This window comes from Methanofollis ethanolicus, assembly GCF_001571385.1.
Classification (GTDB): domain Archaea; phylum Halobacteriota; class Methanomicrobia; order Methanomicrobiales; family Methanofollaceae; genus Methanofollis; species Methanofollis ethanolicus.
Genome location: NZ_BCNW01000001.1, coordinates 779,587 through 1,004,124, shown reverse-complemented (window position 1 = coordinate 1,004,124; position 224,538 = coordinate 779,587). Strand labels below are relative to the sequence as shown.

Sequence of the window (224,538 nt, the reverse complement as noted above, 5' to 3'; positions counted from 1 at the left end):
AAGAGGGGGAGATCGGGAGCGGGTATCCCTCCGACCAGGCGACCATCACGTACCTGAAGGACTACATCTCCGGCCATGGCATGCCCCCCGCCTGTGCCCGGCAGAGCTGGGAGACGGTGGCGCGGCTGATGGACAGGCGGCACCAGGCGACGCTCGGCGATTTCTGATCCTGTCGAAAAAAGCGTTGATATAATACTTTTTGGGCAGGACGACACCGAAATTTCTGTCGATTTATATATTACATTTCGATTGCATCCAGATGGCCGGGATTACCGCACAATATCTGAATAAAACCGCGGAGAGCGACGGTGCCGCCTCCCCGGGCGAGAACCCTTATCTGGATGCGGCAACCACAACTATTCTCAGATGGACTGGGTAACGATCCTCATACTTCTTCTCGGCATCTACATCCTGGCGGCCGCGTACGTGAAGGCGACCGGGAAATTTGCCGACCATATCGGGTTCTATGGTCCGATCATGATGATCAAGACGGAAAACGTCGGGGTCTTCGACTGGTTCAGGCCGTACTCCCGGGTACTCCGCGCCTACGGGACGGTCGGGGTCGTCATGGTGATCATCTCGGCCGTGCTGATGACCCTCATGCTCGTCTTCGCCTTCAACGTCACCCTTGTCACCCAGCCCGAGCCGACCGGGATCTACAAGCCCCAGAATATCCTCCTCCTCCCGGGGATCAACGAGTACGTCCCCTCGACCCTCGCGGTCTGGTTCGCGTTCTTCCTCACCCTCGTGATCCACGAGGCAGGCCACGGCATCCTCTGCAGGATCGAGGACATAAAAGTGAAGAGCGCCGGCCTGCTCTATGCGGTCATCCCGATCGGGGCCTTTGTCGAGCCCGACGAGGAGGACGCGGAGCGTGTCCGCGGCTGGCCGAAGGCCAGGATGCTTGGCGCCGGGATCACGAACAATATTGTCATCGGCGGCATATGTTTCGTGCTCTTCATCCTGGTCGTGGGGATGGCGACGCCCCTCAGTTCCCCGGCGGTCTACGGGGTCTACGAGGGGGGTCCGGCATATGACGCGGGCCTGCCGACGCCGAGCGTCATAACAGAGGTCAACGGCGTCCCGGTCGCGACGCGGGACGAGGTGACGGCGGCCCTCGACACGACGAGTCCCGGCGACCGCCTCAGCCTCACCGTCGAGAAGGACGGTGTCCTGACAGACCGCACCCTCAACCTGACGGCATGGCCCGAGGCGATCACCGCACAGGTCGGGCCGAGAAGTTCGGGCTACATGGGTATCTACTACTACGACGCCGCAAGCGTGCAGGGCATGGTCGGACAGATGTTCTCCCCCATAGGCTGGTTGCGCTTTGTCACCATCCCCTTCGACATGTCTGTCGGCGGCCAGCAGTTGAAGGTGCTCGCCTTCGAGACCCCGGCCGCGGCCTACTACGAGGAGCCCTTCCCCTTCTTCTGGGGAATCGTCCACTTCCTCTTCTGGTCGGCCTGGATCAACATCAATGTCGGGATCTTCAATGCCATCCCGATGGTGCCCCTCGACGGCGGCTACATCCTCAAGGAGGGGGTCGACCGCGTCCTCGAACCGCGGGGATGGGGCCGATACGGGCAGGCGATCGTCACCTTCGTCTCCTGGGTCCTCCTCTCGATGATGCTCGGGCTGATCGCGTTGCCCTATCTCCTCCATATCTGAGGATCTCTTTTTTTACCGAAGGGACATGGCTGTAACCTGATGGACGACGGTTACACCCGCAGCGGTAGGCTCAGCGCAGGCACCGCGGTCGCCCTCGCAGTCGGAAACATGGTAGGAGCAGGAGTTTTCGTGCTCTCCGGCCTCATGATACAGACGGCCGGGCCCTCGGCCATTCTGTCATATCTCTGCGGTATCCTCGTCGCCTTCACCGGTCTGTCCTATGCCGTCCTTGCGAGCATCTGCCCGGGCGACGGTGGCGGATATCTCTATGCCCACCGGATGCTCGGGCCGTATCCCGGTTTTCTTGCCGGGTGGGGGATGTACATCAGCGTCACCATCGCCTCGGCCTTCGTCCTTCTCGGCCTCGGCATCTATGCAAACCGCCTTCTCGGCACTGCCTTCGACCCCAGGACCGCAGCCCTTGCGGGTCTCGCCCTGCTCACTGTCCTCAACCTGAGGAGCACCGCCGAGGCCGGACGGGCCGAGGTGGCCCTCGTCGCAGTGAAGATCGCCATCCTTACCCTGGTGGCGGCCGTTGGGGCGACATATCTCACGCCTGCAGACCTCACACCCTTCTTCCCCCACGGGACCGGTACGATGTTCGACGGTGTTGCGATGGTCTTCTTCGCCTATCTCGGTTTCCAGGTCGCGACGATGATGGGCGGCGAGATCAGGAGTTCGGCGCGGGTCTTCCCCCTCGCCACCCTCGCCTCGATCGGGATCGTCGCCGTGATCTACTGCGGCGTCGAGGTCGCCCTCCTGGCCGCCCATCTTCCGGAGTACGGCGATAGCAGCCTCTTCGATGCCGCGGTCGTCTTCTTCGGCGGATGGGGAGAGACGATCATCGCTCTCGGGGCGATATTTTCCACGCTCTCGGCGGCGAACGCCAACATCATCGGCGGTTCCAGGGCGATCCTCACGATGGCGGCCGAAAAGCAGATCGCCGGACTTTTTGCCGCCCTCAGGGGCGAAAAGCCGGCGAATGCCGTGCTTCTTCGGCAGGCGTCGCGGCAGGACTGATCCTCCTCGGAAACCTCGGGGTGATCGTCGATCTCACCAACACCGTCCCCGATGATCGGACCTACTTCAAGGTTCCGTTCGGCCCTCTCCTCCCCCTGGTCGGCGCGGGTTCCTGCATCCCCATGCTCGTCACCCTTCCCCTGTCGGTCCTGGCGGCCGGGGGCGCGGCCCTCCTTGCCGGGACGCTCTTTTTCGTCATCGAGGACACGCCAGAAGGAGAGCGTGCGGCCGCCGAGATCAGGGAGTTCATCGGGAAGGAGAGGAGATAACGGCGAACCGGAGTCTCGGCCTCGTCCAGGTCGTCGCCATCGGGATCGGCGGGATGGTCGGCGGCGGCATCTTCGCCGTTCTCGGCCTTGCCGCGGACCTCGGGAAGGGAGGGACACCGGTCGCGTTTCTCCTGGCGGGGATCGTCGCTCTCGTCACCTCGTACTCGTACGCCCGTCTCTCGGTGGCGTTCCCGAGTGCGGGCGGAACCACCAGGTTCCTGGACAAAGCCTTCGGAGGAGGTCTACTCTCGGGCGGACTGAACGTCCTGCTCTGGGAGAGTTATATCGTGATGATCGCGCTCTACGCCTACGCCTTCGGGAGTTACGGGGCGTCGTACCTCCCCGCAGCGTGGAGCGCCGCCGGAAAGCACGCGCTGATCATCGCCGTCATCCTCCTCTTTACCGGGGTGAACTACCACGCGCCTGTTGGGCGTGGCTTCCTGCTTCATCCTCCCTCTCCTGAGGCAAGTCCACAGGCTCAACGGTGCGTTCCGCACCTGATACCCCAACAAGATTCTGTTCTTGCAGGGCAAACTTCTTGATATTGATCGCCGCGTTGACATCGCGGTCGTGATGAATACCACAATCAGGACAGATCCACTCCCTGTCAGAGAGGGCAAGATCCTGCTTGAGATGCCCACAGTTACTGCATATCTTTGAGGAGGGATCGAACCGTCCGATCTTCAGGAGAGTCTTCCCGTACTTCCGGCACGTTTACTCCAGCATCGTGAAGAACGCGTACCACGAGACATCTCCAATCCCCTGTTGCCAGAAAGTGCTCCTGGCCGTATTCAGTTACAACAGATATTCCTGACAGGAGTTATAACCGCCGTTCCTTTTTCTGTGTGGGTGGAGAGGGGCAGGCCGACGAAACACCGCACCGAGTCGCAGGCAGAAAATAAACCGCGCTGACAAGGTTCTTTTTTCCACATGATAGCGTTGATCGGCCTCTCCGCCTCCCGCTTGTACGGTGGGCCTGCGCAAAATTATATAACAATATAAGCATATCATTATGCAGTTGCATGGGCGCACGTAACAGATGCGATGCCGACGACAGGCTCTGCAAGATCGTTTCCGAGATGGCAGGAGCTTTCAAGGTCCTCGGCGACCTCACCAGGCTCAAGATCATCTACCTGCTGGCGACGGATACGACGGGAAAACTCGGGGTTTCCGATCTTGCGGAAAGGCTCGGCATCTCCCAGCCGGCCGCCTCCCAGCACCTCAAGACCCTGAAAGGGGTGGGGATTGTCGAGTCCCGGCGGGAGGGACTGTATGTCTACCACACCATCAACCGGGACCGGATGGTGACGCTCAGGGAGTACCTCGATCAGATGTACGCCAGCGTGATGGACACGTGCGACCGGGAGATGGTCCGCAGGACGATACGGAGCACCGCCCTGAACGCCTGCGTCGTCTATTACTCCTATACCGGCGTGACCCGGAACGTCGCCCGCCAGATACAGAGTGCTTGCAGCTGCGATCTCGTGGAGGTGAAGACACAGAAGGACTACTCAACCTTCACCGCATACACGACCGGCGTCCTGCGCTCGCGGAAAGGGGCCTGCGATCCGATCGTTCCCGAAGAGATCGACGTCTCGCCCTACGACCTGCTCATCATCGGCACGCCGGTCTGGGCCTGGAAGCCGGCCCCGCCGATCAATGCCGCCGTAAAGGCGCTTTCAGGCTGCGAGGGGAAGAAGGCCGTGGTCTTCGTCACCTGCTGTGGCCAGCCCGGCGAAGCCCTCCCCCTCCTCAGGAAGGCGCTCGCTTCGCGGGGAGTGGAGGTCGTGACCGAAATCAGCCTCACGCAGGAGGACGTAGAAATCAGAAACGCGGACACCGATCTCATCGGTCGGATCGTCGAAGCGTACCCCCTCCGCGATTCCAGCGAAGAGGCGCAAAACAGAACCGAAAACGGAGACGAAAGACCATGAAAACCGTCATCTACTACTTCACCGGCACCGGCAACTCACTTGCCGCCGCAAGGAAGATCGCCGCAGACCTCGGGGACTGCGAGTTAATCCCCATCGCATCGCTGCAGAACACAGATGGTAACGTCGTCCCTGAGACAGGACGCCTGGGGATCGTCTGCCCGGTCTACGACGGCGGCGTGCCGGTGATGGTGGCGGAGTTTGCCGGGAGGCTCGACCTCTCCCGGACGGACTACGTCTTCGCGGTCGTCACGATGGGCGGCATGGGCATCTCCGCCCTCCACCAGCTGGACGGCATCTTCAGGAGGCGGCAGGACAAAAGGCTCGACGCCGCCTTTGCGGTCAGGATGCCGGGAAATTTCCCGCCGCTGTTCCGCCCGCCCTCGGGGGCGAAGCGCGACGAGATCCTGGCGGCCGCCGACAGACACCTCGGAGAGATCGCGGAGGCGATCGGCCGCGGGCGTGCCGCCCAGCCGGGGTTCGCTCCCATCTCCGCAGTGATGAAGGCCCTGACCTACGGGCCTTTCAGCAGACAGGTGCACGGGGCGGACAGGGACTTCTCCGCATCGGACGCCTGCACCGGCTGCGGAACCTGCGCAAAGGTCTGCCCGGCAGCCAACATCGAGATCGTCGACGGCCGGCCGGCATGGAGCCACCGCTGCGAACTCTGCTGCGCCTGTCTCCACTTCTGCCCGGTCGAGGCGATCCAGTTCCGCATGCTGCTGGGCACGGAAGGGCGGGGGCGGTACCGCCACCCCGACGTGAAGGTCGCGGACATGGAGGCGCAAGCCCGGGCGGTGAACCTGCACGATCGGTGAAACGGGTCTTTCAGCATGATCCGCGGATCGCATCGCCAGCAAATCCCCCTGAATGTCGGGAAAAAGGCGTCGGCGACCGAAGGCGTGAGGGCATGACCGAAGAAGACGGAGGCTACCGCGATCTTTTCGACGGCGTGATCGCATCCACACTCACGCGTGCGCTCGGGATCGCCGCCGCCGACCCCGCGCTCGCCGTCACGGGGGCGAGGATCCTGTACCGCCAGCGGCGGGCCGCATCGATCAGGCAGGAGTATGAGCGGCAGGGCGTCCTCGTCCCACCGGTGATGATGATCTCGCTCACGTCGCGCTGCAACCTCTCCTGCAGGGGCTGCTACATGCGGGCGCAGCAGCGTGAGGCGGCGCCTGAGATGACCGTGGAGCAACTCGGCTCGGTCGTGGCGCAGGCGTCCGACCTGGGCGTCTCGGTGGTCGTCTTCGCCGGCGGCGAGCCTCTCCTTCGGGCCGGGGAGATCCTGAATCTCGCGGAAGAGCACCCCCACCTCCTCTTCGTCGTCTTCACGAACGGCCTCATGATCGATGAAGGGATGGCCGACAGGATCGCGGCCAGGAGGAACCTGGTGCCGATGATCAGCCTTGAAGGGTTCAGGGCCGACACCGACGCCAGACGGGGAGAGGGAGTCTACGACCGCCTGCTCTCAGCCTCGTCGCTGCTGAAGGAGCGGTGGGTCTTCTTCGGCTGCTCGGTCACGGTCACCGGCAAAAACCTCGATCGCGTCACCGACGGCGGCTTCATAGGGCAGATGACGGAGGCGGGTGCCCGGGCTTTCGTCTTTGTCGAGTACGTCCCGATCGAACCCGGCACCGACGGCCTGGTCCTCGACGACGGTCGGCGAGCGTCGCTCAACGCCCGGATCGCCGCTTTCAACCAGGAGTATCCTGCCCTCTTCATCGGTTTTCCCGGCGAAGAAGGAATGTACGGCGGCTGCCTCGCCGCAGGCCGGGGCTTCGTCCACGTCAACGCCTCCGGAGGACTCGAACCATGCCCGGCGGCACCCTTCTCCGATGCGAACCTCACGCAGACGGCCCTGAAAGACGCTCTTCGTTCAGGCCTTCTCGAAGAGATCCGCAGCCACCATGAGCGGCTGACAGAGACACACGGCGGCTGCGCTCTCTGGGCGAACAGGGAGTGGGTGCGGGGCCTGGTCGAGGCAGGGCCGCGCGAAAGGTCGCCGTAGCGCCGCCGCCACTTCTCACTCTTTCATCTTTCCCGCCGTCGGGTCGACCGAATCGACGTTCAGGTAGCCGGTCTTGATGGTGCGGACCCAGAATTCGAGAAATTCGGGCGGGAACACGTCCAGCGCCCGGATGATCTCTGCGGCAAACTCCACGAAACCGAAGGGGTTTGCCGTGATGATGCCGCCGTCGGCGACGCTCGGCACATGAACGTACTGCGCTTCCCCGCGATAGTTGGGAGCGTGCTCCTTCAGCCACCCGGGACCGCAACTGGTGTGGCTGACGGCGTCAAGAAACCCGTGTCGTGCGAGGAAGAGCGCCCCCCCCAGATCGCCGCTACGGGGATTTTTTGCCGTACGCACTCCCGGATCAGAGAGGCCAGTTCGGCAGGGTCGTGGTTTTCGTAGAACGACGACCCGGGCAGGATCACCATCGCCGCATCAGCAAGGTCGACCCCGCCGACATCGACGTCTGGGAGGACCGTGATCCCGCCGAGCGACATGACCGGATCTTTCGAAAGCCCGAAGGTGATCACCCGGTAACTCCTGTTTTTCGGGAATGTTTTGTTCGTATCAGAGATCATGGAGACCGCAAGCGGCGGTTCCCAGTCGGCAAAAGCAGGACATGCGAAGAGATAGACGCTACCTTTCATCCGTGCACTTTACAGAGGATTTGAAGTCCCGGGGGTATAAAATCTCCGGGGAGGGAGCACAGATCCGCCGCCTTCCCTCTACCTTCTGCCGGGGCCATGAAAACCACTGAGGTGGCTTTCAAAGAACCGCTTGTAACTTTGCTTCATGAGCGATTCAACAGAGTCCTTTTTTTCAAAACAGGCAAGGCCCACCCCTTGAGAGGGAATACAAAGATACAAGGGGGAGCCCACCAATCATCTGCATGAGGATCCGGAATGGATGTCGTCGAAGGCTTTTTCTTCCTCGTGATACTCTTCGAGGTCGTCGCCTGCGTCATAGGGCTCGTGCTGCTCGGTTGTGTCCATGCACTTCTCACGCGGACGGGCGATCGCCTTCACCGCCTCGGGATACTCATCCTCCTCGCCGTGCTCGGTTTTGCCCTGCTCATGCAGACCGACGCCCCGACGCTTCTTATCGGGACTCTGGCATTCGGGGTACCCGTGGCGGTGCTCATCCCGCCCTTCGTCGTCTCCGGTCGGTCAGGTGAGACGCCCGGCTTCAGACGCGTTCTCGCCTGCGGCATCCTGGTCTCTGTCGTCGGGATCTTCTTCCCCATTCTCCTCGTCTCTTCCGGCCTCTCGATGGTGCCGGCCATCTACTGGCACACCCCTCTCTCCAACGCTGTGATCTACGCCTGCGTGATGGCAGTGAATGTCGGTCTTGCGGAACTTGCGTATCGGATCCTTGGGTGGAGAGGGGCGTGACGACGAAGGAAGCCCGACCGGCACCAAAAACAGAAATTTTCCCGAACCAAAAAAAGAAGATTATATCGACTCTGTAGAATCGGGCATGAGTCTCGGGGGACTCAAGCATACGCGATGAAAATTGTTTTTTGTGGTCTGCTGGTCAACATGCCTTCCCCCACGCTCGCGCCGGGGGACTACCTCGAAGACCTTCGGTCTTCTCGTTGCCCCCGGACCCCCGCAGTGCGATAGGGCCGGGAAGGCAGAATGCGGACCTCCCATCTCGAAAAGGGGATGCTCGATGAGAGTCAGAGTCTCGTGCAAACCCGGAGAGACGTTCTTCGGGATCATTTTCATGGAGGTCATCCCAAAACGGATCCGAACCTTCATTCACACCGATGAAAGGGCTCACATTCGGTTCTGAAAAACCCTGTTCTAGCGTCTTGTCCGGGGGGTTTCACCCCCCGACCCCCATCATTGCGATAGGGGGTGGATGGCAATCTCCTTCATCAGGATCTCTCTTCCCCGACCCTATCCTGTTTCGGGGGTCCGGGGGCGTCGGTCCCCCGGCAGAGAGGTGGGGGAAGGCGGTGGTTTCGCACGACTCTTCATGGAATTCGGGAAGACATCGACTCGATCGTGATCTATTCTCCCGAGCCCCCATGCAGAGATGGGGGGAGTGAACGAGAGTTTTGGGATATGCTCATGGTAAACCCTCATGGGAAAGTACTTCCTGAAGCGATAGGGAGAAAAATTCTATTCAGATGTGCTTGGTCCGGGGGCTGCCGCCCCCCGATCCCCCTGCCACGAGGATAGGGGGTGGAGGGCAGTCCCCTCTTCAAAATGCAGGTTTCCCCCTTTGAGGTCCAATCCTCGCGCGGGGGTCCGGGGGCAAAAGTCCCCCGGCTAGATCGTGGGGAAGGCAGTGGATCTGTGTACCTCTTCATAGGATCGGGGCTACATCGGCTGAAGTATGAGGGTTTCTACAGAGCCATTATATCGACTCTTTCTTCCCGGTCTTCAGTTCCTCGATCGTCTCGTCGGTGCCCTTGAGGAAGCGTGCGCTCTGCCTGATGAGGCTCGACACCCCGAATAGAACGGTATATCAACAGACACGCACCATGGCAGATCCATGTTGCGGCAGGCGGTCACTTCCACCACTATCCAGTCAGTCGGATACAGTCCCCTCTCAGGCACCCTGGAGATCGAGTTCACAAACGGTTCTCTCTATCAGTTTTCAGACGTCCCTGCGTCGGTCTATCGGGAGTTGATGGCGGCCTCCTCCCATGGGACATACTTCAACGAACACATCAAAGAGTGGTATCACTTCAGGAAGATCCGGTAAGAGGCAGAACATTTTCCTGAACCGGAAAAAAGATATTTTTCGTGCCGAAAAAAAATTACCGGGCCCCGGGGACAGACCCGGTCTTCGGTTCCTCGATCGTCTCACCGCACTCCACCTCTTTTTCGAGTTGCTTGAGAAGACGCCACCTTGCCTCGGCGATCGGCATCGTGGTCTTCGAGACGGCATTCAACCGCCGGATCAGGGCGACGACCCGGAAAGCGTGACCGGAGCAATCCACCTCTTCCACTCGATCGCCGAACTGGAGATCGCGTTCGACCATGCGTTTCTGGACGGGATATTCTTTATTATCGGGACGATCGTGCTGACGGCGATGAGGCTGCGAGAGGAGAAATATGGATAGGTCGCAGGAGTTTCCCTGCATGATAAAAAAACCGGGAGCCCCCGGCACAGGCACTCCAGAACAGAAATTCTCGCGAAAAAAAGAAAATTAGATTGACTCTTTCTTTCCTACCTTCAGTTCCTCGATCGACTCAGCCTCATTTTCCAGTTTCTCTTCGAGGCGTTCGAGGAGTTTTGCAATCTCTTCAGGCTTCGGCACCTCGCCGAGGATCGAGTCGTCGATCTCTCCAGCCTCTGCGGCACCCTCGACATCGGGCATCTCGTCGGTCGCCCCGAGGAAGCGCGCGCTCTGCTTGATCAGACTCGACACCTCGAAGGGGAAGATGATCTTCGTCGCCTGCCCGTCTGCCATCTGCTTCAGGGCGTCGAGGGAGAGGACGGTGATCGTCTTCTTGTCCAGCGGCCGGGAGCCAAGGGAGAGGATGCGCAGCCCCTGGGCCTCACCCTGCGCCTGGAGGATCCTGGAGAGCCGTTCACCCTCGGCACGGAGGACCTTGCTCTGCCGCTCGCCCTCGGCCTGGAGGATCACGGACTGCCTCTCACCCTCGGCGCGGAGAATCGCCGAGCGCTTGTCACCCTCGGCGCGGAGGATCGCCGCGCGCCGTTCCCTCTCCGCGGCAGTCTGCTCGGTCATCGCCTGCTTCACCGCACCGACAGGGTCGACCTCCTTGATCTCCACGCGCTCAACCTTCACACCCCACTGGTCGGTCTCCCTGTCCAGGATGTCACGCAGCTTCGTGTTGATCAGGTCGCGGTTGTAGAGCACCTCGTCAAGCTCCATATCGCCGATGATGCCGCGAAGGCTTGTCTGGGCAAGGGCAACCGTCGCCATCCGGTAGTTCGCGACCTCGAAGAAGGCCTTCTCCGGGTCCACCACACGGGTGTACACGATGGCGTCGACATTGGTCGGGGAGTTGTCCTTGGTGATCACCTCCTGCGACGGGACATCCATCACCTGAGTGCGGAGGTCGATCTTCTGGACAAACGTGATCAGGGGGATGACCCACCGGAAACCCGGGTTCAGCCTTCCAATATACTTTCCAAGCCTGATCTGCAGCCCCTGTTCATAGGGCTGGATGATCACGACCCCCCGCGACATAATATAGATAACCACGAGGATCAGGAAGATCGTGACCAGATTGTTGAGTATTTCTTCAACCACCATTCATTTCACCTCATCGACAACGACATGCACGCCCTCGGAACGGACGACGACGACTCTCGTCCCCACCCTGAGAGGGGCGGAGGCCGAGCTGGCGCTCCACTCGACACCACCGATCCTGACCTTCCCCGCGATGGAGTCAGGGTCCACGTCCCTGACAACATGCCCCTCCTGGCCGACGACGGAGTCGCGGCTGATCGTCGTCGGCTTTTCCTGGGGAGTGATCCGGGAGTAGAGCCAGACCGTGACCGCGGCCGCCGCAAGGGCAGTCACCACCCCGACGACGACGCCGAGGGTCGACCCGAAAACATCGACGCCCAGCACAAAGAGAACACCCAGGATGATCATCACGGTCCCGGGGACGGCGACGAAGAAGCCGGGATTCGTGGCTTCGATAACGAGCAGGAGGGCCCCGAGCACGATCAGAACCCAGCCAAGGGAGATGCCCAGCACAGGATCCATACGAAGAATACGGAGAGGCCGCATATAAACCTGTCTGGAGATATACAGAGTTTTGATCGTGCCGAATGTTCCATTAAAGGCTTTTTTTCTGGCAAAAAATATTCTTCCATGCCAGGTCATCACCTCTTTAATGGACGCCCTCGCCAGAGAGAGGCAGGGACGAGAAAGGCGGGAGAGATCCACCAACAAATAACCACTATTTTCTCACACATTACAAAAATATATGATTATATTATGAATTCAGTATTATTGTTCCCCTGGATCCAGGAAAACAAATAAATATAATAAATAGTATTTGATCATTCGTCGCACCGCCCGTGATCGCCATGCAGGATATACCCCGACAGAAAAGATATGCTCTCGGATGGTACAACGAGGGCATCACACACCTCTCCATGCACGAATACGAGGAAGCGCTCTCTTTTTTCGAGCGTGCACTCAAGGTGGTGCCCGACCACCCTGACTTCCTGATCGGCAAGGGGGAGGTGCTGATGGCGACAGGCCAGTACACCCGGGCATACCAGCACTTCCTTATGGCCGCCACCCGTGAGCCCGGGAACCTGAAGGCCCTTGTTCTCCTGGGGAGTTCACTTCTCAAACTCGACACGCCCGGGCCCGCCGACGAGGCCTTCCTTGCAGCCCTCACCCTCAACAGGTACGACGGCGAGGCCTGGTTCGGCCACGGGGCGGCGCTCTACAACCTCGGCAGGAAAGAAGAGGCCCGGGAGGCCTTCTGGCAGGCCCTGAGAAAAAAGCCGAACCAGCCGGAGTTACTGTATTATCTTGCAAAGACGGCCAGAAACGAGAGGGAAGCACTGGAGTTTCTGACCCGCGGGTGCCGCCTTGACCCGACCAACGTCGACCTCCTCCATGAGATGGCCGAACGTCTCATCGCACTCGGCCATTATGAGGAGGCCGCCGCCTTCTGCACGCGCGCCGGGGCCCGGTGCCCGGGCAATCCACGAACCGAAGATCTCATTAAACGGTGCATGGAAGGAATGATCCGGGAGAAGGACGAGATCAGTCCCTGAGCAGCGCCACCTTCGATCCCTTCGGGACGCCGACCATACCAGCGATCGTCTCGCACTTGACAGCCATCAGGAAGGCGGTCGGCGGGAAATCGTCATATTCGGTGAGAGCTTCGTAGTTTGCCATCCCCTTTGCAATGACAAGGCTGCATCCTTCGAGGGCCATCGCAAGGTCGTCAGGGATGAGAGAGAGGTTCACGCCGAGTTCACGCTCGCCGCGGGTTGTCGTGGTCACGTGGTCGGCAATGGCGTCAAGGCCGAGGGTGAGGGCGTCTTCCATGGTAGCGTCATTGAGAATGGGAGCGCCGCGCACGACGACGGTCACCGTCGCACCCTGTGCCTTCAGGTACCTGAGAAGGAGGCGGTCGAAGACAATCTCCCCGCAATTGTCAGTGAAATAGACGATATCGCGGCAGAGCGGGAGGATCCTGTCGGTGTCGTCGATTGCAAGGCCTTTCGGGAACTCTGTCGCAAAGAACGAGAGAAAGTCTCCGGTCACCTGGTGGGACTGGACACCGTAGTCAAAGGTGTTGCCGAGCACCGCGGCAGTGACATAATCCCTGAAAGTCACGAGGTCGGGCGCGACCATTTCGACGGCAAGGAGGGCGTCCCTGTTGTTCTGCTTCTTAAGGTCCAGGTACGGGTCATCGACACCGATCAGACTATACGCGCACCGGTGGACAGCACCTGCAAGCACCGGCGCCGGCACCGCCGGGTCATCCTGTCCCGCGGCGAGCACTGCCGCCGCCGCACGCCGCACCTCCTCGATCGCTGCGGGATCGTCGAGCACAAGCCCGGCCTCATATCCCACACGGGAGAGAAGACATTCAGTACACCGTGGCTGAAATTTCATAAAAGCACCAAGAATAAGGTGGTGGGGTCACCGCGATTTGAACGCGGGTCAGAAGACCCCCAGTCTCCTAGGATGGCCAGGCTACCCTATGACCCCAACCGACTGTATATGTTGGGACGTCACGCTATATGTACTCTTCCGTCAGGAGCATTCGAATGAGGGCCAGAGGGCGGTGACAGGGACGACTCGCGAGCAGAGGACTGGAGCGGGAGGAGGTGGAGGAGAAGAGGTGTATCGCCGCCCCCGGAGAACGCAGCAGTACGGGGAAGGTAGTGTACGGGCATAATTCACCGGGGCTTTCACCCTAAAACCCCAGACATCAGGAGGATGGGATGGCAATCTCTTCCCGGGATTTCCTGTTCTGTCGTCCCCGCCCTATCGTACATCAGGGGTCTGGGGTCTACGACCGAAGGGAGCATGAGAAGACAGGTAAAAGATTTACCATGAGGTCATCCCAGAACTGATCCGAACCTTCATGCGCGCCGATGAAAGGACTCACATTCGGTTCTGAAAAATCCTGTTCTGGTGTCTTGTCCGGGGGGTTTCACCCCCCGATCCCCCCCTCATTGCGATAGGAGGTGGAGGGCAATCTCCTTCATCAGGACCTCTGGTCTCTCTTCCCCGACCCTATCCTGTTTCGGGGGTCCGGGGGCGTCAGTCCCCCGGCAGAGAGGTAGGGAAGGCGGTGGTTTCGCACGATTCTTCAGGGAATTTGGGAAGATATCGACCCGATCATGATATTATCTCACGATCCCTGCATGCAGAGATGGGGGGAGTGAACGAGAGTTTTGGGACATGCTCCATGAAAACCCCGAGATGGTTTCAAAGAACCGCCTGAAACTTCGTTTCAGGAGCGATTCATTAGAGACTAAAAAAGTAAAATAAATTCAGATCCGTAACTGCTTGAACTTTTCAACATTCTTGGTGAGTGCTTCAAGTTCGGTGTCCGTGATCTTCATCTTGCTACCGATGGCGTCGACTTCTGTCAGCAGCTGCTGAATTCTGACATACATGATATACATGATGAAGAGCTGGATGACAATCACGCAGCCCAGAATAATGAGGAGGATGCCTCCCATGTCGAATGGTTCCATTTTACCGATTCCCCCTGAAGAGTGTTCTTGCAAGACGATCAATGAATCCTTCACGTGTTGCGGCGACATCGTCGTGATACTCGCAACCGGCGATCTCCGCGGCGATCTTCTTGATCGCTCGTGCAGCGCCCGAGGTCGGGTGCTTGATCACCACCGGCATTTTGTACGCCGCCGATTCCCTGACATAGGTGTCTTCGGGGATGACGCCCAGTGAGGTGACACCCAGAGACTTTTCAATCTTGTGCTCGACGAAATCAAGGTTGTCCCTGCCGGCCCTGTTGATGATCGCATGCTGGACATGGCCCCCGACAAGTTCGGTGAGGATCTTGGTCTTCAGCGCGTCGACAATGGAGGAGAGCTCCGGATTGACGACCAGGATCACCTCATCGGCAACTGCAAGCGGGACCACACCGTCTCTGCTGATGCCTGCCGGGGCATCGATCAGCAGGTAATCGCACCGGTCGACAAGGTCATGCATAACTTCCCTCAAACGGTCAGGATTTGCATCCTGAAACCCCTGGAGGGAGATACCGCTCGGGACCACCTTCAGACCGGCAGGGCCGTCATAGATCGCTTCATCAATAGTTGCTTTTCCGGCAAGTACCTCATGGAGGGTCACCGGCACATTCTCCAGGCCAAGCAGGATCCCGATATTCGCCATCCCGACGTCAGCATCAAGAATATAGGTCTCTTTGCCGAGCTGAGCAAGTGCGGTGCCGAGATTGACCGTGAAGGTCGTTTTCCCCGTCCCGCCCTTACCGGATGCTATTGTGTATGCTCGTATCATCTCATTCCTCGTAACCATGCTTCGGTTCGACTCATTCTGTCCGACCTCCACACTATCCTCACAGCCAGTTCCTCAGAACGGACACCGCGTCGCTTTCCATGTCTTTGACCCAGGCATCGGGGATGTTGTGTTCGGTTCTGAGGATGCCGACAAGGTTCGATCCCTTGTGCTGGATACCAAAGAGCATCACCTTCGGATCGTCGGGAAGTTTCCCCTCGGTAAAGAGGTAACTGTACTTTGCCGCATCGGTAGATGCGTCGTCCTCCGAGGAGGCGACCACAAGACCATCGTCGGTGGCGATCGTGAATGCATCCAGATAGTACTTTTCACACATCGCCTGCATGCTCCCCGCAATATCGGTGCGTCCATCAAAGAGGCTGAGAGCAAGGGGAGGCTTTTCCCATTCAACCTCACGAGACCGCTGGATATGCTTGAAGAGCGTGAACATGTCCACCGGCGCCTGTGCTGTCCCGCCGATGATGTTCCGCAGCTGGGCATACTGCTGCCTTTCCTGCGAATCTTTTCGTATCGCCGCCAGCTGGTCCTGAACTCTCACCAGATAGAGGACACAGCCGGCAACACCCAGACCTATCAATGCAAGGAGGACGACGATGATCTGTCCCAGTGCAATGAACGTTGTTCCATCATCCATGTGACTATCACGCTTCCTTTTTCTTCTTTTCATCGACCAGATGCCCGAGCTGGAGGCGGTCCAGTATCGAGACATAACCGGTCTTCAGGTTTGCCGCCATTTGTACGGGATCGATCGCATCAAGGGCGTCGAGGTCTCTCATGACGGCAGCGGTCACCATTGAGGAGTCAGAGTCGGTTCCCTTCAGATCCTCCCGTACCGGTGGTGCCGGGGAGGGGACAGCAGGCCCTGCCGCACCCCCCTTCAAGGGAGGCAGCGGCGACCGGTTCTTCGGGGCAGGTGCCTCCACCCCTTTCTGAGAAAGAGAAGGGCCGTCAGCCATAGAGCGGACCTCTGTCCGGGGCAGACCTTCGACACGGTACCCTCCGTTGAACTCGAGAGAGAGGGCGATCTGCTGGAGAGTGAGGGTATAGAGACCGACATCACCCGGCCCACCCGATGCCTTCGCTTTTTCCAGAGCGGCAGCGCCGCGCTCCCTGCCATACGCGGCAAGAATACAGGACCCCCCGGAAAAAACAAGGGTAAAGCCGACCGAAGCCAGCGTAAAGAGACCATAGCCAGTGAATGCGCGCTCATTCAGGTTTTCAAGCATCCCTGCAATCGTCACATCCTTTTTTACCTCGCAAAGTTCCCCCCTGGGAACGACGAGGCGCTCTTTCCCGGGAGAGGCCGGCGCGACCTGCTGTGTCTTCACGGCGCCCCGTGCCGCCGGCGCCCCCCCACTCCGTACAGGGGGTTCGCCAATACTGACCCGGGCATTTCTGTTGAATTCGTCTGCCAGCCGAAGCTGCTGGCGTGTGAGAAGATAAAGCCCGATCTCTGCCGTCTCCTCCCCCATTGACTGGACTGCCTGCAAGGCTGCGGCGCCAAGCAGGCCCTGGTACTCTGCGAGTATGCAGGCACCTTCGGAGAAGACAAGTGAGATCAGGCCGCCTCCGTGGCTCACCATCGCATATCCGCTGAATGATGTATCCCGGATCTCTGCAAGAACAGCAGATATGGCGGTATCTCGTCTGATTGTAGAGAAGGTACCTCTCGGAATATCCATTAATATGGTGTAGTGTTTAGGAATATTATAACCCTATGTTAATGGTGAGAAATAGAAAAGATAATATTACATCACAAGACAGCATCAAGATCGCCATTAAAATATATCGATATCTCCTGCAGGAGATGTCACACCCGATTCTGAAAAACCGGCACAAACGGCGAATTTTAACAGACCGCACATGCACCGAACAGAACATTCGTCCCGGACAGATGCACGAGAAAAAAAATCAAAATGTTCGGAACCCGTCGACAAGAACCCCATAACATGCCCATATTGGTGAGATTACCAGATATCAGGCGCAAGAGAAACCAAAATATGATATATAAGATGAAGTAAGATACACGGTGGGCATGACAGAACATCAGGGATTAAAAGAGAGAATAAATTCGTTCATCAGGGAGATCATGGAGGTCAGGGGCGTTTCAGCCTGCGTGCTCGCCTCCCGCGACGGGATCCTGATGGGCAAATCGTTCGCAGCAGGGGTATCCGTACCTTCTTTCGCTGCCATGAGCGCGACCATGCTGGCAGCGGCCGAGGCCGCGGCGAGCATATCACATATCCAGCCACCAGGGAAGGTACTGGTCACCTCAGACGACGCCTCGATGCTTGTCATGGGTGCCGGAGACCGGACGCTCCTTGCGGTCGTCCTCGATCCCACGGCAGACACAGAGGCAGCCTACAAGTTATTCACCAAGATCGCGGCTGAGATCGCGGAGGTACTATAATGTACACGGTTCTGGTGGTGGACGACAGCCCATTCATCGTGGATGTCTTCGTCACCATGCTGGAGAGGGGAGGGTACCAGTCAATCGCGGCATACGGCGGCGAGGAGGCCCTTGAGATCCTCACTACCGTCACACCCGACCTCATCCTTCTCGACATCATGATGGAGCCGATGGACGGCTGGGAGACTCTCGAAAATATCAAGATCAACCCGAAGACGCGCGACATCCCGGTATTGATGCTGACAGCAAAACAACTCACGCCAGATGAAGCAGAAGGGTACGGCTCATATATCGAAGACTACATCTTAAAGCCCATCACCCATCGGGAACTCTATGACGCGATCGAGCGCGTGCTCAAGCGCCGTGAGATGATCAGGGACGATGTCGAAAGGGCGAAGGAGGTCGGACTCGACCAGCGCCTTGTCGACGAATACGCGCGGCTCGCAAAAGGGGTCGACGTGAACAACCGCCTCCTCCGCATCCTTGAGACGACCTACAATATCAATGACAGCAAGGCGAGCGAGAAAGTCTCCCTTGCGATCAAGACCATGGAAAACAGCATCAGGTTCCAGCAGGAACGCCTTGCCCAGATCAAGGAAGAGATCGACACCCTTCAGCAGAAAAAATAAATCCGTTTCTTCGATGCCCGGTCCACCAGGGGCATTACTCCTCTTTTCCAATCAGGACCACCGCAAGGGTGAGCACCGCAATGACCGCCACCGTCCCTGCCACGTCGACGATGTCGGTCGGCTCCAGGCCGTAGACGAGCACCTTCCGCACCATAGCGGTGAGGCCCGCAATAAGGATCGGGCGCACCTGCAGACGGTTGGTCCGGAAATACGCGGTCACAGTCTCCAGGATCTCGATGATGATGATGGTGACCAGGAGGGCGTGGAGTACCGTGAGGATGCTGTCGGTCATCGGCACATCGGCCCTCAGGATATCCATGAACTGGAGCGCCACATCATAGAACGATACCACCGCAAGGAGGGCGAGCACGATGGCAATGAAGAGATATATTACATGGTTGACCCGCATGATGGCAGCGATCGCCCACTGCATCTGCGGATTATCATCCTGAGGGAGAGCCATCACACATTCGTCTGAATCGGAGCAGTTAAATCTTATCATAACGCATAGGGATGCATCCCAGACAATCTTCAGCGACCGGACGGTCCCGAGGGAGCGAAAATTATATTAACTCTAACATCATTGTAATAATGCCGTCTGCGTACGGGGCCCATAGCTCAGTTAGGTAGAGCGTCTGGCTTTTAACCAGATGGTCGGGGGTTCAAATCCCTCTAGGCCCGCTGCCATGGCGCAGTCTGTGGTTTTTATGTGGTGATACATCTGAATTTAACTCTTTCTTGTCCGGGGGATTGAAGATGAGCACCAGATTTAATGTTTTAGATCATGAAATGGTGCCGGATCATCAGAAGATGACCGATAGCGAGATTGCAGAGCTCCTTTCCCGTTATCAGATCGCACTCGACCAGCTTCCGCGTATCTACAGCGATGACCCGGCCGTCAAGGCCACCGGGGCAAAGATCGGGGATGTCATCAAGATTGTCCGGAAGAGCCAGACGGCTGGCCTCGCCGACTCGTATCGTTCTGTAGTAAAGAGGCCAAAGAAGTAACCGGGGGCGGATGGATCTGTTAGATAGAAGCGTTATATCGAGGGCATACTTCTCAGAAGAGCACGTCGCCCGCCACCAGTTGGATTCGTACAATCACTTTCTGGAGCACAACCTCCAGAAAGTGGTGGACGAACAGCGGATCATTGAAACCGACATCGAAAATCGGGGCAAAAACAGCGAGGCGGTCTGGGTCGAACTCGGCACGATCCGGATCCTGAAACCGATCGTCCGCGAGGCCGACGGTTCGAAGAGCATTCTCTACCCGACAGAGGCGCGCCTGCGTAACCTCACCTATGCCGCACCCATCGAACTCGACATGGCACTCGTGCAGGGGGACATGCGTGGCGATCCGATCACGACCGAGATCGGGCAACTGCCCGTCATGGTCGGGTCAGTCGCCTGCAACCTCGCGGGGCTTTCCGACAACGAGCGGGTCGCTCACGGCGAGGACCCCAGGGATCCGGGCGGCTATTTCGTCGTGAACGGCTCTGAACGCGTCCTCATGACCCTTGAGGATCTTGCCTCGAACAAGATCATGACCGAGTTTACCGAACGGTACAACGAGCGGATCTACGTGGCAAAGGTCTTCTCCCAGTTCCGGGGGTACCGTGCACTCGTCGTCGTCGAGAAAAACAAGAAAAACCTGCTCGAAGTCTCCTTCCCATCGGTCGCCGGCCACCTGAAGTTCTCCGACCTGATGCGGGCCCTGGGCCTCGGGAGCGACAGGGAGATCGTAGAAGCGGTCTCAACAGACGAGGAGATCCTCACCTACATGATGCAAAACCTCGAAGAGAGCGAATGCGACTCTATCGAGAGCGGCGTCATGTACGTGGGCAAGAAACTCGCGCCGAACCAGACCCGGGAGTACCAGAGGAGACGGGCCGAGTTCGTTATCGACAACTACCTGTTGCCCCACCTCAACTACCTCATGCCCGAGAACCTCAAGGAAGGCGACGAGGGCTATGAACAGACGGCTATCGGCGTGCGACTTGCAAAGGCACACTTCCTCGGCCGCATGGCAGAAGCCTGCTTCGACCTCGTGCTCGGCCGCCGTAAGATCGACGACAAGGACCACTACTCGAACAAACGGCTGAAGCTTGCAGGCGACCTGATGGAGGACCTCTTCCGTATCTCCCTCAACAGGCTGACCCGCGATATCAAGTACCAGCTCGAACGCGCGAGCATGCGCCACCGGGACCTCTCGATCAGCACAGCCGTGCGGGCCGATGTCCTCACCGAGCGCCTCCTCCATCCCCTTGCCACCGGCAACTGGGTCGGCGGACGGACAGGTGTCTCTCAGCTCCTCGACCGGACAGACCGGATGAGCGTGCTCTCGCACCTGCGGCGCGTTATCTCGCCGCTGTCCCGGTCCCAGCCCCACTTCGAGGCCCGCGACCTGCACCCGACCCAGTGGGGCCGGATCTGCCCGTCAGAAACCCCTGAAGGTCCGAACTGTGGTCTGGTGAAGAACTTCGCACAAATGGTAGAGATCTCAAAGGGCTATGACAAAACTGACGATGTCAAGAATATCTTCTATAACCTCGGCGTGGAGCCGCTGATCATCGGGGGGAAGAAGGAATGAAAAAGTCACGCGTATTCCTTGACGGGTCCCTCATCGGACTCGTTGAAAACCCACAAGAGATCGTAGAAAAAGCGCGGGCCATGCGGCGCCACGGGGCAATCTCCTCTGAGGTGAACATCGCCTTCGCGGAGTTCAACGGCGACGTCGTCATCAACACCGACCGCGGCCGGGCCAGAAGGCCCCTGATCGTCGTCAAGGACGGTAAGCCCGTGATCACGAACGCCGAGATCGCCCAGCTCGCCGCGAACGAGATCGCCTTCGAAGACCTCATCAAGAGAGGCCTCATAGAGTTCGTCGACGCGGAGGAGGAGGAGAACCTCTACATCGCAATCAACGAGGCCGACCTGACCCCCGAACACACCCACCTCGAGATCGACCCCTCCCTGATCCTGGGCATCGGTGCGGCCCATGTGCCGTTCCCCGAACACAATGCATCGCCGCGTGTCACGATGGGCGCAGGCATGGTCAAGCAGGCCCTCGGTTTTGCCACGGCCAACACGAAACTGCGGCCCGACACGAGAGGCAACCAGCTCCACTACTGCCAGAAGCCGATGGTCTATACCCAGGCCTCCGACCTGATCGGTTCCGACGATCGGCCGGCCGGCCAGAACTTCGTCGTCGGCATCCTTTCCTACGAAGGCTACAACATCGAGGATGCCCTCATCTTCAACAAGGCCTCGATCGACCGCGGCCTCGGGCGCTCTCACTTCTTCAGGACCTACGAGGGCGAAGAAAGGCGCTATCCTGGCGGCCAGGTTGACAGAATCGAGATCCCGGACGAAGAAGTCTCAGGCGCCCACGGCGCGGAGTACTACCAGAACCTGGACGACGACGGAGTCATCAACCCCGAGACGGTCGTCAAGGAGAAGGACGTCCTTATCGGGAAGACCTCCCCGCCACGTTTCCTCGAAGAACCGAGCGGCGAACTGATCGCCGTTGAAAAGCGGCGCGACACCTCGGTGACGATGCGGAGTAACGAGCACGGCATCGTGGACACCGTGATCATCACCGAGGGCGAGAACTCCTCGCGCCTGGTGAAAGTCAGGACCCGCGACCTCCGTGTGCCTGAGGTAGGCGACAAGTTTGCGTCCCGGCACGGGCAGAAGGGTGTCGTCGGCTGGATCGTACCCCAGGAAGACATGCCCTTCGGTGAGATGGGCATCGCCCCCGACCTGGTCATCAACCCGCACGCGGTCCCGTCACGTATGACCATCGGACACATGCTCGAAATGCTCGGCGGCAAGGTGGGCGCCCTCGATGGGCGGCGGATCGACTCCACCGCATTCAAGGGGGAGAAAGAGGAGGAACTCCGCCAGGCCCTGAAGCAGTACGGTTTCGCACACACAGGCCGCGAGATCCTGTACGACGGCTACACAGGCAAGCAGTTCCACGCGGACATCTATGTCGGCGTGATCTATTACCAGAAACTCTACCACATGGTCTCCTCGAAGATGCATGCACGGTCCCGCGGCCCGATCCAGGTGCTCACCCGTCAGCCGACCGAAGGGCGTGCCCGTGAAGGCGGTCTCCGGTTCGGTGAGATGGAGCGTGATGTGATGATCGGCCACGGCGCTGCGATGGCCCTCAAGGAACGTCTGCTCGAAGAGTCCGACAAGGTAAACCAGTACGTCTGCGCCCACTGCGGCATGGTGGCGATGCTCGACAAGAAGAGAAACGTCACCAGATGCCTGAACTGCGGCAGCGAGACCGACATCTACTCGGTCGAGATGAGTTACGCGTTCAAACTCCTCCTCGACGAGATGAAGAGCATGGGCATCGCGCCGCGCCTGCGGCTTGAGGATATGGTATAAGGGGGGACAGATATGACAAGCCCGAAGAGAATTGGAAAGATCGAGTTCGGTATCCTCTCGCCCAAGGAGATCCGCCAGATGAGTGTGCGGAAGATCATCTGGGCCGACACCTACGACGACGACGGCTATCCGTACTCGCAGGGGTTAATGGACCTCCACCTCGGCGTCATCGATCCGGGGATGCGGTGCAAGACCTGTACACAGAAGGCGAGCGACTGTCCGGGTCACTTCGGCCACATCGAACTCGCAAAGCCGGTGATCCATGTCGGCTACACCCGGCTGATCCGGAAACTTCTCCGTGTGACCTGCCGGAGTTGCGGCAGGCTCCTCCTCTCCCCTGACGAGATCACGAAGATCGTCGGGACGGAAGAGGACGAGAGTGGCGACCTGGTCACCGAGAAAGATATCAAGAAGGAACGGGTTTGCCCGTACTGCGGCGAGCAGCAGTTGAAGATCAACTTCGAGAAACCGACGACCTTCTCCGAGGTCGTCGTCACCCCCGACGACCAGGGAAAGGAGAAGAAGGAAGAGCACAAGTTGACGCCGGCCGACATCCGCGCCCGTCTTGAGCGTATCCCGAACGAGGACCTCAAACTCCTCGGCATCGACCCCGAGGTCGCACGGCCCGAGTGGACGATCCTCACCGTGCTCCCTGTGCCCCCGGTGACCATGCGCCCGTCGATCATTCTGGAGAACGGCCAGCGTTCTGAGGACGACCTGACCCACAAGCTCGTGGACATCATCAGGATCAACCAGCGCTTCAAGGAAAACCAGGACGCCGGTGCCCCGCAGTTGATCATCGAGGACCTCTGGGAACTTCTCCAGTACCATGTCACCACCTATATGGACAATGAGGTGGCAGGCTGCCCGCCGGCTCGCCACCGCTCGGGCCGCCCGTTAAAGACCCTCTCACAGCGCCTGAAGGGTAAGGACGGCCGGTTCCGTGGCTCTCTCTCCGGCAAGCGCGTGAACTTCTCGGCCCGTACCGTCATCTCGCCAAGTCCCTTCCTCAGCGTGAACGAGGTCGGGATCCCCATGGCAATCGCCAACGAGATGACCATCCCGGTGCGGGTGACCTCGCAGAACATCGACGTCGCCCGCGTGTACGTGCGGAACGGGACCGGCCGGAAGGCCCTCACCGACCCGCCCGGCGCGAACTACGTGATCCGGTCGGACGAACGGCGCATCCGTATCTCCGATGAGAACAAGGACGACGTCGCCGACCAGCTCGAGTTGGGCTGGACAGTGGAGAGGCAGATGCGTGACGGGGATATCGTGCTCTTCAACAGACAGCCGTCCCTGCACCGGATGTCGATCATGGGCCACCACGTCAAGATCATGGACGGGAAGACCTTCCGGCTGAACCCGGCCGTCTGTCCCCCGTACAACGCCGACTTCGATGGCGACGAGATGAACCTGCATGTGCCGCAGACCGAGGAGGCAATGGCCGAGGTCGAGATCCTGGTCAATGTGCAGGAAAACATTCTCTCGCCCCGTTTCGGCGGTCCGATCATCGGCGGCATCCACGACCACATCTCAGGGATCTTCCTGCTGACTCACGAAGTGCGCTGGTTCACCAAGTCCGAGGCCCTCTACCTCCTCAAACACACGGGCGTCGAGCACCTGCCCGAACCCGGCAGGGTCGAGAACGGCGTGCCCTACTGGAGCAACAAGCAGGTCTTCTCCGTGATCATCCCTGACGACATCAACATGATCTTCAAGGCGTCGTCCTGTCAGCACTGCGATACCTGCAAGAAAGAGCTCTGCGACCGGGATACCTACGTAAAGATCAAAGACGGCGAGCTTGTCACCGGCACCATCGACAAGAAGGCGATCGGTGCATTCGACGGCGAGATCGTGAACAGGATCATCCGCCAGTATTCGCAGAAGCGGGCGGCGCAGTTCATCAACGACGTGACCCGCCTCTCGATCAGGGCCATCATGTTCGACGGCTTCTCCTTCGCCATCGACGACGAAGACCTGTCCAAGACCGATTACGGCCAGATCGAAGAAGTGCTCGATAACGCCGAGCGTGACGTCCGTCGCCGCATCCAGATCTACGAGGAAGGCCAGCTCGAACCGATGCCAGGCCGTACCGAGGAAGAAACCCTGGAAATGCAGATCATGCAGGTGCTCGGCAAGGCCCGTGACAGCACCGGTGAGATCGCGTCCCGCCACCTCGGCCTCTCGAACTCGGCAGTGGTGATGGCAGTCTCTGGTGCCCGTGGTTCTATCCTGAACCTGACCCAGATGGCGGGGTGTGTCGGACAGCAGTCTGTCCGTGGTGAGCGTATCGTCCGTGGGTACGACAGGCGTACCCTCCCGCACTTCAAGAGGGACGACCGCGGTGCACCTGCCCACGGTTTTGTCAGGTCGTCGTACAAGAAGGGGCTCAACCCGACCGAGTTCTTCTTCCACGCCATCGGTGGCCGTGAAGGTCTCGTCGATACCGCAGTCAGAACGTCGCAGAGCGGGTACCTGCAGAGGCGGATGATCAACGCCCTGCAGGACCTGAAGGTCGAATATGACCGGTCTGTCAGGACGACCGGCGGGCGGATCCTCCAGTTCCAGTACGGCGAGGACGGCACCGACCCGACAAAGAGCAGTTATGGCGAACCTGTGGACGTGAAAGGCGCGATCGAGAACGTGCTCAAGGAGGAGGTCTGATGGACGAATCGATGCTGACCGTGATCCACGCGGCCGATCTCCCGGAAAGGACAAAGGAAGAACTGATCAAGGACCTTGAAGGGAAGGAGATCACCGCAGAACAGTTTGCGGCGATCATGGAGAGCGTGGAGCGCGAGTACAGACTGACAAGGATCGAGCCCTGCGAGGCCTGTGGGGTCATCGCCGCCCAGTCCCTGGGCGAGCCCGGTACCCAGATGACGATGCGTACCTTCCACTACGCCGGTGTGGCCGAGATTAACGTTACCCTCGGTCTGCCCCGTCTTATCGAGATCATGGACGCCAGGAAGGAACCCTCGACCCCGACGATGACGATCCACCTGGAGCCCGATTACCTGGCCGACCGTGACAAGGCCCGTGAAGTCTCCTGGCAGATCGAAGCGGCACCTCTCCACGAGTTCGGCGACATCGTCACCGACATGGCGAACATGAGGGTGGAGATGCACGTCAAAAAGGAGGTCTGCGACAAGAGGAAGATCTCCCTGGCCGAGATCATGGAAAGGGCGCCGCAGAAGATCCGGGAGCGCCGCCATTACCGTGACTTCGAGTCCGAAGGGAACGCCGCAGACGGGGTGATTACCTTCACCCCGAAGAACGAGAGTTACCAGAACCTCTTCCAGCTTGCCGACCATATCAGGAACGTGATCGTGCAGGGGATCGATGATATCGAGCGGGTGGTTGTCCGGAAGGAGGGAGGAGAGTATATACTTTATACTGAAGGCTCCAACCTAAAGGATGTGTTCGAGGTCGAGGGCGTTGACACCTCCCGTACCCGCACAAACAATATCAACGAGATTTCCCAGATCCTCGGGATCGAGGCCGCAAGAAATGCGATCATCGACGAAATGAAGAACACGCTCGGGGAACAGGGTATCTCGGTGGACGTGCGGCACATCATGCTCATCGCTGACATGATGTGCATGGACGGAGAGGTCAAGCAGATCGGCCGTCACGGTATCGCAGGCGAGAAGGAGAGTGTTCTCTCCCGTGCAGCCTTCGAAGTGACGGTCAACCACCTCCTCGACGCCGCGGTCGCAAGAGAATCTGATATTCTCAACGGTGTGACCGAGAACGTCATTGTCGGTCAGCCAATCCAGCTCGGAACCGGGGATATCAGATTGATTGCAAAACCCTTAAACCAGGAGAATTAATTATGGACTTTAACGAGTCTTTGAGAAGAGCCATCAAAACCGGCAAGGTCTTCCTTGGACAGAACGCAACTGAAGAATGTGTCAAGGCTGGTAAGGCCCAACTTGTCGTCATCGCCAAAAACTGCCCTGCAGCATTCAAAGAGGCCATGCTGGCCAGAGAGAGTGTTGTAAGTTACGTGTACAATGATTCTGGTGTCGAACTCGGAAAGGCCTGCGGCAAGCCGTTCGTTGTCAGTGCGCTTGCGGTTGTCGAACCGGGCGACTCAGACATCCTCAGCATCAAGAGGGCCTAGATGGCGGAAATAAAACTCACTGAAGACTGCATGCAGTTGATCTCCAAGTTCGAGAATATGACCGGCGCGGGAAGCCGGGACTGCATCATCGACGAGAGGAATGACCGCATCATCTTCGTCATCAATCCTGGCGACATGGGGCTCGCGATCGGGAAGAAGGGGACGACGATCAAGAAGGCCTCCGACGCCTTCGGCAAGAGGATCGAGGTCGTCGAGTATTCGGCTGACCCCGAACAGTTCCTGAAGAACTGTTTCCTCCCGGCGCAGGTCACTTCGATCACCTTCGCCACGAACGAAGACGGAGAGAAGGTCGCCCTCATCGACGTCAAGCCCGATGACCGTGGCCTTGCGATCGGCAAGGAAGGAAAGAACATCTTCAAGGCAAAGAAGCTCGCCGGCCGGCAGCACGACATCGCTGATGTGCAGCTCGTCCAGGACGACGAGGGTTTCTAAACCTTTCTCTTTTTTTGGTCCGCAGTCCGGGATAGACCGGATATCTTTTATCCCGCGGTGCAGAGGTCATCCTGATGGATATCACCTTCAGAAGTATGGTTCTCTTTGTCAGGGATATGGAAATATCAAAGGCCTTCTACACCGACGTGCTCGGGCAGAAAGTGGAACTTGACCTCGGCGTGAATGTCGGGTTTGTCGGCGGGCTTGCCCTCTGGGACCGCGCCTACGTGAACGACCTGCTGTACGCGGGGAAGATGCCGCCGGGCGAGGCGGCGGCACCGCCGATGGAGGTCTATTTCGAGACGGCGGAGGTCGAGGCGCTGGCCGGACGGGTCGCAGAGGCGGGCGTCCGTCTCCTCCACCCCCTGAAAGAGCAGCCGTGGGCACAGCGTGCGATCCGGTTCTTCGACCCCGACGGCCATCTGGTCGAGGCGGCAGAGCCGATGCCGGCGGTGGTCGCACGCCTCGCGGCTGAAGGGTTGTCCGATGCCGCGATCAGCGAGCGGACGACTCTGCCCCGGCAGGTCGTTGCGGCGATGCTGGGAAATGAGTGCTGTGACTGAGATGGTGCTCTTCGTGGAGAACGGCGTCTGGCCGGTCTCGAAGGATATTTTTCTTTCAGGATTCCTGTTCCAGACAAACCATCATCGTCTCGGAAATCGATTTTATAGTGTATGGCGAGCGGTGCTGCTTCGCATGCTGTTCCCGGGACTGCTGAAGAATTGTCCCGGCGACTGGTGAGGGAGTCTCCGGCTTCCGGCACAAATACGTACAGGAAGCTGGTGCTGATCCTCGGGCTCGCAGGGTTTGTGTCGGCTGCGGACAACTGGTTCGTGTCTCCGGCGCTTCCCGCGATCGCTCTGGGGTTCGGCGTTTCGGTCGCCGTTGCCGGCACCATTCTGACGGCATACATGATACCGTACGGTTTTATGCAGCCGATATACGGCTTTTTCAGCGACGGTCGGAGCAAGGTGAAACTTCTGCGGGTCATCGTCTTCGGGCTTGCGATCGGGACCGCAGGCAGTGCCTTATCGAATTCTCTGACGATATTGTGTGCCTGGCGCGTGCTCACGGGCTTTTTCGCCGCCGGAATCATCGCCGTGTCCCTCTCCCTCATCGGCGACACGGTGCCTCATGCCGAGCAGCAGACCTATGTGGGCCGGTTCATGGGGATCGTCTTTGCGGGACAGGGGTTGAGTTCTGGTCTTGGTTGCGTGTTGATTCAGTCTCTGGACTGGCGCGGGGCATTCCTTTTTTTCGCGGTCGTGGCGTTGTGTGCGACGGCGCTTCTGTATACGCTGCCGGCCGGCCCCTCTCAGGTCCGCAGGGAAGACGCTCGCTTCCTTCCCCAGTGCAGACGTGCGCTCTTTTCACCTGAGGGAAAGGTGATCTTCCCGCTGGCATTTCTCGTCGGGTTTCTGGTGCTCGGCATCTACGGTTACCTGGGCTCGTTCCTTCATGAATACCTCGATCTGAGCTATATGCAGTCTGGAGCCGTCGTCATGTTCTATGGGTTTGCCTGTCTTTTCGGCGGTTCGAAGATCGGGGCGCTGGCGAAAAAAATCGGGAAAAAGGAGGTCGTGCTCGCGGGTGAATGTTTTGCGGTGATCGCGGCCGTACTGCTGTGCTCGACCTCCTGGTATCCGTCCTGGCAGATTGCGCTGGCGGCGACGATCTGCCTGGGCCTGGGTTATATCTCGGTCCAGTCCACGCTGGCGACGATCGCACTCGACATCACCGCCGGTGCCACCGGACTTCCGTCCGGGCTGATCGGCCTGGGGCTTTTCTGCGGCGGCGGGCTGGGCAGCATGGCAGGAGGCCTGCTGCTTTTGCAGGGGACCTATCAGACGATCTGGATCTCCTTCGGAGCGATGCTCGTGGTTTTACTCCCTCTCACGGCGAAATTGAGGACCGAATAAGGTGCCCGGCATCGCCGTCATTTTATGTGTCTGAGAAGAGAACATGAAAGAGCATGGTGCGAAACGACGTCGCCGCCTCCCCGGTCCTCTACCGGGAGAGGCAGCACTTCACCCAGATCTGGATGTGGGCGATCCTCGCCCTCATTGCAGGGGTCGCCTGGTGGGGGGCGGTCCAGCAGTTGCTCCTCGGTGTCCCCTTCGGGAACAGGCCGGCGCCGGACTGGGCGATGGCGCTCATCGCCCTCGTCTTCGGGGTGCTCTTCCCCCTCTTCTTTGCCGCCCTCCACCTCACTCTGGAGGTGCGGGGGGACGGGATCGCCTACCGCTTCTTCCCTCTCCATATCGGTTTCAGGCTGATCCCCGCGGAGGAGATCGAACGCCTGGAGGCCTGCACCTACCGCCCCATGGCAGAGTTCGGCGGATGGGGCATCAGGTGGGGCGCCGGGGGATGGCGGGCCTATACGACCGGGGGCGACCGCGGGGTGCGGGTGTACCTGCGGGACGGGAGAAAGATCCTCTTTGGCAGTCACGACCCTGAGGGTTTTGTCGCGGCGGTGGAGGGGAGACGGAGGTAAAAGGCGTCCTGATGCCGTGTGATGAAAAAGTTTGGAGATAGCGGCTTTGCTGAAATCCTCATGTTCCGGTTGATGTCCTTCTCCCTTCTATGAGAGTAGACATGGATCCCCCGCCTTCCCTCTACTGATCGGCGGGGGACTACCTCGAAGACCTTCGGTCTTCTCGCTGCCCCCGGACCCCCGAAATTAGGATTGGCTCCGGGAAGAGCGAACAGGATATTCAGAGGAAGGAAATTGCCGTATCTCTGCCAATCCTGAGCGAGGACGACCGAAGGGAGTCGAGAAGACGAAGTCTTCGAGGTGCGAGCGTTAGCGAGTTCGAGAAAACCGTAGGTTTTCGAGGTCCGGGGGCTGCGAACGGGGTGAGCACAAGAAAATCTCTGATTTTCGGCGTAGTCCCCCGCACAGGCACACCAGAAAAGGTTTGCAACAGAGTCGAGATGGCGCCTCATTCCGCCCGTATCGTCACGGTGAAGGTCTTTTCGGCCGCGGCGTCCGGTGCCCCGACCTTCACCCACAGGGCCCTGAAGGTGAAAGTGCCGGTTGTGAGCGGCTCCACGGTCCATTCCTGTGTCCCCGGTGCCGTCTGCTCGTCGGTGACGACGAGGCCGCTGCTGAGGTCTGTCCTCCACTCGTACCTGTCGATGGTGTCGTACGGGAGGGTGACGATCACCCGCCCTCCCTGGCCGACCGTGACCGTGCTCCCGTTCTCCTCCTCCCCGACCCTGACCGTATCGGGGGCGCCGGTGCAGCCCGCAATACAGACGGCGAGGACAAGGAGGCCGATGGCGACCTGAAACTTCATCGCCCGGCATCTGCCTGCCCGGGGCATAAGCCTTCCGGCGCCGGCATAGGTTTTTGCCCCCTGTACACAAACCTGACCTCTATCTCCTGCACCGCCCTGACCCGGGCGGCTGCGGAAGCTCCGGCCCCGCCTCTTTCGGTGCGCCGGAGACACAGACGAAAGGTCGGAACCGTGATGGAATACCATTTTGCAGACCGGATGTATCATGCTCCTGAATCGTTTATCGAAGAACTCTTCCGGGTCTCGGGCGTTCCCGGCGTCATCTCGTTCGCCGGGGGACTCCCCGACGCCGCCCTCATCGACGTGGAGGGGATCAGAAAAGCCGCCTCTGTGGTGATGGAGGAGGAGGGGGCCTGCGCCCTCCAGTACTCGACGACAGACGGCTACCTCCCTCTGCGGGAGTTCATCGCCGCACGCTACCGCCGGCGCCTCGGGATCCCTGCGGACGCCGACGACATCCAGATCGTCAACGGATCGCAGCAGTGCCTCGACCTGATGGCAAAGATCTTCCTCAACCCCGGCGACGCCGTCGGCGTGGAGGGGCCGGGGTACCTCGGCGCCATCGAGGCGTTCTCCCTCTACGAACCTGCGATCCATGCCGTTCCCCTCCAAGAGGACGGTCCGGACCTCGACGCCTTCGCGGCGCTCGTCAGGGACCATGCCCCCAAATATTTTTATGGCATCCCGAACTCCCAGAACCCGTCGGGCCTCACCTACTCCGAGGAAAAGAGGAAGGCGATCGCCGGGATCCTCGAAGGGACCGGGACGGTCTTCTACGAAGACGACGCCTTCGGCGAACTTTTCTTCGACCACCGCCCGCGCCTCCCGGTGAAGAAGTACCTCCCGGACGGTGCTGTGCTCTCCGGTTCGTTCTCGAAGACCGTCGCTCCGGGCATGCGGATCGGGTGGATCCTCGCTCCGGCGCCTGTCCTCAAACAGTTCAATGTAGCGAAGCAGGCGGCCGACCTCCACTCCAACGTCCTCTGCCAGATGATCCTTCACCGCTACCTGACAGAGACCGACCTCGACGCGCATGTGAGGCGGATCTCCGCGGTGTACGGCGGGCGCTGCCGCCTGATGTGCGACCTCCTCGACGATGGTTTCCCGACCGGGGTCACCCACACGACACCGCAGGGCGGGATGTTCATGACGGTTTGCCTGCCTGACAGCGTCTCGGCGATGGACGTCTTCCACGAAGGTGTCAGGCAGGGCGTCGCCGTCCTGCCCGGCGTCCCCTTCTACGCAAACGGCGGCGGGGAGAGCACCATCCGCCTGAACTTCTCCTGCGCCAACGAGGACAGTATCAAGGAGGGGATGGCGCGGCTCGCCCGGGTGGTCCGGGGTTTCGTGTGAAATTTTCCTGATCCCGCTCTCCTCCCCCTCTCCGGGTCATCCGAGCTCTTTTATCCCGATAGTGTCAAGGGAGTGCCGGGGCCGCACCGTGCGGCCGATGGGGGGGACGAGTCATGGAGGAGAAGAGAGGAACGTATGTCAGGGAGAGAATCGCCTGCACGATTCTGGAACGGGCGAAACTCTCCCTGATGAACCCGGCACTGATCGAGGCGAAGGTGGAGGAGCGGACGATCGACGAGACGGCGAAACCGCTCATCAAACTCGCCCTCGAAGAAGGGGTCGAGACGGTCTGGGACCGCTATGAACTGCAGCAGCCGCCGTGCCGGTACTGCGCCTCCGGGCTCTCGTGCAACCGGTGCGCCATGGGGCCGTGCCGGATCATCCCGGAACATCAGCGCCTCCGCGGCGTCTGCGGGGCCGACGGCGACCTGGTCGTCGCCAGGAACCTGCTGGACATGATCGCCACCGGTGCGGCGGCGCACTCTGACCACGGCCGCGAGATCGTGGAGACCCTGTATAAGGCCGCCCGGGGAGAGGCCGAAGGCTATGTGATCAGCGATCCCGCGAAACTCCGGCGTATCGCGGAGGAGTACGGCATCGATACCGGCGAGCGGGGCGATGCCGCCGTTGCGGGCGATGTCGCCCTCGCCATGCTCGAAGAGTTCGGGACGGTGAAAAACGCGATCCAGTTCGTGCAGCGGGCGCCGCCGCAGACCCTCGAATGCTGGGAGGCGGCCGGGATCACGCCCAGGAGCGTGGACCGCGAGATCGTGGAGGCGATGCACCGCGTCCAGATGGGTGTGGGGGCCGACTACGCCACCGTCCTCCTGCAGGGGCTGCGGGCCTCACTCGGCGACGGCTGGGGCGGCTCCCTGATGGCGACCGAGACCTCTGACATCCTATTCGGGACGCCCGCGGTGAACACCTCGAAGGTGAACCTCGCCGTGCTGAAGGACGACCAGGTGAACATCGCCCTCCACGGCCACAACCCGGTGCTCTCCGAGATGATCGTGCGGGCGGCGCGCGAACCCGAAATGCTTGCGCTTGCCGAAGAGGCCGGCTCCGAGGGGATCAACCTGGTCGGGCTCTGCTGCACCGGCAACGAACTCCTGATGCGCAAGGGGATCCCGCAGGCCGGCAACCACCTCAACCAGGAGCTGATCATCGCCACCGGGGCGCTTGAAGTGATGATCGTCGATTACCAGTGCATCTTCCCGTCCCTGCCCAGGACGGCGAGCTGTTTCCACACCCACATCGTCTCCACGAGCCCGAAGTCGAAGGTGCCGGGCTCGCTCTACTATCCCTTCTACCCCGAATCGGCGCTTGAGACGGCACGGGAGATCGTCGGTCTGGCGGTCGCGAACTTCCCGAACCGCGAGCCCGGCAAGGTGCTCATTCCCGGAGAGCCGGTGGAGGCGATGACAGGGTTCTCGGTGGAGGCGATCGGCCACCTCTTCGGCGGGTTCAAACCGGTCATCGACGCGATCGCCGAGGGCTCCATTCTCGGCGCCGCCGGCGTCGTCGGCTGCAACAACCCGAAGGTGCGCCAGGACGAGGGGCACGTCACTCTCACGAAGGAGCTGATCAGGCGGGGCATCCTGGTGGTCGAGACCGGGTGTGCCGCCATCGCCTCGGGGAAGGCCGGTCTTCTTCGTCCGGAGGCGGCCTCCCTCGCCGCCCCCGGCCTTGCGAATGTCTGCCGGACGTTCGGGATCCCGCCGGTGCTCCACATGGGCTCGTGCGTCGACTGCTCCCGGATCCTGGTGCTTGCCGCCGGGCTGGCGCGTGAACTCGGCGTGGGCATCCACCAGCTCCCGATCGCCGGCGCCGCCCCGGAGTGGTATTCCCAGAAAGCGGTCTCCATCGCCTCCTACTTCGTGGCCTCGGGCGTTTTTACGGTCCTCGGGGTGATGCCGAAGATCACGGGGAGCGGGAACGTCGTCGATCTCCTTACCCGGGGGCTCAACGATCTCGTCCACGCCTCATTTGCAGTCGAGCCCGATCCGGTGCGGGCGGCCGACCTCATCGAGGCGCACATCAGGGAAAGGCGTAGCGGGCTCGGGATCTGAGATGACGGAAAAGTCAGACGTCAGGAGGGCGGCCGGTGCCCTGGAGAGAAGGCCGCGGCCCGGTGCCGCGGGGCTGCGAGTGGTGATCGCCGGGAAGGGCGGCGTGGGCAAGACCACGATCGCCGCCCTGCTCGCCCGCGTCCTCGCCGCGGAGGGGGGCCGGGTCCTCGCCGTGGACGCCGACCCGCAGGAGAACCTCGCCTGCGCCCTCGGCTGGCCTCCGGGGGAACGGATCGTTCCGCTTGCGGAGAACGCCAACTACATTGAGGAGAAGGTCGGGGCGCGGCCCGGCAGGTGGGGCGGGCTCCTCACCCTCAACCCTGATACCGGGGACGCCGTCGACCGTTTCGGGGTCAGGTTCTCTGACGGCCTCTCCCTCCTGGTGATGGGGACGGTCGGCCGCGCCGGGAGCGGGTGCCTCTGCCCGGAGAACGCCCTGCTGCAGGGGCTGGTCAGGTCGGTGGCGCTTGGCGAGGAGGATGTGGTGGTCATGGACACGCAGGCCGGGGTGGAGCACTTTGGTCGCGCCCTTGCCGACGGTTTTTCCGACGCGGTCGTGGTCGCTGACCCCTCATACAATGCCGTCTCTGTCGCCCTGCACGCCGCGGCCCTCGCCGCCGACCTCGGGATCCCGGCCGTCCACCTGGTCGTAAACCGCGTCCGGGACGATGCCGACAGGGGCCGCGCCGGGGATCTGATCGGCGACACCGGCCGGTTCGCCTCGGTCACCTGGCTCCCGTACGACCGGGCCGTCGTCAGGACCGAGCCCGACGTCACCCCCCTCCTTGACCAGGACTCGCCTTTCTGTACCGGGGTGCGTGTTCTCGCCCGTCTCCTTTCGGGCCCGGCGCCGTGATCGGGCGAGGAAAACTCCGCCCCTGCGCATCAAAGATCGGGCACCCGGATATATCTCCCCGGACACCGAACCTTTTCCGATATTCTATGCGACGGACTGACAGGGAGATAACGGATCGGGCCGAGATAGAGGCGGTCCTGAACGAGGCGGTCTATGCCACCTTTGCCCTCTGCGACGGGGATGAGCCCTATGCGGTGCCGCTGAACTTCGCCTATCACGATGGAATCGTGTACGTCCATTCGGCTTGCGAGGGGAGAAAGGTGGATATCCTCGGGCGAAACCCGTCGGTCTGTTTCAGTGCGGTCGTCGGCGCAGAACTCACGCCTGCCGGGACTCCGTGTGTTTGGGATATGCGCTACCGCAGCGTGAACGGTTCGGGGACCGCGGAGGTCGTTGGCGATCCCGCCGAGAAGGCATGGGCCCTGAACCTGCTCATGAGGAAATACTCGGGGAAGGGCGACCATGTCTTCACCGAGAGCCAGCTTGCCCATCTCGCCGTGTTCAGGGTCAGGGTCCGCGCCATGACCGGGAAGCGGGGGATGGCCTGAACCGCCCCTCCTGATACGTGAAATATATGCTTATCTCCAGGCGGTGAAGAACGGGGGGTTCCTGCTTCTCCCGCATTCTTTATACCTTCCCCGCCCAAACCCGGACCCCGGCAATGCTCGACCTCTTCGCCATTCTCCTCACGATCGCCGGTCTCTGTCTCTTCGAGACGATCTCGTCGATCGACAATGCGATCATCAACGCCGAGGTGCTCGGCACGATGGGGGAGAGGGCGCGGCGGTGGTTCCTCGTCTGGGGCCTCCTCTTTGCGGTCTTCGTCGTGCGAGGCGTCCTGCCCTGGCTCATCGTCTGGGCGACGACACCCTCCCTCGGCCCCATCGGCGCCCTGACCGCCACCTTCTCCAACGACCCGGCGGTCATCGCCGCGATCGAGGACTCGGCGCCCATCCTCCTCATCGGCGGCGGCACCTTCCTCCTCTTTCTCTTCCTTCACTGGCTCTTTCTCGAGCCCAAGGAGTTCGGCATCCGGGGCGAACGCTACTTCGCGGAGAAAGGGGTCTGGTTCTATGCCGCCGTCTCGGTGACCCTCGCCGCCATCGTCTGGTTCGCCCTCGGGGTGCGGCCCCTCATGGCCTTCGGGGCCGTCATGGGCTCGACGGCCTTCTTCATCGTCCAGGGCTTCAGGATGAACGCCGACCTGAAGGAGCAGCAGCTCAAGGAGCAGCACCTCTCCGACATCAGCAAGATCTGCTACCTCGAAGTGATAGACGCCACCTTCTCCATCGACGGCGTCCTCGGCGCCTTCGCGTTCACCCTCTCCGTCCCCCTCATCATCATCGGCAACGGCCTCGGCGCCTTTGTGGTGCGGGAACTCACCATCAGGAACGTCGACCAGATCAAGCGCTATGTCTTCCTCAAGAACGGTGCGATGTACTCCATCCTCTGTCTGGGCGCGATCATGCTCCTCGACGCCTTCGGCTTCCACATCCCGTCCTTCGTCTCGCCGGTGATCACCTTCGGCGTCGTCGGCTACTTCCTCTACAAGTCGGTCAAGTTCGCCCGGTACATGGACCTGCGGCACGGGAATTAAGGGTAATGCGGGGAGGGGGCCGGGCCCCGTACTCCTCTCATTTTCGTCTCTGGAGAGTACCTCTTCTGGCGTGTCTGTGCCTGGGGGCTGCCGCTCGAAAACCTACGGTTTTCTCAAGGTCGCTATCGCTCTTTCCCAACTCGGTTGGCCCCGGAAAAAAGGAGCGGGAGGTCCATACCACAAAGATCGCCTCCCTCCACAAAGCACATGAAGGAGGAGGATCAGGAGGAGGGACAGGAATGGGCACAAGATACGAAGAGTTCAAGAACCGGGTCGCCCTCGTCACCGGGGGGAGTTCGGGGATCGGGCGGGCTACAGCAGCCGCCTTCGCCGCGGAGGGGGCGCGGGTCGTGATCGGGAGCCGCCACCACGAGACAGGGGAGCAGGCGGCGGCGATGATCCGGGACGCCGGCGGGGAGGCGCTCTGGATCAGGGCCGACGTATCCAGAGACGAGGACGTCGAGAGTCTCGTCGCCGCAGTGACAGACACGTTCGGCAGGATCGACTACGCCTTCAATGCCGCCGGGGTTTCCGGCGCCATACGGTTCATCCCGATGCAGAGCGGCGGCGACTTCGACAGCACCGTCGGGACAAACCTGAAAGGGGTCTTCCTCTCCCTGAAGTACGAGATCCCGGCGATGGTCCAGCACGGCGGGGGGGCGATCGTGAACATCTCGGCCGTCTCCGGCATTTTCGGGTCGCCCGGGGCCTCGATCTATGCGGCGACGAAGAGCGCGAACCTCGCCCTCACGCGTGCGGCCGCACTGGAATTTGCCGGGTCAGGGATACGGGTCAATGCCGTCTGTCCGGGCGTCATCCAGACAGAGGGGCTTGATCGGGCATGGCAGACGATCCCGGGCGTCTCCATCGAGGGGGCGAAGAAGCAGGCCATGCAGGAGGTCCCGGCCGGACGCCTGGGGCGTCCCGGCGAGGTGGCCGCCGCCGTCCTCTGGCTCTGCTCAGACGCCGCCTCCTATGTCACCGGGCAGGCGATCGTCGTCGACGGCGGTCTCTCGATCCGGTGAGGCACGCCGCCCATTTTTCGTCCTGCACGGTTCTTCCTTCTCGACCAGGCCGTCGCGGAGGTAGATCACCCGGCAGAAGTACCTGATATGCCAGTCCTCGTGGGTCACCATCACGATCGTCTGCCCGAACTCCTCGTTCAGGCGTGCGAAGAGGTCCAGGATCGTCGTCGATGTCGCCGAGTCGAGGTTCGCGCAGGGTTCGTCGGCAAAGAGGATGGACGGCCTGTTCACCAGCGCCCGTGCGATCGCCACCCTCTGCTGCTCGCCGCCGGAGAGTTCGGCGGGACGGTGGTCCATCCGCCCCTCCAGGCCGACGTCCCGGAGGACCTCCCTGCTCAGGCCGAGGCACTCCTCGCGGGGCACGCCCCGCACCAGGCAGGGGAGGACGACGTTCTCCTCCACCGTCAGTTCGGGGATGAGGGCATAGTCCTGGAAGACATAACCCAGTCTGTTCAGCCGGAACCGCGTCTTCTCCCTCCCGGATAGAGCGAGGACGTCCGTCCCATCGATCGTGATCGTGCCCGCGGTCGGGACATCGAGGAGTCCCATCGCGTGGAGGAGGGTGGACTTCCCCGACCCGCTCGCCCCCATGATCCCGACGAACTCCCCCCTCTCGATGGTGAAGGAGACTCCCCGCAGGGCGCGGACAGGCACCTTCCCGAGCATGTACGTCCTTGTGAGGTCGCGGACGACGATCATGCCTATCCCCTCACCGCGTCCAGGATCGGTTCCTGCGCCGTCTTCCATGCGGGGATATAGCCGGAGACAAGAGAAACGACAAAGAGGCCCGCTATGCTCCGGAGGATCTGCCCGGCTTCGAGCACCGGTCTGACGGCGCCGCCGGGAAAGATGAGGGGGTTCGCGGTGAGGTACAGGGTGAGGAGAGCGGTAAAGGCGAGGCCGACGACCGTCCCGAGAGAGGCGATGACCGCCACCTGGATCACATAGGAGTTGACGATGATCCGCTCGTCTATCCCGATCGCCTTGAGGATCCCGATCTGCTTGCGCTTGCCCACCGTGCTGATGAATATGACGATGAAGACGACGACGACGGCAATGACGAGAGAGACTACGGTCGAGATCGCGTTGATGATGTCGAAGCTCCGGATGGCGTCGGTCACGAAGCCCTGCGCCTTCTCCTCGTAGGTCTTGATCGTCTCCTGGACGCCGAAACGCATGAGGGCGACCTTCATCTCCTCCTCGTTCCCTTCCTCCGCGGTGCGGACCAGGACCTGGTTGGCCCGGTCGGAGATGCCGAGGACGTCTTCCATCTCAGCAGTGGTGATATAGGCCTGCCTGTCTGCCTGGACCGCCATCGTCTCGATGATACCCTTCACCCGCATCTCCCGCGTCTCCCCGTTCACGAAGGTGACGAGCACGGAGTCGCCGACCTTCACGCCGCCGAGGGACTCGATCCTGTCCTTCGACTCGTCCTCCTCGCCGGCAAGGAGAACGCCGAGGACGATCCTGTCCCTGTCCCCGTCGGAGAGGAAGTCACCCGACGTGACGGCGGTATGAAGGGTGGTCACCTCCTTCTCGTACTGCGGCGTGAAGGCGACGACTGTGCCGGGGATCGCCTTCCCCTTGTAGGTGAAGGTGGCGCCGACCTGGATATGAGGGGACGACCCTGCGACGCCGGGGACGCGGTCGATCTTCCTCTTCAGGGCGGCGACGTCGTCGATATAGAGGTCGTTCTCCTTCGGTTCGACGACCAGGTTGCCGTAGGTGTAGTCGATCGACTGCCTGTTGAAGATCTCGACGACACCGGAGATGATGGAGGGGAGAAAGACGAGGTTCACGAAGACCAGGGCGATGATCATGACGGTGAGGACGAAGGTCCCCCTGTTCCCCCGCCGGATCGAACGGGACGCAAGGAAGAGGGAGACGCCGATATCGGACATCCTTATTCCTCCTTCCTCCGCCGCAGCCACCAGACGGCGACGACGGCGGCCGCGATCAGAACGAAAGCCCCGACGACGAGGGGCGTCCTGTCGGGCGCCTCGACGGAGATCCCGAGGGCCTCGGTCATGGTGTGCTCCCCCCGGTCGTCGCGCCACGCGACGGTGAGGGTGTACGGCCGATCTCCCGCCTCGCCGGCACGGAGGTTGAAGACGGCGGGGGCGTCGTTGTCGGGTTCGATCGTCCCGACAAAGGCCTCTTTCGTCCCCTCGAAGGGGAGGTCGACGGTCGCCCGCACCGAGGTGGCGTCGTCGGTGCCGGTGTTCTCGATCCTGAGGACCAGGGTGAAGGGACTGCCGGCAGAGGGGCGCACCGGGTCGGTGGAGAGGGAGGCGATCCCCATCTCGGCCTGCCCTGTCACCTGCACGCCGACCGACTCGGTCCTGGAGACTTTTGCGGCGTCGGGCGTGAAGTACGTGAGGGAGACCGGGATCACCTGCAGGCCTGTCGGCGTCTTCCTGTCTGTCGCGAAGGAGAGGTTGAAGCGCACGGCGCCGCCTGGTTCGAGTTGCTCGACATAGTAGTGTTCGGGGGAGAGGGAGACGATGGACGTGGCGTTGGACGGCGAGACCTGCACGGAGAGGTCGTTTGCCCGTGAGAGCCCGGTGTTTTCGAGGAGGAGAGAGAGGGAGAAGGTCTCGCCGGGCACCACCCGGTCGGGAGCGGCCCGCACGACGGAGATGGCAGGTTGCGCGATGAGGGCGTACCGGGAGTTCACGTTCACCGGGACGGGATATGTGACGCCCCTCGCCCCCGGGACCCTGACCCAGACCTCGGGGAAGTAGAGGCCCTCCTCCTCGGGCGCCTGCACAAGGAAGGTGAGGGTGACTGACTGGCCGGGCCCGACCTCGCCGACGTCCCCGTAGTCCCCGGAGATCACCTTCAGGCCTTCACCCTTGAGGTAGACGCTCTCGATAAAGGCGTTGATGGCGGTGCTCCTCGTCTCTGTCCTGGTCCCGGTGCCGGTTCCGGTGGAGGTATCGGTCTCTGTCTGCGTCGCCTGCCCTGCAGTGTTCGTGAGGTTCACCGCGATCGTGCCCTGCCCGCCGGGCATGAGCACCTCCGGGGTGACGGTGTAGCCGGTGACGACCACGGTCGGTTCCTGGGCGGCGGCATGGGCTGCCAGCAGCAGGACCAGGACCGACACGATGACGGCGCATCCTCTCAAAATCTCCCCCGCACCCGCATGGACAGGGCAGGCATATAGGAGTTGCGCCGCCCGGAGGAAGCACTATACCCGATCCCCTCCAAGGGAGGAGAGACCATGGACCCGGCAACGACAGAGATCGGATGGGTCGTCCTGGCACAGGCATATCTCGGCGGCCTCGAACCCCTGATGCATGCCGTCTCAGCGCTCGGGATCCCCTTTTTCTTCTTCGTGACCGCGGCGGTCTGGTGGTGTGCAAGCCCGCGGGCAGGCCTGAGGCTCGGCCTTCTCCTCGCAATCTCCGGGGGGATCAATGCCGCCGCAAAACTCTTTTTCCACACGCCGCGGCCATACTGGCTGAGCGCGGAGGTGCAGGCCCGTGCCGTCGAACCCACCTTCTCCATGCCCTCGGGTCATGCCCAGAATGCGGTCTGTTTCTGGGGATATACGGCCTTCCTCGTGCGGGAAAGGTGGTTTTCTGCCGTTGTCGTCGGCATCGTCGCCCTTACCGGCATCTCCCGCGTCGTCCTCGGCGTCCACTTCCCGGGCGACGTCCTTGTCGGGTGGGTTCTCGGGGCCGCGGTCCTCCTCGTCTTTATCGTTCTGGAGGATCCCGCCGCAGCCCGGATCGGAAAATTTTCCCCTGCAAAGCAGGCAGGGCTTGCATTCTCCGGGTCTCTCCTCCTCCTTGCGCCGTCGGCAATCCCCTTTCTCCTCTTCAGGGCGCCGATCCCCGAGGCCTGGATGCTGACGGCCGCCCCGCCCGTCGATCCCTGGGACCTCTCGAATGCCCTGTACGCGGCCGGCGCCGTCTTCGGCATCGGCGCCGGGGCGGCATGGGATGGAGGGAGGTTCACGGCCAGAGGAGGACCCCACCAGCGTGCCGCACGACTGATCATCGGGACCGCGGGGGCGGCCCTCATCTGGGCCGTAACGATCCCTCTCATCGCGGCAGAACCGGGACCGGCAGTTTCGGCAGCCACCTACCTCCGGGCCGCAGCCCTCGGCCTCTGGATCTCGGGCGCCGCCCCCGGGCTCTTCGCCCGCCTCGGCATTGCAGAGTAGGGCAGGGTGCACGAGATTTTCAACAGCCTGGCCCCCGGGGATCGCCCGAAAAGTGAAGGAATGTCCACGGAGATGCGAGAAAATATCGCGCCGCGGAGAGAAATGATTTAATCCATGGTGCTCCTTTCACGGGTATGTTCCGGATGGGGGGGTACTTTCCATGACAGCACAGGCAAACACCGCAGGAGCATGCCTGCTTCTTCTCCTGGCGCTGCTCTGCATACCGGCAGGGGTGGCGGGCCTGCAGGTCGGCGTTGAGGAAGCGCCGCCCGACACGGTCGCGGAGGAAGAGGTCGTCGACTTCACGATCACGCTCTCGGGGATCCCGCCCGCGGCCGACACGGTCATCGTTGACACCGACCTCGTGCAACAGGGAGACACGCCCCTTCTCTCGCCGTCGGGAGGGGGAGGGAATGCCACCAACACCACGCCCGCCTCCCTCCCTGTGCCGGCAGGGGGAAGCGGCCTCTCCATCCGCATCCACGGCCAGGCCCCGACGGTCACAACGGTCACCCAGTGCGGGGCGGTGACGCTCACCACCTACGACCCGAAGAGGAGCGGGTATGCCTATTACCGGGTGCGGTTCACCGACGATAAAGGACGTCCCCTCACGGAGAGCGACACCAGACTCTTTTCCATCGCGGTCGACGCCGTGGACGAGTTCAGGGCCAAACTGAACCAGATCTCGGACCCCTTCATGAGGACGTACCTCCAGGACCTCTTCGAGAAGGGCCTTGTCAATGAGGCGAACGCCCTCGCCGACTACGAAATGTCACGCGGCGCGGGGGTGCCGCTCATCTGGACGGTCGGCGGGATCGTCCTCACCGCCGTCCTGGCACTGATCGCCGGGATATGGATAGGCGGACGGGAATCAGGGGGGAATGAAGAATGAACGGGGCACAACCTTCAGGGCCGCCCCTCCAGTTGCCGACAGACCTGACGATCTGCGGCCTCGGGGGGTGCGGGAAGAAACTTGTCGGGGAGATCTGCAGGCAGGAATGGTTTCTGCAGCACTACTCCCTGGGCGGCAGGCACCTTTCGGTGTACACGATGGACACCGACGCCAACGAGAGGTACCAGGACGAACGGCAGCGCGACGAGGTGCTCGGCACGGTGGAGTCCTTCGGCGGGCGGGGCAACGTCGAATACGACACCCTGTACCTCCCGAACCTGGCAAACATCAGCCAGGTCTCCGACCTCGCCGGCCTCGACATCGCCGAGAAGATCAAGGCCACCAAATCGGAGCCGGGGACGAAGATCTGGTGGCTGAACGACCCCTCCGAGAAGGGCCTGCACTTCGACGAGATCAGATCGATCGACCCCTTCGTCACCGACGACTTCGGCGGCGGGGTGCACCGGCGGCGGGCGATCTCCAAGGCGATCTTCTACAAGGTGATCAACGAGGGCCAGGCCGGCGGTTTCCCGATGTTCTCCACGATGGGCACGACCGCCATCGTCGTCGGCCTCGGCGGCGGGACGGGTTCGGGGATGTTCATCGACCTCGCCCGGTATATCAGGGGGCAGCGCGGCGAGACCGCGCAGATCTGGCTCTTCGTCGTCCTCCCGACCACCGTCGAGGGGGAGAAAGAGCAGTTGAACGCCGCCGTCGCCCTGACAGAACTCGAATACCTCAACCAGACAGAGCGCCTCTTCAACTACATCGTGCTCACCTCCCTCGGCCCGACCGGGTACAAGAAGGGAGAGGAGGCTCGCGAGGAGGTGCACGAGTTCGACGCCGTCTTCCCGTACATCTTCACGAACTTCCTCCACCTCGAAAAGGGGGACATCAACATCGGGGACGCCAAAAAACCATATTCCTCGTTCATCCTCGCCGATGCACATATCATCACCTACCCGGTCGAGGAACTGAGGACCTTCAAGGACCAGTACGAGGTGATCATCGGCGAGATGGAGGAGATCACCGCGAGCAGGAAGAGACTGAACCTCGCGGTCGGCGACCTCCTCGACGAGATCGGGCGGACAAAGGAGGCCCCGCCGACGCGGAGCGACTTCGACTACATCAAAAAGGAGTTCGGCACCATCGAGAAGGTCTGGCGGAACGAGATCGGCAGACTGCTCGACTACCAGACCAACATCGCCGTCGAGTTCTTCATCGAGAACAACATCCCCGCGGAACTCCGCCTGGACATGGTCAGGACATTCGACGACCTCGTCGGGTTTATCTCGCGGGTCAAGAACTTCGCCCAGGCGGTAAAGGAGGAGGAACTGAAGGACGACATCGACAGGAAACTCTTCAGGATCCTGCCCGAGGCCTTCCAGGCCCTGGAGACGACGGCGCGGATCTTCAAGAGGATCGCGGCTGTCGAGGACGAGGCGATGCACGCCGCCCTGATGGAGACACTGAAAGGGAGAGAGGAGGTCGCACCCTATATCCGCGACCTCGCCGCCCGCCGGAAAGAGGTGCAGGAGGAGATCCACCTCCTTGATGCCGGGATGCAGGAGATACAGGGCGACCTTGATCGGATGAACGCCCGCCGGGAGAGCATGGAGAAGTCGGCAGACCAGACACTCTCGGGCACCGACATCCTCCTCGACCAGTACGTCACCCTGAAGGAAAAGGTCCAGGCGGTCGAAGGGCCGGAGAAAGGGTTGCAAGAGGCGATCAACAGGGGCATCACGGCCCTCAGGAAAGGGGAAGTGAAGGCCGCGGACAGGGATACGTGGCTGCGGGCCGCGGAGGTCCCCGAGGTCCAGCGCGACATCGCCGCCGTCGCCCACGACATCGACGAAAACCTCTCCGGCCTCGCCGAGCTTGTCGAGACGATCGCCCTCTATTATTACCACGACATGCGGGTCAGGAGGATCGACGCAGGCGGCATCGGGTCGAAGATCATCGGGTTCATCAACAAAAAACCGGCGCGGGAAAGGAAGAAGTACGACGCTCTCCGGAGGGAGAACGAGGAGTTCATCAAGGCGAACGCACGCTACTGGAACCTCAGGATCGACGCCCCCTTCGACCTGTACCTCCCCGGCGACTTCATCAGTTCGAGTCTCGGGAAGCGGGCCGACGAGTTCAGGAAAAAGATCACCGACGCGGTCTTCGCGCATGTTCCTGTCGACGACCCCGCCGGCGTTGCGGCGATCTTCGAGGCAGGCGACCGCGGCACGATCCGCTCGGCCCTCAGGGAACGCCTGGTCTCAGGTCTCCTCGTGCAGGAGCAGTTTTCGGAGAAATACTCGGGGCAGGAGGGCGAGGTGCTGGAGATCAAAAGGCACCTCGACGCGAAGAAGGCGTTCCAGACCGCCCTGATACGCACCGAGGAGGTGGCCGACGGGACCTTCCCGCACCGCCGGGACATCAACAAACACTACAAGGTCTTCTTTTCGACGGTCGTGCGTGTCAACGAGCAGAAAAGCCACGACACCATGACAAAAAAAGGGATGTACATGACGAGGTTCGGGGAGATCAACCCCCGGATCCTCTCCCTGATCCGCGAGGACTCTTCCTTGCGCGACCTTGACTGGGACGACAACGGGCGGCGGGAACTGGACAAACTCATCGCCGAGATAACGGCGACCTACAAGCACCTCATCGACAACTACAAACTGGGCATCCACAACCTGATGATCCCGATCAGCGCCACCGAGAGGTGGAACTTCGGGAAGGCGGGGCTTGTGATCGCCACGCCTTCGGACTATATCGCGCGGACCATCGCCAGCGCACGGGTCGGCGACCAGATGACCCGCGAGATCAACGAGACTCTCGCCCTGCGGAACATCAACGACTCACGCCTGGTCACGCACGGCCACGCACGCCCCTGGGAGGTCGCCCTCACCTTCGTCGTCGCCGCCGGGTTCCTGGACAACATCTCGCCCCTCATCGCCGGCGGGGGGTACTGGGAGATCTACGAGAAGAACAGGGACAACATCCTCCACCATGTCCTCAGGATGCACGAAGGCGAGTATATCACGAGAAAGGCGGTCCTGGACCTGAAAGACGCGGGCAAAATGTCGAACCTGGAGAAGAAAGGGGAGAATGTCTCCGGCACGGTCCTGGGGCTGTACACGATCCGGGAGATCAGGGAGGCGCTCCCCAGATGAGGGTGCGGTACAGGGACAGGGTGGTCAGGGAGGGGGCGATCGCCGCGGTCGGCCTCGCCCTCTCTGTGGCGCTGTTCCTGGTCGCACCCCCGGCCCTGGCCGGACCGCTGCCGCCCTTCGTATCGTACTCCCTCGGTTTCTTCCTCGGCCTTCTTATCCCGGCATCGTGCGGCCTCCTGATCGAGGAGAGGTCGAGAAGAGGGGGTGAGATCGTCCTTGCACTCCTCGCACCCATCGCCGCCGCATATCTCGCCGGGTCGCCGGCGGCCGCGGCCGTCGCCGCGGGGTTGCTTGCAGGCGCGACGGCAACGGCCCTCTCCTTTTTCCAGAACCGCTTCGACACTCTCGCCGACGCCGTCCGTCTCGCCACAAAACTCTTCCTGGTCACCCTCGGCGTCTCCATCCTTCTCCTCGCCTCGTGGGACCGGGCCCTTCTGACGGCCGGAGGGATCGCCACCCTCGTCGCTCTCGGCCTCCTTGTCGGGTGGTCTGTCAGGGGCGCGGGGGCCCCGGAGATCGTCGTCCTCGGCCCTGCCGGTTCGGGGAAGACACTCCTCTTCCTCGCCCTGTACAGCCTCTTTGTCAGAGAGTTCGCGGGCAGGCGGCAGGAGGTGATACTCGGACCCGACGAGGAGGAGATGCGGGTCGAAGACCTCCTCTCGGGCCTGGAAGGCGGGCGCCTCCCGAAACCCACAGGAGAGAACGACCTGGCCTTCTACCTCCTGTCCGGAAAAAAATACGGTTTTGTCCCCATCGAAGCGGGGGTCGTCGACTATGCCGGACGATACACGGCCGCACTCGACCCGGCGCACCGTGCGGCGGCCGTCGCCAGGGTCGCCGCCGAGACCGGGGTCGACGAAGAGAGCGTCAGGGCACGGGTCGGCAGTTTCCGGTACCTGAAAAGGTTGAATGAGGAGCATAGCGGCGCCATCGGTGGTGTCATGGACGCCGTCGTCGAGGCCTGCCTGTACCGCCGCATGGAGACGGCCGGGAAGATCCTTTTTCTCATCGACGGCGACCAGATCGTCAACTTCCATGCACGGGGGAGGGAGGAGTTGACGCATCTCTTCGGCTACTACTCGCGGCTGATGGACCTTTTCGGGGGCGACCGGGTATACGGGTTTGTCGTGACAAAAACCGACAGGATCACAAACATCAAGGACATCGAAGACACCTCGGAGGAGGCGGCGCGGATCGAGAGAGAGATCTACGAGTCCCTCCTCGGGGTCAGCACCTTCCACGAGATCCATAACCGCGCCCTCTCGGTCCCGGTCTCCTTCTTTGCGGTCAGCGTCGACGCAATGCTGGAACCCGGAGAGGGGAGGGACGCCCTCCGCCAGATCTATCCCTGGAGAGTGGGCGAGGTCGTGAGGTTCGGGTTCTGAGGGGGGCATGAAGAGGAGAACAGAAACCATCGTCGCCCTCCTCTTCGGGGCGCTCCTCCTCGCCGCGGTCCTGGCCGCCCCTCCGGAGGGGGGAGGCACCGCAGAGACACCGGTGCCGACACCGGCACAGACGACGCTCCCCTCGCCGACAACGCCGGCGACCGGCGAAGTCTTCAGGTACACCTCGGACGACTTCGAGAACAGGACTTTCACCGTCCCGGTGGACCTGACGACGCCGCCGATGGAGATCGCGTACACCGTGCAGCCGCGGCTGGTCGCCCGGACAGGGGACACATCCCGCCTCTCCCCGTCGCCTGACTCCTGGTTCGTCGTCAGGGTCTACAACGGCGAGGGCGACATCGTCGCGGAGAACGGGTATGGCCTGCCGGCAGGAGAGAAGGGGTCTTTCGCCCGGAACGAGAAGGGAGGCATGACGATCTATGCGGCAGGGCGGTACACCGTCGACGTCAGGTTCAACGAGATGATCGTGGATGTCGTCGCCACGCTGGGGAGATGAGACGGGATCAGATCCCGCCCCGTCTCCTCTTCCAGACTTCGAGGAGGCCGAAGCACCCGGTGAGCATCATGTCGCCGAAGGGTGCCGCCGGGTACGCGTCGGGCAGGAGACACGTCCTGTTCGGACCGGTGACGGCGACCGGGGTTCTGCCCGTCGCCTCCCTGACCGCGGCGCCGTGCCCGCCGTCCTCGAAGATCTCCTGGTTCGTCAGGGTGCCCTCCTGGAGTTTCCTGATGTACACCCCGAGTTTTTCCGGGTCGAGAGAGGAGGTGTGGTGCTCGAAGATGCCAGAGACGCGGCCGCCCTTCAGGGTGAAGGCGAGGGTGTGGCCGTTGCCGGCATTCACGAGAGTGACACCTGTCCTCGCCATCTCCGCGACCCGCGGGTCGAGGAGGGTGCCGATCGCCGCCACCGGTCCGGTGTCGGTGACGAGGGCGCCAGGGGCGCTTTCGAGGACCGCCCGCATTCGGGACATCGAGGGGTGCGGCGGGTCCGGGGCAAGGGCGAAGAGGTCCCAGTCACCCTTCTCCAGCAGGTCCAGGAAGACCGCAAAGCGGTGGACGCGGTTGGAGGTCTTCGGCGCGAAACCGTGGTCCTGCACCGCGATCGCGATCCTTTCCGGGTACGGCACGCCGAAGAGGGAGAGGGCCGACCGGAGTTCTTTCTCCATGTAGTCGGCGGTCCGCACCGTCACCGCGTCTGCCGGCGCCGTGTCGGTAATGCCGACACCGAGCGCCCGCACGCGGGCCGGGTCGTCGTGGATGGTGAGCGCGGCCGCAGGGGTGGCGCTGACAGGGACGCCGGCGGCAAGGGCCTTCTGCACCGCCATGACGGTCCCGCCGCCGCCCATGCACCTGCCTTCCAGGTGGACCGGACGGCCCGAGCGTGCGGCCTCGCGGATGGCGGTGCCGACAACGACCGTCGGGGAGGGGAGGACGAGTTTAACCGAATTCTCGACCGGTTGACCGGGGTCGTACAGGATGACGTCCTGCGTCCCGCGGCCCACGTCGATCGCAAGAATGCGGCGGTCGCTCACCTTTATACCCCCAGTTTCCCCTTTGTCAGCGGTTCGCCGTGGTACTCCCGGAAGCGCTTCAGGGAGACGGTCAGGTCGCGGGTGAAGGCGAAGTAGCCGATCTGGGTCTTCCGGCAGAGGTTCATCGCCATGTCATAGAGACCGCGGGGGTCGGGCCGCGCCTCGCCGAGCCAGATATGGAAGATGTTGCCGCCGTCGACGATCGGGAAGAAGACGTGCTCGATCTCCATCCTCTTCGTGAGGGGGACGTCTGCGCCCGGCGCGACATGGGTGCCGTTCGTGTAGTAGACCGGAAGGTCGCGGGTGTTCCCGCACTCGGCCACCGCGGTCTCGACGTCGCCCTGCATCACCGCAAGGGCCGCCTCGCGGAAGTGGTCGTCGAGCATGTCGGCGACCGCGAAGCGCTGGCCCGTCGTCTCCGCGGGCGTCCGAGCCAGGGCGAGGGTCATCCCGGTCTTCTCCGAGATCTCGCGGGCATGGAGTTCCATCTCGGTCATCGCACGCACGGCGAGTTTGAACGCCTTCTTGCTCTCGTGGATCTGCTGGCCTGTGTGGTGCTGGACCATCTCGTTCACGCCGACGACGCCGATCGTGTAGACCAGGCTGTCGAGGTCGACGGCCACCGCACCCCTCTCGCCGGTGTTCGGGTCTTTCGGCCTCTGCATCGCAAAGGGCATCCGGCCGTTCGTCCGGATCGTCTCCATCCACCGTCTCTTGATCTGGAAGACCTCCGCACCGACGTCCATGAGGGCCTTCAGTTCGGCAAAGAGGCGTTCGTCGTCACCTTCGGCACGGTACGCCGCCCGCGGGCAGTTGACCGAGACGACCTGCCAGGAACCCATCGAGAAATGTTTTGCGTCCCTGAAATAGAGTTTGTCCTCGAAAGAATCGTCCTTCTCTATGGTGGAGGAGAACTGGTAGGCGCAGCACTGGTAGCACGAGATCCCCTTCCCGGCGCCCCTGTAGGGGGGGAGCTGGTTGTCGTAGTACGGGGTGCCGAACTTGGAGGCGAGTTCGAAGGTGAGCAGGTAGAGGTCACGGTATGTGGGCAGGTCGGGGTGCCGCCTGTTGAACTCCTCGTCCTCGTCCATGAAGTCGGGCTCGATGGAGATCTCGGGCTTGGGGAAGGAGAAGGGTTTGCCCCAGTAGTCGCCCTCCAGCATCACCTCAATGAGCGCCTTGAAGAGGAGGCGGACCTCGCGCTCGAACTCGCCATAGGTCCGGAGGGGCGCCTGGGTGCCGTCCCAGACCTTGCCCTTGTACACGCAGGGCTTGTCCCGCCAGAGGGTCGGGACGCCCGGCGAGAGCTGCACCGAGGAGAAGACGAGCTGTCCGCCGCGGGCGACCATCATCTGGGTCATCTCGTAGACGAACATCTGCATCAGCTGTTTCATCTCGCCGTACTCCATCCCCTCGAGGTACGGGGAGAGGAAGGTGAGGAAGTTGTAGTAGCCCTGGCCACCCGCAAAGTTCGTCTGCGCGCTCCCGAGTGCCTTGACCGCGTGAAGGACGGCGACTTCGGCACGCTTTGCCGGGCCGGCGACCGAAGCCTTCGTGCCGTTGCCGTCGGGCATCAGGCCGTAATAGAAGAAGTAACGGAGGTCCCAGTCCTGGCAGTTGTGCACGAGCAGGCCGTCAGAGGCATAGAAGGTGTGGCTCTCTTCCGTTCCGTCCCCGTCCAGGAAGAGGTCATAGACATACTCGCCCGAGGGCGCGACCTCACCTATGGCGACGACCTCCTCGCCGCGGGGCGTGCGGGCGATCGGGTTCACTGCGGCACAGAAGCGGTCGACGTGCTCCTGCCTGTCGTCGAGGAACCTGGCCCATGTGGCAAAGGCCCTGATGTTTGCCGATCCGTTAAGCTGGAGGCGGTAGAGGGTCGTGCGGTCGTCGTCGGCGTAGAGTTCGACGACCTGAGGACGCATGCCAAGCGAGGAGAGGAGGAGAGAGAGTTCCTGCCGCAGGGAGGCCGAGACTGTGGTGTAATTGACGATGCAGTCGGACTTTTCCGGCCTGTAATACGCGGACCCGTCGCCGGTGAAGAGTGCCGAGAGGAACTCCGTAAGAAGGGCGTCGTCCAGGTGCCAGACAAGCCAGGGCAGACGCTTCTTCGTCGCACCCTCGGGAATGGCAAAGACGTACCTGAAGAGGAGCCATCCGAGTTTCCCGCCGAAGGAGACCTGCATCGCCCGGTCATGCTCGACCCTGACGCCATAGATCTCGGTCACGTCGGGCGTGCCGCCTGAAAGGGTCGCATAGCCCCCGAGCACCGCTCTGACATCGGCGACGACCGCCTCAGACTGGTGGTTCTCGGTGATGGCAAGGTTGTAGGTGCTGCCCGGCACGACGTCGTAGTTCCCCTCGGAGACAAAGAGACCGAGGAGACGGCAGAGGGCCGGGGTGACAGGCAGGACGGCCGGGAGGTCGTGCTCGCTGCCGGCGACGCCGACCGTCAGGTCGCCGTAGTCGGCGACGCCGTAGTGGTCGCAGAGTTTCACAAAGACCGCAAGGGGCATGGTGCCGCGGGTGAACCACTCCTTGCGGTGCTCGATGCCGAGGGCGCGGGATATCCCGGTATAACTCCCCTCGGCCTCTGAGAGTTTATCAAAGATGGGGCGTGCACCCCGCACAAAGACTGTCTCCAGGTCTTCGGGGGGTACGGATGCGGAGAGTTCCCGGACCAGGTCGACTGTATCGACGGACTCGCCGCGGAGTGACAATGTCTCGTCAGGGCCATAGAGCAGGTCGCCCTCCTGCACCTCGCCAGCCTTTGTGATCGCAATCGTCCCGTCTGCCAGAACAGGAATCCTGTGCTCCCGCGTGACGCGGAGGGTCTTGCCGGTGGCCGTGCGGATGCGGAGCATCTCGCCCTCCCCGACCAGGCGCCGGGTGACCTTCTGCACAGGCCGGTAGCCCTGCGGGGTGAGGGCGGCGAGGTCGGCCGGGAGATATGCGTCGCCGTCGAGAGGCAGTTCGTCCAGCCGCATCGTCAGGTGCCGCCCGGAGACGCGGAAAGGAACGACCGTGCTCCCGTCGAGACAGAAGGGCCGCGTACCGAAATATTCGAGGTCGTGGACATGGAGGTCGCCCGCGAGGTGGCGGTCGGCGAGTTCAGGCGGGAGCTGGAGGAGGTACTGCTCCTTGGAGATCTTGTCGGCCTTCTTCTTGTGCGAGGTCTCGGCGTTCTCCTGGAGGTTCGCATTGTCGTGGGCCTCGAAACCGCGGCCGACGTCGATGAGATGGGCGTCGAAGACCGGGGTGCCGACGCGTGTGCAGACGTTCCTGTACTGGACCATCCCCTTCTCCAGGAAAGTCATGTTCACGATCTCGCGGATCAGGGGGCCGGAGAGGGAACGGAGGCCCAGTTTCCTGATCCTCTCCTCGACCTCCTTTGCGATCTCCCCGGCCTGCTCGGGCGTCGCCCCGCCGTAGCCGTAGAAGTCCTCGACCAGTTTTGTCTCCTTCTCGATCTGGGCGATGATCTTCGACCTGTCCCACTCGAAGATATGGCCCTCGGACGACCTGACCTTCGGGAGAGGGGGGAGGAAGACACCGTCAAGGGTCGCCTGCCGGGACAGGGAGGACCGGGGACTGTTCTTTCCGGGCATGCCCGAGCCCTGCCTCTTCTGCGTCTCCACCGTCACTCACCCGCGGCAATCCGGTCGACGACGTCCTCCCGCAGAAGGCCCTTCTCGAAGAGGTCGGAAGAGGTGTAAAAATCGTCTTCACCGCACCGCAGAACGGGCGCCTCGTTCACAAAGACGCCGTTCACCCGGAGTTCGGTGAGGGATTCGGCTGAGGACATGTCCTCCTCGACGAAGGGGTAGCCCCGTGCCGTAAGATAGTCCTTCAGGAGTTCGCAGTGCGGACAGCATTCGAGAGTATATACGATGAATTGCGGATAATCAGCCATGAAAACACTCCCACGATCCTGGTTCTGGCGATCGGTTCAGCCCGTATAGTATCGGGATGATCCCATATGGATTGATCCCATAGGAATGGAAGACCTTCACTGTCAGAGAGAATCAAGTTTATGATTTCGTCCGATGGTGCTTTGTAGCATGGTTGCGATATAGTGGAGATACTATGGTGCGGGCTTTTGTCGCGATCGAACTCTCTGACGAGGTCAGGGAGAGCCTGCGCGCGGCGCAGGACCGGCTCCGCATGAGCACGGCCAGGCTGAGCCTGGTGAACCCGGCGCTGGCGCACATCACGCTCAAGTTCCTCGGCGAGGTGGAAGAGGAGCGGATCGGGGCCGTGGAGGACGCCCTGCGCGGCGTGCGGGGGAGGTCGTACGCCCTGACGGTCGGCGGTGTCGGTGGGAACAACCCCAGGCGGCCGCGGGTCGTCTGGTGTGCGGTGGACGACGGCGGAGAGACCGCACGTCTTGCCAATACGGTCGAAAAGGCTCTCGGTCCTCTCGGTTTCCCGCGGGAGAAGCGGGCCTTCACGCCCCATGTCACCCTGGCGCGGGTGAAGGAGTTCGATCCGTCCCTGCTCGAATCGGTCCAGGACCTTGCCGCGACCGGCATGGGCACCTGCACGATCGACCGTATCGCCCTGAAAAAATCGACCCTGACGCCGAAAGGCCCGGTCTACGAGACACTTCTGGAGGTGCCTCTCGGTGAGGAATGAGGTCGAGGAGAGTGTGCTCGCCCGGATCAGGCCCATGCCGGGCGAGGAAGATGAGATCCTCGGCATCGCTGAGGAGATCATCGATGCGATCAACAGGTCGGGAAGAGCCGAGGCGATGCTCGTCGGTTCGGTGGCGCGGGGCACGTGGGTGCGGGGCGACCGCGACCTCGACATCTTCATGCTCCACGACCCGGCACTCCCCCGCGAGTACCTGGAGAAGGAGGGGCTCACCCTCGCACGGGATGTCGCAAAAAAGTTCGGGGAGAGCTGGCGGGAGAAGTATGCCGAGCACCCGTACATCAACGCCACGATCCGGGGTCTCGACGTCGACCTGGTCCCCTGCTACAAGGTGGCGAGCGGGGCCGAGATCAGGAGCGCGGTGGACAGGACGCCCTTCCACACCCGGTATATCAGGGAAAGGATCAGGCCGTTTGCCGACGATGTCCTCCTGCTGAAACAGTTCGCGAAGGCCGGCGGGGTCTATGGCTCCGACCAGATGACAGAGGGATTTGCGGGCTATCTCTGCGAACTCCTGGTCCTGCACTATGGCGGCTTCACGCCTCTCGTGACGACGGCGGCGCGGTGGAAGCCAGGACTGTGTATCGATATCGAGCACCACGCGGTGCGCGAGTTCTCCGAGCCGATGATCGTCGTCGACCCGGTGGACCCGAAGAGGAATGTGGCGGCGTCTGTCTCGATCACCCAGATGTTCTCCTTTGTGGAGCTCTGCCGGGGGTACCTGGAGATGCCGTCGGAGACTTTCTTCTTCCCGCCCCGCCGAGAGGCGCTCGACAGTGAGGGCTTTGCCGCCGAATGTACACGGCGGGGGACGAAACTGTACGCGGTCTCGTTCGCGACGCCGCCCTTCATCCCGGACGTCGTCGTCCCGCAACTCCGCCGGAGTCTGGACGGCATCCGTGCCCTCCTCGAACGCTCGGGATTTGTGGTGAACCGGGCCGAGGAGGCGATGGGGGAGGAGAGGTGTATCCTCGTCTTCGAACTTTTCTGCGACGATATGCCGGGGATCGTGCGGCACTTCGGCCCGCCTGTCTGGAGCCGGGAGAATGCGGCGAAGTTCGCCGCGAAGTGGCGTGAAGAGGAGCGGTTCGCCGGGCCGTACATCGAGGACGGCCGTTATGTCGTCGAGATCGCCCGGAAGTACACGCGGGCCGCCGACCTCCTCCGGTCGCCTGAGGTGCTCGGCGTGGGCCTGGGCAAGCACGTCAAGAAGGCGATGGACAACGAGTGGCAGGTGCTCGAAGGGACGGCGTGCTGGGACGAGGAGTTCGCCGCCTTCCTCACGGCGTTCCTCCGGAAGGAGACGGCCCTGACCGGGGTCCTGCGGGGGAGGTCCTGAAAAGGGCGGGGAGAGAATCTTCCGCCCGATAGTTTTCCGGGAACTTTTCTCTTTTTTTCCGGAGCATATCCCAAAACACTCGTTCACTCCCCCCATCTCTGCATGGAGGGATCGGGAGAAAAGATCATGATCGGGTCGATGTCTTCCTGAATTCCCTGAAGAATCGTGCGAAACCACTGCCTTCCCCCACCTCTCTGCCGGGGGACTAACGCCCCCGGACCCCCGAAACGGGATAGGGCCGGGGAAGAGAGACCAGAGATCCTGATGACGGAGATTGCCATCCACCCCCTATCGCAATGAGGGGGGGATCGGGGGGTGAAACCCCCCGGACAGGACGCCAGAACAGGATTTTTCAGAACCGAATGTGAGTCCTTTCATCGGCGTGCATGAAGGTTCGGATCCGTTTTGGGATGACCTCCCGGTTAAAGGGGCGAGACATCGCCGTCTCCCCCATGGCAGAGTTCACGCCATATGCCTCTTCTCATCTCTGACAACTGCAGAGAGTACCAGCGAGAGTACCGAGAGGATAAGCCCGATAGAAATCGTGGAGTGGAACCCGGAAAGGAAGGTTGCGGAGTCAAGGTCGGTGAATGACACCAGACCGTCGGAGGCCGTTATGATGGTGAAGATCGTTGCATACAGGGCTGTTCCGAGTACACCGCCGAGGTAGACGGTGGTGATCATGAGCGAGGAGCCGGTCCCCTCCTCGCCTTCAGGGGCGCATTCGATAATTCTGCTCGATGCAGGCCCGCCGACAATCCCGAAGGCGGCCCCCATCAGGACAAGGGCGAAAAGCAGAGGGACAACTCCTGCTTCAGGGACATATGTGGCGAAGATGCCGTTGAAAACGATGATCACCAGGCACGCGGCGACAACAAACCACCTGCGACCGTACCTGTCAGACAATCTGCCGAACGTGATACCGAGGAGGGCTGTGATCGCCGGGGGAATTAAGAGGTACATGCCGCTCGTTGCCATGGTAAACTCCATTTCCGCGGTGAGGTAGAAGGGCAGGAGGTACAGCACTCCCATATATACGACGTTGACGAGCAGAAATGCGGTCAGGACGGAGGTGAACCGCCATGTGCCGAAGACGCGGATGTTGATGAGGGGCGCTGGCGTCTTCAGTTCCCTGATGATGAAGAGTGATGCAAAAAGCACGCAGAGTGTTGCGCAGACGAGGATCAGCGGGTCGGTTATGCCGAGGGCCATGACTTCCTCGAGCACGAAGATGCCGGAGACCATTGCGCCAAAGAGCGTGGCAGCTCCGGCAAAGTCGAACGGCGTTTTTTCCTCTATCTTGTGGTCCGTGGGGATGACCCTGGAGGCGAAGAGGATGCCGATGATCCCTATCGGGATGTTGATCAGGAAGATCCAGTGCCAGGAGAGGTAATGGGTGAGAATTCCTCCGATGGCGGGGCCTGCGGCAAAGCCGATCGAACTCGCGGCAGTGAGGACGCCAAGAGCGATGCCAAGCATCCGCGGCGGAAGATATCTGACACAGAGGAGCGGCGCAACGGCGGCGATCATGGCGGCACCGGTCCCCTGGACGATCCGTGAGGCAAGGAGGATGGGAAGGGCGGGGGAGAGACCGCAGGCGGCTGATGCGAGGGTGAATATGATGAATCCGCTGATGAAGATCATTTTCATGAGGCCGCGGTCCGCGATCTTTCCGAAGACGAGGAGGAAACCTGCCATCATAAGCAGATAGGTGATGATAACCCAGGCAATTGTCCCGATGTCTGTGTCGAAGTCTGCGGCGATTGTCGGGAGAGCGACGTTCACGATCGAGCCGTCGAGTCCGTCCATAATTGTGCCGAGAGCGACCGCCCCGAGGAGGAGTTTCTGGTGGAGGGGATCGGTGATTACAGATGTCATTCCAGTCTAGGGTGGCGTGGCGAATTTCATATATACTTGGATAAAATCGACATTTACCCACACAGAACAGGATTTATCTCCCCGCATACGCCCTGTCGGGACGGGGAGCGCACCACCAGATTTTCGACCCCGTCATCATTGGTCGTCCCGGAGAGGGAGCCGACCCGCCCCCCTACCCCGTGACCACGCCGTCCAGGAAGTTCCCGAGGATCTGCCGGGAATGCTGATCCATCTCCTCCTCCCATCCCCGTGCATAGGCGACGACGGCGTCGGCGGAAAAGCCCGCTCTCCGGAGGTCGAGGTCGTAGTCGTCGGCCATCGTCTCAAAGGTCCCGACGGTCATCTCCGGGTGGAACTGGAGGCCGTAGGCGTTCCTGAACCTGAAAGCCTGGTTCCTGCAGGACGCCGAGGTGGCAAGGAGGGTCGCCCCGCAGGGGACGGCGAAGGTGTCGCGGTGCCACTCGAGGGTGGGGAAGGACCGCGGCACGCCTGCAAAGAGAGAGTCCTGCCGGCCCTCCCGCGTGAGGGAGAGGGTGTGCACCCCGAACTCGGGGAGAGGTGCACGGGTCACCGGGGCGCCGAGGGCCTTTGCGAGGACCTGGCCCCCGAGACAGAGGCCGAGATAATGGCCGCCCGCACGGACGTGCCCGCGGACCGCACGGTCGAGGTCGGCCAGATAGGGGTGGGTCTCCTCCTCGTAGACGTTCATCGGCCCGCCGAGGACGATCATGACCTCTGCATGGCGGGGAACGGCGTCGCCTTCGTCCATTCTGGCGATGGTGCATTCTAGACCGCACTCTTCGAGGAGGGACAGGAGGAGAGGGCCCGGGCCCTCGCCGCCGATGTGCTGGATAATAACTGCGTCTGTCACGTGGAAAACCTCGATAATCGCACGACCCCGGCAGGGGGAGGCGGCACGATCCCGCCCTACCTCCATACCCCCCGGCGTTAAAAGAGGTTATCGGAGGGCTGCCTCACCCTCCTCTCCGGTCCTGACCCTGACCACCCGTTCGACCGGTATGACGAAGATCTTGCCGTCGCCGATCTGGCCGGTCTTTGCGGCCCCCACGATCACGGTGATGACCTCATCCACCGTCTCGTCGGGGACGACCATCTCGATCCTGGTCTTCGGGAAGAAGTCGACGACATACTCGGCGCCGCGCCACTGCTGCCTGACGCCCTTCTGCTCGCCACGCCCCTTCACCTCGGAGACGGTCATGGAGACCATCCCGATGGCTTCGAGGGCTGCCTTCACATCCTCGAACTTTGTCGGCCTGATGACCGCTTCGATCTTTTTCATCGCTCCGCCTCTGTCGCGGGCTCTGTGGCCACGAAGTTCGGGTACGCCGACATCCCGTGCTCACCGATGTCGAGGCCCTGGAGTTCCTCGGAAGCGGAGACCCGTATGCCCATCGTCACCTTCATGATGCCGAAGAGGATAAGTCCTGTGCCGAAGGCCCAGACGAAGCTGACCGCAACCGAGAGTGCCTGCACGGCGAAGAACCCCACATTGCCGAACAGGAGCCCGGTCACGCCACCGTAGGTACCGTCGGCGAAGAGACCGAGGGCCAGGAGACCCCAGGCACCGTTGAAGCCGTGGACCGCGATCGCACCGACCGGGTCGTCGACATGGAGGACCCAGTCCAGGAACCAGACGCCAACGACCACCAGGAGACCGGCGACGATGCCGATCAGCACCGAGAGCTGTGGGCTTACCCAGGCGCACCCGGCGGTGATGGCGACAAGGCCGCCGATCGCCGCGTTGCCCGACATCGAGACATCAGGTTTGCCGTGCCAGGCCCAGGTGGCAAGCATGGCGGTGACGAGAGACGCTGCCGCAGCCAGTGTGGTGTTTGCTGCAATGACCGAGATTCTGAGGCTGTCGGCAGTGAGTGTCGAACCGCAGTTGAAGCCATACCACCCGAACCAGAGCACGAAGACACCCAGGATGCCCAGGGTCACCGAGTGGCCCGGGATCGCACGGGGCGTCCCGTCCTTTGCATACTTCCCTATGCGAGGACCGAGCAGGAGCGCACCGGCGAGGGCGATCCAGCCGCCGACGGCGTGGACCACGCCCGAACCCGCGAAGTCGAGGGCGCCAAGCCCTGCAAGCCAGCCGCCGCCCCAGATCCAGTGGCCGTAGACCGGATAGATCAGGGCCGTGATCACGGCGCTTGCGATGACGTAGGTCGAGAACTTGCACCTTTCTGAGACTGAACCCGAGACGATCGTGGCGGCGGTCGCCGCAAAGACCATCTGGAAGAACCAGGACTCGATGGTGGTGACATCGTAGGCGTCGCCGAGAAGGAAGAATCCCGACCAGCCGAAGAGCCAGTTCAGGCCTTCCATCGTGCCGTACATGACGGCAAAGCCGACAGCCCAGTAGGCGAGGGCGCCGACGGAGAAGTCCATCAGGTTCTTCATCATGATGTTCGCCGCGTTCTTCGCCCTGGTAAACCCGGTCTCGACCATGGAGAATCCTGCCTGCATGAACATGACCATGAACCCGCAGACGAGGACCCAGATGAAGTCGAGGGCCGTTCCCGGATCCTCCTCAAGAGTCGCCGTCCCGTCTGGGTCCGCGGCCAGGACAGGCATCGCAAAGAACCCCAGAAAGGCGACGACCAGAAGCGCCAGAATGTTTTTTCGCACACACATGGTTTTCACTGCTCCCGTACTCGAGGAGTTGGAACAACATTTCCTTCCTTCACTTATAAATTTAATCCATAGATCGGAGAAACAGCGCCCCGGAACCAGATGGACGGGCATGACAGGAGGGGAAATCACGAATAAAGAAGAGATGTATGGGAATGTAACGCCCATACCGGCCTTATTCCAACATAAAGCCCATATGGAGACTAATTTTCGATTCCTGCCCACTTAAACAGACACAATCGCGATGCGCTCAAAATAATGGGTTTTATGCGAGGGTGCCGCCTCCTCCATGCAGGTTCGAGCGAGCGGAACGGAGAGAAGAGTACGAACCCGACGGGATCAGACCTCGGGAGAGTGTGCGGCCGCAGGAGTATCGGGTGCGCAGCAAGGTTTCAATTGAAAAAATATATTGCCCGACACACCCAGTGACAGATATGCCCCCGCACCGGGGCAGGAGATATCATGGAAGAGCATCACGGACCATTCTGCCAGAGTTGCGGCATGCCGCTGAGGACTCCAGCAGATCCTGGAACAGAAATGGACGGGTCCCCGTCCCACGACTACTGCACCTACTGCTACCAGAAGGGTGCGTTCACCGACCCGGCGATCACAATGGAGGAGATGGCCGCATTCTGCGCCAAGACAATGGCCGACATGGACATCATGCCCCTCGACAAGGCGAAGACGATGATGGACGCCTTCCTCCCCACCCTCAAACGATGGAGGGCCTGAAGACCTACCGGGAAATTTTTTCCAGGGCGCTCTCGATCCTCTCGACCCTCTGTTCCGTCTCCTCCAGGGCCTTTGCGATGCGTTCGAGGTACGTCATCAACCACGCGAGGACGACCAGCATCACCACCAGTGCCGCAAGGTAGTGGAACAACCAGGGGACTGCCTGGATATTGATGGAGAGAAGGCCGCCGACGAGCAGGGCCATACAGCACGCCCCGCAGAAGAGCATCGCAGCCCCGACGAGCAGTGTTGCAACATGACGATATTCCATCGACTCACCTGATGCCTCCGGGACCGGGGGGTATTGCCGGAGGCCCTCTCACCAGAATGGGGGCGTGCGCACCATATTCTTTTCGTGAAGAGATGGAGGAAACCCCATGGTCGGACCGATGTCTCTCCCCTGATCCCATGGAGCGATAGCGCGGACCCCCCACCTTCTCCAAACCACAGACCGGGAGGACTCCGCGATCCTCCGGAAAAAATAGATCCGGGACTGTGCAGGAGATACGATGCGAAACCGCCCTACTCCTGCCGGCCCCGTACCAGTTTCTTCTTTGCCAGGGCCTCGACCTTTGCAATGTCCGCCTCGCCGTCGACGACAAGAAGGCCCGAGGCGACCGCACCGGCGACAAAGCCCCGGCCCGCCTCCGTCCTGACGAGGATGGTCGAGTAGCCCTTCGGACTCCCGACAGCACCGGCCGAGATGTCGGCGTGGACCGCGGCAAAGTCGGTGCAGTGCCGGCACCCCTCCGGGATGCAGCCCTCCAGGTCGGCAAGGGGAACGGTCTCCGTGCCGCCGCCGACACGGGTGACCTCGAGATACCCCTTCACGTCCATGCGGCCGACCTCCCAGGGCTCGATCCCGAGGTCGCCCCGGATCTTCCCCTCCATCAGCGCCGCGTAGTCGAAACTCTCCGTGCAGAAGAGGCCGACAAGCAGGCGGATCGCCCGTGCGTACGGGCCGTGGAGGTCGAAACCGCTCGCCCGTATCAGGGCGACGGCCTCGGCCGCACAGGGCACCGCCACCACCGCCACCCGGCGGTACTTCCGCACGACCACAGCCTCCTTCAGGGCGGCGAGGAGGGGCACCCACCAGTTGTACCGACTCCCTGCCTGGGCGACGAGCGCCTCGCGGTCGGTGATCACCACCGACTGCGGCTTTCTCGTCCAGCGGTCCTCGGAGACCGTGACCACCGCGTCGACCAGGCCCGCCTCAAGGGCGTGGACCAGAATCGCCGTCACCGCGCCGCCGCTCTGTTTGCCCGGCACCGGGAAGGTCGCCCGCGCCGAGACCGCCGAGATATAGTCGCCCAGGGGTTGTGCCGGGTCGGCGCCGTCGCCGACGCGCGGACACGCCAGGTAGCATGCGCCGCACGGCACGCCGTCGCACTCCATCTTGCAGTAACTCGACAACACAGGGTGGCCGTGCGCATTCTCCGGGAACGAGAGCGCGTCGGCCGGGCAGACCGCGATGCAGGCACCGCAGCGTGCACAGCGGCCCGTCTCCCAGACCTCGGCTTCAAGGTCCTTGTAACTCTTTTCCGCCATCTCTCTCACTCCCACGTGTATTTTCCGGCAAAAGGCCTCGTGCCCGCCGGACCGATCCGGGTATAGTCGTCGGCAAGGATGGACTCGGCGTCGGCCCCGAAGTACCGGCAGTACTCCTCGACGAGAGGCCGTATCCGGGCGCGGTCCTCCTCCCCGAAGGGCATCCTGACCGCCCCGACCGCCAGGCAACGGTCCTCCACCTCGCCCCTGATGAAGACCTCGCCGCCGTGGATCCCGCTTGCAAGCCCGCGCTCGGCAAAGGGGCCGACAGCGTTCAGGCGGAGGAGGAGGATCATGCCCCCGGCCATGTACTCGCCCAGGAACGGCCTGGCCTCCCCACCGACGACCAGGTACGGCCTCCTCTCATGATAGGCCTTCATGTGGATCCCGCCGCGGTAGCCGATATCGTCCCTGACAAAGACCTTCCCACCGCGCATCGAGTGGGCGACCGCGTCCCCGGCGCTCCCGTGGATGACGATCGTCCCCGCCTCCATCGTGTTGCCGGGGGCATGGTCGGCATTGCCGTGGACGACGACAGTCGGGCCACGCATGAACATGCCGAGGTCGCCGCCGGCAACCCCGTTGACCGTGATCGTCACCTCGCCCACGAGACCGTCCGCGATAAAGCGCTGGCCCAGGACATTGTCGAGGACGATCTCGGTCTCGCCCGCGGCCACCGCCGCCCTCACCTCTTTGTTCAGGGGCGTGTAGTGCACCCCTGCCGCATCGATATGGGTCGCCATCGTCACGCCCCCACCGTCTTGACGTCCAGCACCTGCAACATCCCCTCGTCGAGCATGTAGCCCCGCAGACGGTCGCGGTTGCCCCGGAGACTCTCGATCGCATTGATGCCCGCCGCCCCCATCAGTTCGGAGACCTCCATCGTCCATGCATGGATGAGGTTGGCCACATGCTCCCCTTCCCGCACCGGGTCGAGGCGGGCGACAAGGTCGGGGCGCTGCGTGGCGATCCCCCAGGGGCAGAGGCCGCGGTAACAGGTGCCGCAGACCCGGCACCCCATTGCCACCAGGGCCGCGGTCCCGATATAGACCGCGTCGGCGCCGAGAGCGATCGCCTTCGTCACGTCGGCGGCGTCCCTGATGCCGCCGCTTGCGATGACCGAGACCTCGTTCCTGATCCCCTGGGACCGGAGTTTCTGGTCGACGGCCGAGATCGCCGCCTCGATGGGGATGCCCACGTGGTCCCGGAAGACCTTCGGGGCCGCGCCCGTCCCGCCGCGGAACCCGTCCACGACGACGGCGTCGGCACCCGACCGCGCTATACCGGCCGCGACCGCCGCGGCGTTGTGGACCGCGGCGATCTTCACGAAGACCGGTTTCTGCCACTCTGTCGCCTCCTTGAGGGAGCGGACGAGTTGAGCGAGGTCTTCGATCGAGTAGATGTCGTGGTGCGGCGCCGGGCTGATCGCGTCGCTCCCCTCAGGGATCATCCGGGTCCGGGAGACGTCCGGGCCGACCTTCTCGCCGGGGAGGTGGCCGCCGATGCCGGGCTTCGCGCCCTGGCCGATCTTGATCTCGATGGCCGCACCCCTGTTGAGGTAGTCGATGTCCACGCCGAAACGACCGGAGGCCACCTGCACGATCAACCGTTTCTGGTACGGGTAGAGGTCAGGGTGCATCCCGCCCTCCCCTGTCCCCATGAAAGTCCCGGCCGTGTGCGCTGCCCGCGCCAGGGCGAGTTGCGCGTTGAGAGAGATCGCCCCGTAACTCATGTGCCCGATCATGATCGGCGTCTCGATCATCAGGTTCGGGGCGATCTTCGTCTCCAGTTCGACGTCCCCGGCCTCCGTCCTCCTGAACGCGAGCTTCGACGGCTTCTTGCCGAGATAGGTCCGCAGTTCCATCGGTTCCCTGAGGGGGTCGATGGAGGGGTTGGTCACCTGGCAGGCGTCGAGGAGGAGACGGTCGAAGATCGAAGGGAGGGGCATCGCATTGCCCATGCCCGCGAGGATGATCCCGCCTGTCCGCGCCTGGTTGTAGATCGCCTCCCTGGCCTCAGGTGTCCAGAGGGGGTGAGACCTGTAGTCCACCGGGTGCTCCACGAGCGTGATCGCGTCCCGCGGGCACATGGCGATGCACCGGTGACAGGCGGTGCAGTTCCGGGAGACGGCGACGATACGGTCGCCCTCCTTCCGGAAGGTCCCGTACGGACAGTTCTCGATGCACCGCCCGCACTCCATGCACCGGTCAGGGTCGATCGTGATCTTGTATCGCAGGGGCACGCTCCCGATCGCCATCAGCGGACCCTCCCGATGACAGGTTCCCCGGCCCGCGGCATCCACACCCGGTCCAGTTCAGGGGCGATCCGCCGTATCGCCGCCTCTTCGGAGGAGATGTACATCCGATCACCCTCCTCCGCGGCGACGAGGGGCCGCAGCTTGATCCGGTCGGTGAAACCGGCGATGCCGTCATGGTTTGCGACGACGATCGCAAAGGGCCCGTTCATCATCGCCGACCCGTAGGCGAGGCGGATGGCGCGGTTGAGTTCCCGCTCCTTTTCGGGCATGCGGTCGATCTCGTCCCAGAAGGGCGGGGCGAGGGCACGCACCACGAGTTCTTCGTCCAGGCCGTGCTTCCGTGCCAGAAGGTCGACGAGATAGGCGACCACCTCGGTGTCGGTGAACATCGTGCACTTATAGCCGTAACTCTCGATGTACCGCCGGTTCGTGCCGTAACTTGTGATCTCGCCGTTGTGGACGACGCTCCAGTCCAGGAGGTTGAAGGGGTGGGCGCCGCCCCACCAGCCGCGGGTGTTGGTCGGGTACCGGTTGTGGGCGAGCCAGATGTAGCCCTTGTAGTCCTGGATGCGGTAGAAGTCGGCGACGTCCTCCGGCCACCCCGCGGCCTTGAAGACCCCGATGTTCTTCCCTGACGAGTAGATCAGCGCCCCCCGCATCGTCGTGTTCACCTTCATCACCAGATAGGTGACGATGTCGTCCTCAGGCGACGGCGTCCCGGTCATGAGGGTGGGGTCTGGCCTGAAGAAGTAGCGCCAGGGAGTATGGATCTTCCTCAGGTGCGCCTGCTCATAGGTCGGGATCTCCTCGTCATGGACGATGGTCCCCCAGGTTTCGAGGAGGGCGTCCACCGGCGCTTTTGTTTCCACGATATTGTCGAAGAAGACATGGATTGCATAGCAGTCGGCGAACTCGGGGTAGACGCCGTAGGCTGCATACCCCGCACCCTCCCCGCTGCCGCGCTCGTCCATCATCGAAAGCGCGTCCCTGATCCGTGCGCCGTCCATCACCGCCCCCGAGCGGTCGACGACGCTGATAATTCCACACATGGTCTACTCCACCACCGTCAGGTATCCTCTGGCGGCGGCTGTCGCAAAATGGTGTACCCATTAGCCATATATACTATTGGGTGGAACCATGTTTCCATTATGCCAGCCGACGAGGTATCAGCACTCCTGGAGAGAATCGAAAGGGATAACGTCAAATTCATCCGCCTGCAATTTTCCGACCTCCTGGGCCAGCCGAAAAACGTGGCCATCCCGCCCGTCCAGGCTGAGAAGGCCCTGACCGATGGGATATCATTCGACGGGTCGTCGATCGAAGGCTTCGCCCGTATCGAGGAGTCCGACATGGTGCTGAAGCCCGACCCGGCGACCTACACCCTCCTGCCCTGGCGGAAGGAAGGGGAGGGTCGGGCGGCCCGTTTCATCTGCGACGTCTACATGCCGAACAAGAAACCTTTCGAGGGCGACCCGCGGTATATCCTCAAGCAGGTCATCGCCGACGCCGCAAAGGACGGGTTCGAGTTCAACACCGGCCCCGAACTCGAATTTTTCCTCTTCAAGATGATCAACGGCAGGCCGTCCCTCGAGTTCCAGGACCGCGGCGGCTACTTCGACCTCGCCCCCACCGACCTTGCGGAGGACGTGCGCCGGGACATTGTCCTCGCCCTGACCGAGATGGGCTTCGTGGTCGAGGCCTCCCACCACGAGGTGGCCGAGAGCCAGCACGAGATCGACTTCAAGTACGGTCCCGCCCTCCAGACCGCCGACAATGTCGTTACCTTCAAGTTCGCCACGAAGACGATCGCCCTCCAGCGCGGCCTCCACGCCACCTTCATGGCGAAGCCCATCTACGGGATCAACGGGAGCGGCATGCACACCAACTGTTCCCTCTTCAAGGACGGCCAGAACGCCTTCTACGATCCCTATGCACCCCTCGAACTCTCGGAGACGGCCCTGCACTTCATCGGCGGCGTCCTGAAGCACGTCCGCGGCATCACCAGGCTTGCGAACCCGACGATCAACTCGTACAAGCGCCTCGTGCCCGGGTACGAGGCCCCGGTCTACATCTCCTGGAGCGCCTCGAACAGGACGGCCCTCTGCCGTGTCCCGGCGCCCCGCGGCAAGTCCACCAGGATGGAACTCCGCAGCCCTGACCCGACCTGCAATCCCTACCTCACCTTTGCCTGCATCCTCGCCGCGGGCATGGACGGCGTGAGGAACAGGATCGAACCGCCCGCGAGTACGAAGCTGAACATCTTCGAACTCACCGAGGCCGAGAGGGAGGAGGCGGGCATCCACACCCTGCCGGGCACTCTCCTCGAAGCGAACCAGTACCTGCTGGAGGACGACCTGCTCTGTAATGTCCTCGGCCGCCACGTCGTCGAGAACATCGACCGGATCACGAAGATGGAGTGGGACTCCTTCAGGACGACGGTCCACCCCTGGGAGATCGACCGGTACTTCTACCAGCACTGAGTCGGCCCCGGAATAACCCTCTTTTTCTGGCATTCCCCGGGAGAGTGCAGGGGCAAGCGGCCCCGCGCTCCCGGCCACGGCACCGACACCATACCATGTGATTTCAGGCCCTATTTTTCTCAAATAATCCCATAAATTCGATCTATCCTCGCCCGGGGTTGTCCCGGCATACCAGAGAGAGATCATGACGGTGCAACGACTTCTACCGGGGGATAAGGTTTATCACGGTGTGTCCTGAAGTTCAACACGTTAAAGAGATTTAACAAACGCAACGACCATATATTAGACCCCATTTTAAGATTTAAACAGCAATCAAAGTTCATCAGTATCTTTTTTCATGATTCAAAACGCACCTCACCACCATACACTTTAAAGAACTGATTGAACCATGTCACAAAGTAAATCACGTTTGAAAAACGATGCGATCATTGCGGTCATTGCCATCGGCCTTCTCTGCCTGATGGCGATGCCCGCGGCCGCAGAAGACACAGGCCTCGAGGCCGCAGTCGACGCCCCGGACCTTGTATGGACGACCGACACCTCCACGAAGGCATGGACGGTCGATACAGAACACGCCGTGACAGGCGGAAGTGCTGCACGGAGCAACCCGGGATTGAGCTTTGGCGACTCGAAAATCGAGACAAAAGTCACCGGTCCTGGTACCCTGAACTTCTCCTGGGATGTCTCGTGTCCCTCAGGCGACTATTACAGGTTCTTTCTTGACGGGACAGAGCAGAAGCAGATCTCAGGCACCGAACAGCCCTGGATAGAGGAGTCGGTCAGGATATCTTCCGGGGAACACACCCTTAGATGGACCTACCACAAGGGCAGCATGGGCGTCAATGGCCAGAATGGTGGCTGGCTCGATGCAGTATCCTTTACCGGGGGCGATTACACCGACTTTTCCGCAAATGTCACTACCGGCATGGTGCCCCTGGCCGTGCAGTTCAACGACCTCTCCACCGGCGGTGTGAGCGGATGGGAGTGGGACTTCGGCGACGGCTCAGGGCACGCCACCACGCAGAACGTCACCCACATCTACGAGAAGGCCGGGACCTATGACGTCTCCCTGACCATCCAGAGGGCCGGAACGCCTGAGACCGAGACGAAGACCGGGTACCTCAACGTCCTCAAGAGCCAGACCCTTGCCGAGGCCGTGGACGCACCCTCCCTCACCCTGACCACGGGCGGCGACGCAGAATGGGCTGTCGAGACCGCCGAGAGTGTCGCCGGCGAGACCAGTGTCAGGAGCGGCCTGCTTGCAAGTTCCCAGTCGACCTGGATAGAGACCACGGTCACCGGAGCCGGGAAACTCTCCTTCGACTGGAAGGTCAAGCCCCAGAAGGTGATGTGGTCCACATACGGCGAACTCGAGTTCGCGGTCGACGGCGCCACCTCCTCGGACGACCTCTATAAGAAGATCAGGACAGACGACGGCTGGCACCGCGAGACCTTCGACCTCGGCGACGGTAAGCACACCCTCAGATGGACCTACTCCACGAAGTCGTCGGACAATCCTGAGAACGGCGGGTGGCTCGACAACCTCACCTTCACCCCGAAGGCAGTTCCCGTCCCCACGAACCTGAAGGAGGCCCTCGACGCCCCGGGCCTCGCATGGGTGAACACAGGCGACAAGGACTGGACAGTCGAGGTCGGTGACGGCATCGGCGGCGGCTGCGCCCGGAGCGGCACGTTCTCCGCTGATGAATGGGAAGTCGGCTTCTCGGACCTGCAGACAGGAGTCACCGGTCCCGGCACCCTGACCTTCTCCTGGAAGGTCTCGTGCGATGAATACAACGAAGCCCTCTATTTTGCCCTCGACGGCAAAGACCAGATGCAGATCGATGGACTGGACGAGACGTGGAAAAACGCGACATTCGAGGTCGGGCCAGGAGAACACGTTCTCACATGGTCATACTGGAAAAACAACTGGAATGACGACGAATCTGACGGCAAGAGTTGCGGCTGGCTCGACAACGTCTCCTACACCCAGCATATCGCCACCGCCTTCACCGCCAGCACCACCGCCGGCGACGCACCCCTGACCGTGCAGTTCACCGACCAGAGCACCGGCGCGATCACCGACCGGCACTGGGACTTCGGCGACGGCACCACCTCCGAGGAGCAGAACCCGGCCCACACCTTTGATGTCGGCACGTACGACATCTCCCTCACCGTTACCAGAGACGGCGTGGAAGACACCGTAACAAAAACCGGATACATCAGATCAGTCGGCGAGGTCAGCCTCGCGGAGTCCGTCGACGCTCCCGACCTCGCATGGACCACCGGCGGCAACGCCACCTGGTCGGTCGTGAAAGGGCCGGAGTATGTCGACTACGCCGCGGCAAAGAGCGCCGGTGCGCTGAACGCAGGCGAGAACTCCTGGGTCCAGACCACTGTCGAAGGCCCCTGTATCCTTTCCTTTGACTGGAAGGTGAACCCCGGCAAAATCTACGGAATGCCGATGGGTAAGTTGGAGTTCGCTGTCGACGATGCAGATCAGTACGACAACCTGTACAAGAAGATTCAGTGGGGCTCAGACTGGTCCCATGAGACGTACAGGATCGGCCACGGCACCCACACCGTCACCTGGACCTACTCCACGTTGATGACCGAGGCCGCGGAGAACGGCGGGTGGCTCGACAATGTCACCTGCACCTACGGCGGCGGCGAACCTGTCGCGGACATCGTCACCAACGTGACCGAGGACCGCGGCATGGCACCCCTGGCCGTCCAGTTTACCGACAACTCCACAGGATTCCCGACCGCATGGGACTGGGACTTCGGCGACGGCAAAACCTCTGTTGAACAGAACCCGACCCACGTCTACGAGAACGCGGGCGAATACCCGGTCACCCTGACGGTCACCAACATCGTCGGGAAGGACACCGACGGCAGGGCCGTCCTCGGCACCGACACGGTGACGAAGACGGTGAAAGTCATCGAGCCCATCGCCCTCAGCACAGCGGTCGACGCCTCTGACCTTGTCTGGACGACCGGCGGCGACGCCGACTGGTCCACCGATATCTACTGCTTCCTGAAGGGCGGGAGTTCCGCGAGGAGCGGCGTCATCTCATCCAGCAGCAACACTTCCTGGATCGAGGCGACGGTCACCGGCCCGGGCGTCCTCACTTTCAACTGGAACATCAACTCCAGCTCCTTCACCTACGACGGGCAGCTGGCGTTCTCGACCGACGGCAGATCCCTGAACAGCATCAAGGGTACCAGAGAGGGCACGTCCTGGCCCGGCGTGTACTATGAAGTCCCGCCCGGCGAACACGCCCTCAGGTGGACCTACACCAACGAGTATTATTTCTCCCCCGAACACTGCGGCCACCTCGACAACGTCACCTACACCTACGGCGCCATCCAGCCGACGGCCGCCTTCAAGGCCAATGTGACGCGGGCGATGGCCCCGGCGACGGTGCAATTCAACGACACCTCGGCAGGGTGCCCGACCGCGTGGTCCTGGGTCTTCGGCGACGGCGCAACATCAGACGAGCAGAACCCTGTCCACACCTTCGAGGAGGTCAGAGAGTACACTGTCACCCTGACGGTCACCAACGACGCCGGCACCAGCACCGCGACAGAGACCGTAACGACCGTTCCCTTCGCCACCCTTCCTGAGGCCGTCGAGGCACCCGACCTCGATTGGTCCACCGGCGGGAACGCACCCTGGTTCGTCGACGTCGACTGCGTCCACACCGGCACCACCTCGGGACGGAGCGGCGCCATCGGCGAAAACCAGCAGTCATGGCTCCAGGCAAACATCACCGGCCCCGGCTACCTCACCTTTGCATGGAACGTCTCCTCTGAACCCAGTTATGACTACCTGAGGTTCCTCATTGACGGTGAAGAGGAGAAGAAAATCTGCAGTTTCCCCAGAAACTGGTCTGAAGAGGGGTACAGGCTCGGGTTCGGCACGCATGCCGTCAGGTGGGTGTATGAGAAGGGTTCTGGTGAGGGCATGATGAAAGACTGCGGGTGGCTTGACAACGTCACCTTCACGCCCGTCGACGACACCGACTTTGTCGGCAACGTGACGCGGGGCGAGGTCCCGCTCACCGTGGACTTCACCGGGTACACGACCGGCACCGCGACCCACTGGGCCTGGGACTTCGGCGACGGGGCGTCGGCAGTCGGCCGGAACCAGACGCACACCTACACCAGACCCGGCGTCTACAATGTCACCCTCATCGTGCAGAAGGACACCGCCCCTGACGGGCAGATGGAGGTCAAGAACGGCTACATCACCGTCACCCCGACCTTCGAAGAGGCCCTCGACGCAGAAGGCCTCGCCTGGACGACAGGCGGCGACGCCTCCTGGTTCGTCGACGTAAACGAGACCTACATCCACGGCAGCTGCGGCCACACCGGTGCTATCAAACGCAGCCAGCAGTCATGGATCGAAACCACCGTCACCGGTCCGAAGAACCTCACCTTCGACTGGCAGGTCTCCTCCTATGACAGTGACTCGATGAAGTACTCCGACGTCCTCGCCTTCTCCGTCGACGGCGAGATGCAGGAGGAGATCGCAGGCAAGGACGACGGCTGGCAGGATATGCACTACACCCTGGAGAAGGGCGAGCACACCCTCCGGTGGACGTACGAGAAGCGTGCGTACACCTCTGGAGGGGATGACTGCGGCTGGCTCGACAATGTCACCTTCACCGATATCGCACCGGTGATCTCGTTCGCCCCGCTCAAAACAACCGTTGCCGCCGGGACAGAGCGTGAGGTCGCCATCGTCGCCGACCATCTCCCTGACGGCCTGAAAAATGTCAGCCTCACGGTCAGCCTTGAAGGAACGAACGCCATGATCACCGGCGTCGACTTTGCCTTCCTTGCGGGCGCATACGGGGGGTCGGGCGTACCCGGCACCACCATCACCTTCGACGCGACCGACGACGGCAACACCGTCGAAGCAGGTGCGGAGAACGTCGTCCTCGCCACCCTGAAGATCAGGGGCCTCACCGACGGTACGGCCGGGATCACGGCCAGAGACGTCGTGGTCTACGCGGACAACGGCGAAGAGACGGCCGTGATCTGCAGACCGGGCGTCATCGACGTCGTCGGCCTCTCGCCCCTCCCCGGTGGCGTCGGCATCCCGGGCGACGGTGACGGCGACGGCCTCTTCGAGGACGTGAACGGCGACGGTACCCTGGACTTCGGCGATATCAGCGCCTACTTCGAACACTTCGAGACCATCACCTCGCAGAAGAACTCCCGGGTCTTCGATTACAACGGTAACGGCAGGATCGACTTCGACGACGTCGTGACCGTTCACCGGTACATGGAGACCGACAGAACATGAGACAGGTGGCTGGAGATATGGATAACAGAATACTGAAAGGTCTGGCAGGCGCATTCCTCTGCGCCTTCCTGCTTCTCGGGGCCGCGGCCCCTGCAGCCTCCGCACTGGAGATGACCGAGGCGCCGCTCAACCCGGAGTATGTCAAATATCTTGAGGAAAAAGAGGCACCGGCCGACCGCATGATGATGTCGGCCGCCGCCTCCATCGAAGAAGGCGAGAGCACAGACGATATCTGCGGCGAGATACCTTCGCCGGTGACGGTCGCCTGGCCCGAGGGCAGTGAGGTGCAGACCACCTCGGCCTTCAGGCCCGCACCCTCGGAGAGCCGTTTTGACCTCCGTGACGAAGGGCGAGTCGGGTCGGTGAAGGACCAGGGAGAGTGCGGCAGCTGCTGGGCGTTTGCGGCCCTCGGCTCCCTGGAGTCCACCCTTCTCCCCGAGGAGACCTGGGACTTCTCCGAGAACAACCTGAAAAACACCCACGGCCTGGACTATACCCACGACGAAGGCGGAAACGCCTACATGGCAACCGCCTACTTCTCCCGCTGGTCGGGCCCGGTGAACGAGTCGGACGATCCATACAGCGAGGTCTCCGGCGTCTCCCCTGAGGGGCTTACCGTCCAGAAGCATGTCCAGGACGTGGATTTCTTCCCCGCGCGGACAGACCGCTCCAATGTCACCCTGATCAAGCAGGCTGTCAAGGAGTACGGCGGCGTGTATTCCTCGATGTACTGGTCGAACGGTTTTTACAACGAGGAATATGCCAGTTATTATGATCCCTGGCTCGTCGGCGACGGTCATGCCGTCCTGATCGTCGGCTGGGACGACACCTACAGCAAGGAGAACTTCACCTTCACCCCGCCGGGCGACGGTGCGTTCATCGTGAGGAACTCGTGGAACGCCGACTGGGGCGACGACGGCTACTTCTACCAGTCGTACTATGACGCCGACCGCGGCTGCAAGGCGGTCTTCACGGCAGAGGATACGGACAACTACCGGGACGTCTACCTCCACGACCCCCTGGGCTGGACCGCTGCGGTCGGTCTCGGGAGCGAGACGGCGTACGCCGCCAACGTCTTCACCGCCACGTCGGGCAACAGCCTGGGCGCGGTCGGATTTTTCACGACGGCACCGAACGCCGCCTACGAGATCTCGGTCTACCTTGACCCGGCAGACGGCCCCATCTCAGCCGACGGTCCGGTGACGACAATCTCCGGCACCCAGGTCCTGCCCGGTTACCACACCTTCCCACTTGCGGCGCCCGTGCCCCTGAGGCCCGGCCAGAGATTCTCGGTGGTCGTCAAACTCACGACGCCCGACTACTACCAGCCCCTCGCGGTCGAGAAACCGATCGCAGATTTCTCGATGAGCGCAAAGGCGGCGGCCGGCGAGAGTTATATCAGTGCCGACGGCGTCGCGTGGGAAGACCTCACCACCCAGATGCCGGACACAAATGTCTGCCTGAAGGCCTACACCGTCTACGAGGAGCCGAGACTCTCTTTCAGCACCGAACACTCGTCTCTGAATGCAGGTGAGGAGACCGAGGTCGTCATCACCATGAACCGCGCCCCCTGGGGTCTTGCCGGGTATGAGATGGACGTCTCGGTCGCCGACCCGGAGGTCGCCACGGTCACCGGCGCCTCCTTCCCCGACTGGGCGAGGTTCAACCTTTCCCGTGAGACCGACGGCGGCGTCATGATGCGGGCCGTCGACCTCGACGACACTGTCCGTGCAGGCGACACGAACGTCGTGCTCGGCACGGTCAGGGTGAAAGGCCTCCTGGGCGGAACTTCGAACCTCAGGATCGCCGTGCGGCAGGTCGACGGCGACGACGGTTGCCTGGTCACCACCAGGTCAAACACGAGCAGCGTCGCGGTCAGCCCGTCTGGCACGGATAAACAGGGAATAAAGGCCTCCCTGGACGTGCCCGGGTGCACCGTCACCGGGCAGAATGTCTCGGTGAACGCGTCCGGCCGGACGTCAGTCTCCGACGACGGGAAGAGGATCCGGGTCGCGGGAGACACCTTCAACCTGACCTTCATCACGCCGGGCGACGCCGTCGAGGAAAACGGCACCATCACCGGCACCATCCAGGGGATCATCCTGGAGACACGGGCTGTCTCGGTCGTTTCAGAGGGCGCCGGTGAAGTTTCGGCAGGCGTCAGCGCGGAACTTTCCAGTCTGCCAGCAGGAGCGGCAATCTCCACGGTCCTCGGGAACAATGCATCTGCAGAGACCATGAGCGCCTTCCAGCAGGGTGCCGCGGAGAACAGACTGCAGATCGACGCTCTTGCCGCGTCCCTTGAAGTCAGGACGACCAACCTTACGGACGGGAGCGAGATCAGGAATGCCACGGTGACGATGAGTGTCCCGGCCGCATGGGTGGATGCCTGCGGCGGCGTCGCAAACATCAGAGTCGTGCGCATCGGCGACGACGGTAGCACCAGCATCCTCCTGCCCGAAGAGGTCCGGAGAGAGGGCGAGAGGGTGGTCCTCAGGTTCGAGTCGCCCGACGGTTTCTGCACCTTCGGCCTCGCGGCAGTCTCGGTGCTGCCCGACCCGACAGCGGAACCCACCACCACGACGCCCGCCCTGGTCTCCTCGCACAGCAGCGGCGGCGGTCACTCCGAGGCGGCGGTCGGTGCGGCAGGCGGACTGCATGCCGAGGAGAACGTCACCCTGACGATGCGTGACACGCCGTTCACGGCGGTCACCCTCCGGGCGAAGGGCGAGATCGACAGACTCATGGTCGGAGTGGAGAAGGCCACACGCCCGTCGGCGGCCGACGCTCCCGATGGCGCAGTCTATGCCTATGTGGAGGCGACTCTCTATCACGCGACCGACGACATGCTCTCCGGCGAGACGATCGCCTTCGCCGTGCCGTCGGCATGGCTGGAGGCGCACGCCTGCACGGCCGGCGACGTCAGACTTCTCAGGTACGTCGACGGCGCATGGCAGTCCCTCACGACCGTGGTCACCGATGAAAAGGACGGCATGGCCCACTTCGAGGCCGGGACCGACGGTCTCTCCCTCTTTGCCATCGCGGCAGCGGGCGGCACGCCCGCAACCCCGACACCGGTCGTGACCTCGGCCAGCGCCGGGTCGGCCGTTGCGACGCCGGCAGAAACCGGAACAGAAACGGTCCCGCCGACGACACAGCAGTCGCCTCTGCCCCTCTGGACCGCGGCCCTCGCAATCGGCGCCGCATTCCTCAGGGCAGGGAGACGCTGAACCACCTCTCCCTTTTTTTCTGCCCGGGAATATTCCTGTGCCGAGGAGCACGTCCCCCGGACATGGGATAGGGAGGGACGGCAAATCTATTCTTCAGGATTTCCTGTTCTGTCTTCCCCGGTCCAGATTGTGGGGAAGGCAGGAAGACTCCACGCACGCCCCGAGATCAAGGAGCAGACAGCAACCCCACTCTGCGTGAGCCGCCAGATCTCGAAAAAAGGGCTCTGTAGAAACCCTTGCGGGAAAGTACTTCCTGAAGTGATAGGGGAAAAATTCTGTTCAGAAGTGCCTGGTCCGGGGGGCTGCCGCTCCCCATACCCCCTGCCATTACGATAGGGGCAGGGATGGCCGCCTCCTCCAGGACTCCGACCCTTTCTTCCCGGGACCAATCCTGAGCAGGGGTCCGGGGGCTGCGACCGAAGGGAGCATGAGAAGACCATCAGGTCTTCGAGTGTAGTCCCCCGGAGAACGGGAAGGGGAAGGCAGAGGATCAGCACGCACTATCAACCGATGGAGGAGGATTTCTACAGATCTCGAAAAAAGAAAATTATTCCCTGACCACCGGCGACGCTGTCTCGTCGAAGGGGTTCGTCCGCATCGCGAGAGAGAAGAGGTACGGGTAGTTGGTCTTCAGGTACTGCATGTAGTCGAGCCACTGGGCGACGAGGAGGCCGTAGACACGGTTGACGTCGCCGGTGAGGTGCCTCAGGTCGGCCTCGGGCGTGTGCGCCAGGTCCTCCCGGCGTTCGAGTTCGTCGGTGAGGTGAAAGACCGCCCTCAGCACCCCGGTGAACGTCTCGTGCTCCAGGAGCACCGGGTTTTCGAGGAGTCGCAGGAGGAAGTTCCTCTTTGCCATCAGGAACGACCGCAGGGCGACGAGTTCGTCCCTGTCTGCCGCGGCCGACCAGGAGTACGTCTCCAGGCGGGCCCGCACCCGCGCGAAGTCCTCGTCTGACCAGTCGTTCCCGACGATCAGGTCCTGCCTCACCGTGTCCAGGTCGGGGTCGCGGTCCGAGAGACGGATCAGAAGGGCGGTCCCGACCTCGGAGAAGAAGGTCCCGATGACCATGTTCATCTTCTCCAGTTTCTCCCTTTTCGACCGGATCGTGAGGAGTTGATTCAGGATGAGGGTCACGAGCAGGACATTGAGGGGGAGGAAGCCGAGGGCGTTGAAGACATAGTAGTAGGTATTCTCGACATTGCCAAGGACGTAGAACTTCGCCGCATAGACGACGACGCTCACGGCAACCAGAAAGAGGCCGAGTTTTGCCTCCCAGTTCAGGCGTACCATCGCACATTCACCTGTGTACTACAGGCGCACGGGAGCAAAAAAATCTGCGAAGACGCACAGAAGAGAAAAAAAGGTATCGGGCCGGTGCGGAAAAACCGGTTCAGACCCAGCCGCGGAGCTTCATCGCGTCGACGACGCGCTTCATCGCGAGGGTGTACGCGGCCTCGCGGAGAGAGATGGAGTGTTCCTGTGCAACGGCGTAGACCTCGTGGTAGGCCTTCGTCATCTTCCGCTCAAGGCGAGCGCGGACACTCTCCTCGTCCCAGCGGTCGAGAGAGAAGTTCTGGACCATCTCGAAGTACGAGACCGTCACACCGCCGGAGTTGCAGAGGAAGTCCGGGATGACCGGGATCTTCTTTGCGAAGAGGATCGCGTCGGCTTCCGGAGAGACAGGGCCGTTCGCGAGTTCGGCGACGATCTTTGCCCCGACCTTGTCGGCGTTGGAGGCGTTGATCGCGTTCTCCAGGGCGGCCGGGACAAGGATGTCGACCTTGAGCTCAAGGAGTTCTTCGTTGGTGATGTTCTTCGCACCGGGGAAGTCCCTGACCGAGCCGGTCTTCTGCTTGTAGGCGACGAGGGTCGGGATGTCGAGGCCGTTCTCGTTGTAGACGCCGCCGTGGCTGTCGCTCACCGCAACGATGGTGCAGCCGAAGGATTTGCCGAGGGTCGCAGCGTGGGAACCGGCATTGCCGAAGCCCTGGACGGCGATCTTTGCCTTCGCAAGATCGATGTTGTTGTCCTTTGCCGCTTCCCTGATGACGAACCAGCCGCCGCGGGCTGTGGCGTCGCCGCGGCCCTCAGAGCCGCCGAGGACGACCGGCTTGCCGGTGATGACGCCGCAGGCATTGTGGCCGACGAGGGTGCAGTACTCGTCCATCATCCAGGCCATGATCTGGGGGGTGGTGTAGACGTCAGGGGCCGGGACGTCGCAGTCGGGACCGATGACCTTGTAGATCGCGCGGATATAGGCGCGGCTGAGCCTCTCGAGTTCGCCGGCGGAGAGTTCCTTGGGGTTGCAGATGACGCCGCCCTTGCCGCCGCCGAGGGGGAGGTCGAGGAGGGAGCACTTCCAGGTCATGAGGGCCGCAAGGGACCGGATCGTGTCGATCGTCTCGCCGGGGTGGAACCTGATGCCGCCCTTCGTGGGGCCGAGGGCGTTGTTGTACTGGACACGGTAGCCCTGGAAGACCTTGAAAGAGCCGTCGTCCATCCTGACCGGGAATGCCACGTGGATCTCCCGCATCGGGGTCTTGAGGTACTCCTCGACGTTCTGGGGGAGGTGCAGGTATTCTGAGCAGGCACTGATCTGCTGCTTCACCATCTCAAACGGGTTGTCATTGGTCATTGCATTCACCAATATTCCAGATAAGATTGCATGCGATCGGTTTTATACGTGTCGAATCACATAAAAAATATTTCTTTGGAAATACAAAAAAATAGGCCAGAATATATCTATCTAGTGGAAATTAACAGGTATCTTCGGGAGAAGATCGAAGGGGGAAGGAAATTTCCTACCTGCGCATCGTCCCGGCCCTGCCACCCCGGTGCCGGGGACGGGCACAGTGAGTCCCGGAAAAAGAGAAGGATACCGGCTACTCTCCGGCCGGGGGCTCCCCGCCGAGCATCAGCGAACCGAATATGATCTTCTCAAGGACCTGCGCCACGTACTTCATCCGTTGCGTCCCCTCCATGTCCTCGTACCGGTGGACATCGGCATAGACCTGAAGACGGAGGAGGGCAAAGCGGAGGCTGTCGAGGTCGACATCGGAAAAACCGGCGGTCTCGGCATAGATCGGCTCGATGAGGTCGGGAAAAGAGGTTATGTCCTGGACCGCCGCAGCGATCCGGGTATAGATGCCGAGGGGCTTCCCATTCCCCTGGAGCACCCGGAGAAGATCCATTTACCCCTCAACGACCTTCACCAGGTTCTCCATCACGGCGTCGATTGCCTTCCAGGAGGGGGAATCGGCGTGCCTGTTGATGAAGGGCCTGCCTTCGTCGCCGGCCTTCCGCATCTCGATGTCGATGGGGATGGCGCCGAGGAAGGGGACACCGAGCTCTTCGGCAGCTTTCTTGCCGCCGCCCTTGCCGAAGATGTCGATCTCCTTCCCGCAGTCGGGACAGATGAGCCCGCTCATGTTCTCGATGATGCCGAGTACCGGGAGTTCGAGCTTCTCGACGAACTTCACCGCCTTCTTCGAGTCCATCGTCGAGACCTCCTGCGGGGTGGTGACGATGACGGCGCCGTCGACATTGGGGGCGAGCTGGATAATGGAGAGGGCCTCGTCGCCGGTCCCGGGCGGGAGGTCGACGACCAGGTAGTCGAGGGCGCCCCAGTTCACGTCTTCCAGGAACTGCTGGATCACGGACATCTTCATGGGCCCGCGCCAGATGACCGGGGTCTCGGCGTCAGGGAGGAGGAACTCCATCGAGACGACAGAGAGGTTGCCGGTGATCTGGACAGGCTCGATCTTGTTGCCCATGACATTCAGGTGCTGCCCCTCGGCGCCGACCATCTTCGGCACATTCGGGCCGTGGATGTCGAGGTCGAGGAGGCCGACAGTCTTGCCGTGGTTGGCGAGGGCGGAGGCGAGGTTGACGGAGACGGTCGTCTTGCCGACGCCGCCCTTGCCTGAGAGGACCAGGATCACGTGCTTGACGTCGATCTTCGCCTTGGGAGGGAGGCCCTTCTGCGGGGAATCGCACCCTTCCTTCTGGGCGCTCGGGCATGAGGAGCAGTTGCCTGAGCAGTTTTCCTGCTGAACTTCTTTATCTGCCATGAGATTATCTCCCAGATTGGTGTGCTCTTAACACTTCTATAAGTATCTGTGTGCTCGCCCGTTAAAGGCTTTAGATACCGGCAAAAGGCCGTTCCCGGAGAACCGGCAGGGAAAGGAGAGGCCCGCGGCCAGGGAAAAAGATCGGCAGGGTACATTTATCTGATCCCGGCGTCCCCTGAGGGGTGGAGGGACCATGAAAGGATATGCCGACAGACTGCTGGAGGTCGACCTGACTGCCGGGACGTGTACGCCGGTGCCGTACCCCGACGACCTGAAGAGAGACTATCTCGGGGGAAGGGGCCTCGGGGTCCATATCCTCTCCGACGGGATAGACGCCTCCACCGGTCCCCTGGGCCCGGAGAACATCCTGGTCTTCGCCACCGGACCCCTTACGGGCACGGGCGTCCCTCTCGGGTCGCGCTTCGACGTGGTGACGCGCTCGCCCCTGAACGGGACGCTGACGAGTGCGAACTCGGGCGGGTTCTTCGGGAAGGAACTGAAGAGGGCCGGGTTCGACGCGGTCGTCGTCAGGGGGAAGGCAGAAAAGCCCGTCTATCTCTGGGTCCACGACGGCGAGGCCGAGATCAGGGACGCCTCAGGCCACTGGGGCCTGCGGGTCGGGGAGACGGTCCACGCGATCGAGGCCGAGACAGACGGCCCGAAGACCGAGGTGCTCTGCATCGGGCCTGCCGGCGAGAGATTGAGCCTCATCTCCTCGATCATGAACGAGACCTACAGGTCGGCGGGACGGGGCGGCGTCGGGGCGGTGATGGGGAGCAAGAACCTCAAGGCGGTCGCGGCCCGCGGCGAGGGGAAGATCGAGGTCGCCGACCAGGCGGCGCTCGACGAGACAAAGGTCGCCGCCCGCAGGAAACTCAGGGAGAACCCGGTGACAGGGAAGGGCCTGCCCGCCTACGGCACCGCTATTCTCGTCAACATCATCAACGAGCACCATATCCTGCCGACGAAGAACTTCCAGAGCGGGTACGACCCCGAAGCCTCCGCGGTCTCGGGTGAGGAACTCGCCGACCGCTACCTGAAGACGAAGAAGTGCTGCCACTCCTGCATCGTCTGCTGCGGGCGGCGGACAGAGATCGACGGGGTCGAAGGGGACGGCCCGGAGTACGAGACTCTCTGGGCCTTCGGGCCGGACATCGGCTGCCACGACCTCCCCATGACGATCCGGGCGAACAACCTCTGCAACGACCTCGGCCTCGACACCATCTCTGTCGGCGGCACGATCGCCGCGGCGATGGAGATGACGGAGAAGGGGTATTATGACGCGGGCATCAGCTTCGGAGAATGCGAGAAGGTCGTCCCCCTCATCGAGGAGATGGGCTATCGGCAGGGGGTGGGGGCCGACCTCGCCGACGGGAGTTATGCCTTCGCCGCCCGCCACGGCCACCCCGAACTCTCGATGTCGGTCAAGAGGCAGGAACTCCCGGCATACGACCCGCGGGGCCTCCAGGGCCACGGCCTGGCGTACGCCACCTCGGTCCGCGGCGGCGACCATGTCTACGCCTACCTGATCTCGCCCGAGGTGCTCGGCCTGCCCATGCAACTCGACCCCTTCGCAGACGAGGGGAAGGCGGAGTGGACGAAGGCCTTCCAGGACCTCACCGCGGCGATCGACTCCTCGGGGATCTGCCTCTTCTCCTCCTTCGCCCTCGGGGCCGACGACTATGCCGCCCTAGTCCGCGGGGTGACGGGCATGGCCGTGACAGCCGCGGACCTGATGCGGATAGGTGAACGGATCTGGAACCTCCAGCAGGTCTTCAACCTGCAGGCCGGGTACACGAAGGCCGACGACACCCTGCCCCCCCGTCTCCTCACCGAACCCCTGCAGGACGGGGCGCCGGCAGGGCGGGTCTGGGAGAGGGAGCCCCTCCTCTCGGAGTATTACCGCTTACGGGGCTGGGACGAGGACGGTGTCCCGACGCCGGAAAAACTGAAAGAACTCGGGATCAACGTGTCTCTCCCGCGGGCCGGGAAAAAAGAAAGAACACCGTACTCCCTGCCGGCCCGGTGAGGGGCGGTTCAGACCGCCTCCCCGGAGACGGTGTCGATTGCGGGAGAATAGGGTTTGATGTCCAGGAGCAGACTGCCGTCGAGGGCGTCCAGGCCGCGGACCCTGAGGGTCAGGCCCTCGACCGCGACGAGGTCGACGAGACAGAGGGCGATGGGGTTTGGCCTATTCGGCGACCGGGTCGAGAAGACGCCGAGTTCCCGCTCCGTCCCCGGCGGCGTCGCCGTCAGGGCCGACCTGTCGGCGCGGTCGAGCCAGTACAGCACGATCAGGTGACGGTGTTTCCCGATATCGGAAAGGGCCGGGGCGTACGCGGGGAAGACCTCGATCTCGCTCACCACATCGGAGAGACGCCCCTGCCGCGGGGCGTCGCCGGGCGTTGTGTACGGCGATCTGATCACCCCGATGGGCACGAGGTCCATCATTCCTCCTCCTCCAGCGCGAGGAGGCAGACCTCCCGGTGGCCGCACCCCCGGCACCGCCCCGGGGCATTGTGGTTCCGCCTGACCTGGGCGCCGTCCAGGCACCGCCGCATCTCGGCCACGGTCGAGAGCACCTGCTCTCTCAGGTCGTCGGTGAACTCGATCCTGTGCTGTTTCCCCTCGCCATAGACCAGGATGCCGTACGGCACGCGCACGCCGTAGTGCTCCTCGACAAGGAGGCAGTACGCGGCGAGCTGAAGGATGTGGTTCCAGTACGGCTTTCTCGCCCGCCCGCTCTTCACCTCGACCGGGACATAGGCGCCGGTCATCTCGTCCCGCAGCACATAGTCCGGCCTCCCCGAGATCCGGTGGGTCTCCGAGAAGAAGGTCCCGGTTTCCTTGTCGAGGTCGGTGTACAGGAGTTCGCCCTCGGGGATCCCGAATTTATCTCTCATTGGCTGAACGGAGTAGTGCCTCCTGATCGCGAAGATGAAGAACGCAAGCGCACCGAGGAGGAGGAGGATCAAAACCTCGCCCAGATAGATGTTCACTGCAACCACCTGAGGAGGATGATCAGGGCGAGGGCGAGCAGGGCATAGCCGAGGATGGTCAGGAGCCAGAACTCCCGCCGCGCTTTTTCAACGGCAAAGAGTTTTTTTCCGACCTCGGCGTGTTTCTGCATCCCCCGCTCGCTCGACGCGGAGGTGGTGTTCCGGCCGTTCCGGCCGAACTGCCAGGAGAGAGCACAGTACGTGAACTCGGCGATCTCGGCCGCGGAGATCACCTGCGGGGCGTCCCTGTCGCCCGTCAGGCTCCCCTCCGGTCGAGTTCTTCGTTGCAGAGGCGGTCGGCCTGCGCGATAAAAGGGTTGGTCCGGCGGACGGAGACGAAACGGACCGACCTGAACCTGCCGACCAGGGCGAGCACGCGGGCCTTCAGGTCCCTGAGGTGCTCCTTGTTCACCCTGTATTCGCCGGTCATCTGCCTGACCACGAGTTCGCTGTCCGAATGGACGGACAGGTCGCCGTCCGTCCTCGCGGACGCCGCTTCGAGGGCGTGGATGATGGCGAGGTACTCGGCGGTGTTGTTCGTCGTGACACCGGCATAGGCCGAGCCTTCGAGGACGACGGCGCCGTCCGCGACGAGGAGGTAGGCATAGGCGGCATGACCGGGGTTGCCCCGCGCCGCCCCGTCCGTATAGATATCAAGCCCACCCTCGTCAGACATGGCTCTCCCAGTAGAGTTGGAAGGGACGCTACATATGGCTGATGGTTGTGGACAGGTCCGACCTCACCCCGCGGGATATATAGGAGGCGGGACAGAGGTCGGGTCATGACAGGAGAGCGGAGTCTGCACAGGATCGGCGTCGACCTCGGGTTCGTCGAGTTTCCCGTGCGGCACACCTGCGACGGCGCGGGGACGTCGCCGCGGCTCACGATCACCGGAGTGTCGACGCCGTCGGTCGCCCTGATCGTGCACAACCCCTACGAGCAGGGGTGTTCCTTCTCCCCCTGGCTCGCCTGGAACATCGAGCCCCTGCGCTACTCCGACGGGCGGGCGGTGGTCCCGGAGGGCGTCCCGCCGGAGAAGGTGGTGGAGGCACCGGTCGGCATGGTCCAGGGGACGAACAGTTATGGGAGGATCGGCTACCTGGGGCCGTGCCCGCCGCGGGGCGAGGCGCACAGGTATTATTTCCGGGTCTACGGCCTGGACACGCGCCTCGACCTCGCGCCCGGTTCCGACCAGCACGCCCTCGTCGCCGCCATGCAGGGGCACGCCCTCGAGTACGGCGAGATTTTCGCGATGTACAGGCGGCCCTGAGGGAGGTTCACCCGTCTTTCATGTCGATGCAGATGATATCGTAGCCCATCAGGGCTTCCTGCGCCGCAAAGAGGACGCCGGCGAGGACGAGCACCATCCCGACAAGGAAGGAGAGGATGGTGAGGACGGAGAGGCCGGGCAGGCCCTGGACGTCGGAGAGGCCGATCAGGAGGGAGGTGACGACGAAGGCCGCCACCGACGCCGAGTAAGAGAGGATGGCGTTCCTCTCGCGGCGCGCCCGCACCCGCAGTTCGGCGAGTTGCGCGCAGACGTTCTGCCGGTGCTCGGGGTCCCCGTCGCCGCACCTGAAAATCTTTCTTTTCTCCTCGTCGAGGAGGCGGATCCTGTTGAAGACAAGGGAGTACTTGTTGTTCATGCCGAGAATGAGGAGTCCGCACGCCGAGATCATGAGTCCCGGGGCGAGCATCGTCTGGATGATGTCTGCTGTCGTCATGTGATGCTCCGCACGTTGTCGTTGTGGCGTGCGGATCAGGGTTTCTCGTGAGGGGAAAAAAGGGCTCTGGAAGAGGAGGGAGATAGGGGTTTTCACGCTCGGGATAGACGGGGGACGGCAGTCTCCCTTCAGTGGATCGACGCATTCTACCGGGGGACTGCCGCCCCTGGACCCCGCTCAGGATTGGGGGTGGATGGCAGTCTCCCTCCAGAGGATTCCCGCTTCGCACTTCCCCGGCCCTATCCTAGACGGGGGTCCGGGGGTGAAACCCCTGGCGGGCAGTGTGGGGAAGGCAGTTGATCGACGCATTCCACCGGGGGACTACCGCCCCCGGACCCCTGCCATTAGGATAGACGGGGGATGGCAATCTCTTCCTCAGGATCTCTGCTCTGTCTTCCCCGGACTAATCGCAAGAGGGGGTCCGGGGGGCCGTGTCCCCCGGTCGAGATTATGGGGAAGGCGGTTGCTCCGCGCTCCCTTTCACAGGACCGGGCAGATCCCCACACCCCTACCAAAAAAAGATCGGTCCTCAGATCACCGGCGTCCCCGCGCGGATGACGGCGGAGATGCCCTCCATCTCGGCCGCAAGGAGGCGGATGATGTCGTCGACCGTGATGATCCCGGTGAGGGCGCCGTGCTCGTCCACGACAGGGACTCGCCTCACCCCCTTCTTCCGGATCGCTTCCAGCGCCTCATAGAGGCCGGTCGTCCCGGGCAGCACAAGGAGGTCTGCGGTCATCACCGTCCGTGCCGGGATCTGTTTCGGGTCCAGCGCCTGCGCCGTGACCCGCACGGTGATGTCCCGGTCGGTGACGATCCCGACGGGCTTCTTCTTCTCCACGACGACGACGCTCCCCACATTCTGCTCGGCCATGATCGCGGCGACGTCGAAGACCGGCGTCTCCGGCGGGACGCTCACGACCGGCACCTGGCAGCACTCCATCAGTGTCATGTTTCCTCCCCTCTTCGGGCCCTACTGGGGATAGAGGTATATTTGAAGATAGCCCATGCCGATGGCATCAGATGATCGTCCCTGAACCGCGCTGGGATAGAGTCGTGCAGGACCTCGAGGGGACCGTCTTCCTCCTCGGCGCGAGCGACTGCGGCAAGACGACCCTCGCCCGCTGGATCGCCGCACAGAGAGGGGGCGTCGCCTACATCGATGGCGACCCTGGACAGTCGGTCCTCGGCCCGCCCGGCACCCTCGGCCTCTCTCACCCGGACGGGAGGGTCCGCCTGCGGTTCACCGGGGCGTTCTCCCCCTCGCACGCCCTCCTCGCGACCCTCTCCGGCATCAGGCGCCTCCTCGACGCCGCCGTCGCCGAAGGCCCGGAAGTCGTCCTCGTCGACTCCTGCGGGTACATCTGGGGCGACGGGGGCGTGGAGTTCCAGAGGCGGACGATCGAGGTCCTCAGGCCCGACCAGATCGTCGCCATCGGCAGGCAGGCGGAGATCGGCCGCATCCTCGCACCTTTCCCGGCCGTGCAGGTCCACCGCATCCCCCCGGCGCCCGCGGTGCGGCGGCGGTCGCAGGGGGAGAGGCGGCGGTACCGTGCCGAACGGTTCGCCCGCCACATGGAGGATGCGGGGGAGATCGTCGTCGGCAACGAGGTGCGCCGCATCGGCCACGCCCCGACCCCCGGCCACTTCGCCGCCCTCCTCGACGCCGACGGCTGGGTCCTCACCGCCGGTATCGTCGGCGCCGCGGGGCCTGAGGGCGTCACCCTGACGGCGCCGCCGCCCGCACCCGGCGCCCCCGCCTGTCTGGAGGTCGCGGACTTCAGGCCCGACCTGCCGCCCCGCTATCTTCAAGAGGAATGAGGCAGGGAAAGAGGGAAGGATGGCGGCGGTCATCGAGGTTGAGGGTCTCGAACACTCCTTCGGGACAGTGAAGGCGGTGCAGGGGATCAGCTTCACCGTCGAGGAAGGGGAGATCTTCTCCTTCCTCGGGCCGAACGGCGCCGGGAAGAGCACGGTGATCAACGTGCTCACCACCCTCCTCCCCCTCCAGAGAGGGCGGGCCGTGGTGGCCGGGTTCGACGTGGCGGCCGAGCCCGACCGCGTGCGGGAGGCGATCGGGATCGTCTTCCAGGAGGTCACCCTGGACCGCGACATGACGGTCGGCGAGACCCTGGAGTTCCACGGCCGCCTGTACGGCATGGAGACGGAGGAGAGGAGGAGGAGCATCGACGACCTCCTCGCCCTCGTCGACCTGACCGAGAAGAGGGACGTCCTCACCCGCCACCTCTCCGGCGGGATGAAGAGGCGGCTTGAGATCGCCCGCGGCCTCATGACCCGCCCGAAGGTGCTCTTCCTGGACGAACCGACGATCGGTCTCGACCCGCAGACGCGCCGGCGGATCTGGGAGGCGATCCGGGAGGTGAACAGGGCCGGGACGACGATCTTCCTGACCACCCACTACATGGACGAGGCCGACCACCTCTCCGACCGGATCAATCTCGTCGACGGCGGGCGGATCGTCCTCCAGGGCCGACCCATCGACCTGAAAAACGCCCTCGGCCAGGACCTCATCTACCTGGAGACCGCGGAGAGGGACCGTGCCGCGGCCGTCCTCAGGGCGATGCCCGCCGTGAAGGAGGTGCGGGAGAAGGCGAGGGGGGTGCTCCTCATGACGGCCGCGGACGGCACCCGCCTCCTCCCAGGCGTCATGGCGGCGATGGCCGAGGAGGGGATCAGGGTCACGGCGGTGAACATGAAGAAGCCCTCGATGGACGACGTCTTCGTCCACTTCACCGGGCGGGCGCTCGCCGGGGAGACGTAGATGGACCTCCGCTTTCTCACCATCACCTGGCGCGACCTCCTCCGCTTCGTCCGCTTCAAGTCGGTCCTCGTAGCCTCCCTCGTCCAGCCCGCCCTCTGGCTCGCCTTCTTCGGGATCGGGATGGCGAGTTCCTTCGACCGCTTCGCCCCGGCCGCCGCCGCACCGGGCACGACGACAGTCGGGTACCTCACCTTCATGTGCGCCGGGGTGATCGCCCTGACCACGCTCTTCACGAGCCTGTACGGCGGGATCATCTTCCTCTTCGACAAAAACTGGGGCCTCCTCCGGGAGATCGTCGCAAGCCCCCTCCCCCGCGGCAGTATCATCGTCGGCATCGCTCTCTCGGGCGTGACCAAGTCGTACCTCCAGGCAATCGTCATCACCGGTTTCGGCCTCCTCCTCGGCGTCGAGTTCTTCGCGGGTTTCGGCGCGATGGAGACGGTCGCGGCCGTCGCGGGGATGCTCGCCTTCGTCGGCGTCTTCGCCCTCGGTTTCCTCTTCCTCTCCTCGGCGATCGCGGTCACGATGGAGACGCCGGAGGGGTTGCAGGCGGTGATCACCCTGCTCACCCTCCCGATCTTCTTCGCCTCGAACGCCCTGTACCCGACGGCCACCCTGCCCGACGCCCTCAGGGCCCTCGCGGCGGTAAACCCCCTCACCCACCTCATCACCGGCCTCAGGTACTTCGCCATCGGCCCGGACTTCACCGCCCTCGGCGTCCGCTACGTGACGACGGCCGGGGACGTCGCCTTCTCCTTCTGCGTCCTCCTCGTCTTCGCCGCCCTCACCTATCTCCTCGCACGCTGGCGCTTCCGGCAGGTCACGGTGACCTGAGGACGAAGGTTTTTGAGGGGCGAGGGCGACTCTCTCCCCCATGAATACAGAGGAGATAGCGGTCTCCGAGCGGTCGGAAGGGCAGGCGGTCGTCGTCTCCCTGCAGGGGAGGCTCGACGCCGTCTCCTCGTCGGCCGCAGCGGAGGCGCTCGCGGCGGTGACCGTGCGGCACCCCCCCGCCGTGGTGCTCGACCTCGGCGGCCTCACCTACACGAGTTCCTCGGGTCTGCGGGTGATGCTGACGGCACTCAAGGAGATGCGGAAGGGCGGCGGCGACCTCTCCATCGCCGGGCCGCAGCCGAGGGTGCGGGACGTGCTCGTCACCGCGGGGTTCGACCGGATCATCCCCATCCACCCGGACGTCGGCGAGGCCGTGCAGGCGGCGGAAAAAAGGTAAAGATCAGGAATCTGCACATTTTTTTCTGGCGTGCCCGTGCCGGGGGACTGCTCGAAGGTCTTCGACCCCTGGGCAGAGCGGAGATCTGCCGGAACAGGATATTTCCAATATCCTGTATTCTCATGCTCCCTTCGTTCACACAGCGAAGGTCTTCGACCTTCTTGACCTCACTCCATTCGCAGCCACAAGACTCATACTCTGGACAGCGGGCGGATAGAAGACTCGCTAGTTCAGGATTACCCTTCCCCTGCCCTATCCTAAGATCGGGGGTCCGGGGGCGACGAGCGATAGCGAGGAGTCCCCCGGTCTGGATTGAGGGGAAGGCGGTGAAACTATGTCTTCTCTCAGGGAGTTGGGAGACACATCAGCCCGAAAACGAGGATTTACCATGAAAACCACTGAGGTGATTTTCAAAGAACCGCTTGAAACTTCGTTTCACGAGCGATTCTCCAAAGCCGCTATCAGCCAGACCTGAGAGTGAAGCAGAAGGCGGCGCCCTCACCGGGCCTCCCCTCGACACGGTCCTCCACCCTTATCTCGCCGCCGTACCTCTGGACCAGCGTCCCCACGATATAGAGGCCGAGGCCCTGCCCCGGCCGGGAGCGGGTGTACCTGAAGAAACGCTCGAAGACTTTTTTTCTTGCCTCGGGAGGGATGCCGGGGCCGGTGTCGCTGACCCTGACATCGACCCCGCCGTTCTCCGCAGAGACGTCGATCGCGATCCCGACCTCCGCGCCCCCGTGCTTCAGACTGTTGCCGATGAGGTTCTCGAAGATGCGGGGGAGGAGGTCGTCGGCCCTGACGGCGGCCCCGGTCCCCGCGTACGTGACCGACGCACCGGGGAAACCGTCGATGGCAGACCTGATCACCGGGTCGAGGGGCACGGCGCGGAGGGTCGGTTCCTGCTGGCAGGCCCGCAGGACCTGGACCCGGTCGATGATCCCGCAACTCTGCCGGATCCCGGAGAGGCACTTCCCGGCAAAGACCGCCTCTTCCCCGGCGACCTCCTCCCTGAGCATCTCCAGGTAGCCCATCGCCACACTGTTCGCGTTGTTGATGTCGTGCGTCAGCACGTCGAGGTAGAGGTCGGCCTCGGTCCTGGCGGCCGCAAGGTCGTCGGCAAGGGCGGCCTTGTGGATGATGCCGCCGACCTCCCTGCCGATCGCCTCCAGGGTCTCCTTCTCCAGGGGAGAGAAGGAGTGGAAACTGCTGTTTGCGATGGCGAGGGCGCCGATCACCTGTCCTGAGGGGAGGGAGACCGGGACGACCGCGTGGGAATAGACGCCGAGTTCCCCCTCGGCATGGGCGACGCCGAGGTAGACCTCGCCATACCGGGCCCTGCCGTCGGAGAAGATGCTGGACCAGTCGTCCCCGTCGCCGCCGACAGCTATGGCGTCGGGGAAGTAGAGACGGTACAGTCCGGCGTCGGCGCGCCGCGCGGCCGAGGCCCCGCCTTTCTCGACGAAGTAGACCGCCCCGGCATCGAAGTCGAGGAGGGCGACGGTCTTCTCCACCACCGCCGCCAGCGTCTCCTGGAGGGAGGTCGGCGCGGTGGCGGCCCTCATGATGCCGACGAGGACGGCAAGACGGCACCCGCCCTGCCCTGTATCCCTGTCGGGGACGAGGGCGACGACGACATGGCCACCCGGCCCCGGCACCACCCGCCCCTTCACCGCGAAACAGTCCGGGCCGACGCAGAGGGTGGCGGAGGCGGCGCCCTCTTCCCGCACATGCGCGAGGAATGCGGCGACGTCCGGCGAAGAGAGCAGGTCGTCCGGCACCGACGAAAAGATCGGGTTCGCCCGGATGACGCGGCCGTCCCGGTCGATCACGCCGACAGGCAGGGGGAGGGCCCGCAATATGGCTGCGGGTTCGGGGTACTCGATAACCATAGCTTCAGAAGACCTCTCCGGCAGGGACAATAAAAATATGGGATTGTATGAGATGACCGGGGCCGTCACCCCCCCATCGCGGGGGGCACGGGCGGCGGGGTGGTCACCACCGGCGGGGGCACGCTCGACTCACCGAGGACGACAGAACCCGCACGGGTGCAGTCGGGAAGGTCGGTCAGGACGACCGAGAGTTCGGAGATCGTGGCCAGGGTCTCGCCGAAGCGCACCGTCCTCTCCACCCGCCCGTCCCATGACGGTTCGTGGGCGATGGTCCCGATATGGTCGATGCCCTCCCCTTCGAAGACGGTAAAGACGTACGCCCCGTTCCAGGGAGAGGAAGAGACAGGATAATTCTGTCCGTGGTCGAAGACAGGGAGGACCAGGACGCCGCGTCTTTCGTCGAAGAAGAAGGCTTTGTGGTCCTCGAGGGCCGGCGACCCGGTCATCTGGCCGCCGATGACAGCGGTGTCCACGACAGTCGGGGCCGAGACATTGCCGACGTCGAAGAGGGCGACCTTCAGGCCGCCGGTGACGGTGCCGCCCCACTCATTCACCGCCGTCTCCCTGCCGACGCCGATGAGGCAGTGGTCGCCGCAGGGGTGGAGGTACTCCGAGTACCCCGGTATCTTCAGGGCGCCGAGGACGGCGGGTTTCGTCCCGGAGAGGTCGATGACGAAGAGGGGGTCGACCTGCCTGAATGTGACCAGGTAGAGGCGGTCGCCGATGAAGCGGGCCGCGTAGATCCGCTCGCCCGGCGCGATCCCTTCGAGGGCGCCCCGCACCCCCATATCCCTGTCGAGGAGGTAGACCCCGCTCGTGCTGTTGTTCTGGAAAGAGGTTGTCGCCACCCTGAGGGTGTCGCCCGCCTCGTCCATCGAGAACTGGTTCTTCACCGTGCCGTTGATCATGCCGGTCGCCGCATAGGCGGCGCCGCCGGGCGCAAGGGCGAAGCGGTGGACGACCGACTTCCCGCCGGGAGCGTCATAGTAGGCGAGGTACAGGTTCGTCGCCGAGACGTACATCGTCCCGCCGTCGCCGAGGAGGAAGGAGACCGCCGACGCTTCGCGGCCGCCCGCCACCGGGAAGGAGGCGAGGGTGTGGAAGGTGTAGTATCTCTGGGGGACGGGCGGGGTGTAGATCGAGGGACGGACGCCCCCGGCCTCGGGCAGGGGATAGACGGGCGGGTCGGGACGCTCCGCGGTCATGAGCCAGACCACGCCGTCGATGAGCCGCGCACCCTCGTAGGCCCCGGTGACGGTGACGGTGTCGATGAGACGGGGGTTCGCCCGGTCTTCCACCGACCAGATCTTTGCGGCGGTCACCTCCCTGTGCACCGGCACCGGCGCCGCGCTCCCCTCCGGGGTGACCATGTCGTCCTCCGTCTTCACGGTGAAGACGACAAGACGGTCGCCGTCGAGGAAGAGCGCCCGCGGCCACCCGTCCACCGCCGCACGGCCGACGACCTCAGCCTCGCCGGGCGGGACGGCGCGGACGATGACGAACTCGCCCTCCCGCAGGATATAGAGGTACTCGTCGTCGTTCTTGACGACGTCGGCCTCGTCCACCCCGGCCACCTGCACGTTCGTCGAGGAAGAGTCGACAGCACCGCCGGCCGTCGGGGCCATCGTGGGGGCAAGGGTCCGGGCCGCCTCTCCCGGCGCCGTATCGGGTGCGACGCCGTCCACGTACCCGCCCGGCGGGGACGTCGCCGCATGCTCTTTCAGGAAATCGATCACGTCACTGTCGGAGGAGAAAGTGCGCAGGCCGCTTTCGTCCACCCCTCCCCCCGCGTCGGGGAGGAAGAGGGCGAGGCCCCAGACGAGAACGATCAGCAGGGCCCCGGCAAGGGGCAGGAGTATCCACCGGTCCATGAGGGATCATGGGCACGGCATTATATATCGAGATCGATAACTGCGGATATTTTCGCACTCTTCCCGCCTCATTCGGGCTTTCTGAAGAGGACGATGCGGTTCGTGTTCGTCCCGCCGGCATTGTTCGCGATCCCCCAGATATTCGAGGTCTTGGTGAAGGCCTGACTGTTCACCATGATCCCCTCGGGAGCAAAACCGGCCGAGGCGCCGAGGGGGACGACATGCTCGTCCAGGGCGACGCGGCCGTGCCGCACCTCGCCGACCTCGAAGGCGACCCGGCCGCCCGGCCGCGTCACCCTGAAGAGTTCGGCAAAGACCCGGCCCATCACCGCCTGCCACTCCTCCACAGTCCGCGCCGTCGTGATCCCGGCCCCGACCTCCTCCGCGTCCAGGCCGTTGAACCAGCACCGCAGCCAGTTGTCCTTCGCATACTGGACGATGTCCAGGAAGGGCGGCGAGGTGACGGTGAGGGCGACGGAAGCGTCCGGGATCGCGGGCGTCTCGTCGGCCCTGCCCGTGAGGAAGAGGGCGTCGGTCCCGGCGGACCTGAGGGCAGCCGTCTCCTCTGGAGAGACCCGCGTCAGGAGTTGCTGAGACTTTTTCAGGATGAGGGCGTGAGTGTCGCGGTACTCCGGTTTCTGGCCCCTCTTCTCGTTGATCCGCCTCTGGCTCTCCGGCGAGACCGCCTGATTCGGCGGGAGGGTGTAGACCGAGAAGAACCCCTTCGAGTGGCCGGTGAGGCGGTTCGTCGCCACCATCCTGATCCATCTGTCGACGGCGTCCTCGTCCTCCTTCCGGCCGAGGAGGTACCGCCGCAGGGCAACGATCTCGGCCCGCGTCTTCGGGTGGTAGAACATCGAGAGGTCGGTGCCGGCCCGCCCGCCCCGACTCCGCGGGATCTCGTCGAGCCTTTCGGCGACCTCGCCGGGGTCGGGGGGCGAGAGGCGCGGCCGTGCGAGGACCGCACTCAGGGGGTTGATGTCGTTTGCGATCACCCGCCGCCCCATGAGGGCCGCCTCGATTGCGGTCGTGCCCCGGCCGCTGAAGGGGTCATAGACGACGTCCCCGGCCCGCGTAAAGAGGTCGATGAAAAAGTGGGGGAGTTGCGGTTTGAAACACGCCCGGTACGAGACCTCGTGGATCGAGGAGGCCTGACGCTGCCGCGCCGTCCAGAACTCGTTTCGATAGCGCGGTACCTCGGTCCCGCCGCAGCGAACAGTGTCCCGGCAGGTCGGACTCCCGTCGGCGGCGACAAAGTTCCCGATAGAGTCGTCGAGGGAGGGGGGCATCAGAGTGATATCACTCCTGAACAGTCTTAATCTTTCCATCAGGGAATGATCTCACAGCCATTGAAGCGTTCGTAGGAGAAGTCGGAGACGGCGATCCTCCCCTCCGCGATGAGCCCCCGTACCTCGGGAAGCGCCGCCGTCAGGGCGTCGTGGAGGTTCTGCACCGTCCTGCAGACAAGCCGCCGCCCTTCCTCGGGCCAGGGGAGGAGGATGTTCGAGTACAGGCACCGCCCTCCGCAGAAACTCCTGAGGCTACAGGACGTGCAGGGGGTGCCGACATGGACGACAGGGAGGTCGTGGGGGACGGTGGAGGAGATGTGCCCGAGGTACCAGTCCTTCATCCCGACCATGCAGGGGCAGGGGATGACGGTCCCGTCTGTCATGATCGTGTAGTTCGCGTAGCCGCAGCCGCAGCGGAGGCGGCTTCCCTGCCCGAGGAGGAGGTCTTCCATGCACCCCAGGAAGGGGTACCAGCGGGGCACCCGCCCTTCGTCGCGCATCGCCGCCACCCATCTCCCGACAAGGCGGCGTATGCCCGGGTTGTACGACTCCGCCATCCAGGCGGCAAAGTCACGCCCCGAGTAGTCGCCCCAGAAGTTGGCGTCGATCTGCCAGTGGACGGAGTCACAGTCCGGGAGGCCGGCAAGGTGGAGGACCGCCTCCTCGATATCGGTGTCCTCGGCGACGGTCATCCTTGCGATGAGTTCGCCCGCATACCCGCCGGCACGGATCGCCCGCACATTCTTCATCACCCGCGCATAGACCCCGGCGCCGCGGTGGGCGTCGGTGAGGGCCGCGGGGCCGTCGACGGAGACCAGTATCGTCGAGAAGCGGTTGACCAGGTCGGGGCCGAGACGGTCGAGGAGGAGGCCGTTGGTCTGGACCATGAACCGGCAGGCGGGAGGGGCATGGCCCATGACCTCCTCGATCAGGTCAGGGCGCAACGACGGTTCGCCGCCGTAGAAGGTGAGGGTCGGCGACGGGTCTTCTGAGAGGAAGCGGTAGAGATCGGAAAGGTCGAGGGAGAGGTCGGGGGGCACGTCCTCGTCGACCGCCACCTCGCGCCCGCAGGGGTCCATCTCCTGAAAGTCCCTGGCACGGCAGTACGAACAGCAGAGGTTGCAGGCGTCGGTAAGAATGAGGTGGTAGTACATCGCTCTCTTACATTTTGGGTGGGAGGGCGATAAACCTCCCGGTATTCCGCGAAAAAGGGATAGGACTGAGGAGCGAGCGATCCCAAAACATTATATACGTGACATGCACCTGAGAGACCATGGACATGTACAGGTGCACGAAGTGCGGGTTTGTCTATAACCCGGCAAGCGGGGACCACACGCAGAACATCCCGCCGAAAACGCCTTTTGAAAATCTTCCCGACGACTGGATCTGCCCGCGGTGCGGGGTGGGCAAGACGTTCTTCGTCCGCGTCGAATAGAATGGAACGCGAAGAAGGGCGCATCGCCTGCATCGACATGGAGTTCGGGCACGTCTACGGGACGCACCGCGGCGTCGTCATGCCCATCGAAGTCGGTGCGGTGGTCTACGGCCGGGACGATGACAGACCCGTGTTTGCCGGCAGGACTTTTGCATACGACATCGAGGTCGAGGTCTGGCAGAACAGGGTCGGCCCCCTCGGGGTGCGGACAGGCGTCGAGACGAGCGTCGCAAATCCGGGAAAGGGACGGGACGGCATGCCGTACGACCCCTCCCACCGCCTCGGCGGCAGGGGGTGGCGGCGGGCGCGAGAGGTGGCGGCCGCGTCTTTCACCGACCTGGGGGATTTTATGAGAGATCTCTGCGACGAGGACGAGATCTCGCGTTTCGCTTTTTTTGCGCGGGGCATGGAGTCGAAGGCCCTTGCACGGGCGGGTTTCGACCTTTCAGGATACCGCTGCACCGACCTCCAGCACGAGGTCAGGGCGGCTCTCGGCATGAGAGACGTCCTCTCCCTCGACCGCGCCTCCTGTATCATCGATTTCGCCCACACACAGGGGGAGATCCTCTCCCGCCACTACCGGTACCCGGTGCCCGAGGTCTATGACGGCAGGATCAGTCCGCACACGGCGGTCGGGGACGCTTCCCGGATCTTCCTGCTCGCACGGGAGTTTTATGCCGAGACGGACGGGTTTCTCACGGCGGCCGGGGAATATTTCTCCGAGTGCGCCGCGGTGGCGGCGAAAAATCCGGACGGGCGATAAAAAAAGGGAGAGGGGATCAGGCGACCTTCAGCGTCAGCGAGAAGGTCTTCTCGGTCCCGGTCGTGTTCTCCCAGGGGCGCTTGGAGACAGCGGAGAAGGTCTGGTTCCCCGCAGCGTCGGCACGCACAAGCCAGAGGTGGGTGCCGCCCACGCCGACCATGCCCTCGGCGTGGGGGTCAATGGTGTAGGTGTCGTTCAGGAGGGTCAGGCCCGCGGAGAGGGTCGCGTTCCAGAGGTACCCGGTCGTCGGGTTCTCTCTCAGGCTGATCCCGACGATGTCGCCCTTCGTGGCGTTGACCGCGGTCCCGTTCGCCGTCTCGTTGTAAGATCCCATTGCCGCACGGTAGACCGCCCACTCGTCGGCCTCGGTGCCGTTGCCGAAGATGCAGACGCCGTACTCGTTGCCGGCCGCGTCCTTCCTGATCTCATAGCCGTAGCCCTGCTCCTGGCACCAGGCCGCGGCCGGGTTGGGCATGCCGATGACTGTCTCCGTCGGCGTGACAGGGGCGGTCGTGTTCACCGGCACCGGGGTGGTCGTGTTCGTCTGTGCCGGCCCCGTCGTGGTGCAGCCCGCACCAAGGATGCAGGCGCAGCACAGGAGGGCGAGGGCGCCCAGAATGATGTATCGTACCATACAGGAAAATGGACGCCATGAGAGATAAATCATACGAAAACTACGACGATTTTCGTCGGTACCTGCCGGAATAGGTCGGCATCGGGGGTCACGACAACAGAGAGGATTTTTTTCCGAAGGGACGCACCATAGATGCGGTATTTTTCGATGCCATAACCAGGAATTATAGATACCATTATATACGACACACAATAATTATCACCCTAATGGCTCCCCCCACCGACAGGCAGATCCGCGTCCTTGTTGTGGACGACGATCCCGCCCTCCTGAACGTGATCGGACTCTTTCTGGAAAGTACCGGAGAGATCATTACTACCCTCGCTCACAGAGGCGGCGAGGCCCTGGACCGGATAGAGAGCGAGCACTTTGACGTCTGCGTTTCCGATCTGGAGATGCCCGGGATGGACGGCATAAGACTCCTGAAAGAGGTCAGGTACCGCGGGATGGACCTGCCCTGTATCCTGATCACCGGAAGCGGGCACGGCGACGTGACCGCCCGCGCCCGAACGGCAGGAGTGAACCGGGTCATCCGGAAGGTAGGAGAGGGAGACAATTTTTTCCAGAAACTGATCGAGGCGGTCAGGGCGGCGGCGGGAAGGGGAGAGAAAGAACACCCCTTCCCGGAAGGTCGCAGGGAGCGCTCCCTGAGCGTCCACGCGTAAGGCCCCCTGTCGGCGACCCTCGCCGTCAACGCCGACCGGTATCTCTTTGTGCTCCCCGTCAAAAGAGAGCCTGACCATGGCACACAGGTCCCTCCTCACCTATCGCGTCGAATACGTCCCCGGGGCCGGGCGGATCGAGATCCTCCCGGGAACCAGCCGGGACGTCGTCGCCCGGGCGCCCCGCGGCACACCGGCGGAGACGGTCCTCGCCGCCGTCAGGGAGCACGCGGTGTCCGTCCTCCATGACCCCCCCGCGGGTTTCTTCAGGGTGCAGGGGCGTCTGGTCCCTTTTTTTGTCGAGTTTCGCCCGCGCTGCCGGACCGTGACCGTCGGTCACGGCGACGGCGGGTGCGTCGTCGTGAAGGCGCCGCACGGGACGGCACGGCACGAGATCGACGCCGCCCTCCGCGCCTGCGAGGCCCGGATCCTGCGGACGCCGGAAAACCCGCGGGGCGAGGAGCACGCCGCCCTCCGCACCGGCGGCACGACAGTCCCGTACGTGATCATCTACCGCCCGCGGGCGGTCAACCTCACCCTCAGGGTCCTGCCCGACAACACGGTCCGCGTCACCGCGCCGGCCGCGGCGTCGAAGGAGACGGTCCGTTCATTTGTCGCATCGCACGCCACGTACATCCATGAGACGGTCACCACCCCCGGGAGAACGCCGGCGCGCCCGGTCGAGTACAGGGACGGCGGGACGCTCCTTCTCTTCGGAAAAGAGACGACTATCAGGGCGGTCCCGGCATGCGGGAGGGGCGAGGCCTCGCTCGAAGGCGACCTCCTCCTTGTCCCCGACGACCACCCGGTCAGGGAGACGGTCTCCGCATATCTCAGGACGACCACACTGGCCGCGGTGAACCGCTCTCTCCCCCGGTATGCCGCCGCACTCGGGGTGACTGTCCCGCCGGTCAGGGTCCGCTGCATGAAGACCTTCTGGGGGAACTGCATCCCGGACTCGCGGATCGTCTTCAACGAGCGCCTTGCAATGGTCCCCTCCGACCTCATCGAGTACGTCGTCGCCCACGAACTCTGCCACATCCGCCACCCCCATCACCAGAGGACCTTCTACGACGCCCTCAGGGAGGTCATGCCGGACGCGGACGCCAGAAAGGCTCGACTGAAGAGATATCACCCAGAATGGGCAAAAGTCGGGCCTTTCTGATCCTGTTCCCGGCGAGGACGGCAGACCGGGATCATTATCTCATGTCAGGCCTCGCTCTCTCGTCAACGGCAGAAATTTCACCCGGCACCTGCCTGCCTGCTCTGTCTGGTCGCACGGAACACCCGGCCGACCATCCCCTGCGGATCTCTGCGGCAGCGAGGCCGCCCCGCTTTCACGGGAAACGGGGTGCTCCGGAGTGCGGCGTTCGTGTCCGCAGCATGTCGGGATACGGGGTTGGTCCAGCGGGGAAGGAGCGGTTCTCCCCGTGCAGAGGAGATAGGCTCGTTCTTCGGCCTTGAAGTCTCCCGGGTCAGGAACAAGACGACGACACTGAAAGGTTTCCTCCCCGTACAGCCGCAGGACTGAGAGACGATCAACAAAAGGTATCAACCTGGAGAACCGAGTACTCAGGAGACCACACCACCATGATCGTCATCGGCATCGACCCCGGAATTGGGAGAACAGGCTACGGCGTCCTCAGCACCGGCGGCCGCTTTCCGACGCCGCTGACCTTCGGCTGCATCGAGACCGGCGGCGACTGCAGACCCTCGGAACGGCTGCTTGAGGTCTACGAGAGAGTCTGCGGCCTCTTCGACGAGTACGAACCCGCATGGGCCGTCCTGGAAAAACTGTTCTTCTCCAGGAACGTCACCACGGCGATGCGTGTCAGCGAGGCGCGAGGCGTCCTCCTCCTCGCCGCGGAGCAGCGCGGGATCCCGATCGCCGAGTACACCCCCAACCAGATCAAACAGGCGGTCACCGGGTCAGGGCGTGCCGACAAACATCAGGTACAGGAGATGATGCGCAGGCTTCTCCGCCTGGAGGAGGTGCCGAAGCCCGACGATGCCGCCGACGGCCTCGCCATCGCCCTCTGCCACATCAATATGGTGCAATTACGATGATAGCCCACCTCTCTGGAGAAGTGACGTCCACCGGCGACCGGTGGGTGGTGATCGAGGTCGGCGGCGTCGGGTACAGGGTGCAGGTGACCAGGCCGGCGCTGGAGGACCTCAAGCAGGCGCAGGGCCGCGTCAGGGTCTATACCCACATGGTGGTCCGCGACGACGAGATCCAGCTCTTCGGCTTTCTCCAGCAGCGTGAGCTGGAACTCTTCACGGTCCTGATCGGGGTCGCAGGCATCGGTCCCAAGAACGCCATGAACATCCTCTCCGGGATCTCGTTCGAGGAGTTCGCCCTTGCAATCCTCGACGACGACGAGAAGACGCTCACCCGGATCCCCGGGATCGGGCAGAAGAGCGCGAAACGCCTGATCCTTGAGTTGAAAGAAAAGATGAAGACGTGTGCGGATACCCTCTCCCTCGGCAGGCGCTCTGCCGAGGCCTCAGACGCGGCGAGCGCCCTCATATCGCTCGGGTTTTCGCCGCAAGAGGCAGAGGAGGCGGTCGACGCGGTCCTGCCAGGCCTGCCTGATCCGACTGTGCAGGGCCTGATCCGCGCCGCACTTGCCTGCCTCCGGGAGCGCTGAGCACCATGAAGGAACGCATCCCTTCCCCCGCCGCCCTCAGCGAAGAGCCCGACGACGCCGCCATCAGGCCGGCGCGCTTCGACGAGTTCGTAGGTCAGCCGCAGATCAAAGAGGCCCTCTCCATCGCCATCGCCGCCGCAAAAAAGCGCGGGGAGTCCCTCGACCACGTCCTCTTCTCCGGCCCTCCGGGGCTCGGGAAGACGACGCTCGCCCAGATCATCGCACACGAGATGGGGGCCGGGATCAGGAGCACCTCCGGGCCGGTGCTGGAGAGGCCCGGTGACCTTGCCGCACAGTTGACGGCGCTTTCACGCGGCGACGTCCTCTTCATCGACGAGATCCATCGCTTGAACCCGGTGGTCGAGGAGATCCTCTACCCGGCGATGGAGGACTCCTGCATCGACGTGATGATCGGCGAGGGGCCGGGCGCACGATCGGTCCCGCTCCCGCTTGAAGCCTTCACCCTGGTGGGGGCGACGACGAAGGTCGGGATGCTCGGGTCTCCTCTCAGGGACAGGTTCGGTTTCATCTTCCGTCTCACTCTCTATGAGGTCGACGACCTGGTCAGGATCGTGGAGCGAAGCGCTGCGATCATGCAGACGCCGATCACCCCGGAGGGGGCGCGTGAGATCGCACAGCGGAGCCGCGGGACGCCGAGGATCGCCAACCGCCTCCTCAAGCGCGTGCGGGACTTTGCCCTGGTGAAGGGCGACGGTCGCATCGACGGGGAGACGGCGGACCGCGCCCTGACCATGCTCGGCATCGACCGTCTGGGCCTTGACGACCTTGACCGGCGGATCCTCTCGGTGATCGCGGACGATTTCGGCGGCGGGCCGGTGGGCGTGAAGACGATCGCCATCTCGGTCGGCGAGGAGGTGCGGACTGTCGAGGAGGTCTACGAGCCGTATCTGATCAGGATCGGGTTTGTCAAGCGGACGCCGCAGGGCCGGGAGACGACCGGGGCGGCGCGGCGGCACCTCGACGCCGCCTGAAACGGTCCGCACGGACGGAGAGGGGAGACTCATCCCCTTGATATAGAGAGAGGTCACACCTTTTCTCCATGGTACAGTGCAACGCGTCCCACATCCTTGTCGGGAGCATGGCAGAGGCACAGGAACTGATCGAGCGGATACGGTCGGGCGAGGACTTCGAGGCTCTGGCACGGAAGCATTCGTCCTGCCCGTCAGGGAAAGAAGGCGGGAAACTCGGCTGGTTCGGGAAGGGGCAGATGGTCCCGCCCTTCGAGAAGGCCTGTTTCGCGGCGAAGGAAGGAGAGGTCGTCGGCCCGGTGAAGACCCAGTTCGGCTGGCATGTCATCCGCCTCAACGGCAGGAAATAATCTTTTTTTTTGGCTCTGTAGAAACCCTTGCGTGAAAGTACTTCCTGACGTGATAGGGGAAAAAATTCTGTTCAGACGTGCCTGGTCCCGGGGGGCTGCCGCCCCCCATACCCCCTGCCATTACGATAGGGGCAGGGATGGCCTCCTCCTCCTCCAGGACTCCGACCCTTTCTTCCCGGGACCAATCCTCGCGCGGGGGTCCGGGGGCAAAAGTCCCCCGGCGAATGGGAAGGGGAAGGCAGAGGATCAGCACGCACTATCAACCGATGGAGGAGGATTTCTACAGAGCCCTTTTTTTCGTGTGTGCGGTTCGGGCGAGTCGTTCGTTTCCGGGTCGATTGTATTTCTCAGATACCATAGAGAGACGGGGGGCCCGCTGTCTATCTCCTACGGGTGCTGGGGGAATGCCGATCCACCGCCTTCCCCATAATCCAGGCTGGGGGACTACGCCCCCAGACCCCCGCTCAGGATAGAGCCGGGGAAGAGAGAACGGAGATACTGATGGGGAGAGTGCCCTCTTCCTATCGCAATAGCGGAGATCCGGCAATCCCCTTCCTTCGAATAGAATCCTGTTCGCTCTTCCCGGGGCCAATCGTAGGTCGGGGGACCGGGGGCGTAGTCCCCCGGCGCAGGACGCCGATCAACCGCCTTCCCCACACCCTGGACTGGGGGACTGACGCCCCCAGACCCCCGATCTAAGATAGGGCCGGGGAAGACAGACCAGAGATCCCGAGGAGGGAAATACCCATCCCACCCTATCCTGATGATGAGGGGTGCGAGCGTTAGCGAGCATGAGAAGACAAAGTCTTCGAGGGCGGAGGGAGGGAGCGATAGCGACCTTGAGAAAATCTTTGATTTCCGAGTGAAACCCCCCGGCAGAGGCCGCCGATAAACCACCTTCCCCCGTAGTGTCCGCCGGAGCCCTCACGAAAAGCCGATATATTTCACCGCCCCTCGACCGCCCCGCCCCTCTCCCGCCGCCCGGCCACGACGAAGAGGAGAGCGACGGCGACGGCGAGGAGGGCGGGGGCGAAGAATCCCGCGGCATAGCCGGCGCTCCCGATGACGATGCCCGCGACCAGGGGGCCGGAGGCGTGGCCGATGTCCATGATCGAACTGAAGGCGCCGACAGAGGCGCCGAGTTCCTGCCGCGTCGCGATGTCGGCGACATACGCCCCTGTCGAGACGGTGACGAGAGAGATTGCAAGACCGAAGCCGACGACGACCGCGGTCACGACTGGCGCCGCGGCGGTGAGGGGGACGGCGGCGATACAGGCGGCGACGGCGAGGAGGCCGAGCACGATCTGCGTCCGCCGCCCTGTCCTGTCGGAGACCGCCCCGAAGAAAGGTTTGGAGAGGGCGATCGCGAGGACCTGGAGGGCGAAGAGGAGGCCGATAAGGTACGCAGGCGTCCCGGCTGCGACGAGGTACAGGGGGAGCCAGGTTTCGAAGATGCCGAAGGCGAAGTAGGTCGCCATCTCGACGAGGGCCGTCGAGAGGAGGAGACGGTTCTTCCCGAAGGAGGCGAGGCTCTCCCCGAAGGAGCGGAGGGAGACGGCCCCGCCCGCGGCCGGTGGCGCCTCCTGGCCGGCGTCGATGCGGAGTACGAGGAGGAGGACGGGGACCGCGGCAAGGAAGGCGGCGAGATAGACCAGGCGATAGGGGAGGAGACCGGTCGACGCCGCAAAGGCCGAGAGGACGATCCCGCCGAGGAGAGGGGCGGCCGTCCTCCCGACGAGGGTGGCCGAGGAGTAGAGGCCGCTCATCTCCCCCTTCCGATCAGGGTAACGGGAATAGATGATCATCGCGGCGACAGGCCCGAGGATGGCGGTCGCGAGGCCGTGGAAGAACCGCACCGGCACGAGCCAGAGCGGGTCGGCGACCAGGAGGTACAGCAGGGGGGCGGAGAGGAAGACGAGCCCCGACGCGGTGAGGAGACGCTTTGGCCCGATGCGGTCGGCCATCACCCCGACAGGGAAGGAGAAGAGGATGCCGGCTGCGGGGGAGACGGCGGCGATGAGGCCGATCATCGCCTCGTCCGCGCCGAGGGCGCTGGAGAAGAGGGGGAGCACCGGGTTCTTCGAGATGGTCGTGGAGAAAATCGCGAAGAACCCGACGACTGAGAGGTACGTGATAAGGGAGGGCCATCTCCGGCCCTGTACGGTCTGCTGCGCCACCATTTGTCACCAGGATACAGGAGAATGTACCTTGATGCCCTAACAACCTATCCCACCCCTTCGTGGGCTATATACATATAACGGCAGGTGTAAAATGGAATCATGGACCTTACCGCCATTCTTTCCATACTCCCCATCTTCGGATTTGTCTATGCCCTTCTCCTTGCACCGACCCTCGTGCTCCTCTGGCGCAGCGGGCGGATGATGCGGAGGAGGGGACTGCCCCTGCTCGTCGTCGCCGCCCTCCTCGGTTTCGTGGCCTTCGCCCCCATGGCGCCGTACCAACTTCAACTTGTCATCGCCGGCGACAACACGATTCTCGGAGATCTCCTTCCTGTCATCCTCGGCGGCCTCTCCGTCTTCTTTGTCGCGGCCCTTGCCGGTGGCAGGACCTTCTGCGGGCACCTCTGCCCTATCGGCGCCGTCCAGGAGATCCTCTCCCTCGCGGGCCACGCACGGGTCGGACGCACCAGGAAGACGGAGACGATGGCCGTCCGTTTTGCGGTGCTCGCCGTCATCCTCATTGCAGGCGTCGTCTTCTCCGTCAATGTCCTCGGCCTTCTCGGGCTCCAGGACTTCTTCCTCCTGAACGTCGCCTCTGTCTCCTTCTTCGTCTTCGCCGCCCTGATGCTCCTCGCCGTCGCGGTGTACAGGCCTTTCTGCCGCCTCATCTGTCCGTACGGGGTGGTGCTCGCCCTCGCCGCGGCGAAGGCGCAGTACAGGTTCAGGCGGACAGACCTCTGCATCGCGTGCGGGAAGTGCGAGCGCGCCTGCCCGGTCGACGAGGCGAAAGAGGGAGACCTGAAGGCCGAGTGCTACATGTGCGGCAGGTGCGCCGAGGTCTGCCCGGTGGATGGGGCCCTCCGCTACTCCCGGCGGTGACTCCTCCTTCAGGGCTTTTTCTCGTCCTTCACCCTGTACTCGGCGTCATAGACCTGCTCGCCGCCACCCGACGGCGCCGCTGCCGCGGCCTGGTAGATCGTCGTCCCGGCCTCCTGGAGGACGGCCCTGAGCCTCTCGGTCGCCGCCTTCACCGCGTCCATCTCCTTCCCGGCAAGGGCGCCCTTCAGGTCGGCGACCGCCGCCGCCACCCTCTCCTTCTGGTCGGCCCCCATCTTCTCGCCGAGATCGGCGAGGGTCTTCTCCGCCGCATAGACGAGGGAGTCGGCCTCGTTCCGCGTCTGCGCCTCCTCGACCCTCCTCCTGTCCTCGTCCTCGAACGTCTCCGCCTCCTTCACCATCCTGTCCACCTCGGACCCGGAGAGTTTCGTCGGGGCGGTGACCGTCATCTTCTGCTCTCTTCCGGTGCCGAGGTCCTTCGCCGAGACATTCAGGATCCCCGAGGCGTCGATGTCGAAACTGACCTCGACCTGCGGGACGCCCCGCGGCGCCGGCACGATGCCGACCAGGTTGAACTGGCCGAGACTCGTGTTGTCCGGCGCCATCGGCCTCTCCCCCTGGAGGACGTTGATCGTCACCGAGGTCTGGAGGTCGGCGGCGGTCGTGAAGACCTGCTTCGCCCGCGTCGGGATGGTGGTGTTCCGCGGGATCAGGGCGGTCCTGACCCGGCCGAGAGTCTCGATGCCCAGCGTGAGGGGCGTGACGTCCAGGAGGACCATGTCGGTGATCTCGCCGCCCAGGATCGCCCCCTGGATAGCCGCGCCGATGGCGACGCACTCCATCGGGTCGACGCCCCTCTCCGGTTTCCTGCCGGTGCGCTCCTCGACGAAGCGCTGGACGGCGGGCATCCGCGTCGGCCCGCCGACCAGGATCACCTTCCCGATCTCCTCTTTCGAGACTTTCGCATCGCTGAGCGCCTGCTCGAAGGGGGCGGCGCACCTCTCGATGATGGGCGAGACCAGGTGCTCGAGTGTCGCCCGGCCGATCTTCATCACCAGGTGTTTCGGGCCGTCGGGGCCGCCGGAGATGAACGGGAGGTTGATCTCGGCCTCCTGCACGTTCGAGAGTTCGATCTTCGCCTTCTCGGCCGCCTCCCGCAGGCGCTGGAGCGCGGTCGGGTCCTTCCTGAGGTCGATGCCCTCCTGCTTCCTGAACTCCTCCGCGATCCAGTCGACGACGGCGGCGTCCATGTCTGTGCCGCCGAGGGCCGTGTCGCCCGCGGTGGCGAGCACCCGAAACGTCCCCTCGCCGAACTCCATCACCGTGACGTCCAGGGTGCCGCCGCCGAAGTCGAAGACCAGGATCTTCTGCTCGCCCCCGCGGTCCAGGCCGTAGGCCATGGCGGCGGCGGTGGGTTCGTTGATGAGGCGCACCACCTCGAGGCCTGCGATGGTGCCCGCGTCCTTCGTCGCCGTCCTCTGGTTGTCGTTGAAGTAGGCCGGGACGGTGATCACGGCCTTCGCGACCTTCTCGCCCAGGAATGCCTCGGCGTCACGCTTGATCTTCTGGAGGAGGAAAGCGGAGACCTGCTGGGGCGTGTACTCCTTCCCCCTGATGCGGTAGACGTGGTCTGTCCCCATCTTCCTCTTCGCCGCCATCACCGTGCCCTCGGGATTGGTGACGACCTGCCGCCGCGCCGGTTCGCCGACGAGCATCTGCCCCTCCTTCGTGAAGGCGACGTACGACGGGAACATCTTGCCCGCATAGGTCGCCCCTTCCGCGGACGGCACGATCGCCGGTTTTCCGCCGACCATCACCGCCGCCTGGCTGTTCGATGTCCCGAGATCTATCCCGATGATCTTCTCCTTCGTCATCTCTCTCCCCCGTGATGATGGGCAGGTGCGCCCGCGGCAGATAAGGGTTGCTGATCAGGGAGACGCCCGCCGATACAGGGGGCCCTCCTGCACGGCCTCGCCGAGGGCGACCAGGTCGGCGAGGGCGGCGACGAGTTCTTCTGCACCGGCCCGGATATCGTAGCGCTCCTCCAGTGCGGCGGCGACCTCCGCAAGCGTGGCAGGCCTTTCGGGCAGGACCTTCCCGGCGAAGCCGACCAGGTCCTCGTGCGCCGCCCAGGGATAGGTCACCCACCGCCAGTCGCCGACGTACCCCGCGTAGTAGTCGGGCAGGACGGCGGAGGTGCGTTTGTGGTGGAGGACGGCGGTCCTGACCTCGCGGGGCGAAAATCCTTCCACGTATCCGGTCGCGAGGCTGAGGGTCTCCCCGGTGTCGGTGACGTCGTCGACGATCAGGACGGCGAGGCCCGCGACGTCGGCGGCGAGGGGGTAGCGGATCACTGCCTCCTCCTTTTTTTCGGCGCCGGGCCCCCAGTGCTTGATCGTGATGCCTGTCATGGCGCCGATGAGGAGGGAGTCGCAGACGATGCGGGCCGGGACGTACCCGCCCCGGCCGATGGCGACCACCACGTCCGGGCGGTAACCCGAGGCTTTGATCTTTTCGGCGAGGAGGCGGGAGAGGCGGGCGGCCCTCTCCCACCCGACCATTTCGCAGCGGAAGGTCGCGGGGATCATCTCTCCCCCCAGGGGGCCGGGGGATATAAAAGGTGGGGGAGGGTGCCGGCGGCGGGACCTATGTCTTGAGCAGATCGGTGAGGATGTTTTTCGCCAGAGCCTCCTTTTTTTTCACAAGAGCCTCTTTCTCTTCGCCCGCGGGGAGAGAGGCGATCGTCGCGTCGAGTTCGTCCACCTTTTTGCGGCAGGTGTAGTCGTTGTAGAGTTTGATCCCCTCGGCCAGGAGTTCGAACGATTCGGTCTGTCTGTCGGCGATGCCGAAAAACCGGGAGAGAACAGCCGCACTCGCCGCGGTCGGTGCAAAGGCGGAGAGTTCGTCGTGGGGCGTACCGTCGAGGCTGACAACGATATAGGGGACGTCGCCGGCATAGGGTTTGCCCGCCATATCGACGACCCGGCCCCTTCCGTCGACATGATACTCCGTCAAAAAGGTCTCGTCGTAGCGGTCGACGTTTTCATCCGAGATCAGGGCGAAACCCGAAGGGGCCGGGACACTTCCGGGCAGCCAGATATCGAGGGGCTCGGATGCAGAAAATTCGGGGTTGCGGTCGAATGCCATCTCTCCCGCAGATCCGATCAGGTTCGTGACCACGCCGGCTGAAAACAGATAGGTGGAGTACGGCAGGAACACCGGGATCGCCGCCGCCGTGCTCATCAAAACCCCGAACTTCTCGAAGACCGCTTTCGGGAAGTCGTCGAAGACGATAGTCAGGTCAAGAGTCAGGGACGGTTCGACGAGAGCGGGGGAGTAAAAGACGACGGGAGTGCCGATATCTGAGGCCGAAGGGCGGGACAGGCGTTTTTTCCGGGAGATGCCCCCCGTCAGGTAATTCATGGCGCGAGGTCTGGCGTCGTAGGTGAAGGGACTCCTGACAGCCGAGGTCACGAGCATGTCCGACTGATCTCCAAAGATTTTTTTCGGGTACCTGCCGGTGTAGACCTCCCTGATCATGATGGAAAGAGGTTTTCCCATCCCGATCGACTGGAACGGAACGATCTCACCTGTTGCGGGTCGGCCGGGCGCAACCGCGTTTTCCGCCGTGAGGTCCCCCGTGGAGAAGCGGATGGACCGCGTGCTTTTTTTCAGCGAGAGGTCTTTGTAAAATTCGGTCAACTCACCGGAGTCCAGTTTCTCATAGAATTCATTTCTGGTTACAATCGCATCTCCCTGCGCGTAATAGAGCATGAGCGATCACCTCAGGAGTCACGATATAATTGCCGATATATAGAGGTATCAATTTTGTTTTCGCCGGTGACGATCCTGATGGAAAACCGCGTGGAACGCCGCACGTCTGAAGGTGAGTTCACCGGGTTCATCTCCTGTGGCTCTGCGTCGTGGTACAATCCATAGCACAAAAATGGTGGGATCAGGGAGACCGAAACCGAACCGGTGCTCCATCACCGTGTCAGGACAGTTCAATCGTTTGCGACTTTCCCGCTCTTGACCGCCTGCGGAAGAGCGTGCTTCGCCCGGATCATCGCGAGAAGATACGGCAGGGCGAGCACGAACGCCACGCATCCGAACATGAGGAAGAGATTGCCGTATGTCACGGCAATGGCGGTGACCGACGCTATGGCGAGAGTGGAAGCGAACTGGCCGATGTTCAGGGCCACCGAGAACCCGCCGCTTGCCCTGCCGAGAAACTGTCTCGGCGTGACCGCGGCGATCCAGGTCAGGATCGTCGGCATCAGAATACCGTTGCCAAAACCGATACAGATCACCGCGAACGCGACGGCGGCAAGCGACGTGGCCAGGCCGAGACTGCAGTACCCGATGCCAAAGAGGAGAAACGTAAGCGCGAGGATCGTGTACCGGTGGAATCTCCAGGCAAGTCTCCCATAAAAGAGACCCATGAAAGATGCGGCACAGCCCATGATCCCCAGAAACACCCCGCTGGTAAGCGCGGTGTTCTCGCCCAGGACTCGTGCTGCATCCATACCTGCAATGAAGTACGGGAACTTTATCGGCATCAGGAAGAAGAGCATACTCCCGAGAAACAGAGTACTATATCCTGCGAGAAGGGGCGCGACCGGGAACTTTTCATCGGACGCCACCGTGTTCCTTCCAATGCTCGGAAGAACGGGTTCTTTCATCGTGAGAAGAACGCCTGCGAGAATGACAACGCCGACCAGGTAGATCAGGAAAGCCGCACGCCAGGAAATACCGGCGAGTAATCCCCCGCTCACTTCAAGGATCAAGACCCCGATACCCATTGCGGCCGCCTGATAGCCGAGAACTCTGGTGCGGGTCGCTCCCTCGTAATAGCAGACGATCAGAGAGGATGTCGTGCAGGTGATACCGGCGATGCCGATCCCGAGAATGAATCTGCCGACCAGTATCGCGTACAGGGAGGTGAGATAAAATCCCGAACTCCCCGCAATGGTGAAGATCGCAACGGAAGCGACAAGGACCGGGATTTTGCCGATTCTATCCGAGAGAGCGCCGATGAAAACGCCGGTGAGGGCGATTGCAAGCGCGGGGAGCGTGACGATCAGGGCGACGGCGGCGTCCGACGCATCGGGAAACGCCTCGCTGATGAGAGGCAGCGCTGGCGCAATGGCCGCCCCGCCCATGAGTATCAGCATGGCTGCGAGCATGAGAAAAAGAAATGTCCATTTCGTTGGTGTAAACGGTCTTGGAAACATGCTCTATCAGGTTGTCGGTGTCAAAATATGAAGGAAATGCTCCTGCACGCAGTAGCTGCCAGTGTGATACCTGAAGAACCGGCATATTCACCTGGCGCAGTCCCTCTGCCGACGCCGTCTCTGCTTTCCGGGGGCGACCCCGCGCGAGGGCCGGGCCCGGAGCAACCATCTCGAGTCGTCATGATCCAGATATACAGGGATATCACAGGCATTGCCGTCTCGCACGATCAGATGTGCGGTTTTATAGAATCCGATTTCACGTTCACGATACTTTTCCTCTGTCATTCTCCGGGAAGAAAATCGTTCGACGATGGGACCGGAAAGGGGGGCCGATACTATGATTGACGATTCGTTACGTCTGCAACTGAAAGGGATCGGGATGAGTGAATACGAGGCGAAGGTGTATGTGGTCCTGTCGGCGTTGCGGGTGGCGAGCGCTCGTGAACTTCACGAACAGACGAAGATCCCCCGCGGCAGGATCTATGAAACGCTTACTTCTCTGGCCCAGAAAGGGTTTGTCGTTTCTTCCGGCAGGTCGCCGGTCCGCTACTCGCCCGTCGATGGTATCGAGACGTTCGAACGGTTGAAACGGGAGTCCGTGACGTCGCTCGAGGAAGTGTACCGGCGCCTGAAGGCCATGGAGACCGAAACGCCGGAACCGGTTATGCAGGGCTATAAACTCTGTACAGAATGGACCCGGGACAACCAGATCCGGATGATGCTGCGCCGGGCGAAATCGGAGATCGTCCTGCTCTGCAATGACGAAGAATTTCTCGCCAGATACGGGTGCGACAGTGCACGCGCGGCAAAACGGGTTTGTGTGTACCTTGTTGTCGGAAGGAAAGAACTCGCCGGGTTTGCGCCGATAAAATCCTATGCGGGGGGGAACGATATCGAGACGTCCCTCTTTCATCATGAAGAGGGAGAATACACCGGGCCCTCGATGAAAATGTTCCTGATGGCCGACAGCCGGGGGTCTCTCTCGGTCATGGAGGAAAACGGGAGGGTGACGGGGATCTTCATATACCCGGATATGTACGCCGGGTATCTGTCGCGAAAGATCGTGCAGGAGATCCAGCCGGTCAACAGGGTGCATACGGGGGCGTGACGGGTACCAGATCGGGGTCGAGAGGTTGATATTCTCGCGGTACCCCGCTGCTTCGGCCTTCCCTTTGCCGGGGCAAACAGGCTCGACGGCGTCTTCTGCACCTGATACCCGACAGAGCACTCGCCGACGATCACCGTCGCGGCGGGGTCTGCAAACGACTTTCCCCCGCCCCGGTTGCAACAGGCGGGACGGGGTCGAAAAAACGGAAAAGGATTCGTACTCCCTGGTCCTAACAGTGTCTGGTGACAGTATGGAAGTCAGTTCGAGAAACCAGTTGAAAGGCACCATCAAGATGCTCAAGAAAGGGCCTGTGAACACGGAGGTGACCGTCGCCATCGCCGGAGGGGCGGAGATCGTCTCGGTCATCACGACCTACTCGGCCGAGAAGATGAACCTGAGGGAAGGGTCCGAGGTCTATGCCCTGATCAAGGCCTCCGAGGTCACGATCGGGAAGGACTGACCGCCGGGACTGCACCCGGCCTCTTTTTTGCCCGCACGGCGGTCAGAACCGCGTGCTCAGGAGGGCGTCGACATACGCCAGCGCGGCGCTGCTTTTCTCCGGGGCGAACCAGACCTCAATCGCCCGTTCGCCGACGACGCAGTGGATCTCGGCGATGCCGAATTTGTGGACGATCGAGATCTCGCCCGCCGCCGTTTCCCGGCAGTAGAGGTCCTGGTCCTGGACGAACGCGGCGACGTCCTCTCCGGTCACCGGGCGGGAGAGGCGATAGGTCGTCCGCTGCCAGTGCGGGTACGGGGGGATCGGGTCGGAAGGCGAAAGAGACATGGTGCATGTTCCAGTGCAGTTTCCCCGGCACCCTGGAGGGAGAGCGACGCGGGACTCCAGTACTCTGTGTGGACCCCCGGACGATAACAAGATATCGCCGGGGGCAGGGTAGAGGACGATCCTTCCCTGACGTGCCGCGGGGACGACCGCCCCCCGCATGCACCTGCCGAACGACCGTGACCCCTGTGCACCCGGGGGACGATACCCCTCACCGCCCGGTTCAATCAATGAACGAGATCGTGAAACCGAGGGAAAAAAGGCATTTCAGAAATATATCTGCCCGAAGGCCGAATGGAATCATAGCGCCGGAGAAGGCACCGGAGACACTCCGGGAAGTCTCTCCGGGAGAGTGAGAGATGACGGAAAAAAAGAAAGCATACCAGCGCGTGATTTTTGCCCTCGTCCTGGCGGGTGTCGTGGTCTGCACCCTGATCGGCGGGTGCACCACAGTCGACGACACCGGCGGGGACCAGGGAGTATCGGCCGCCGGGACGCCGGGGATTCCAGAGGGCGCAACACCCCGGAATGGAATGCCGGGAGGCCCTGACCTCGCATCGGCCGCCGCGACCCTGGGCGTCACCGAGGAAGAACTCCAGGAAGCGCTCGGGACCGGCGAAGGCGGGCGGATCGACTTCGAGGCGGCGGCGTCCAGACTCGGCGTGACCGTCGAAGACCTTCGGGAAGCACTCGGGAATCCGCAGGGCGGAGGCACGCCGCCGAACGGCACCGCACCGGACGGCACCCCACCGGCGACGCCCGCACGCGGGTGAGGGGCGACCGGGAAGAGATACGGGAAGGACAATGACAGGCAGGACAAACCATTTTTTTACGCTGGCACTCTGCGTGCTGGCCTGCGGGTGCTGTCTCCTGACCTGCGGATGCGTCTCCGCGGGGAGTGCCGACGATGCCGCTTCGGGCAGGTCCGCGGACTGGACCGAAGAAACACATGGAGACGATGTCGAACCGAACTATTCGGTCGTATTCCCGGAGGATACGGTGAACACGATCACCCTGGAGATCTCGCCGGAAAACTGGCAGACGATGCTCGACGACATGACCGATCAGTGCGGGACACTCGGCGGGAAAACGAACAGGGGAGCGGGAGGCGGCGATTTCGACTTCGATCCCGTCTGGGTCGGCGCAGACCTCACCTTCGACGGCTTGGAGTGGACGGATGTCGGGGTCAGGTTCAAAGGGCAGTCCACACTCCTGCGGACGTGGCAGGACGGGTCCTACAAGCTCTCGTTCAAACTCGACTTCGACCACTTCGAGGACGAAAACACGGCGATCAAGAACCAGCGGTTCTACGGGTTCGACGAACTGAACCTGAAAAACGGCTACAACGACGACTCGCTCCTGCGGGACAGGGTCGTCCCGGAGATCTTCGACGACGCCGGGGTCGTCGCTCCTGCAACGGCGTTCTACCGGGTCTACGTCGACTACGGCGAGGGGCCGGTGTACGTCGGCCTGTACACGCTGATCGAGAGCGTCGAGGACACCCTGATCGAGACGCAATTCGGCGACGATTCCGGGAACGTGTACAAGCCTGAAGGGACTGGGGCGACATTCGCCGGGGGAACCTTCGATACAACGTGCTTCGAGAAGAAGACGAACGAGAAAGAGGAGAACTGGAGCGATGTGGAAGAACTGTATGCCGTCCTCAACGCGGAGACCCGGACGACGGACCCCGGAGCGTGGAGAGAAGAACTCGAAAGCGTCTTCGATGTCGATACGTTCGTCCGCTGGCTCGCGGTGAGCACTGTCATCCAGAACTGGGACATCTACGGGAACCAGTGCAAAAATGTCTACCTCTACACCGACCCGGCCGACGGCACGATCACCTGGATACCGTGGGACAACAACGAGGCCCTCCCCACCGGAACGACGGCAATGAACGGGACGCCGAGGGGTCAGGGAGGCTTCAACGGCGGAGCGCCGGCGGTCAACGGGACACAGATGGGGCCGGGCGGGATGCAGCCCTTCGACGGCGGCGGCATGGGACGGGCGCTCTCCCTCGGGCTGACCGAGGTCGGCGACGACTGGCCGCTCATCAGGTACCTGATGGATGACCCGGTCTACTACGATATGTACCTGGACGCCCTCGACGAAACGGTCTCGACTGCCTTCGAACCGTCGAAGATGGCAGAGACCTACCAGACGTACCACGACCTGATCGCGCCGTACGTCGTCGGAGCGGACGGCGAGGAAGAAGGATATACCAATCTCAGGGACCGGGCGGCTTTCGACACGTCGGTGGAAGCGCTCATCGAGCAGGCGTACAGCCGGCACGACGCCGTCATGGCGTTTCTCTCGACAGAACAGGGATCAAACACGACGGGGGTGTCCTGACATGATGCAGTCCCATGATGATAGTGCTCGCGGCCTCGCCGCAAGACTGGAGGGGTTTGACCCGATCACGCTCGACGAACTCAAAGACTCGGAGGCGCAACTCCTCGCCAGGACCGAGACAAAATTCCTGATGACGGTCGAGCAGTGCGCGGCGGTCCTCGCCGATCTCAGGGCGTCGCACCGGGTGCTGACGGTCGAGGGGTCGGGGATGGGGAGGTACGAGACGCAGTACTATGACACCGACGCCTTCCTGACCTATCTCCAGCACCACAACGGCAAGGCCAACCGCTACAAACTGCGGTTCAGGCGCTACCTTTCGTCGGGCATGACGTTCCTGGAGGTCAAGAAAAAGAAGAACACCGGGAGGACGGTCAAGAAGCGTCTGGAAACGGACGGTCTGCCCGACCTCTCCGGACCCGACCCGAGTGCGTTCCTGAACGATGTGCTGCCCTCCGACGCCGGGGCATTCCATCTCGTTCTGGCGACGGCGTATGACCGGGTCACCCTGGTCTCCAGGGACTTCGGGGAGCGGATCACCTTCGACCTGAACCTCTCGTTCGGCAATGCGAAGGAGACCCGGTCGTACCCGTATGTCGTTGTGGGAGAGATCAAGCACGACCGGGCCCTGCACGGGTCGCCGGCGAGGGACGCCTTCAGGAGGGCGGGGGTCCGCGCATCGGCCTTCTCGAAGTACTGCATCGGGGTGGCGCTCCTCTATCCCGCACTGAAGCACAACAGGTTCAAAGAGAACCTGCTCTTCCTGGAGAGACTCTCGGCGGAGGGGGAGGCCGTATGCTGAGCGAAAGCGACGTGCTGTATATCGCCGGGTCTCTGGTCAACCTGCTCTTCGCCTACGTCATCGTCAGGTACATCTATTACCCGAGAAACGGCGAGCACACCTACATCTTCACGTTCCTGGCCTTCAACACCGTGATCTATTTCATCATGGGGCTGTTCACGAGCGTGGAGATCTCGATCGGGGCGGGTTTCGGTCTCTTCGCCCTTTTCTCGGTGCTGCGCTACCGGACGGAGACGGTGCCGATACGCGAGATGACCTACCTGTTCCTGATGGTGGCCCTGCCGGTCCTGAACTCGATCCTGCTCAGGACGGGTGCATACGGGCAGTTGCTCCTCTCGGACGTCGTGATCATCCTCATCATCTGGGCCCTGGAGAGGGGCCGGGGGTTCCGTCCCGAACTCGGCAGGAAAAAGATCGTCTATGAAAAGATCGAACTGGTGCGGGCCGACCGCCGGGACGAGTTGATCGCGGACCTCAGAAAGCGGACAGGGCTGAACATTGTCAGGTGCGAGGTCGAGACGATCAATTTTCTCCGCGATACGGCTGATATCAGCGTGTATTACACGCCGTGTCCGCGGGTCAAGGAGTGAGAGGGGAGGAGGCAGGGGGAGTCATCCTGCCGTACGGCACCTTCATCCCCCTTCAGGCCGATGCCCTGCCATGCAGTACACCGAAGGCAGGGTGGGCCGGGTCTTCTCCCTGCGGATCGACGACGGCGAGGACGTCCTCGCGGAACTCACCCGCTTTGTCGGGGAGAAAGAGATCGCCTGCGGCATGGTCCAGGTGCTCGGGGCGTTGAAAGACGGCAGGATCGTGACGGGGCCGGAGAGGCCGGTCTTCCCGCCGGTCCCCCACGTGGAGAGGGTCGCCGGCGGCTGGGAGGTCGTCGGCACGGGCACGGTCTACCCCGGCGAGGGGGGTCCGGCCCTCCACCTCCATGTCGCGGCCGGGAGGGGCGAGGCGACGCGGGCGGGGTGTCTCCGGGAGCGTGCGGCGGTCTACCTCGTCGTGGAGGCGGTGGTCGTCGAGTTCGTCGGGATGGCGGCAGAGAGGGCGCCCGACGCCCGGACGGGCGTGCACCTCCCGGTCTTCGGGGGAGGGTGAGGACTGCTTACTCCTTTTCCTCGACCGATCTGACGAAGGCCCGGATCTCCTCGACGGAGAGGAGGATCGCCTTCGCCTTCTGGTAGCCGAAGCTGAAGGGGCGGCCGCTCTTCCCCACCGGGATGCTCAGGATGGGGTTGCCTTTGTACTCGCCGACCTCGGGTCTGTCGAGGGACTTTTTTGGGGTTGGGGTTTCGTCCGGCATGAAGGAGGGAGGGGAGGGGGAGGGGATGAGGGTTTCGGGGGCGGGGTGAAAGTGGGGAGAGAGTTCCTGAAGGCCGGAGTATTATCCAATCAACATTTTATTCGCCTTCACAAAGAGACGTGACGGCAGGGCATGATCCAGTCTCCAGAGAATACTCATCGGCCGACTTCCCTCATGGGAGACATAGCGAGCAGTTCCGAGGAACATATACGGTTGAGTAACACTCCCAATTTTTTTGAACTCGCGGACAAAAAGAAGAACCTTACTCCCTCGACGTTCATGCTCGATATATCTCTGACCTGTTCCTGACGACTCAGACGTCGTGCTCTGAGACTGCCAGTGGAACAAATCTTCATTCACCGCGTAATCCTTGTACATCGTTGTCGGCGAGTAGAGTTCTTCGGTCTTATTCAGGGTGATAAGAAAGACATCGACATTCTTGTCAGCAAGATACAGTACCCCTTCCCGACTCCCTTTCGCAGGTTTCTCGGTCAGGGTGTAGTGACCCAATGCCGCAAATATCTGGTCCCGCGTGTACCTGCAATGGAGTTCGAGAGGACTCTCAAAACCGATGTCCACATCCTCGGGTATAAAATCGAGATGTTCAGAAGTATAGTCTAAAAGATCGCAGATCTCGTCCCGTATTTTCTCCTTCTCGAAAAGAGGAGAGAACATATCATGAATAGCGAGATCTCTGGACGGGAGAGGCGCCTCATACAAAGAGTAATAGAAGAGGGTGAGCATACGTCTCTCCGTCTCGGAGAGACTATCACACGTAAAGAGGTCAGGGTCTACCAAGAACGATCTGATGAACTGAATGACTTTTGGTGAATCAATAGATGCTAACCTCAATGCCGCGTTTTGAGTGAAAAGATCATCTGTTGCATAGATGGAGGGATAGACACCTGCTTCAGCAGCCAAAGACGAAAAAGTCCCCTTGCGATAGATATCAAGGGGCCGTAATGAGGAGTGACACAAGAAATCTTTGAAGGTCAATTTTTTCCCGGTTTCTTCTTCAAATGATCGAATTTTCTCAAGAAGCAAGGATCTGTTTGTGAGATTTGCCTTTATGTTCTCAAGCACATTCTGTTGAGCCACTTTCTCAAGGTGGATATGGCACCCCTTCGGGAGATCATAGGAATCGGTAGAGACCTGCTCATATAGTGACCTCGCCCCTGAAGAGAGGAGTGCGGCAAATTTATCCCCAAACTGGTATTTTTTGTTGTGTCTCCCCACAAAATCAAGAACTGTCAAGCACTCTTTCCCCTCAGAGAGGCGAAGTCCCCGTCCAAGTTGTTGGAGAAAAACGGTGAGACTCTCTGTAGGACGTAAGAAGAGGATCGTGTTCACCTCAGGGATATCAATACCCTCATTATAGAGGTCAACGACAAAGATGAAATAAATCTGACGAGATATCAATCTTTTTTGAACGGAGAAGCGATCCTCTCGTGAGATCTTGGTATGCAGACACTCTGAAGGGATACCTGCCTCAGTAAAAGATTCTGCCATGAACTCAGCATGATCAATAGATACGCAGAATCCAAGCCCAATTATATCATGAATGTCGGTTGTGTAGTTTTGTACGGCTTGTATGATCTGTTCCACTCGTTCTCGGTTTCCTGTGAATAGGTGAGAGAGTTCCACAGGATCATATGTCCCTCGTTTCCACGGGAGATCTTCGAGGTCGACGACATCAGTAACACCGAAGTAATGGAAGGGAGCAAGCAATTTACGATTGATCGCTTCAGGCAACCTGATCTCAGCGGTAATTTTTCCGTTAAAGTATTGAAGGATGTCAAGGCCATCCATGCGTTCGGGGGTTGCCGTCAGACCGAGCAGGATCTTTGGAGTGTAGTATGACAGTACCTTCTGATATGATGGTGCAGCAGCATGATGAAACTCATCGACAATGATCATATCATAGTAGTCTGGAGAGGTGAATTCGGGCAAGTTTCTACTATTGAAACTCTGAATTGAAGTAAACAAATGGTCTAATTGAGAGGGTTCGTTCCCGCCGACCATGAGATCTCCGAAGTTGGGATCTTTGAGAATGCCCCTGAAGACGTTGAGACTCTGCTTGAGTATCTCCTCTCTATGGACAACAAAAAGAAGTCGAGGATACTTTCCAAATGTTGAGACAAGTCCCTTATAGTCAAATGCTGAGATAACGGTTTTTCCTGTTCCTGTAGCAGCAACGATCAGATTTCGGGTGTTGCCGTGTAATGATCGCTCTGCTCTCAACGTTTCGAGGATCTCTTTTTGGTAGTAATAGGGTTTGATATCAAAAATCGGGATAATTTCGATATCAGCACGCTTTTCTTTCGAAAGAGCACGACGTAATTCTTCTTTCCCATCAGCACTATATTCGATGAATTCAGGATCATTCCAGTAGGACTCAAATGTTGCATCGATCTTTCTGAGGATGTCAAAGGAGTCCTGCTCTGTTACCTTGACATTCCATTCCAGACCGCTTGTTATGGCAGGATTTGAAAGGTTCGAGGATCCGATGTAGGATGTTGAAAAACCATTTTTTCTCTGGAATGTATAGGTTTTTGCGTGTAATCGTGTCCTGTCGGTATCATACGATATTTTAATCGTCGTATTGGGGAGTTTGGAGAGGACTTCGATTGCTTTGAGATCGGTTGCACCGGTGTATGATGTGGTTATTATTCGTAATCGTCCTTCTTTCACAAACTCCCTTAATTCGTCGATGATAAGGCGTATCCCACTCCATTTAATAAAAGAGATAAGAAGATCGATCCGATCTGAGGACGTGATTTCTCTTCTCAATTCGTCCACGAGACTCGGTTCATAGGGAGAGCCTGTGAATAAACTACTATGTGCAATGGACGTTAGAGGACGAAGTTTTTTGATATCTTTTTCTGCACTATGGCGGTCATTTTTCAGGATCGCAAGAAGGATCTCTGCGTCGTCTGTAATTTTGCACTGTTCGAGAGTAGGGTCTTTTATTGTGCAGGCGATGTGCTGTATGATCTCATTGCACAACACAACTTGGTTTTCAAGGGGAACGGACTTTTCATCTGCGGTCTGAAGGGCTTTCAAGAGAATTGTATGAAGATATCGAGAGAGAATTGCCTGAGGGTCATAGTGAGTAATTGTATCTTTGTATGCAGATTTCCCCTCTTTATTGAGCAATGTAATGTGAGAGTTAACGTATTCGTTGATGAGTTGCTCATAGATGCCAGAAATAACTTCCATACATAGAATTATTAGAGATCATTAAAACAATTATGGAATTTAATCCGTGAAAATTATTTTCAACACCGATTAGATTCTTTTTTGCCTAAAAATCCCACACTCAAGCCTGAAAGTGAGAGGAATAGATGAGGGTTTGGGGGGTGAAGATGAAGAGAGGGCAATCGTGAGAGGCACAGCTGAGGGGATGCACACGGGAAAACAGAGAACAGAGGATGAAAACAGGAGGAGGGGATCGCCCCCCCTCCCTTTCTCACCCCAGCGCCGGCACCCCATCGGCCCAGGCCTCGACCGCCGCGAGGAGGGCGTCGTCCTCGTAGGACGAGACCCGCACGGAGGTGCGGGTGAAGGCGACGGAGTACACCTCGCCGTTTGCCGCGTGGCAACGGAGGCGGCAGGCGTACGCCTCGCTGTCCGGGTCCGCGACCGCGGAGCCGCCGATGGCGGTCTCCAGGGCGGTGTTCCCGAGGACCTCGGCCTTCGCCGCGGTGAACCCGGCGAGAGTGGGGGCGCGTGCGGCGGCGGTGCCGACGACGCGGCCGAGGGCGTTCTCGTACATGACCCGCGCCGTGTAGGCCTCGCCGGCCTTCTCGACCGGGTCGTGGGACTCGCCCGCTCCCTCCCAGGGCGTGCAGCCCCAGGGGTTGTTCGTCAGGACATTCTCGATGATGCCGTTGAAAGTGGCGGCATCGGCGATCGGCACGGTCAGTTTCCGCACCGACGTCTTGTTCGTGGTGGACAGGGTAAAATCTGCCATTTTTTCTTGTCTCCTGCCTGGAGGTCCCGGGTCCGTCGCAGGCTGAGGAGCAGTATTACCATAAGTAATATTAATCTGCCTTAACCGCGATCATCCTGTGAGAGATGCTGATGGCCGGGGAGCGGGAACTGCGGGAGAAGATCGTCGAGACGAACAGGGACGTGAAATGGATCTGCCGCACCCTGGCCGAGATGAAGGAGAGGGACGCGGAGATGGAGGGCCGTCTCCGCGCCCTCGAAGGGTGGCGGAGCGAGGCGGCAGGCGAGGAGAAGAGGGAGAGGCAGATCGCCGCCGGGGCCGGGGGGGTGGTCGGCGGGATCGTTGCCGTGGTGGTGAAGGTGATCGGGTGGGGGTGACAAGGGGCGGCTCGTCCCAACCGTGCCGGCGAGAGGTTCCTTGCGATCAGATCCCGGAGATCATCACGCACCCGTCAGGCTGATCCCTCCGTCCCCCTGAACAGGACAGAGTGGATGCCCCGCTGTTCAAGGACATGCTCTGTGATGGAGATCCTGGATCAGAGACGACCCCTCTCCGCGTCGTTGTCTATCCGTCACCGGTCAGGGTCCATACGATATCCACACACTATCCACACCCCTGGAAAGTTGGATATCTGTCCAGAGGATAAGAGACGTTCTTTTCATCAGATCATCGCGATTGTATCCACATGTCACACACTGTCATACATCGTCCCCTCATGTATGTCCAGGTCATACATCTGATGCCGATCCCTGCTTCAGCACATAGTGCGTCTTTTTCTTTGAGGGGCTTCTGCGCTCAAGAATACCGACTTCGGCCAGGGCTTTCAGTTCTTTGAGGGCAGTGGTGGCCGAAACACCGCTGAGGTCCTGGTACTGGCTGTTGGTGATGGTGCCGTGCTCTTTGAGGTAATGAACTGCCGCGATCTGTCTTTCGCCGAGCCCCATCTCCAGCAGGGCATCGTCTGTCAGGGTATCTGTGTGCATGTCGATGGTGAAACCGAGGGGCGTGCTGGAGAACGTGGGGATCGGGGCGCCAGCATCGCCGAAGGCCCTGATGATCCGTTCGATCCCCGACCCGTAGCGCTCCACGAGTCCGGCACGGTAGAAGATGTCGGCGACCATCGGGTTGCGGAGATAGGAAGAATGTTCCCTGAGGATCATCTCGATGGTGACGCCCTCCGGGAGGCGACCGGCGTTGCGGAAGCGGATAGCATCGTCGAAGATCCTGACCTGGGTCTGGACGGTGTTGTTGAAGTAGTCCCGGTGGATGAGGGCGCTCTCGCAGGGCCTCTCTGATCGCCGGGAGAGGATATTCCCAGACCTCCTTCCTCTGGAAGGACTCCTGCATCGCCTCCTCTGAGATGTCATAGCGGACGCCGATGTAGTTCTTGATGATCCTCTCAGCCTCCTCGAACTGGGCGAAGAGATTGCCCCTGATCTCGTGGTCGCCGATGATGATGTCGGCCCGCCTGAACCTCCCGATCCTGAGGATGGTGTTCGGGAAATATGTCTGCGGATCCTTGCCGAAGAGGACGACGGCGCCGTTGGTGATGCGTCCGTCCCTGACGAGGCCGAGGCGGCGGAGGACGGCATCGACCGGCTCGTCCGGGTCGATGGCCGTGAGGCGGCCGGCCTTGTGGGCGAGGGCGAGAAACCGCCTGACGCTCTCCCCGTCGATCTCATCGGGGTCGAACGTGCCGGGGACGCCGTCCCATTCAATGCTCTGCTGGAAGTAGACCCGCAGTTCGTCGGGGAGCATCTCGCGGGTGGTGTCGCCGACGCGGGTGTAATACCGTCCGTCACAGGCGACGGGGGTGCTGCTCTGCTCGACGGTGACAGTGAGGATATTTTTGCCGTCGACCTCGTGGGTCTCGATGACCGGGCGGATGCCGATCCTGCTGCTGATGCTGTCTGCGAGTTTTTTTCTGGGCGTTGTTCCGCAGATCGATGCCGGTGACGGCGTGGTCGCTGTCCCTGACGCCAATAACGGCGGTGCCGCCGGCGGTGTTGGCGAAGGCGGAGAGAAGTTTGTAGAAGGTGTCGCTCACTTCTTCCTTGAAGTCGACCCGCCGCCCTTCGAAGCGGGCGAGGAGGGAGGCGAGGTTATCCGTGGGCCTCGCCCCCGGACCGCACGGCGGAGGCGAGGACACTGCTGCGTTCCCGGATCTGGCAGAGAGATTTCATCGCTCTTCTGGGGTGGTGCATGCTCCAATTTATAGTGTGCGGACGTGGGGTCCACGTAGCGCCCCTGTCTTCGTCGTGGGCAGGTAGGGGGTGAGGGCCCCCTTCACTTTCACGCCCCGCCCGACTCCCCCTTTTATATTTCCTTCCGTATGGATCCCTCATGACACACGCCCCCCTCATGAGCGACCAGACCCTCTTCCGCGACCCCGACCTCTTCGAGATCACCCACCTCCCCGAGGCCTTCCTCTACCGCGACGCCCAGGTCGAGGACCTCACCTTCGCCCTGCGGCCCACCCTCTCCTACGGCGCCAGCCCCCTGAACACCGTGCTCCGCGGCATCCCCGGCACCGGCAAGACCACCGCGGTCCGCCGGATCTTTGCCGAGGTGGAGGAGACGACGCAGACGGTGGTGCCGGTGCTCGTCTCCTGCCAGACCGAGAAGACAGAGTACGCCGTCTTCTCCCGGATCTTCCTCGCCCTCGTCGGCCACCTGCCGCCGCCGTCCGGGGTCTCGACCACGCGGCTGATGGCCGGGATCGCTCACGCCCTCGCGGAGAGGGGAGCGGTCCTGGTCGTCTGCCTGGACGACGCCAACGAACTCATCCCTGACGGCGTGCTGAACCAGGTGCTCGCCCCCCTCCTCAGGATGCACGAGGCCTGGCCGGGCGTGCGGACCGGCGTGGTCCTCACCCTCTCCGCCCCGGAGACCGACCTCGCCCGCACCCTCGACCCGGCCACCCGCTCGGTGCTCCAGGCCTCGGAGATCCTTTTCCCCCCGTACGCGGCGGCGGAGGTGCGGGGCATCCTCGCCGACCGGATCCGGGCCGGGCTGTACCCGGGCGTCGTGCCGCCCGCGGTCCTCGACCTCCTGGTGGAGCGGACAGACGCCTGCGGCGACCTGCGGGTGGGGCTCGACATGATCCGGCGGGCGGCCCTGGCGGCCGAGAGGGAGGCGAGGACCGTGGTGACGACCGGGGACGTGCTCGCGGCCTTTGCCGTCTCCCGGCACCTGCATGTGGCGATGGCGGTGCGGGCGCTCACGGCCGGGGAGAGGGCGGTACTCGACGTCGTCCTCGCCCTGGAGAGGGAGGGAGGCGGGCCGGTGACGGCGGGGATGGCGTACGAACGGGTCTGCGCAGGGGGGCGGACGAGTTACACGACCTTCCACGAGAGGCTGAAGAAGTTGGAGCACCTGCGCCTCGTGGACCTCGCGGTGCGGCAGGGGAAGGGGAGGACGCGGGTGATCGAGGTGAGGGACGGGGTGGAGGAGGTGATACCGGTCCCGGCAGGTTCATCGGGCGTGCCGGTGAACATTCCCGCAGGAGTGTGCGACGATGAAAAATGTTGAGATGAAGGTGGAGGGGGATAGGCTGGTGATCACGGTCGATCTCTCAAAGGAGTTTGGGGCGTCGAAGTCAGGGAAGTCGATCACGATCGCCTCGACCGATGGAAATGTGTCGGTGCCGGGGAGGGAGGAGGTGAAGATCGGGGTGAATGTGTACCGGAAGAAGTGAGGGAGAGCAGGCAGGAGTGGTTTAAAACCTCCATGGAATATTCATCCCCTCAATAATACTGCCTGATATATTCATACGCCCGGTCGAAGAGATCCTGGTCGTTCTGCAACTGGTACTTTCTGAGCGCCCCACGGAGGGCCTTCTTCACGTCCCGCTCCCCCGGGTTGCTCTGCTGCCAGCCATCGAACCTGACCGCCCGCACCACCGCGTCGATGTCGGTGACGATTCTCTCGATGATCACCGGCGTCGTATCGGTCCGTGCCTCCTCAAAAAGTTCGGTCAGGGCTGCCTTCGCCTGCTGCTGCTCCTCGACTGTTTCAACCTCTTTCTCGGCCATCACCACATCGCGTGCGAGCTGGATGAGGGACTTCAGGAACTCCAGACTGTCAATGAAACCCTTCTCGTACTGCTCCTTGATCTGCTCCAGACGCTCCCCGAGCCTGACGAATGCCGGATTGTTTGCATGTTTCCTGAGACGCGTGATGATCTGGATCTCCAGTTTCTTGATCGTGTGCTCGTCCCTGTTCTCCAGGAGGTCTCTCACCGTATCCTCGTCGATGACGATCTCGTCGAAGTCGTCTTTGATCCCTTCGACGTGCACATTTTCATGGATGATCTCAAGGGTTTTCGCCCCGAGTTTCTTCCAGAGGAGACGGCCTGCACAGTTGACCGGCCTCACCGATTCATAGACCTGAGTAAGCCAGCGGTAGTCCTCCTTGTATGTCGCCAGGAAGGGGTCAGGCGACATGGCCTCCCAGAGTTTTGCAAGGTTGATATAATCGAGGGCGAAGGCATCGCGTGCCTCATTAGTCGGGATGCACTGCTGGGCGGCGATGAGGCCCTCCCACCCGTTCACGCCCCGGTCGACACCTGGAAAATGGGCGAGGCAGGCGGCGAGCATCTCGGGGAACTGGTCTTTCAGGCTGTCGATGTTGGTGACGATCTCTCTCATCCTCTTCTCGTCGAAGGCGAGGGATCTGGCCACCTCGTCGAAGACCCCGATGTAGTCCACGATCAACCCGAAGGACTTGCCGGAATAGGGTCGGTTGGTCCGGCAGATCGCCTGCAGGAGGGTGTGGTTCTTCATGAGTTTGTCAAGGTACATCGTCTGGAGGATGGGTGCGTCGAAACCGGTGAGGAGTTTGGCGGTGACGATGACAAACTGCAGGGGGTCGAGCGGGTCCCGGTAACGGTCGAGGAGTTTCTCCTCGTCCTCCTTGCTCCGGTCCCAGCGGTGCTTCCACTCGTCGGGGTCGCTGCGGCCCACAGTCATGACGATCTCCGACGCCTCAGGCGGCAGGAGTTTATCGAGCGCCTCTTTGTACTGGACACAGGACTGCCGGTCATAACAGACGATCATCGCCTTAAAGCCGTGTGGCTCGACTGATTCCTTGAAATGGTGCACGATGTCCCCGGCCACCCGTTCAATCCGTTCACGGGCGTGGACGAAGGTGGACCGGCGGCTGGCCCTCCGGATCAGGTCCCGTGTCTCGTCTTCATCAAGGGAGTCGGTGAGGGTGGAGAAGGCCTCGTCGATCCCCTCCCGATCGATATGATACTCGATGAGACGGGGCTCGAAGTGGAGGGGGAGGGTGGCGCCGTCCCGCATGGCGTCCTCGGGCGAGTAGATGCTGAGGTATCCTGACTCGTCCTCCGTTGCTCCGAAGGCCCTGAAGGTGTTGCGGTCCACCTGGTTGATGGGGGTGCCGGTGAGGCCGAAGAGGAAAGCGTTCGGCAGGGCCTCCCGCATCTTCTGCCCGAGGTCGCCCTCCTGTGTGCGGTGGGCCTCGTCGCAGAGGAGGATGATGTTGGCCCGGTCGTTGAGGACGCCGTCGGCCTCGGCGAACTTGTGGATGGTGGTGATGATGATCTTTCTGGTGTCCTGGGAGAGGAGGCGCCTGAGGTCTTCCCGGTTGCCGGCATTGACGGTGTTGGGGATGTCGGTGGTGTGGAAGGTGGCGTTGATCTGGGTGTCGAGGTCGGTCCTGTCCACGACGACGATCACGGTCGGGTTTTTGAGGGCCGGGTGGAGACGGAGTTTCTGGGCGGCGAAGACCATGAGGAAGGATTTGCCCGAGCCCTGGAAGTGCCAGATAAGCCCTTTTTTGATCCGGCCGTCCACGACGCGGTCGACGATCTTGTTGCCGGCGTCGTACTGCTGGTGGCGGCAGACGATCTTGATCTTCCGGTTCTTTGCGTCGGTGGCATAGAGGGTGTAGTTCTTGAGGATGTCGAGGACGGTTGCGGGGGCGAGGAGGTTCATGGCGGTGTCCATGACGTCGGCGATGGGTGAGGCGGCCTCGTCGTCTTCGTCCTCTTTCCAGGGGGCCCAGGCATCGAGGGGGGCGCGGACGGCGCCGTAGTAGAATTTCTTGCCTTCGGTGGCGAAGGCGAAGATGCCCGGGACGAAGAGGGCGGGGATGTTTGTCTCGTAGTCGTCGTGGACCTGTTCGGCGGCGTCGATCCAGGTGATCGCCGGGCGGACCGGGGTCTTGCATTCGCCGACGACGAGCGGGATGCCGTTGACGAGGAGGACGTTGTCGGCCCGCCTGGTGACGGCGCCGGTATAGGAATATTCGGTGGTGGTGACGAAGTGGTTGCTGGCCGGGTGGGCGAAGTCGATGATCTTCACCGGGACATAGCGGTAGTTCTCGCCGAAGGGCATGGAGAGGCCGCCGCAGAGGATCTCGGCGAAGCGTTCGTTGGCCCGCACGAGTCCCTCGCCCTGGACGGCGAGGAGGATGGCTCTGAGACGGTAGATGACCTCGTCGGCCTGGTCGGGCTGGCGGGCGATCTCGGGATTGAGCCTGATGAGAGCGGTTTTGAGGTAGGGTTCGACCAGCACGTCTCCCTCTGTGCGGGGAAGGGTGGCGGCGGGGATGTATGTCCACCCGTTCTGCGTCAGGTGGTCCCGGAGGCCGTCGCGGACGGTGTTTGCTTCGTCAAAACTCATGGGGGGTCATCTCGATGAATAAAATATTGCTCGAAAGGCAATTGATAGAGAGAATAGGGACGCAGGGTTATTTTATTTTCGATTGGTTTCTTTTCCAGCCGATCATTTGAGGGCGGCGATGATTTCATGGGCAGTGGTAATAGAATCAGAAACATTTGTTGCTAAATCAAAATTTGTCCCTTTAAAGGGATTGTCATAATCACACGCATTTCTCCACTGGCGGAGACTGTCGAGTTTTCGGTATATGCTCATCATATTATTTTTTCTAAACACATTTCTCAGGTCTGAATGATCTTTACTGCTTTGTTTTGGAGTGAAACCCATCTTTGCTGTTGCGTAGTCTCTCGCATATCGAAATGCTCCATAATAAGCCCTGCTAATAGAGCATCGGTAGGCGGCCTCAAGGGGAATCGTTTTTTTCTCGCCCTGCTCTTTGAGATATTCGGCAATCTCAACGAACTGCGACCAGGAGAATGTCATGGTTATGAGGAGGGATGTTTATAGTCCGTGGTCAGGAGGAGCCAGCCGGACTGACCCCTGAGGGCGGGCTCGTATTCGTCACAAATTTTGTCTATCCTCTTGAGGATATTTTTATCGTATTTCTTCTGCCTGACATAGATGGTCAGGTAGCGGTCGTCGCTCTCCGGGTCCTGGTAGAGGTCGAGGGTGATGGTTGCGTCGTGCCTGAATTCGTCTTTTGTGAGGAGGCAGGCGTACATCACGATCGGGCCGAGGCCGGGATTCTGGAGGATGTAGTCTATGACCTCTGCGGGGTGTGCGATGGCGACGTGCAATTTCGCCAGGAGCGTGGGGAGTGAGAGTTCGGCGGTATATGAGAGGCTCGGGCTCTCAACGTGAGCGTCCAGGGCATATGCGTCCTGATAGCTGGCGCTGGTGTCACGGAAGAGACGATTGACACGGTTCCGCAGTTTCGTGATCCACGAGTCTTCCGATGCTTTTTCTTCAGGGAGGTCGGGGAAATTCCAGACTTTTCTGGAAGATTCAAATGGGTAGGACGGCAGGGATGTGGTCATTCACTCCTCCAGATCGAAGATTTCTTCCAACTTTTTCGTAATGCAGCCTTTGAAGAGGGCTTTTACCTTGATGTGCGCCTCTTCCACCCATGCGCATGCGTCTTCGGGTCTCACGGTGTCTTTTTGTGCGAGGAAGTAGTCTGTGGAGAGCAGGTATGCCAGGGTGTTCTGCTTTTCCGGCATCGCCTGGGTCAGTTTCAGCCGGCAGATGTCCCTGTCATTATACGCGAAGTCGCACCCGACCATGAAGTTCACGACTTCCTCGGGAAGTCCCTCGCCCAGGTGGGGATAGAAGGCGAAGTAGTCTTCGAGCCGGACGGTTTCTCCAGGGATCTCGATCTTGTCGACGTAGAGGAGGCCGATGCGGTCAAACCCCCTGATGCCTCCGGTGAGGGAGTCGATGATCTCGTAGGCCCGGCGGATCGTCGGGCCGAACACCTCCCATGAGGGATAGGGCCTGAGGCAGTGGACCGAGAGTGCCCGCGGGCCGAGCTGGACGAGCATCTTACGGTCTTTTGTGAAGAAGACCGGTATGTCGACCGTCTCCACGGTGTGCTTCTCGATGCCGGTAGCGTTTGCCTTGATCTCAAGACTCTGTCCCTTTCTGGACTCGCGGATCGGGAAATGATCTCTGACGGCGTCGTAGAAGCGGTCGGGGAGGTCCTGTTCCCACGGTGTATCTGATGAAAACCGGAACTCACAGACTGCCTCGACGATGGGTGGGTTCCGATAATCATTCATGGATATTCACGCTCCCGTATACACTTGTTCTGAAGATGGTAATAGGTTCTTCTTTCCTGACCTGATATCCTGTGGCATCATGCATAAAGATACCGATCGGGTCGGGGAAGGCGCAGGGGTTCGGGAGCGTGGTACGGAAAAAGAGAGGATGTTCTCGTCGATCACGCCGTCTCACCGGCGGGCGAGAGCACCTGGTTGATCAACCGCATCTTCAGCGCCTTCGAGGCCTCGACACTCCCACGGGCGGCGGCGATGGTGTCGTCGATGGCGGAGAGGATGGCGGCGATCTGGCGCTGTTCGGGGAGGGGAGGAAGGGGAATTAAAATATCCTTAATTATCGAGATGTTTAAATTTTTTTGATTCGCCCCTCCACTTAGATCTCGGATATCATTGTAGCGATATGAGATGTTATAATAAAGATATTTCATTAAAACAATGTCTTCACAAAAAATGACAGCACACGCCTGGTTTATTGCTGCAGCGATACCTGTGATAGCGACCCTACCTCTTGTAACGCCCTCTCCATAAAGGGCCATTAATAATGTTCCAGGTGGTACCACCTTTGCAGAGGAATTGTCCAGTCCTTCTTGTGTAATTTTTTCTTCAGTATCCATTATGACATTATAATTCACTTCACCAGTTTTTATCCACGGTATTTCTCCGTTCCAGTAGGTTTTGACTTTTCTATTTGGTGTTCCACCTGAAGTTATGGTTGAAATTTCCCCTAACTTTTTTACGGTCCATATTTTAGGTAAAACACCTAGTTTTCGTATTGAATGGAACTCCTCATGCCCGATCCCCTTCGAGAACAACTCCCGCATCATCACCTGCTTATAGTGCTCGGCCTCGGCGACGAGCGCCTCGTCCTTCACGATCACGTCCTCCGCCGCCCGGAGCACCCCGGCAATGCGGCGCTGCTCCTCGATGGGCGGGAGGGGAAACTCCTGCCCGGCAAGATCCTTCCAGTTGATCGTCGGGGAAAGACCGCCCACCGAGATCTGGACCGCACGGTTCATGAAAAGATCCGACTGGAGGAAGAAGGGGAAAATTTCCCTGATAATGACATCCTCTTTGGGCTGGAGAACCATCGCATGGGCCGAACAGATACAGTCGAAGTCTGCGATGGCGACCTTCCGCTGGTAGGCACGCCGCTTCCCGAAGATGACGTCGCCCTTCCTGACCACGATCTTCTCCCCGGTGACATCTCCCGGCACGCCCCACCGCCTGATATGCAGGGACTCCGGGTCAAGGTGCTCCAGCCCCACATAGCGATCGAGGTCGGTGTCGGCAGGTTTCACCTTGGTCGTGACCTGACTGGCCATCTCAGAAAACCGGACCATTGCACACTCACCCATCCAGCCCCACCTCCTTCAGCACTGCACGCAGTTCTTCCATCGCGTCGCTCTTCTCCGTCGTATACTCGGTCCACTCCTCATACACCCCTGCAAACGTCGGGGTCGCATCGTCGTCATCGCACCGGGCAACATACCGGGGGATGCTCAGGTTCGCGTCCTTCGCCAGGATCTCCTCGACCGGCACAGAGCGGGAAAATCCCTCGACATCCTCGTCGCTCAGGTAGGCCGCCAGGATCTTCGCGATATGCCTGGGCTCCAGGAAACTCTGCGCCTTCTCGTGGGTCACCTCGTCCACCGCGTTGATGAAGAGGACCCGCCCGCGTCGTGCAGGCGGTTTCTGCATCCGGCAGACGATCACGCACGCCTCCATCGGCGAGTTGTAGAAGAGGTTCGGCCCGAGGCCCAGCACGCACTCGACGAGATCGGCCTCCACGATCCGGCGGCGCATCTCCCTCTCCGCATCGCGGAAGAGCACCCCGTGCGGGAAGAGGATCGCACACCGCCCCGTCGCCGGGTCCATGCTCCTGATGATATGCTGGAAAAAGGCGTAGTCCGCACGCCCCTGCGGCGGCACCCCGAAGAGGTTCCGGCCCCAGCGGTCACTCGAAAACGCCTCCCTGTCCCAGCGCGAGATCGAGTACGGCGGATTGGCAAGGATACAGTCGAACGTCTGCAGACGGTCGTGCTCCACAAACGCCGGGTCCGCCAGGGTGTCGCCCCGCACAATCGTGCAGTCCTCGATACCATGGAGCAGGAGGTTCATCCGCCCGATCGACGACGTGATCAAATTGATCTCCTGCCCGAAGAGACGCAGACTCCGGTACTCCTTCCCCTGCTCCCGCACCTGCAGGGCGGCGACAAGCAGCATCCCCGCACTCCCGCAGGTCGGATCGTACACCGACTCCCCCTCCTGCGGGTCGAGCATCTGCGTCATCAACCGCACCAGCGTCCGGTTCGTGTAGAACTCCGCCGCCGTATGTCCCGAATCGTCCGCAAACTTCTTGATCAGATACTCGTAGCCCTGCCCCAGTTCGTCCTGCGGCACATGGGCAAGGGAGAGCGTCTCTGACGAGAAATGCTCCACCAGATCGCGGAGCGTCGCATCGGAGAGGAAGTTCTTGTTCGTCCACGACGTGTCCCCGAAGATCCCGGCAAGCGTCTCCCTGTTTGCGTCCTCGATCCGGTGCATCGCCACCTGGAGCGCCACCCCCACATCCTCGGTCACCGCCCGCACATCACGCCAGTGCGCCCCCTCAGGCACCACGAAGCGGTGGTCCTCAGGGAAGACCTCGCCGCACGCCGCCAGCGCCCGCTCCGTCTCCTCGTCGTAGCAGTCGCAGATCCGCTTGAAGTAGAGCAGCGGGAAGATGTACTGCTTGTAGTCGCTCGCATCGATATAGCCCCTGAGCAGCACCGCCGCCCCCCAGAGATACTTCTCCAGTTCGGCCTGGGTGATCGGTTCGGGCGCCATTCAGACCCCCCCTTCCCCGGCAAGCAACCTCTTCAACCGCTCCTCGGCCTCGGTGCACGCGGCCGCCGCATCCTTCACCCGCGCCAGCCCCTCTTCGGCCGTCATCGGGTCCTCCTCGACCACAGGCTCGACATAGAGCGAGATGTTCAGGTTATGGTCCTCCCCCCTGATCTCGTCGAGCGTCGCCACCCGCACCGCACCCGGCACGTCCTGACCCCCCTCGTACCAGGCAGAGATCCGGCCCACATGCTCCGGACAGAGGTGGTTCTGGTTCCGCCCCTTCTGGTACTCGTCCGACGCATCGATGAAGAGTACCCGCTCACGGAGACGTTCCTCCTTCTGCCACCGAAAGACCAGAATGCACGCCGCAAGCGTCGTCCCGTAGAAGAGGTTCGGCCCAAGACCGATCACCCCCTCCAGCAGGTCCATCTCCAGGAGCGCCTTTCTGATCCGCCCCTCGGCGCCCTTCCGGAAGAGCGCACCCTGCGGCAGCACAATCGCCATCCGTCCGTTCGGCTTCGCCATCGAGGCGATCATGTGCTGGACCCAGGCAAAGTCGCCATAACTCTGGGGCGGCATCCCGGCAAAATTCCGGCCATAGGGATCGTGCTCCCAGACCTCCTCCCCCCACTTCTTCAGGGAGAAGGGCGGGTTTGCCACCACGCAGTCGAAGGTCTTCAGACGGTCCTGCTCCACAAACGCCGGGCTCCTGAGCGTGTCCCCCCGCACGATCTGAAAATCCTCGCGGCCGTGCAGGATCAGGTTCATCCGGGCGATCGAGGAGGTTGTCATATTCTTCTCCTGCCCGTAGAGGTGGAGGAGGTTGATGTCGCCCCCATGCTCCTGCACATAAGAGAGGGCCTCCAGCAGCATCCCGGCCGTCCCCACCGCAGGGTCATAGACGCTCTCCCTCTCCTGCGGCTTGAGGATCCGCATCATCAACGTGATGACCATCCGCGGGGTATAGAACTCGCCGGCCGCCTTATTCGACTCGTCCGCAAATTTCTTGATCAGGTACTCGTAGGCCCTCCCGGCGATGTCGGACTCCACAGAGGCATTCGAGAGGTTTTTCTCCGAGAAGTGCTCGATCAGGTTCTTGAGCAGGGCATCGGAGAGGCGTTCCTTGTTCGACCACTGCACATCCCCGAAGATCTGGTTGAGCGTCTTCTCGTTTGCGTGCTCGATACACCGCATCGCGTCCTGGATCGCCTTCCCGATATCCTCGCTCTGCCCCCTGATAGTCTTCCAGTGGCAGCCCGTGGGGATCACGAACCGGAAGTTCTCCCTGTATTCCGCCTCCTCGATATTCCCATCGGCCTCTGCAACAGCCAGATCGTATTCTTCGTCGTACACATCGCAGATCCGCTTCAGGAAGAGGAGAGGGAAGATGTAAGTCTTGAAATCAGCGGCGTCGATCGGGCCGCGGAGGATGTTCGCGGCCGCAAAGAGCCATGATTCCAGTTCTGAGAGTGAAAGGATGTTCTGTTCGTGTGGATCCATCGATTGTATTCACCTGATATCTGTCAAGATGTCGATCTTCCCCCCTAAAAGTGAATCGAAACGAATCAGTCACAGATAAAGGCTTTTTAGAGATCACAAATTCTCTTCTTTCTTCTTTCACCGATCTGGTTCACCACCCCCACGACCGCCGTCACCCCGTAAAACCCGAACATCACCATCACGTACACATTCCCGGTCACGACCCCGTACGCCACCCAGAACAGGTTCCCGATCACCCACATCCCAAACCCCAGCGCCCGCGTCCCCCTCCCGCGCCCGGCCACGAGCACCGCACCCGCCATGCCGAGGAGCACCGCCGGCGTCTGGAGAGGGTCCAGGGGGATCAGCCGCTCACCCCCTTCCGGGGCCACCGGCATCCCGTGCCGCTGATGCGCCACGGACTCACCCGCTCACCCCCTTCGCCGCGTTCCACGCCCGCACCAGACGGCCGTAACACGCCTCGCAGAGCAGAGCCCGCCCGTCGGCCGACCGGAACACCGCCCTCCTCTCGCCGCAGACGCTGCACCGCCCCAGGTCGGTCGAAACCCGCGTGAACTCCCGGCGGTCCAGCACGCCGGGGAGTGTGAGCGTCCCGCTCCCGGTTGCACGGGTGCACAGGATTGCACCGGGCTGCACGCCGGCACTGTCGATGAACGATGGTATTTTCTGGCCGGGATTGCGGATCGGCTGGCTTTCACCCCCATCTTTGCCGTCATGTGCATCAGGACGCCGATCGCGCGCGCACACCCCCCGAGACCCCGACAGATCAGGGGTGGTGTGTGCCCCCTCAGTCTGGTGCAATAGAGTACTATGAGAGAGAGATCTCTCTCTCTTCTCTCTAGAATAGGTACTCCGGGGCCGTCCCTCCGTCCCCGTCCTCTGCACATCTCCGGTGCCATCCCGGTGCATTCCGGGTGCGAAAGTGTCGTCGTCCGGCGGGTCGCGGTCGAGCCAGACATGGGCCCCGGCCGTCCACCGCCGGTACGCCTCCGGGTCGAAGGAGAACTGGTGCTCCCGCCGGCGGACCAGGTAGCCGTCGACATCCGAAGAGACGGTGGTGTCCAGGTAACTGACCGCCGGACACTTCTCCAGCAGTCCCGAGTAGATGGTGCCGCCGTTGTTGTAGCCGTGGAGGATCCGGCGGGTCTGGTGGTACGAAAGCCCGAGCGCCTCCTGAAGCATCCTGATCGTGAACTGCTCCCAGCCCATCGTCGCCACCGTCGAAAGGGCGGCGGCCTCGTTCTTCGTGAGTTTCGTCTCCTGCCCGCCGGCCTCGCCGTTGATCGCCGCGTAGATCCGGGCCGCCGTCTCGAAGTCCGACCTGTCGGCCCGGATGCCGCCGCCGTAGTCCTCGCGCTCGAACCGGTGGAGGAGTGCCGAGGCCTTGATGATGTCGAAGAGGATGCCCGGGTTCCTGCGGTTGGCCGAGGAGGAGAACTGCACTGCCTCGGCGTACGGCACCGAGACGTGGACGCGCTCCTCCTTGAGCACCTCCCATATCGCCCGGCAGACCGGCAGGGCCGGGTCTTCCTCCTCGTCTTCGTCTTCCTCCCGCGTCTCCGCACGCTTCCGGTGCCTGAGCACCCGCTCGTCCTGTTCGAGGGAGTCGTCGATCCAGGTGGTGAGCATGCGGTTCATCACCTGGTCGTCGCCGACGTCCTCGACCTTTGCAAGCCACCAGACGCACCTCTCCGGTATCCGGCAGATCTGGAGTTTGCGGTCGTTGGTGAGGGTCTGGTGCTCGATTCCCTCCCTGAAGTTCGCGGTCGCGGCCTTGAGGACCTCCTGGAGGTCGTCGGAGAGGGAGACGTCGTCGAAGAGGAAGACGGTGCCTGGCTGCAGGTTCTCGTTGTAGTAGAGGGCCTTGTTGCTCACCGTGCCGGCGATGCGGTAGGCGAAGGGCACCTGTTTGAGCATGGTGGCGCAGGCGTGGCTCTTGCCCTTCCCCGAGGTGCCCGAGACCGAGACGTGGAGGCCGTTGGTGTTCTTCACCGACTGCGAGGCGAGGGACATCACCAGGCACTCGGCGACGATGCGGTCGCCGACGTGCTCGCGGGCGAAGGTGTCGAGGAGGAAGGCGAGGGGGTCGCCGTGTTCTAAAATCTTCATCGCCTCCTCGCGGGCGAAGGCGGCGGGTGCCGGAGGGAGGGGTGGTGGAGGCATCTCCTCCCGTTTTTTCCGGGTGCGTTTCTCGTACATCCCGCGCAGTTCGGGCCACCTCTGCGTCCCGCCGCCGCAACTCGCGTGGTGGCACCCGGCATAGACCGCACCGCTCGGGAACTGGACGGCGAAGGCGCCGTCGCGGTGGGCGGTCGAGAAGGGGCAGTCCTCCAGGACAAAGAGGGTGCCGCCCTGCCAGGGGCGGGTGGAACGCACCCCGAGGCCGTGCTCCGAAAGCCAGGCGGCGAGGTCGGTCTTCCCGCCTGTCGGTGCGGGCGTGGGCGGCGCCTCGACCGGGAGGCGGGTGGCGATCTGCCGGAGTTTCTCGGGCGGGACGACCTCCCTCTCCTCAGGCGCCGAGAGCACCCGCGCCCGCCTGTGCGGCCTCTCGCGCGTGGTGTCCCCCTTGCGCGAGCAGGTGCCGTAGAGTTTCCAGATGCGTGCGGCGTTGGAGTTCGCCGTGTCGACGGTGACCGTCTCATCCGAGAACAACGCGTCGAGGGTGGCGAGCACGCCCTTCACCAGGGCCGTCGCCTCGTCGTCGTTCGCGAGGTCGATCGCGTAGAGGAGGTGCGCCCCGTTCCCGGAGTCGGCGCGGATAGGTTCGGAGAACCCCTGCTCAGCAAGCCAGAGGGCGATCGCGTCGGCCCGCCTGAGGGCCGCCTCGTGCTCCTCCTCGGTCGAGGACACCCCGCTCGGCCGCACCGGGTCCAGGTCGATGGGCAACCAGCGGCGGCGGAGGATGTCCGCGTCCGCGGTCGTCGCGTCGCTCCGCGAGAGACGCATCTTCACCCTGTTCGCCCGGCGGGCGAGGAGGGCCGGGTTCACGACGTTGAGGGTGACATAGATCCCGCGGACCTCCGGGTCGGCGTCCAGGGCCTCGGCCGCCGCCGCAAGGCGGGCGAAATCGTCGAAGTAGCCCGAGTGCGTGGCAAAGTCCGCGAGGGCCCGCACCTCCACCACGCCGCCGGAGAACAGGGCGGCGAGAGCGTCGGCGATCATCGCCACCCCTCCGGCACCAGGGGGAAGAGCGGGGCCGACCTGGCCTCGCCCGTGGCGACACGGCGGAACGAGACGAGCGGCACGATGAAGTGGCCCGAGACCGTGAAGACCTTCACCGCACGGCCGGCAGGGTTCACCGCCGCGTGGCCCACGATCGCCGGGCCCTCCCGTGTCACCGGCACCGCGTGGCCGTGGACGATCAGGTCCTGCAGGTCATCGGGGGCGATCCGGTAGCGCTCGCGGCCGACGAGCAGGTAGACGGCGTCGTCGGACCCGAGACGGAGGGTGGCACTCATTCCCGCACCACCACCGTGACCGCGTACATGTGCCGGGCGCCCCGCCTCACGTGGACCTCGCTGACCGCCCCGCCGAGGCGCCGCATCTCCCCCGCCACCGCCTGCGGCACCAGGTAGAAGGGCACCGGCTCTGTGGTGTTTATCTCCTCACGGGTCGACGGAGATGTGGCGGTCTTCCTGGATCCGGTGTTGGAGCACGGGGAAACATGAAGGCTGCCGTCTATCCTTCTGGGGCACATCGCGCCGCCTCCTCGTCGTGCGTGTTCGGTCGTGCCGTGCCGTCCGCGACCTGTCGGCCGGGGACATCCCGAGATATCTCTCGCATGTTTTTTTTCAACTCCCGGGCGGGGCCGCCGCATCAAAACAAGGTCGGGGGAATGGGCGACACCGCACCGAGGAGTAGGTAGGTCCGAGGAGATATAAAGGAGAGCATAGCTCGCCGAATGTGTAAAATCATAGTATTTATGCGCTTCTTTTCAGAGAGCGTGGCGAAAGTGATCTGCCCGCGGCAGGGCCGGGGGGCCGGCCTTTTGTCGCGCGGCAGGGTCACCCCGCCGCCCCGAGGACCATCCCCGCGGCATACACCACCATCGCCAGGTGACAGAGGGGCAAGACCCGCATCGCTGCCTCGGGCGTCCGGTCCCGGAGGATGACCAGGTTCGCGACGACGAGCAGCAGAAAGCCGAGGAGGAGGCCGCCCCGCGCAACCGTCCCGAGCACCCCGGCGAAGAGGAGGGCCGTGAGGCCGTGGACGGCGGTGAACCCCGCGACCCAGAGGACGCCCGCCCGCGTGCCGTAGAGGAGGGGGACAGTCCGCATCCCCCGCGCCCGGTCGTTTTCCACGTCGACCAGGTCGTTCGCGCCCAGGTGAGCGAGGGCGTAGGGGTAGAAGAAGAGAAAGTACAGGAGGGCGGTCAGGTCGGGCATCCCCGCGGCGAGGTAGCCCGCCACCGGGAAGAGGGCGAAGTCCGTCCGCCCGACGACCTGGGCGACCGGGAAGGACTGGTCCCTCTTCTTCAGCTGGTAAAAGACCTCGACGGCATAGCTGTACGCCATGACCCCGGCGACGAAGAGGGAGTGCGGGTACGGGAGGGTGGCGGTCAGAGCGAGCGCCACGAGGGCGAGGAGGAGGAAGAGGGCGAGGGCGTGCCCGGCCTTGATCTCTCCCGCGGCAAGGGGCCTTATCCCGAAGAGCCGCCAGTAGCGCGTCAGCCGCCCCTCGACGTCCCGCCTATCGCGTTCCCGGTCCACGTAGTCGTTGAGCACCATCCCGGCCTCGAAGCCGAAGAGGCCGATGAGGGCGGCCGTGACGACCAGGGGCCAGGAAAAACCGCCGTACGTGCCGAAGGCAAGAAAGAGGCCGGAGCAGAAGAGGAGAGGCCAGGCAAACGCGAACTGGATGCGCAGCAGGTCGGCGTAGGCGCGGAGGGTCATCACTCCCCTGAGGGTGCGGGGGGATATAAAGAGTGAGGAGAGCCGGCCCTGCAAAGAGAGGTCTCAATTCTGTCGTCGTATGTCCCGGAACTGCGCACGGATCATGGCATCAGCAGGGACGGGCAAAAAATACGGTCAGCAGACTCCCGACCGGCGGCTCTGGAGAAATCCTGCTCTCGGGGAAAGGCGGTGGATCGGTGTCTCACGCCGGGGGCGTAGTCCCCCGGACCCTCGCTCAAGATAGATGGGGATCTGGTACTCTCCTGCCTCATGATCTCCTCTCCCCCTTCCCGGGACCAATCCCGGGTCGGGGTCCGGGGGCAATGAGAAAACCGTAGGTTTTCGAGTAGTCCCCCGACAAATGGTGTGGGGAAGGCGGTGGACACACATTTCTCCTCATCAGGATCCGGGAGACCATCGACCGGAGCATACGTGTTTCTACAAACTCTCGACCGAACAACCCTCATTCCCGGTCGTGCCGCCGCCTCACGAACCGCACGCACCCCTCGTCCCCGGCCCCGTCAGGCACGAACCCGACCTTCTCCAGCACCCGCACCGAGGCGAGGTTCGCCGGGTCGGCCTGCGCCGTCACGCACGCGACCTCGGGGTGCGCGAACGCCCACTCGACAAGGGCCGCCGCCGCCCCGGTCGCATAGCCGCGGCCCCGGAAGGCCGGGAGGACCGCGTAGCCCATCTCCGCCTCCCCGCCGGGCGACGGCCTGCCGACAAAACCGCACGACCCCGCGAGCACACCCTCCGGGGCGACGATATACCAGAGGTTCCAGCCCTCGGATCCCGGGTCGTCCGTCAGCCAGGAGAGGAACGTCGGGATGGCGTCCGCGAGGGTCTCCGGCGGCCAGGCGTCAGGGACCGCGGCGCCGAGGAGAGAGGCCAGGGCCGCAGAGTCCGCGGTCAGGTGCGCCGCCGTCGCCGGGACCAGGCGGAAGCGGGCGGTCGCCATCTCCTCAGCCATCCCAGCCCTCCACCCGCAGGCGCTCCTTCGCACGCTCCACGTAGCCCGCGTCCGAGTCGACGCAGACGAAGTCCCGGCCCGCCCGCAGGGCCGCCACGCCCGTTGTCCCCGCCCCCGCGAACGGGTCCAGGACAACATCACCCTTGAACGTGTAGAGCTGGATGCAGCGGTACGGCAGTTCCACCGGGAAGGGGGCCGGGTGGCCGACCTTTCGCGCCGACTCGGTCGGAAAGGTCCAGACGCTCTTCGTCCACTCCAGGAACTCCTCCCTCGCGATCGTGTCCTCCCGGTCGCCCTTCTTCCGGGCATACGACCCCTTCGAGTAGACCAGGATATACTCGTGGACGTCCCGGAGCGTCGGGTTCGAGGCCGACCGCCAGCTCCCCCAGGCCGTCGAGATCCCGGCCCCCGTCGCCTTGTTCCAGATCACCTCGCCGCGCATCAGGAACCCGATCTCCTCCATCACCCTGATGATCGCGCTGTGATACGGGATGTACGGTTTCCTCCCCACATTCGCCACGTTCACGCACGCCCGGCCGCCCGGCACGAGCACGCGGTAGACCTCGGCAAAGACCGCCCGCAGCAGGGCGAGGTACTCCTCCAGGTCCAGGTCGTCGTCATAGGCCTTGCCCACGTTGTAGGGCGGCGACGTCACCATCAGGTGGACGCTGGTGTCAGGGATGAGGGCGAGGTCCCTGCTGTCCCGGCAGAGGACCGCGTTCCTGACGCCCGGCGGGAGGTCGTTCTCCCCCTGTCCACCTTCCCCGCCCGCCCCGGCCGCCGCATAGATCTTGCGGCCGTAGAAGGCCCTCGCGTCGTGGCACTCCCGCTTCGAGACCCCAAAGTCGCTCGTCTCCGACTTCTTCCTCCTGATCGTGACCCGCTTCTTGCAGGCAGGGCAGGAGGTGAAGAATGTCCCCCGTCCGGTGTACTCGAACGAACGTCCGCAGGCAGGGCAGGTAAGGTGCATCACCACTCTGTTGGCGCACACCCTACATAGGGATGACGAAACAGGACGGCGGTCCGTCCATGAGAGGGCCGAATAATCCTCGTGAAAAATAAAAAGATATTTATAGCGACAATTCAACTCTATCATCGGTGGAACCATGCCCAGAGGGAAATTCGAAGTCTACCAGGAGAAGTCCGGGGAATTCAGGTTCAGGCTCAAGGCGTCAAACGGCCAGGTCATCGCCACGAGCCAGACGTACAAGTCGAAGGAGTCGTGCCTGAAAGGGATCGAGAGTGTCAGGAACAACGCCCCCAATGCCGAAGTCCTCCAGGCACACGAGTGAACCAGGCACATCATTCCAGAACTCCATCTCGCCTCTCCCGAAAAAATAATTATTTTTTCTCCTGCGATAGCAGGGTGTCCAGGATCTCCGGGCTCCGGTCCTTGAGACCGAAGCCGACAATGATTGCAATAGCGGCGCCGAGCCCGAGCCCGACGCCCCAGGCGACAGGTTCGATGAAGACGTAGATGATCGTCAGGTCGATGGCGAGCTGCGTCAGGGCGAGCATGACCACGACGAAGTAGAGGAAGACCCGCAGGCCCATGATCATGGGCCCGGCCAAGGCGACCTCTGCCGCGGAACTCATTTTTTCCAGGACGTCGGCGAAGAAGTCGACCAGGATCAGGCCGGCGATCAGGATGATCACGAACGCCGCGATGTTCGGGAGATACGCGACGATAGCGGCAATTACCCGCGAGAGAGCCTCGATCTGCAGGACGCTCGCCGCCACCATGATCGCGATCAGGTAGACGGCCCACCGCACGAGCAGGTCGAAGAGACGGACGATCTGAAGGCCGCTCTTCTCGACCGCCTCGCCGGGCCCGGTCTTCCTGAGGGCGTCGTCCACGCCGATCCGGTCCAGGAACGTCGAGACGACGGAACCGAGGAGACGTCCGACGATCCAGCCGATGATCAGGATGATCACTGCGGCGACAAGGTACGGCAGGAATGCGATCACGCTTCCGCCGACCTGGCCAATGGTGACGATAATATCAGCCATGGTGCATCTGACAACAATTATAATATTACTATATATAATATGCTGCGGGAGATGATCCTGAGCCGGATGCACAGGACGTTTTCACCCCAAAAAATGGGTGAAAAACGGTTTGTCCCCGGGAAAAGAGGGCAGAGAGATGTACCGCAGCGATACGACGAAAAAGGCGTTCGCCGGAGGGGAAGCGGCAGGTATACATAGGACCGTGCCGATGAGAAAAAATGGGGATGCACACCCGCATGCGCCTCCAGACTGTCGTACTTCTTCTCCTCCCGGCCCTGCTCGCCGCGCCGGCCCCAGCCATGGATGCCGTTCCGTCTTTTCCCCTCGTGAACCTGACGCCCTTCGGAAATGACAGCGCCTTCACCGCCACGCCGGCGGACGACCGCCCCGCGCCGACGCCGCAGGAAATCCTGCGTGTCCAGGCCGACGCCCGCGGCCACGGCGCCAAGGGTGAGGCGGCGGTGGAGACGACGTACCTCGTCCTCACCGCCGACGACCTCGCCGTCCTCCTGCTCTTTGTCGGGATCCTGGCCGTCTGTCTCGTTGCCGTGCGGCGGTTCGGGAGGTAGGGCCTGTCACCCGATCCCGATCTGGATCACGGTCGGGTACTTGCTCATCATCGCGTAGACGATCGCGTTCGAGACCCAGAGCCGCCCTTCATGGAACTCGCGCATCGCCCCGAGTTCGCCGAGCGTCTTGAGCGCGAGGAGCGCCGTCCCGTCCCGGAGATAAAAACTGTCCCTGACCTCGGGCGAGAAGGAGAAGACGATCGGGAGCCAGAGGCGGTCGTGCATCTCGGGGGGGAGACGGTCGCCGAGGGTCCGGATCACCTCGCGGTCGAAGGCGTACTCCTTCCCTCCCTTCGTCGTCGACGATGGAACTTTCTCGTCGAGCAGGCGGGCGAGGGTCTTTCTCTCGGCCACGAGGGCGTCGTTGATCCGCCCGGCCTCGATGCCCATCCACCGCCGGAGGACGGACTCGTCGTCGATGTTCGGCCGGTATGCCATCATTTCCCTGAGGGGAGAGGGGAGGGATATACCTTTGCCGTCACCTCTTGACCCACAGGTATCCCGATATCGCGAGAATTGACGCACCGATGGCAAGCCCGAAGTCCAGGATCGGGGTCGAGGCGTCGCTCTTCCAGGTGACGGCCTGCCCCAGGACGAGCACGGCCAGCGCAATGACAATGACCCCGAGGAGTTTTGTCTCCAGGTCGTCGAGGTCGCGGACCTCCACCCAGCCGGGGAGCGGGGCTTTTGCGATGAAAAGTTCATACAGGCCCAGGGAGATGATGTAGAAGACCGTGGCCACAAGGAATATGTCGATGATCTTGATGGAGACGGAGAGCAGTGCTTCCAGCGCCGCAGGCTCAAAACTGAGGGTGGTGAATGTCTCCAGGACCGTCAGGATGGTGAGGACGAACCCGAAGACAAAGAGGCTGACCGAAATCAGGGCCGACCCGATCACGGCAAGGATGAAGAGCCAGCCGCTGGAGGACGCAAGCATCTGCATGAACATACGGGATGAACCTGCACCCATCCGATCGTCGGGCGGTCCTCCTTCAGGCTCATTTTTTGCGCTCATTCCCGTCCCGCTCCGGGGGACAGTGGATGCAGGAAGATATAATGCTTCCTCCCCGGCCCCCCGGATGATACGCCGGCCGTCGTCTCGTCCCGGCGATCACCCGGCCTTCAGTCGTGCGCCATCTGGTCGACCGCGGCCGTGATCGCAAGGACGAGGGCGGCGTCGTGGCCGGGTGCGATCTCCACGCCGTAGGTGTCCCTGAGCCTGAACCATTTCTTCGAGACCTCGGCGACCCGGTCCCGCCCGGCGTCGATCCGATACTCGTGGGCCAGGATGTTTCCCTGGATGCTCCAGTCCTCGCTGTCCGGGATCTGGACAGTCCACCTGTCCCGGAGAGGGGAGATCAGGGCCTTCTTGATCGTGGCCGCCGTGCCGCCTTCACCTTTTTCGATCTCCATGGTGTCCCTGATGCGGAGCATCTTCTCCTGGATCGTGTAGAGGTCTTTGCCCTCGCTGTCCTGGATCACCAGGGTGTTCCTGATGCGGAGCGCTTTTCCGTCCACTTTATAGGCCTTCTTTCCGGCCTCGTCCTCGATCCAGTAGTCGTCACCGATGGAGACGATCTTCTCTTTCATTTTATACTGGTGTGCGCCTTCCTCGCTGCCCTTCGGGGCCGCTTCTCCTCGTCGTCTCAGCATGTACCTCGCCTCTTTTTCTCCCGGACCGCCCTCACCCCGCGTCAGACGGCGGTCCGCGACGGGGGTCACTTCCATGATATCGGTATTATACTTTTCCATGAATTTGTTGGCATTCGCCCGGCAATGGGGCTCAGGCAGCATTTTCAGCGTTCCCGCACCGCGTCCCGCACGTCAGCCCCTCGGGGAAAGGGGCCGGTCAGGCCCGCGCACTCCCTCCTGCCACTCCTATCGAGGCCGTCGGCGGCGGCGCGGGAGAAGAGGTGCACCTCTCCCGTGTCACTGCGGGGTGCAGGAAGGCACCACCCCACCCCGCCCACATTTATATAGAACCTTGAATATCTCTCACGTGCCACGCATCCGGGGACGCGATTGCCTCTGCAGGTACATGCAGGCGCTGCCTCCCGTTGCCACGATGTGCGTTCGAGGGACGCTGTCGATCCCACCGGGTCCTCCCGGATGCCGATGGTCAGGAGGACTGGTGTCCATGAACGAATTAAATTCGCAGAAGTTCTGGATCGGCGTGATAGGCGGGTTGTTGGTGGCGCTTCTCATCAATTACCTCATCACCATCGGCGGCGCCTTCTTCGGAGGGATCGTGGCAGGCTGGATCGGGCAGGGGGGCAGAAAAAACGGCGTGAAGGCAGGCGTTCTTGTCGGCATCCTGAACGCACTGGTGCTGGCGGTCGCCATCACCGTGTATGGCATGCAGGTTGCCCCGAGCGACATCGGCGTCCTCAAGTTCCTCGGGTCGACGCTCTTCGTCCTTGTCGCTCTCTTCCCGCTCTTCGGCCTCTTCGGGTATGTGGGAGGATACATCGGAGGTTCCCTGGCGAAGTGAGGCACGTGATCCGGCTCGCCTCTCCCGCCGGGACAGAGCGGCCCGGAGAGATTCCCATCAGTCTTCCCGTCGCCGTACCGGATACGGCGGCGAGAAGGGCGCCCGTCCACGCGTGAAAGAGGGTTCCGGGCCGGGCAGGAGGCAACAGGAATGGAAGCGGAGATCCTTTTCCTCACTGCGTTTACCGGGGTGCTCTTTCTCTACAGCCTGGTCTCCCGGCGGATCGAGACGACGGTCGTCACCGCGCCGATGGTCTTTCTCACCGCCGGTCTGGTCCTCGGGCCTGGTGTCCTCGATATCGCCCCCATTGCCGCCGATGCAGGCTTTGTCCTTTTTCTGGGAGAGTTTGCGCTGGTGCTCCTCCTCTTCTCCGACGCGTCGCGGATCAACATCGCGGCCCTGAGAGGGGGCGCCGACCTTCCCGCCCGCCTGCTCGTGATCGGCCTCCCCCTCACCATCATGGCCGGGACCATCGCGGCCGCCCTGCTCTTCACCGACCTCACGCTCCTTGAAGCGGCCATCCTCGGCTGCCTTCTCGCACCCACGGACGCCGCACTGGGAGAGGCGGTCGTGTCGAGCAAGCGTGTCCCCCTGCGCATCAGGCAGGCGCTCAACGTGGAGGCGGGCCTCAACGACGGGGCGGTGATCCCCGTCCTCACCGTCCTGTGGGCCGTCATGGTGGCCGAGGAGCAGATGCACACGGCAGGCTACTGGATCGCCTCCTCTGTCGTCCAGATCGTGACCGCCGTGACCGTGGGCGCCGCGATCGGGCTTGCCGGCGGATGGCTCGTGAGTCGGGCGAAGAAAAACCAGTGGATGGAGCAGACCTACGAGTGGATCGCCCTGATGGCCGTCGCCGTCCTCGCGTGGATACTCACCGACATCCTGGGAGGGTCGGGATTCATCGCCGCCTTCGTCGCCGGTCTGGCGGCTGGAGCCGTCTACCGGCAGGTCGTGGCGTCTCTCATCGAGTTCACCGTCGCCGAAGGCGAGATCCTGGGTCATATCGTCTTCTTCATCCTCGGGGCCATATCCTATCTCCTGATCGAGAATTTCAGTCTGGAAATCGTCTTCTATGCGGTGCTGAGCCTCACTCTTGTCCGCATGCTCCCGGTCGCCCTGTCCCTGATCGGGAAGGGCCTGAGCGGGAAGACGGTCCTGTTCATGGGCTGGTTCGGCCCCCGCGGCCTCGCCTCCGTCGTGCTGCTGCTCATCACCATCGAGGAGGTGGGAGATGCGCCCGGCATGCAGACCATTGTCAGCGTCGTCATCGCCACCGTCGTCCTGAGTGTCTTCGCCCACGGGATCTCGGCGAACCCGGCGATCAGGGCGTATGGCCGCCACGCGGAAACATTGCATGCACGGACACCGGAGAAAGAGACGGTCGCGGAGGTGCCGGGCCGGAGGGGCTGACGGCCCTCTCACTTCTCCTCCTCCAGTGCAAGGCTGTGCCTCCTGGCGATCACGGTCTGGAAGAGGGAGACCGTGATATGTGCGGTAACAACGGCAAGCCCGACCGGGACCATGGCCTCCGGGGCGATGCCGACTGTACCGAACGCGATCAGGACGAGGGCGACCGGGGCGGTGAGGAAGGCGCCCGGCACGGCCGCCAGCATCGCCCCGACGCAGAGCGCGATCGGGATCCCGGGGAAGAGGCTGTGGACCAGGAGCCCGGCCGTCCCGCCGACAAAGATCATGGGGAAGACCATGCCACCCAGAAAGCCGCTCGACTGGCTGAGCGCAACGGCGACCATTTTGGCGATCAGGACCGCGGCAAGGAAACCCGACCCGAGTGCGGCTGAGATCTGAAGTTCCGTGGCAAGCTGGGTGGTGCCGCCGGTCGCCGTCAGGGGCAGGGCCCACGCGATCAGGCCGACGAGTGCGCCGCCGACCGCACCGCGCACAGGAGGGCTGCGGAGATGCTCGAAGGCGACCGAGACCGCCTTGCTGATGAGGGCGAAAAGGATCAGGACGACTGCGGCCAGAACGCCGAGGAGCGCTCCGATCAGCAGGTGAATATACTGGAACTCGAAAGCCGGAAGGGGATACGAACCCAGGATGGCGCTTCCGGTCACGCCGTAGAAAATGAGAGCGCCGACTGTCGCTCCGAAAAGTTCGGGGATGAAGGCGGCCAGGTAGTTCTCCTTCGGCGTCGGCGAGAGTTCCGAGGCGAGAACCGTCGCAAAGATAGGGGCGGCAAAGGCGCTTCCGAGGCCGCCCGCCATACCGGTCAGCGTGTACTCGTGTTTCGCTTCGTCGTCCTCGATGCCCAGGCGGGTCACGAGCCATGACCCGAAAGCGCCCCCCATGACGACGAGGGCAAAGGAGGGGCCGAGACTTGCGCCGAAAATGAGGGAGACCACCGATATCGCAACCCAGGACGGTGCGGTCTTCGTATCGATCCAGGCCTGCCTGGCGATCGCGATCGCTCCGGGGACTGTCGGGGAAACCGTCCAGGTCGTGCGGAGCACGGCGACCGCAAGCCCACCGAGGGCGGTGAGGGGCACCCACCACCATGCACCTGTCCACCAGCCGGTGCCGGCATCGCCGAAGAAAAAGCCGGTTCCCGTATCGACGACCCCCATGAAGAGGAGGGCCCACAGACCGCCTGCCGCACCGAGGGCGAGCGCGAAGACGAGAAGTTTCCGGTACCAGGAATGTTCAAGGGGCAGCATATCGGCTCCTGTCCTCCCGCAGGCACCCTGCCCGGGTGCCTGCGATGAGCACGATATCCGGAAGGGGATATAAAGGTGCGTGGTGTTCACAGATGCCACGGGAAATTGCAATCCTGACCGCCGCAACCGTTCAAAAAGTCGGGAATCCGCCCTCGTCTCTCTCCCGGAGCGCCGATTTTTCGCTCTGGAAAATCGCCGGAGACACAAAAAAAGGGGTGGGTGTGTCTATCTCCTCGTCCGGAGGACGACCGCGACGATGAGGAGGACGGCCGCCCCGCAGAGGATGAGGATCATGGTGGGGAAGGGCTGCGGTGTCTCCGCCGGGGGCGATGCCGGTGTTTCAGTCACCGGCGGGAGGGGTTCTGTCGTCCCGGCCTGTGCACCGGCGTCCGGCGCTTTGACCGCGACGGGCGAGGGGTCTCCGCCGATCGCAAAGAGGGAGAAGCCCGGACTCTGTGCCGAGAAGTGCCAGGAGGTCGCGTCCTCGTCCGTGACTTCGGTGGGGAGGGCCTGCCAGGCGCCGTCGTGGTAGCGGTACAGCACCACGTCCGCGGGGTCGATGCCGTTCTCCTCCAGCCACGCCTTCGGGATGCTGAAGAGGATGAGGGCGCCCTCGACCGCATCGTCGGTCGTGTGGTAGAGCGTCACTTCGTCGTACTCAAAGATCGTGCCGGTCGGAGCGTTGACGCCGGAGGGGAGGCCGCTCCGCCCGATGGTGACCAGAAGGTCCTGGATCGTCTCGCCGGCCGCCACCCTGATCTCGTAGATGGCCGGGCCCTGGAATGCCAGGATGCCGCTGCCACCGGAGAGGATCAGTCCTGCCGACGCGGCGGAGAGGTCGGAGTGGCCGCCGCCGGAACCGGAGGAGGGGGAAGAGACGGGCTGGAGGGCGAAGGAGACAGGCACCGTCTCGCCCGGAACGACCGTCACCGTCCGGGTTGCAGGGGTCACGTAGCCGTCGAGGGTGACGGTGACCGTGTGGTCGCCGACCGGGAGGTAGAGGGAGGCGTCGGTGGTGCGGTTGACCGCCACGCCGTCCAGGTGGACGGACGCCCCGGCAGGTGTCGAGGCGATCGCCACAGTCCCGCCGTACACCAGCGGGAGGTAGTCGGTGCCGAATTCCTCGCCGCCGTTCATGGCGATGGTCAGCGGTTCGTCGCAGATGCCGTCGAAGTCCGCGTCAGCACACCACTCAGAGATGTTCTGTGTGGGGTCATTCAGCCAGAGGTTGCCGCCGAGGTACGGCCCGACGGCGATGTTCGTGCCCGGTGTGCGGGTGGTGTTCAGGACGGCGGAGAAATGTTCTATGATGTCGCTTTTTGCAAGGGTAGGCCCTTCAAAGCCACCTTCGGCATAGATGTTGGTGGGGTTGTCGAAGCGGCAGTTGGTGATGGTGGTGTCTTCGCAATACATGAAATAGACCGCACCGCCGGAACTCTCTACATCTTCTTCAGAGGACTTCAGACCCCGCATCTCGAGGTCGTGGTCGGTCACGGTGTTGTCGATGAACGTGGTGCCGGTGATGGTGGTGTCCCCGCACCCCCCGAACGCCGCCCCGCCGCCGTAGGTCGCGTCGTTTTCAGTGAAAGCGGTGCCGGTGATGGTGGTGTCCCCGCACCCCCAGAACGCTGCCCCGCCACCGCAGTAGGTCGCGGTGTTGCCGGTGAAGGTGGCGTCGGTGAGCGTGGCGTTCGCACAGTCCTCAAAGTATGCCCCGCCGCCGTAGATCGCGGTGTTGCCGGTGAAGGTGGCGTCGGTGAGCGTGGCGTTCGCACTGTCCTCAAAGTATGCCCCGCCGCCGTAGATCGCGGTGTTGCCGGTGAAGATGGCGTCGGCGAGCGTGGGTTCCTCGCACCACCCGAAGTACGTCCCGCCGCCGTAGTAGGTCGCGGTGTTGCCGAGGAACGTGGTGCCGGTGAGCGCGGCATTCGCACAGTCCTCAAAGTATGCCCCGCCGCCGGAGTTCGCCGCGGTGTTGTTGGTGAAGGCGGTGTCGGTGAGCACGGCGTCAGACGTGTCATAGAAGTATGCACCGCCGCCGCAGTAGGAGATCTCTGGCCCGCTGCTGGCGGCCTTCGGCTCGATATCCGGCCCGCTGCCGGAAAATTCTGCCCTGTTATTTTCAAAGGTTGCGCGGGTGAGCGTGGCATTATCGCACCACCCGAACGCTGCCCCGCCGCCGGAGTTCGCCGCGGTGTTGTTGGTGAAGGTGGCGTCGGTGAGCACGGTGTCAGACGTGGTATAGAAGTTTGCCCCGCCGCCGGAGTTTGCCGCGGTGTTGTTGGTGAAGGTGATGCCGGTGAGCACGGTGTCAGATGTGGTATAGAAATCTGCCCCGCCGCCGTAGGTCGCCGCGGTGTTGTTGGTGAAGGTGACGCCGGAAAGGGTGATCCCGGAGGAATCCCAGAAATCTGCCCCGCCGCCGCAATCCTCTGCTTCGTTGTCGGTGAAGGTGACGCCGGTGAGCGCGGCATTGGTGCACCCGAGGAAGTATGCCCCGCCGCCGTAGGTCGCGGTGTTGTCGGTGAACTCTGTCCTCTCGACCTGGAGGTCGTCAACGTACTCGGCAGAGAGCGCACCGCCGGCTGCACCACCGTTCGCCGCGTTCCCGGTGAAGGTGCAGTCGGTGACGGTGAGGCCCCGGATGTGGACTTCATCACTCCCGACGGCATGGATCCCGGCGCCGTTGCCGTTCAACCGGTTGCCCGAGAGGGTGAGGCCGCGGAAGGTGGCGTTGTCCGCGGTGACGGTGAAGGCCGGTGCCGCGGGGCCGGGGGACATCGGTGCGACCGCCGAGGGGCCGACTGCCGAGGTGGTGGTGATGAGGGGTTGCGCGGGCGACCCCTCCCACTGTTTGACTGTCACGTCGGGGACGCCGATGACGATCCCGCCCTCGTAAATGCGGTCCTCTGCACTCTCCGCCATGCCCCAGATGCGGACGGTGTCGCCGTCTCCGATCTCAGGGACATCCAGGAGACTGGTGTAGTTGCCGGCCCCCGCGATCTTCGAGACATTCCAGATGTGGGGGTGGACGATCCCGGCCCTGGCGGCCCTCACGAGGGGACGTATCTCCTCCGCGACGACCTCGACCGCAGTGGTGTTTGCAAGGGAGAGGGTGGTGTTGGTTGCGGTGAGGGCGACGGTGTAGGTGCCCGACGTGAGGAATGTGTGAGTAAGGTCAGGGCCGTCTGCGTCCGCCGCGACGCCGTCGATTGTCCACTCCCAGATGTCGACCGCGACGCCCGTCGCCGTGCCGGTGAAATGCACGGTGAGCGGCACCGTGCCGTCAGGCGGGTCGGCGGCGATCGAGAGGACGAGCGCCGCATCCGGCGGCGTCTCCGTTTCCATCGGGGATGTGGCGTTCGTGACCGTTTCAACGTGCGCCAGTGTTTCAGGCGGGACCGTGGACCCGTCCTCGCCGGCGGCAGGGCCGACGATACAGGCCAGGGCCACCAGCAGGACGACAAAAAAAGGTATTTCTTTCGGGGATTGGGGGATTTTTCTCATTTCAAGCCTCCTCATAAACTGGACGTCAGCTTCCCCGGATGCAAAATGAGATCACGCCTCACGGGGGGCCGAGACGCTCGCAATTCCATTTTGTTACATATATATGTTGGTATTTTGACCGGAAGATTCTAATAATGACCTTATTGAACATATATTTTTCATTTAAACGCTATGGACATTGGAGATGCAGTACGGAATATAGCACGGGTTTTTTCGGGGAGGCAAAACGAGAGAGGGGGACGTCGCGAGTGTCCCGGAGAGACCTCTCCCGCACCGGGGCCCCATCTCTCCCGTACTTTTTCGGCGGGGGTTTTCGCGGCCCCACCGGGATGGCGCACGGCTCAGAGCAGTGCCCACCTTCCGGGGTTTCTGTTTCGCACCCCGCGAGAACGGGTTATATAGACAGGCTCCGTATTTCCCTCCATGTCCCCGCAGGTGATCATCCACACCACGGTCAGCCTCGACAACGCGATCACGGGCTATGATATCGATATCGGTCTGCACTACGAACTCCTCCTCTCCTTCGGGCCTGAGGCGCTTCTCGTCGGTTCGACGACGGCGCGGACGGGCATCGAGACGTTTCTGGACATCGAGCAGCCGGAGGGCCCCGCGGACCTCCAGAGGCCTGCGGTCAGTCCCGACGACCCGCGGCCGATCGGGGTCTTCGTCGACAGCAGGGGAGTGCTGAAGGGCCTGCTCCACGTCTACCGGCAGATGGAGCATATCAAGGACGTCGTCGTCCTCGTCTCCGCCGCAACGCCGGAGGACTACATCGCGTACCTGCGGGAGAGGGAGTACCCGTTCATCAGGTGCGGGACGGAGCGGGTCGACCTCAAAGCAGCGCTGCACGAACTCGAAGCGCGTTTCGGGATCTCCTGCGTCGTCACCGACAGCGGCGGCGGCCTCTCCGGCGCCCTGATCGCGGCGGGGGTCGCCGACGAGGTCAGCCTTGTCGTCACCCCGGTGATCGCAGGGGCGGGGTGCACGAAACTGTTCAGGGGGGTGGACGCACCCGTCGACCTGGAGTTGATCGGGTCGAAGGAGGCGGGGAAGGGCAGAGTGCACCTGAGGTACGCGGTGAAGAAAAAAGAGTGAGGGGGTGCCTGCCGTTACCGGGCCAGTTTATCCCGAAGGAACAGGCTCAGTCTTTCGATATCGGCGGAGTCCGCCTCGACTTCGTCCCCCCGGAGCCCCGCGAGGGCGAGGGACGGGTCCACCGGTATCACCGCGGCGATGGCGTGCCTGCCGCCGAGGGCGTCGCGCATGAAGTCTTCGCTGGACCCGTCAACCTTGTTCAGGACGAAAAATACCGGTTTGTCGATGCTTGTGCTCAGTTCTGCAACTTTTTCGGCCAGTTTGAGGGATTCGTAGGAGGGATCGATCACCATGAGGACCGCGTCCGCATTCTCCTCGATGCCCCTCCCGAAGTGTTCGATACCGGCCTCGGTATCGGTGATGACCACTTCGCCCGGCGTCACCTTCAGGTTCCCGAGGAACTGTTTTGCCATCATCCCCATCGCACATGCACAGCCCTCGCCCGCCTCGTGGATCTTCCCGATGGCGACGAGTTTCACGCCGTCATTTCCCGAGAGGTACGCGGGGGGAATATCGGCAAAACCCCATTCTTTATCGAAAAAGGAGACCGAATCATAGTTCGGGGCTGCCTGAAAAATTTTCTCCACCACGGTCTGCTTACCGCCATAATACCCCATGAAGTCGGGGGGAAGATCGACCCCCAGCTGCCGGTGGAGGCCGAAGTTCGACTCGTCGGTGTCGACGACAAGGACGGAAAAGCCGTTCTTTACAAAGTTTTTTGCAAGGAGGGACGAGATGGTGCTCTTCCCGCTCCCCCCTTTTCCACATATGACAATCTTCATGGTCTGCTCCGATAATACAATAAATGAGATAGGTAACACCAGATAATAAAGTGTCGAAAATATTCACGCCGTCGCCGAACGAACGCGGGCGTCGGGCGGCGTGGAAAACAAAGAATCTCCGACACCTCCTCGGGGATATCGGGGAGAGATGTCATCTCCCGCGTACGCTTCGCGAAAAACCCTGACGGAGAACGCGCGATTGCATCGAGAGGTCGGACCGCCGGACAGAGATGATCGGCGAGTGAAAGGGTGCAGAGAGCGAAGAGAATGAAAACCGATTGCGGACCCTGCGGGAAGATCGCTTTTTTTTGAAAAAGACCCGGACAAAAGAAACAGAGCCGCCGGAGGGAATTGAACCCTCGACCTGCTGATTACGAATCAGCCGCTATACCGCTAAGCCACGGCGGCAGGTACTCTATCATATTGACCCCGCGGAATTATAAAGATACTCATCGGTGGGGGCCCGGACCCCCGCCTCTCCGGGAGAGGGCGAGGAAGAGCGCGGCAAGGAGGAGGCCGAGGGGCGCTTCCCACGATGTCGCCCGTCAGCGCCGGGTCAGCACGAGATAGACGGCCACGAGAGCGATGATGATCGCCAGGGAAAAACCGGATAAGGTCACTGCGGAGATCGCATCGTACAGGACCGGACTTTCAGGGCGCTCCGAGGAGAGCAGGACCAGACCCGCCCCGAGGACGAAACCCGCCCCGACCATGCCGACGAGGAGGATGTTCGCGGCGTACCTGACCGAGGCGGCGAGGTCTGCAAGGTCGGCGCTCACGATGCCGATGGAGACGCCGCCGGTCGAGAGTTTCCTGAGCGTCGTGTTCGCCGTCTGCGGGAGTTCGACCGCGTCCCTGATCTGCCGGTGTGCCGACGCCACCATGTGCTCCAGTCTCTCGGCCGAGAAGACCTGGCGCATGCGGATCTTCCTGACCGTCGGTCCTGCCCGCGCCGGGAAATTGAAGGATGGGTCCAGGTTCAGGCAGATCGAGGTGAGGAAGAGGAGGACCTTGATCACCTGCATCAGCGAGAGAGGGACACGGAGGTGGTAGCGCCGGAGGGTCTCCGGGATCTCCTCCATCACTCCCCTGATGTCGACCTGGCCGATCTCGTACGACCCCAGGCCCCGGAGAGTGGCATAGGTATCGTCCTTGAAAAGGTCGATCGTCCCGTCCCGGGGAGCGATCCCGAGGTCGCGGTAGGCCTCGACGACGGCGTCCGTGTCCTCGTCGACGACGCCGTAGACGAGGCGGATGAAGGCGTCCCGGCGTTCGGGACGGAGTATCCCGACGGTCCCGAAGTCGACGAAGGCAAGAGACCCGGCCCCGGTCACCAGGAGGTTGCCTGGGTGGGGGTCGGCGTGGAAGAAACCGTCCTCGAAGACCTGCTTCAGGTACACGGCGAGCAGGATGTCGGCGATCCGTCCCGGAGAGACCCCGAGCGCCCTGATCCCGTCGAGGTCGTCGATCCGTACCCCGTCGATGAAGGTCATGGTCAGCAGGCGGGGCCCCGAGTACGCCCAGACGATCGCGGGGACGACGACGCGGGGAAAGTCCTCCAGGTTGCGGGCCAGGGCCGCGGCGTTCTTCCCCTCCTGCACGAAGTCGAGTTCCCGCCTGATCTGGAGGGCGAACTCCTGCACGAGGCCTGTCGGGTTGTAGACGGCAAGGTCGGGGCGGTGGCGCTCGACACGCCGCGCAAGGGAAGCGAGGATCTCCAGGTCGTCCTCGATCACCTTCCTGATGCCCGGGCGCTGCACCTTGACGGCGACGACCGTCCCGTCCATCAGGACGGCGCGGTGGACCTGGGCGAGGGACGCCGCAGCAACGGGCTTTTCATCGAAGGAGGCGAAGGCCTCGGGGATCGGGCCGCACTCCTCCTCGACGATCGGCCGGATCACCGCGAAGGGGAGGGGGGCCACGGTGTCGGTCAGCATCTCCAGTTCCCTGACAAGGCCCCGCGGCAGCACCTCGCGGCGGGTGCTCAGGATCTGCCCGAACTTGATGAAGGTGGGGCCGAGTTCCTCGATTGCCAGGCGGACCCGGCGGTACACCGGGTCGGGGGCGGTCTCCCCCGGCCCTTTCCCGATGCCGGGCCCTGCCCGAGGGGGGAAGACGCCCTCGGCGACGGCGCCCAGCCCGTACTTCGCCAGGACACCGACAATCTGCCGGTACCTGCCCAGTTGCCGGATCATGGCCCCGACGGAATGGGAGTACGACCAGATATATAAAACAGGCACTGGAGGTGCCGGAAAAAAGAGCGACGGGAGGGGGCGACCGGGCCTACGAATAACCCCGCATGGTCACGTTCATGTCTCCCGTCTTCTCCGCGGGGGGCTGGATCGTCCCGAACTTCTCCTCGTAGTCCTTCATGCTCCTGCTAAGGACGCCGAGGAGGTTCTTCGCATGTTTCGGGGTGATGGAGACGATCGCCTTCGCCCGCGCCTGGTTCGTGCCGGGTATTTCGTGGAGGAAGATGAAGGTGAACTCGTCCTCCTTGTAGGCGACCTGGATGCGGTTCGCATAGACCGGGTCGAGGGTCTGGGGGAGATTGACCGCAATCTCGTTCTGAGCCATAGCATAAGATATAAGCAGGTACCCATTAAGGGTTTGCGCGATGGACACACCTGAGAGGGACCGCGGGAAGGTCGGGATCGGGTCGGTCGCCACAGCCCACTTCTGCCCCCTCCGCCTCTACCTGGACAGGCAGGAGGAGAGGGAGGAGCCGCCGCGGTACGCCGTCTGCAAGCAGGTCTCGTACCACCTGGGCGCCCCCTTCGACCAGGCCGCGGTCTGGGAGGAGGTGCTCGCCGTCCTCCCTCACGCGGGCGAGGAGGAGCACCTCCTCTTCGCGCAGTGCATGGAGAACTGCCGGGACAGAGAGTGGATCCTCTTCTCCGACTTCGACGTCCCTGTCTCGTCTGAAAGTCTCGGCGTGAGGGGCGTCGCGGACAAGGTGGACCCGGCCCTGCCGGGTTTCGCGATCACGCGGGCCGGCGAGGCCCCGAAGGCGGGCGTCCACGCGGCCGACCGCCTCCGTGTCGCCTGCTACACCGCGTGCGTGCAGGACTCGCTCGGACTCGAGGTGGAAGGAGGATGGGTGGAGTACGTCCCCTCGGGGGTGATCCGCTTCTGCACGCCGGGCCCGCGGGATCGGCGGGCGATGGTCAGGGCGATCGCCGCCGCCAGAATCGTGGACGAGGGGAGGATACCGCGAAAGCCCCTCAACCCGCCGTGCACCCGGTGCCCGCACCAGGAGAGGTGCGCACCGGGGCCGCGGAGGCTTTCGGAGTTGCTGTGAATCCCCCCGTCACCAGCCGCACTTTTCGGCATCAGGATCGCATCTGCTCGACCCGGCCCGGACTTTTTTGCCGACAGCAAAAAATGCGAAGGCTGCAGCGATCCCGATGCCATAGATACCATCGAAGAGGAACACCGCAGCGTACGTCCCGCCCACGTCGATGAGGGGCTGCACCGCGAAAGCCGAGGCAAACTGCCCCAGGTATAAAAACATCGAATACACGCCGAATAAGGTACCGTACCTGTGCGAGGGGGCCACCGAACTGAGCCAGATCACGAGGGTCGTGATGACAAGGCCCTGGCCGATCCCGATAACGACAAGGCCGCAGACGACAGGAGCGAGATTTGAAACCAGGCCTATGACGAAAAATCCGAAAGCCATGATCAAAAAGCCGGCCGAGAGGATCGTCTGCCTGCTGAGGCGGGAGTACAGCCGACTGCAGGCGAGAGAACTGAAAACGCTGACGAAGCCGGGAATGCCGATCAGGGCTCCGCTGAGGACCGTCGAGGTGATGCTTCCCGCCTGAAGGAGATAGGGGAGTTTTGTCGGGATCGTGTAGAACATGAGCATAAGACTGAAGATGGCGATGTAAATGACGGCGAGCGTCCCGAGAGGGAGGCGCAATGCCTGATCGTTTGCACCGGAACCTCCGGTCTTTCTCGAACCCCTCCCTTCCAATTTCGGCTCTTCCATCGTCAGAAAAACGCCGGGGACGAAGAGCAGCGCGATGAGATAGACCAGGAACGTCTCCCTCCATCCGAAGGAGGCAAGAAAACCGCCCGAGAGTCCGAGGACAAGCGCTCCGAGACCCATCGCCGCCGACTGGTACCCGATCGCCCTGCTCCTCTCGAAACCTGAATAATATTCTGATATCAGGGCGGTCGTCGTCGTCATGATCCCGGCGATCGCAATGCCGAGCAGGGCCCTGCCGACAAGGATCATCTCAAGCGAACCGAGATAGGCACCTGAAGACCCGAGGAGGGCAAATAACACAAGGAAGAGCATCAGGAGTCTGACCTTTCCCATACGGTCGCAGATCATCCCGACAAGCCATCCGGTCAGGACGATTGTGAGAGACGTGAGGGTGACGATCATGGCGATGGATGTTTCCGGATAGCCGGCGAAATAGGCGCTTATGCTCGGAAGTGCGGGTGCAACGGCCGCACCTCCCATCAGCGTCATCATCGACGACAGAATAAGAAAAACGAGTTTTCCTTTCCCTGATGTATGCTTTTTCTGCTCATCTTTGAAAGAATTCAGGAAAGTCATCATAGTACTCCGATCATGCTCAAACAGCGGCAAATTGAGAGAATTACATCTAAATATTCTCAGACCAGATGGTATATAGGTGGTGCTCCTCGCAGGAGGAGCAGAAGGCATGGTGAATTTTTGCAGGAGAGGGTGTAGTGACGGACAGGAGTTTTTCGGAGAACAATCAAAGAATCGTTGAAAAATTGAAGACCTGGGGGATGACTGAATACGAATCCAAGATCTACACATCTCTCGTCATGCTCCAGGTCGGGAGCGCCCGGGATATTCACGAACTCACCGACATCCCCCGCGGCCGGGTCTACGAGATACTCGGAGATCTCACGAAAAAAGGGTATATAGGGATTATACAGGGAAGCCCCACTCGATATCGGGCGCTGGACATCTCCCGGACTTTTGAACGGATCAAAAAGGACACGATGGGTTCGATCGATGAGATCAGGCAGATGCTCGAAGAAATCGAGAAGACGGCAAAGCCTGCGAATGTTCCGGGATATGTCGTTCAGAGCGAGTCGGCCATCGACAACCAGGTGAACGCCATCCTGAAACAGGCGAGGGATGCTGTGCTCGTCCTGTGCAATGACCCCGCGTTTCTCAAAAAATACAAACAGGAAATAAAATACACGCACACGAAACTCGACCTCAGGGTCGTCGTCGAGGACCCCGCGGACTATCCGGATATGGGTCTGAAACTCTATCGATGCGATCCGCTCATGAAAAAAAGTTTGATGGACGAGAAAATTTTCGGCGATTACCCGGCCAGGATACTCTTCGCCATCTTTGCAGACTACAGGGAGGACGTGATCATCATCAGGAGAGGTTCGTCTCTCGAAGGCCTTTTTTCGTCCGAATTTGTGATCACCGAGTACCTGCAGAGGTCCATGATGGAGAGGACCGAAAAGGCGTGAACAAAAAACCGAAAAAAAGAGGTCAGGCCTGTTCCATCAGCGTCTTCGAGATGATGTACTCGCCCTTCGCCTCGCGGGTCGTGCCGACGATGAGCCACTGCGTGTCGCCGTGCTCTTCGAGGACGCCCTGCGCCTCGATCGTCTCGCCCGCGAGCGCCTGGCCCGAGTAGGTGTGGGTGAAGGAGATGACGCGGGAGACGGTCTCGTGCTCCACCTCGTAGACGGCGGGCGCGTCGAAGGCGTGGGAGGCGTCGGTCACCGTCGCCTCGATCCTCGCCCGCCCGAGCACCGTCCCCTTCCCGGAGGGTGCCGAGGCGAGGGCGTCGTAGGCCCGCGTATAGAGGAGGTCGAAGTAGGTGCCGCCGAACTCGCCGCGGTTCCACTTCCTCCCCTCGTGGAGGACGAAGGCGTCGAAGGAGATCTCCGGGACGCGCTTCGTGTAGACCTTGTGCCACATCTCCTCGCTCATCGCCGGGACCCTCCCCTCGCCGACGAGGCGCTGCAACTGCGCCTGCGCCGAGAACCAGGCCGGCCCGTAGACGACCAGGTCGATGTCCGAGGCGCCGTTCTCGACGCCGATGAGGCGGGAGCCCGTGCAGCCCACGCTCCCTGCCGGGAGGTCGAAGAGGGAGAGGAGACGCTGCACCCTCTCGTCGCGGGACGCGATCCAGTCGATCCTCTCGTCGGGCTTGTAGACCCGCACGATATCCGCGGGCGGCACCCGGTGGAGGTCGGCGAGGTACTCGGGTTTGTGCTCCCTGATATACGCGAAGGCAGGCCCGAAATCGAGTTTGGAAAAGCGCCTGCCCGTGGGGTCGACGCGCTCCCCCGCCGGGTCCGGGACGTACCTGAGGACGCACCCGACCCTCTCCGCGTTGTCGTAGGCCGAGACGGCGTAGATCAGGCCGTCCCTGTCCTCGACGAAGTCGCGCAGCCTGATCGGCGTCATGCCATATCCCTGAGGAATGCTCCCACCTCCTCGATCTGTGCACCGGCGCGGACCACCGTCCTGTTCACCAGGTCGACGACCGTGCTCGGCGTCCCGGGCAGTCTGCCGCCGTCGATGAGGAAGTCGTGGGGGACGTGGACGTCGTTGACCGTCACCGGGTCGGCGGCGCCGTGGATGTTCGCCGAGGTCGCCGTGATCGGGGCGTCGAGTTCCCTGATGATCGAGAGAGGCACCGGGTGGTCGGGGATGCGGACCCCGATCCTGCCGGTGCCGACGGTGAGGATGTCGGGGAGACAGGACTTCGCCTTCAGGATGACGGTCACCGGACCGGGGAGGAAGCGGTCGACGAAGGCGTCCGCAAACCTGTCCACGCAGGCGACCGCACCGAGCATCTCGATGTCGGAGACCGCGACCGAGACCGGCATGGCCCGCGGGCGCATCTTCGCCTCGTACACGCGTTCGATGGCATATTCGGAGAAGGCATCGGCCCCGAGGCCGTAGATCGTGTCCGTCGGGTACACGACGAGACCGTCGTGCCCGAGCACCTTCACTGCCTGATGAATGACTGATTCGTCCATCTCAGAACTCCCGTCCGCAGACGCGATAGATATCGAAGACCGCACGCTTCGAGACGTGCATCACTGCAAAGACGCCGGCCTGGATCGGGTCGGTGACGACGAGGTCGGCGTGTTTCGGGACGCTCCCCGCCATCTTCAGGGCGATGACCGGGATGCCCGCGGCCCGCACCCGGTCGACGGCCTCGGAGATCGTCCCGCCCATCAGGGAACCGGCAAGCACGAGTATGGAGGCTCTCGGGAGGCGGGCGACGGCGTCGGCGGCCTCTGCAAGGTCTTTTTCGCCGACCAGGGGGATCGTGTCCACCGAGATCCGCTCGCCCCTGATATTGTGCCGGTCGGCCTCGTTCACCGCACCGAGCGCCACCTGCGCGACCTGGGCCCCGCCGCCGATGATGATGACTCTGGAGCCGAATATCCGGGAGAAGGTGTCGTGGGTCGAGACATGGCGAACGGTCGGGACCGTGAGGAGACCGGCGATCGCGTCCGCCATGCCGCCGGCGCACTCCACCTCGAAGTAGAAGAGCGCCTTCCCGGCGTCGGAGCCGGATGCCATGATCGACTGCTGGACGGTGAGCACGTTTGCCGCGTTCGCCGCCATCACCGCGGCGATGTCCCTGAGGACGCCGGGCTGGTTCTCGGCGATGATGCTGAGCGCGTGGAGTTCCACGATATCGAGCGATTTCAGATGTTCGGATTCTTCCATACCCGCTGAGACAGGCCCCGAACGGTGCCGGACCCGCCCCCTCCCTCTTTGAGGAGTGTTTGAACCCGGACACCATAAGGTGTGTGGTGCGGCAATTTTCCGCGGATCGGCGGATACGGCCGGAGGTGTGCGGGTGTGCCGCCTTTCACCGGCGTGGCAGAACAGGAAAAATGGGCTCTGGTGAATCGGTCATGAAACATTCGCTTCAGGAGGATCTCCAGAGCCGAAAAAACACAGGATGCCAGGCGTGGCGCCAGGGGCGTGGCCGTCACCCGATGAAAAAAGAGGATACCTCTGATACCAATCGCAGCGGCCAGGCCGAATGCGTTCAAATTGATGAACAGGGAAAGATACAATCGGAAGGTATAATAACGCGTCCGATAATCAAGGGAGAGATGTCTCCCCCATCCATAGAGATCAGCGACGAGGCATACAGGCGCCTGCTCAGTGCCAGAAAGGGAGAGGACGAGGATCTCTCCGGGGTGATCCTGAGAAAAATCCCCGACCCCACGCGGATCGCCGAGATCATTGCCGAGACGCATCCGGAGAGCGAGATTGCCCGTGCTCTCCGGAGGATCTACCGGGAACGGGACGAGTGAGGGCTGATAGCACCTCTTCCTCCCCGGTCCTGTCCATCATCTCTCCGAACCTTTCCCCCTTTTCTGCGTGGCAGGCAAAGTAGTCGATGGTCCTGTGGACGAAGGCCGGCAGGTCGCCGGGCGCGAGGGGACCGGCGGCGCGGACGCCTGTCCTGACGTGGCGGCCCGCCATGCCGCCGAGATAGACGACGACTCCCTCTGTCTCCGCCGTCACCGCACCTGCCGGGCAGACGGCGATGCAGTCGCCGCACCCGATGCAGGCGTCGGCCGAAAAACGGACCTTCTCATCGACGACGGCGACCCCGCCCTCCCGGCAGACGCGGGCGCAGGCGCCGCAGAGGGAGCAGGCCGCGGCGTCGAAGGCGGGGTACGCCTCGCCCATCAACCCGATATCGTTGAACTGGACCCTCGCGCAGTTGTTCGGGCAGCCCGCGATCGCAACCTTCAGTTTTCTCGGGAGGGCGCGGCCGCCCTCGCAGGCCTCGATCGCGCGGGCGAGGGCCTGGGTATCGACGATGCCGTGGCGGCAGAACGTCCCCTTGCAGGCGACGACCGACCTGACGGTTGCGCCCGTGCTCCCGACGGCAAGACCGGCGTGTTCGAGGGCCTCGACGGCGGCGGGGACGTCCTCGCGCCTGACCCAGGGGACCTCGGCATTGAGCCTGAGGGTCAGGGTGACATCGCCCCGCCCGAACCGCCGGGAGACCGCGGCGACCGCCTCCATCTGCTCAGCCGTCAGGACGCCTGCCGGCGCCCGCACCCGTATCGAGACAAAACCCTTCTCCTTCTGCGGCAGGACGCCGCCCCCCGTTCTTTTCGTCGTGCCGGTCATCAGTGATCCAAAAGGGTATGGGGCCGGAAGGGCATCAATCCTGCCCGCAAAAAATATAGTCCCGGACCCGGGCATGCACCGGACCGTCGCCGCCGAGAAACACCACGACAGGACCGAGGTGAGGTACAGGAAAGAAGGAGAACTGAGACGGCGGTGCTACACCGTCGAGGAGGTGACCGCCATGGAGATCAACGCCCTCGACCTCCTCGACCGTCCGGGGGACTCTGCCATCGACCCGGAGAAGAACCGGATCTACGAGCACTCTCTCTGAGGTCATCCCGGAACGGACCCGAACCTTCATGCACGCCGATGAAAGGACGCACATTCGGTTCTGAAAAATCGGCTTTGGAGAAATCCTCCTCCATCGGTTGATAGTGCGTGCTGATCCTCTGCCTTCCCGTTCGCCGGGGGACTTTTGCCCCCGGACCCCTGCTCGGGATTGGTCCCGGGAAGAAAGGGTCGGAGTCCTGGAAGAGGAGGCCATCCCACCCCTATCGTAATGGCAGGGGGTCTGGGGGGCGGCAGCCCCCCGGGACCAGACACGTCTGAACAGAATTTTTTCCCCTATCACTTCAGGAAGTACTTTCCCGCGAGGGTTTACCATGAGCATATCCCAAAACTGATCATACCCTCTGTCCTGTCGATGGAATGATCGGTATGTGGTTCTGAAAAATCCTGTTCTGGCGTCTTGTCCGGGGGGTTTCACCCCCCGACCCCCCCCTCATTGCGATAGGGGGAGGAGGACAATCTCCTTCATCAGGATCTCTGGTCTCTCTTCCCCGACCCTATCCTGTTTCGGGGGTCCGGGGGTGTCAGTCCCCGGCAGAGAGGTCGGGGAAGGCGGTGGTTTCGCACGGTTCTTCAGGGAATTCGGGAAGACATCGACCCGATCATGAAATTTTCTCCCGGTCCCTGCATGCAGAGAGGAGGGGAATGAACGAGAGTTCCGGGATGTGCTCTCCGGTCACCCCTGGTGGCCGGGGACCCAGCGGGTGTCCCCGCCCTTCACCGTCTCCTTCTTCCAGATGGGGACGCTCTCCTTGATCCGGTCGATGACGTACTCGCAGGCGGCGAACGCCTCGTGCCTGTGGCCGGCGCCGACGATGATCAGGAGGATGTTCTCCCCGACCTTCAGTCGGCCGGTGCGGTGGATGATGTCCACCGATTCTATGGGGAACGTCGCAAAGGCCTCGTCCCGGATCGCCCCGAGTTCGGCGCGGGCGACCTCCTCGTAGGCCTCCAGTTCCATGCCCTCGATGTCGTCGTCCCGCACCACGCCGAGGAAGGTGACCAGCGCACCCATCGACGGTTTTCTCGCCCGTGCGATCATCTCGTTCACGTCGAAATCGTCACGCGTCAGGTCTATCATGGACACACCTTCTCGTGCAGGTGGCCGCAGGCCGGGCACTTCGGCTGTCTTTCCATGGCGATCGTCTCCATCGTGGAGTTCGTCCCGTCCCAGAGGAGGAGACGGCCGGCAAGGAGGTCGCCGGCACCTGTCAGGTATTTTATCACCTCGTTCGCCTCCACGAGCCCGATCACGCCGGCAGTCGTGCCGACCACCGGGAAGGTCTCCTTCGGCGGCGCCGTCGGGAAGATGCAGCGGAGGCACGGGGTCTGTTCCGGGATGATCGTCGTCGCCTGCCCGAAAAACCCGGAGATCGCACCGTGGACAAGGGGGATGCCCCTCGCCAGGGCGACCTCGTTGAGGAGGTAGCGGGTCTCGAAGTTGTCCATCGCGTCCACGATCACGTCGGCGTCGCCGGCGAGGTCGGCGACGTTGGAGGCGTCGATGACGACCCGCGCCGTCTCCACCTCGATCTCCGGGTTGACGGCCGCGAGTTTCTCCCCGGCCGAGGCGACCTTCGCCCGCCCGACATCTCTGTCCCAGTGGAGGACCTGCCTGTTCAGGTTGGTCGTCTCCACGGTGTCGCAGTCGGCGATCCTGATATGCCCGATGCCCGCGGCGGCGAGGTACAGGGCGACCGGACACCCGAGGCCGCCCGCACCCGCGACGAAGACCGTCGCTCTTTTGAGTTTCTCCTGCCCTTCCTCGCCGAAGAGCATCGTCTGCCGACGGTAGCGTTCGCGTTCGTGCTCACTCAGCATCGCCGCCGGCCTCCTCGTGGGCGGCGTGACCGGTCTCGGGGCGGGGTTCGAGGCCATGTTTCCTCCGGTAGTCGTTGATCGCCGCGTGGATGCCCTCCTCGGCGAGGACGGAGCAGTGGAGTTTCTGCGGCGGGAGGCCCTCCAGGGCCGCAGCCACCGCTTTGTTCGTGATCTCCCACGCCTCGTCCAGGGTCTTTCCTTTGATCAGTTCGGTCGCCATGCTCGACGAGGCGATCGCGGCGCCGCAGCCGAAGGTCATGAACGTCACGTCCTCGATGCGGTCGTCCCGGATACGCAGGAAGATCTTCATGATGTCGCCGCAGGTCGGGTTGCCGACCTCGCCGACGCCGTCGGGGTCTTTCATCTCGCCAACGTTCCTCGGGTTCATGAAATGGTCCATCACTGTCTCGTTGTACATCATATACCTCCGTTCCGCACCGCATACAGGGGCGACATGCTCCGCAGTCTCTCGACGATCGTCGGGAGCACCTCCAGGACATGGTCGACGTCCTCGTCGGTGGTCAGGTCGCCCAGGGTGAGGCGGAGCGACCCGTGAGCCGTCTCGTGCGGGAGACCGATCGCAAGGAGGACGTGCGAGGGTTCGAGGGACGCCGAACTGCACGCGCTCCCTGTCGATGCGCAGATGCCGTGGGCGTCGAGCATGAGGAGGACGGACTCGCCCTCGATGTAGCGGAAACTGACATTGAGGTTGTTCGGGAGGCGCATCGTCGGGTGGCCGTTCAGGATGGTGTCCGGGATGGCGGCCAGGATGCCCTTGAGGAGTCTGTCCCGCATCGCCGCGATATATGCGGTGTGGCCCGGAATGTCCGCGGTCGCCATCTCGATCGCCTTCCCCAGGCCGACGATGCCGGGGAGGTTCTCGGTCCCGGCACGCCGCCGGCGTTCCTGCCCGCCGCCGTGGACGAGGCTGTCGAGCCGCGTGCCCTTCCTGACGTACAGGGCGCCGATCCCCTTCGGGCCGTAGAACTTGTGGCCGGAGAGGGAGAGCATGTCGATAGTGTCGGCCTTCACGTCGATCGGGACGGCGCCGACCGCCTGCACGGCGTCGGTGTGGAAGAGGACGCCGTGGGCGCGGGCGATCCTGCCGATCTCCCGGATCGGCTGGACGGTGCCGATCTCGTTGTTCGCGGCCATCACCGTGACGAGGATGGTCCTGTCGGTGATCGCCGCTTCGACGTCCGCAGGGTCGACCATGCCGTAGTTGTCCACCGGGAGGTAGGTGACGGTGAAGCCCTGCTTTTCGAGGTACTCGCAGGTGTGGAGGACGGCGTGGTGCTCGATCGCCGTGGTGATGATGTGGTCGCCCTTCTTCCGGTTCGCAAAGGCGGTCCCCTTGATCGCCCAGTTGTCGGACTCCGATCCCCCGGCGGTGAAGAAGATCTCGTCGGGAGATGCGCCGATCGCCGCCGCAACCTGTGCTCGTGCATGCTCCACCGCCTCCTTCGAGTCGTGGGCGAGCGCGTAGATCGAGGAGGGGTTGCCGAACTTTTCGGAGAAGTACGGGAGCATCGCCTCAAGGACGTCGGGTTTCACGGGCGTGGTCGCCGCGTGGTCCATGTACACCAGTTTCTTCATATCAATTGACCCCTGGCCCTGCTGCGGCGTCATCCGGGAAGGAGGATGGCAAAGTATTTTCGTGCAGGGCGCCAATTCACAATTGTGAAGTACGCACGATAGGTGCTCTCTTCCTGCGTATATACGTTGTGATAGTATGAAAGTACCGTGCCAGTTAATCGTTTGGGACGTGCTGCCGGCGATACGGGCGGCGATTGCCGGGGAGTTGATCGCGGCCGGCGTCTCGCAACTCGAGGCCGCCCGCCTCCTCGACATGGCGCCGTCCGCGGTCTCGCAGTACCTCTCCGGAAAGCGTGGCTACCGGATCGTCTTCGAGGACGAGGTGAAGGAGTCGGTCCGGTCCCTCGCCGTCGACCTGAAGGACGGAAAGGTCGAGGACCTGGGGAAACGGATCTGCGGCATCTGCATGCAACTGCGCGAAGGGGACAGCCAGTGCGGGATGGACGGGTCATCGGTCCGCGAGTGACCCCAGGAGTTCGCAGGCGCGGCAGAGGCCGCCGGTGCTCGGTTCGCCGCACTCGGGGCAGTACGATACCTCACCTCCCTCCACGCACCCGCCGACCCTCTCCCGCAGGCGGTCGTATCCCGCCATCGTCCTCTCCATCGTGCCGGGGTGGCGGTATTCGAGGGTGGAGAGGAGGTGGCGCACGTCTGACCGCAGGGCCTCCCCGGCGTACGGGCACTCGGGAAGGGGTGTGTAGATCCCCTGCACGATCCCGTACAATGTCACTTCTTTTTCCGGGATGTCCCGGAGGGGTTTGACCCGCGGGACGAACGCGCCCGCGTCGGGGACGCCGGTCCGCACGATCCGCCTGACGTCGCCGTTCAGGATGTTCATCAGGGCCGACTGCACCTCGTCGTCGAGACAGTGGCCTGTCGCAAGGCGCGTCGCCCCGAGGTCGCGGGCCGCATTCTGGAGGAGGCGCCGCCGCAGCACGCCGCAGATGGTGCAGGGGTGCTCGGGGCGTTCGCGCACGAGTTCGTCCAGGGTGCTGCCGCAATAGTCCTCGAAGGAGACGATGACGTGCTCGACGCCGCAGGCGGCGGTGATGGCGCGGGCTGTCTGAACCGTCTCCTCCCGGTAGCCCGCGATCCCCTCGTCCACGGTGACGGCGACGACCCTGACGGGTCGGTCGCGGAGGATACGGCTGAGGATGTGGAGGAGGACGGTGCTGTCTTTGCCGCCGGAGAGGCCGACGACGACGACGTCGCCGTCCTGCACCATCTTCCGCTCTTCGACGGTCTGCCGCACCCGGCCCTCGACCGAGGCGGTGAAGTGGCGGGCGCAGAGGCGCTCCCCGGTCCCGCGGAGCACCATGATAGGGGGTTCGGTGCAGCCCGGAGAGGAGCAGCGGCCGGTCTCACCCGCCATGGACAAACCTGATCACCCTGAGTTCGTCGTCGCCGCCGACCACGGTGTCCTCGGGTACGAGGGCGCCGTTCCGGGAGACGATCACCTCGACAGGATTGACGCCGAGCATGAGGAGGACGGCCTCGACGGTCGCCGCCGTCACCGCGATCTCCTCGGTCCTGTCCGGGGAGAGGTGGACTTTCATCATATCCTCCGGTCCTCGCACGTGGATTTTCTCAGCATGGCACGGTCTTTTTCTGACAATAGTCTCGGCATACCCGTCTCCTGTCGCCGGCATATTCACAATTGTGAACATTATATACTGGGGAGGTGGAAACAGATATACATTATGGTTGCCCTTCCGGAGGATCGGGAGACGATGGAGGAGAGACTCGTTGAAGAAATTCTGCGCCTGAAAGAGGAGAGGGACGCCGTCATCCTCGCGCACAACTACCAGATTCCGGCGGTGCAGGACGTCGCGGACCTCGTCGGCGACTCCCTGGAACTTGCGAGGGCGGCGACCGCCTACGACGCGGAGGTCATCATCTTCTGCGGCGTCGACTTCATGGCCCAGACCGCCGCTATCCTCTCGCCGGAGAAGAGGGTGGTGCTGCCGGCGGGCGACGCCTGCTGCCCGATGGCGGCGATGGTCACCGCCGGGGAGGTGCGGGTGCTGAGGGAACGCTTCCCGGACGCCGCGGTGGTCAGTTATGTCAACACCTCCGCGGAGGTGAAGGCGGAGAGCGACATCTGCTGCACCTCGGCGAATGCGGTGACGGTTGTCGAGTCCCTGGAGGCGGAGAGGATCCTCTTCGTGCCCGACCGGAACCTCGCCCGCTATGTCGCACGCTTCACGACGAAGGAGGTGATGCCCTGGGACGGGTTCTGCTATGTCCACGATCGGTTCACCCCCGAGAACGTGCAGGACGCCCGCCGCCTCCACCCGGAGGCCGAGGTGCTCGTTCACCCGGAGTGCAGGCCCGAGGTGATCGACCTCGCGGACTCTGTTCAGTCGACGTCGGGCATGGTGAGGCACGCCTGCGCGAGCACGGCACGCTCCTTCATCATCGGCACGGAGGTCGGCATCATCCACCAGATGCAGAAAAAATGCCCGGACAAGGAGTTCTACCCCCTCTCCGGGAGGGCGGTCTGCATCAACATGAAGAAGACGGACCTTACGATGGTGAGGGACTCCCTCGTCACCCTCGAACCGCGGGTGACCGTCCCCGCGGACGTCGCCGACAGGGCGCGGACGGCGATCGAGAGGATGCTCGCGGTGAGGTAAGGGGGAGAGAGATCATGACCGGGGAAAGGCCGGGTCGGACGTGTCGTGGATGGAGATCAATCGCCTTCCCCATAGTATAGACCGGGGGACTCCTCGCTGTCGCTCGTCGCCCCCGGACCCCCGATCGTAGGATAGGACCGGGGAAGACAGAACAGAGATCCTGAAGAGGGAGATTGCCATCCCACCCCTATCTTAATGGCTGGGTGCGAACGAAGTGAGCATGAGAAAACCGGAGGTTTTCGAGGGGTTGGGGGGGCGGCAGCCCCCCGGCAAGAGACACCGATCCCCTATCTTCCCCCGACCATCAGACCGGGAGGATACATCGCCGAAACTCAGAACCTCCGGTTCCTCATTCTCTTCTCAGAACGCGACATCGTCCCCGGCCTCATCACGGGCAGAGGAGAGGTGCGGCGCACGCTTTGCGGCGGCGACGAGGGCCTTCATCGTCCGTGCGGCGGCGGTCACGTCCTCCTGCCCGACGACTGCGGAGATGACGGCGACGCCGTCGGCGCCGGCGGCGATGACGTCGGCCACGTTCTCGGGGCCGATGCCGCCGATCCCGAGGACGGGGACGGGGACCGCGGACCGGATCGCCCGGAGGGTCGCAAGACCGTGGCCCGGACCGGCGTCGGCTTTCGAGGCGGTCGAGAAGGTGGGGCTGAGGGCGACGTAGTCGGCGCCGCCGGCGACGGCCTCCACCGCCTCCGCGACGTCGCCGACCGAGAGACCGACGATGAACCCCGGCGGAGCGAGGACCCGCGCCTCCTCCACCGGGAGGTCGGCCTGGCCGAGGTGGACGCCTTCGGCGCCGACCGCCAGGGCGACGTCCAGGCGGTCGTTGACGATGAAGAGGGCGCCTGCCGCGGCGGTGACCTCCCGGATCGCCCGCGCCTCCCGCAGGAGATCGGAGGTGTTCATCGTCTTGTCCCGCAACTGGACGACGTCCGCCCCGCCGGCGACGGCGAGACGGGCCTGATCGAGGTGGGAGAGGCCGCGGCCGACCTCGCCATCGGTGATCACGTACAGGTCGTAGCCCATCAGACGGCCTCCAGCCGCGCCCCCTCCACGAGGTCGTCGGGGGTCAGGCCGTAGAGTTCGTCGAAGAGGGCCGTCCTGAACGAATACGGCCCGCGGGCGACCGCGGCCGCCCTCTCCCCGGCAAGACCGAAGGCGGCGAGGGCCGCCGCGGCGCCGTCGAGGGGGTCGTCGGCGACCGCGACGAAGGACCCGACGACCGAGGAGGCCATGCACCCGGTCCCGGAGAGACGGTCCATCATCGCGTTCCCGTTCCTGACCAGGACGACGCGGTCCCCGTCGGTGACGACGTCGGTCTCGCCGGTCATCGCCACCACCGTGCCCGTGCTCCGGGCGCAGGCCTTCGCCGTCTCGACCGGGTCGCCGGCGAGGCCGCACGAGTCCACGCCCCGCACCTTCCCGCCCATACCGGCAAGGACACCGATCTCCCCGGCATTTCCTTTCAGGACGGCGACCTTCACCTCCTTCAGGATCCTCTGGACTGCGTCGGTCCGCAGGCGGGTCGCCCCGGCCCCGACCGGATCGAGGACGACAGGCACGCCGAGGTCGTTCGCCCGCCTGCCCGCGAGGAGCATCGACTCCACCTGGGCCGGGTCGAGAGTCCCGATGTTCAGGACGAGGGCCCCGGCGGCCGCGACCATCTCGCCCGACTCCTCGATCGCCCCGGCCATCACCGGCGCGGCCCCGGCAGAGAGCGTGATGTTCGCGCAGTCGTTGATCGTCACGGTGTTGGTGATATGGTGTACGAGCGGCCGTCTCTCCCGCACCTGCGAGAGGAGGTCAGCGCAGATCTTTGCGTCCATGGTTGTGATCAGGATCTTGGGCGGGAGATATGAGAGGTCTTCCGGTGAGGGCAGTCACTTCCCGTACAGGTGCTCGTGCACCTGCTCGACGAGCGCACTCTCCCGCCGTTTCAGCGTCGGGAGGTCGGGGTCGCCGTCCCGGTACAGGGAGAAGAGGGAGTACAGGAAGTCGGTCGTCAGGTCCACCACCTCGCGCCTGAACCGCACCTCGACCGTCGTGTCCCCGGCAAACCCCTTGATGGAGAAAAAGTCCGTCTTCTCGAAGGTGTAGAAGCCCTCGCCGAGGTCCGGCATCGCCTCCACGCGCCCGAAATTTTCGAGGTACGAGAAGAACCCCTCCGTCAGCGGGGCGCTGAGGACGAACTCCTTCATGAGGGTGCCGTCGGCACAGGACTTATGGCGAACCGACCTGACGACACGCATGGCGTGCAACCTCCCGTATGGCCGCGGCCGCGGTCCTGCACTCTTCGTCGGTGGTGAACCAGGAGAGACTGAGCCGCACCGACCCTTTCCCGCCGTCGATCGCCCGGTGCACGAGGGGGGCGCAGTGGAGGCCGGTCCTGGTGACGACGCCGTAGGCGCGGGCGAGAACGAACCCGACGTCGTCGTCGTCCATCCCCGTAATGGAGAAGGAGACGATCGGCAGGGCCGGGCGTCTCGTGTGGACGACGATGTTCGGCTCCTTTTCGAGTTCCCCGATGATGTATGCCGTCTTGCGCTCCGCTTTCTCCGCGATGGCGTCCACGCCGACGGAGAGGATGAACTCCACGCCTGCCGCGAGCGCCGCAAGGCCGGGGTAGTTCGGCGTCCCGGCCTCGAACTTCTCGGGCATCTCCCGCGGCTGGACGAGGGAGGAGGAGTCTGTCCCGGTGCCCCCGACCCTCACCGGGGCCACCTCGTCGGGGTCGCGGATATAGAACCCACCTGTCCCGGCAATGCCGAAGAGGCCCTTGTGGCCGGTGAAGACGTAGGCGTCGACCGGGAGCGCCCCCAGGTCCACCGGGATGTGGCCGGCGGTCTGCGCCCCGTCGACGACGACGTAGACGCCGCGGTCGTGGAGGAGGGCGCCGATCGCCTTGATGTCCAGGACGGTGCCGAGGACGTTGCTCCCGTGCGCCAGCACCATGAGCCGCGTCTCCGGGCGGAGGGCCTCCTCGACGGCGGCGGGGGAGACGTGGCCGTCTTCGTCGAAGGGGACGACGGCGAGGCTGATCCGCCCCTCCCTCTCCAGTTCGTGGAGGGGCCTTTGCACCGCGTTGTGGTCGAGGGCTGTGGTCAGGACATGGCAGGGGCCGGGGTGGGCGGCGAGAAATCCCCGGATGAGGAGGTTCAGGGAGTCGGTGGCGTTCAGGGTGAAGATGTAGTGCTCCGCGGGCCCGGCATGGAAGAGTCTGGCGAGGGCCTCCCGTGCAAGCATGGGATAGTCCTCGCCCTCGGTCCCGGCGGTCCGCCCTGACCCGAAGACCGGACGGGCAAGGGACGCCGCGGTCGCCGCGACGACCGCCGGGGGTTTCGGCCAGGTCGTCGCCGCGTTGTTCAGGTAGATTATCGGTTTTTCCTCTCGCATGCTCTTCGCTGTCACTGTACTCTCTCGAAAGCACCAAAAGAGTAGTGGTCGGGTCACCGCCGGCGCATCTCGTCTTCGAGAGCGCCGACGAAGGCGCTCAGGAAGGCGTGCCTCTCCTCCGCGAGGGTGCGGGCGGTTTCGGTGTACATCAGGCCCTTCAGCTTCAGGAGTTTCTCGTGGATATGATCGACGGCGTCGGGGATGCCGCCCCCGCGTTCGCCCGCCTGGAGAAACGTGCGGGCGAGGCCGACCGCCCCGATGGCGTCCAGTTTGTCGGCGTCGGAGAGGACCTGCGCCTCCAGTGTCGCGGGCGCTGCCCCGGTGCTGTACCGGTGGGCGCGGATGGCGTGGGCGACGGCCGGGACGAGGGCGGTGTCGTAGCCGATCGACCCGAGATATTCTTCCGCGATCCTCGCCCCCTCCTCCTCGTGGGGGACGCCGGTCTTCGCCTCAAGAGGGCGGGCGATGTCGTGGAGGAGAGCGGCCGGGACGAGCACCCGCATGTCGGCGCCCTCGACGAGGCCGATCTCCCGGCAGAGAGCGGTGACCCTGAGGGTGTGGTCGAGGCCGTGGGAACCTGAGCGGCTGAGGGTCGTCTCGACGTAGGTCCGGATCTCGTCGTCGGTGGTGTGCATCTGGAGGAGTTTGGGTGGGGAGGGAATAGAGGTTGGGGATGGCGGGAAGGAGAGGGAACGCGGGCAGCAGGACGATGCAGACGCTCCCCCTCTCCCTGAAAAAAATCAGATCGAGGAGTCCACCCGACCGATAGTATTCTAGAGAGAATTTTTCGCCAACATCAAGTGTTTCAATGACTCATCCATGGCATTATTCTCGATATTCCAGTAATATTCTTCCCCGGTATAATTCGACTCCATGAAAGCCAGGGCCCTGTTCATCTCGCATTCGCAGGCAAGCATGCCGTACTCGTCCGCAAGACGATACTCATTTTTTATCTCCCTGCACTGGTCAGAGACCGGCATTGATTCGAGGGCCTGCATTCTTTTTTCGTAGACTTCTTTCTGGGTCTTTGCGATAAGATACATGTCCTGATAATCTTTTTTTATCTCTGCGATATTTGCCGCATCCCACTTTCCCATCGGCAGGTCTTCCGACGCGTTTAAAAATGCACGATCTTCCGCAGTTAAATTCTTATTCAAGGATGAACCTTGAGTTTGAAGACACCCGCACGATGTTAATGCGAGTAAAAGAAATATGCACACTATCACTCCAGAACCAGAGGAGTGCTTTTCAAAACCCTGCCATGAACCCGGCCTCACGCTCACGAAAACCACCAGCACTTTTTCGGGCCATCATACCGCCCTTTCCAATGCTCATACGACCCGCGCATTCCCCCCGGCAACGGGCCGGGGAAATATCGCAAAACACCATGCGGAATTCTGGAGATCATACATACAAGAACATACGATCATTTTAATATTACGATCTTTTTGCGAACCCGTTTCCCGATCAAAAGTGTCTGGAGCAGCAATGCCCGAATCACATGGCAGAGGATAATTTATCCTTTTGGTACGCCTCGCAGAGTTCGACCTTTCGGGCAGTGAGCGGGACCGGCGAGACATCTCAGAAAATGACTCTGTAGAAAACCTCATGCACGGATCGGTGTATCCCTGATCCCCCGGAGAGATACGTGGGTCCACCGCCTTCCTCATAATCTAACCGCGGGACTGCTCGAAGACTTCGTCTTCTCGACTCCCGCATGATCGAACGGTATGCGCACCTCACCGACGAGGACACCGGGCGCACCATGACCGAGCTCACTGGCGCCACACCGCCCGACAGGAGAAACGGTCGAAGGCCCTTGAGCCGATCCAGTACCCCCGGTGCGCCTCTATCAACGACCCGACCGACAACTTCTGCCGGAAGTGCGGTCTTGCTCTCACCGAGGAGACAGTGGCCGAGGTGGACAGCATATCGGCTGAGGTGCGGAAGCTCATGGAGAACGACCCAGGCCTTCTTCTCCAGGCCGCCGAAATGCTACAGCGGGGGATGAGTGCAACGAAGAGATCGTGATGGACGGCGGTACATGTGCCTGGCCGGTCTCCAAAAGACATTTTTTGTACTGGAACCCGCATTATCATACTGGGTGTCCGGACCCGCATTCATTGCGAACTGGAGAAAGAAATATGGTACAACCGATTGAAATTGCGCTCGTCCTGAAGGAGGAGGACGCAGAGCAGTTCCGGCAGTATCTGGACCATCCCACAGACACCGATGACGGCCGCAAACTGATCCGCGAAGCCGCCATCCTCGCGTGCGAGATGCGACTTTGAAATCATTCGTTGCAGGGTGTTGTTCTGCTGCTGCAGATGTGCACAGAGGGGATGAGAAAAGAGAGGAGGCCGGGCCTACCTGTATGTGCCTTCCTGAACGATGCGGAGATAGTCACCGAACATATACCTTTTATAGCGCTTGTTCCCCGTGATCTCGACGAGGATGCCGGCGTCTTCAAACTTTTTCACCAGAGAGTTTGCAGTCTGGCGGCTGACATCGAGGGCTTCGGCGGCACGGGAAACAGTTATTACCGGCGTTTCAAAGAGCACGTCGATGAACTTCAGGGCGATCACACCGCCGATATTCTTCTCCAGGAGAGTTTTCACGAGGTCTGACCTGAGGTCGATGATCTTTTTCGCCGTTTCGACGGAGTTGGTGGAGGTCTCGATCACTCCTGTGAGGAAAAACGCGATCCATCTCTCCCAGTCCCCGCCGTACCTGACGTCGTTGAGGATCTGGTAATATTCCTGCTGGTGCTTTTTCAGGTAGACACTCAGGTACAGAAGCGGCTTTGAGAGCATGCCCCTGTAGTAGAGGAAGAAGGTGATCAGGAGCCTTCCCATCCGGCCGTTCCCATCGATGTAGGGGTGGATGGATTCAAACTGCGCATGTATCAGGGCCGCTTTTATGAGCAGAGGGGTCTTGTCCTTTTGCTGGATGAACAGTTCGAGGTTGTGCAGCAGATCCGGCACTTTCTCGGGCGGGGGAGGGACGTACATGGCGTCCCGTATGGGAGTTCCCGTGACACCGGTCCAGTTTTTGCTCTGTACGGATAGTGCCCGGCTTCTTATAGCCGCCCCTCGTCCCCTGGATCAGGAACCGATGAATTTCATTGAGAAGATCGACGGTAAACTCGGAGAACTCAAGTTTTTCCATCCCGTGCCCCATCGCCTTGATGTAGTTGACGACTTCACGGATCTCGTTGACATCTTCCTCCGGCTGCAGGTCGGCTTCGAACTCCAGCCCTCGCCGCGCAACGACGCCTGCGTCCCCTCGATCTGCGAACTGAGCAGAGCTTCTTTCTTGATGTACATCGCCACGAACAGGTCGGGGTTCGGGAGCACCTGGGTGACACCATCGAGCCGCGCCAGCGCTGTGTCGGCCTTCGAGAGCAGGAGGAGCAGGCTCTCGTCGAGATCCAGATCTTGCGGCGGCAGCGGTTTCGGGACGAATGCCGCATAACCACCCTTTTGCGGGACGAGTGTCCCTGCTCGTTCACTCCTCATCTCTTCCTCATGGATCATATGTGCACGTATGAGATATATGCCCGAGAACATGTCAAGATCTCTTGACGTAGAATACGGGGTGTACCTGTATGTCAAGACCTCTTGACTTAGAATGCGAGGTGTACCCGTATGTCAGGCACCCCAACCATGGTGCCGAAGACGGTGGCCATCGCCATGAACCTCTCCCGCACGGTAAGGTGCCGCATGATCACGGTCGACTCCAGGCCAGACTCCGGGAGGTTTATCTGAAATATGGTTTCCAGAGGGCAAGGCTGAAACAGAAGAAAGAGACGGTCCCCCTGTCGTGACGTCTATCGGCCCTGCCAGGAGGCCGAGAAGCACATGAGCCGATCGTATCGTTCTTCAATGGGGGGAACATGGATCTATTTTCGTCTCGATACTGTGACGCAACTGGAAAGGGGTCTGCGGTGCGGTCTCGACCCCGGAACACATCAAGAAAAGCAAGGATTCTCGAAACCCTCTCTTTATGCGATAGCCGGGATTCGAACCCGAGTTAGTGGCTTGGGAAGCCACTGTCCTACCACTAGACTACTATCGCCGGTACCATACACTCTTGCCCGTCAAAGATATTAAAGGTTATTTCCCCGCCGCCTTCGCTTTCCGCAGGACGACGACCATCGCCGCGCCCTCGCCCGGACTGCCGGCCACGCGGTCCGCGGCCGCGATGCTCCCGCCATAGCGCTCGACAAGCATCTTCACGATCCAGAGGCCGAGGCCCTTGCCCGAGACCCGGGGAGCATTCCGGACAAAACGCTCGAAGACGCAACCCTTCTGGTCGTCGGGGATGCCCGGACCATTGTCCGCGACCGTCACCGCTACCTCGCCGTTTCTGTCCGCCACCGTGATCCAGACCGTCACCCCGGCGCCGCCGAACTTCACCGCGTTCCCGATCAGGTTCGCGAAGACCTCGGAGAGGAGTTCGTCGGCCGCGACGATGCGGTCGGTCCCGCCGTACCTGACGTCCACGTCGGAGAAGACAGCGACCTGCCCCCGGATCACGCGGTCCAGCGGGATCGGTTCGACCCTCGTCCGCCGCCTGCTCATGATCCGGTACGTCGAGACATTCGTGATGATCTCCGCGCTCTGCCTGATGCCGGCGAGCACCCCCTTTGCCAGCGCCTCCTCCCTGCCCGAGAGCATCGAAACCAGGAGACTGCTGTACCCCATCGCCACGGCATTCGCGTTGTTGATGTCGTGGGTCATGATGTCCAGGTACAGGTTCGCCTCCTCGCTCGCCTGCTCGCGTTCGGCCCGCAGGACCGCCCTCTGGACGGCAGGGCCGATCGCACGCCCGGCCATGGCAAGGAAAGACTGCTCTCCAACGGAAAACGGGCGGTCGCCCCCGACAGTCATGACACCGAGACGTTCCTGCCCGGCGAGGAGGGGCACCGCGACCGTGGCCGTGAACTGTTCCGCCGCCCAGGCGGGCGTCGCCTCCCCCTCCTCCGCAGGCAGGACCGTCGGGACAGCAGCGGCGTCGGGGATGCCGTACTGGCAGACGAGCGACGCCCTCTTCCCGTCAGGTTCGAGGAGGTGGATTGCCCCGCCGTCGAGACCGAGAGTCCGGAGCACCGCCTGTAGCATCGCCCCGAGCATGACGGGAAGAGAGGCGGACGAGACCGAGAGGTCCCCGATCTCGGAGAGGAACGAGAGTTTGCGGTTGCGTTCGAGGAGTTCGCGTTCGGTCTCCTTCAGGGTGGTGATGTCGGCCAGGGAGACGATACTCAGGGAGGTCCCCGGAATGAGTGCCGCGGTGAGGAGGACATCGCGCGTCTGCCCCTTACGGTCCTGCACCTGCACCTCGTATGTCGAGGGCGTCCCTGTCCCGTACCGCCTCTCTGCATGGTAGCGCCGCGTCACCTCCGCTGCCGGACCGGTGAAGAGGGTGGACCAGACGCTCTTCCCGATCAGGTCGGTCGGTTCGTACCCGAAGAAGGGGCCGAAACGGGAGTTCACGTGGGTGACCGAGCCCGCCTCGTCCAGGACCATCGTCGCCGTGCCCGTGGCCTCGAAGACCGTCCGATAGAGGTTCTCGGAACGGGCCAGGTCCTCGGCATACTGTTTTCTCTGCAGGAGCGCCCACATGCCGCCCATCAGGAGAGAGAGTTGCCGGGCGTCGGCCTCGTCGTACGGCGCTGCCCTGTTCGCCACCCCGGCGACAGCAACGATCTTCCCCCCGGCAAAGACCGGTACACTCAGGAAGCGCCTGATCGAAGGGTGGCCCGCAGGCGTACCCCGCTTGAGGGAAGAGGGGGCGGCATAGTCGTTCACGATTATGGTGCGGCGCTGCCTGACCGGTTCCCCCCACAGACCAGTCTTTTCAAGGAGGTACACCTTCGGCGGGTCCTTCACCCGGCAGAGTTCCTGTGTCTTCTTCGACCAGGACTGCATCGTCAGGACAGTCTCGTCCTCATTGAGAAAGGCAAAGTAGCCGAGATCACTGCCGGTGAGCGTGGTCCCGCTCTCCAGAGCAAAATCGGTGATCTCACTCACCTGGGCGTCGTCCATGCCGTTCAGCATGACAAGAGCCTGGAGCCTCTGCTCTTCGAGGCGGATCGCCTCCTCGACCGTCTTTCTGGCAGTGATGTCCCGCCCGTAGATGTTGGCATAGCCCTCGCCTGCCACCGGCACGACCGTGCAGAGGAACGTCCTTCCGGAGACCGTCACCTCGGTCTCCTCGTTTTTTCCTTCTTTCATCGCGCGGGCGACGGCGTCGGCGATCAGCACGCGGAAGGGCCTTCCCGCATCCGTATCCCGGATGGAGACAAGAGGTGCGGCGGCGGCGTTGGCGTACGTCATCCTCCCGGCACGGTTGACCCTGAAGACGGGATTCGGGTTGTCGCCGGTGAAACGGGCGAGGGCCTCCATCTCCCGCGCCTCCTCCTTCCTGTCCGAGACATCGAGGAGGGTGCAGGCAACCCCTCCACCGGGGAGTGAACCGGTGGAGAACCTGACCCAGCGGACGCTGCCGTCCCGTGCAGTCAGCGCCGCCTCCACCCCCTCCAGAGATTCACCTTCCCGGATCGCCGCCGCGGCACTCTCCCCGGCCGCTGCATCCAGGAAAAAGGACGAAAACGACCGTCCCTCAAGATCCTCCGGGGAAAATCCGAGCATCCCGGCGGCGGCGCGGTTTGAAGCAAGCACAACCGGGACCGCCGGGTCGACGACCAGGGTCCCGGCGCCGGAGTGCTCGAAGATACCCTGGTAGTCACGCGCCAGGCCAGAGACCCTGGCGAACAGCAGTGTAAGAAGGATGGAAATAGCGGCAATGGCGACGGTGCGGCCGATCGCCTCGACAAAGACCGACGACGCCGTGCCGAAGAAGAACACAATGACCAGGAGATAGGAGACGAGGAGGGCCGCCGCCATCGCAAGGCCCTTCCAGCCGTACCAAAAGACCGCAAGGATGACAGGAACAAAGAAGAGATAGGCGACAACGACCGTAACGCCGGACGCCGCCGCAAAGACGGTGGCGGCAAAGGCGCCGCCTGTCGCTGCAAGGAGGACAGGCAGTTTCCACGGCCAGGCATGGAAGGCTGAAAGCAAATCGTATGCCATGTGGTCTTTCTGTGAGATAATCCCACAAATGGAGAATTAAAGATTATGGTTCCGACCGGCGACAGCCTTAATACCGTGCAGGTGAATGAATAACCAGCACGTTTCTGTGCTGGCTGACGTAAGTCCGACGTGCCCGATGGCATGGCCGAAATGGCTCGGGATTACCGAAAAGTCAGTAGAAGTACTTTCTGCTCTTTTCTGGACTTACTCTGTCATTTGAGAGGTAGATCATGGCACGAATGCATGCACGAAGGAGAGGCAAGTCCTGTTCCGTCGCCCCATACCGTACTGAAGCACCCGAGTGGTGCGGCATGTCGGCCGACGAAGCCGTGAAGATTGTTGTCGACCTTCGCAAAAAGGGCAGCTCCAGCAGCGAGATCGGGTTCACCCTCAGGGACAAGTACGGCGTCTCTGATGTCAAACTCGTGACCGGCAAGAAGATCGGTGAGATCCTTGAGGAACACGACCTCGGGTCAGATCTCCCGGAGGACCTCCGCAACCTGATCGCCAAGGCGCTCGGGATGAGGAAGCACCTTGCCGAGAACAAAAACGACCTTCACAACAAGCGGCAGCTCCAGCTCACCGAGTCCAAGGTGCGCCGCCTGGTGAGGTACTACACGACAAGCGGAAAGCTCGAGAAGGGCTGGACCTACAAACCGGAGACTGCCGAGATTCTCCTCTCCAGATAAGTTATGTCCATTCAGGCCGCTGCTGAACGGGTGGCAGGGAAGATCCGTGCCACCGACTTTGTCGAGGTCTACGCGCACCATGACGCCGACGGGATCGCCGCAGGAGCGATCCTCTCTCAGGCCATGCTCCGCGCGGGCCTGCGTTTTCGGCTGCGGATACGGCAGGGCATCAGGGCCGACGAGATCAGCCGGCCCGAGTCGACCCTGCTCTGCGACCTCGGTGCCGGCCTTGCCGACCTGCCGGAGAGTACGATGGTCGTCGACCATCATGTCCCCCACTTCACCGGGGAGTTCCACGTCAACCCGCACCTTGCGGGCCTCGACGGGGAACAGGAACTCTCGGCATCGGGCGCGGCCTACCTGGTCGCCCAGGCGCTCGGGGACAACCGCGACCTTGCAGGGCTTGCTGTCCTCGGCATGATCGGGGACGGCCAGCAGTTCTCCGGCACCAACAGGGAGATCCTGAACGAGGGGATCGCCAACGGCTTCATCAGCCCGGAGAGGGCCCTTCTCCTTCCGGGAAACACGCTGCACGAAGCCCTTGAAACGGCGGTCACTCCGTACATCAGCGGCATCAGCGGGAACGACGACGCCGTGACCCGCATCCTCGACGCCGCAACAGGCGAGGAAGAGGTGGCCGACGACGTCCTCCTCTCCCTTCTCGCGCTGGATGCCGGGGCTGACGCGGCACCGTCGGTCTTCTCCCGCGTGTACGGCGACCGTTACCGGCTGGAACGCGAGGTGATCGAGGACGCACGCACCCTCACCGCCGTCATCGATGGCTGCGGCCAGCAGGGCCGCGGCGGACTTGCGGCATCGGTCTGCCTCAGGGCCCCGGAGTGCGTCCCCGAGGCCATGGAAGTCGCGGGGGCCTTCAGGCGCCGGGTGCTCGACGCACTCGCCACCAGGAAGGCCGACGACGCCGGGACGATCTACGAGGTCGACGACCCTGTGGCGGCAAGCGGCGTTGCCGACTGCCTCGCCTACGACCTCAGGCAGACCGGGCCGGTCGCGGTGATCGCACCGGCCGGGGATGTCTGGCAGGTCTCGGCACGCTGTCCGCCGGGCGTGGAGACCGACCTTGAGGAGATCCTCAGGACGGTCGCCGCGCAGACCGGCGGGACAGGCGGCGGTCACAGGAACCGCGGCGGCGCACGCATCCCGGCCGACCGGATCGGCGAGTTCAGGAAGGAGTTCGCCAGGATGGTGGCCGCATGATCCGGATCGAGGGCACCATCACGACCGGGAGCGCACATGCAGAGTGCGTCGCCAGCGCCCTCGCACCCGACAACCTCTCCGGCATGGAGACGGCGGCCGCGGGCGACGACGCGGTCGTCACCGGGATCCGGGGCGAACACCTGCGGTCGGTGACGGCGTCGGTGGACGACTACCTGATGAACCTCGCCATCGCGGAGGAGGTCTGCTCGTACCTCCTCGAAAAAGCGGGCAGGGCCTGAAAGAGCGACACAACTCTCTGGAAAAGAGGATACGGAATTTAATTCAAATAATCTGGTGATTTCATGGCAAAGAGAAAGCAGGTTGGAAAGAGAGTCGAAGGCTGGAAGGCCAAGTCCTGGTACAAGGTCTACGGTCCCGAAGCATTCGGCAAGACCTATATCGGCGACACGATCTCCGCTGACCCCTCCCTCGTGATGGGCCGCGTGATGCAGACCACGCTCGGCGAGATCTCGCAGGACTACGCGAAGCAGCACATCAAGATGCGCTTCAGGGTGAACAACGTCGCCGGCGACGCGGCCTATACCGAGTTCGTCGGGCACGATATCACCCGCGACTACATGCGCGGGCTCGTGAAGAGAAATACCTCCAGGATCGACTCCATCATCCTCGTCCCCACGAAAGACGGGAAGAAGGTGCGCCTGACCATCACGTGCTTCACCATCAACAGGGCGAACTTCAGCCAGGTGCACGAGATCAGAGCGGTGACGATGAAGAGCGCCCTTGAACAGGCGGCCCAGAGCTCCTTCGAAGAATTCTCGAAGGCTGTTGTCTCGGGCGAGACTGCCAAGGAAGTCTTCAAGTTGATCAAGCCGATCTTCCCGGTCCGCCGGGTCGAGGTCATCAAGTCCAAGCTCGAGACCGCGCCCATCGTGGTCGCGGCCTGAACACCCTTTTTTTTATCAGGAACGAACTGTCCGTGACGGTTCTTCCCGCGGGGCATGTCCGCGGAGTCTCTCCTGATGTCGGCACATTCATTCCTTTCCCGCAGAATTGCAGCACATCTCTTCTCCCGTTCCTGCACAGGCCTTTTGACAAGACTGATAAGGGCGCGGGGTGAGTGTGTACCTGTTCATGGAAGACGGGATTCAGGACTGGATATACCAGTGTTCATTCCCTGACGGCACCGAACTGCAGGAACATACCCTGAAGACCGGGAATACCATTATCATCGGGGACCGCTGCACGATCGACTACGGGCTGAAAGGAAAAGACATCGTCGTCTGCGAATTTTGCACTCTCAACGGAAGCATTGTTGCGGACGGTGACGTCAGGATCGACAACTGGTGCGAGATCAACGGCGACGTGATCGCCGCTGCAGATGCCTATCTCGGGGAAGGGGTAAAGGTCCACGGCAAACTCATCGTGCAGGGCGACCTCGATGTCGGCGACAATGTCCATATCGAGAAGGGTTTCGAGGCAAAAGGGTGGATCTCGATCAGGAACCCGATGCCGGTGATCGCCTACCTCATCCTCTATGTAATGACCCTCCTGAAGATGGACAACCCCGACGGGATCGACGACGCCCTGAAGGAGATCTTCGGCGAGGACGAAGACGAAGACGACGAGAACCCCCTGCTCATCCCGCCGTCCTCGACGATCGACATGAAGGTCTTCTCCGTCCCGACCATGATGACGATCGGGGACGGCTGCCGTCTCCACGGCAATATCAGGGCCGCTTCGGTTGCGGTCGGCCGGGACACCACCATCTTCGGGAGCCTGCGGGCGAGCGGGCTTATCAGGGTCGGGGACGGTACGCAGGTCCACGGCAATGTCGAGGGCGGCGACGAGGTCGCCGTGGCGCCGGGAGTGCACATCCTCGGCAATGTGAGCGGCAGAACCCTCGCCCTCAACGAAAAAGCCCGCATCGACGGGACGATCCGGGCGCCCGATGGTGTCAGGTTCGAAAGAGAAGTGCAGGAGGAAGCATGAAAGTAGCGGAAATCCTTGAACTGACCGATCTCATATGTGTCGAGGACTCGTTCGCCGACCTCGCGGACCCGGCGACGGCGGAACCCATCCTCTCCCTTGACTCCGAGGCCGGAAAACTCCTCGTCGACGAGGACGAGGACCTCATGGCCGTCGCGTTCAGGAGCGGCGGCGCGTGGTACGCGGCGAACTACCTCTTCCACCCGCCGGCGGCAGAGGTGATCGACCTCTTTGAAGGGACGGACGGAGAGATCTACCAGGAGGACAGGGAGGTCTGGACCGGCGCGGTGCGGGAGTATTACAGTGCCGCGATCCTGAGGGAGGTCAAACCGTCGATCGAGGACATCCCGCCTGACAGGCCGGGAAAGATCGCGGGCCTCGTCACGGAGGTCTGGGGCAGGCAGGAGGGGGCCGTCTGTATCGACTGCTGCTGCGGCTCGGGTGTCGGCGCCGCCGCACTCAGGTCGGCCGGGATGCGGGCGCTCGCCTACGACCACGACCCCGCTCTTCTTGCCCGCGGCTTCGAGGAGGGGCGTCTGGTACCGGCAGAGACTGCGTGCATCGACGGGACGATGGCGACCACCTATTTCAGGCCGGTCCCCTACGGGACGGCATTTATGATGGGGACGATCCGCTCCTTCGACAGCGGAATATGGGAGAGACTCACCCTCGAACTCCTGGCTCTCTCGGAGGAGACGCTCATCACCGTCGCCACGGAAGAGGAGGCACGCATGGTCGCGGTCTGGTGCCGCTCTGTCGGGCGGACGCCCGAAGTCAGGGAGAGCGACCGCGATCCCCTCTATGACCGCTGGGTCTGCCTCTCCTGAGACCTGAACACGTCAAAAGAGAAATTTATTCGCAATTTTCATATTTTTTGAGTCTTTCCAGTATCTCACCGACAGGGGGGAGTTTCTCTGTATTCTTCTCAAGAAGGGCCCGCACCCCGTCCCCGGATGTCACGATTTTTTCACAGTCGAGGTCGTCCCCGTTTATCTGTGCGGCAATCGATCGTGCCTCGTGTGGTGTTGAAACTGTGGAGTCCATGCCCGCGCCTCGTGTATCATACATAATCAAGTAATATTATATTAGAGTATCTAATTTCATGGTGCTGCATCGGCAAGATATCATATGAAAATCCAAGAAAATTCTGGCAAAAATCAGATTGCCACGTTGAAAATTCACCATAAAGGGCTCTGGAGAAACCCTTGCGGGAAAGTACTTCCTGAAGTGATAGGGGAAAAAATTCTGTTCAGACGTGCCTGGTCCAGGGGGGCTGCCGCCCCCCATACCCCCTGCCATTACGATAGGGGCAGGGATGGTCTCCTCCTCCTCCAGGACTCCGACCCTTTCTTCCCGGGACCAATCCTCGCGCGGGGGTCCGGGGGCAAAAGTCCCCCGGCGAACGGGAAGGGGAAGGCAGAGGATCGGCACGCACTATCAACCGATGGAGGGGGATTTCTACAAAGCCCCATAAAGCAGAAAAGATATCACAGGCCCTCGAACGCCCATCGCGGCGCGGGGGAGAGATGCACAAAAGTACAGGGCAGAACAAAAAAGATCGGGCCTTTTCCGGCCCGGGACAGGGAGAGGCCCTACGACCTCTCCTCCCCCGCTTTTGTGCCGTCGATCTCGGCGGCGATCATCAGGGGGTCCTCCATCTCGCGGACAAGGTCGCGCACGCGCATCAATTTCTCGACACCGATGAAGTGGCGGGCCATCACCCTGGCCAGATCAGTGAGTTCGATCTCCCCCTTCTTCCGCTTCACCAGTTTTGTCTCGGTCAGGGTCTGGAGGACTGGTTCGAGACTGCCGACCATCAGCCGCTCCATCCACTGTATCTGCGCCTCGTCGCCGTGACAGGCGACGGCGTTCGCGGCAAATTCCTCGGAACTCCCTTCGAGGTCATAGACCGGGGCGACCTCCTCCATCTCGCCCTTCAGGAGAAGGATCGCCATCTCCTCCTCGGTCACCTTCGAGGTCTTCGAGTAGGTCGCGCCGGGTTCGGCGAGGATGACGATCCTGCCCTGGTCATGGAAGTCGGGACGACCGGCCCGGCCGAGCATCTGGTTGAACTCCTGCACGCTGAGCCACTTGATCCCCATCGCCAGAGCGTCGAAGATCACCTGGGATGCCGGGAAGTCCACACCCGCGGCGAGAGCCGCGGTCGTGACGACACAGGCGATCTTCTGCGAGGCGAAGAGGTCCTCGACCTGGCGGCGCTCCTGCGAGGTGAGGCCCGAGTGGTACGGCCGGGCCACATTCTGGCCCAGGGCGTCTGCAAGGGTGTGGCACCGCGACCGGGCATTCGTGAAGACGATCGTCTGCCCGTGATACCCCTTCGAGGACCGCCGCCCGAACTCCTCCTTCACCATCGCCTTGATGAACTGGATCTTCTTCTTTTTCTCGCAGAAGATCAGGTGGCGTTCGAGAGGGACGGGCCTGCTGTCGTAGCGCACGAGTTTCGCGCCGAGTTTTCGTGCAAGGACGCTCGGGGCCCCGATGGTCGCCGAGAGATACAGGAACTGGGCCTTCGGCGAGGCGTATTTGATCCGGGCGATGAGGCCGTCAAGACGATGGCCCCTCTCGGGTTCTTCGAGGTTCTGGACCTCGTCGATCACCACGGTGCCGATGTCCGCGAGGGTCTTCCCGTTCCGGAAGACCGTGTCGACCCCTTCGTACGTGCCCACGATGATCTCGGCGCGGGTGTTCCTCTCGCCGACAGGCCGCGTCTCCGGGAGGTTGAGACGGCTCCTCCCGGTCTGGAGGGAGACGGAGGCGAGGCCCTTGTAGCGTTCCCTGAAGCGGAGATATTTCTGATTTGCAAGGGCGACGAGCGGGACAAGGAAGAGGAGACGGCCCTTCCCTTCGAGCAGATTCTTGAGCCCGGCCATCTCGCCGACAAAGGTCTTGCCGCTTGCCGTCGCCGAGACGACCAGAAGGTCCTGGCGTTCCAGGAGGCCAGCATTGACGGCGAGTTGCTGGACAGGCGTGAGATACTCGACGCCCGAGGCCTTTGCAAAGGCGGGGGGCACAGGCAGCTGGGTGATGTGCTGCGTATCGATCGGTTCCACCGCCTCCATGCGGTCGAAGAGCGTCTGGGAGGGGTCACGCTGCTCGGGCTGGAGGAGGGAGAGCACACGGTCCACGTCGCGGTACGAGTCGAGGAGGCTCCTGATATGCGAGAACGAGCGCGTGCCGAAACGACCCACATAGCCCATCTCCCGCCGCAGTTCCCTCTCGGCGCACTCCATGCAGATATGCTCCCTGCCGAAGCGCACGCCGTTCTTCTTTGACAGCGGAGTCACCTTGTCTTCGAGGAGGCAGATGCGGCAGAGTTTCACCTCCGCCGGCGGGACCTGGAAGTCCCCGAGAAATGCCAGGAGTCCGGGCTCGGGTTTCGTGATCCTGACGTCGGACCCCCGGATCAGGTCGATCAGTTTCTTTGTCGGGACATTCTGGTAATTTCTCCGCCCTGATGCGCGGAGCTTCAGGTTTGTCGGCCGATACCCGCGGGTAGAATGGGCGAGTTCGAAGACCCCGGTCTCCCTGACAGACCGCCCGTCAAAAAGAATGAGTTTATATGAGCCCCGTTGCGGGGCGATGATGACAATCATGGAATGATAAGGTCGTGGATGGTGTAGTTCAGCCCTGCACTCTCAAGGCGCTTGAGAAAATCGGTGAACTCCTCGTCGACGATGAGGACCGCACACTCGACACCATGGAAGGCGGCCTCGACCGCACCTTCCCGCGAGCCGAAGGTGATGTCGGGCTCCCGGCCTGCCGCCCGCAGGGCGATAGCCGCTTCAAGCCCGACGACCCCGACCATCTGCACCCCGGCAAGGACCTTCTGCATCCCGGCAAGGTCGACCTTCCGCGAGCCCCCCCTCTCGATCCGCGGCACCTTGAGGACGCGGACCGTCCCCTCGGTATGGTCGATCAGCCCGGTGAGTTGCGCGATCCCGACGTCCTGCCCGGCGACGGCGTCGGCGATCACCTCGCCCATCGCGTTCCGTTCCTCCTTCGCGGCGTACAGCCAGCCGTCCTTCATATAGACGCCGACAACGTCGCCTTCCTTCAGGGGCCCGGCGGCGATCGCGGGCCAGACCCGCACCTTCTGGATCACGTCGCGGGTGACATGCCGGGCATAGTTCTCCAGCACCTCGGCATTGTTCAGCACCCACTCGATCCCTTCTTTCGTCACCTCGTACCTGCCACGGCCATAGGCAGATATAAAACCGTCGTCGGCAAGTTCCCGGATGTACTCGGAGACCGCCTGCGGCGTCACCCCCATCTTCTCGGCGATCTCCTGCTGGCGGATCGCGGGCTGGTGCTCGGCGACCTCGACAAGGATCTGGAACCGGGTGGTCTCGCGTTTACTCCGCAGGAGGGTGGCGAGAGGGCCATCACCGGCCGTTGTTGTCGGCATAGACAAGCCCCTGCCCCTTGACGTCAAGGTGCGGAATCCTCTTGGAGAGTGCCTTGACAAAGAGAGACGACACCCCGAACTTCCGGCCGATATCGGAGATGGACGAGTTTCCGGTCTTCAGTTCGTCGTCGATATTGGACACGAGCGTCCGCAGGTTATCGTCCGTGGACAGGGCGATGTAGATCAGGTCTGCAAGGTCGGTCATCGTGCACTGGAAATTTGCCCTGAAGGTGCCGTATGTCGTCTTGTATTCCTTGCACGGCTTCTGGCCGGGCTTGGGCATCCGCCACTGCTCCTCGATGAGGTTCCCCTTCCTGAGTATCGAGAGGCAGGAGGCGACGCAGGCTTGTTCTCCGCACCGCTCACAGAGCTCGTCCTCGGTCATCCAGTTCTTGTTGAGCAGTTCATACATCTGTTTGAACTTTGGATTATTGAATGTGAGCAGCAACGGAACCATTTCAACGGGATCATTCACAATCCGAATATGACCTGTCACGCAAAAACCCTATTTATATATCGCCTTATGACACAATAAATTTTTGCAGGTTACACAATGCAGAACAGGGGAAAGATCATCATCCGCGGAATTGTCCAGGGGGTTGGATTTCGTCCCTTTGTCTATGCCTGCGCCGGGAAATTCGGCATTTCAGGATGGGTGAAAAACCTCGGGAGCCGTGTCGAGGTCGCCGCTTCCGGCGCGCGCTTTTCTGAGTTCGTGGACGCCGTCTCGAAGGGCACATCCCTCTCCGTCATCGACTCGGTGGAGGTGCTCCCCCTCGACGACGAGGTGGCCCCGGGTTTTTCCATTCTGTCGAGCGGCACCGGAACCCTCGACGGGATGATCCCGCCGGACGTGGCGATATGCGACGCCTGTGTCCAGGACATCGAGACGCCCGGCGGCCGGTACGAGGGCTACTGGGCGACGTCGTGCGTGAACTGCGGGCCGCGGTACAGCATCATCAGGACGCTCCCGTATGACCGGGAGAGGACGGCGATGGATGAGTTCCCGATGTGTGACGCGTGCGGGTCCGAATACACCGATCCGGGGTGCCGGCGGCACCATGCCCAGACGATCGCCTGCGAGGCCTGCGGCCCGTCCCTCCTCCTCCTCGGCCCCGGCGGTCTGGAGGTCGCCTGCGACGACCCGGTGGCGGAGGCGGCGGCACTCCTGGACGCCGGGAAGGTCCTCGCGATCCGGGGCGTCGGCGGTTTCCACCTCGCCTGTGTCGAGGAGGCGGCGGGCACTCTCAAGGCCCGTCTCGGGCGGACCGAACAGCCCCTCGCGGTGATGGTGCGGGACGGCGCCGCAGCCGCGCGGTACGTCGCCCTCTCCCCCGAGGACGAGGAGGCCCTGCACAGCCGCGTCAGGCCGATCGTCGTCGCGAAAAAGCGGGACGTCCATGCCCATGCCGGGATCTCGTCCCTCCATACCATCGGCGTGATGCTGCCGTACACCGGCCTCCACCACCTTCTCTTCGCCCGCCTCTCCCATGACCTGCTGATCATGACGAGCGCAAACATGCCGGGCACTCCGATGATCACCGGCACGGAGGACGCGGTCAGGGGGCTCAAGGGGCAGGCCGACGCCTTCCTGGCCCACACCCGCGAGATCGTGAACCGCTGTGACGACTCGGTCGTGCGGGACGGGTATATCATCAGGCTCTCCCGCGGCATCGCCCCGAAGAGGAAGGCGGTCGACCTGGGGCCGCGGTGCATCCTCGGTGTCGGCCCGGAACTGAACGCCACGACGACGATATACAGGAACGGTTTTGCCGTGACCTCGCCCCATGTCGGGAACGTGAGGAACCCGACGACTCTCGCCTACCTGCAGGAGACGGTGGAGAAGATCGGGCGCCTCCTCGGCGCGGAGGTCGAGGTGGTCGCCCACGACCTCCACCCCGGTTTCCTCTCGACGCGCTATGCCCACGACCTCGCCGACGAGAGGGGGGCCGACCTCGTCGCGGTCCAGCACCACCGCGCCCATATCGCCGCGGTGACGGCGGAGGAGTGCGTCGGCATCGCGATAGACGGCGTCGGTTACGGCGACGACGGCACGGTCTGGGGCGGCGAGGTCTTTGCCGGCGCGGTGCCCGACCTCCGGAGGGTCGCGCACATCGAGGCCGTGCCGATGCCGGGCGGTGACCTGGCGACAAAGTTCCCCGAACGGATGCTCTACGGCATCCTCCCCGACGAGGCGACCCGCACCCTCCTCGCCGCCCGCGGCTGGGGCGAGGTCGAACTCGGCGTCCTCGGGCGGCAGGTTGAGAGGCGGTTCAACACCCCCATGACGAGCAGCACAGGCCGGGTTCTCGACGCGGCCTCGGCCCTCCTCGGCATCTGCCGGGAGAGGACCTATGACGGCGAGCCCGCGATGAAACTGGAGTCGGCGGCGGCGGAGGGGACGCCCGCAGACTGGGACCTCTCCTTCGGCAGCGACGGGTCCTGCGAGGTCCTGAAGACGACCGACCTCCTGCGGACCGCTGCGAGGGCGCAGGCCGCGGGCGGGCGGGCCGCGGACATCGCCGCCTCGGTGCAGCACAACCTCGCCCGCGGCGTCGCCGCCCTCGCGGTCCATGCGGCCGAAGAGCGGGGGATCAGGACGGTCGCCCTCTCCGGCGGTGTCGCCTACAACGCGGCGATCAGGGAAACGATCCGCTCGTGCGTCGAGACGGCAGGCCTCGCCTTCGTCACCAGCCGCGAGTACCCCCTCGGCGACGGCTGCATCAGTTACGGGCAGTGCGTCTGGGCCGGGGCGGTGACGCGGGAGAAGTAAGAGAAGAGGACACCCCGGCACCGCACTTTTTTGCAGGAGGTCATCCCAAAACTGATCCTACCCTCTGTCCTGTCGATGGAATGATCGGTATGTGGTTCTGAAAAATCCTGTTCTGGCATCCTGTCCGGGGGGTTTCACCCCCCGATCCCCCCATCATTGCGATAGGGGGTGGATGACAATCTCCTTCATCAGGATCTCTTGTCTCTCTTCCCCGACCCTATCCTGTTTCAGGGGTCCGGGGGCGTCAGTCCCCCGGCAGAGAGGTAGGGGAAGGCGGTGGTTTCGCACGATTCTTCAGGGAATTCGGGAAGACATCGACCCGACCATGAGATTTTCTCCTGAGTTCAGCATGCGGGGAAAGGGGAATGAACGAGAGTTCTGGGATATGCTCCAGGAGAGTTTCCAGAACACCGGGCGACTCTCCGGTTCCGTACGGCCCTGCACACGGACGGCGGCAGCATATCGGTTTTGTCCTCCACCCGAATAATTCCCGGAAAATTCTCTCTTCTCCGAAATATCTTCGGCCTTCCTTGATTACAGCCAAATCACGTACCTGTTTTGCGAAGAACCGCCCTGGAACGATTTATTCATGAATGAACGCTCCTTCACCGGGCGGAGCGAGGCATAACAGATCTAAGAGGAGATATTTGTGAAAGAAAGTGATAAAAAAGGGATATCATGGCTCCTGAATATTGCAGGCAGTTACCGCCCCCTGATCGCGGTCGCGTGCATCCTGTCCGCGATCAGTGCCATCCTCTCCCTGGCACCGTTCGTCTGTATCTGGTTCGTGATCAGGGACGTCTTTCAGGCATGGCCTGACCTCTCCGCCGCTGCAGGCGTCACCTGGTACGGCTGGCTGGCGGTCGGTTTTGCAGTGCTCGGTGTCGGCCTCTACTTCGTTGCGTTGATATGCTCACACCTGGCGGCGTTCCGCGTCGAGAAGAACATGAGAAAGGTGGCCATGCACACGATCGTCACCCTGCCTCTCGGATTCTTCGACCAGAACACCAGCGGGCGCATGAGAAAGATCATCGACGACAATGCAGGGACCACGCACACCTTTTTAGCGCATCTGTTGCCCGACCTGGCCGGCGCCGTGGTGATGCCCGTCGCCGTACTGGCCCTGCTCTTCGTCTTCGACTGGAGACTGGGGCTGGTGTGTCTCATCCCCCTGGTCCTGAGCGTGTATTACCTGAACCAGATGATGGGAGGAGACAGAGGTTCGATCCGGAAATACATGGACGCACTGGAAGAGATGAACACCGGGGCCGTCGAATATGTGCGCGGCATCCCGGTGGTGAAAGTCTTCCAGCAGACGGTGTACTCATTCAAAAATCTTCATCAGTCCATTCAGAATTATAAAAAGTGGGTGCTGGACTATGCCATTCGCTGCCGGTCGCCGATGACGAAGTACACGATCGCCCTCAACGGGACGTTCGTCGTACTGGTCCCGGCAGGGTTGCTGCTCATCGCACACGCACCAGACTATCAGAACTTCCTCCTGAACTTCATATTCTACATTCTCTTCACCCCGGTCTGTGCACTGATGATGAACAGGGTCATGAGCCTGGCAGAAGGGTATATGGTGGCGATGGAAGCCGTAAACCGTATCGGCGGACTGCTGGACCACGAACCTCTCCCGGAACCCACACACCCGGAGCGGCCGAAAGACCATTCCATTGCTTTCAGAGATGTCTCGTTTACCTATCCTGGAAGCGAGAAAAAAGCGGTCGGAAATGTGAGTTTTGCAATACCCGAAGGAAAGACCTATGCGCTGGTCGGGCCGTCGGGCGGAGGAAAAACAACCATCGCAAGTTTGATCCCCCGTTTCTGGGACGTTCTGGAGGGGTCTGTCGAGGTGGGCGGCGTGGATGTACGTCGCATGGCGTCGAAAGACCTTATGGACCAGATCGCGTTCGTTTTCCAGAACACCCGCCTGTTCAAAACGAGCATCCTGGAAAATATTCGCTTCGGCAGACCTGACGCCGACTGCAAGGAGGTGCTGCGAGCGGCTGAGATGGCCCAGTGTATCGACATCCTGGAGAAATTTCCCGGGGGCCTGGACACAGTCATCGGAACTGACGGAGTCTATCTCTCTGGCGGCGAACAGCAACGCATCGCCCTGGCCCGCACCATCCTCAAAGACGCTCCCATCATCGTCCTGGACGAGGCGACCGCTTTTGCTGACCCTGAGAACGAGTACCAGATCCAGCGTGCGTTTGAGAAACTGACCGCAAACAAGACCGTGCTGATGATCGCCCACAGGCTCTCGTCTGTGCGCAATGCTGACCGTATCCTGGTCGTACAGAGCGGCGAGGTGAAAGAGCAGGGGACCCACGACGATCTTCTTGCGCAGAACGGTTTGTATGCACAGATGTGGCGGGAATATCAACGCTCTGTAGAATGGAGGGTTTGAAAGAATGAAATTCATGCGTAATTATGTGCAGAAGCGGTTCGCTCTCAGCGAACAGGGTGCGAAGGACTTCGTCAAAGGGAGCCTGTACTCCGCCATCGCCGACATCAGTCTGATGGTGCCCCTGGGCCTCCTGGTCCTGGTGCTGTATGCGTTGCTGCAACCGGTCATCGACGTGCAGACGGGTCGGCCGCCTGACATCGTCCTGTACACGGCACTGGGCCTGCTCATTCTGGGCTTCATGTACGTCTGCCACTGGTACCAGTATACCAGCGTGTTTGTTTCCACCTATAGCGAGAGTGCGACGCGCCGGATCTCTCTGGCAGAAAAACTGCGGCATCTTCCCTTATCGTACTTCGGGAAGAGGGACCTCTCAGACCTGACGAATACTATCATGGGCGACTGTGCCGACCTGGAGCATGCATTCTCTCATGCGATCCCCCAACTGGTCGGTGCGAGTGTCTCGACGGTCCTGGTCGGTATCGGACTGCTGATATTTGACTGGCGCATGGGAGTGGCCCTGCTGTGGGTGGTGCCCGTCGCCCTGGTCATCATTGTCGGATCGAAGAAATTGCAGGAGAAGGGACTCAAGAAGCACTACCTCGCGAAGCGCGTCTGTGCTGACGGGATCCAGGAGTGCCTGGAGACGGTGCGGGATATCAAGTCCTGCAATCAGGAAGAGATATATCTGGCCGGACTGGACAAAAAACTGGACGAGGCCGAGAGCGCCCAGATCGCTTCTGAAGTGATGAGCGGGATCTGCGTAAAAAGTGCGGAAATGGTCCTGAAACTGGGGCTCGCAACGGTGGTCCTGGTCGGGAGCGGCATGCTGATCGCCGGCCAGACCGACCTGCTGGTCTACCTGATCTTTTTGATCGCGGCGTCCAGGATCTATGATCCCCTCACCGGGATCCTCTCCTATGTTGCGGAGATATTCCTTGTCGATGTGCGTATCAACCGGATGAACGAGATCCTGAATCATCAGGTGCAGGAAGGCGCCGAGAATTATTCGACGAACGGTTACGATATCGTCTTCGATCACGTGGGCTTCTCCTACAACGAAGGCGAGAACGTACTGAAAGACGTATCTTTCACCGCAAAACAGGGCGAGGTGACGGCTCTCGTCGGGCCTTCGGGCGGCGGGAAGAGCACGGCTGCAAAACTGGCTGCCCGTTTCTGGGACGTCGATCACGGAACGATCACGCTCGGCGGAACTGATATTTCCACGGTCGACCCGGAGGCGCTGCTGAGGAACTATGCGATCGTCTTCCAGGACGTCGTGCTGTTTCACGATACGGTGATGGAAAATATCAGGCTTGGAAGGAGAGATGCGGCGGATGAAGAAGTGATGGAGGCTGCAAAGTCCGCAATGTGCGACGAGTTCGTCTCCAGGTTGCCGCAGGGGTATCAGACCGTCATCGGGGAGAACGGTTCGACACTGTCGGGAGGGGAAAGGCAGAGGATTTCCATCGCACGGGCACTGTTGAAGGACGCACCCATCGTGCTGCTGGACGAGGCCACGGCGTCTCTCGATGTCGAGAACGAGACCAGGATCCAGACTGCTCTCTCACAGTTGATCAAAGACAAAACGGTGCTTGTCATTGCCCACCGGATGCGTACGGTCGCGAATGCCGACAAAATCGTGGTGCTTGACGAAGGGCATGTCGCACAGGAGGGTAGTTCTGACGAGTTGATGCAGCAGGGTGGCCTGTACAAGCATATGGTCGGACTGCAGCGCCAGAGTCTGGAATGGGCGATCTGATCTACAAAAACGGCTCTGTAGAAATGCTCCTCCATCGGTTGATAGTGCATGCTGATCCTCTGCCTTCCCCTTCCCGTTCTCCGGGGGACTTTTGCCCCCGGACCCCCGCGCGAGGATTGGACCTCAAAAGGGCAAACGTGCATCTTGAAGAGGGGACTGCTCTCCACCCCCCTATCCTCATGGCGGGGGGACCCGGGGTGGCAGCCCCCCGGACGAGACACTCCAGAATAGGATTTCTACAGAGCCGATTCCGGAGAGTTATGGAGCGGCCCTCAGGGGTGTCTTTATCAGTCTGAGCGAATGGCGAGGTCATCTGCTATCGACCGCGTCACGACGGGGTCGAGAGAATCGGTCCCCCTCAGGAGAGGGGGACCCGACAAGCATCCGGACGTCTCTTTTCATTCTGCCGGACCGATCACGAAGGTGCCGCGAAAGATTCCGATGGGCGGTGAAAAAACCACAGGACGAAAGCAGAGGATTTTTTGCCGACATGGCCAGATATATGATCTCATTTTTTGGGAGGAGTAATTCTGATCAAAAAAATGTGGATATCGTGTAGTCTGATCTGCCTCTGCCTGCTCCTGACGGCAGGGTGTACGGGGACGGCCGACACCGGAACATCGGCGACGCCGACGGCCACCCTCTTGCCGTCCACCCTCCCGGTCTCCTTCAACGACACCCCCATCCAGTACGCGGACGTGAACGGCGTCAGTCTGGCCTACCGGGAGTTCGGCGCGGGCGAACCCCTGCTGCTGATCACCGGGTTCAGCGAGGTGATGGAGGACTGGAACGAGACATTTGTCGGCATCCTTGCCGGGCAGTACCACGTCTACATCTACGACCACCGTGCGATGGGGCACAGCGGCGACACCGACGCCCCCTACACGCTCCCGCAACTCTCCGACGATGCGGCCGGACTGATGGACGCGCTCGGCTATGAGAGCATGCACGTGTACGGCGTCTCGATGGGATCGTCGGTCTCGCAGCAACTCGTCATCGACCACCCGGAGACGGTCAGAAAACTCGTCCTCTCCTCGTCCACCTACAGCGCACGACTGAACGAGACGAAGAAGTTATACGACACGCTCGTGGCGTGCGCCGGGAACGCCTCCCAGCCTCTGGGCCTGCAAAAGGAGGCGAGCGCGAACCTCGCCTGGAACGGTTCCTACGACGGCCTCTCCGGGATCACGAAAGACGTGATGCTCATCGTCGGGACCGCCGACGAGGTCACGCCTGATGCGGTCTCCGTCCGGATGGCCGGGCAGATCCCGGGGTCGTGGCTGGTGCGGTTCAAGGGGATCCCGCATGTCGGGTCGTCCTATGCGCCCGAGGAGTACGGCACGACGGTTCTGACCTTCCTCGGCATGAACGAGACCCCTGCCTGAACGATTCTCTTTTTTTCGGCAGGGTGCTCTCCCGCACACGGGATAAATGAAGTCCCGGGAACGAACTCATCTTTTGAGGGCTTCGTTGAAACCCTCATACTTGGATCAATGAATCCCCTGATCCCATGAAGAGGTACGCGGATCCATTGCCTTCCTCACGGTCTGGCCGGGGGACTACGCCCCCGGACCCTCGCTCAGGATTGGTCCCGGGAAGAAAGGGTCGGAGTCCTGGAGGAGGAGGCCATCCCTGCCCCTATCCTAATGGCAGGGGGACCGGGGGGCGGCAGCCCCCCGGACCAGGCACGTCTGAATAGAATTTTTCTCCCTATCGCTTCAGGAAGTACTTTCCCGCGAGGGTTTCTACAGAGCCCTTTTGAGAACATTCTTTCTGTGATAGTCCAGATACCTGAGATGGTTCGGTTCTATCTTTCTGAGTTTCATGTCCGAATGAATGCCAAGTATCCTCTGATCGCGGTCACTGAACGCATCACTCAGGATGATCCTCCCCTCGTCATCAAAACTCACATACCCCCTATCGAAAGCACGGTCCACATGGGGAGCGAGCAATAACCCGTTATAGACATCAAGGCGTTCGAAATTATCCGAATCCCTCCAGGGTTTGATATGAGATGCAACAAGCAGTTCAGATACCGCACACCCTGTCACCGCACAGGTCTTCCAGTATTTCTCCAGATCCGAGCGGAACGACCCCTGGCCAATACGACTCAGAACAATAGATTCGCGTTCGGTCTCGGGCAATTCTCGATACGTTCTTGAAAGGTCTTCGACCTCCTGAAAAGGATTATCGTCAGATGCTGCACCATAATCAGGGCTCGGAAGATTCTGCCTCAGTTCCTCTCTTAAATACACCATCAATGCGGGCGTATGATTTTCCTGACTATCTGATCGTAACTGGCCGTATTTGTTTGCAACATTTCTCAGATACGCAAAATGAAACGCACGAAGTACCGGCCAGAGATCAAAATCCGTGCCCGAAGGGACATAATATCCGTTCCGTGAAGGGACCAAACAATACTCAGAATACTCCCCTCTGCCCCAGCGCCAGACGTCGCTCTTTTCTAAAACACGCTGTTCATCTTTTTTCTCATTCAATAACGCCGCATCAAGAGACAACCACATCCCATCTTTATCGATCGTAAAAACAATGAGACTCCCCACCAGGAGACGAATACCTTTCCGGGCACCTTCACGAAAACAGTATACGCCCCACATGTTCCTGCCATGGGAATGTGCTTCGACGATTGATTCTGCGAAGAGGGACAGACACCTCTTTCGATAGTTTTCGTCGGGCAAAATCGATGAGAGAGTCTCTTCGATTTCACTCATCCCGGAATAAATCATCACAGAAAATCATCCATATTACCTGTAAGGAGGCCGAAACGCCAGAGCATGATCGACATGCCTCCTTTCTCCCGATAAATATGCTGATTTTTATTGGATCAACTCGAATGACCATGGCCCGAAAATTTCAGGCGATCTCGCGTATGAGGATATCAAAAAACAGGTTACACGCCTCCTCTTCAACCCAGGGGCAATGACCGCATTTCTCCAGGAGAATGAACCGAAAATCGCGCAGAGTGCGTGAAAGAGGCGCTCGCACCCCTTCGACCGGGCCGGGGTCGTAATCACCGTGGACCGCCACGACCGGACACTGGACATCCCTACAGATCTCCAGCAATCTCCCGTTCTTCCGGAGTGCATGGGCCTCAGCCCAGACTTTCCTATGGATCTCTTCATCGACCCGGCAGAGGGCCGCATCCCCATCCCTCCGGGCACGGGCATCACGGGAGAGAGGACAATACGTGTCCGCTTTCGCCATCAAGCGCCCGAACCTCGCCAGCATCGCATCCCTGTCCCCGGCCGAAGGCACCCCCAGGGTGAGGACCAGGGACTCCGCCTCCTCCCGCTCTTCGGGCGCCAGACGGCCGAGGCGCGTCGTCATGAGGTCGGCCGCACAGGCCTCTTCGAACACCCCGCTGCCGACGCACACCACCTTCCGGACATACGACGGGTAGCGGGCGGCGACGATCAGGCTCAGCCAGGCGCCCCACGAGTAGCCGATCAGGGTCACGGGGACGGCGCCGTACGTCCTCAGGGCCTCCGCCAGTTCGACACCCTGCCCGTCAACCGTCGTTTCGGTCTGGAGGGGCTCTACTATACCCGCAACGCCGGACAACCTCTCTGCCACCGGCGCCATCTCCCCGGCAGCGCCCGGTCCGCCATGGACCACGGCGACCTTCCTCGGCGCCGAACCGTACGTGCGCACCCGGATCATCGAGCACATCCCCGGTACGGCGCTCACTCGTCGCACGGCGTCGTCGTCTTTCCGTCCTTCCCCGCGAAGATCGGCACCGTGCAGATCATCCGCATCACGCCGTCGCCGGTGTTCTTCATCTGGTGGTACTCAGAGGGCGCGACGTAGACCGCGTCTCCGGCCTTCACGGGAGTTTCTTTTCCGTCGCCAACGCACACCGCTTCGCCCTCAAGAATATACATCTCGTGCTCCTCTTTGTGCCGGTGGTACGAGGTGCACCCGCCCGGGGCGAACTCCATCAGCCGCAACGCGTACCGCGGACACCCGTCGCCCACGGTCAGGAGGAAGCGTGCACTCATTCCGGAAAAGCCAGGCCGCTCCTGTTGTTCGGCAGGGACATCAGACGTATGTTTGACGATCATACATCACACTGTCCGGTCCGAAGAGGGATGTAGGTATCGACTGCACAGACAGAAAAACCCGAATTGGTCGACAACAGCGTCGTAAAACCCCGCGCATCCCCGTCACCCTGAGAGGTCAAATACCCTCGCCGCCAACAGAGAGTACATGCACAGCAGCGACGGTACCGTCCCGGAAGCCGAACTCAAAGACCGTATGGGCCGGTTCAGGGCCAGGATGGACGCGGACAACCCGGACTGGGAACTCGCCGTCTTCTTCGGCAAAATCAACCTTTACTATTTCACCGGCACCATGCAGGACGGCATGCTGCTGGTCCCCCGCGACGACGAGGCCGTATTCAGGGTGCGCCGGAGTTACGAAAGGGCCTGCGACGAGTCGCTCTTTCCCTGCATCAGGCCGATGGGCAGTTTCCGCGACGCCGCGGGAGACCTCGGCCACCCGTTCGGGACCGTGCACCTGGAAACAGAACTGGTGCCTCTCGCGTTGCTGCAGAGGTTCAGGAAACATTTCCCCTTCGACCACACGCAGTCCCTCGACCGGCAGGCGGCGAAGGTCAGGGCCGTCAAGAGCGCGTACGAACTCGGGTGCATGGAGCGGGCCGGCGAGGTCCACCGCCGCGTCCTCGAAGAGCGGGTGCCCGGCCTCCTGCGGGAGGGAATGACGGAGATGGCGTTTATCACCGCCCTCTATGACGTCATGGTCGAGGAAGGCCACCAGGGCATCGTGCGGTTCGGCGGGTTCGGCACCGAGATGGCGGTCGGGCAGGTGGGGTTCGGCGAGAGTTCGATCTATCCCACCTGCTTCGACGGGCCGGGCGGCAGTTACGGCCTGTCCCCGGCCGTGCCCCTGCTCGGCAGCCGCGAGAGACGGCTGAAGAGGGGCGACCTGGTCTTCGTCGATGTCGGGTGCGGCGTCGCGGGCTACCACACCGACAAGACCATGACCTATATGTTCGGCGCCCCGCTCCCCGACGAGGCGGTCCTGGCCCACCGGCGATGCGTGGAGGTCCAGCACAGGACCGCGGCGATGCTCCGGCCCGGGGCGGTGCCGTCGGCGATCTACGACGCCGTCATGGGAGACCTGGAGCCGGCGTTTCGTGAGAACTTCATGGGTTTCGGCGCACGGCAGGCAAAGTTCCTGGGCCACGGCATCGGCCTCCAGGTCGACGAGATGCCGGTGATCGCGCGGGGTTTCGACGACCCCCTGGAGGAGAACATGGTCTTCGCGGTCGAACCCAAGAAAGGTATCAGGGGCGTCGGCATGGTGGGGACCGAGAACACCTTCGTGGTCACGCCCGCAGGGGGGCGGTGCATCACCGGCGACCACCCAGGCCTGATGCCGGTCTGGTGACCTTTTTTTCGGCCCGGCTGAACCGCGTATGAAACAAAGTTTCGGGCGGTTCTTTGGAAACACTCCTGCTCGATCATGCTTGGATCGATGTGTATCCAGATCCTGAGAGTAGAGGGGTGTATCCCCCGCCGTCTCATACCATTCACCCGGGGCTGCGACCGAAGGGAGCACGAGAAAATTTTAGATTTTCGAGGCAGTCCCCCGGTGCAGGCACACCAGAACAGGAATTTTACAAAAAAAGGCTTTGTAAAAACCCTCGCGGGAAAGTACTTCCTGACGTGATAGGGGAAAAAATTCTGTTCAGACATGTCTGGTCCGGGGGGGCTGCCGCCCCCCATACCCCCTGCCATTACGATAGGGGCAGGGATGGCCTCCTCCTCCAGGACTCCGACCCTTTCTTCCCGGGACCAATCCTCGCGCGGGGGTCCGGGGGCAAAAGTCCCCCGGCGAACGGGAAGGCAGAGGATCAGCACGCACTATCAACCGATGGAGGAAGATTTCTCCAAAGCCAAAAAAACCAATTTTCTCCAGAGCCCTGACCGGATCGTTTCCCACCCTACGGTCTGCACAGAAGAATCAGCGGAACAATAAACAGGGCCCGACAGCAGCGCGACCCGAAAAGAAAAAAAGATTTAGCCGAAGAGGGCACCGAGGCCGGCCATGCCGGACTCTTCTTCCTCTTCCTTCTTCTCTTCCTCAGCCTCTTCCTCAACAGGGGCGGCTGCGGCCGGAGCGGCTGCGGCGGGTGCAGCGGCAACGGTGGCGACGGCGGCCTTCGAGATGGCCTCCTCAATGTCAACACCGTCGAGTGCGGCCACGAGGGCCTTCACACGAGCGTCGTCAGCGGCGATACCGGCAGCGGAGAGAACAGCCTTGACATTCTCTTCGTTGATGTCCTTGCCTGCGTTGTGCAGGAGCAGTGCAGCGTAGATGTATTCCATTTCATTCACCTCAAATTTTTCTCAATTTTATTCTTCGACAATTCCCTTCAGAGCAAGCGATGATCTGTACGCCTTTCCAATGATCGCGTCGATGATATCCTTCTCGTAGACACCGGCCTCGATACCGAGGCTGCGGGCGTCGCGGACGGCCTTCGCCAGGATCGCACCGGTCGTCTCCGTGGTCGGGATCGCTGCGTTCACCGACAGGTTAAATGCCTGCTGGGCCGCGAGCGTGATCTTGCCAAGGTAGACCGACTCGTCGATCGCGAGCGTCTCAGGTGCAAACACCGTGCCGTTCTGGAATGCCGCCCGAAGGATCAGACCGACATCCATCGGCTTGACGTCAAGCTTTGCGAGCACGTCGGCCATCTTCGCGGAGATGACCTCGCCCTTCTTCACGACCGTCTTCGTGTCCTTGATCTTGACCTTGCCGGCCTCGATCACGGCCGGAATGCCGGCCTGCTGAAGCTCGCCGACGATCGGACCGGGCTTGAAGCTCGTCGGGCCCTTGGCAACGACGATGTCCTCCGGAGCAGTTTCGCCCGGCTTTGCGGCCATCTTCGTCTTCGTCTGCTCAAGGAGCTTGTAGAGCTTGAAGGGGTTTTCCTTCGTGAAGATAAGCGCACTCTGTCCGGCAATGTGCCCGGCCATCGTGGCGACCTCGCCACCGACCTCGTCGAGAGCACGAGAGGTCAGGGTGTTGCGGGTCATCTTGATATAGGCGACCTCGCGGAGGTTCTGCCTGATGTGCTGGAGCTGACTCGCCGGGATACCGTACATATCCACGAGCCCGACCACCGGGTAATCGACAAAGTGCTGCTTGATCTCATCGACCTGGTTCTTCTTCCATACGGGCAGGTGGTGAGTGTAGAGCGCCATTAGATCAGCCTCACTGCCGGACCCATGGTCGTCTTCACATAGACCGAGCGGACATTCTGCGGACCCTGCTCGAGCACAGACTCGATCTTTTTCATGACCGCGTCGATGTTGTCTGCAAGTTCCTCAGGGGCCATCGTGGTGCTGCCCACAGGCGCGTGGAAGACCTTCTTGTCCTTCGACCGGATCTTCACCGAGGAGCGGAGCCTCTCGATGATCGGACGGACGTCCATCCCGGTCTGGATCGGCATCGGCATCCTGCCGCGGGGACCGAGCCTCGGACCGAGCCAGCGACCCACAAGACCCATCACGCTTGTTTCCGCAAGGAAGAAGCGGTACTCGTTTGCGATCTTCCGTGCCTCACGGGGCTCGCCGCCCAGGCGCTCGATCTCTTCGGGGCTGATGATCAGGTCGACGTTGACTTCTTTTGCCTGCGTCGTGATCTCGCCCTTTCCGAGGACAGCGACCTTTATCGGCGTGCCCATACCGTGCGGGAGAAGGATAGTCTCATCAATACGGTTTTTCGGCTGCGCCATGTCGATATTCTTGAGGTTGATCGTGAGATCAACGCTCTCCGTGAACTTGCGTTCCGGCGCAGTCTCAAGAGCCGCCTGCACAGCCTTCAATATCTGTTCTCTCTCAACCATTACGTGCCTCCATAGTACACGACCGTGTTTGATCTCCTATGGATGAATCCCGTTTAGTTCTCGAGCATACTGTCGAACTCGCCCGCATCGATCGCTGCCAGCATCTCCTTCGGCTTGCGGCCTTCGACCGTCACACCGATAGAGACACAGGTCCCGACAACTTCCTTGACCGCCGACTTCAGGCGGTAGGAGAGCATGTCGTCGAACTTCATGCGCGCGATTCTGACAGCGGCCTCGAGCGGCAGATCACCCACGAACTGAGTGGACGGCTCGCCGGACCCCTTCTCGATACCAGCTTCCTTCATGACGAGTGCTGTCGTCGGAGGAATACCCACCGTTACGGTGAAGTTCTTCTTCTCGTCGACGTCGATCGTCACCGGCACCTGCATGCCGTTGAATTCAGCGGTCTTCTTATTGATCTCGTCAATGACCGCTTTCACGTTGATACCGAGGGGACCCAGGGCAGGACCAATAGGTGGGCCTGCAGTTGCCTTTCCACCGGGTACTAATACCTCGACCGTTTCTGCCATAGTACAATCACCATGCTTTTCCCAGAAGGGTACTGAGCCTGGGTGACTAAGGTTTTCCCGGTGCGCACTTAATACTATCACAGGGAGCGGGAAAAAAGATGAAGAGGATCAGGCTTCGCCACGGTCGATCACGCGGACATTGTCGCCGCGCACGGTGATCGGGATCGGCACCATGGCCTCGTACAACTCGACGGTGATCTCCTCCTTGGAGGAGTCGACCCTCTTGACGACGGCCTTTTCCCCCTTGAAAGGTCCGGCAATGAGCTCGACGATCGTACCCTCGTCGATACCGGACACGGCCGGTTTCGGAACGAGATAATGGCCGACCTCTGCAAGGGAGGTCTCGCCGGGCACCACTGTCCGGGCGCTCGGCACCGTCTCGATCAGTTCGGCAATACGTGCGTGGGGCTCATCGGCCTCGACAAGGACGTAGCCTTTCAGTTCATCGGGAGCGACCACCGCCTTCACCTTGAAGGACGGGTCGTGCAGAACCGCACGATATATCCCGTCCGCGACGGCACGCTCCTGTTTTGCCGTCGTCTTGACGGCATATACCCGGGTCTGTATTTCGCTGGTCATGGACATCAGTGCGGCAGCACGAGCATCAGCTCATAGATCGTAAACCCGATGAGACCGATGATAAAGACGCCCATTGCCGCAACAAGGGCGATCTTGGTAAACTCATCACGGGACGGCGTCCGCGCCAGTTTCAGGACGCGGATGTATTTCTGGATATACTCCTCATAGAGAGAGCCGAGTTTTTCGGATCCGACATTGATCTCCATCTATCTCACCTCAGAAAGTCTATATCAAATTCTTTCGCCACGCGGGGAAGAGACTTGCGCTCGCCCCGCCCATAGATCTGGGGGGAGTTCACACCGGTGACGACGAGCATCGTCCGGACCTTGCCCTGCATATCAGGGTCGACCTGGGCGCCCCAGATGATCCGGGCACTGGGATCGATCCTGTTGTAGACCTCCTGGACGACACCCTCGGCTTCGGCCATCGTCATGTCGGGGCCGCCGACGACATTGACAAGCGCGGCGGTCGCGCCGGAGATGTCCACGTCGAGAAGAGGCGAACGCAGGGCCTTTTTCACGGAGTCGGCAGCCTTGTCCTCGGCGTCGGACTCGCCCATGCCGATCATGGCGACGCCGCCGCGCTCCATCACGGTCCGCACATCGGCGAAGTCCAGGTTCACGAGGCCGGGCACGGTGATCAGTTCGGTGATCCCCTTGACCGCCCGCATGAGCACCTCGTCGGCAACCTTGAAGGCGGCATAGAGGGGCAGACGCGGCACGACTTCGAGGAGACGGTCGTTCGGGACGACAATGACGGTGTCGGCGACGTCGCGCAGGCGTTCAAGACCGGCCTCCGCGTTCTCCGACCGGATCGATCCCTCGGAGGTGAAGGGGAGGGTGACGACGGCGATCGTCAGTGCGCCCTCTTCGTGCGCGGCCTTTGCGACGATCGGGGCCGAGCCGGTGCCGGTGCCGCCGCCGAGGCCGGTGGTGATGAAGACCATGTCGGCACCCTCCAGGGACGTCTTGATCTGGTCCTCGTTCTCCAGGGCGGCTTCCTCGCCGATCTGGGGAATGGAACCGGCGCCGAGGCCGCGCGTCCGCTGGCGGCCGATGAGGATCCTCTTGTCGGCCTTGGTGCGGATCAGGTGCTGGGCGTCGGTGTTGACCGCGATGAGCCGCGCTCCCACCACGCCTTCCTCGGCGATCCTGGTCATCGTGTTCGAGCCACCGCCGCCGCACCCGACGACGACGATCTCGGTCTTGAGGTCTCGCAGGAGTTCCTCAAGGTCGTCATCCGGCTGGACGGCGGTCTCAAACTCGTCTCGTGCCCGTGATAATGCCTCTTCAACTATGGACTTCATCGATATACCTCTCCAACCCCGGGATGTGGATGCGTGTTTCACTGCAGGAACTGACCATGGTCGGGGTGATCGTCCGCCCTCCGACCTCGACGGGCTGACCGCTCGAAAGACGTCCGAAGAGCGGGCCTTTCGGAACCCCGAGCTGCCGGGCCGTATCGGGGTCGAACCTCGCCTTCATGATGACGAGGTCGTCCCCTTCAGCTGCAGTGCTCCACCGATCATCTATGATTTTAATACACAGGGATATTAAATAATGTATTATTTCTTCTCTTTGATTCGCGAAGGTGATGAACGCCGGGAGGATCTCCCCGTGCTCCCCAGCGACCGATGCCGCGGGGAGGAGATCCAGTGCCTCCCTGAACGCTTTCGGGTCGGCTTTATCCGCCTCTGAAACGAGAGCCGCAGGTATCGTCACAACGACCGGATCGCCCGTCCCTGCAAGGGTGCCGATATGGACGCGGCAGCCCGGTGCGATTTTTTCTGCCGTCGCGCGAACGGCCGTGTACGTCTCCCAGGAGAGGTCCCCGATACCGGTGATCTCACCTTCCGAGAGGACGGGCAGCCCGGTGTCGGCGAGGATCTCCTGGAGACGGTCTGCGTCGGGTTTTGCAAGAGCTTTTCTGTCGAGGTAGGCGGCGACCGCCCCGGTCTGCCGGGCCATGGCGGCGACGAGGTCGCGGTCGAGACCGGGGACTTCTCGCGAGGGCGCGATGTGGCCGAAGGCCCCCTTCGATGAGAGCGCGATCTCGGTCTGGCGGACGGCATAGTGGGTGCCGCCGAAGCCGACAAGAGGGACCGCGTCCTCGGGCACGGCCTCCAGGACGGCGCGGGCGGCGGCGTCGGCCGCGGCAGGGTCGTTCCACTCGGTCTCGGTGCTCCCGATCTCGACGAAGAGAGAGGGAGTGCCAAGGGTCGTCGGGCCGTGGTGGGTCGCCTCGTAACTGGCGCGGTAGCCGGGCGGGGCATGGCGGGCAAGACCGCGGAGGACGGCGTGCATCATCGCCGGGGCCGCGGGGGCGAGGGTCCGGGCCTCCCCGCCGAAGACCGGTTCCCCATAGTTGCCGGTGACATGGACGGTGAGGGCCGGCGTCGGGTGCGAACTCGAGTGCCGGGAGAGGAAGACAAGGATGTCGGCGCCGAGGTCCCTGTCGGCACCCTCCGCGTAGATGAGGCGCCCTCCGCTCTCGTGGAAGGAGAGAGATGCCGCCCGGCAGAGAGGCCAGTCGTCCCGTTCTGCACGGAGTTCCCGGATCCGGCGGGCGAGGTTTCGTCCCGCAGGGTCGATGGCCGAGTGAAGGAAGGCAATATGCATGAGTGATGGTTTTGTCTGCAGGGGCTAAAGTCTTGCCAGAGGCGGAAATACTATCTTTTTTGAGGGTGATCATCTCATCATGGACAAAGAACTGATCGAGAAGGCATTCGCCGAGAGCGGGATCACCACCGAGATCGGGTGTGAGCAGGCGTTTGCCATCAGCGAAAAATACGACATACCAAAGATGGACATCGCCCGGTACTGTAACCGCCACGACCCGAAGATCAAGATCCGCTCCTGCCAGCTGGGTTGCTTCAGATGAGCCTCTTTCTCGATGTGGTGCCGGTCGCAAAGGCCGTGGAGGTCGTCCTCTCGACCGCCCGGCCTGTCGACACCGAAGAGGTGCGGCTGGAAGACGCCCTCCACCGGGTGCTCGCCGACGACGTCAGGGCGGGCCACGACCTGCCCGGTTTCGACCGCTCGGTGGTGGACGGGTATGCCGTGAAGGCGTCGGACACGACCGGCGCCTCGGAGGCGATCCCGGCGATGCTCTCCTTACAGGGGAGGATCGAGATGGGCCGGGCGCCGCCGGGAAAGGTGGACGCCGGTACCTGCTGGTATATCCCGACAGGCGGGGTGCTCCCGGCAGGGGCGGACGCCGTCGCCATGATCGAATACTCGGAGGCGGTCGGGGACGAGGTGCTCGTCCAGAAGCCGGTCGCGCCCGGAGAGAACGTGCTCTCCCATGACGAGGACTTTGCGACCGGGGCTGTCGTCCTCAAGGCGGGGCGGCGTCTCACCCCGCAGGACCTCGGCGTCCTTGCCTCGGCAGGGGTGGCCGCGGTCAGGGTGCTCGGACTGCCGCGTGTCGGGATCATATCGACGGGAAACGAGGTGGTGCCGGTGGAGGCCGACCTCGCGCCCGGACAGGTGCGGGACGCCAACGTCTACCTGTGCGCGGGCTTCGTGCGTGAGCACGGGTGCGAACCGGTACGCTACGGCATCATAAGGGACGACCCGGCGCTCCTCAGGCCGGTCCTCGAAGAGGCCGTCAGGGAGTGCGACTGCGTCCTCATCTCGGGCGGGAGTTCGAAGGACATGCGGGACATGACCGCACGGGTGATCGCCGACCTCGGCGAGGTGCTGGTCCACGGGATCGCCATCTCACCGGGGAAACCGACGATCATCGGGACGGTCGGGGAGACGCCGGTGATCGGGTTGCCCGGCCACCCGGGATCGGCCTATGTCGTCCTGGCGGCGGTGGTCGGCCACCTGTTCGCGGCGCTCTCGGGCGCGCCCGTGCCTGTGCGCCGGGTGCGGGCGCGGCTTGCTGCGAACATCCCCTCGGCAAAGGGGCGAGAGGACTATGTCCGCGTCAGTGTCGAGGGGGGACAGGCGACGCCTGTCTTCGGGAAGTCGGGCCTGCTGAACACCCTGGTGAAGAGCGACGGCCTTGTCGTCGTTCCGGCAGGGCGGGAAGGCCTTGAGGAGGGCGACGAGGTGGAGGTGGTCCTGTGGTGACGAGATACCTGGACCTCGTCTCCCTCGCCCGCGCCCTCGAAGTCATCAGGGAGAGGTTTGGCAGCAGAAAGCCGCGGACCGAGACCGTACCCCTCGAAGAGGCGGCGGGCCGGGTGACCGCGGGACCGATCTATGCCCGCTTCTCCGTGCCGGGCATACACATCTCGGCGATGGACGGGATCGCCGTCCGCAGCGCGGAGACGCACGGGGCCTCAGAGACCAGGCCCATCGTCCTCCCCGACGCCGTGCGGGTGAACACCGGCAACCTGGTGCCGCCCGAATACGACGCGGTGATCATGATCGAGGACGTCTGGATCGGCGAAGGCACCTGGACGATCCGGAAACCGGCGGCACCCTGGCAGCATGTGCGGCCTGTCGGCGAGGACATCGGGGAGTCGGAGATGATCCTCCCCTCCCTCCACGCGGTCCGTCCGCACGAACTCGGCGCCCTCGCCGCCTACGGGGTGACAGAGGTGGAGGTGCTCGCCTTCTCCGCGGGCATCGTACCGACAGGGAGCGAACTGGTGCCCGCGGGCACGCGGCCGGGACCGGGGCAGGCAGTGGAGAGCAACTCCCTGATGGCGGCGGCCCATCTCAGGGCCCTCGGCGTCGCGGCCAGGCGGTACCCGATCGTGCCGGACGAGCCAGACCAGATCAGGGCGGCGATCGAGAGGGGGATCAGGGAGAACGACCTCCTGATCGTCTCCGCGGGTTCGTCCGCGGGGACGCGGGACTTCACCGCTTCCCTCATCGCCGAACGCGGCGAGGTGCTCGTCCACGGCGTCGGGATCAAACCGGCAAAGCCGGTGATCATCGGGGAGGTCGAGGGCAAACCCGTCATCGGGTTGCCGGGATACCCCCTCGCCGCCTACACGATCCTGAGGGAGGTCGTCACGCCGCTGATCGGGCAGTACGGTTTCCCTGTCCCTGAACCGGAGACTGTGGACGCCGTTCTCACGACGACGCTCCACTCTGACATCGGCACCGACGAGTTCGTCCTCCTCTCCGTGGGGAGGGTCGGGGAGAGGTGGGTGGCGGTGCCCCAGTCGCGGGGCGCGGGCGTCCAGATGTCCGCGGTGCGGGCGAACGCCCTGATGACGATCCCGTCCTCGAAGGAGGGGGCCGAGGCCGGGGAGACGGTCGGGGCCCGTCTCCTCGTGCCGAGGGGGCAGGCGGAGGAAGGGGTGCTCATTACGGGGAGTCACGACCCCTGCCTGGACCGCCTGGCCGATATGGTCAGGCCGGCGGGCGTGGGCATCCACTCGACGCATGTCGGGTCGATGGGCGGTCTCCTGACCCTGAAGAAGCGGCAGTGCCATGCGGCGCCGATGCACCTCATCGGCCCGGACGGCGAGTACAACCTCCCGTACCTGCGGAAGTACATGCCTGGCGAGGACCTGGTCCTCCTCTGCGTCGCGGAGAGGGAGCAGGGGCTGATCTCGCGGGATAAAGTATCCTTCGACGACGTCCCGACCCTGCGGTACGCGAACCGACAGAAAGGATCGGGGACGCGGGTCCTCTTCGACCGTCTCCTCGGCGAACGCGGGATCGCGCCCTCCGGGATCCGGGGGTACGAGAGGGAGTTCACCACGCACCTGGGCGTCGCCCTGGCCGTCAGGTCGGGCGAGGCCGACTGCGGCATGGGGGTGTACTCCGCGGCGAAGGCCCTCGGTCTTGCCTTCACGCCGGTGACGACAGAGCGCTACGAACTGGTGATGCACGCCGACGCCCTCGACGACCCGCGGGTGGCGGCGATCGCGAAGGCGGTCGCCTCCGAGACCTTCAAGACGGTCCTTCAGGAGATGGGCGGCTACCGGACGGCCGAGACCGGCGTGTGGCGGAGACTGCCCTGAGCACCGCCTCGTCGGGAGCGGCGCAGGGGACGACGCCCTCGACCGTCCAGGTGCCCACCCCGAAGACCTCTTTTTTCATCTTCAGTGCAAAGGCGATCTCCGAGAGGGTGCCGTAACCGCCGCCGACCGCGATGACGGCGTCGGCCGAGGCGACGAGGAGAGCGTTCCGCGCCTGGCCCATATTGCTCCTGACGACGATATCGACGTACGGGTTCTCCCCGTCCAGGCCGGGGATGATCCCGACGGTCGTCCCGCCGTGCGCCGTCGCTCCCCGGCACGCCGCCTCCATCACGCCCCCGAGGCCCCCGCAGAGGAGGACGGCGCCCTGCTCTGCAAGGAGGGCGCCGACCGTCTCCGCCGCGGCCGACTCGTCCGGCGAGGGAGTCCCGGTACCGATGACTGCGATCTGCATGACGAAGAGATCGGCGGACAGGGAGAAGGATGTGACGGAGGCATTGAGGTCATCCCAAAACTGATCCGAACCTTCATGCACGCCGATGAAAGGACTCACATTTTGTTCTGAAAAATCCTGTTCTGGCGTCTTGTCCGGGGGGTTTCGGTGAAGACCCGATGGGTCTTCTTGACTCCCCACGGTCGCCACTCGAAAATCAGAGATTTTCTCAAGGTCGCTATCGCTCCCTCCCCCCGATCCCCCCTCATTGCGATAGGGGGTGGATGGCAACCTCCTTCATCAGGATCTCTCTTCCCCGACTCTATCCTGTTTCGGGGGTTCGGGGGCGTCAGTCCCCCGGCGAAGAGGTGGGGGAGGGCGGTGGTTTCGCACGATTCTTCAGGGAATTTGGGAAGATATCGACCCGATCATGATATTCTCTCCCGATCCCTGCATGCGGGGAAAGGGGAATGAACGAGAGTTCTGGGATATGCTCATTGAAAAAATACTTTGGGAGCGGAGACCCACCATACCAGATATGATCACGCCCTCCGGGGCGAGTTGAGGGATAGAGGTGAAGGAAGTCACCAGCAGTTATGATGCGAAGGCTGTCGAGGCCTCGGCCAGGGAATTCTGGCGGGCCAACGATACCTACCACGCGGTAAAGGACCTGAGGCGCTCAGGGAAGCAGTTCTTCTTCGTGGACGGCCCGCCGTACACCACCGGCCACATCCACCTGGGCACGGCATGGAACAAGATCCTGAAGGACGCCGTCCTCCGCCACCACCGGATGTGCGGGATGAACGTCATTGAACGGGCAGGCTACGACATGCACGGCCTGCCCATCGAGGTGCAGGTGGAGCACGAACTCGGTTTCGCCTCCAAGAAGGACATCGAGACCTTCGGGATCGACCGCTTCATCGAGAGTTGCCGGACGTACGCCATCGCCAGAATGGGTGAGATGTCAGACCAGTTTCGGGAACTCGGCATCTGGCTCGACTTCGACGAACCCTACCAGACCCTGAAGAAGGAGTACATCGAGGCGGCCTGGTGGACCCTGAAAGAGGCCGAGAAGAACGGGATGCTTGAGAGGGGCTCCCGCGTCGTGAACTGGTGCCCGCGCTGCGAGACCGCGATCGCCGACTCCGAGGTGGAGTATGCCGACGCCACCGACCCCTCGATCTACGTGAAGTTCCCGGTGAAGGGGCAGGCAGACGAGTACCTCGTCATCTGGACGACCACGCCCTGGACCCTCCCCGCGAACGTCGCCGTCGCCGCCCACCCGAAGATCACCTACGCCCTGGTCGCCGCCCGGAAGGACGGGGCCGAGGAGCGTCTCTGGATGGCCGAGGGCCTCGTGAAGGAGGTGCTCAAGAAGGGGCGGTACCAGAGCTTCGACGTGCTCCGCACCGTGTCCGGCGCCGATCTTGCAGGCATGGAGTACGAGTCACCCCTCGCCGACGTCGTTCCCGTCCAGAAGGAGATCGCGCACCGCGTCGTCCTCGCCGACTATGTCGCCCTGGAGAACACCGGCCTCGTGCACACGGCGCCGGGCCACGGGTGGGACGACTACCTCACCGGCATCAGGGAGAACCTCCCCATCCTCTGCCCTGTCGACGGCACGGGCCGGTTCACGAAGAAGGGCGGCGTCTTCGAGGGCCTCTACGTCAAGGACAGGGAGACGAACCAGAAGGTGCTCGACGCCCTCGGCCACCACCTCCTCCACCAGGGGACGATCACCCACAGGTACGGCCACTGCTGGCGGTGCAAGACCCCGATCATCTTCCGCGCCACCGAACAGTGGTTCATCAAGGCCGCGGATATGCGGGACAGACTCCTCGACGAGGTGGCGAAGGTGCGGTGGTACCCCGAATGGGCCGGGAGCGCCCGCTTCCATGACTGGGTGAAGGAGGCACGCGACTGGTGCATCTCCCGCCAGCGCTACTGGGGCATCCCGATCCCGGTCTGGCAGTGCGACACCTGCGAGACCCGCCGGGTCATCGGCACGGTCGCCGAACTCGAAGAGGCGAGCGACATGGAAGTGAAGGACCCGCACCGCCCGTACGTGGACACGGTGACCATCCCGTGCAGCTGCGGCGGCACGATGCACCGGGTCTCCGACATCTTCGATGTCTGGTTCGACTCGGCCGTCGCCTCCTGGGCGACCCTCGGGTTCCCGGCGAAGAGAGAGGACTTCGAGAAGTACTGGCCTGCCGACTTCATCACCGAGGGGCAGGACCAGACCCGCGGCTGGTTCTACTCGCAGCTCGGCGCCTCGATGGTCGCCTTCGGCCGGTCTCCGTACAAATCGGTCCTGATGCACGGCTTCGCCCTCGACGCCGAGGGGAAGAAGATGTCGAAGAGTCTCGGCAATGTCGTGACGCCGGGCGAGGTCATCGAGAAAGGCGGCGTGGACGTGCTGCGCCTGTACGTCCTCTCGGCAAACGCCCCCTGGGACGACATGAAGTTCAACTGGGAGGGTGTGAAGACCGTCAACCGGGCCCTGAACATCCTCTGGAACGTCTACCGCTTCCCCCTGCCGTACATGGCCCTGGACAACTTCGCACCCGCGCAGACGGCAGACGGCCGCTGGGACGAGGACGCGGTCGCCGCGATGCTCGCCGCGATGCCCGACGAGGACAGGTGGATCCTCTCGCGGGTCAACACCCTCACCGAGGAGATCGCCGCCGACTTCGCGGAGTGCAACCTCCACAAGATCACCCGGTCTCTCATCACCTTCATCCTGGAGGACGTCTCCCGCTGGTACCTCCAGCTGGTGCGGCCGCGGATGTGGCTCGAAGAGGACGCACCCGAGAAGAGGTACGCCTACGAGACGGTGTACTATGTGCTCCGCCGCCTGGTCCAGCTCCTCTCGCCCTTCACCCCGCACCTGACTGAGGCGATCTACGGGAACCTGCGCTGCAGCGGCGATCCCGAGAGCGTCCACATGCTCGACTGGCCTGAGGCGGACGAAAGGCTCGTCGACAGAGACCTGGAGACGGCGATGGCCGTCGTGCAGGCCTTCGACGACGCCTCCGCAACAGCGCGGCAGGACGGGAAGAGGAAACTCCGCTGGCCTGTGGGCGAGGTCGTCGTCGTCACCTCCTCGGCCGCGGTGCAGGAGGCGGTCACCCGCCTCAACGCCCTCTGCCGCACGCGGGCGAATGCGAAGGCTGTCACCGTCGTCGCCGGGCGCTGGGACAGGATCGGCTGGAAGGCCGAACCGGTGATGCGGGTGCTCGGGCCGACATTCGGCAGAGAGGCCCCGAAGGTGAAGGCGGCGATCGAGGCGGCCGACGGCAACGCGCTGAAGGCCGCGCTTGCCGAGACCGGCACGGCAACCGCAGGGGCGTACGAGGTCACCCCGGAGATGGTGACCTTCGACGAGGAACTCCCCGCGGACGTCTTTGCCGCACCGATGCAGGACGCCACCGTCTATGTGGACGTGGCCCTCACCCCGGAGATCGAGGCCGAGGGCTATGCCCGCGAGGTGATCCGCCGTTTCCAGGAGATGCGGCGGCAGCGCGACCTCAAGGTCGAGGAAAACATCGCCGCCGAGATCGCGGTCGCGGACCCGCGCATCGCGGCTCTCGTGTCCGGATGGACGGAGGCGATCTCGGGCGAGGTGCGCGCGAAGACGCTCGACGTCCGCGAGGGCGACGCCCTTGCCGGCACCTGGGAACAGGCCGCAGAATGGGAGGTCGAGGGCGTGGAGATGCGGATGGGCCTCTCACGCGCCGATGAGTGAAAAGAGGTAGGCCCGGCCCTCAGGGGCCGAGAAGAGGGGCAGGTCCCCGTCGGCGACGATACCCTGCCTCTCGACCGTCACCTTTTCCCCGGTCATCGGGTTCATCCCCTCTTTTGTATATTTTCCCCGGCGCACCAGGGTGCCGCGCCTCTGCCAGGCCGGCGTCTCGGCAAGGTTGACGCCGCGGGAGAACATCATCTCATGCATATCCTCCGCCTTCATGCCGAGGAGGCGCACCGCCGCCGCACGGGGCGTCAGGCCCTCCTCCATGAGTGCGGCCTGGCAGTAGGCATTGATGTGGTTCCTCCATGCCTCGGCCTGGCGCATCGCAAGGTACTCGAGCATATAGTCCGGCGTCGCCGGGATGATGCGGGCGTCGAAGGCGACAGGTTCGGTGCAGCCGTACTCCAGGGTGAAGGCGCTCGCCGCATAGGAGGCAGAGATGGAGTCCAGTTTCTCCACACGGCCGCCAAAAGGCAGGACGGGGAGGTAGAGACTGATCTCGTCTGAAAAAGTATAGGCACAGAGGGGGTTGAGGCCGCTCTCTGCGATCAGTCGCCTGCAGGTCCCGACCATCGCCGCATGAAACCGTGCATCGAAGGGCTTTTCACAGGTACCGGTCAGCCGGTGGAATGCCCTCCCGTCAAGACGGAGAAAAACCGGGGGGTAGAGGGCAAGATTCGAGAAGATCTCATGGTTTTCCATGGCTGTGCCGTACCGTCCGGCTCAGGCTTTCGTCTCGCCCTTTGCCTTCTTGAACGCTGCGGAGATGTGGCGTATGACGATAATATCCCCGATTTCCTTGATGATCCTGAAGGGGATGAGGTAGCCGCGGTGGCCCTTGGGATCGGAGAGTTCGGGGTTGAGGTTGCCAACGGCGATGGATTCGATCTTCTTGCCATCGATATCGAGCAGGACATCGTCCACGTCCCCCACATAGATCGCCTTGTCTGTGTATACGCTCATGCCAAAAAGTTCGGTGACCTGCGTCTTCATCACTATCGATTCATGGTATAGACTATAAACGATAAAAAGACTATCATTTTCCATGAACGGATCCTTACGAATCGGGCATCTATTCGGAATTCCTATCTATCTTCACTGGACTTTCCTTATCGTGATCCCGCTCTTCGCCTGGATCATCGGGAGTCAGATCGCCCTGACGGCCACGATGATCGCCGGCCTCTTCGGCGTCGAGATCACGATGACTCTCTTTCTCCAGGGCCTTGCCCCCTACATCCTCGGGGCCGCGATATCGCTCGGCCTCTTTGCCGGGGTGCTCATCCATGAACTCGCCCACTCGGTGGTGGCGCGGTCGATGGGCCTCAAAATTAACTCCATCACCCTTCTCATCTTCGGCGGCGTCGCCTCCATGGAGGAGGGACTGCCCGACCCGAAGGTCGAACTGCCGATGGCCCTTGTCGGGCCTCTGGCGAGTCTCGGCGTCGCGATCGTCTCGGTCGCCCTCACCTATGCCCCGGTATGGCTCGTGGACGCGGGGAAGTTGAGCCCTGAGGTCGGCGGCGTCCTCATCTATTTCTTCGGCTACCTGGCCCTGCTGAACTTTGTCCTCTTCCTCTTCAACCTGCTCCCGGCCTTCCCGATGGACGGCGGGCGGGTCCTGCGGGCGTGGCTTGCGAAGAAGATGCCCCTCCATCAGGCGACGAAGATCGCGGCCGACATCGGGCGGGGCTTTGCGGTCTTCTTCGGGATCTTCGGGTTTCTCATCTTCAGCCCGATCCTGATCATCATCGCCTTCTTCATCTATATCGGGGCGAACCAGGAGGCGACGGCGGTGCGCTACAGTTTCCTCCTCCGCGACGTCTCGGTCGGCGACGTGATGTCCTCGCCGGTGACGACGGTGCCGCCCGACATGCCGGTCAACGAGGTGGTGACGATGATGTACGACACGAAGCACCTCGGTTTCCCGGTGATGAACCGCGGCGGCCTTGTCGGCATGGTCACTCTCGGGGACGTCCATGCGGCGCCGGCTCTCGACCGCGAGGCGATGCAGGTGCGCGACCTGATGTCGAAGGACCTCGTCGTCCTCCCGCCCGAGGCCCCGCTCACCGAGGCGATGAGGATCATGTCGCAGACCGGGATCGGCAGGATACCTGTCGTCGAGGAGGGGGAGGTCGTCGGCATCGTGACAAGGACAGATATCCTGACGACGCTGGAGATCAAGGAGGCGTAAGGGAGCCAAGGGAAGGCGGCGGATGGTGCCTCGCACCGGGGGACTGCCAGCGAAGACCTGATGGTCTTCTCGACTCCCTTCGGTCGTTCCCCCGAACCCCCGCTCAGGATAGGCAGGGATACGGCAATCTCCCTGTCAGGATATCCTGTCCACTCTTCCCAGGACCAATCCTATTCTCGGGGGTCTGGGGGCAACGAGAAGGTCGAAGACCTTCGAGGCAGTCCCCCGGCACAGATTGAGGGGAAGGCGGTCGGTGGGTCCGCGCTCCCTCCCTGCGATCAGGGGGGGAAGACATCAAACCCGGCATGAGGGTTCCAACAAAGCCCAAAAAGTCTAAAATATTGATTGAGGCCATCCCAAAACTGATCCTACCCTCTGTCCGGTCGATGGAATGATCGGTATGTGGTTCTGAAAAATCCTGTTCTGGCGTCTTGTCCGGGGGGTTTCACCCCCCGCCCTCGAAGACTTCGTCTTCTCATGCTCGCTAACGCTCGTACCCCCCTCATTGCGATAGGGGGTGGATGGTAATCTCCTTCATCAGGATCTCTGGTCTCTCTTCCCCGACCCTATCCTGTTTCGGGGGTCCGGGGGCGTAAGTCCCCCGGCAGAGATCTGGGGGAAGGCGGTGGTTTCGCACGATTCTTCATGAAATTCAGGAAGATATCGACCCGATCATGATCTTTTCTCCCGAGTTCCCATGCACAGATGGAGGGAGTGAACGAGAGTTTTGGGATATGCTCATTATTTGGCTCTGTAGAAATCCTATTCTGGAGTGTCTCGTCCGGGGGGTTGCCACCCCCCGGTCCCCCGCTATTAGGATAGGGGGGTGGAGGGCAGTCCCCTCTTCAAGATGCACGTTTGCCCTTTTGAGGTCCAATCCTCGCGCGGGGGTCCGGGGTGCGCGGGCAAAACGACGCCGCGAGTCGGGAACGTCCAATCCTCGCGCGGGGGTCCGGGGGCAAAAGTCCCCCGGTGCGAAGATGGAGGAAGGCGGTTGGGCCACGTTCATACACGGAAAAGGTGAGGGTTTCTACAGAGCCCACTATTTAGAAAAATTCCCAATCGTTGTTGCTCTTCTTTTTCTTTCGAGAACCACTTTGCCCAAAAAGATCCGGCATATCAACCTTCGGCGGTTTGATTTTATGCTGCGATATTTTCGGCGCATGTACCATGAATGCCGACGACTCCGAACCATTCACTTTTGGCCTATTCCGCAAGATACTCCGAATATCAGTCTTTACAGAGTCGGGCCGTTTTTGAATCCATCCTTTCTGGGTGCTTTTGGAAATCGGTTTATGATGAACATCATCATGGCAGAGAGAACACAAAACCAGCAAATTGCTCTGCGTGTTCAGATCTTTTGCTCCGGAAGCTTTCGCCACTTCGTCGATATGGTGAATCTTGAGATTTCTTTGAGGAAATTTTTTTCTGCACTTTTCACATTTATTCCCCACTGCAGCCATTATATTCTTTTTTTTGGCCGCAGTAAGAGCATCCCGTGTCTTTTCTTTGTCGGTTCGTTCATCAAAGAGCCCTGCCATGCTACTCTCTCCGGACCCCCTTATACTTCCCCCCTGTTGTCTTACAACTCTTGATCCGTCCCGTTTTTGCATCTCTCTTGCAGTTCAATCCGGTCACAGGATTGTTAAATTGGCTTGTCTTTTTTACTGCTCCTCTACGATACCCATTCCCAGTATTTGTCGCCATTTTATTTCACAACACTGAATATGATCAATACCATATAATATATGTTTTGCATTTTTGAGAACAGATGATCTCACAAAATAGCGATTATTAAAAATCCATTAATTGAACAAAAACATAAAAAAGCACAGAAATCGGAGGTGAAAATCCGTGGACTTCAACCACGACGATAATCATTTTCCGTTCATTCACGCTATGGGCGCGAAGAAATAAAATCCGGATTTACCCTTCAATATCTGCGCGTCTTTTCGCGTCAGTCTATCCACCCCTTTCAAAACGCGAGGTACCCCTCCACCGCGGTCTCCCCCGCGACCTTCCTGAAGGCGGCGAGGTCGGCGAAGGGCCGCTTCGCAAGGACCATGACAGCCGTCTTCTTGCCGACGCCGGGGATAGAGCGAATCGCCGACGGTGGGAGAGTGTTCACCTCGACAGGCGCCGGGAGGGCGGTGATGGACCGCATGCCCCAGTCGACGACGACGGCGTCGGTGACCGTCCCTTCGGGAAGGGGGAGGGGGAGACCGACGAGGATGGGGTACGACCCCATCTGCCGGCCGAAACTCGTCTGCCCGGAGACCTCGACGCCGACGTCGCGGAGGAGGGTTCCTGTCGGGAAGACACGCCTGAGCATGGGGAGGTCGAAGTCCTTCCTCACCCACTCCTTGAAGGCGCGGAACGCCCCTTCGTGCCGGCCGAGAGTGTTCTCCTCGTAGGCCCGCGTCCCCATGAAGGGCATCAACTGCCTGATGTTCACCCGCCGCACCTGGAGGCCGGCGGTGAGCACCCTCTCCAGGAAGGCGCGGTTTCTGGCATAGGTATCCACGGTCTCGCCGGCAAGGCCGCAGACGAAGTTGAGGCCGGGCAGGAGGTCGGGGACGCCATCCCTCCGCCCCCCGCCCACCTCGTTGACGACCTCGATCGCCCGGAAGACGTCGTCGGGGAGGGCCTTGAGGTTGTTCGCCCGGATCACCGCGGGGTCGGCGGTCTCCATGCCGAAGGCGGCGACGTCGCCGGGCGTGTGGCCGGCCACGATCGCGGCGAGGGCCTCACGGCTCTCCTCCTCGTGGTGGGCTATGGTGCCGGGGTTCACATTGTCGATATGGAGGGTCTGGAGGTCGGGCGCCGACGCCCTGATGCGCGAGAAGAGGTCGGCAAGGAGGTCGGGCCGCGGCGTCGGGAACTCGTCCCCGCCGCCTGTGCCGAAGGCGAGGAGGTCGGGTTGCCGGCCGAGCCTGAAGTGGCGGGCGCCCGCGGCGGAGAGCGCCGCCACCTCAGCAGCGACGCCGGCGGCGGAGCGGTAGCGCGGCAGGCCGTAGAAAGGTTCGGTGCAGAAGGAGCACCCTCCGCCGGCGGCGCGGGAGCACCCCTGCGCCGTCTCCAGTTCGCAGATCACCCGCGGAAAGAGGGGGTGCTGCCCGATCACCGGAGCGCCGAGGACGCTCCACCGGTCGATATCCGCGTACCCAGCCGTCCCTGCCGGTTCCCCGCCGGAGAGGAGGGAATCGAGGGCGGCAGACGGCGACCCTGAAAGAAGGTGATCGAACCCTGCCGCTGCCGTCTCCACGGCCTTCTTCCCCCCCTGCGGGGAGTAGCCAAAGCCGATAGGCCCGCCGAGCACCTTCTCGGGGCCGCGGACCTGCACGCCGATCTGGGAGAGTTCGGTGAGGGTGGCGGGCGTCCCCGCGAGGTACTTCCCCGGCACCGTGATCCCGGCGATTACCAGGAGGATGGATGCGTCGTTGAATGTCCTGAGGACAGCGGGGTCCTTCCTGACGGCATCGATCGTCGTGTACCTGACGGTATAGCCATGTTCGGCAAGGACGCCGGCGCAGTACCTGATATAGGGGGAGATATACGGGGGAACGCCCAGGCACGCGGGTTCGTCCACATACCCGTCCAGAATGACGGCGTCAGATATCATGGCCGAGGAGGGCGAGGAGGCGCCGCGCCCATAAGAGTTTGCCCCGCTTCACCGGGTCGACGTCAGGGTCGTCGAGGTCAAAGCCGACAAGGGAGACCCGCGCCGCTCCCAGGGCGTGGGCGGCGAAGGCCGCACGGTCGCCGTCGGAGAAACCCCCGAAATTGTGAATGCCGCCGAAGGGAGCGGCCTGCGTCGTCCCGACAAGAGGGCCGGGCAGTTTCGGCACCCAGTGACGGAGGAGAGAGATGTTGTCGCCGTGGGCATGGACAACGACCACCGTCCCCTCCCTGTTCATCGCGACCAGACTGTCGGTCGCACCGTCGAGGTCGGTGAAGACGGCGTCGGGCCTGATGCCCCGGCTGTACAGCACATCGGCGGCGGCGTCTGCCGCAAAGACCGTCCCCTCGATCCGGCCGGTCTCGCGGGGAAGAGAGGGCGCGTTCCCGCAGACGGTGACCGTCTTCCCCTGGCAGAGGCCTTCGAGGAGGGCGAGGTCGTCGCGGGGGAGAAGGGAGGCGAGGAGGCGCGCCGCCTCTTCGTCGCCCACCCGGTCAAAGGCAAAATAGTCCAGGATCTCTTCGTAGAGGGGATCCCACTCCTCAAACTTCATGCTTGGCCTCGTTCTCCAGGCCAACGATCCGGCGGATCTTCTTCAGGATGGGCTCGATAATCAGGTCGAGGAGTTCCTCCTTCTCCTTCACCATCGAGAAATAGGTGAGAGGTATGGCCGCCGCCGCCATGGTTGCGTGACCGCCGGCCTCGCCTATCCCGGCAAAGGCCTCCTCCAGCACCTTGCCGATATGGATCCTGATGTCCCTGTTCCTGGCCGAGAAGATGATGTTCGTATCGGTGATCCCGTAGACGATGGCGGTATTCACTCCCTCCAGATTGATGAGGGTGTCGGCGGCCTGCGGCACGGCGTCCCTGTTGCGAAGATAGCCGACATTCGTGAAGAGATAGCCGGAAACGACCTCGCGGCTCCGGATCGCGTTCCCGAGGACGTCGAGGGTCTCCTGCGAGACTGACGGCGACATGATCTTGTCGAGGATGTCACGGTCGGTGAGGGGCAGGAGGAACGCGGCATAGTTGAGGTCTTGCGGCGTGATGTTCCGCCTGAAGTCCCGGGTGTCGGCCCGTATCCCGTAGAGGAGGGCAGTCGCCACTTTCGTGTCCACCGGGAGGTCGAGCTCCTGGAGGTACTGCGTCATGATGCTTGCCGTCGCCCCCATCCCCGGCCTGATGTCCACGAACTCGACCTTGGTGGTGTCGTGGGTGCCGTTCTTGTGGTGGTCGATGATAATGTTCACCCGCGCGTCCTTGCCGAGGGCATTGTTCGATCCCGGCGCCGTGGAGTCGACAAGGGCGAGGTGTTCGCAGGCGGCGAGGACCTCGGGCGAGATCTTCTCCATCTTGATGTCGAGAAGGTTGACGAAGGCCCGGTTTTCCTGGTGGCCGATATTGCCGTCATAGAGAATACGGGAGACGAGTTTTCCTCCCGAGGCGTCGTGGGCAATCGCCGCGAGGGCCATCGCGCTCGATACCGAGTCTGGATCGGGGTTCGTGTGGGCGACGATCCCGAGGGTGCCCTCCCAGGACCCGAGGAGAGCGGAGAGCCGCCGCGCGATGCGCGAGGCAGAGAGTCTCCTGATGTGGTGGACGGCGGTTTTGGCGATGACCTCCTGGGGATAGAGGACGACGTCGGCCCCTGCGCTCTCGAGCATGTCCTTGCCCACCGGGTCGGGGGCGCGGGCAATCACGTGTGCAAGAGGATATTTCCCTTTTGCAGTCCTCACTGCCGAAAGATTGGCGTCTTTGTCGTTGGACAGGACAAAAAGGACTTCAGGAACAGGTAGATCGTCAAAAGCGTTCGGTTCTTGCATATCCCGGACGATCGCGTCGTATTTCTGATCGCGAAGATCTTCGACGCGCTTCTCGTCCCGGTCGAGGATTAATATTGAGTCGGTTTCCTTGAGCAGCTCCTCAACAACGTTGTATCCTGTGCTTCCGCAGCCGCATATCAGGTATTTTACGATCTTCCCGGGAGACCCGGGCTGAGCCGCATCGGCCATCACAGAATATGGGATCTCTGGAGATAACAACTCATCGCCGCAATGTTTATATGGAAACGCGCCCAATATGGTAGAGTCAAAGCACAGAGGGCCTGTAGCTTAGTTTGGCATAGCGGCGGACTCTTAATCCGCAGGCCAGGGGTTCAAATCCCTTCAGGCCCGTTCTTTGTATTCTTCTCTTCTGGTCATTCATTCACTGTGTCGCCGCACTGTTTTGATCTTGGACCGTGGTCTCTCTCCTTTAAGTCCGGCCAGTTATTTCGGCGAAAAGCTTCGATATTCTATTCACGACCCGGGATACGTTCCGGGAAGAAAGAACTACAGAGACAAATCAAAGGCCCCGGGGTGTTGCATGTCAGAGCATGAGGGCGTGGGCCCCGCGGGACACGGCCCGGGTCAAATACGCCCGGATATGCCCCCATTAGAGGGATCCCACCACCCTTTCAGGGCCATAACGGGGAGATCCGGCGATCCGGGCATACCGGGGGCCGTGGGCAGAACAGAATGAAATCCGGCAGGACTCAACGCCCTCTGGTCGTCGATATGATTACGGGTAAGCCCCCTCCACTCCCGGCTCCCTGGTGCCGGGGAAGAGGAGGGAAAGGGGTTGGAATGTGTCCCGATCCAGACTCTGGAGATTTCCCCGGTACGGGCTCTGTAGAAACCCTCCTATTCAGGGTGATGTCGCTCCCTGCGAATTTCATTGAGTGAGTGTGGATCCCCTGCCTTCCCCTACATCTGAACCGGGGGCTATCGCCCCCAGACCCCCATTCGGGATAGGATCGGGAAGAGCGAACGGGATATCCAGAGGAGGGAGATTGCCATCCCATCCCTATCCTGAGCGGGGTGCGAGCGGAGCGAGTTCGAGAAAATCTGTGATTTTCGAAGGCCAGGGGCGTAGTCCCCCGGGCCAGGCACTCCAGAACAGGATTTCTCCAGAGCCGTTTCATGAACGATTCAACAGAGCCCTGAAAAACTTATTTCCCCACCGCAACGAGCATCTCCTCAAGACTCGGGTACCGCGACTCGATCCTCTCCACCCGCCCCCCGACCGCGGCGACCATCGAGGTGACGGCATTCATCCTCTCGATGTCCCCGGCCTCGGCCATGCAGACCCCTGCAGTGCAGGTATAGTCAAGGGCAGGGTCGAGGGCGCCGGGGTCGGCGATGGTGAAATAGACCGCGTACGTGAGGGACCCGAAACGCTCCCGCAGTTCCTGCATCGTGCCGAAGGCCTCGATCTGCCCGCGGCGGAGGATCATCACCCTGTCGCAGATCTCCTCGACCTGGTAGAGATTGTGGGCCGAGAGGACGATCGTCTTCCCCTCGTCCCGCAGCCCCTTCAGGTAGTCCCCGATGAACCGCCCGGTCATGGGGTCGAGGCCGGAGGTCGGTTCGTCATAGACAAGAAATGTCGGGTCATGGATGAGGGACCGGGCGATGGCCACCTTCCTCCGCATCCCCTTGGAGAGTTCCCCGATCTTTTTCTCGCCCGCGTCGAGAGAGAGGGAGGAGAGGATCCGCTCCCCGCGCTCCCTGACCGTCCCTCGGTCGAGGCCGTAGATCTCGCCGAAGAAAGAGAGGTAGTCGTACACCTGCATTGTCTCGTAGAGGCGCGACTCTTCGGGCAGGTAGCCGAGGGCGTTCTTGTGGGCAGCAGGGTGCTTGAGGATGTCACACCCCCCGATCTCGACCGTCCCCGAGGTCGGGGCGAGGAGGCCGGAGAGGATCTTCAGGAGCGTCGTCTTGCCGGCACCATTGTGCCCGACGATGCCAAGGATGCCGGCATCGCCGAAGTCGAAACTCACGCCGTCCAGGGCGCGGAAGGCCCCGTAGTCCTTCACCAGATCCTGCGCTGCGATCATTGGGGATCTGGTCGGCATCCACCGGATAAATCATATTCCCCGCGGCACCATTGATCTCAAGGAGTCGATCCCGATCAGCGCCAGAAATGTCCTGACTATCGCACGGTGGGAGGCAAAACGGTCCCTATCCACGATGAGCAGGGATATCCTTCCCATGACCGCCGTCCTGCTCCTCGCCCTCTTCCTGGCATCAGGCCTGGCGGCCCAGAGCGGCGTCCACCTCCAGGACGGACTCTATGCCGCCGTCACCGACGACCCGGACGTCGCCGCCATCCTTGCACACGACCCCCTCTTCACCGTGCACCTCGTCGACAGTGCGACTCTCTCGCGGGGCCTCGCGGGATACGACCTGATCATCAGCGGCGGCCGGACATATACCGCGGAGACGGAGAAGGGCCAGGCCGCGCTCTCAGCCTTTGCAACGGCCTGGCGGCACTACAGGAACACCGTCTACACCGCGGAGGACGACCTCTTCGCCGCCTACCCCCTCTGGATCGACACCGTCGAGGTGACCAGCGAACTCGACTTCACGGCGACGGAGAGCGGACAGACAGTCTCGCTACAGCCGCAGGGGGAGAGCGTGCCGTCCCCCTCCGGACCTGTCGAGGAGGTGCCGACCCCCCCGCCGGTGCAGGCCATGCCGACCGGCGACCTGAAAGAGAAACTCGCCTCTGGTGGGAACGATCAGGTCTCCCGGTACGTGGACATGGTCTCCGGCGGGCCAGACCTCGGGCATTTCAAAACCCCCTCGCAACTCGCCCCTCCCCTCCCCTTCGACTCTCTCATCTACGTCTTCGTCTTCATCTTCCCCCTGTACTTCACCTCCCAGTTCTACATGATGACGATCGCGAACGAACGCGTCGACAGGCGCGGCGAGGCCCTCCTCTCCACCCCCGCGGGGCCGCTCGCGATCATCCTCGGCAAGGCAGTCCCGTACTTCTTCCTGATGCTCGCCGTCTCCTCGGCGATCATCCTCCTGACCGGCGGTTCGTTCCTCGTCCTCCTCCCTCTGGTCCCGGTGATCGTCTTCTTCCTTGCGGCGGCCCTCCTCATCGGCATGACGGCCCGGAGTTTCCGGGAACTTTCCTTCCTCTCCATCTTCTTCTCGACCGTCATCACATCGTACCTCTTCTTCCCCTCGATCTTTGCAAACGTCCACGCGATCAGCAGGATATCGCCGCTGACCCTTGTCGTCCTCCAGTTCGAGGGCACCGGTTTCTCGGCCGCGGACTACCTGTACGCCACCGCCCTCTTCTGGCTCTCCTCCGCCGCCGTGCTCTGGCTCTGCGTGCGGAACTTCAACGAAGAGAGACTCTTTTCGCAGGAGAGCCTCACCTCCCGGATCATCTCCTTCGTCAGGGGGGCGATGGCGCGGGCGCACCCGATCGCCTCCCTCGTCGCCCTCAACGCCTGCATCATCCCCCTCGTCTTCATGGTGCAGTTGATGTACCTCGTCCTCCTCTTCAACATCCCGATGCCCTTCTCCCTCATTCTCCTCATCCTCCTCGCCGCCGCGACCGAGGAGGTGGCGAAATCGATCGGCATCATCGCCGTCCTCAGGGGGACGCCGGGCACTTTCACCTGGACGAACCTCGTCCTTGCCGCCGTGGCGACAGGCGCCGGTTTCCTTATCGGCGAGAAACTTCTCCTCTTCGTGATGATCGCCCAGGTCACAGGATCGGTATTCGGCACCATCCTCTTCTCGGGCGTCGGCCTCCTCTGGGTACCCTTCCTCCTCCACGCGGGCGGGGCATTCATCCTCGGTGCGGCCGTCAAGGCCGGAGGGCGGCGCATGTACCTCCCCGGCCTCGTCATCGCCGCAGGCGTCCACGCCCTCTATAACCTCATCCTCATCGGAGGCGCAGTATGAACGCACGACATGTCTGGACCGTCGCAAAAAAGGAGTTCAGGGGGATAGGGCAGGAGCGGACGATCGTGCTTGCGATCCTCCTTCAGGTCTTCATCGCCATGTTCTCCTCCTTCCTGGTCATCGGCCTCACTTCTCTCTACGACCCGGCCTCGATGGACCGTTCGGGCAGCGTCTATGCCGTCGGCTATGCCGGGGCCGACTCTCCCCTGCAGGGGATCCTGGAGGCTGACGACACGTTTGCCGTCTACCGGATGGACCTCTCCCCTGCGGTCGCCGCCCTGAAAGAACGGCAGCTTGCGGCCGTCGTCTATGTCCCGCCGACCCCGCCCGATGCGGTGGAGTCCGTGCAGGTCACCCTGTACACCCTGAAAAACGATATCCAGACGGCGGTCGTGGGCGTGGAACTGAAGGAGGACTTCGAGGAGTACGAGACCCTCCTCCGATATGCGCGGGCAGACCGCCTCTCTGCCGCACCCATCGAGGTCGCCGTCCCGGCAGGAACAGGGGGCCAGAGCTTTTTCCTCTTCATCTACGGCCTCCTCATCCCCCTCCTCCTCTTCATGCCCGCGATCATCTCGGCAAGCCTGATCATCGACTTCATCACCGAGGAATACAGCGCTCACACACTCGACACCCTTCTCTCCACCCCCCTCACCTTCACGGAGATTCTCTGGGGCAAGGTCTTCGCGGCCTGGGTGCTCGTGCCCCTCCAGGGCGGCGCATGGCTCCTCCTCCTCGGCCTCAACGGCATCGCCGTCCACAATATCGTCGAGGTGCTGGTCCACGTCTCCGCTGCCTCGTTCGTCCTGATCCTCCTCGGCGCCCTCGCAGCCCTCCACTTCAGGGACCGGACAAACGCACAGTTCATCTTCTCAACCGGCCTTGTGGTCGTCCTCCTCGTCGCCCTTGCAGCCCCGGCAAACCCGGCGAACTTCATCGTTCTCCTTGCCGCGGGGGCCGACGTCCCCTGGCACTGGGCCGCCCTCGCCGTCGTCCTCTGCGGGACCCTCCTCCTCGCCACCGTCATCGACCGCTATGCCCGTCTGATCGCACGCCGGGCGATGGCCTGAGGATCACCACATCCGGATATAAACCGGATTCGAAGATCAAACATCCAGATAATCACAAATATGGAAAATCGATGATACAATTGTCGAGAAAAACCGGAAACAATAAATCCTAATTATTTCCATTTTTGCGTGATTACTATGATCACGAAGAGAGTCATTGCGTTGGGAGTAGTGCTGATGGCCATGCTCCTCCTGGTCATGCCCGTTGCAGCTATCGGCGGGAACGAGGCATGGATCCAGGTGCGCTGCAACGTGGAAGGCGCATCGGTCTACTTTGACGGCGACTACAAGGGGCAGATCGCCGGCGGCGAACTGAATGTCCCGGTCTATACCACCGGCACGCCGTACCACACGGCAAAAGCCGTCATGGACGGCTACTACACCTCGTCGACCTCGATCGGCAGTTATCCCGCAGCCGGCGAGACCAGGACAGTGTACATCACCCTGAACCCGACCCCGACCCCGGCACCGGCAACCACCGGCACCCTCTCGGTGACCTCCTCGCCGAGCGGCGCCAAGGTCTATGTGGACGGGTCGTATTACGGCAGGACGTCCCAAGTCATCTCAGGTCTCTCGACCGGCGACCACCGGGTCGAGGTCACCCTCGACGGCTACGAGACCTGGAAGAGCAGCTCCCGCGTGAGGGCCGGCCAGGTCACGGACGTCTATGCCTCCCTGACACACAAACCGACGCTCGGTTCGATCTATGTCTCGTCCGATCCCTCGGGCGCGAACATCTACCTTGACGGCGTGTACAAGGGAACGACCCCGCGGACCCTCTCCGGCATTGCCGAGGGCAGGCACTATGTCGACGTCGAACTTGCCGGCTACCAGGAATGGAGCGGACCGGTGACTGTCGTCTCCAACCAGCAGGCCTATGTCTCGGCAAGCCTCGGCCCCAACCCCCAGCCGACCGTGGGTACCATCGCGGTCTACTCCGATCCCATCGGGGCCTACATCTACCTTGACGGCGCCTACCAGGGCCGCACCTCCCCTGAGGGCTTCGTGATCATCGGCGTCTCGCCGGGCGCCCACACCGTGAACCTCAAGCTTGACGGC

At 62.3% G+C, this 224,538-nt stretch carries 217 protein-coding genes, 5 tRNA genes and 2 pseudogenes (2 of these 224 cut by a window edge); 102 read left to right on the top strand and 122 right to left on the bottom strand.

Annotated features, from left to right (window positions below):
• From rnhB to MEFOE_RS13660, 5 genes are all read left to right on the top strand, one after another.
• Positions 1 to 167, top strand: the end of a protein-coding gene (gene rnhB / locus MEFOE_RS05010) for a ribonuclease HII (protein ID WP_067049177.1). 469 nt of this gene lie to the left of the window's left edge; only the last 167 of its 636 coding nucleotides appear in the window; its start codon lies off the left edge, out of view; it ends in the stop codon at positions 165 to 167.
• A 199-nt stretch (positions 168 to 366) separates the two neighbouring features.
• Positions 367 to 1,671: a site-2 protease family protein gene (locus MEFOE_RS05005; RefSeq protein WP_067049174.1), complete on the top strand. Its 1,305-nt coding sequence runs from the start codon at positions 367 to 369 to the stop codon at positions 1,669 to 1,671.
• Between the two features lie 39 nt (positions 1,672 to 1,710).
• A complete protein-coding gene (locus MEFOE_RS05000; protein ID WP_067049170.1) occupies positions 1,711 to 2,691 on the top strand; it encodes an APC family permease in 981 nt (326 codons plus the stop codon).
• A gap of 20 nt (positions 2,692 to 2,711) precedes the next feature.
• On the top strand, positions 2,712 to 2,960 hold the full coding sequence (locus MEFOE_RS04995; RefSeq protein WP_067049167.1) for a hypothetical protein: 249 nt from the start codon (positions 2,712 to 2,714) through the stop codon (positions 2,958 to 2,960).
• Positions 2,957 to 3,502: an amino acid permease gene (locus MEFOE_RS13660; RefSeq protein ID WP_449405463.1), complete on the top strand. Its 546-nt coding sequence runs from the start codon at positions 2,957 to 2,959 to the stop codon at positions 3,500 to 3,502. The genes MEFOE_RS04995 and MEFOE_RS13660 overlap by 4 nt, the downstream gene beginning before the upstream one ends.
• 10 nt (positions 3,503 to 3,512) lie before the next feature.
• Here the strand turns inward: MEFOE_RS13660 and MEFOE_RS14780 are convergent.
• Positions 3,513 to 3,659 (bottom strand): annotated as a pseudogene (locus MEFOE_RS14780) (zinc ribbon domain-containing protein); the annotation flags it as partial.
• Between the two features lie 323 nt (positions 3,660 to 3,982).
• Here MEFOE_RS14780 and MEFOE_RS04985 point away from each other — a divergent pair.
• The 3 genes from MEFOE_RS04985 to MEFOE_RS04975 all read left to right on the top strand — a co-directional run bounded on the left by MEFOE_RS04985 (position 3,983) and on the right by MEFOE_RS04975 (position 6,905).
• Positions 3,983 to 4,894 carry a metalloregulator ArsR/SmtB family transcription factor gene (locus MEFOE_RS04985; RefSeq protein ID WP_067049161.1) on the top strand — a complete coding sequence of 304 codons (912 nt, stop codon included), beginning with the start codon at positions 3,983 to 3,985 and terminating at the stop codon, positions 4,892 to 4,894.
• On the top strand, positions 4,891 to 5,709 hold the full coding sequence (locus MEFOE_RS04980; RefSeq protein WP_067049158.1) for an EFR1 family ferrodoxin: 819 nt from the start codon (positions 4,891 to 4,893) through the stop codon (positions 5,707 to 5,709). The genes MEFOE_RS04985 and MEFOE_RS04980 overlap by 4 nt, the downstream gene beginning before the upstream one ends.
• Positions 5,710 to 5,801: 92 nt before the next feature.
• Complete coding sequence (locus MEFOE_RS04975) at positions 5,802 to 6,905, top strand: radical SAM protein (RefSeq protein ID WP_067052997.1); 1,104 nt, start codon at positions 5,802 to 5,804, stop codon at positions 6,903 to 6,905.
• 15 nt (positions 6,906 to 6,920) lie between these two features.
• Here the strand turns inward: MEFOE_RS04975 and MEFOE_RS14385 are convergent, their stop codons facing one another.
• Positions 6,921 to 7,109: a hypothetical protein gene (locus MEFOE_RS14385; protein ID WP_235809564.1), complete on the bottom strand. Its 189-nt coding sequence runs from the start codon at positions 7,107 to 7,109 to the stop codon at positions 6,921 to 6,923.
• 44 nt (positions 7,110 to 7,153) lie between these two features.
• A complete protein-coding gene (locus MEFOE_RS14380; protein WP_235809563.1) occupies positions 7,154 to 7,555 on the bottom strand; it encodes a DJ-1/PfpI family protein in 402 nt (133 codons plus the stop codon).
• Positions 7,556 to 7,810: 255 nt separating this feature from the next.
• Here MEFOE_RS14380 and MEFOE_RS04965 point away from each other — a divergent pair, with 255 nt between their 5' ends.
• Together MEFOE_RS04965 and MEFOE_RS04955 are read left to right on the top strand one after the other, a co-directional pair.
• Complete coding sequence (locus MEFOE_RS04965; RefSeq protein ID WP_067049155.1) at positions 7,811 to 8,299, top strand: hypothetical protein; 489 nt, start codon at positions 7,811 to 7,813, stop codon at positions 8,297 to 8,299.
• A 1,111-nt stretch (positions 8,300 to 9,410) separates the two neighbouring features.
• Positions 9,411 to 9,623 (top strand): KTSC domain-containing protein, encoded by a 213-nt coding sequence (locus MEFOE_RS04955; RefSeq protein WP_067049149.1) that lies wholly within the window; start codon positions 9,411 to 9,413, stop codon positions 9,621 to 9,623.
• A 55-nt stretch (positions 9,624 to 9,678) separates the two neighbouring features.
• Here MEFOE_RS04955 and MEFOE_RS04950 read toward each other — a convergent pair whose 3' ends face one another.
• Positions 9,679 to 9,861, bottom strand: a complete 183-nt coding sequence (locus MEFOE_RS04950) for a hypothetical protein (RefSeq protein WP_153015873.1) — start codon at positions 9,859 to 9,861, stop codon at positions 9,679 to 9,681.
• Here MEFOE_RS04950 and MEFOE_RS14375 point away from each other — a divergent pair.
• Positions 9,844 to 9,984 carry a hypothetical protein gene (locus tag MEFOE_RS14375; protein ID WP_235809562.1) on the top strand — a complete coding sequence of 47 codons (141 nt, stop codon included), beginning with the start codon at positions 9,844 to 9,846 and terminating at the stop codon, positions 9,982 to 9,984. The genes MEFOE_RS04950 and MEFOE_RS14375 overlap by 18 nt on opposite strands.
• Before the next feature lie 87 nt (positions 9,985 to 10,071).
• Here the strand turns inward: MEFOE_RS14375 and MEFOE_RS04945 are convergent, their stop codons facing one another.
• Together MEFOE_RS04945 and MEFOE_RS04940 are read right to left on the bottom strand one after the other, a co-directional pair.
• Positions 10,072 to 11,148, bottom strand: coding sequence for an SPFH domain-containing protein (locus MEFOE_RS04945; RefSeq protein WP_067049143.1), 1,077 nt, complete (start codon positions 11,146 to 11,148; stop codon positions 10,072 to 10,074).
• Entirely contained in the window at positions 11,149 to 11,607 is a 459-nt protein-coding gene (locus MEFOE_RS04940; protein WP_067049140.1) for an NfeD family protein, read from the bottom strand.
• A gap of 326 nt (positions 11,608 to 11,933) precedes the next feature.
• On the opposite strand from MEFOE_RS04940, the gene MEFOE_RS04935 reads away from it, so the two are divergent.
• Positions 11,934 to 12,638: a tetratricopeptide repeat protein gene (locus MEFOE_RS04935; protein ID WP_153015872.1), complete on the top strand. Its 705-nt coding sequence runs from the start codon at positions 11,934 to 11,936 to the stop codon at positions 12,636 to 12,638.
• Here MEFOE_RS04935 and MEFOE_RS04930 read toward each other — a convergent pair.
• The 6 genes from MEFOE_RS04930 to MEFOE_RS04905 form a co-directional block, all read right to left on the bottom strand.
• Positions 12,628 to 13,488: a damage-control phosphatase ARMT1 family protein gene (locus MEFOE_RS04930; protein WP_067049134.1), complete on the bottom strand. Its 861-nt coding sequence runs from the start codon at positions 13,486 to 13,488 to the stop codon at positions 12,628 to 12,630. The two genes, MEFOE_RS04935 and MEFOE_RS04930, sit on opposite strands and share 11 nt — an antisense overlap.
• A 19-nt stretch (positions 13,489 to 13,507) precedes the next feature.
• A tRNA-Pro gene (locus MEFOE_RS04925) sits at positions 13,508 to 13,584 on the bottom strand.
• Positions 13,585 to 14,375: 791 nt separating this feature from the next.
• Positions 14,376 to 14,582 carry a hypothetical protein gene (locus MEFOE_RS04920; RefSeq protein ID WP_067049131.1) on the bottom strand — a complete coding sequence of 69 codons (207 nt, stop codon included), beginning with the start codon at positions 14,580 to 14,582 and terminating at the stop codon, positions 14,376 to 14,378.
• A 1-nt stretch (position 14,583) separates the two neighbouring features.
• On the bottom strand, positions 14,584 to 15,369 hold the full coding sequence (gene minD, locus MEFOE_RS04915) for a cell division ATPase MinD (protein ID WP_067052994.1): 786 nt from the start codon (positions 15,367 to 15,369) through the stop codon (positions 14,584 to 14,586).
• Positions 15,370 to 15,427: 58 nt separating this feature from the next.
• Positions 15,428 to 16,021: a hypothetical protein gene (locus MEFOE_RS04910; RefSeq protein ID WP_067049128.1), complete on the bottom strand. Its 594-nt coding sequence runs from the start codon at positions 16,019 to 16,021 to the stop codon at positions 15,428 to 15,430.
• Positions 16,022 to 16,028: 7 nt separating this feature from the next.
• Positions 16,029 to 16,970 (bottom strand): hypothetical protein, encoded by a 942-nt coding sequence (locus MEFOE_RS04905; protein ID WP_067049125.1) that lies wholly within the window; start codon positions 16,968 to 16,970, stop codon positions 16,029 to 16,031.
• Positions 16,971 to 17,422: 452 nt separating this feature from the next.
• Here MEFOE_RS04905 and MEFOE_RS04900 point away from each other — a divergent pair, with 452 nt between their 5' ends.
• Both MEFOE_RS04900 and MEFOE_RS04895 read left to right on the top strand, forming a co-directional pair.
• On the top strand, positions 17,423 to 17,797 hold the full coding sequence (locus MEFOE_RS04900) for a roadblock/LC7 domain-containing protein (RefSeq protein ID WP_067049122.1): 375 nt from the start codon (positions 17,423 to 17,425) through the stop codon (positions 17,795 to 17,797).
• Positions 17,797 to 18,426 (top strand): response regulator, encoded by a 630-nt coding sequence (locus MEFOE_RS04895; protein WP_067049119.1) that lies wholly within the window; start codon positions 17,797 to 17,799, stop codon positions 18,424 to 18,426. The genes MEFOE_RS04900 and MEFOE_RS04895 overlap by 1 nt, the downstream gene beginning before the upstream one ends.
• Positions 18,427 to 18,460: 34 nt before the next feature.
• On the opposite strand, the gene MEFOE_RS04890 is transcribed toward MEFOE_RS04895, so the two are convergent.
• Positions 18,461 to 18,889 (bottom strand): phosphate-starvation-inducible PsiE family protein, encoded by a 429-nt coding sequence (locus MEFOE_RS04890; RefSeq protein WP_067049116.1) that lies wholly within the window; start codon positions 18,887 to 18,889, stop codon positions 18,461 to 18,463.
• 144 nt (positions 18,890 to 19,033) lie between these two features.
• Between MEFOE_RS04890 and MEFOE_RS04885 the strand changes: the two genes are divergently transcribed.
• The 11 genes from MEFOE_RS04885 (at position 19,034) to MEFOE_RS04835 (ending at position 29,903) form a co-directional block, all read left to right on the top strand.
• Positions 19,034 to 19,107: transfer RNA gene (locus MEFOE_RS04885), tRNA-Lys, on the top strand.
• A gap of 75 nt (positions 19,108 to 19,182) precedes the next feature.
• Entirely contained in the window at positions 19,183 to 19,434 is a 252-nt protein-coding gene (locus MEFOE_RS04880) for a DNA-directed RNA polymerase subunit H (protein ID WP_067049113.1), read from the top strand.
• Positions 19,435 to 19,444: 10 nt separating this feature from the next.
• Complete coding sequence (locus MEFOE_RS04875; protein ID WP_201785178.1) at positions 19,445 to 21,016, top strand: DNA-directed RNA polymerase subunit B''; 1,572 nt, start codon at positions 19,445 to 19,447, stop codon at positions 21,014 to 21,016.
• Positions 21,013 to 22,827, top strand: coding sequence for a DNA-directed RNA polymerase subunit B (gene rpoB / locus MEFOE_RS04870; protein WP_067049110.1), 1,815 nt, complete (start codon positions 21,013 to 21,015; stop codon positions 22,825 to 22,827). Before MEFOE_RS04875 ends, rpoB begins: the two co-directional genes overlap by 4 nt.
• Before the next feature lie 12 nt (positions 22,828 to 22,839).
• Positions 22,840 to 25,494, top strand: a complete 2,655-nt coding sequence (locus tag MEFOE_RS04865) for a DNA-directed RNA polymerase subunit A' (RefSeq protein WP_067049107.1) — start codon at positions 22,840 to 22,842, stop codon at positions 25,492 to 25,494.
• A complete protein-coding gene (rpoA2, locus tag MEFOE_RS04860; protein ID WP_067049104.1) occupies positions 25,494 to 26,663 on the top strand; it encodes a DNA-directed RNA polymerase subunit A'' in 1,170 nt (389 codons plus the stop codon). The genes MEFOE_RS04865 and rpoA2 overlap by 1 nt, the downstream gene beginning before the upstream one ends.
• 2 nt (positions 26,664 to 26,665) lie before the next feature.
• Positions 26,666 to 26,956, top strand: coding sequence for a 50S ribosomal protein L30e (locus MEFOE_RS04855; RefSeq protein WP_067049101.1), 291 nt, complete (start codon positions 26,666 to 26,668; stop codon positions 26,954 to 26,956).
• Positions 26,957 to 27,409 (top strand): NusA-like transcription termination signal-binding factor, encoded by a 453-nt coding sequence (locus tag MEFOE_RS04850; protein ID WP_067049098.1) that lies wholly within the window; start codon positions 26,957 to 26,959, stop codon positions 27,407 to 27,409.
• Positions 27,410 to 27,483: 74 nt separating this feature from the next.
• Positions 27,484 to 27,972 (top strand): VOC family protein, encoded by a 489-nt coding sequence (locus tag MEFOE_RS04845; RefSeq protein ID WP_067049095.1) that lies wholly within the window; start codon positions 27,484 to 27,486, stop codon positions 27,970 to 27,972.
• A 111-nt stretch (positions 27,973 to 28,083) separates the two neighbouring features.
• Positions 28,084 to 29,328: an MFS transporter gene (locus tag MEFOE_RS04840; protein ID WP_083523343.1), complete on the top strand. Its 1,245-nt coding sequence runs from the start codon at positions 28,084 to 28,086 to the stop codon at positions 29,326 to 29,328.
• Between the two features lie 53 nt (positions 29,329 to 29,381).
• Complete coding sequence (locus MEFOE_RS04835) at positions 29,382 to 29,903, top strand: DUF6141 family protein (RefSeq protein WP_067049092.1); 522 nt, start codon at positions 29,382 to 29,384, stop codon at positions 29,901 to 29,903.
• 448 nt (positions 29,904 to 30,351) lie between these two features.
• Here the strand turns inward: MEFOE_RS04835 and MEFOE_RS04830 are convergent, their stop codons facing one another.
• Positions 30,352 to 30,708: a protease inhibitor I42 family protein gene (locus MEFOE_RS04830; protein ID WP_067049089.1), complete on the bottom strand. Its 357-nt coding sequence runs from the start codon at positions 30,706 to 30,708 to the stop codon at positions 30,352 to 30,354.
• A gap of 174 nt (positions 30,709 to 30,882) precedes the next feature.
• On the opposite strand from MEFOE_RS04830, the gene MEFOE_RS04825 reads away from it, so the two are divergent.
• The 6 genes from MEFOE_RS04825 (at position 30,883) to MEFOE_RS04800 (ending at position 37,608) form a co-directional block, all read left to right on the top strand.
• Complete coding sequence (locus MEFOE_RS04825; protein ID WP_067052985.1) at positions 30,883 to 32,061, top strand: aminotransferase-like domain-containing protein; 1,179 nt, start codon at positions 30,883 to 30,885, stop codon at positions 32,059 to 32,061.
• Between the two features lie 113 nt (positions 32,062 to 32,174).
• Positions 32,175 to 34,130: an anaerobic carbon-monoxide dehydrogenase catalytic subunit gene (gene cooS / locus MEFOE_RS04820; RefSeq protein WP_083523342.1), complete on the top strand. Its 1,956-nt coding sequence runs from the start codon at positions 32,175 to 32,177 to the stop codon at positions 34,128 to 34,130.
• Between the two features lies 1 nt (position 34,131).
• Entirely contained in the window at positions 34,132 to 34,986 is an 855-nt protein-coding gene (locus tag MEFOE_RS04815) for an ATP-binding protein (RefSeq protein ID WP_067049086.1), read from the top strand.
• Positions 34,987 to 35,072: 86 nt separating this feature from the next.
• Complete coding sequence (locus tag MEFOE_RS04810) at positions 35,073 to 35,534, top strand: pyridoxamine 5'-phosphate oxidase family protein (RefSeq protein WP_067049083.1); 462 nt, start codon at positions 35,073 to 35,075, stop codon at positions 35,532 to 35,534.
• Positions 35,535 to 35,647: 113 nt separating this feature from the next.
• Entirely contained in the window at positions 35,648 to 36,583 is a 936-nt protein-coding gene (locus MEFOE_RS04805; RefSeq protein WP_067049080.1) for a DUF475 domain-containing protein, read from the top strand.
• A 239-nt stretch (positions 36,584 to 36,822) separates the two neighbouring features.
• A complete protein-coding gene (locus MEFOE_RS04800) occupies positions 36,823 to 37,608 on the top strand; it encodes a glucose 1-dehydrogenase (protein WP_067049078.1) in 786 nt (261 codons plus the stop codon).
• On the opposite strand, the gene MEFOE_RS04795 is transcribed toward MEFOE_RS04800, so the two are convergent.
• From MEFOE_RS04795 to MEFOE_RS04785, 3 genes are read right to left on the bottom strand one after another with little or no spacing between them, the layout of a single operon-like run.
• The gene (locus MEFOE_RS04795; RefSeq protein ID WP_067052979.1) at positions 37,543 to 38,307 is read right to left on the bottom strand and encodes an ABC transporter ATP-binding protein; all 765 of its coding nucleotides are present in this window, start codon (positions 38,305 to 38,307) and stop codon (positions 37,543 to 37,545) included. The genes MEFOE_RS04800 and MEFOE_RS04795 overlap by 66 nt on opposite strands.
• Before the next feature lie 2 nt (positions 38,308 to 38,309).
• Positions 38,310 to 39,509, bottom strand: coding sequence for an ABC transporter permease (locus MEFOE_RS04790; protein ID WP_067052976.1), 1,200 nt, complete (start codon positions 39,507 to 39,509; stop codon positions 38,310 to 38,312).
• 2 nt (positions 39,510 to 39,511) lie between these two features.
• Positions 39,512 to 40,735, bottom strand: a complete 1,224-nt coding sequence (locus MEFOE_RS04785) for a COG1361 S-layer family protein (RefSeq protein WP_067049076.1) — start codon at positions 40,733 to 40,735, stop codon at positions 39,512 to 39,514.
• A gap of 96 nt (positions 40,736 to 40,831) precedes the next feature.
• On the opposite strand from MEFOE_RS04785, the gene MEFOE_RS04780 reads away from it, so the two are divergent.
• The 5 genes from MEFOE_RS04780 to MEFOE_RS04760 all read left to right on the top strand — a co-directional run bounded on the left by MEFOE_RS04780 (position 40,832) and on the right by MEFOE_RS04760 (position 47,743).
• Positions 40,832 to 41,779 (top strand): phosphatase PAP2 family protein, encoded by a 948-nt coding sequence (locus MEFOE_RS04780; protein ID WP_067049073.1) that lies wholly within the window; start codon positions 40,832 to 40,834, stop codon positions 41,777 to 41,779.
• Positions 41,780 to 41,939: 160 nt separating this feature from the next.
• On the top strand, positions 41,940 to 42,671 hold the full coding sequence (locus MEFOE_RS04775; protein WP_067049070.1) for a hypothetical protein: 732 nt from the start codon (positions 41,940 to 41,942) through the stop codon (positions 42,669 to 42,671).
• Positions 42,668 to 45,841 carry a tubulin-like doman-containing protein gene (locus MEFOE_RS04770; protein ID WP_067049066.1) on the top strand — a complete coding sequence of 1,058 codons (3,174 nt, stop codon included), beginning with the start codon at positions 42,668 to 42,670 and terminating at the stop codon, positions 45,839 to 45,841. The genes MEFOE_RS04775 and MEFOE_RS04770 overlap by 4 nt, the downstream gene beginning before the upstream one ends.
• The gene (locus tag MEFOE_RS04765; protein WP_067049063.1) at positions 45,838 to 47,226 is read left to right on the top strand and encodes a hypothetical protein; all 1,389 of its coding nucleotides are present in this window, start codon (positions 45,838 to 45,840) and stop codon (positions 47,224 to 47,226) included. The genes MEFOE_RS04770 and MEFOE_RS04765 overlap by 4 nt, the downstream gene beginning before the upstream one ends.
• Positions 47,227 to 47,233: 7 nt before the next feature.
• Positions 47,234 to 47,743 (top strand): hypothetical protein, encoded by a 510-nt coding sequence (locus tag MEFOE_RS04760; RefSeq protein WP_067049060.1) that lies wholly within the window; start codon positions 47,234 to 47,236, stop codon positions 47,741 to 47,743.
• 7 nt (positions 47,744 to 47,750) lie between these two features.
• Here the strand turns inward: MEFOE_RS04760 and MEFOE_RS04755 are convergent, their stop codons facing one another.
• Genes MEFOE_RS04755 through MEFOE_RS04745 form a run of 3 tightly spaced genes read right to left on the bottom strand, consistent with a single transcriptional unit; the run spans position 47,751 to position 52,692 of the window.
• Entirely contained in the window at positions 47,751 to 48,779 is a 1,029-nt protein-coding gene (locus tag MEFOE_RS04755) for a DUF1786 domain-containing protein (RefSeq protein WP_067049057.1), read from the bottom strand.
• A gap of 2 nt (positions 48,780 to 48,781) precedes the next feature.
• A complete protein-coding gene (nrdD, locus tag MEFOE_RS04750; RefSeq protein WP_067052973.1) occupies positions 48,782 to 52,387 on the bottom strand; it encodes an anaerobic ribonucleoside-triphosphate reductase in 3,606 nt (1,201 codons plus the stop codon).
• A gap of 32 nt (positions 52,388 to 52,419) precedes the next feature.
• Positions 52,420 to 52,692, bottom strand: a complete 273-nt coding sequence (locus MEFOE_RS04745) for a thioredoxin domain-containing protein (protein WP_067049054.1) — start codon at positions 52,690 to 52,692, stop codon at positions 52,420 to 52,422.
• A gap of 173 nt (positions 52,693 to 52,865) precedes the next feature.
• On the opposite strand from MEFOE_RS04745, the gene thpR reads away from it, so the two are divergent.
• Positions 52,866 to 53,414, top strand: coding sequence for an RNA 2',3'-cyclic phosphodiesterase (thpR, locus tag MEFOE_RS04740; RefSeq protein WP_067049051.1), 549 nt, complete (start codon positions 52,866 to 52,868; stop codon positions 53,412 to 53,414).
• On the top strand, positions 53,404 to 54,771 hold the full coding sequence (gene cca / locus MEFOE_RS04735; RefSeq protein ID WP_328585439.1) for a CCA tRNA nucleotidyltransferase: 1,368 nt from the start codon (positions 53,404 to 53,406) through the stop codon (positions 54,769 to 54,771). Before thpR ends, cca begins: the two co-directional genes overlap by 11 nt.
• A 462-nt stretch (positions 54,772 to 55,233) precedes the next feature.
• Here cca and MEFOE_RS04730 read toward each other — a convergent pair whose 3' ends face one another.
• From MEFOE_RS04730 to MEFOE_RS04715, 4 genes are all read right to left on the bottom strand, one after another.
• Entirely contained in the window at positions 55,234 to 56,649 is a 1,416-nt protein-coding gene (locus MEFOE_RS04730) for an MFS transporter (RefSeq protein WP_067049047.1), read from the bottom strand.
• A 172-nt stretch (positions 56,650 to 56,821) separates the two neighbouring features.
• A complete protein-coding gene (locus MEFOE_RS04725; protein ID WP_067049044.1) occupies positions 56,822 to 57,520 on the bottom strand; it encodes a type 1 glutamine amidotransferase in 699 nt (232 codons plus the stop codon).
• Positions 57,521 to 57,607: 87 nt separating this feature from the next.
• Positions 57,608 to 57,949, bottom strand: a complete 342-nt coding sequence (locus MEFOE_RS04720) for a P-II family nitrogen regulator (RefSeq protein WP_067049041.1) — start codon at positions 57,947 to 57,949, stop codon at positions 57,608 to 57,610.
• A complete protein-coding gene (locus MEFOE_RS04715) occupies positions 57,946 to 59,307 on the bottom strand; it encodes an ammonium transporter (protein WP_067049038.1) in 1,362 nt (453 codons plus the stop codon). Before MEFOE_RS04715 ends, MEFOE_RS04720 begins: the two co-directional genes overlap by 4 nt.
• Positions 59,308 to 59,766: 459 nt before the next feature.
• Between MEFOE_RS04715 and MEFOE_RS04705 the strand changes: the two genes are divergently transcribed.
• Positions 59,767 to 60,036, top strand: a complete 270-nt coding sequence (locus tag MEFOE_RS04705; protein ID WP_067049032.1) for a zinc ribbon domain-containing protein — start codon at positions 59,767 to 59,769, stop codon at positions 60,034 to 60,036.
• A gap of 4 nt (positions 60,037 to 60,040) precedes the next feature.
• Here MEFOE_RS04705 and MEFOE_RS04700 read toward each other — a convergent pair whose 3' ends face one another.
• From MEFOE_RS04700 to MEFOE_RS04680, 5 genes are all read right to left on the bottom strand, one after another.
• Positions 60,041 to 60,307 (bottom strand): hypothetical protein, encoded by a 267-nt coding sequence (locus MEFOE_RS04700; RefSeq protein ID WP_153015871.1) that lies wholly within the window; start codon positions 60,305 to 60,307, stop codon positions 60,041 to 60,043.
• Between the two features lie 251 nt (positions 60,308 to 60,558).
• On the bottom strand, positions 60,559 to 61,584 hold the full coding sequence (locus MEFOE_RS04695) for a Coenzyme F420 hydrogenase/dehydrogenase, beta subunit C-terminal domain (RefSeq protein ID WP_067049026.1): 1,026 nt from the start codon (positions 61,582 to 61,584) through the stop codon (positions 60,559 to 60,561).
• A 5-nt stretch (positions 61,585 to 61,589) separates the two neighbouring features.
• Positions 61,590 to 62,327 (bottom strand): GltB/FmdC/FwdC-like GXGXG domain-containing protein, encoded by a 738-nt coding sequence (locus MEFOE_RS04690; RefSeq protein WP_067049023.1) that lies wholly within the window; start codon positions 62,325 to 62,327, stop codon positions 61,590 to 61,592.
• Between the two features lie 2 nt (positions 62,328 to 62,329).
• Complete coding sequence (locus MEFOE_RS04685) at positions 62,330 to 63,841, bottom strand: glutamate synthase-related protein (RefSeq protein ID WP_067049020.1); 1,512 nt, start codon at positions 63,839 to 63,841, stop codon at positions 62,330 to 62,332.
• Entirely contained in the window at positions 63,841 to 64,890 is a 1,050-nt protein-coding gene (locus MEFOE_RS04680; protein WP_067049017.1) for a class II glutamine amidotransferase, read from the bottom strand. Before MEFOE_RS04680 ends, MEFOE_RS04685 begins: the two co-directional genes overlap by 1 nt.
• A 99-nt stretch (positions 64,891 to 64,989) precedes the next feature.
• On the opposite strand from MEFOE_RS04680, the gene glnA reads away from it, so the two are divergent.
• The 3 genes from glnA (at position 64,990) to MEFOE_RS04665 (ending at position 74,865) form a co-directional block, all read left to right on the top strand.
• Positions 64,990 to 66,321, top strand: coding sequence for a type I glutamate--ammonia ligase (gene glnA / locus MEFOE_RS04675; RefSeq protein WP_067049014.1), 1,332 nt, complete (start codon positions 64,990 to 64,992; stop codon positions 66,319 to 66,321).
• 388 nt (positions 66,322 to 66,709) lie between these two features.
• Complete coding sequence (locus MEFOE_RS14370; RefSeq protein WP_083523340.1) at positions 66,710 to 71,635, top strand: PKD domain-containing protein; 4,926 nt, start codon at positions 66,710 to 66,712, stop codon at positions 71,633 to 71,635.
• Positions 71,636 to 71,652: 17 nt separating this feature from the next.
• Positions 71,653 to 74,865, top strand: coding sequence for a lectin like domain-containing protein (locus tag MEFOE_RS04665; RefSeq protein ID WP_067049009.1), 3,213 nt, complete (start codon positions 71,653 to 71,655; stop codon positions 74,863 to 74,865).
• Between the two features lie 547 nt (positions 74,866 to 75,412).
• Here MEFOE_RS04665 and MEFOE_RS04660 read toward each other — a convergent pair.
• The 4 genes from MEFOE_RS04660 to MEFOE_RS04645 all read right to left on the bottom strand — a co-directional run bounded on the left by MEFOE_RS04660 (position 75,413) and on the right by MEFOE_RS04645 (position 78,936).
• The gene (locus tag MEFOE_RS04660) at positions 75,413 to 76,156 is read right to left on the bottom strand and encodes a hypothetical protein (RefSeq protein WP_067049007.1); all 744 of its coding nucleotides are present in this window, start codon (positions 76,154 to 76,156) and stop codon (positions 75,413 to 75,415) included.
• 100 nt (positions 76,157 to 76,256) lie between these two features.
• Entirely contained in the window at positions 76,257 to 77,501 is a 1,245-nt protein-coding gene (locus tag MEFOE_RS04655) for a Glu/Leu/Phe/Val family dehydrogenase (RefSeq protein WP_067049004.1), read from the bottom strand.
• Between the two features lie 247 nt (positions 77,502 to 77,748).
• Positions 77,749 to 78,057: a hypothetical protein gene (locus MEFOE_RS04650; protein ID WP_067049001.1), complete on the bottom strand. Its 309-nt coding sequence runs from the start codon at positions 78,055 to 78,057 to the stop codon at positions 77,749 to 77,751.
• Positions 78,058 to 78,936 carry an Mrp/NBP35 family ATP-binding protein gene (locus MEFOE_RS04645; RefSeq protein WP_067048998.1) on the bottom strand — a complete coding sequence of 293 codons (879 nt, stop codon included), beginning with the start codon at positions 78,934 to 78,936 and terminating at the stop codon, positions 78,058 to 78,060.
• A 193-nt stretch (positions 78,937 to 79,129) separates the two neighbouring features.
• Between MEFOE_RS04645 and MEFOE_RS04640 the strand changes: the two genes are divergently transcribed.
• Entirely contained in the window at positions 79,130 to 80,965 is a 1,836-nt protein-coding gene (locus MEFOE_RS04640; RefSeq protein WP_067048995.1) for an aldehyde ferredoxin oxidoreductase family protein, read from the top strand.
• Between the two features lie 8 nt (positions 80,966 to 80,973).
• Here the strand turns inward: MEFOE_RS04640 and tsaA are convergent, their stop codons facing one another.
• From tsaA to MEFOE_RS04620, 4 genes are read right to left on the bottom strand one after another with little or no spacing between them, the layout of a single operon-like run.
• Entirely contained in the window at positions 80,974 to 81,387 is a 414-nt protein-coding gene (tsaA, locus tag MEFOE_RS04635) for a tRNA (N6-threonylcarbamoyladenosine(37)-N6)-methyltransferase TrmO (RefSeq protein ID WP_235809560.1), read from the bottom strand.
• Complete coding sequence (cas4, locus tag MEFOE_RS04630; protein WP_067048989.1) at positions 81,384 to 81,935, bottom strand: CRISPR-associated protein Cas4; 552 nt, start codon at positions 81,933 to 81,935, stop codon at positions 81,384 to 81,386. The genes tsaA and cas4 overlap by 4 nt, the downstream gene beginning before the upstream one ends.
• Complete coding sequence (locus tag MEFOE_RS04625) at positions 81,932 to 82,168, bottom strand: hypothetical protein (protein ID WP_067048986.1); 237 nt, start codon at positions 82,166 to 82,168, stop codon at positions 81,932 to 81,934. The genes cas4 and MEFOE_RS04625 overlap by 4 nt, the downstream gene beginning before the upstream one ends.
• Before the next feature lie 23 nt (positions 82,169 to 82,191).
• The gene (locus MEFOE_RS04620) at positions 82,192 to 82,611 is read right to left on the bottom strand and encodes a ribonuclease HI family protein (RefSeq protein ID WP_067048983.1); all 420 of its coding nucleotides are present in this window, start codon (positions 82,609 to 82,611) and stop codon (positions 82,192 to 82,194) included.
• Between the two features lie 105 nt (positions 82,612 to 82,716).
• Here MEFOE_RS04620 and MEFOE_RS04615 point away from each other — a divergent pair, with 105 nt between their 5' ends.
• Positions 82,717 to 83,205: a YbhB/YbcL family Raf kinase inhibitor-like protein gene (locus MEFOE_RS04615; protein WP_067048980.1), complete on the top strand. Its 489-nt coding sequence runs from the start codon at positions 82,717 to 82,719 to the stop codon at positions 83,203 to 83,205.
• A 7-nt stretch (positions 83,206 to 83,212) separates the two neighbouring features.
• Here the strand turns inward: MEFOE_RS04615 and MEFOE_RS04610 are convergent, their stop codons facing one another.
• Complete coding sequence (locus MEFOE_RS04610) at positions 83,213 to 83,659, bottom strand: DUF2721 domain-containing protein (RefSeq protein WP_201785177.1); 447 nt, start codon at positions 83,657 to 83,659, stop codon at positions 83,213 to 83,215.
• A 529-nt stretch (positions 83,660 to 84,188) separates the two neighbouring features.
• A complete protein-coding gene (locus tag MEFOE_RS04605) occupies positions 84,189 to 84,611 on the bottom strand; it encodes a CBS domain-containing protein (protein WP_067048977.1) in 423 nt (140 codons plus the stop codon).
• 71 nt (positions 84,612 to 84,682) lie between these two features.
• Here MEFOE_RS04605 and MEFOE_RS04600 point away from each other — a divergent pair, with 71 nt between their 5' ends.
• From MEFOE_RS04600 to MEFOE_RS04585, 4 genes are read left to right on the top strand one after another with little or no spacing between them, the layout of a single operon-like run.
• Positions 84,683 to 85,480 carry a Clp1/GlmU family protein gene (locus MEFOE_RS04600; RefSeq protein ID WP_067048974.1) on the top strand — a complete coding sequence of 266 codons (798 nt, stop codon included), beginning with the start codon at positions 84,683 to 84,685 and terminating at the stop codon, positions 85,478 to 85,480.
• A 19-nt stretch (positions 85,481 to 85,499) separates the two neighbouring features.
• Positions 85,500 to 86,441: an ATP-binding cassette domain-containing protein gene (locus MEFOE_RS04595; protein ID WP_067048972.1), complete on the top strand. Its 942-nt coding sequence runs from the start codon at positions 85,500 to 85,502 to the stop codon at positions 86,439 to 86,441.
• On the top strand, positions 86,442 to 87,275 hold the full coding sequence (locus MEFOE_RS04590) for an ABC transporter permease (protein ID WP_067048968.1): 834 nt from the start codon (positions 86,442 to 86,444) through the stop codon (positions 87,273 to 87,275).
• A gap of 40 nt (positions 87,276 to 87,315) precedes the next feature.
• Complete coding sequence (locus MEFOE_RS04585) at positions 87,316 to 87,672, top strand: STAS domain-containing protein (protein ID WP_067048964.1); 357 nt, start codon at positions 87,316 to 87,318, stop codon at positions 87,670 to 87,672.
• Positions 87,673 to 88,133: 461 nt separating this feature from the next.
• On the opposite strand, the gene MEFOE_RS04580 is transcribed toward MEFOE_RS04585, so the two are convergent.
• From MEFOE_RS04580 to MEFOE_RS04565, 4 genes are all read right to left on the bottom strand, one after another.
• Positions 88,134 to 89,564 carry a GAF domain-containing sensor histidine kinase gene (locus tag MEFOE_RS04580; protein ID WP_067048961.1) on the bottom strand — a complete coding sequence of 477 codons (1,431 nt, stop codon included), beginning with the start codon at positions 89,562 to 89,564 and terminating at the stop codon, positions 88,134 to 88,136.
• Positions 89,565 to 89,629: 65 nt separating this feature from the next.
• Entirely contained in the window at positions 89,630 to 91,435 is a 1,806-nt protein-coding gene (locus tag MEFOE_RS04575; protein WP_067048958.1) for a beta-propeller domain-containing protein, read from the bottom strand.
• Positions 91,436 to 91,503: 68 nt separating this feature from the next.
• Positions 91,504 to 92,763 (bottom strand): DNA methyltransferase, encoded by a 1,260-nt coding sequence (locus tag MEFOE_RS04570; protein WP_083523338.1) that lies wholly within the window; start codon positions 92,761 to 92,763, stop codon positions 91,504 to 91,506.
• Entirely contained in the window at positions 92,763 to 93,878 is a 1,116-nt protein-coding gene (locus MEFOE_RS04565; RefSeq protein WP_067048953.1) for a TIGR04084 family radical SAM/SPASM domain-containing protein, read from the bottom strand. Before MEFOE_RS04565 ends, MEFOE_RS04570 begins: the two co-directional genes overlap by 1 nt.
• A 119-nt stretch (positions 93,879 to 93,997) precedes the next feature.
• Between MEFOE_RS04565 and MEFOE_RS04560 the strand changes: the two genes are divergently transcribed.
• Positions 93,998 to 94,159 carry a rubredoxin gene (locus MEFOE_RS04560; RefSeq protein WP_067048950.1) on the top strand — a complete coding sequence of 54 codons (162 nt, stop codon included), beginning with the start codon at positions 93,998 to 94,000 and terminating at the stop codon, positions 94,157 to 94,159.
• Between the two features lies 1 nt (position 94,160).
• The gene (locus MEFOE_RS04555; protein ID WP_067048947.1) at positions 94,161 to 94,922 is read left to right on the top strand and encodes a hypothetical protein; all 762 of its coding nucleotides are present in this window, start codon (positions 94,161 to 94,163) and stop codon (positions 94,920 to 94,922) included.
• Positions 94,923 to 94,938: 16 nt separating this feature from the next.
• Here the strand turns inward: MEFOE_RS04555 and MEFOE_RS04550 are convergent, their stop codons facing one another.
• Positions 94,939 to 95,556, bottom strand: a complete 618-nt coding sequence (locus MEFOE_RS04550) for a protease inhibitor I42 family protein (RefSeq protein ID WP_067048944.1) — start codon at positions 95,554 to 95,556, stop codon at positions 94,939 to 94,941.
• Positions 95,557 to 95,762: 206 nt separating this feature from the next.
• On the opposite strand from MEFOE_RS04550, the gene MEFOE_RS04545 reads away from it, so the two are divergent.
• From MEFOE_RS04545 to MEFOE_RS04520, 7 genes are all read left to right on the top strand, one after another.
• The gene (locus MEFOE_RS04545; RefSeq protein WP_067048941.1) at positions 95,763 to 96,218 is read left to right on the top strand and encodes a response regulator; all 456 of its coding nucleotides are present in this window, start codon (positions 95,763 to 95,765) and stop codon (positions 96,216 to 96,218) included.
• A 76-nt stretch (positions 96,219 to 96,294) separates the two neighbouring features.
• A complete protein-coding gene (locus MEFOE_RS04540) occupies positions 96,295 to 97,380 on the top strand; it encodes a M48 family metallopeptidase (protein WP_067048938.1) in 1,086 nt (361 codons plus the stop codon).
• Between the two features lie 207 nt (positions 97,381 to 97,587).
• Positions 97,588 to 97,746 (top strand): hypothetical protein, encoded by a 159-nt coding sequence (locus MEFOE_RS13960; protein ID WP_160329490.1) that lies wholly within the window; start codon positions 97,588 to 97,590, stop codon positions 97,744 to 97,746.
• Positions 97,747 to 97,805: 59 nt separating this feature from the next.
• On the top strand, positions 97,806 to 98,282 hold the full coding sequence (ruvC, locus tag MEFOE_RS04535) for a crossover junction endodeoxyribonuclease RuvC (RefSeq protein ID WP_067048935.1): 477 nt from the start codon (positions 97,806 to 97,808) through the stop codon (positions 98,280 to 98,282).
• Positions 98,279 to 98,866 (top strand): Holliday junction branch migration protein RuvA, encoded by a 588-nt coding sequence (gene ruvA, locus MEFOE_RS04530; protein WP_067048932.1) that lies wholly within the window; start codon positions 98,279 to 98,281, stop codon positions 98,864 to 98,866. Before ruvC ends, ruvA begins: the two co-directional genes overlap by 4 nt.
• Before the next feature lie 5 nt (positions 98,867 to 98,871).
• Complete coding sequence (gene ruvB, locus MEFOE_RS04525) at positions 98,872 to 99,858, top strand: Holliday junction branch migration DNA helicase RuvB (protein ID WP_067048930.1); 987 nt, start codon at positions 98,872 to 98,874, stop codon at positions 99,856 to 99,858.
• Positions 99,859 to 99,926: 68 nt separating this feature from the next.
• Positions 99,927 to 100,205, top strand: a complete 279-nt coding sequence (locus MEFOE_RS04520; RefSeq protein ID WP_067048927.1) for a peptidylprolyl isomerase — start codon at positions 99,927 to 99,929, stop codon at positions 100,203 to 100,205.
• Positions 100,206 to 101,149: 944 nt separating this feature from the next.
• Here MEFOE_RS04520 and MEFOE_RS04515 read toward each other — a convergent pair.
• A complete protein-coding gene (locus MEFOE_RS04515; protein ID WP_067048924.1) occupies positions 101,150 to 102,385 on the bottom strand; it encodes an MFS transporter in 1,236 nt (411 codons plus the stop codon).
• 99 nt (positions 102,386 to 102,484) lie between these two features.
• On the opposite strand from MEFOE_RS04515, the gene MEFOE_RS04510 reads away from it, so the two are divergent.
• Positions 102,485 to 103,264, top strand: coding sequence for a 4Fe-4S binding protein (locus MEFOE_RS04510; RefSeq protein WP_067048920.1), 780 nt, complete (start codon positions 102,485 to 102,487; stop codon positions 103,262 to 103,264).
• Between the two features lie 8 nt (positions 103,265 to 103,272).
• Here MEFOE_RS04510 and dnaK read toward each other — a convergent pair whose 3' ends face one another.
• The 4 genes from dnaK to MEFOE_RS04490 form a co-directional block, all read right to left on the bottom strand.
• Entirely contained in the window at positions 103,273 to 105,096 is a 1,824-nt protein-coding gene (gene dnaK, locus MEFOE_RS04505) for a molecular chaperone DnaK (protein ID WP_067048917.1), read from the bottom strand.
• A gap of 54 nt (positions 105,097 to 105,150) precedes the next feature.
• Complete coding sequence (locus tag MEFOE_RS04500) at positions 105,151 to 105,810, bottom strand: phosphoribosyltransferase (protein WP_067048914.1); 660 nt, start codon at positions 105,808 to 105,810, stop codon at positions 105,151 to 105,153.
• Positions 105,811 to 105,868: 58 nt separating this feature from the next.
• Positions 105,869 to 106,996 carry a hypothetical protein gene (locus MEFOE_RS04495; protein WP_067048911.1) on the bottom strand — a complete coding sequence of 376 codons (1,128 nt, stop codon included), beginning with the start codon at positions 106,994 to 106,996 and terminating at the stop codon, positions 105,869 to 105,871.
• Between the two features lie 230 nt (positions 106,997 to 107,226).
• Positions 107,227 to 108,408: an MFS transporter gene (locus MEFOE_RS04490; RefSeq protein WP_268872611.1), complete on the bottom strand. Its 1,182-nt coding sequence runs from the start codon at positions 108,406 to 108,408 to the stop codon at positions 107,227 to 107,229.
• A gap of 75 nt (positions 108,409 to 108,483) precedes the next feature.
• Here MEFOE_RS04490 and MEFOE_RS13955 point away from each other — a divergent pair, with 75 nt between their 5' ends.
• The 3 genes from MEFOE_RS13955 to MEFOE_RS04475 all read left to right on the top strand — a co-directional run bounded on the left by MEFOE_RS13955 (position 108,484) and on the right by MEFOE_RS04475 (position 110,024).
• Positions 108,484 to 108,801: a hypothetical protein gene (locus tag MEFOE_RS13955; RefSeq protein WP_067048906.1), complete on the top strand. Its 318-nt coding sequence runs from the start codon at positions 108,484 to 108,486 to the stop codon at positions 108,799 to 108,801.
• Positions 108,794 to 109,564 (top strand): TrmB family transcriptional regulator, encoded by a 771-nt coding sequence (locus MEFOE_RS04480; RefSeq protein ID WP_160329489.1) that lies wholly within the window; start codon positions 108,794 to 108,796, stop codon positions 109,562 to 109,564. Before MEFOE_RS13955 ends, MEFOE_RS04480 begins: the two co-directional genes overlap by 8 nt.
• A 250-nt stretch (positions 109,565 to 109,814) precedes the next feature.
• Positions 109,815 to 110,024 (top strand): TOBE domain-containing protein, encoded by a 210-nt coding sequence (locus MEFOE_RS04475; RefSeq protein WP_067048900.1) that lies wholly within the window; start codon positions 109,815 to 109,817, stop codon positions 110,022 to 110,024.
• A 42-nt stretch (positions 110,025 to 110,066) separates the two neighbouring features.
• Here MEFOE_RS04475 and MEFOE_RS04470 read toward each other — a convergent pair whose 3' ends face one another.
• Entirely contained in the window at positions 110,067 to 110,351 is a 285-nt protein-coding gene (locus MEFOE_RS04470) for a hypothetical protein (RefSeq protein WP_067048897.1), read from the bottom strand.
• Positions 110,352 to 110,707: 356 nt separating this feature from the next.
• On the opposite strand from MEFOE_RS04470, the gene MEFOE_RS04465 reads away from it, so the two are divergent.
• The 5 genes from MEFOE_RS04465 (at position 110,708) to MEFOE_RS04445 (ending at position 114,603) form a co-directional block, all read left to right on the top strand.
• Positions 110,708 to 111,121, top strand: coding sequence for a hypothetical protein (locus MEFOE_RS04465; protein WP_067048894.1), 414 nt, complete (start codon positions 110,708 to 110,710; stop codon positions 111,119 to 111,121).
• Between the two features lie 31 nt (positions 111,122 to 111,152).
• Entirely contained in the window at positions 111,153 to 112,700 is a 1,548-nt protein-coding gene (locus tag MEFOE_RS04460) for a CotH kinase family protein (RefSeq protein WP_067048891.1), read from the top strand.
• A 1-nt stretch (position 112,701) separates the two neighbouring features.
• Positions 112,702 to 113,499 (top strand): polyphosphate polymerase domain-containing protein, encoded by a 798-nt coding sequence (locus MEFOE_RS04455; RefSeq protein WP_067048888.1) that lies wholly within the window; start codon positions 112,702 to 112,704, stop codon positions 113,497 to 113,499.
• Positions 113,493 to 114,089 carry a DUF4956 domain-containing protein gene (locus tag MEFOE_RS04450; protein ID WP_067048885.1) on the top strand — a complete coding sequence of 199 codons (597 nt, stop codon included), beginning with the start codon at positions 113,493 to 113,495 and terminating at the stop codon, positions 114,087 to 114,089. Before MEFOE_RS04455 ends, MEFOE_RS04450 begins: the two co-directional genes overlap by 7 nt.
• A gap of 70 nt (positions 114,090 to 114,159) precedes the next feature.
• On the top strand, positions 114,160 to 114,603 hold the full coding sequence (locus tag MEFOE_RS04445) for a PPC domain-containing DNA-binding protein (protein WP_067048882.1): 444 nt from the start codon (positions 114,160 to 114,162) through the stop codon (positions 114,601 to 114,603).
• A 7-nt stretch (positions 114,604 to 114,610) separates the two neighbouring features.
• Here the strand turns inward: MEFOE_RS04445 and MEFOE_RS04440 are convergent, their stop codons facing one another.
• The 3 genes from MEFOE_RS04440 to MEFOE_RS04430 all read right to left on the bottom strand — a co-directional run bounded on the left by MEFOE_RS04440 (position 114,611) and on the right by MEFOE_RS04430 (position 118,781).
• Positions 114,611 to 114,808, bottom strand: coding sequence for a hypothetical protein (locus MEFOE_RS04440; protein ID WP_067048879.1), 198 nt, complete (start codon positions 114,806 to 114,808; stop codon positions 114,611 to 114,613).
• Positions 114,809 to 114,889: 81 nt separating this feature from the next.
• Positions 114,890 to 118,027, bottom strand: coding sequence for a DUF3427 domain-containing protein (locus tag MEFOE_RS04435; RefSeq protein ID WP_067048876.1), 3,138 nt, complete (start codon positions 118,025 to 118,027; stop codon positions 114,890 to 114,892).
• 250 nt (positions 118,028 to 118,277) lie between these two features.
• Complete coding sequence (locus MEFOE_RS04430) at positions 118,278 to 118,781, bottom strand: hypothetical protein (protein WP_067048872.1); 504 nt, start codon at positions 118,779 to 118,781, stop codon at positions 118,278 to 118,280.
• A 110-nt stretch (positions 118,782 to 118,891) separates the two neighbouring features.
• Between MEFOE_RS04430 and MEFOE_RS04425 the strand changes: the two genes are divergently transcribed.
• Positions 118,892 to 119,137, top strand: coding sequence for a hypothetical protein (locus MEFOE_RS04425; protein ID WP_067052964.1), 246 nt, complete (start codon positions 118,892 to 118,894; stop codon positions 119,135 to 119,137).
• A 351-nt stretch (positions 119,138 to 119,488) separates the two neighbouring features.
• Here MEFOE_RS04425 and MEFOE_RS04420 read toward each other — a convergent pair whose 3' ends face one another.
• Positions 119,489 to 120,127 (bottom strand): ATP-binding protein, encoded by a 639-nt coding sequence (locus MEFOE_RS04420; RefSeq protein ID WP_067048869.1) that lies wholly within the window; start codon positions 120,125 to 120,127, stop codon positions 119,489 to 119,491.
• A gap of 73 nt (positions 120,128 to 120,200) precedes the next feature.
• Here MEFOE_RS04420 and MEFOE_RS14365 point away from each other — a divergent pair, with 73 nt between their 5' ends.
• Positions 120,201 to 120,716 carry a hypothetical protein gene (locus MEFOE_RS14365; protein ID WP_067048866.1) on the top strand — a complete coding sequence of 172 codons (516 nt, stop codon included), beginning with the start codon at positions 120,201 to 120,203 and terminating at the stop codon, positions 120,714 to 120,716.
• A 4-nt stretch (positions 120,717 to 120,720) separates the two neighbouring features.
• On the opposite strand, the pseudogene MEFOE_RS14750 reads toward MEFOE_RS14365, so the two are convergent.
• A pseudogene (locus MEFOE_RS14750) lies at positions 120,721 to 120,807 on the bottom strand (RNA-binding domain-containing protein); the annotation flags it as partial.
• Positions 120,808 to 121,103: 296 nt separating this feature from the next.
• On the opposite strand from MEFOE_RS14750, the gene MEFOE_RS04410 reads away from it, so the two are divergent.
• A complete protein-coding gene (locus MEFOE_RS04410) occupies positions 121,104 to 122,291 on the top strand; it encodes an ORC1-type DNA replication protein (protein WP_067048863.1) in 1,188 nt (395 codons plus the stop codon).
• On the top strand, positions 122,278 to 122,457 hold the full coding sequence (locus MEFOE_RS04405) for a hypothetical protein (protein WP_067048860.1): 180 nt from the start codon (positions 122,278 to 122,280) through the stop codon (positions 122,455 to 122,457). The genes MEFOE_RS04410 and MEFOE_RS04405 overlap by 14 nt, the downstream gene beginning before the upstream one ends.
• A 49-nt stretch (positions 122,458 to 122,506) precedes the next feature.
• Here the strand turns inward: MEFOE_RS04405 and MEFOE_RS04400 are convergent, their stop codons facing one another.
• The 14 genes from MEFOE_RS04400 to MEFOE_RS04340 all read right to left on the bottom strand — a co-directional run bounded on the left by MEFOE_RS04400 (position 122,507) and on the right by MEFOE_RS04340 (position 138,346).
• Positions 122,507 to 125,410, bottom strand: coding sequence for a type I restriction endonuclease subunit R (locus tag MEFOE_RS04400; protein ID WP_067048857.1), 2,904 nt, complete (start codon positions 125,408 to 125,410; stop codon positions 122,507 to 122,509).
• A gap of 102 nt (positions 125,411 to 125,512) precedes the next feature.
• Entirely contained in the window at positions 125,513 to 125,890 is a 378-nt protein-coding gene (locus MEFOE_RS04395; protein WP_067048855.1) for a hypothetical protein, read from the bottom strand.
• A 2-nt stretch (positions 125,891 to 125,892) separates the two neighbouring features.
• Positions 125,893 to 126,444, bottom strand: a complete 552-nt coding sequence (locus tag MEFOE_RS04390; RefSeq protein ID WP_067048852.1) for a hypothetical protein — start codon at positions 126,442 to 126,444, stop codon at positions 125,893 to 125,895.
• Complete coding sequence (locus MEFOE_RS04385; RefSeq protein ID WP_067048849.1) at positions 126,445 to 127,185, bottom strand: TIGR04255 family protein; 741 nt, start codon at positions 127,183 to 127,185, stop codon at positions 126,445 to 126,447.
• A 161-nt stretch (positions 127,186 to 127,346) separates the two neighbouring features.
• On the bottom strand, positions 127,347 to 128,450 hold the full coding sequence (locus MEFOE_RS04380; protein ID WP_160329487.1) for a restriction endonuclease subunit S: 1,104 nt from the start codon (positions 128,448 to 128,450) through the stop codon (positions 127,347 to 127,349).
• Between the two features lie 82 nt (positions 128,451 to 128,532).
• Entirely contained in the window at positions 128,533 to 130,011 is a 1,479-nt protein-coding gene (locus MEFOE_RS04375; protein ID WP_067048843.1) for a type I restriction-modification system subunit M, read from the bottom strand.
• Positions 130,012 to 131,511 (bottom strand): type I restriction-modification system subunit M, encoded by a 1,500-nt coding sequence (locus MEFOE_RS04370; RefSeq protein WP_067048840.1) that lies wholly within the window; start codon positions 131,509 to 131,511, stop codon positions 130,012 to 130,014. It abuts the gene before it with no gap.
• A gap of 86 nt (positions 131,512 to 131,597) precedes the next feature.
• Positions 131,598 to 131,909 (bottom strand): hypothetical protein, encoded by a 312-nt coding sequence (locus tag MEFOE_RS04365; protein WP_235809558.1) that lies wholly within the window; start codon positions 131,907 to 131,909, stop codon positions 131,598 to 131,600.
• A 4-nt stretch (positions 131,910 to 131,913) separates the two neighbouring features.
• Positions 131,914 to 134,673: a hypothetical protein gene (locus MEFOE_RS04360; protein ID WP_067048834.1), complete on the bottom strand. Its 2,760-nt coding sequence runs from the start codon at positions 134,671 to 134,673 to the stop codon at positions 131,914 to 131,916.
• Positions 134,670 to 134,969 (bottom strand): hypothetical protein, encoded by a 300-nt coding sequence (locus tag MEFOE_RS04355; RefSeq protein ID WP_067048831.1) that lies wholly within the window; start codon positions 134,967 to 134,969, stop codon positions 134,670 to 134,672. Before MEFOE_RS04355 ends, MEFOE_RS04360 begins: the two co-directional genes overlap by 4 nt.
• Positions 134,966 to 135,208 (bottom strand): hypothetical protein, encoded by a 243-nt coding sequence (locus MEFOE_RS13295; RefSeq protein ID WP_083523333.1) that lies wholly within the window; start codon positions 135,206 to 135,208, stop codon positions 134,966 to 134,968. Before MEFOE_RS13295 ends, MEFOE_RS04355 begins: the two co-directional genes overlap by 4 nt.
• Before the next feature lie 307 nt (positions 135,209 to 135,515).
• Complete coding sequence (locus MEFOE_RS04350) at positions 135,516 to 136,403, bottom strand: UbiA family prenyltransferase (RefSeq protein WP_067048828.1); 888 nt, start codon at positions 136,401 to 136,403, stop codon at positions 135,516 to 135,518.
• Between the two features lie 463 nt (positions 136,404 to 136,866).
• Entirely contained in the window at positions 136,867 to 137,376 is a 510-nt protein-coding gene (locus tag MEFOE_RS04345) for a GNAT family N-acetyltransferase (protein ID WP_067048825.1), read from the bottom strand.
• Positions 137,369 to 138,346 carry a DNA-methyltransferase gene (locus MEFOE_RS04340; protein WP_083523332.1) on the bottom strand — a complete coding sequence of 326 codons (978 nt, stop codon included), beginning with the start codon at positions 138,344 to 138,346 and terminating at the stop codon, positions 137,369 to 137,371. Before MEFOE_RS04340 ends, MEFOE_RS04345 begins: the two co-directional genes overlap by 8 nt.
• Positions 138,347 to 138,482: 136 nt before the next feature.
• Here MEFOE_RS04340 and MEFOE_RS04335 point away from each other — a divergent pair, with 136 nt between their 5' ends.
• Positions 138,483 to 138,668, top strand: coding sequence for a YegP family protein (locus MEFOE_RS04335; protein ID WP_067048822.1), 186 nt, complete (start codon positions 138,483 to 138,485; stop codon positions 138,666 to 138,668).
• Between the two features lie 49 nt (positions 138,669 to 138,717).
• On the opposite strand, the gene MEFOE_RS04330 is transcribed toward MEFOE_RS04335, so the two are convergent.
• Positions 138,718 to 139,386 carry a mechanosensitive ion channel family protein gene (locus MEFOE_RS04330; protein ID WP_067048819.1) on the bottom strand — a complete coding sequence of 223 codons (669 nt, stop codon included), beginning with the start codon at positions 139,384 to 139,386 and terminating at the stop codon, positions 138,718 to 138,720.
• Between the two features lie 224 nt (positions 139,387 to 139,610).
• On the opposite strand from MEFOE_RS04330, the gene MEFOE_RS04325 reads away from it, so the two are divergent.
• The gene (locus tag MEFOE_RS04325) at positions 139,611 to 139,955 is read left to right on the top strand and encodes a hypothetical protein (protein WP_153015869.1); all 345 of its coding nucleotides are present in this window, start codon (positions 139,611 to 139,613) and stop codon (positions 139,953 to 139,955) included.
• A 6-nt stretch (positions 139,956 to 139,961) separates the two neighbouring features.
• Here the strand turns inward: MEFOE_RS04325 and MEFOE_RS04320 are convergent, their stop codons facing one another.
• The 3 genes from MEFOE_RS04320 to MEFOE_RS04310 all read right to left on the bottom strand — a co-directional run bounded on the left by MEFOE_RS04320 (position 139,962) and on the right by MEFOE_RS04310 (position 141,707).
• On the bottom strand, positions 139,962 to 140,396 hold the full coding sequence (locus MEFOE_RS04320) for a DUF61 family protein (protein ID WP_235809557.1): 435 nt from the start codon (positions 140,394 to 140,396) through the stop codon (positions 139,962 to 139,964).
• A 37-nt stretch (positions 140,397 to 140,433) separates the two neighbouring features.
• Positions 140,434 to 140,970, bottom strand: a complete 537-nt coding sequence (locus MEFOE_RS04315; RefSeq protein ID WP_083523331.1) for a YqhA family protein — start codon at positions 140,968 to 140,970, stop codon at positions 140,434 to 140,436.
• Positions 140,971 to 141,077: 107 nt separating this feature from the next.
• Positions 141,078 to 141,707 (bottom strand): LURP-one-related/scramblase family protein, encoded by a 630-nt coding sequence (locus MEFOE_RS04310; RefSeq protein ID WP_235809556.1) that lies wholly within the window; start codon positions 141,705 to 141,707, stop codon positions 141,078 to 141,080.
• A gap of 385 nt (positions 141,708 to 142,092) precedes the next feature.
• On the opposite strand from MEFOE_RS04310, the gene MEFOE_RS04305 reads away from it, so the two are divergent.
• Positions 142,093 to 142,446: a DUF5518 domain-containing protein gene (locus MEFOE_RS04305; protein WP_153015868.1), complete on the top strand. Its 354-nt coding sequence runs from the start codon at positions 142,093 to 142,095 to the stop codon at positions 142,444 to 142,446.
• A gap of 150 nt (positions 142,447 to 142,596) precedes the next feature.
• Positions 142,597 to 143,859 carry a cation:proton antiporter gene (locus MEFOE_RS04300; protein ID WP_067048808.1) on the top strand — a complete coding sequence of 421 codons (1,263 nt, stop codon included), beginning with the start codon at positions 142,597 to 142,599 and terminating at the stop codon, positions 143,857 to 143,859.
• Positions 143,860 to 143,867: 8 nt separating this feature from the next.
• Here the strand turns inward: MEFOE_RS04300 and MEFOE_RS04295 are convergent, their stop codons facing one another.
• On the bottom strand, positions 143,868 to 145,121 hold the full coding sequence (locus tag MEFOE_RS04295; protein WP_153015867.1) for a chloride channel protein: 1,254 nt from the start codon (positions 145,119 to 145,121) through the stop codon (positions 143,868 to 143,870).
• 225 nt (positions 145,122 to 145,346) lie between these two features.
• Positions 145,347 to 148,628, bottom strand: a complete 3,282-nt coding sequence (locus tag MEFOE_RS04290) for a right-handed parallel beta-helix repeat-containing protein (protein WP_067048802.1) — start codon at positions 148,626 to 148,628, stop codon at positions 145,347 to 145,349.
• Positions 148,629 to 149,051: 423 nt separating this feature from the next.
• Here MEFOE_RS04290 and MEFOE_RS04285 point away from each other — a divergent pair, with 423 nt between their 5' ends.
• Positions 149,052 to 149,723, top strand: a complete 672-nt coding sequence (locus MEFOE_RS04285; protein ID WP_067048799.1) for a dihydrofolate reductase family protein — start codon at positions 149,052 to 149,054, stop codon at positions 149,721 to 149,723.
• A 14-nt stretch (positions 149,724 to 149,737) separates the two neighbouring features.
• Here MEFOE_RS04285 and MEFOE_RS04280 read toward each other — a convergent pair whose 3' ends face one another.
• The 4 genes from MEFOE_RS04280 to MEFOE_RS04265 form a co-directional block, all read right to left on the bottom strand.
• Positions 149,738 to 150,505 carry an ATP-binding protein gene (locus MEFOE_RS04280; protein ID WP_067048797.1) on the bottom strand — a complete coding sequence of 256 codons (768 nt, stop codon included), beginning with the start codon at positions 150,503 to 150,505 and terminating at the stop codon, positions 149,738 to 149,740.
• A 336-nt stretch (positions 150,506 to 150,841) separates the two neighbouring features.
• Positions 150,842 to 150,913 (bottom strand) — tRNA-Thr (locus MEFOE_RS04275).
• Between the two features lie 137 nt (positions 150,914 to 151,050).
• Positions 151,051 to 152,700 (bottom strand): ABC1 kinase family protein, encoded by a 1,650-nt coding sequence (locus MEFOE_RS04270; RefSeq protein ID WP_067048794.1) that lies wholly within the window; start codon positions 152,698 to 152,700, stop codon positions 151,051 to 151,053.
• Between the two features lie 88 nt (positions 152,701 to 152,788).
• A complete protein-coding gene (locus tag MEFOE_RS04265) occupies positions 152,789 to 153,082 on the bottom strand; it encodes a DUF3467 domain-containing protein (protein WP_067048792.1) in 294 nt (97 codons plus the stop codon).
• 40 nt (positions 153,083 to 153,122) lie between these two features.
• Between MEFOE_RS04265 and MEFOE_RS04260 the strand changes: the two genes are divergently transcribed.
• Entirely contained in the window at positions 153,123 to 153,806 is a 684-nt protein-coding gene (locus MEFOE_RS04260; protein ID WP_067048789.1) for a CRISPR-associated protein Cas4, read from the top strand.
• 9 nt (positions 153,807 to 153,815) lie between these two features.
• Here MEFOE_RS04260 and MEFOE_RS04255 read toward each other — a convergent pair whose 3' ends face one another.
• Positions 153,816 to 155,075 carry an MFS transporter gene (locus tag MEFOE_RS04255; RefSeq protein WP_268872610.1) on the bottom strand — a complete coding sequence of 420 codons (1,260 nt, stop codon included), beginning with the start codon at positions 155,073 to 155,075 and terminating at the stop codon, positions 153,816 to 153,818.
• Positions 155,076 to 155,212: 137 nt separating this feature from the next.
• On the opposite strand from MEFOE_RS04255, the gene MEFOE_RS04250 reads away from it, so the two are divergent.
• Complete coding sequence (locus MEFOE_RS04250; protein ID WP_268872609.1) at positions 155,213 to 155,983, top strand: TrmB family transcriptional regulator; 771 nt, start codon at positions 155,213 to 155,215, stop codon at positions 155,981 to 155,983.
• Positions 155,984 to 156,005: 22 nt separating this feature from the next.
• On the opposite strand, the gene MEFOE_RS04245 is transcribed toward MEFOE_RS04250, so the two are convergent.
• Genes MEFOE_RS04245 through MEFOE_RS04235 form a run of 3 tightly spaced genes read right to left on the bottom strand, consistent with a single transcriptional unit; the run spans position 156,006 to position 158,213 of the window.
• Positions 156,006 to 156,932 (bottom strand): nucleotidyltransferase domain-containing protein, encoded by a 927-nt coding sequence (locus MEFOE_RS04245; RefSeq protein WP_067048780.1) that lies wholly within the window; start codon positions 156,930 to 156,932, stop codon positions 156,006 to 156,008.
• Positions 156,929 to 157,510 (bottom strand): L-threonylcarbamoyladenylate synthase, encoded by a 582-nt coding sequence (locus tag MEFOE_RS04240; protein ID WP_067048777.1) that lies wholly within the window; start codon positions 157,508 to 157,510, stop codon positions 156,929 to 156,931. Before MEFOE_RS04240 ends, MEFOE_RS04245 begins: the two co-directional genes overlap by 4 nt.
• 1 nt (position 157,511) lies before the next feature.
• Positions 157,512 to 158,213, bottom strand: coding sequence for a DUF5612 domain-containing protein (locus tag MEFOE_RS04235; protein ID WP_067048774.1), 702 nt, complete (start codon positions 158,211 to 158,213; stop codon positions 157,512 to 157,514).
• A gap of 275 nt (positions 158,214 to 158,488) precedes the next feature.
• On the opposite strand from MEFOE_RS04235, the gene MEFOE_RS14360 reads away from it, so the two are divergent.
• Positions 158,489 to 158,812 carry a hypothetical protein gene (locus MEFOE_RS14360; protein WP_235809555.1) on the top strand — a complete coding sequence of 108 codons (324 nt, stop codon included), beginning with the start codon at positions 158,489 to 158,491 and terminating at the stop codon, positions 158,810 to 158,812.
• Here the strand turns inward: MEFOE_RS14360 and MEFOE_RS04225 are convergent.
• Positions 158,739 to 159,644, bottom strand: a complete 906-nt coding sequence (locus MEFOE_RS04225; protein ID WP_083523327.1) for a 4Fe-4S dicluster domain-containing protein — start codon at positions 159,642 to 159,644, stop codon at positions 158,739 to 158,741. The genes MEFOE_RS14360 and MEFOE_RS04225 overlap by 74 nt on opposite strands.
• 73 nt (positions 159,645 to 159,717) lie before the next feature.
• Between MEFOE_RS04225 and MEFOE_RS04220 the strand changes: the two genes are divergently transcribed.
• Positions 159,718 to 159,915, top strand: coding sequence for a hypothetical protein (locus MEFOE_RS04220; protein ID WP_067048768.1), 198 nt, complete (start codon positions 159,718 to 159,720; stop codon positions 159,913 to 159,915).
• A gap of 693 nt (positions 159,916 to 160,608) precedes the next feature.
• Here the strand turns inward: MEFOE_RS04220 and MEFOE_RS04215 are convergent.
• Genes MEFOE_RS04215 through nifS form a run of 4 tightly spaced genes read right to left on the bottom strand, consistent with a single transcriptional unit; the run spans position 160,609 to position 163,382 of the window.
• Positions 160,609 to 161,013 (bottom strand): molybdenum cofactor biosynthesis protein MoaE, encoded by a 405-nt coding sequence (locus MEFOE_RS04215; RefSeq protein ID WP_067048764.1) that lies wholly within the window; start codon positions 161,011 to 161,013, stop codon positions 160,609 to 160,611.
• A complete protein-coding gene (locus tag MEFOE_RS04210; protein ID WP_067052951.1) occupies positions 161,010 to 161,753 on the bottom strand; it encodes a HesA/MoeB/ThiF family protein in 744 nt (247 codons plus the stop codon). Before MEFOE_RS04210 ends, MEFOE_RS04215 begins: the two co-directional genes overlap by 4 nt.
• Complete coding sequence (nifU, locus tag MEFOE_RS04205; protein ID WP_201785176.1) at positions 161,743 to 162,171, bottom strand: Fe-S cluster assembly scaffold protein NifU; 429 nt, start codon at positions 162,169 to 162,171, stop codon at positions 161,743 to 161,745. The genes MEFOE_RS04210 and nifU overlap by 11 nt, the downstream gene beginning before the upstream one ends.
• Positions 162,171 to 163,382, bottom strand: a complete 1,212-nt coding sequence (nifS, locus tag MEFOE_RS04200) for a cysteine desulfurase NifS (protein WP_328585438.1) — start codon at positions 163,380 to 163,382, stop codon at positions 162,171 to 162,173. Before nifS ends, nifU begins: the two co-directional genes overlap by 1 nt.
• A 103-nt stretch (positions 163,383 to 163,485) precedes the next feature.
• Between nifS and MEFOE_RS04195 the strand changes: the two genes are divergently transcribed.
• A complete protein-coding gene (locus tag MEFOE_RS04195) occupies positions 163,486 to 163,815 on the top strand; it encodes a transcriptional regulator (RefSeq protein WP_067048761.1) in 330 nt (109 codons plus the stop codon).
• Here MEFOE_RS04195 and MEFOE_RS04190 read toward each other — a convergent pair.
• Together MEFOE_RS04190 and MEFOE_RS13625 are read right to left on the bottom strand one after the other, a co-directional pair.
• Positions 163,798 to 164,721, bottom strand: coding sequence for a TIGR00269 family protein (locus tag MEFOE_RS04190; RefSeq protein ID WP_067048758.1), 924 nt, complete (start codon positions 164,719 to 164,721; stop codon positions 163,798 to 163,800). The two genes, MEFOE_RS04195 and MEFOE_RS04190, sit on opposite strands and share 18 nt — an antisense overlap.
• Entirely contained in the window at positions 164,711 to 164,908 is a 198-nt protein-coding gene (locus MEFOE_RS13625; protein WP_153015866.1) for a MoaD/ThiS family protein, read from the bottom strand. The genes MEFOE_RS04190 and MEFOE_RS13625 overlap by 11 nt, the downstream gene beginning before the upstream one ends.
• Before the next feature lie 141 nt (positions 164,909 to 165,049).
• Between MEFOE_RS13625 and nadA the strand changes: the two genes are divergently transcribed.
• A complete protein-coding gene (gene nadA / locus MEFOE_RS04180) occupies positions 165,050 to 165,985 on the top strand; it encodes a quinolinate synthase NadA (RefSeq protein ID WP_235809554.1) in 936 nt (311 codons plus the stop codon).
• A gap of 360 nt (positions 165,986 to 166,345) precedes the next feature.
• On the opposite strand, the gene thiE is transcribed toward nadA, so the two are convergent.
• The 6 genes from thiE to MEFOE_RS13620 form a co-directional block, all read right to left on the bottom strand.
• The gene (thiE, locus tag MEFOE_RS04175; protein ID WP_067048751.1) at positions 166,346 to 167,023 is read right to left on the bottom strand and encodes a thiamine phosphate synthase; all 678 of its coding nucleotides are present in this window, start codon (positions 167,021 to 167,023) and stop codon (positions 166,346 to 166,348) included.
• A complete protein-coding gene (thiM, locus tag MEFOE_RS04170; protein WP_067048748.1) occupies positions 167,023 to 167,823 on the bottom strand; it encodes a hydroxyethylthiazole kinase in 801 nt (266 codons plus the stop codon). Before thiM ends, thiE begins: the two co-directional genes overlap by 1 nt.
• A 54-nt stretch (positions 167,824 to 167,877) precedes the next feature.
• Positions 167,878 to 168,246 (bottom strand): hypothetical protein, encoded by a 369-nt coding sequence (locus MEFOE_RS04165; RefSeq protein WP_067048745.1) that lies wholly within the window; start codon positions 168,244 to 168,246, stop codon positions 167,878 to 167,880.
• Positions 168,218 to 169,405, bottom strand: coding sequence for an aminotransferase class V-fold PLP-dependent enzyme (locus tag MEFOE_RS04160; RefSeq protein ID WP_328585437.1), 1,188 nt, complete (start codon positions 169,403 to 169,405; stop codon positions 168,218 to 168,220). Before MEFOE_RS04160 ends, MEFOE_RS04165 begins: the two co-directional genes overlap by 29 nt.
• A 38-nt stretch (positions 169,406 to 169,443) precedes the next feature.
• The gene (locus tag MEFOE_RS04155) at positions 169,444 to 170,025 is read right to left on the bottom strand and encodes an HD domain-containing protein (RefSeq protein WP_067048739.1); all 582 of its coding nucleotides are present in this window, start codon (positions 170,023 to 170,025) and stop codon (positions 169,444 to 169,446) included.
• Positions 170,026 to 170,163: 138 nt separating this feature from the next.
• Positions 170,164 to 170,673, bottom strand: a complete 510-nt coding sequence (locus MEFOE_RS13620) for a hypothetical protein (protein WP_153015865.1) — start codon at positions 170,671 to 170,673, stop codon at positions 170,164 to 170,166.
• Between the two features lie 861 nt (positions 170,674 to 171,534).
• Between MEFOE_RS13620 and MEFOE_RS14100 the strand changes: the two genes are divergently transcribed.
• Positions 171,535 to 171,681 (top strand): hypothetical protein, encoded by a 147-nt coding sequence (locus tag MEFOE_RS14100; protein ID WP_162839748.1) that lies wholly within the window; start codon positions 171,535 to 171,537, stop codon positions 171,679 to 171,681.
• A 75-nt stretch (positions 171,682 to 171,756) separates the two neighbouring features.
• Here the strand turns inward: MEFOE_RS14100 and MEFOE_RS14355 are convergent, their stop codons facing one another.
• From MEFOE_RS14355 to MEFOE_RS04135, 4 genes are all read right to left on the bottom strand, one after another.
• Positions 171,757 to 172,401, bottom strand: a complete 645-nt coding sequence (locus MEFOE_RS14355) for a Fic family protein (RefSeq protein WP_268872608.1) — start codon at positions 172,399 to 172,401, stop codon at positions 171,757 to 171,759.
• Positions 172,402 to 172,494: 93 nt separating this feature from the next.
• Complete coding sequence (locus tag MEFOE_RS14350; RefSeq protein WP_235809643.1) at positions 172,495 to 172,908, bottom strand: Fic/DOC family N-terminal domain-containing protein; 414 nt, start codon at positions 172,906 to 172,908, stop codon at positions 172,495 to 172,497.
• Between the two features lie 488 nt (positions 172,909 to 173,396).
• Positions 173,397 to 173,467, bottom strand: a tRNA-Gly gene (locus MEFOE_RS04140).
• Positions 173,468 to 173,505: 38 nt separating this feature from the next.
• Complete coding sequence (locus tag MEFOE_RS04135) at positions 173,506 to 176,487, bottom strand: PAS domain S-box protein (protein WP_067048734.1); 2,982 nt, start codon at positions 176,485 to 176,487, stop codon at positions 173,506 to 173,508.
• A gap of 230 nt (positions 176,488 to 176,717) precedes the next feature.
• On the opposite strand from MEFOE_RS04135, the gene MEFOE_RS04130 reads away from it, so the two are divergent.
• The 6 genes from MEFOE_RS04130 to MEFOE_RS04105 all read left to right on the top strand — a co-directional run bounded on the left by MEFOE_RS04130 (position 176,718) and on the right by MEFOE_RS04105 (position 181,168).
• Positions 176,718 to 177,176: a 30S ribosomal protein S15 gene (locus tag MEFOE_RS04130; RefSeq protein ID WP_067048732.1), complete on the top strand. Its 459-nt coding sequence runs from the start codon at positions 176,718 to 176,720 to the stop codon at positions 177,174 to 177,176.
• Positions 177,177 to 177,179: 3 nt separating this feature from the next.
• Positions 177,180 to 178,394 carry a DHHA1 domain-containing protein gene (locus MEFOE_RS04125; RefSeq protein ID WP_067048729.1) on the top strand — a complete coding sequence of 405 codons (1,215 nt, stop codon included), beginning with the start codon at positions 177,180 to 177,182 and terminating at the stop codon, positions 178,392 to 178,394.
• Complete coding sequence (locus tag MEFOE_RS04120; RefSeq protein WP_067048726.1) at positions 178,391 to 178,633, top strand: KEOPS complex subunit Pcc1; 243 nt, start codon at positions 178,391 to 178,393, stop codon at positions 178,631 to 178,633. The genes MEFOE_RS04125 and MEFOE_RS04120 overlap by 4 nt, the downstream gene beginning before the upstream one ends.
• A 63-nt stretch (positions 178,634 to 178,696) precedes the next feature.
• Positions 178,697 to 179,299 (top strand): 30S ribosomal protein S3ae, encoded by a 603-nt coding sequence (locus tag MEFOE_RS04115; protein ID WP_067048723.1) that lies wholly within the window; start codon positions 178,697 to 178,699, stop codon positions 179,297 to 179,299.
• 187 nt (positions 179,300 to 179,486) lie between these two features.
• On the top strand, positions 179,487 to 180,344 hold the full coding sequence (locus MEFOE_RS04110; RefSeq protein WP_067048719.1) for a polymer-forming cytoskeletal protein: 858 nt from the start codon (positions 179,487 to 179,489) through the stop codon (positions 180,342 to 180,344).
• The gene (locus MEFOE_RS04105) at positions 180,341 to 181,168 is read left to right on the top strand and encodes a hypothetical protein (protein WP_067048716.1); all 828 of its coding nucleotides are present in this window, start codon (positions 180,341 to 180,343) and stop codon (positions 181,166 to 181,168) included. Before MEFOE_RS04110 ends, MEFOE_RS04105 begins: the two co-directional genes overlap by 4 nt.
• 765 nt (positions 181,169 to 181,933) lie before the next feature.
• Here the strand turns inward: MEFOE_RS04105 and MEFOE_RS04095 are convergent.
• From MEFOE_RS04095 to MEFOE_RS04085, 3 genes are read right to left on the bottom strand one after another with little or no spacing between them, the layout of a single operon-like run.
• Positions 181,934 to 183,955, bottom strand: a complete 2,022-nt coding sequence (locus MEFOE_RS04095; RefSeq protein WP_067048710.1) for a DEAD/DEAH box helicase — start codon at positions 183,953 to 183,955, stop codon at positions 181,934 to 181,936.
• The gene (locus MEFOE_RS04090; protein ID WP_067048707.1) at positions 183,952 to 184,767 is read right to left on the bottom strand and encodes a DUF7839 domain-containing protein; all 816 of its coding nucleotides are present in this window, start codon (positions 184,765 to 184,767) and stop codon (positions 183,952 to 183,954) included. The genes MEFOE_RS04095 and MEFOE_RS04090 overlap by 4 nt, the downstream gene beginning before the upstream one ends.
• Entirely contained in the window at positions 184,745 to 185,224 is a 480-nt protein-coding gene (locus MEFOE_RS04085; protein WP_328585436.1) for an ArsR family transcriptional regulator, read from the bottom strand. Before MEFOE_RS04085 ends, MEFOE_RS04090 begins: the two co-directional genes overlap by 23 nt.
• Before the next feature lie 96 nt (positions 185,225 to 185,320).
• On the opposite strand from MEFOE_RS04085, the gene hypF reads away from it, so the two are divergent.
• The 4 genes from hypF (at position 185,321) to MEFOE_RS04065 (ending at position 193,100) form a co-directional block, all read left to right on the top strand.
• On the top strand, positions 185,321 to 187,540 hold the full coding sequence (hypF, locus tag MEFOE_RS04080) for a carbamoyltransferase HypF (RefSeq protein WP_067048701.1): 2,220 nt from the start codon (positions 185,321 to 185,323) through the stop codon (positions 187,538 to 187,540).
• 649 nt (positions 187,541 to 188,189) lie between these two features.
• The gene (locus tag MEFOE_RS04075) at positions 188,190 to 189,956 is read left to right on the top strand and encodes an ABC transporter ATP-binding protein (protein ID WP_067048698.1); all 1,767 of its coding nucleotides are present in this window, start codon (positions 188,190 to 188,192) and stop codon (positions 189,954 to 189,956) included.
• Positions 189,957 to 189,960: 4 nt separating this feature from the next.
• Positions 189,961 to 191,715 (top strand): ABC transporter ATP-binding protein, encoded by a 1,755-nt coding sequence (locus tag MEFOE_RS04070; RefSeq protein ID WP_201785175.1) that lies wholly within the window; start codon positions 189,961 to 189,963, stop codon positions 191,713 to 191,715.
• A 542-nt stretch (positions 191,716 to 192,257) separates the two neighbouring features.
• Positions 192,258 to 193,100 carry an alpha/beta fold hydrolase gene (locus tag MEFOE_RS04065; protein WP_067048695.1) on the top strand — a complete coding sequence of 281 codons (843 nt, stop codon included), beginning with the start codon at positions 192,258 to 192,260 and terminating at the stop codon, positions 193,098 to 193,100.
• A 360-nt stretch (positions 193,101 to 193,460) separates the two neighbouring features.
• Here the strand turns inward: MEFOE_RS04065 and MEFOE_RS04060 are convergent, their stop codons facing one another.
• The 3 genes from MEFOE_RS04060 to MEFOE_RS04050 form a co-directional block, all read right to left on the bottom strand.
• Entirely contained in the window at positions 193,461 to 194,447 is a 987-nt protein-coding gene (locus MEFOE_RS04060) for an HNH endonuclease (RefSeq protein WP_160329485.1), read from the bottom strand.
• Positions 194,448 to 194,589: 142 nt separating this feature from the next.
• The gene (locus MEFOE_RS04055) at positions 194,590 to 195,396 is read right to left on the bottom strand and encodes an alpha/beta fold hydrolase (RefSeq protein ID WP_067048689.1); all 807 of its coding nucleotides are present in this window, start codon (positions 195,394 to 195,396) and stop codon (positions 194,590 to 194,592) included.
• Positions 195,397 to 195,419: 23 nt separating this feature from the next.
• Positions 195,420 to 195,797: a cupin domain-containing protein gene (locus MEFOE_RS04050; RefSeq protein WP_067048686.1), complete on the bottom strand. Its 378-nt coding sequence runs from the start codon at positions 195,795 to 195,797 to the stop codon at positions 195,420 to 195,422.
• Positions 195,798 to 195,942: 145 nt separating this feature from the next.
• Between MEFOE_RS04050 and MEFOE_RS04045 the strand changes: the two genes are divergently transcribed.
• Positions 195,943 to 197,145, top strand: coding sequence for a M24 family metallopeptidase (locus MEFOE_RS04045; protein WP_067048683.1), 1,203 nt, complete (start codon positions 195,943 to 195,945; stop codon positions 197,143 to 197,145).
• Between the two features lie 632 nt (positions 197,146 to 197,777).
• Here the strand turns inward: MEFOE_RS04045 and rpl12p are convergent.
• The 8 genes from rpl12p to MEFOE_RS04005 form a co-directional block, all read right to left on the bottom strand.
• The gene (gene rpl12p / locus MEFOE_RS04040) at positions 197,778 to 198,086 is read right to left on the bottom strand and encodes a 50S ribosomal protein P1 (protein ID WP_067048680.1); all 309 of its coding nucleotides are present in this window, start codon (positions 198,084 to 198,086) and stop codon (positions 197,778 to 197,780) included.
• Between the two features lie 27 nt (positions 198,087 to 198,113).
• Positions 198,114 to 198,965, bottom strand: a complete 852-nt coding sequence (locus tag MEFOE_RS04035; protein WP_067048676.1) for a 50S ribosomal protein L10 — start codon at positions 198,963 to 198,965, stop codon at positions 198,114 to 198,116.
• A complete protein-coding gene (locus MEFOE_RS04030; RefSeq protein ID WP_067048673.1) occupies positions 198,965 to 199,609 on the bottom strand; it encodes a 50S ribosomal protein L1 in 645 nt (214 codons plus the stop codon). The genes MEFOE_RS04035 and MEFOE_RS04030 overlap by 1 nt, the downstream gene beginning before the upstream one ends.
• A 53-nt stretch (positions 199,610 to 199,662) precedes the next feature.
• On the bottom strand, positions 199,663 to 200,139 hold the full coding sequence (locus tag MEFOE_RS04025) for a 50S ribosomal protein L11 (protein ID WP_067048670.1): 477 nt from the start codon (positions 200,137 to 200,139) through the stop codon (positions 199,663 to 199,665).
• A gap of 108 nt (positions 200,140 to 200,247) precedes the next feature.
• Positions 200,248 to 200,724, bottom strand: coding sequence for a transcription elongation factor Spt5 (locus MEFOE_RS04020; RefSeq protein WP_083523326.1), 477 nt, complete (start codon positions 200,722 to 200,724; stop codon positions 200,248 to 200,250).
• Positions 200,724 to 200,924, bottom strand: coding sequence for a protein translocase SEC61 complex subunit gamma (locus MEFOE_RS04015; RefSeq protein ID WP_067048667.1), 201 nt, complete (start codon positions 200,922 to 200,924; stop codon positions 200,724 to 200,726). The genes MEFOE_RS04020 and MEFOE_RS04015 overlap by 1 nt, the downstream gene beginning before the upstream one ends.
• 5 nt (positions 200,925 to 200,929) lie before the next feature.
• A complete protein-coding gene (gene ftsZ / locus MEFOE_RS04010; RefSeq protein WP_067048664.1) occupies positions 200,930 to 202,024 on the bottom strand; it encodes a cell division protein FtsZ in 1,095 nt (364 codons plus the stop codon).
• Positions 202,008 to 203,336, bottom strand: a complete 1,329-nt coding sequence (locus MEFOE_RS04005; RefSeq protein ID WP_067048661.1) for a D-aminoacyl-tRNA deacylase — start codon at positions 203,334 to 203,336, stop codon at positions 202,008 to 202,010. The genes ftsZ and MEFOE_RS04005 overlap by 17 nt, the downstream gene beginning before the upstream one ends.
• 79 nt (positions 203,337 to 203,415) lie before the next feature.
• On the opposite strand from MEFOE_RS04005, the gene MEFOE_RS04000 reads away from it, so the two are divergent.
• Genes MEFOE_RS04000 through MEFOE_RS03990 form a run of 3 tightly spaced genes read left to right on the top strand, consistent with a single transcriptional unit; the run spans position 203,416 to position 206,650 of the window.
• On the top strand, positions 203,416 to 203,598 hold the full coding sequence (locus MEFOE_RS04000; protein WP_067048658.1) for a hypothetical protein: 183 nt from the start codon (positions 203,416 to 203,418) through the stop codon (positions 203,596 to 203,598).
• Positions 203,595 to 204,797 carry a molybdopterin molybdotransferase MoeA gene (locus MEFOE_RS03995; RefSeq protein ID WP_067048655.1) on the top strand — a complete coding sequence of 401 codons (1,203 nt, stop codon included), beginning with the start codon at positions 203,595 to 203,597 and terminating at the stop codon, positions 204,795 to 204,797. The genes MEFOE_RS04000 and MEFOE_RS03995 overlap by 4 nt, the downstream gene beginning before the upstream one ends.
• Positions 204,791 to 206,650, top strand: coding sequence for a molybdopterin biosynthesis protein (locus MEFOE_RS03990; RefSeq protein WP_067048651.1), 1,860 nt, complete (start codon positions 204,791 to 204,793; stop codon positions 206,648 to 206,650). The genes MEFOE_RS03995 and MEFOE_RS03990 overlap by 7 nt, the downstream gene beginning before the upstream one ends.
• On the opposite strand, the gene MEFOE_RS03985 is transcribed toward MEFOE_RS03990, so the two are convergent.
• A complete protein-coding gene (locus MEFOE_RS03985; protein ID WP_067052932.1) occupies positions 206,580 to 207,062 on the bottom strand; it encodes a TIGR00725 family protein in 483 nt (160 codons plus the stop codon). The genes MEFOE_RS03990 and MEFOE_RS03985 overlap by 71 nt on opposite strands.
• Positions 207,063 to 207,615: 553 nt before the next feature.
• Here MEFOE_RS03985 and ileS point away from each other — a divergent pair.
• The gene (gene ileS, locus MEFOE_RS03980; protein ID WP_067048648.1) at positions 207,616 to 210,789 is read left to right on the top strand and encodes an isoleucine--tRNA ligase; all 3,174 of its coding nucleotides are present in this window, start codon (positions 207,616 to 207,618) and stop codon (positions 210,787 to 210,789) included.
• Here the strand turns inward: ileS and MEFOE_RS03975 are convergent.
• Together MEFOE_RS03975 and MEFOE_RS03970 are read right to left on the bottom strand one after the other, a co-directional pair.
• Positions 210,772 to 211,494, bottom strand: a complete 723-nt coding sequence (locus MEFOE_RS03975; protein ID WP_067048645.1) for a tRNA(His) guanylyltransferase Thg1 family protein — start codon at positions 211,492 to 211,494, stop codon at positions 210,772 to 210,774. The genes ileS and MEFOE_RS03975 overlap by 18 nt on opposite strands.
• Positions 211,495 to 211,515: 21 nt before the next feature.
• On the bottom strand, positions 211,516 to 211,785 hold the full coding sequence (locus MEFOE_RS03970) for a PRC-barrel domain-containing protein (protein ID WP_067048642.1): 270 nt from the start codon (positions 211,783 to 211,785) through the stop codon (positions 211,516 to 211,518).
• Positions 211,786 to 211,837: 52 nt separating this feature from the next.
• Between MEFOE_RS03970 and MEFOE_RS03965 the strand changes: the two genes are divergently transcribed.
• The gene (locus MEFOE_RS03965; RefSeq protein ID WP_067048639.1) at positions 211,838 to 212,983 is read left to right on the top strand and encodes a CBS domain-containing protein; all 1,146 of its coding nucleotides are present in this window, start codon (positions 211,838 to 211,840) and stop codon (positions 212,981 to 212,983) included.
• Positions 212,984 to 214,029: 1,046 nt separating this feature from the next.
• Here the strand turns inward: MEFOE_RS03965 and MEFOE_RS13290 are convergent.
• The 4 genes from MEFOE_RS13290 to MEFOE_RS03945 form a co-directional block, all read right to left on the bottom strand.
• Complete coding sequence (locus tag MEFOE_RS13290) at positions 214,030 to 214,524, bottom strand: HNH endonuclease (RefSeq protein ID WP_160329484.1); 495 nt, start codon at positions 214,522 to 214,524, stop codon at positions 214,030 to 214,032.
• Between the two features lie 434 nt (positions 214,525 to 214,958).
• The gene (locus MEFOE_RS03955) at positions 214,959 to 216,605 is read right to left on the bottom strand and encodes a radical SAM protein (protein ID WP_067048635.1); all 1,647 of its coding nucleotides are present in this window, start codon (positions 216,603 to 216,605) and stop codon (positions 214,959 to 214,961) included.
• Entirely contained in the window at positions 216,595 to 217,215 is a 621-nt protein-coding gene (locus MEFOE_RS03950; RefSeq protein ID WP_067048632.1) for a 6-hydroxymethylpterin diphosphokinase MptE-like protein, read from the bottom strand. Before MEFOE_RS03950 ends, MEFOE_RS03955 begins: the two co-directional genes overlap by 11 nt.
• Positions 217,205 to 218,674, bottom strand: coding sequence for a DHH family phosphoesterase (locus tag MEFOE_RS03945; RefSeq protein ID WP_067048629.1), 1,470 nt, complete (start codon positions 218,672 to 218,674; stop codon positions 217,205 to 217,207). The genes MEFOE_RS03950 and MEFOE_RS03945 overlap by 11 nt, the downstream gene beginning before the upstream one ends.
• 88 nt (positions 218,675 to 218,762) lie before the next feature.
• Between MEFOE_RS03945 and MEFOE_RS03940 the strand changes: the two genes are divergently transcribed.
• A tRNA-Lys gene (locus tag MEFOE_RS03940) sits at positions 218,763 to 218,836 on the top strand.
• Positions 218,837 to 219,651: 815 nt separating this feature from the next.
• Here the strand turns inward: MEFOE_RS03940 and MEFOE_RS03935 are convergent.
• Positions 219,652 to 220,539 carry an ABC transporter ATP-binding protein gene (locus tag MEFOE_RS03935; RefSeq protein ID WP_067048626.1) on the bottom strand — a complete coding sequence of 296 codons (888 nt, stop codon included), beginning with the start codon at positions 220,537 to 220,539 and terminating at the stop codon, positions 219,652 to 219,654.
• 154 nt (positions 220,540 to 220,693) lie between these two features.
• On the opposite strand from MEFOE_RS03935, the gene MEFOE_RS03930 reads away from it, so the two are divergent.
• From MEFOE_RS03930 to MEFOE_RS03920, 3 genes are all read left to right on the top strand, one after another.
• Positions 220,694 to 222,409, top strand: coding sequence for an ABC transporter permease (locus MEFOE_RS03930; protein WP_235809552.1), 1,716 nt, complete (start codon positions 220,694 to 220,696; stop codon positions 222,407 to 222,409).
• Positions 222,406 to 223,479 (top strand): ABC transporter permease, encoded by a 1,074-nt coding sequence (locus tag MEFOE_RS03925; RefSeq protein ID WP_067048621.1) that lies wholly within the window; start codon positions 222,406 to 222,408, stop codon positions 223,477 to 223,479. The genes MEFOE_RS03930 and MEFOE_RS03925 overlap by 4 nt, the downstream gene beginning before the upstream one ends.
• Before the next feature lie 138 nt (positions 223,480 to 223,617).
• Positions 223,618 to 224,538: the 5' portion of a PEGA domain-containing protein gene (locus MEFOE_RS03920; protein WP_083523323.1), read on the top strand. The gene runs 387 nt beyond the window's last position; 921 of the gene's 1,308 nt are visible here — the first part of the coding sequence; the start codon lies at positions 223,618 to 223,620; the stop codon falls past the right edge of the window.

Bases quoted from the DNA above. Each gene is read 5' to 3' on its own strand.
- MEFOE_RS05005 (WP_067049174.1), top strand. From the start codon at position 367: ATGGACTGGGTAACGATCCTCATACTTCTTCTCGGCATCTACATCCTG.
- MEFOE_RS05000 (WP_067049170.1), top strand. From the start codon at position 1,711: ATGGACGACGGTTACACCCGCAGCGGTAGGCTCAGCGCAGGCACCGCG.
- MEFOE_RS04985 (WP_067049161.1), top strand. From the start codon at position 3,983: ATGGGCGCACGTAACAGATGCGATGCCGACGACAGGCTCTGCAAGATC.
- MEFOE_RS04980 (WP_067049158.1), top strand. From the start codon at position 4,891: ATGAAAACCGTCATCTACTACTTCACCGGCACCGGCAACTCACTTGCC.
- MEFOE_RS04975 (WP_067052997.1), top strand. From the start codon at position 5,802: ATGACCGAAGAAGACGGAGGCTACCGCGATCTTTTCGACGGCGTGATC.
- MEFOE_RS14380 (WP_235809563.1), bottom strand. From the start codon at position 7,555: ATGAAAGGTAGCGTCTATCTCTTCGCATGTCCTGCTTTTGCCGACTGG.
- MEFOE_RS04965 (WP_067049155.1), top strand. From the start codon at position 7,811: ATGGATGTCGTCGAAGGCTTTTTCTTCCTCGTGATACTCTTCGAGGTC.
- MEFOE_RS04955 (WP_067049149.1), top strand. From the start codon at position 9,411: ATGTTGCGGCAGGCGGTCACTTCCACCACTATCCAGTCAGTCGGATAC.
- MEFOE_RS04945 (WP_067049143.1), bottom strand. From the start codon at position 11,148: ATGGTGGTTGAAGAAATACTCAACAATCTGGTCACGATCTTCCTGATC.
- MEFOE_RS04940 (WP_067049140.1), bottom strand. From the start codon at position 11,607: ATGGATCCTGTGCTGGGCATCTCCCTTGGCTGGGTTCTGATCGTGCTC.
- MEFOE_RS04935 (WP_153015872.1), top strand. From the start codon at position 11,934: ATGCAGGATATACCCCGACAGAAAAGATATGCTCTCGGATGGTACAAC.
- MEFOE_RS04930 (WP_067049134.1), bottom strand. From the start codon at position 13,488: ATGAAATTTCAGCCACGGTGTACTGAATGTCTTCTCTCCCGTGTGGGA.
- MEFOE_RS04920 (WP_067049131.1), bottom strand. From the start codon at position 14,582: ATGGAACCATTCGACATGGGAGGCATCCTCCTCATTATTCTGGGCTGC.
- minD (WP_067052994.1), bottom strand. From the start codon at position 15,369: ATGATACGAGCATACACAATAGCATCCGGTAAGGGCGGGACGGGGAAA.
- MEFOE_RS04910 (WP_067049128.1), bottom strand. From the start codon at position 16,021: ATGGATGATGGAACAACGTTCATTGCACTGGGACAGATCATCGTCGTC.
- MEFOE_RS04905 (WP_067049125.1), bottom strand. From the start codon at position 16,970: ATGGTGAGCCACGGAGGCGGCCTGATCTCACTTGTCTTCTCCGAAGGT.
- MEFOE_RS04900 (WP_067049122.1), top strand. From the start codon at position 17,423: ATGACAGAACATCAGGGATTAAAAGAGAGAATAAATTCGTTCATCAGG.
- MEFOE_RS04895 (WP_067049119.1), top strand. From the start codon at position 17,797: ATGTACACGGTTCTGGTGGTGGACGACAGCCCATTCATCGTGGATGTC.
- MEFOE_RS04890 (WP_067049116.1), bottom strand. From the start codon at position 18,889: ATGGCTCTCCCTCAGGATGATAATCCGCAGATGCAGTGGGCGATCGCT.
- MEFOE_RS04880 (WP_067049113.1), top strand. From the start codon at position 19,183: ATGAGCACCAGATTTAATGTTTTAGATCATGAAATGGTGCCGGATCAT.
- MEFOE_RS04875 (WP_201785178.1), top strand. From the start codon at position 19,445: ATGGATCTGTTAGATAGAAGCGTTATATCGAGGGCATACTTCTCAGAA.
- rpoB (WP_067049110.1), top strand. From the start codon at position 21,013: ATGAAAAAGTCACGCGTATTCCTTGACGGGTCCCTCATCGGACTCGTT.
- MEFOE_RS04865 (WP_067049107.1), top strand. From the start codon at position 22,840: ATGACAAGCCCGAAGAGAATTGGAAAGATCGAGTTCGGTATCCTCTCG.
- rpoA2 (WP_067049104.1), top strand. From the start codon at position 25,494: ATGGACGAATCGATGCTGACCGTGATCCACGCGGCCGATCTCCCGGAA.
- MEFOE_RS04855 (WP_067049101.1), top strand. From the start codon at position 26,666: ATGGACTTTAACGAGTCTTTGAGAAGAGCCATCAAAACCGGCAAGGTC.
- MEFOE_RS04850 (WP_067049098.1), top strand. From the start codon at position 26,957: ATGGCGGAAATAAAACTCACTGAAGACTGCATGCAGTTGATCTCCAAG.
- MEFOE_RS04845 (WP_067049095.1), top strand. From the start codon at position 27,484: ATGGATATCACCTTCAGAAGTATGGTTCTCTTTGTCAGGGATATGGAA.
- MEFOE_RS04840 (WP_083523343.1), top strand. From the start codon at position 28,084: ATGGCGAGCGGTGCTGCTTCGCATGCTGTTCCCGGGACTGCTGAAGAA.
- MEFOE_RS04835 (WP_067049092.1), top strand. From the start codon at position 29,382: ATGGTGCGAAACGACGTCGCCGCCTCCCCGGTCCTCTACCGGGAGAGG.
- MEFOE_RS04830 (WP_067049089.1), bottom strand. From the start codon at position 30,708: ATGAAGTTTCAGGTCGCCATCGGCCTCCTTGTCCTCGCCGTCTGTATT.
- MEFOE_RS04825 (WP_067052985.1), top strand. From the start codon at position 30,883: ATGGAATACCATTTTGCAGACCGGATGTATCATGCTCCTGAATCGTTT.
- cooS (WP_083523342.1), top strand. From the start codon at position 32,175: ATGGAGGAGAAGAGAGGAACGTATGTCAGGGAGAGAATCGCCTGCACG.
- MEFOE_RS04815 (WP_067049086.1), top strand. From the start codon at position 34,132: ATGACGGAAAAGTCAGACGTCAGGAGGGCGGCCGGTGCCCTGGAGAGA.
- MEFOE_RS04810 (WP_067049083.1), top strand. From the start codon at position 35,073: ATGCGACGGACTGACAGGGAGATAACGGATCGGGCCGAGATAGAGGCG.
- MEFOE_RS04805 (WP_067049080.1), top strand. From the start codon at position 35,648: ATGCTCGACCTCTTCGCCATTCTCCTCACGATCGCCGGTCTCTGTCTC.
- MEFOE_RS04800 (WP_067049078.1), top strand. From the start codon at position 36,823: ATGGGCACAAGATACGAAGAGTTCAAGAACCGGGTCGCCCTCGTCACC.
- MEFOE_RS04795 (WP_067052979.1), bottom strand. From the start codon at position 38,307: ATGATCGTCGTCCGCGACCTCACAAGGACGTACATGCTCGGGAAGGTG.
- MEFOE_RS04790 (WP_067052976.1), bottom strand. From the start codon at position 39,509: ATGTCCGATATCGGCGTCTCCCTCTTCCTTGCGTCCCGTTCGATCCGG.
- MEFOE_RS04780 (WP_067049073.1), top strand. From the start codon at position 40,832: ATGGACCCGGCAACGACAGAGATCGGATGGGTCGTCCTGGCACAGGCA.
- MEFOE_RS04775 (WP_067049070.1), top strand. From the start codon at position 41,940: ATGACAGCACAGGCAAACACCGCAGGAGCATGCCTGCTTCTTCTCCTG.
- MEFOE_RS04770 (WP_067049066.1), top strand. From the start codon at position 42,668: ATGAACGGGGCACAACCTTCAGGGCCGCCCCTCCAGTTGCCGACAGAC.
- MEFOE_RS04765 (WP_067049063.1), top strand. From the start codon at position 45,838: ATGAGGGTGCGGTACAGGGACAGGGTGGTCAGGGAGGGGGCGATCGCC.
- MEFOE_RS04760 (WP_067049060.1), top strand. From the start codon at position 47,234: ATGAAGAGGAGAACAGAAACCATCGTCGCCCTCCTCTTCGGGGCGCTC.
- nrdD (WP_067052973.1), bottom strand. From the start codon at position 52,387: ATGCCCGGAAAGAACAGTCCCCGGTCCTCCCTGTCCCGGCAGGCGACC.
- MEFOE_RS04745 (WP_067049054.1), bottom strand. From the start codon at position 52,692: ATGGCTGATTATCCGCAATTCATCGTATATACTCTCGAATGCTGTCCG.
- thpR (WP_067049051.1), top strand. From the start codon at position 52,866: ATGGTGCGGGCTTTTGTCGCGATCGAACTCTCTGACGAGGTCAGGGAG.
- MEFOE_RS04730 (WP_067049047.1), bottom strand. From the start codon at position 56,649: ATGACATCTGTAATCACCGATCCCCTCCACCAGAAACTCCTCCTCGGG.
- MEFOE_RS04720 (WP_067049041.1), bottom strand. From the start codon at position 57,949: ATGAAAAAGATCGAAGCGGTCATCAGGCCGACAAAGTTCGAGGATGTG.
- MEFOE_RS04715 (WP_067049038.1), bottom strand. From the start codon at position 59,307: ATGTGTGTGCGAAAAAACATTCTGGCGCTTCTGGTCGTCGCCTTTCTG.
- MEFOE_RS04705 (WP_067049032.1), top strand. From the start codon at position 59,767: ATGGAAGAGCATCACGGACCATTCTGCCAGAGTTGCGGCATGCCGCTG.
- MEFOE_RS04700 (WP_153015871.1), bottom strand. From the start codon at position 60,307: ATGGAATATCGTCATGTTGCAACACTGCTCGTCGGGGCTGCGATGCTC.
- MEFOE_RS04695 (WP_067049026.1), bottom strand. From the start codon at position 61,584: ATGGCGGAAAAGAGTTACAAGGACCTTGAAGCCGAGGTCTGGGAGACG.
- MEFOE_RS04690 (WP_067049023.1), bottom strand. From the start codon at position 62,327: ATGGCGACCCATATCGATGCGGCAGGGGTGCACTACACGCCCCTGAAC.
- MEFOE_RS04685 (WP_067049020.1), bottom strand. From the start codon at position 63,841: ATGGCGATCGGGAGCGTGCCCCTGCGATACAAGATCACGATCGACCCT.
- MEFOE_RS04680 (WP_067049017.1), bottom strand. From the start codon at position 64,890: ATGTGTGGAATTATCAGCGTCGTCGACCGCTCGGGGGCGGTGATGGAC.
- glnA (WP_067049014.1), top strand. From the start codon at position 64,990: ATGCCAGCCGACGAGGTATCAGCACTCCTGGAGAGAATCGAAAGGGAT.
- MEFOE_RS14370 (WP_083523340.1), top strand. From the start codon at position 66,710: ATGTCACAAAGTAAATCACGTTTGAAAAACGATGCGATCATTGCGGTC.
- MEFOE_RS04665 (WP_067049009.1), top strand. From the start codon at position 71,653: ATGGATAACAGAATACTGAAAGGTCTGGCAGGCGCATTCCTCTGCGCC.
- MEFOE_RS04660 (WP_067049007.1), bottom strand. From the start codon at position 76,156: ATGGTACGCCTGAACTGGGAGGCAAAACTCGGCCTCTTTCTGGTTGCC.
- MEFOE_RS04655 (WP_067049004.1), bottom strand. From the start codon at position 77,501: ATGACCAATGACAACCCGTTTGAGATGGTGAAGCAGCAGATCAGTGCC.
- MEFOE_RS04650 (WP_067049001.1), bottom strand. From the start codon at position 78,057: ATGGATCTTCTCCGGGTGCTCCAGGGGAATGGGAAGCCCCTCGGCATC.
- MEFOE_RS04645 (WP_067048998.1), bottom strand. From the start codon at position 78,936: ATGGCAGATAAAGAAGTTCAGCAGGAAAACTGCTCAGGCAACTGCTCC.
- MEFOE_RS04640 (WP_067048995.1), top strand. From the start codon at position 79,130: ATGAAAGGATATGCCGACAGACTGCTGGAGGTCGACCTGACTGCCGGG.
- tsaA (WP_235809560.1), bottom strand. From the start codon at position 81,387: ATGATGGACCTCGTGCCCATCGGGGTGATCAGATCGCCGTACACAACG.
- MEFOE_RS04620 (WP_067048983.1), bottom strand. From the start codon at position 82,611: ATGTCTGACGAGGGTGGGCTTGATATCTATACGGACGGGGCGGCGCGG.
- MEFOE_RS04615 (WP_067048980.1), top strand. From the start codon at position 82,717: ATGACAGGAGAGCGGAGTCTGCACAGGATCGGCGTCGACCTCGGGTTC.
- MEFOE_RS04610 (WP_201785177.1), bottom strand. From the start codon at position 83,659: ATGACGACAGCAGACATCATCCAGACGATGCTCGCCCCGGGACTCATG.
- MEFOE_RS04605 (WP_067048977.1), bottom strand. From the start codon at position 84,611: ATGACACTGATGGAGTGCTGCCAGGTGCCGGTCGTGAGCGTCCCGCCG.
- MEFOE_RS04600 (WP_067048974.1), top strand. From the start codon at position 84,683: ATGATCGTCCCTGAACCGCGCTGGGATAGAGTCGTGCAGGACCTCGAG.
- MEFOE_RS04595 (WP_067048972.1), top strand. From the start codon at position 85,500: ATGGCGGCGGTCATCGAGGTTGAGGGTCTCGAACACTCCTTCGGGACA.
- MEFOE_RS04590 (WP_067048968.1), top strand. From the start codon at position 86,442: ATGGACCTCCGCTTTCTCACCATCACCTGGCGCGACCTCCTCCGCTTC.
- MEFOE_RS04585 (WP_067048964.1), top strand. From the start codon at position 87,316: ATGAATACAGAGGAGATAGCGGTCTCCGAGCGGTCGGAAGGGCAGGCG.
- MEFOE_RS04580 (WP_067048961.1), bottom strand. From the start codon at position 89,564: ATGGTTATCGAGTACCCCGAACCCGCAGCCATATTGCGGGCCCTCCCC.
- MEFOE_RS04575 (WP_067048958.1), bottom strand. From the start codon at position 91,435: ATGGACCGGTGGATACTCCTGCCCCTTGCCGGGGCCCTGCTGATCGTT.
- MEFOE_RS04570 (WP_083523338.1), bottom strand. From the start codon at position 92,763: ATGGAAAGATTAAGACTGTTCAGGAGTGATATCACTCTGATGCCCCCC.
- MEFOE_RS04565 (WP_067048953.1), bottom strand. From the start codon at position 93,878: ATGTACTACCACCTCATTCTTACCGACGCCTGCAACCTCTGCTGTTCG.
- MEFOE_RS04560 (WP_067048950.1), top strand. From the start codon at position 93,998: ATGGACATGTACAGGTGCACGAAGTGCGGGTTTGTCTATAACCCGGCA.
- MEFOE_RS04555 (WP_067048947.1), top strand. From the start codon at position 94,161: ATGGAACGCGAAGAAGGGCGCATCGCCTGCATCGACATGGAGTTCGGG.
- MEFOE_RS04550 (WP_067048944.1), bottom strand. From the start codon at position 95,556: ATGGTACGATACATCATTCTGGGCGCCCTCGCCCTCCTGTGCTGCGCC.
- MEFOE_RS04545 (WP_067048941.1), top strand. From the start codon at position 95,763: ATGGCTCCCCCCACCGACAGGCAGATCCGCGTCCTTGTTGTGGACGAC.
- MEFOE_RS04540 (WP_067048938.1), top strand. From the start codon at position 96,295: ATGGCACACAGGTCCCTCCTCACCTATCGCGTCGAATACGTCCCCGGG.
- ruvC (WP_067048935.1), top strand. From the start codon at position 97,806: ATGATCGTCATCGGCATCGACCCCGGAATTGGGAGAACAGGCTACGGC.
- ruvA (WP_067048932.1), top strand. From the start codon at position 98,279: ATGATAGCCCACCTCTCTGGAGAAGTGACGTCCACCGGCGACCGGTGG.
- ruvB (WP_067048930.1), top strand. From the start codon at position 98,872: ATGAAGGAACGCATCCCTTCCCCCGCCGCCCTCAGCGAAGAGCCCGAC.
- MEFOE_RS04520 (WP_067048927.1), top strand. From the start codon at position 99,927: ATGGTACAGTGCAACGCGTCCCACATCCTTGTCGGGAGCATGGCAGAG.
- MEFOE_RS04515 (WP_067048924.1), bottom strand. From the start codon at position 102,385: ATGGTGGCGCAGCAGACCGTACAGGGCCGGAGATGGCCCTCCCTTATC.
- MEFOE_RS04510 (WP_067048920.1), top strand. From the start codon at position 102,485: ATGGACCTTACCGCCATTCTTTCCATACTCCCCATCTTCGGATTTGTC.
- dnaK (WP_067048917.1), bottom strand. From the start codon at position 105,096: ATGACGAAGGAGAAGATCATCGGGATAGATCTCGGGACATCGAACAGC.
- MEFOE_RS04500 (WP_067048914.1), bottom strand. From the start codon at position 105,810: ATGATCCCCGCGACCTTCCGCTGCGAAATGGTCGGGTGGGAGAGGGCC.
- MEFOE_RS04495 (WP_067048911.1), bottom strand. From the start codon at position 106,996: ATGCTCTATTACGCGCAGGGAGATGCGATTGTAACCAGAAATGAATTC.
- MEFOE_RS04490 (WP_268872611.1), bottom strand. From the start codon at position 108,408: ATGCTCGCAGCCATGCTGATACTCATGGGCGGGGCGGCCATTGCGCCA.
- MEFOE_RS13955 (WP_067048906.1), top strand. From the start codon at position 108,484: ATGAAGGAAATGCTCCTGCACGCAGTAGCTGCCAGTGTGATACCTGAA.
- MEFOE_RS04480 (WP_160329489.1), top strand. From the start codon at position 108,794: ATGATTGACGATTCGTTACGTCTGCAACTGAAAGGGATCGGGATGAGT.
- MEFOE_RS04475 (WP_067048900.1), top strand. From the start codon at position 109,815: ATGGAAGTCAGTTCGAGAAACCAGTTGAAAGGCACCATCAAGATGCTC.
- MEFOE_RS04470 (WP_067048897.1), bottom strand. From the start codon at position 110,351: ATGTCTCTTTCGCCTTCCGACCCGATCCCCCCGTACCCGCACTGGCAG.
- MEFOE_RS04465 (WP_067048894.1), top strand. From the start codon at position 110,708: ATGACGGAAAAAAAGAAAGCATACCAGCGCGTGATTTTTGCCCTCGTC.
- MEFOE_RS04460 (WP_067048891.1), top strand. From the start codon at position 111,153: ATGACAGGCAGGACAAACCATTTTTTTACGCTGGCACTCTGCGTGCTG.
- MEFOE_RS04455 (WP_067048888.1), top strand. From the start codon at position 112,702: ATGATGCAGTCCCATGATGATAGTGCTCGCGGCCTCGCCGCAAGACTG.
- MEFOE_RS04450 (WP_067048885.1), top strand. From the start codon at position 113,493: ATGCTGAGCGAAAGCGACGTGCTGTATATCGCCGGGTCTCTGGTCAAC.
- MEFOE_RS04445 (WP_067048882.1), top strand. From the start codon at position 114,160: ATGCAGTACACCGAAGGCAGGGTGGGCCGGGTCTTCTCCCTGCGGATC.
- MEFOE_RS04440 (WP_067048879.1), bottom strand. From the start codon at position 114,808: ATGCCGGACGAAACCCCAACCCCAAAAAAGTCCCTCGACAGACCCGAG.
- MEFOE_RS04435 (WP_067048876.1), bottom strand. From the start codon at position 118,027: ATGGAAGTTATTTCTGGCATCTATGAGCAACTCATCAACGAATACGTT.
- MEFOE_RS04430 (WP_067048872.1), bottom strand. From the start codon at position 118,781: ATGGCAGATTTTACCCTGTCCACCACGAACAAGACGTCGGTGCGGAAA.
- MEFOE_RS04425 (WP_067052964.1), top strand. From the start codon at position 118,892: ATGGCCGGGGAGCGGGAACTGCGGGAGAAGATCGTCGAGACGAACAGG.
- MEFOE_RS04420 (WP_067048869.1), bottom strand. From the start codon at position 120,127: ATGACATCTCAGAGGAGGCGATGCAGGAGTCCTTCCAGAGGAAGGAGG.
- MEFOE_RS04410 (WP_067048863.1), top strand. From the start codon at position 121,104: ATGACACACGCCCCCCTCATGAGCGACCAGACCCTCTTCCGCGACCCC.
- MEFOE_RS04405 (WP_067048860.1), top strand. From the start codon at position 122,278: ATGAAAAATGTTGAGATGAAGGTGGAGGGGGATAGGCTGGTGATCACG.
- MEFOE_RS04400 (WP_067048857.1), bottom strand. From the start codon at position 125,410: ATGAGTTTTGACGAAGCAAACACCGTCCGCGACGGCCTCCGGGACCAC.
- MEFOE_RS04395 (WP_067048855.1), bottom strand. From the start codon at position 125,890: ATGACATTCTCCTGGTCGCAGTTCGTTGAGATTGCCGAATATCTCAAA.
- MEFOE_RS04390 (WP_067048852.1), bottom strand. From the start codon at position 126,444: ATGACCACATCCCTGCCGTCCTACCCATTTGAATCTTCCAGAAAAGTC.
- MEFOE_RS04385 (WP_067048849.1), bottom strand. From the start codon at position 127,185: ATGAATGATTATCGGAACCCACCCATCGTCGAGGCAGTCTGTGAGTTC.
- MEFOE_RS04375 (WP_067048843.1), bottom strand. From the start codon at position 130,011: ATGGCGCCCGAACCGATCACCCAGGCCGAACTGGAGAAGTATCTCTGG.
- MEFOE_RS04370 (WP_067048840.1), bottom strand. From the start codon at position 131,511: ATGGATCCACACGAACAGAACATCCTTTCACTCTCAGAACTGGAATCA.
- MEFOE_RS04360 (WP_067048834.1), bottom strand. From the start codon at position 134,673: ATGATCGCCGACGCTCTCGCCGCCCTGTTCTCCGGCGGCGTGGTGGAG.
- MEFOE_RS04355 (WP_067048831.1), bottom strand. From the start codon at position 134,969: ATGAGTGCCACCCTCCGTCTCGGGTCCGACGACGCCGTCTACCTGCTC.
- MEFOE_RS13295 (WP_083523333.1), bottom strand. From the start codon at position 135,208: ATGTGCCCCAGAAGGATAGACGGCAGCCTTCATGTTTCCCCGTGCTCC.
- MEFOE_RS04350 (WP_067048828.1), bottom strand. From the start codon at position 136,403: ATGACCCTCCGCGCCTACGCCGACCTGCTGCGCATCCAGTTCGCGTTT.
- MEFOE_RS04345 (WP_067048825.1), bottom strand. From the start codon at position 137,376: ATGGCTGAGGAGATGGCGACCGCCCGCTTCCGCCTGGTCCCGGCGACG.
- MEFOE_RS04340 (WP_083523332.1), bottom strand. From the start codon at position 138,346: ATGCACCTTACCTGCCCTGCCTGCGGACGTTCGTTCGAGTACACCGGA.
- MEFOE_RS04335 (WP_067048822.1), top strand. From the start codon at position 138,483: ATGCCCAGAGGGAAATTCGAAGTCTACCAGGAGAAGTCCGGGGAATTC.
- MEFOE_RS04330 (WP_067048819.1), bottom strand. From the start codon at position 139,386: ATGGCTGATATTATCGTCACCATTGGCCAGGTCGGCGGAAGCGTGATC.
- MEFOE_RS04325 (WP_153015869.1), top strand. From the start codon at position 139,611: ATGCACACCCGCATGCGCCTCCAGACTGTCGTACTTCTTCTCCTCCCG.
- MEFOE_RS04320 (WP_235809557.1), bottom strand. From the start codon at position 140,396: ATGATGGCATACCGGCCGAACATCGACGACGAGTCCGTCCTCCGGCGG.
- MEFOE_RS04315 (WP_083523331.1), bottom strand. From the start codon at position 140,970: ATGAGCGCAAAAAATGAGCCTGAAGGAGGACCGCCCGACGATCGGATG.
- MEFOE_RS04310 (WP_235809556.1), bottom strand. From the start codon at position 141,707: ATGGAAAAGTATAATACCGATATCATGGAAGTGACCCCCGTCGCGGAC.
- MEFOE_RS04305 (WP_153015868.1), top strand. From the start codon at position 142,093: ATGAACGAATTAAATTCGCAGAAGTTCTGGATCGGCGTGATAGGCGGG.
- MEFOE_RS04300 (WP_067048808.1), top strand. From the start codon at position 142,597: ATGGAAGCGGAGATCCTTTTCCTCACTGCGTTTACCGGGGTGCTCTTT.
- MEFOE_RS04295 (WP_153015867.1), bottom strand. From the start codon at position 145,121: ATGCTGCCCCTTGAACATTCCTGGTACCGGAAACTTCTCGTCTTCGCG.
- MEFOE_RS04290 (WP_067048802.1), bottom strand. From the start codon at position 148,628: ATGAGAAAAATCCCCCAATCCCCGAAAGAAATACCTTTTTTTGTCGTC.
- MEFOE_RS04285 (WP_067048799.1), top strand. From the start codon at position 149,052: ATGTCCCCGCAGGTGATCATCCACACCACGGTCAGCCTCGACAACGCG.
- MEFOE_RS04280 (WP_067048797.1), bottom strand. From the start codon at position 150,505: ATGAAGATTGTCATATGTGGAAAAGGGGGGAGCGGGAAGAGCACCATC.
- MEFOE_RS04270 (WP_067048794.1), bottom strand. From the start codon at position 152,700: ATGATCCGGCAACTGGGCAGGTACCGGCAGATTGTCGGTGTCCTGGCG.
- MEFOE_RS04265 (WP_067048792.1), bottom strand. From the start codon at position 153,082: ATGGCTCAGAACGAGATTGCGGTCAATCTCCCCCAGACCCTCGACCCG.
- MEFOE_RS04260 (WP_067048789.1), top strand. From the start codon at position 153,123: ATGGACACACCTGAGAGGGACCGCGGGAAGGTCGGGATCGGGTCGGTC.
- MEFOE_RS04255 (WP_268872610.1), bottom strand. From the start codon at position 155,075: ATGACTTTCCTGAATTCTTTCAAAGATGAGCAGAAAAAGCATACATCA.
- MEFOE_RS04245 (WP_067048780.1), bottom strand. From the start codon at position 156,932: ATGACGCCGATCAGGCTGCGCGACTTCGTCGAGGACAGGGACGGCCTG.
- MEFOE_RS04240 (WP_067048777.1), bottom strand. From the start codon at position 157,510: ATGGACGAATCAGTCATTCATCAGGCAGTGAAGGTGCTCGGGCACGAC.
- MEFOE_RS04235 (WP_067048774.1), bottom strand. From the start codon at position 158,213: ATGGAAGAATCCGAACATCTGAAATCGCTCGATATCGTGGAACTCCAC.
- MEFOE_RS14360 (WP_235809555.1), top strand. From the start codon at position 158,489: ATGAAAAAAGAGGATACCTCTGATACCAATCGCAGCGGCCAGGCCGAA.
- MEFOE_RS04225 (WP_083523327.1), bottom strand. From the start codon at position 159,644: ATGACCGGCACGACGAAAAGAACGGGGGGCGGCGTCCTGCCGCAGAAG.
- MEFOE_RS04220 (WP_067048768.1), top strand. From the start codon at position 159,718: ATGCACCGGACCGTCGCCGCCGAGAAACACCACGACAGGACCGAGGTG.
- MEFOE_RS04215 (WP_067048764.1), bottom strand. From the start codon at position 161,013: ATGATAGACCTGACGCGTGACGATTTCGACGTGAACGAGATGATCGCA.
- MEFOE_RS04210 (WP_067052951.1), bottom strand. From the start codon at position 161,753: ATGCTGAGTGAGCACGAACGCGAACGCTACCGTCGGCAGACGATGCTC.
- nifU (WP_201785176.1), bottom strand. From the start codon at position 162,171: ATGTACAACGAGACAGTGATGGACCATTTCATGAACCCGAGGAACGTT.
- nifS (WP_328585438.1), bottom strand. From the start codon at position 163,382: ATGACGCCGCAGCAGGGCCAGGGGTCAATTGATATGAAGAAACTGGTG.
- MEFOE_RS04195 (WP_067048761.1), top strand. From the start codon at position 163,486: ATGAAAGTACCGTGCCAGTTAATCGTTTGGGACGTGCTGCCGGCGATA.
- MEFOE_RS04190 (WP_067048758.1), bottom strand. From the start codon at position 164,721: ATGGCGGGTGAGACCGGCCGCTGCTCCTCTCCGGGCTGCACCGAACCC.
- MEFOE_RS13625 (WP_153015866.1), bottom strand. From the start codon at position 164,908: ATGATGAAAGTCCACCTCTCCCCGGACAGGACCGAGGAGATCGCGGTG.
- nadA (WP_235809554.1), top strand. From the start codon at position 165,050: ATGGTTGCCCTTCCGGAGGATCGGGAGACGATGGAGGAGAGACTCGTT.
- thiE (WP_067048751.1), bottom strand. From the start codon at position 167,023: ATGGGCTACGACCTGTACGTGATCACCGATGGCGAGGTCGGCCGCGGC.
- thiM (WP_067048748.1), bottom strand. From the start codon at position 167,823: ATGGACGCAAAGATCTGCGCTGACCTCCTCTCGCAGGTGCGGGAGAGA.
- MEFOE_RS04165 (WP_067048745.1), bottom strand. From the start codon at position 168,246: ATGCGTGTCGTCAGGTCGGTTCGCCATAAGTCCTGTGCCGACGGCACC.
- MEFOE_RS04155 (WP_067048739.1), bottom strand. From the start codon at position 170,025: ATGCACACCACCGACGACGAGATCCGGACCTACGTCGAGACGACCCTC.
- MEFOE_RS14100 (WP_162839748.1), top strand. From the start codon at position 171,535: ATGGTACAACCGATTGAAATTGCGCTCGTCCTGAAGGAGGAGGACGCA.
- MEFOE_RS14355 (WP_268872608.1), bottom strand. From the start codon at position 172,401: ATGTACGTCCCTCCCCCGCCCGAGAAAGTGCCGGATCTGCTGCACAAC.
- MEFOE_RS14350 (WP_235809643.1), bottom strand. From the start codon at position 172,908: ATGAGGAGTGAACGAGCAGGGACACTCGTCCCGCAAAAGGGTGGTTAT.
- MEFOE_RS04135 (WP_067048734.1), bottom strand. From the start codon at position 176,487: ATGGCATACGATTTGCTTTCAGCCTTCCATGCCTGGCCGTGGAAACTG.
- MEFOE_RS04130 (WP_067048732.1), top strand. From the start codon at position 176,718: ATGGCACGAATGCATGCACGAAGGAGAGGCAAGTCCTGTTCCGTCGCC.
- MEFOE_RS04125 (WP_067048729.1), top strand. From the start codon at position 177,180: ATGTCCATTCAGGCCGCTGCTGAACGGGTGGCAGGGAAGATCCGTGCC.
- MEFOE_RS04120 (WP_067048726.1), top strand. From the start codon at position 178,391: ATGATCCGGATCGAGGGCACCATCACGACCGGGAGCGCACATGCAGAG.
- MEFOE_RS04115 (WP_067048723.1), top strand. From the start codon at position 178,697: ATGGCAAAGAGAAAGCAGGTTGGAAAGAGAGTCGAAGGCTGGAAGGCC.
- MEFOE_RS04110 (WP_067048719.1), top strand. From the start codon at position 179,487: ATGGAAGACGGGATTCAGGACTGGATATACCAGTGTTCATTCCCTGAC.
- MEFOE_RS04105 (WP_067048716.1), top strand. From the start codon at position 180,341: ATGAAAGTAGCGGAAATCCTTGAACTGACCGATCTCATATGTGTCGAG.
- MEFOE_RS04095 (WP_067048710.1), bottom strand. From the start codon at position 183,955: ATGATTGTCATCATCGCCCCGCAACGGGGCTCATATAAACTCATTCTT.
- MEFOE_RS04090 (WP_067048707.1), bottom strand. From the start codon at position 184,767: ATGCCGACAACAACGGCCGGTGATGGCCCTCTCGCCACCCTCCTGCGG.
- MEFOE_RS04085 (WP_328585436.1), bottom strand. From the start codon at position 185,224: ATGGTTCCGTTGCTGCTCACATTCAATAATCCAAAGTTCAAACAGATG.
- hypF (WP_067048701.1), top strand. From the start codon at position 185,321: ATGCAGAACAGGGGAAAGATCATCATCCGCGGAATTGTCCAGGGGGTT.
- MEFOE_RS04070 (WP_201785175.1), top strand. From the start codon at position 189,961: ATGAAATTCATGCGTAATTATGTGCAGAAGCGGTTCGCTCTCAGCGAA.
- MEFOE_RS04065 (WP_067048695.1), top strand. From the start codon at position 192,258: ATGTGGATATCGTGTAGTCTGATCTGCCTCTGCCTGCTCCTGACGGCA.
- MEFOE_RS04060 (WP_160329485.1), bottom strand. From the start codon at position 194,447: ATGAGTGAAATCGAAGAGACTCTCTCATCGATTTTGCCCGACGAAAAC.
- MEFOE_RS04055 (WP_067048689.1), bottom strand. From the start codon at position 195,396: ATGATCCGGGTGCGCACGTACGGTTCGGCGCCGAGGAAGGTCGCCGTG.
- MEFOE_RS04050 (WP_067048686.1), bottom strand. From the start codon at position 195,797: ATGATCGTCAAACATACGTCTGATGTCCCTGCCGAACAACAGGAGCGG.
- MEFOE_RS04045 (WP_067048683.1), top strand. From the start codon at position 195,943: ATGCACAGCAGCGACGGTACCGTCCCGGAAGCCGAACTCAAAGACCGT.
- rpl12p (WP_067048680.1), bottom strand. From the start codon at position 198,086: ATGGAATACATCTACGCTGCACTGCTCCTGCACAACGCAGGCAAGGAC.
- MEFOE_RS04035 (WP_067048676.1), bottom strand. From the start codon at position 198,965: ATGGCGCTCTACACTCACCACCTGCCCGTATGGAAGAAGAACCAGGTC.
- MEFOE_RS04030 (WP_067048673.1), bottom strand. From the start codon at position 199,609: ATGGTTGAGAGAGAACAGATATTGAAGGCTGTGCAGGCGGCTCTTGAG.
- MEFOE_RS04025 (WP_067048670.1), bottom strand. From the start codon at position 200,139: ATGGCAGAAACGGTCGAGGTATTAGTACCCGGTGGAAAGGCAACTGCA.
- MEFOE_RS04020 (WP_083523326.1), bottom strand. From the start codon at position 200,724: ATGTCCATGACCAGCGAAATACAGACCCGGGTATATGCCGTCAAGACG.
- MEFOE_RS04015 (WP_067048667.1), bottom strand. From the start codon at position 200,924: ATGGAGATCAATGTCGGATCCGAAAAACTCGGCTCTCTCTATGAGGAG.
- ftsZ (WP_067048664.1), bottom strand. From the start codon at position 202,024: ATGAAGTCCATAGTTGAAGAGGCATTATCACGGGCACGAGACGAGTTT.
- MEFOE_RS04005 (WP_067048661.1), bottom strand. From the start codon at position 203,336: ATGCATATTGCCTTCCTTCACTCGGCCATCGACCCTGCGGGACGAAAC.
- MEFOE_RS04000 (WP_067048658.1), top strand. From the start codon at position 203,416: ATGGACAAAGAACTGATCGAGAAGGCATTCGCCGAGAGCGGGATCACC.
- MEFOE_RS03995 (WP_067048655.1), top strand. From the start codon at position 203,595: ATGAGCCTCTTTCTCGATGTGGTGCCGGTCGCAAAGGCCGTGGAGGTC.
- MEFOE_RS03985 (WP_067052932.1), bottom strand. From the start codon at position 207,062: ATGCAGATCGCAGTCATCGGTACCGGGACTCCCTCGCCGGACGAGTCG.
- MEFOE_RS03975 (WP_067048645.1), bottom strand. From the start codon at position 211,494: ATGGAAAACCATGAGATCTTCTCGAATCTTGCCCTCTACCCCCCGGTT.
- MEFOE_RS03970 (WP_067048642.1), bottom strand. From the start codon at position 211,785: ATGAAGACGCAGGTCACCGAACTTTTTGGCATGAGCGTATACACAGAC.
- MEFOE_RS03965 (WP_067048639.1), top strand. From the start codon at position 211,838: ATGAACGGATCCTTACGAATCGGGCATCTATTCGGAATTCCTATCTAT.
- MEFOE_RS13290 (WP_160329484.1), bottom strand. From the start codon at position 214,524: ATGGCAGGGCTCTTTGATGAACGAACCGACAAAGAAAAGACACGGGAT.
- MEFOE_RS03955 (WP_067048635.1), bottom strand. From the start codon at position 216,605: ATGATATCTGACGCCGTCATTCTGGACGGGTATGTGGACGAACCCGCG.
- MEFOE_RS03950 (WP_067048632.1), bottom strand. From the start codon at position 217,215: ATGAAGTTTGAGGAGTGGGATCCCCTCTACGAAGAGATCCTGGACTAT.
- MEFOE_RS03945 (WP_067048629.1), bottom strand. From the start codon at position 218,674: ATGGCCGATGCGGCTCAGCCCGGGTCTCCCGGGAAGATCGTAAAATAC.
- MEFOE_RS03935 (WP_067048626.1), bottom strand. From the start codon at position 220,539: ATGATCGCAGCGCAGGATCTGGTGAAGGACTACGGGGCCTTCCGCGCC.
- MEFOE_RS03930 (WP_235809552.1), top strand. From the start codon at position 220,694: ATGACCGCCGTCCTGCTCCTCGCCCTCTTCCTGGCATCAGGCCTGGCG.
- MEFOE_RS03925 (WP_067048621.1), top strand. From the start codon at position 222,406: ATGAACGCACGACATGTCTGGACCGTCGCAAAAAAGGAGTTCAGGGGG.